Annotated in this window: 139 protein-coding genes, 2 tRNA genes, 2 rRNA genes and 15 pseudogenes (1 of these 158 running past the window's edge); 99 read left to right on the top strand and 59 right to left on the bottom strand. The window is 31.7% G+C overall.

Features of this window, described 5'->3' with window-relative positions; all coding sequences use genetic code 11:
* From AC0L4B_RS00790 to AC0L4B_RS00780, 3 genes are all read left to right on the top strand, one after another.
* A 23S ribosomal RNA gene (locus tag AC0L4B_RS00790) occupies positions 1-129 on the top strand (it extends 2691 nt beyond the left edge of the window).
* A gap of 99 nt (positions 130-228) precedes the next feature.
* A 5S ribosomal RNA gene (gene rrf, locus AC0L4B_RS00785) occupies positions 229-335 on the top strand.
* 236 nt (positions 336-571) lie between these two features.
* Positions 572-3007 carry a helix-turn-helix domain-containing protein gene (locus tag AC0L4B_RS00780; protein ID WP_473438138.1) on the top strand — a complete coding sequence of 812 codons (2436 nt, stop codon included), beginning with the start codon at positions 572-574 and terminating at the stop codon, positions 3005-3007.
* A 56-nt stretch (positions 3008-3063) separates the two neighbouring features.
* On the opposite strand, the gene AC0L4B_RS00775 is transcribed toward AC0L4B_RS00780, so the two are convergent.
* Entirely contained in the window at positions 3064-4206 is a 1143-nt protein-coding gene (locus tag AC0L4B_RS00775; RefSeq protein WP_473438137.1) for an acyl-CoA dehydrogenase, read from the bottom strand.
* A gap of 93 nt (positions 4207-4299) precedes the next feature.
* Between AC0L4B_RS00775 and AC0L4B_RS00770 the strand changes: the two genes are divergently transcribed.
* The 10 genes from AC0L4B_RS00770 to AC0L4B_RS00725 all read left to right on the top strand — a co-directional run bounded on the left by AC0L4B_RS00770 (position 4300) and on the right by AC0L4B_RS00725 (position 14388).
* Entirely contained in the window at positions 4300-5370 is a 1071-nt protein-coding gene (locus tag AC0L4B_RS00770) for an anhydro-N-acetylmuramic acid kinase (protein WP_473438136.1), read from the top strand.
* A 221-nt stretch (positions 5371-5591) separates the two neighbouring features.
* Positions 5592-6818 carry a Glu/Leu/Phe/Val dehydrogenase dimerization domain-containing protein gene (locus AC0L4B_RS00765; protein WP_473438135.1) on the top strand — a complete coding sequence of 409 codons (1227 nt, stop codon included), beginning with the start codon at positions 5592-5594 and terminating at the stop codon, positions 6816-6818.
* Between the two features lie 12 nt (positions 6819-6830).
* Positions 6831-8303, top strand: coding sequence for a sodium/proton antiporter NhaB (nhaB, locus tag AC0L4B_RS00760; RefSeq protein WP_473438134.1), 1473 nt, complete (start codon positions 6831-6833; stop codon positions 8301-8303).
* Positions 8304-8347: 44 nt separating this feature from the next.
* Entirely contained in the window at positions 8348-9049 is a 702-nt protein-coding gene (locus tag AC0L4B_RS00755; RefSeq protein WP_473438133.1) for a MotA/TolQ/ExbB proton channel family protein, read from the top strand.
* Position 9050: 1 nt separating this feature from the next.
* A complete protein-coding gene (locus AC0L4B_RS00750; protein ID WP_028289172.1) occupies positions 9051-9443 on the top strand; it encodes an ExbD/TolR family protein in 393 nt (130 codons plus the stop codon).
* A 1-nt stretch (position 9444) separates the two neighbouring features.
* Positions 9445-9915, top strand: coding sequence for a hypothetical protein (locus tag AC0L4B_RS00745; protein WP_473438132.1), 471 nt, complete (start codon positions 9445-9447; stop codon positions 9913-9915).
* A gap of 218 nt (positions 9916-10133) precedes the next feature.
* Positions 10134-10331 carry a hypothetical protein gene (locus AC0L4B_RS00740; protein ID WP_473438131.1) on the top strand — a complete coding sequence of 66 codons (198 nt, stop codon included), beginning with the start codon at positions 10134-10136 and terminating at the stop codon, positions 10329-10331.
* Between the two features lie 6 nt (positions 10332-10337).
* Entirely contained in the window at positions 10338-11555 is a 1218-nt protein-coding gene (locus AC0L4B_RS00735; RefSeq protein WP_473438130.1) for a bifunctional folylpolyglutamate synthase/dihydrofolate synthase, read from the top strand.
* Between the two features lie 46 nt (positions 11556-11601).
* On the top strand, positions 11602-11895 hold the full coding sequence (locus tag AC0L4B_RS00730) for a hypothetical protein (protein WP_473438129.1): 294 nt from the start codon (positions 11602-11604) through the stop codon (positions 11893-11895).
* A 6-nt stretch (positions 11896-11901) separates the two neighbouring features.
* Positions 11902-14388, top strand: a complete 2487-nt coding sequence (locus AC0L4B_RS00725; RefSeq protein WP_473438128.1) for an Hsp70 family protein — start codon at positions 11902-11904, stop codon at positions 14386-14388.
* Between the two features lie 4 nt (positions 14389-14392).
* On the opposite strand, the gene AC0L4B_RS00720 is transcribed toward AC0L4B_RS00725, so the two are convergent.
* Positions 14393-16084: a hypothetical protein gene (locus tag AC0L4B_RS00720; protein ID WP_473438127.1), complete on the bottom strand. Its 1692-nt coding sequence runs from the start codon at positions 16082-16084 to the stop codon at positions 14393-14395.
* 167 nt (positions 16085-16251) lie between these two features.
* Here AC0L4B_RS00720 and AC0L4B_RS00715 point away from each other — a divergent pair.
* Both AC0L4B_RS00715 and AC0L4B_RS00710 read left to right on the top strand, forming a co-directional pair.
* Positions 16252-16326 (top strand) — tRNA-Val (locus AC0L4B_RS00715).
* A gap of 85 nt (positions 16327-16411) precedes the next feature.
* A tRNA-Val gene (locus tag AC0L4B_RS00710) sits at positions 16412-16486 on the top strand.
* A gap of 36 nt (positions 16487-16522) precedes the next feature.
* Here the strand turns inward: AC0L4B_RS00710 and AC0L4B_RS00705 are convergent.
* Positions 16523-17799 (bottom strand): annotated as a pseudogene (locus AC0L4B_RS00705) (UDP-N-acetylmuramoyl-tripeptide--D-alanyl-D-alanine ligase).
* Between the two features lie 65 nt (positions 17800-17864).
* Positions 17865-19541 carry a gliding motility lipoprotein GldJ gene (gene gldJ / locus AC0L4B_RS00700; protein ID WP_473438126.1) on the bottom strand — a complete coding sequence of 559 codons (1677 nt, stop codon included), beginning with the start codon at positions 19539-19541 and terminating at the stop codon, positions 17865-17867.
* A gap of 274 nt (positions 19542-19815) precedes the next feature.
* Between gldJ and porU the strand changes: the two genes are divergently transcribed.
* From porU to ctlX, 8 genes are all read left to right on the top strand, one after another.
* Positions 19816-23706 carry a type IX secretion system sortase PorU gene (gene porU / locus AC0L4B_RS00695; protein ID WP_473438125.1) on the top strand — a complete coding sequence of 1297 codons (3891 nt, stop codon included), beginning with the start codon at positions 19816-19818 and terminating at the stop codon, positions 23704-23706.
* Positions 23707-23739: 33 nt separating this feature from the next.
* Positions 23740-24978 carry a type IX secretion system outer membrane channel protein PorV gene (gene porV / locus AC0L4B_RS00690; RefSeq protein WP_473438124.1) on the top strand — a complete coding sequence of 413 codons (1239 nt, stop codon included), beginning with the start codon at positions 23740-23742 and terminating at the stop codon, positions 24976-24978.
* Positions 24979-25057: 79 nt separating this feature from the next.
* Complete coding sequence (cdd, locus tag AC0L4B_RS00685; protein ID WP_473438123.1) at positions 25058-25540, top strand: cytidine deaminase; 483 nt, start codon at positions 25058-25060, stop codon at positions 25538-25540.
* 98 nt (positions 25541-25638) lie between these two features.
* Positions 25639-26640, top strand: a complete 1002-nt coding sequence (pdhA, locus tag AC0L4B_RS00680; protein WP_028289183.1) for a pyruvate dehydrogenase (acetyl-transferring) E1 component subunit alpha — start codon at positions 25639-25641, stop codon at positions 26638-26640.
* 3 nt (positions 26641-26643) lie between these two features.
* Positions 26644-28266, top strand: a complete 1623-nt coding sequence (locus AC0L4B_RS00675; RefSeq protein WP_473438122.1) for a pyruvate dehydrogenase complex dihydrolipoamide acetyltransferase — start codon at positions 26644-26646, stop codon at positions 28264-28266.
* A 94-nt stretch (positions 28267-28360) separates the two neighbouring features.
* Positions 28361-29320, top strand: coding sequence for a M28 family peptidase (locus AC0L4B_RS00670; RefSeq protein ID WP_473438121.1), 960 nt, complete (start codon positions 28361-28363; stop codon positions 29318-29320).
* Positions 29310-29996 (top strand): SDR family NAD(P)-dependent oxidoreductase, encoded by a 687-nt coding sequence (locus AC0L4B_RS00665; protein WP_473438120.1) that lies wholly within the window; start codon positions 29310-29312, stop codon positions 29994-29996. Before AC0L4B_RS00670 ends, AC0L4B_RS00665 begins: the two co-directional genes overlap by 11 nt.
* A 132-nt stretch (positions 29997-30128) precedes the next feature.
* A complete protein-coding gene (gene ctlX / locus AC0L4B_RS00660) occupies positions 30129-31061 on the top strand; it encodes a citrulline utilization hydrolase CtlX (protein ID WP_473438119.1) in 933 nt (310 codons plus the stop codon).
* Positions 31062-31068: 7 nt separating this feature from the next.
* Here ctlX and AC0L4B_RS00655 read toward each other — a convergent pair whose 3' ends face one another.
* Complete coding sequence (locus AC0L4B_RS00655; RefSeq protein WP_473438118.1) at positions 31069-33117, bottom strand: tetratricopeptide repeat-containing sensor histidine kinase; 2049 nt, start codon at positions 33115-33117, stop codon at positions 31069-31071.
* A 354-nt stretch (positions 33118-33471) separates the two neighbouring features.
* On the opposite strand from AC0L4B_RS00655, the gene argS reads away from it, so the two are divergent.
* Positions 33472-35256, top strand: coding sequence for an arginine--tRNA ligase (argS, locus tag AC0L4B_RS00650; protein WP_473438117.1), 1785 nt, complete (start codon positions 33472-33474; stop codon positions 35254-35256).
* A gap of 99 nt (positions 35257-35355) precedes the next feature.
* Here argS and AC0L4B_RS00645 read toward each other — a convergent pair whose 3' ends face one another.
* The 5 genes from AC0L4B_RS00645 to AC0L4B_RS00625 all read right to left on the bottom strand — a co-directional run bounded on the left by AC0L4B_RS00645 (position 35356) and on the right by AC0L4B_RS00625 (position 41030).
* Complete coding sequence (locus AC0L4B_RS00645) at positions 35356-35562, bottom strand: hypothetical protein (RefSeq protein WP_473438116.1); 207 nt, start codon at positions 35560-35562, stop codon at positions 35356-35358.
* 202 nt (positions 35563-35764) lie between these two features.
* Positions 35765-36835 carry a hypothetical protein gene (locus AC0L4B_RS00640; protein ID WP_473438115.1) on the bottom strand — a complete coding sequence of 357 codons (1071 nt, stop codon included), beginning with the start codon at positions 36833-36835 and terminating at the stop codon, positions 35765-35767.
* Between the two features lie 188 nt (positions 36836-37023).
* The gene (locus tag AC0L4B_RS00635; protein ID WP_473438114.1) at positions 37024-39561 is read right to left on the bottom strand and encodes a TonB-dependent receptor; all 2538 of its coding nucleotides are present in this window, start codon (positions 39559-39561) and stop codon (positions 37024-37026) included.
* The gene (locus AC0L4B_RS00630) at positions 39548-40462 is read right to left on the bottom strand and encodes a FecR family protein (protein WP_473438113.1); all 915 of its coding nucleotides are present in this window, start codon (positions 40460-40462) and stop codon (positions 39548-39550) included. The genes AC0L4B_RS00635 and AC0L4B_RS00630 overlap by 14 nt, the downstream gene beginning before the upstream one ends.
* Before the next feature lie 52 nt (positions 40463-40514).
* Positions 40515-41030, bottom strand: coding sequence for an RNA polymerase sigma factor (locus AC0L4B_RS00625; protein WP_473438112.1), 516 nt, complete (start codon positions 41028-41030; stop codon positions 40515-40517).
* A 348-nt stretch (positions 41031-41378) separates the two neighbouring features.
* Here AC0L4B_RS00625 and AC0L4B_RS00620 point away from each other — a divergent pair, with 348 nt between their 5' ends.
* From AC0L4B_RS00620 to AC0L4B_RS00605, 4 genes are all read left to right on the top strand, one after another.
* Positions 41379-42437 (top strand): hypothetical protein, encoded by a 1059-nt coding sequence (locus tag AC0L4B_RS00620; protein ID WP_473438111.1) that lies wholly within the window; start codon positions 41379-41381, stop codon positions 42435-42437.
* 94 nt (positions 42438-42531) lie between these two features.
* Entirely contained in the window at positions 42532-43299 is a 768-nt protein-coding gene (locus AC0L4B_RS00615; RefSeq protein WP_473438110.1) for a membrane metalloprotease, read from the top strand.
* A gap of 43 nt (positions 43300-43342) precedes the next feature.
* Positions 43343-43936, top strand: a complete 594-nt coding sequence (locus AC0L4B_RS00610; RefSeq protein ID WP_473438109.1) for a porin family protein — start codon at positions 43343-43345, stop codon at positions 43934-43936.
* Between the two features lie 481 nt (positions 43937-44417).
* On the top strand, positions 44418-46520 hold the full coding sequence (locus AC0L4B_RS00605) for a glucan 1,4-alpha-maltotetraohydrolase domain-containing protein (RefSeq protein WP_473438108.1): 2103 nt from the start codon (positions 44418-44420) through the stop codon (positions 46518-46520).
* 147 nt (positions 46521-46667) lie between these two features.
* On the opposite strand, the gene AC0L4B_RS00600 is transcribed toward AC0L4B_RS00605, so the two are convergent.
* Positions 46668-47213, bottom strand: a complete 546-nt coding sequence (locus AC0L4B_RS00600; protein ID WP_473438107.1) for a CIA30 family protein — start codon at positions 47211-47213, stop codon at positions 46668-46670.
* 124 nt (positions 47214-47337) lie between these two features.
* Here AC0L4B_RS00600 and AC0L4B_RS00595 point away from each other — a divergent pair, with 124 nt between their 5' ends.
* The 3 genes and pseudogenes from AC0L4B_RS00595 (at position 47338) to AC0L4B_RS00585 (ending at position 50536) form a co-directional block, all read left to right on the top strand.
* On the top strand, positions 47338-47937 hold the full coding sequence (locus AC0L4B_RS00595; RefSeq protein ID WP_473438106.1) for a SprT-like domain-containing protein: 600 nt from the start codon (positions 47338-47340) through the stop codon (positions 47935-47937).
* Positions 47938-47966: 29 nt separating this feature from the next.
* Entirely contained in the window at positions 47967-49049 is a 1083-nt protein-coding gene (locus tag AC0L4B_RS00590) for a mannose-1-phosphate guanylyltransferase (protein WP_473438105.1), read from the top strand.
* A 9-nt stretch (positions 49050-49058) separates the two neighbouring features.
* Positions 49059-50536, top strand: a pseudogene (locus AC0L4B_RS00585) (DUF389 domain-containing protein).
* Positions 50537-50641: 105 nt separating this feature from the next.
* Here the strand turns inward: AC0L4B_RS00585 and AC0L4B_RS00580 are convergent.
* Complete coding sequence (locus tag AC0L4B_RS00580) at positions 50642-51409, bottom strand: ABC transporter ATP-binding protein (protein WP_028289201.1); 768 nt, start codon at positions 51407-51409, stop codon at positions 50642-50644.
* Complete coding sequence (locus AC0L4B_RS00575; RefSeq protein WP_473438104.1) at positions 51406-52146, bottom strand: MlaE family ABC transporter permease; 741 nt, start codon at positions 52144-52146, stop codon at positions 51406-51408. Before AC0L4B_RS00575 ends, AC0L4B_RS00580 begins: the two co-directional genes overlap by 4 nt.
* Positions 52147-52256: 110 nt before the next feature.
* Between AC0L4B_RS00575 and pafA the strand changes: the two genes are divergently transcribed.
* Positions 52257-53918, top strand: a complete 1662-nt coding sequence (gene pafA, locus AC0L4B_RS00570) for an alkaline phosphatase PafA (protein ID WP_473438103.1) — start codon at positions 52257-52259, stop codon at positions 53916-53918.
* Positions 53919-54052: 134 nt separating this feature from the next.
* Here the strand turns inward: pafA and AC0L4B_RS00565 are convergent, their stop codons facing one another.
* The 6 genes and pseudogenes from AC0L4B_RS00565 to rsfS all read right to left on the bottom strand — a co-directional run bounded on the left by AC0L4B_RS00565 (position 54053) and on the right by rsfS (position 58853).
* The gene (locus AC0L4B_RS00565; protein WP_473438102.1) at positions 54053-54319 is read right to left on the bottom strand and encodes an acyl-CoA-binding protein; all 267 of its coding nucleotides are present in this window, start codon (positions 54317-54319) and stop codon (positions 54053-54055) included.
* A gap of 3 nt (positions 54320-54322) precedes the next feature.
* Positions 54323-54973 (bottom strand): phosphatidylserine decarboxylase family protein, encoded by a 651-nt coding sequence (locus tag AC0L4B_RS00560; RefSeq protein WP_473438101.1) that lies wholly within the window; start codon positions 54971-54973, stop codon positions 54323-54325.
* The gene (locus AC0L4B_RS00555) at positions 54963-55784 is read right to left on the bottom strand and encodes a phosphatidate cytidylyltransferase (RefSeq protein WP_028289206.1); all 822 of its coding nucleotides are present in this window, start codon (positions 55782-55784) and stop codon (positions 54963-54965) included. Before AC0L4B_RS00555 ends, AC0L4B_RS00560 begins: the two co-directional genes overlap by 11 nt.
* 4 nt (positions 55785-55788) lie before the next feature.
* Positions 55789-56395: pseudogene (locus tag AC0L4B_RS00550) on the bottom strand (LUD domain-containing protein).
* A gap of 114 nt (positions 56396-56509) precedes the next feature.
* A complete protein-coding gene (gene ftsH, locus AC0L4B_RS00545; RefSeq protein WP_473438100.1) occupies positions 56510-58474 on the bottom strand; it encodes an ATP-dependent zinc metalloprotease FtsH in 1965 nt (654 codons plus the stop codon).
* Between the two features lie 9 nt (positions 58475-58483).
* Positions 58484-58853, bottom strand: a pseudogene (gene rsfS, locus AC0L4B_RS00540) (ribosome silencing factor).
* A gap of 95 nt (positions 58854-58948) precedes the next feature.
* Here rsfS and AC0L4B_RS00535 point away from each other — a divergent pair.
* A complete protein-coding gene (locus AC0L4B_RS00535) occupies positions 58949-59674 on the top strand; it encodes a biotin--[acetyl-CoA-carboxylase] ligase (protein ID WP_473438099.1) in 726 nt (241 codons plus the stop codon).
* On the opposite strand, the gene AC0L4B_RS00530 is transcribed toward AC0L4B_RS00535, so the two are convergent.
* The gene (locus tag AC0L4B_RS00530; RefSeq protein WP_473438098.1) at positions 59658-60065 is read right to left on the bottom strand and encodes an SRPBCC family protein; all 408 of its coding nucleotides are present in this window, start codon (positions 60063-60065) and stop codon (positions 59658-59660) included. The two genes, AC0L4B_RS00535 and AC0L4B_RS00530, sit on opposite strands and share 17 nt — an antisense overlap.
* Positions 60066-60128: 63 nt before the next feature.
* Positions 60129-60773: an orotate phosphoribosyltransferase gene (gene pyrE, locus AC0L4B_RS00525; protein ID WP_473438097.1), complete on the bottom strand. Its 645-nt coding sequence runs from the start codon at positions 60771-60773 to the stop codon at positions 60129-60131.
* 120 nt (positions 60774-60893) lie between these two features.
* Here pyrE and AC0L4B_RS00520 point away from each other — a divergent pair.
* Positions 60894-61474: pseudogene (locus tag AC0L4B_RS00520) on the top strand (NUDIX hydrolase).
* Positions 61475-61642: 168 nt separating this feature from the next.
* On the top strand, positions 61643-64168 hold the full coding sequence (locus AC0L4B_RS00515) for a T9SS type A sorting domain-containing protein (RefSeq protein ID WP_473438096.1): 2526 nt from the start codon (positions 61643-61645) through the stop codon (positions 64166-64168).
* A 211-nt stretch (positions 64169-64379) separates the two neighbouring features.
* On the opposite strand, the gene AC0L4B_RS00510 is transcribed toward AC0L4B_RS00515, so the two are convergent.
* A complete protein-coding gene (locus AC0L4B_RS00510; protein WP_473438095.1) occupies positions 64380-66113 on the bottom strand; it encodes a M14 family metallopeptidase in 1734 nt (577 codons plus the stop codon).
* Positions 66114-66209: 96 nt separating this feature from the next.
* Between AC0L4B_RS00510 and AC0L4B_RS00505 the strand changes: the two genes are divergently transcribed.
* A complete protein-coding gene (locus AC0L4B_RS00505) occupies positions 66210-67871 on the top strand; it encodes a SulP family inorganic anion transporter (RefSeq protein ID WP_473438094.1) in 1662 nt (553 codons plus the stop codon).
* 77 nt (positions 67872-67948) lie between these two features.
* On the opposite strand, the pseudogene coaD reads toward AC0L4B_RS00505, so the two are convergent.
* Together coaD and AC0L4B_RS00495 are read right to left on the bottom strand one after the other, a co-directional pair.
* Positions 67949-68405: pseudogene (gene coaD, locus AC0L4B_RS00500) on the bottom strand (pantetheine-phosphate adenylyltransferase).
* A 19-nt stretch (positions 68406-68424) separates the two neighbouring features.
* Positions 68425-69399, bottom strand: a complete 975-nt coding sequence (locus tag AC0L4B_RS00495; RefSeq protein WP_473438093.1) for a D-alanine--D-alanine ligase — start codon at positions 69397-69399, stop codon at positions 68425-68427.
* Positions 69400-69525: 126 nt separating this feature from the next.
* Between AC0L4B_RS00495 and AC0L4B_RS00490 the strand changes: the two genes are divergently transcribed.
* The 3 genes and pseudogenes from AC0L4B_RS00490 (at position 69526) to yaaA (ending at position 72207) form a co-directional block, all read left to right on the top strand.
* Positions 69526-70080: a PASTA domain-containing protein gene (locus tag AC0L4B_RS00490; protein ID WP_473438092.1), complete on the top strand. Its 555-nt coding sequence runs from the start codon at positions 69526-69528 to the stop codon at positions 70078-70080.
* A gap of 10 nt (positions 70081-70090) precedes the next feature.
* Complete coding sequence (locus tag AC0L4B_RS00485) at positions 70091-71131, top strand: RluA family pseudouridine synthase (RefSeq protein ID WP_473438091.1); 1041 nt, start codon at positions 70091-70093, stop codon at positions 71129-71131.
* A gap of 318 nt (positions 71132-71449) precedes the next feature.
* Positions 71450-72207 (top strand): annotated as a pseudogene (gene yaaA / locus AC0L4B_RS00480) (peroxide stress protein YaaA).
* 284 nt (positions 72208-72491) lie between these two features.
* Here the strand turns inward: yaaA and AC0L4B_RS00475 are convergent.
* Positions 72492-72629: a 30S ribosomal protein THX gene (locus tag AC0L4B_RS00475; RefSeq protein WP_473438090.1), complete on the bottom strand. Its 138-nt coding sequence runs from the start codon at positions 72627-72629 to the stop codon at positions 72492-72494.
* A 128-nt stretch (positions 72630-72757) separates the two neighbouring features.
* On the opposite strand from AC0L4B_RS00475, the gene AC0L4B_RS00470 reads away from it, so the two are divergent.
* Positions 72758-73429 carry a uracil-DNA glycosylase family protein gene (locus AC0L4B_RS00470; RefSeq protein ID WP_473438089.1) on the top strand — a complete coding sequence of 224 codons (672 nt, stop codon included), beginning with the start codon at positions 72758-72760 and terminating at the stop codon, positions 73427-73429.
* 44 nt (positions 73430-73473) lie between these two features.
* On the opposite strand, the gene AC0L4B_RS00465 is transcribed toward AC0L4B_RS00470, so the two are convergent.
* Positions 73474-73992: a VOC family protein gene (locus AC0L4B_RS00465; protein WP_473438088.1), complete on the bottom strand. Its 519-nt coding sequence runs from the start codon at positions 73990-73992 to the stop codon at positions 73474-73476.
* A gap of 157 nt (positions 73993-74149) precedes the next feature.
* Between AC0L4B_RS00465 and AC0L4B_RS00460 the strand changes: the two genes are divergently transcribed.
* The gene (locus tag AC0L4B_RS00460; protein ID WP_473439468.1) at positions 74150-74425 is read left to right on the top strand and encodes a winged helix-turn-helix transcriptional regulator; all 276 of its coding nucleotides are present in this window, start codon (positions 74150-74152) and stop codon (positions 74423-74425) included.
* Between the two features lie 9 nt (positions 74426-74434).
* Here AC0L4B_RS00460 and AC0L4B_RS00455 read toward each other — a convergent pair whose 3' ends face one another.
* Together AC0L4B_RS00455 and AC0L4B_RS00450 are read right to left on the bottom strand one after the other, a co-directional pair.
* Positions 74435-74800, bottom strand: a complete 366-nt coding sequence (locus AC0L4B_RS00455; RefSeq protein WP_473438087.1) for a DUF1304 domain-containing protein — start codon at positions 74798-74800, stop codon at positions 74435-74437.
* Between the two features lie 20 nt (positions 74801-74820).
* Positions 74821-75414, bottom strand: coding sequence for an FMN-binding negative transcriptional regulator (locus AC0L4B_RS00450; RefSeq protein WP_473438086.1), 594 nt, complete (start codon positions 75412-75414; stop codon positions 74821-74823).
* 71 nt (positions 75415-75485) lie between these two features.
* Here AC0L4B_RS00450 and radC point away from each other — a divergent pair, with 71 nt between their 5' ends.
* Genes radC through AC0L4B_RS00430 form a run of 4 tightly spaced genes read left to right on the top strand, consistent with a single transcriptional unit; the run spans position 75486 to position 78911 of the window.
* Positions 75486-76184, top strand: a complete 699-nt coding sequence (gene radC / locus AC0L4B_RS00445; RefSeq protein WP_473438085.1) for a RadC family protein — start codon at positions 75486-75488, stop codon at positions 76182-76184.
* Positions 76185-77483, top strand: coding sequence for a polysaccharide deacetylase family protein (locus tag AC0L4B_RS00440; RefSeq protein WP_473438084.1), 1299 nt, complete (start codon positions 76185-76187; stop codon positions 77481-77483).
* On the top strand, positions 77467-78159 hold the full coding sequence (locus AC0L4B_RS00435; RefSeq protein ID WP_473438083.1) for a YjjG family noncanonical pyrimidine nucleotidase: 693 nt from the start codon (positions 77467-77469) through the stop codon (positions 78157-78159). The genes AC0L4B_RS00440 and AC0L4B_RS00435 overlap by 17 nt, the downstream gene beginning before the upstream one ends.
* Before the next feature lie 2 nt (positions 78160-78161).
* Positions 78162-78911 (top strand): hypothetical protein, encoded by a 750-nt coding sequence (locus AC0L4B_RS00430; protein WP_473438082.1) that lies wholly within the window; start codon positions 78162-78164, stop codon positions 78909-78911.
* Here AC0L4B_RS00430 and AC0L4B_RS00425 read toward each other — a convergent pair.
* A complete protein-coding gene (locus AC0L4B_RS00425; protein WP_473438081.1) occupies positions 78908-80185 on the bottom strand; it encodes a replication-associated recombination protein A in 1278 nt (425 codons plus the stop codon). The genes AC0L4B_RS00430 and AC0L4B_RS00425 overlap by 4 nt on opposite strands.
* 196 nt (positions 80186-80381) lie before the next feature.
* Here AC0L4B_RS00425 and AC0L4B_RS00420 point away from each other — a divergent pair, with 196 nt between their 5' ends.
* Entirely contained in the window at positions 80382-81149 is a 768-nt protein-coding gene (locus AC0L4B_RS00420) for a rhomboid family intramembrane serine protease (protein WP_473438080.1), read from the top strand.
* On the opposite strand, the gene rlmB is transcribed toward AC0L4B_RS00420, so the two are convergent.
* From rlmB to AC0L4B_RS00370, 10 genes are all read right to left on the bottom strand, one after another.
* On the bottom strand, positions 81144-81878 hold the full coding sequence (rlmB, locus tag AC0L4B_RS00415) for a 23S rRNA (guanosine(2251)-2'-O)-methyltransferase RlmB (protein ID WP_473438079.1): 735 nt from the start codon (positions 81876-81878) through the stop codon (positions 81144-81146). The two genes, AC0L4B_RS00420 and rlmB, sit on opposite strands and share 6 nt — an antisense overlap.
* A 347-nt stretch (positions 81879-82225) precedes the next feature.
* Positions 82226-82678, bottom strand: a complete 453-nt coding sequence (locus AC0L4B_RS00410) for a hypothetical protein (protein ID WP_473438078.1) — start codon at positions 82676-82678, stop codon at positions 82226-82228.
* An 18-nt stretch (positions 82679-82696) separates the two neighbouring features.
* Entirely contained in the window at positions 82697-84145 is a 1449-nt protein-coding gene (locus AC0L4B_RS00405) for a RagB/SusD family nutrient uptake outer membrane protein (RefSeq protein WP_473438077.1), read from the bottom strand.
* A 3-nt stretch (positions 84146-84148) separates the two neighbouring features.
* A complete protein-coding gene (locus AC0L4B_RS00400) occupies positions 84149-87025 on the bottom strand; it encodes a SusC/RagA family TonB-linked outer membrane protein (RefSeq protein WP_473438076.1) in 2877 nt (958 codons plus the stop codon).
* Complete coding sequence (locus AC0L4B_RS00395; RefSeq protein ID WP_473438075.1) at positions 86973-87350, bottom strand: carboxypeptidase-like regulatory domain-containing protein; 378 nt, start codon at positions 87348-87350, stop codon at positions 86973-86975. Before AC0L4B_RS00395 ends, AC0L4B_RS00400 begins: the two co-directional genes overlap by 53 nt.
* A gap of 165 nt (positions 87351-87515) precedes the next feature.
* Positions 87516-88553, bottom strand: coding sequence for a hypothetical protein (locus tag AC0L4B_RS00390; protein WP_473438074.1), 1038 nt, complete (start codon positions 88551-88553; stop codon positions 87516-87518).
* 12 nt (positions 88554-88565) lie between these two features.
* On the bottom strand, positions 88566-89465 hold the full coding sequence (locus AC0L4B_RS00385) for a hypothetical protein (RefSeq protein WP_473438073.1): 900 nt from the start codon (positions 89463-89465) through the stop codon (positions 88566-88568).
* Positions 89466-89484: 19 nt separating this feature from the next.
* Complete coding sequence (locus tag AC0L4B_RS00380) at positions 89485-90972, bottom strand: SusD/RagB family nutrient-binding outer membrane lipoprotein (protein WP_473438072.1); 1488 nt, start codon at positions 90970-90972, stop codon at positions 89485-89487.
* 12 nt (positions 90973-90984) lie between these two features.
* Positions 90985-94047 (bottom strand): SusC/RagA family TonB-linked outer membrane protein, encoded by a 3063-nt coding sequence (locus AC0L4B_RS00375; RefSeq protein WP_473438071.1) that lies wholly within the window; start codon positions 94045-94047, stop codon positions 90985-90987.
* 109 nt (positions 94048-94156) lie between these two features.
* Entirely contained in the window at positions 94157-95734 is a 1578-nt protein-coding gene (locus AC0L4B_RS00370; protein ID WP_473438070.1) for a BamA/TamA family outer membrane protein, read from the bottom strand.
* Positions 95735-96035: 301 nt separating this feature from the next.
* On the opposite strand from AC0L4B_RS00370, the gene rpsL reads away from it, so the two are divergent.
* The 38 genes and pseudogenes from rpsL (at position 96036) to AC0L4B_RS00180 (ending at position 119956) form a co-directional block, all read left to right on the top strand.
* Positions 96036-96410, top strand: coding sequence for a 30S ribosomal protein S12 (gene rpsL / locus AC0L4B_RS00365; RefSeq protein ID WP_028283866.1), 375 nt, complete (start codon positions 96036-96038; stop codon positions 96408-96410).
* Positions 96411-96432: 22 nt separating this feature from the next.
* Positions 96433-96909, top strand: coding sequence for a 30S ribosomal protein S7 (rpsG, locus tag AC0L4B_RS00360; RefSeq protein WP_028283867.1), 477 nt, complete (start codon positions 96433-96435; stop codon positions 96907-96909).
* A 6-nt stretch (positions 96910-96915) separates the two neighbouring features.
* The gene (gene fusA, locus AC0L4B_RS00355) at positions 96916-99042 is read left to right on the top strand and encodes an elongation factor G (protein ID WP_054851679.1); all 2127 of its coding nucleotides are present in this window, start codon (positions 96916-96918) and stop codon (positions 99040-99042) included.
* Between the two features lie 12 nt (positions 99043-99054).
* Positions 99055-99360: a 30S ribosomal protein S10 gene (gene rpsJ / locus AC0L4B_RS00350; RefSeq protein WP_010181931.1), complete on the top strand. Its 306-nt coding sequence runs from the start codon at positions 99055-99057 to the stop codon at positions 99358-99360.
* Positions 99361-99503: 143 nt separating this feature from the next.
* Positions 99504-100120 (top strand): annotated as a pseudogene (rplC, locus tag AC0L4B_RS00345) (50S ribosomal protein L3).
* Positions 100120-100749, top strand: coding sequence for a 50S ribosomal protein L4 (gene rplD / locus AC0L4B_RS00340; RefSeq protein WP_473438069.1), 630 nt, complete (start codon positions 100120-100122; stop codon positions 100747-100749). Before rplC ends, rplD begins: the two are co-directional and overlap by 1 nt.
* A gap of 6 nt (positions 100750-100755) precedes the next feature.
* A complete protein-coding gene (rplW, locus tag AC0L4B_RS00335; protein ID WP_028289245.1) occupies positions 100756-101046 on the top strand; it encodes a 50S ribosomal protein L23 in 291 nt (96 codons plus the stop codon).
* 10 nt (positions 101047-101056) lie between these two features.
* A pseudogene (gene rplB / locus AC0L4B_RS00330) lies at positions 101057-101880 on the top strand (50S ribosomal protein L2).
* Between the two features lie 6 nt (positions 101881-101886).
* Entirely contained in the window at positions 101887-102165 is a 279-nt protein-coding gene (rpsS, locus tag AC0L4B_RS00325; RefSeq protein WP_027880209.1) for a 30S ribosomal protein S19, read from the top strand.
* A 3-nt stretch (positions 102166-102168) separates the two neighbouring features.
* Positions 102169-102576, top strand: coding sequence for a 50S ribosomal protein L22 (gene rplV / locus AC0L4B_RS00320; protein WP_028289248.1), 408 nt, complete (start codon positions 102169-102171; stop codon positions 102574-102576).
* 7 nt (positions 102577-102583) lie between these two features.
* Positions 102584-103300, top strand: a complete 717-nt coding sequence (gene rpsC / locus AC0L4B_RS00315; protein WP_028289249.1) for a 30S ribosomal protein S3 — start codon at positions 102584-102586, stop codon at positions 103298-103300.
* A 20-nt stretch (positions 103301-103320) separates the two neighbouring features.
* A complete protein-coding gene (gene rplP, locus AC0L4B_RS00310; RefSeq protein ID WP_028289250.1) occupies positions 103321-103740 on the top strand; it encodes a 50S ribosomal protein L16 in 420 nt (139 codons plus the stop codon).
* Between the two features lie 13 nt (positions 103741-103753).
* Complete coding sequence (gene rpmC, locus AC0L4B_RS00305; RefSeq protein ID WP_028289251.1) at positions 103754-103945, top strand: 50S ribosomal protein L29; 192 nt, start codon at positions 103754-103756, stop codon at positions 103943-103945.
* A gap of 13 nt (positions 103946-103958) precedes the next feature.
* Positions 103959-104216, top strand: a complete 258-nt coding sequence (gene rpsQ / locus AC0L4B_RS00300; protein WP_028283878.1) for a 30S ribosomal protein S17 — start codon at positions 103959-103961, stop codon at positions 104214-104216.
* Positions 104217-104218: 2 nt separating this feature from the next.
* Positions 104219-104587, top strand: coding sequence for a 50S ribosomal protein L14 (gene rplN / locus AC0L4B_RS00295; RefSeq protein WP_028283879.1), 369 nt, complete (start codon positions 104219-104221; stop codon positions 104585-104587).
* Positions 104588-104598: 11 nt separating this feature from the next.
* Positions 104599-104910: a 50S ribosomal protein L24 gene (gene rplX / locus AC0L4B_RS00290; RefSeq protein ID WP_473438068.1), complete on the top strand. Its 312-nt coding sequence runs from the start codon at positions 104599-104601 to the stop codon at positions 104908-104910.
* Positions 104911-104912: 2 nt separating this feature from the next.
* Positions 104913-105464, top strand: coding sequence for a 50S ribosomal protein L5 (gene rplE / locus AC0L4B_RS00285; RefSeq protein WP_473438067.1), 552 nt, complete (start codon positions 104913-104915; stop codon positions 105462-105464).
* 3 nt (positions 105465-105467) lie between these two features.
* A pseudogene (rpsN, locus tag AC0L4B_RS00280) lies at positions 105468-105725 on the top strand (30S ribosomal protein S14); the annotation flags it as partial.
* A gap of 70 nt (positions 105726-105795) precedes the next feature.
* On the top strand, positions 105796-106194 hold the full coding sequence (rpsH, locus tag AC0L4B_RS00275; protein WP_028289255.1) for a 30S ribosomal protein S8: 399 nt from the start codon (positions 105796-105798) through the stop codon (positions 106192-106194).
* Positions 106195-106212: 18 nt separating this feature from the next.
* Entirely contained in the window at positions 106213-106755 is a 543-nt protein-coding gene (gene rplF, locus AC0L4B_RS00270) for a 50S ribosomal protein L6 (RefSeq protein ID WP_028289256.1), read from the top strand.
* 9 nt (positions 106756-106764) lie between these two features.
* The gene (gene rplR / locus AC0L4B_RS00265) at positions 106765-107118 is read left to right on the top strand and encodes a 50S ribosomal protein L18 (RefSeq protein ID WP_116823362.1); all 354 of its coding nucleotides are present in this window, start codon (positions 106765-106767) and stop codon (positions 107116-107118) included.
* Between the two features lie 6 nt (positions 107119-107124).
* Complete coding sequence (gene rpsE, locus AC0L4B_RS00260) at positions 107125-107649, top strand: 30S ribosomal protein S5 (RefSeq protein WP_028289258.1); 525 nt, start codon at positions 107125-107127, stop codon at positions 107647-107649.
* 11 nt (positions 107650-107660) lie between these two features.
* A complete protein-coding gene (rpmD, locus tag AC0L4B_RS00255; protein WP_028283887.1) occupies positions 107661-107843 on the top strand; it encodes a 50S ribosomal protein L30 in 183 nt (60 codons plus the stop codon).
* 12 nt (positions 107844-107855) lie between these two features.
* The gene (gene rplO, locus AC0L4B_RS00250; protein WP_473438066.1) at positions 107856-108308 is read left to right on the top strand and encodes a 50S ribosomal protein L15; all 453 of its coding nucleotides are present in this window, start codon (positions 107856-107858) and stop codon (positions 108306-108308) included.
* A gap of 14 nt (positions 108309-108322) precedes the next feature.
* Positions 108323-109672 (top strand): preprotein translocase subunit SecY, encoded by a 1350-nt coding sequence (gene secY / locus AC0L4B_RS00245; protein WP_054851674.1) that lies wholly within the window; start codon positions 108323-108325, stop codon positions 109670-109672.
* Positions 109673-109682: 10 nt separating this feature from the next.
* Positions 109683-109898: a translation initiation factor IF-1 gene (gene infA / locus AC0L4B_RS00240; protein WP_028289261.1), complete on the top strand. Its 216-nt coding sequence runs from the start codon at positions 109683-109685 to the stop codon at positions 109896-109898.
* Between the two features lie 4 nt (positions 109899-109902).
* Positions 109903-110019 carry a type B 50S ribosomal protein L36 gene (gene ykgO, locus AC0L4B_RS00235; RefSeq protein WP_013305171.1) on the top strand — a complete coding sequence of 39 codons (117 nt, stop codon included), beginning with the start codon at positions 109903-109905 and terminating at the stop codon, positions 110017-110019.
* 2 nt (positions 110020-110021) lie between these two features.
* Positions 110022-110395: pseudogene (gene rpsM, locus AC0L4B_RS00230) on the top strand (30S ribosomal protein S13).
* Between the two features lie 101 nt (positions 110396-110496).
* Positions 110497-110889: a 30S ribosomal protein S11 gene (gene rpsK / locus AC0L4B_RS00225; protein ID WP_090841244.1), complete on the top strand. Its 393-nt coding sequence runs from the start codon at positions 110497-110499 to the stop codon at positions 110887-110889.
* A gap of 186 nt (positions 110890-111075) precedes the next feature.
* A pseudogene (gene rpsD / locus AC0L4B_RS00220) lies at positions 111076-111680 on the top strand (30S ribosomal protein S4).
* Between the two features lie 95 nt (positions 111681-111775).
* On the top strand, positions 111776-112768 hold the full coding sequence (locus tag AC0L4B_RS00215; RefSeq protein WP_028289264.1) for a DNA-directed RNA polymerase subunit alpha: 993 nt from the start codon (positions 111776-111778) through the stop codon (positions 112766-112768).
* A gap of 60 nt (positions 112769-112828) precedes the next feature.
* Positions 112829-113292, top strand: a pseudogene (gene rplQ, locus AC0L4B_RS00210) (50S ribosomal protein L17).
* Positions 113293-113381: 89 nt separating this feature from the next.
* Entirely contained in the window at positions 113382-114128 is a 747-nt protein-coding gene (locus AC0L4B_RS00205; RefSeq protein ID WP_473438065.1) for a hypothetical protein, read from the top strand.
* Positions 114129-114167: 39 nt separating this feature from the next.
* Entirely contained in the window at positions 114168-114875 is a 708-nt protein-coding gene (locus tag AC0L4B_RS00200) for a hypothetical protein (protein ID WP_473438064.1), read from the top strand.
* An 80-nt stretch (positions 114876-114955) separates the two neighbouring features.
* Positions 114956-116059 carry a glutamine-hydrolyzing carbamoyl-phosphate synthase small subunit gene (gene carA, locus AC0L4B_RS00195; protein WP_473438063.1) on the top strand — a complete coding sequence of 368 codons (1104 nt, stop codon included), beginning with the start codon at positions 114956-114958 and terminating at the stop codon, positions 116057-116059.
* Positions 116060-116209: 150 nt separating this feature from the next.
* On the top strand, positions 116210-117505 hold the full coding sequence (gene eno, locus AC0L4B_RS00190; protein WP_473438062.1) for a phosphopyruvate hydratase: 1296 nt from the start codon (positions 116210-116212) through the stop codon (positions 117503-117505).
* Positions 117506-117688: 183 nt separating this feature from the next.
* Positions 117689-118975, top strand: coding sequence for a citrate synthase (locus AC0L4B_RS00185; protein ID WP_473438061.1), 1287 nt, complete (start codon positions 117689-117691; stop codon positions 118973-118975).
* Between the two features lie 66 nt (positions 118976-119041).
* A complete protein-coding gene (locus AC0L4B_RS00180; protein WP_473438060.1) occupies positions 119042-119956 on the top strand; it encodes a dimethylarginine dimethylaminohydrolase family protein in 915 nt (304 codons plus the stop codon).
* 71 nt (positions 119957-120027) lie between these two features.
* On the opposite strand, the gene AC0L4B_RS00175 is transcribed toward AC0L4B_RS00180, so the two are convergent.
* The 6 genes from AC0L4B_RS00175 to AC0L4B_RS00150 form a co-directional block, all read right to left on the bottom strand.
* A complete protein-coding gene (locus tag AC0L4B_RS00175; protein ID WP_473438059.1) occupies positions 120028-120762 on the bottom strand; it encodes an SDR family oxidoreductase in 735 nt (244 codons plus the stop codon).
* Positions 120763-120769: 7 nt separating this feature from the next.
* Positions 120770-121573 carry a haloacid dehalogenase type II gene (locus AC0L4B_RS00170; RefSeq protein WP_473438058.1) on the bottom strand — a complete coding sequence of 268 codons (804 nt, stop codon included), beginning with the start codon at positions 121571-121573 and terminating at the stop codon, positions 120770-120772.
* A gap of 52 nt (positions 121574-121625) precedes the next feature.
* Positions 121626-122228, bottom strand: coding sequence for a TetR/AcrR family transcriptional regulator (locus AC0L4B_RS00165; protein ID WP_473438057.1), 603 nt, complete (start codon positions 122226-122228; stop codon positions 121626-121628).
* 77 nt (positions 122229-122305) lie between these two features.
* On the bottom strand, positions 122306-124579 hold the full coding sequence (locus AC0L4B_RS00160; RefSeq protein ID WP_473438056.1) for a TonB-dependent receptor plug domain-containing protein: 2274 nt from the start codon (positions 124577-124579) through the stop codon (positions 122306-122308).
* Positions 124572-125471, bottom strand: a complete 900-nt coding sequence (locus tag AC0L4B_RS00155; protein WP_473438055.1) for a FecR family protein — start codon at positions 125469-125471, stop codon at positions 124572-124574. The genes AC0L4B_RS00160 and AC0L4B_RS00155 overlap by 8 nt, the downstream gene beginning before the upstream one ends.
* Before the next feature lie 66 nt (positions 125472-125537).
* Positions 125538-126053 (bottom strand): RNA polymerase sigma factor, encoded by a 516-nt coding sequence (locus tag AC0L4B_RS00150; RefSeq protein ID WP_473438054.1) that lies wholly within the window; start codon positions 126051-126053, stop codon positions 125538-125540.
* A 210-nt stretch (positions 126054-126263) separates the two neighbouring features.
* Between AC0L4B_RS00150 and AC0L4B_RS00145 the strand changes: the two genes are divergently transcribed.
* The 4 genes from AC0L4B_RS00145 to AC0L4B_RS00130 all read left to right on the top strand — a co-directional run bounded on the left by AC0L4B_RS00145 (position 126264) and on the right by AC0L4B_RS00130 (position 131193).
* The gene (locus AC0L4B_RS00145) at positions 126264-127886 is read left to right on the top strand and encodes a hypothetical protein (RefSeq protein ID WP_473438053.1); all 1623 of its coding nucleotides are present in this window, start codon (positions 126264-126266) and stop codon (positions 127884-127886) included.
* Between the two features lie 132 nt (positions 127887-128018).
* Complete coding sequence (ffh, locus tag AC0L4B_RS00140; RefSeq protein ID WP_473438052.1) at positions 128019-129347, top strand: signal recognition particle protein; 1329 nt, start codon at positions 128019-128021, stop codon at positions 129345-129347.
* A 47-nt stretch (positions 129348-129394) separates the two neighbouring features.
* The gene (locus AC0L4B_RS00135; protein WP_028289276.1) at positions 129395-130276 is read left to right on the top strand and encodes a bifunctional 5,10-methylenetetrahydrofolate dehydrogenase/5,10-methenyltetrahydrofolate cyclohydrolase; all 882 of its coding nucleotides are present in this window, start codon (positions 129395-129397) and stop codon (positions 130274-130276) included.
* A 242-nt stretch (positions 130277-130518) separates the two neighbouring features.
* On the top strand, positions 130519-131193 hold the full coding sequence (locus AC0L4B_RS00130; RefSeq protein ID WP_473438051.1) for a hypothetical protein: 675 nt from the start codon (positions 130519-130521) through the stop codon (positions 131191-131193).
* 21 nt (positions 131194-131214) lie between these two features.
* Here the strand turns inward: AC0L4B_RS00130 and AC0L4B_RS00125 are convergent, their stop codons facing one another.
* From AC0L4B_RS00125 to AC0L4B_RS00095, 7 genes and pseudogenes are all read right to left on the bottom strand, one after another.
* Entirely contained in the window at positions 131215-131637 is a 423-nt protein-coding gene (locus AC0L4B_RS00125; RefSeq protein ID WP_473438050.1) for a VOC family protein, read from the bottom strand.
* A 2-nt stretch (positions 131638-131639) separates the two neighbouring features.
* Positions 131640-132532 (bottom strand): annotated as a pseudogene (gene rluF, locus AC0L4B_RS00120) (23S rRNA pseudouridine(2604) synthase RluF).
* Positions 132533-132536: 4 nt separating this feature from the next.
* Positions 132537-133376, bottom strand: coding sequence for an alpha/beta fold hydrolase (locus AC0L4B_RS00115; RefSeq protein WP_473438049.1), 840 nt, complete (start codon positions 133374-133376; stop codon positions 132537-132539).
* A 7-nt stretch (positions 133377-133383) separates the two neighbouring features.
* Entirely contained in the window at positions 133384-133752 is a 369-nt protein-coding gene (locus AC0L4B_RS00110) for a cupin domain-containing protein (RefSeq protein ID WP_473438048.1), read from the bottom strand.
* 1 nt (position 133753) lies between these two features.
* Complete coding sequence (locus tag AC0L4B_RS00105; RefSeq protein WP_473438047.1) at positions 133754-134089, bottom strand: hypothetical protein; 336 nt, start codon at positions 134087-134089, stop codon at positions 133754-133756.
* Positions 134090-134102: 13 nt separating this feature from the next.
* Entirely contained in the window at positions 134103-134654 is a 552-nt protein-coding gene (locus AC0L4B_RS00100) for a hypothetical protein (RefSeq protein WP_473438046.1), read from the bottom strand.
* 41 nt (positions 134655-134695) lie between these two features.
* Positions 134696-136225, bottom strand: a complete 1530-nt coding sequence (locus AC0L4B_RS00095; protein ID WP_473438045.1) for a helicase HerA-like domain-containing protein — start codon at positions 136223-136225, stop codon at positions 134696-134698.
* Positions 136226-136324: 99 nt separating this feature from the next.
* On the opposite strand from AC0L4B_RS00095, the gene AC0L4B_RS00090 reads away from it, so the two are divergent.
* Complete coding sequence (locus tag AC0L4B_RS00090) at positions 136325-136954, top strand: 7-carboxy-7-deazaguanine synthase QueE (RefSeq protein ID WP_473438044.1); 630 nt, start codon at positions 136325-136327, stop codon at positions 136952-136954.
* A 130-nt stretch (positions 136955-137084) separates the two neighbouring features.
* Positions 137085-137567 (top strand): HNH endonuclease, encoded by a 483-nt coding sequence (locus tag AC0L4B_RS00085; RefSeq protein WP_473438043.1) that lies wholly within the window; start codon positions 137085-137087, stop codon positions 137565-137567.
* Here the strand turns inward: AC0L4B_RS00085 and AC0L4B_RS00080 are convergent, their stop codons facing one another.
* The gene (locus AC0L4B_RS00080) at positions 137568-138710 is read right to left on the bottom strand and encodes a YCF48-related protein (protein WP_473438042.1); all 1143 of its coding nucleotides are present in this window, start codon (positions 138708-138710) and stop codon (positions 137568-137570) included.
* Between the two features lie 325 nt (positions 138711-139035).
* Between AC0L4B_RS00080 and asnB the strand changes: the two genes are divergently transcribed.
* From asnB to secDF, 7 genes are all read left to right on the top strand, one after another.
* Positions 139036-140709 (top strand): asparagine synthase B, encoded by a 1674-nt coding sequence (gene asnB / locus AC0L4B_RS00075; RefSeq protein ID WP_473438041.1) that lies wholly within the window; start codon positions 139036-139038, stop codon positions 140707-140709.
* A gap of 344 nt (positions 140710-141053) precedes the next feature.
* Positions 141054-143027, top strand: coding sequence for a DNA topoisomerase (ATP-hydrolyzing) subunit B (gyrB, locus tag AC0L4B_RS00070; protein WP_473439467.1), 1974 nt, complete (start codon positions 141054-141056; stop codon positions 143025-143027).
* A 128-nt stretch (positions 143028-143155) separates the two neighbouring features.
* Positions 143156-144169 (top strand): DUF6588 family protein, encoded by a 1014-nt coding sequence (locus AC0L4B_RS00065; RefSeq protein ID WP_473438040.1) that lies wholly within the window; start codon positions 143156-143158, stop codon positions 144167-144169.
* A gap of 90 nt (positions 144170-144259) precedes the next feature.
* Complete coding sequence (locus AC0L4B_RS00060) at positions 144260-145186, top strand: malate dehydrogenase (protein ID WP_473438039.1); 927 nt, start codon at positions 144260-144262, stop codon at positions 145184-145186.
* Positions 145187-145369: 183 nt separating this feature from the next.
* Positions 145370-146020, top strand: a complete 651-nt coding sequence (locus AC0L4B_RS00055; RefSeq protein ID WP_473438038.1) for a DUF4412 domain-containing protein — start codon at positions 145370-145372, stop codon at positions 146018-146020.
* Between the two features lie 118 nt (positions 146021-146138).
* Entirely contained in the window at positions 146139-146717 is a 579-nt protein-coding gene (locus AC0L4B_RS00050; RefSeq protein ID WP_473438037.1) for a hypothetical protein, read from the top strand.
* A 148-nt stretch (positions 146718-146865) separates the two neighbouring features.
* Positions 146866-149874, top strand: coding sequence for a protein translocase subunit SecDF (gene secDF, locus AC0L4B_RS00045; RefSeq protein ID WP_473438036.1), 3009 nt, complete (start codon positions 146866-146868; stop codon positions 149872-149874).
* Positions 149875-150290: 416 nt separating this feature from the next.
* Here secDF and AC0L4B_RS00040 read toward each other — a convergent pair whose 3' ends face one another.
* The 5 genes from AC0L4B_RS00040 to folE all read right to left on the bottom strand — a co-directional run bounded on the left by AC0L4B_RS00040 (position 150291) and on the right by folE (position 154360).
* The gene (locus AC0L4B_RS00040) at positions 150291-150794 is read right to left on the bottom strand and encodes a DUF192 domain-containing protein (RefSeq protein WP_473438035.1); all 504 of its coding nucleotides are present in this window, start codon (positions 150792-150794) and stop codon (positions 150291-150293) included.
* Positions 150794-151723: a prolipoprotein diacylglyceryl transferase gene (lgt, locus tag AC0L4B_RS00035; protein ID WP_473438034.1), complete on the bottom strand. Its 930-nt coding sequence runs from the start codon at positions 151721-151723 to the stop codon at positions 150794-150796. The genes AC0L4B_RS00040 and lgt overlap by 1 nt, the downstream gene beginning before the upstream one ends.
* Before the next feature lie 199 nt (positions 151724-151922).
* A complete protein-coding gene (gene yidD / locus AC0L4B_RS00030) occupies positions 151923-152144 on the bottom strand; it encodes a membrane protein insertion efficiency factor YidD (protein WP_473439466.1) in 222 nt (73 codons plus the stop codon).
* A gap of 44 nt (positions 152145-152188) precedes the next feature.
* Positions 152189-153673 (bottom strand): cysteine--tRNA ligase, encoded by a 1485-nt coding sequence (gene cysS / locus AC0L4B_RS00025; protein ID WP_473438033.1) that lies wholly within the window; start codon positions 153671-153673, stop codon positions 152189-152191.
* Between the two features lie 6 nt (positions 153674-153679).
* The gene (folE, locus tag AC0L4B_RS00020; protein ID WP_473438032.1) at positions 153680-154360 is read right to left on the bottom strand and encodes a GTP cyclohydrolase I FolE; all 681 of its coding nucleotides are present in this window, start codon (positions 154358-154360) and stop codon (positions 153680-153682) included.
* A gap of 197 nt (positions 154361-154557) precedes the next feature.
* Between folE and AC0L4B_RS00015 the strand changes: the two genes are divergently transcribed.
* Both AC0L4B_RS00015 and AC0L4B_RS00010 read left to right on the top strand, forming a co-directional pair.
* Positions 154558-155031: a hypothetical protein gene (locus tag AC0L4B_RS00015; protein WP_473438031.1), complete on the top strand. Its 474-nt coding sequence runs from the start codon at positions 154558-154560 to the stop codon at positions 155029-155031.
* Positions 155032-155076: 45 nt separating this feature from the next.
* Complete coding sequence (locus AC0L4B_RS00010) at positions 155077-162249, top strand: T9SS type B sorting domain-containing protein (protein WP_473438030.1); 7173 nt, start codon at positions 155077-155079, stop codon at positions 162247-162249.
* 93 nt (positions 162250-162342) lie between these two features.
* Here the strand turns inward: AC0L4B_RS00010 and AC0L4B_RS00005 are convergent.
* Positions 162343-162498, bottom strand: a pseudogene (locus AC0L4B_RS00005) (dodecin family protein); the annotation flags it as partial.
* Positions 162499-162500: the final 2 nt, after the last annotated feature.

Here is a 162500-nt window from a genome sequence, read left to right as displayed (position 1 = left end):
AAGCGCGAAACCCACCACAAGATGAGATTTCTTTAAAGGGTCGTGGGAGATGACCACGTTGATAGGCTATAGGTGTAAAGGCAGTAATGTCATAGCCAAGTAGTACTAATAACCCATAGGCTTATTGTACGCCTGTTTTTTATAAAGTTCAATATTATTTTCATGAATATTTTTTCAATATGTTATTATATACGGTTAAGTAGAGTATTCTACACACACCGAAAGATTTAAGGTGATTATAGCGATGGGGCTCACCTCTTACCATTCCGAACAGAGAAGTTAAGCCCATTTGCGCCGATGGTACTACATTGTGGGAGAGTAGGTCGTCGCCTTTTTAGAGAATCCTCAACATTTATTTGTTGAGGATTTTTTTGGTATATACTTTACTACATTATTAAATACAATACTCGTCATAGCTTAAATTAACTACAGAATTAAAGAATGCTTTAACCTTTAGAGGTAGAAATTTAAGAAGGTTTTAGTCCTGTATGATAAATCATTAAGAATTTAAAGAGTATTTCTTTATTTATAAAATAGCATTATTTATATTACCATACATTATTAATCTTCAATGGAAATAAATAAAGACTTAATTTTAGCTAACAATTTTGTAAATAATACTGATAGAAATATTTTTCTAACAGGTAAAGCTGGAACAGGTAAAACAACTTTTCTTCATAAATTAAAACGTGATTCATTAAAAAGAATTGTAATTGTTGCTCCAACTGGTGTTGCTGCTATAAATGCTAAAGGTGTTACTATTCATTCTTTTTTTCAATTACCTTTCGGGCCTATATTACCTAATGATGATTTAAATACCCCTTCAGGTTTTAAAAGAAAGTTTAGTAAGACTAAAATCAATATTATTAAGTCTATGGATTTATTAATAATTGATGAAATTAGTATGGTTAGAGCTGATCTTCTTGATGGAATTGATAAAACCTTAAGACGGTTTAGAGATCGAAAAGTTGTATTTGGAGGTGTACAGATTTTAATGATAGGAGATCTGCAACAACTTTCTCCTGTTGTAAAAGATAATGATTGGCATTTATTAAAACAATTTTATAAAAATCCTTTTTTCTTTAGTAGTTATGCTTATCAAGGATGTCAACCAATTTCTGTTGAACTGAAACATATATATAGACAAGATAATCCTAAGTTTATTGATATCTTAAATGAAATAAGGACTAACACTCTATCAAAAGCTTCAACTGAAGAATTAAATAAACGTTATAACCCGAATTTCATCCCATCGGATAATGACGGTTATATTTCATTAACAACACATAATAGGAAAGCTGAACAAGTGAATAATTCAGCTTTAGCTAATTTAAAAGGTAAAGAAAAAATTTACAAAGCGAAAGTTGAAGGTAAATTTCCTGAATTTTCTTACCCTAATAAAGTTGAATTAGTTTTAAAGGTTGGTGCTCAAGTTATGTTTGTAAAAAATGATAGCTCAATTGAAAAACGTTACTTTAATGGTAAAATAGGGAAAGTAATACTATTAGATAAGGATGAAGTTGTTATTAAATGTCCTGATGATGAATTTAATATAATTACAAAACCTGAAGTTTGGGATAATATTAATTATAATGTAGATCCAGAAACTAAAGCAATTACCGAAAACAAAATTGGTTCTTATACCCAAATGCCATTACGTTTAGCTTGGTCGATAACCATACATAAAAGTCAAGGTTTAACTTTTGATAAAGCTATTATTGATGCTGAAGGGGCTTTTGCACATGGACAGACTTACGTTGCTTTGAGTAGATGTAAGTCATTAGAGGGCTTGGTACTTAAAAGTAAGATTACTTCTAACCAAATTATTAGTGATAATAATGTAATTCAATTTAATAAAGAAGCTGAGGCTAATCAACCTACTGAGTTAATTTTAAACGAATCTAAATCTAGTTATCAGTTAGGTCTAATTTCTGAAATTTTCAATTTTTATCAATTTTTATATCCTGTTAATCGAATTTTAGATATTTATTATAAAAACATAGGAAGTTTTCAAGGTAATATAGAAGCTCCTTTAATTACAATTAAAGATACTGTTGCTTCTTTATTAAAAGTCGCAAATGGTTTTAAAGCCCAATTGTCTGAGTTAACCTCTAAAGCTCTACTTCCAGAATCAAGTGATCAAATTCAGGAAAGATTTATTAAGGCTATAAATTATTTTAAAGCACAAACAGATTCTAAGATTATTGATAGTTATAAAACATTCAATTTTTCGACAGATAATAAAAATCTAGAAAAAGATTTTAATAAACAATTAGATACTGTTGAAGAGTTAATAGCCATAAAAACACTCTATTTTTCAAATTTAAATAAAGGCTTCAAAGTAAATACATTCTTGGAATTACGAGCCAAGTCTGTTTTCTTAACTAAAGAAAAACCTAAAAAATCAAGAACATCTGTTGTTGATGGAACTACCAATGTCGAGTTATTTGAACTTTTAAGAGAATTAAGAAACACAATAGCAGAGCGAGAAGATTTAATTCATTTTCAAATTTTTACTCAAAAGTCATTATATGAAATGTGCGAAACCTTACCAACCAATAAAAACGAGTTACTTAAAATTAATGGTTTTGGTAAAACAAGGGTTGAGAAGTATGGAAATGAAATACTAAAAGTTATTACCGATTACTGTGATGAAAATGATATTGAAACTTCAAAAGCTATTGAAGTTTTTGATAAGCCAAAACCTAAGCGTAAAAAAGGAGACACTATGTTAACTTCTTTACAGATTTTTAAAGCTGGTAAATCAGTCGAGCAAATTGCTTTTGAGCGCGATTTAAATGTTAATACTATAATTGGTCATTTGGCTAGTTTTATTGCTACAGGAGAAGTTAAAATTACCGATTTAATATCTGAAAAACATTATAAAGAACTTAAAGACATAATACCAAAACATAAATTTGAAAATCTATCCGATTTAAAACATCAAATAGATGATAAGTATACTTATGGAGAAATACGATTAGTTTTAGACGAAATTTCAAAATAAAAAAAAGGCTTTAAATTTAATTTAAAGCCTTTTTAGCATTATATTTTAATTAAAGATTACCCTTTAATAACACCTCTAGAAATTACTATTTTTTGTATTTCAGAAGTACCTTCATAAATCTGTGTGATTTTTGCATCACGCATTAAACGCTCTACATGGTATTCCTTAACAAAACCATTTCCACCATGTATTTGCACAGCTTCAACCGTTTGTTCCATTGCAACTTTGCTAGCATATAATTTAGCCATAGCACTAGACATGTCATAGTTGTTACCTTGGTCTTTATCCCAAGCAGCTTTCATGACTAACATACGTGCTGCTTCTATTTCAGTATGCATATCAGCTAATTTAAAAGCAATAGCTTGATGGTTACAAATTTCTGTACCAAAAGCCTTACGCTCTTTACTGTATTTTAAAGCTAATTCATAAGCACCAGAAGCAATACCTAAAGCTTGTGCAGCAATACCAATACGTCCTCCAGATAAAGTTTTCATTGCAAACTTAAATCCAAATCCATCTTCACCAATACGGTTTTCTTTAGGTACTTTAACGTCGTTAAATTGTAAAGTATGTGTATCACTTCCTCTAATTCCTAATTTATCTTCTTTAGGTCCAATATCAAAACCAGGAGTTCCTTTTTCAACAATAAAAGCATTAATACCTTTATGTCCTTTTTCTCTATCTGTTTGTGCGATTACTAAATATACATCGCTACGACCACCATTAGTAATCCAGTTTTTTGTCCCATTAATAATGTAGTGATCACCTTTGTCAATAGCAGTAGTTTTTTGCGACGTTGCATCACTACCAGCTTCAGGCTCACTTAAACAAAATGCTCCTATAGATTCGCCAGAAGCTAATTTTGTTAAATATTTTTGTTTCTGTTCTTCTGTACCAAAAGCTTCAAGACCATAGCAAACTAAAGAGTTGTTAACAGACACCATTACAGAAGCAGAGGCATCAATCTTTGATAATTCTTCCATAATTAATACGTAAGAAATAGCATCCATACCACTTCCTCCATACTTAGGGTCTACCATAATTCCCATAAAACCTAGAGCTCCCATTTTTTTTACCAATTCGTCTGGAAACGTTTGTGCGTTATCACGTTCGATAACTCCTGGTAATAATTCTGTTTGTGCAAAATCGCGAGCAGCATCGCGAATCATGATATGTTCTTCAGTTAGGCTTAAATCCATAATTTATATAAGATTGTTGATTTAATAAAAATTGTACGCAAAGATAAGTTTTTATTAGCATTTTTTCAATCGATATAGTTATTTTTACAGGATATGATTAAAGACAAGTTTTGCGTAATTGGTGTGATGTCTGGTACCTCTTTAGATGGTATAGATCTAGCTTTAATTTCATTTAAAAAAGAAACCGATTGGAGCTTCAAAATCAATAAAGCCACAACCATAGCCTATTCTCAGGATTGGACTAATAGGCTAAAAAGCTTAACAGATTTAAACCCTTTACAATTAGCAAGTTTAGATCAAGATTATACTAGCTATTTAGCCAAAGTAATTAATAAATTTATCCAAGAAAATGACATAAAAACTATAGATGCAGTATGCTCTCATGGTCATACAGCCTTGCATCAACCTGATTTAGGTTATACGTTACAAATAGGAAACTTACCTAAGTTAGCAACATTAATTAAGCAAAATGTTGTGTGCGATTTTAGAGTTCAGGATGTTATGTTAGGAGGTCAAGGTGCTCCTTTAGTACCTATTGGTGATCAATTATTATTTAATCAATACACTTGGTGTCTAAATTTGGGTGGATTTGCTAATATTTCCTGTCAAGCAGAAAACCAACGCATAGCATTTGATATTTGTCCAGTAAATATAGTCCTTAATAAATACGTCAACAGTTTAGGTTTAAGTTTTGACAACAAAGGAAGCATTGCCAGAAACGGAAACATTTGTCAACCATTATTACAACAGTTAAATGACTTACCATTTTATACACAAAAACATCCAAAATCTTTAGGATTGGAGTGGGTAAAGACAAACATTTTTCCGTTAATAGATAGTTATAATTTAAAAACAGAAGACATTTTGCACACTTACGTAAAACACTGTGCACAACAAATAGCTGCAATAATAAATCAAACAAATAAAGCTTCGGTATTAGCCACAGGAGGAGGTGTTTTTAATTCATTTTTAATAGAAGAAATTCAAGCATTAACTTCAAATAAAATTGTCATACCTTCAACAAAAATAATCGAGTTTAAGGAAGCCTTAATTTTTGGCTTTCTTGGTGTATTACGCTTAATAAATCAAAATAATTGTTTAAAATCCGTAACAGGAGCTTCAAAAGACCACTCCTCAGGTAATATTTATAAATATAACCCATAATTATCATTAGTTATGCTATATGTTTAGGATTCAGAAGCCTTAAGCATATTAACATTAAATTATCACAATAAAAATGCTTTAACTATTAAAATGCATTTTTTGTTTTTTTATATTTGTTGAACTAATAAAATCTAATACTTCTTAAGATGAATCAACTTTAGCTACCTTAATATTATTCTCCGATTTAAAAGAAAATATTAAAGTTGAAACCAAAATCAATAATGAAAGACTTATTAAAAATTTACGAAAATAAAGAACCAGAAATCATATTTAACTGGAAAGATTCCGAAACTGAAGCAGAAGGATGGACTGTCATAAACTCACTTAGAGGAGGAGCAGCAGGAGGAGGAACCAGAATGCGTAAAGGACTGGACATGAATGAAGTGTTGTCTTTAGCAAAAACAATGGAAGTTAAATTTACTGTTTCTGGACCAGCTATTGGTGGTGCAAAATCAGGGATAAACTTTGACCCAAAAGACCCAAGAAAAAAAGGCGTTTTAGAACGTTGGTATAAAGCAGTATCACCATTACTTAAAAGTTATTATGGTACAGGAGGAGACTTAAATGTAGACGAAATACATGAAGTAATTCCAATTACAGAAGAATCTGGAGTCTGGCATCCACAAGAAGGTGTTTTTAATGGACACTTTAAACCAACCGAAGCAGATAAAATAAACCGTATTGGACAATTACGTCAAGGTGTTATAAAAGTGTTAGAAAACACTAATTTTTCTCCAGATGTTGCAAAAAAATATACTGTAGCAGACATGATTACAGGTTATGGTGTTGCAGAAGCTGTAAAACATTATTATGATATTTATGGAGGAAGCGTAAAAGGCAAACGTGCAGTTGTACAAGGTTTTGGAAACGTTGGGTCTGCAGCAGCTTATTATTTAGCTCAAATGGGAGCCAAAGTAGTTGGTATTATTGATATTTCTGGAGGAGTTATTAACGAAGACGGATTTTCTTTTGAAGAGATTAAAAATTTCTTTTTAACTAAAAACGGAAACACATTATCAACAGATAATATGATTCCTTTTGCCGAAATGAATGAACGTGTTTGGTCTTTAAAAACCGAAATTTTTGCACCTTGTGCAGCTTCAAGATTAATAACACAAGATCAAATTGATCAAATGATAAACACAGGTTTAGAAGTTGTATCATGTGGTGCAAATGTACCTTTTGCTGATAAAGAAATTTTCTTTGGATCAATCATGGAACAAACTGATGAGCGTGTAAGCCTTATACCAGATTTTATTTCAAACTGTGGTATGGCTCGTGTATTTGCCTACTTTATGGAACGTAAAGTACAAATGACAGATGAAGCGATCTTTAATGATACTTCTAATATTATCAAAAAAGCTATACAAAACGTACATGCTAAAAATGCTTCTAAAAAGGAAATTAGCAAAACTGCTTTTGAAATAGCACTAAAACAACTTATTTAAAATATAATTAATATGTTCAAGAATTTTTTAGGGAATAGCCCAAAATGGTTTAAACTAACCATGATTAGTTTTTTAATTTTTAACATTTTTTCTTTTTTCGTATTAGGAAAAACTGTGACTTCATGGCTTTTTATTGCTGAGTTTATTTTTACTCTAGCCATGGCTTTAAAATGTTATCCGTTACAATCTGGTGGATTATTAGCAATTGAGGTTATTGCTTTAGGATTAACATCTCCTGAAAACGCGTATCATGAAGTTGATCAAAATTTAGAAGTAATTCTACTTTTAGTATTCATGGTAGCAGGTATTTATTTCATGAAACCATTACTGATGTTTATCTTTAGTAAAGTATTTACTAAAATAAAATCTAAAGTAGTTTTATCTCTATTATTTGTATTTCTATCAGCTATTTTATCAGCCTTTTTAGATGCTTTAACAGTAACAGCTGTATTAATTAGTGTTGCTGTAGGATTTTATGGTGTTTATCACAAAATTCATTCTAGTGAAGCAGATTATGACTCAAGTGGAGTAAAAGATAGAGAAGAATTAAGTGGTGAAACTCTAGAACAATTTAGAAGCTTTTTAAGAAGTTTAATCATGCATGGAGTTGTAGGTACGGCTTTAGGTGGTGTTTGTACTTTAGTTGGTGAACCTCAAAATTTATTGATTGGTGAAAGATTAGGATGGGACTTTATCGAGTTTTTCGTACAAATGGCACCAATTACCATTCCAGTATTAATAGCAGGATTATTAACAACAGTAATTTTAGAGCTAACAGGATCTTTTGGTTTTGGTGAAAAACTACCTCCTGTTGTTGCTGGAATTATCGAAAATTATACAATTGAAGAAGACAAAAACAGAACTGACAAACAAAAATATGCACTTATAGTTCAAGGTGTAGCAGCAGTATTGTTAATCATGGGATTAGCATTACATATTGCTCCAGTTGGATTTATTGGATTAGCTTTAATTATTTTCCAAACTGCATTTATGGGTATTATTGATGAGCATCAATTAGGACATGCTTTTGAAGAAGCATTACCATTTACAGGTTTGCTTGTTGTATTTTTTGTGATTGTTGCCATGATACATGACCAACACTTATTTAGTCCTATTATTAATTGGGCTTTAAAACAAGATCCAGCAGCACAGCCAGGTTTATTTTATTTAGCTAACGGTTTCCTGTCTGCGATTAGTGACAATGTATTTGTTGCAACAGTATATATAGGAGAAGTTCAAGAAGCATTTAAAAGTGGTGCAATTGATAGAGAGCATTTCGAAAAATTAGCAATTGCGATTAACACAGGTACAAACTTACCAAGTGTAGCAACACCAAACGGTCAAGCAGCATTCTTATTTTTATTAACTTCAGCATTAGCTCCATTAATCAATTTATCTTACGGTAAGATGGTTAAAATGGCATTACCTTATACAATTGTATTAGGTGTGTTAGGTTATGTTATGGTAAAAATTGTTTTAGTATAATTTAATTAAAAGATTAGCGTTAGATATTTAAATAAAAACTTAATATGATAAGTACATTAATTCAAGACACTGCTCAAGCGGTAGATCCATTAGCAGAAGGAGAACCAGTTGAAAAAACATTATCAATAATCGAGTTAATAACAACAGGAGGTACTGCAGGTATGATTATTATCGCATTACTATTTGTGTTATTAGTCATGGCAGTTTACATTTATTTTGAACGAATCTTTGCTATAAAAGACGCTTCAAAAATTGATTCAAACTTTATGAATCAAATTAAAGATTACGTTAGTAATGGTAAAATAGAGTCCGCTCAAAATTTATGCACAACAGTAGATTCACCTGTATCCAGATTAATTAGTAAAGGGGTTTCTAGGATTGGTAAACCTTTAGACGATATTAATACAGCTATTGAAAATGCAGGACGACTAGAAATTTATAGTTTAGAAAAAAATGTAAGTGTATTAGCAACTATATCTGGAGCAGCACCAATGATTGGTTTTCTTGGTACAGTAATAGGGATGATTTTATCTATTTTTGAAATTGCAAATTCTGGTGGATCGATAGATATTAAAACGTTAGCAGATGGTTTATATACTGCAATGACAACTACTGTAGGTGGTTTAATAGTAGGTATTGTAGCATACATTGCATACAACCATTTAGTTGTTAAAACTGATAAAGTTGTATATCAAATGGAAGCTAACTCGCTTGAATTTTTAGATTTATTAAACGAACCTAGTTAATATGCGATTAAGAGGAAGAAATAAAGTAACACCAGAATTTAACATGTCGTCTATGACAGACATCGTGTTCTTGCTGCTTATCTTTTTTATGATTGCATCAACTTTAGTCTCGGCAGAAGCTATTGATTTATTATTACCTAAATCATCAAGTAAAACCACACAGACTAAAAACGTATCTGTAAGCGTTGACAAAAACGTTAACTATTATGTAGATATGAAGCAAGTCTCTAAAGATAAATTAGAAGCAGAAGTATTAGCAAAAGTTGGTAATGTAGACTCTCCAACGATTACTATTAGATCTGATGAAAGTGTAGAAATGCAACATGTCGTATTTATTATGGACATTGCAAACCGAAATAAAATCAAATCGTCATTGGCAGTAAAAGCACAATAAGATGAAATATTTAAAAACCAAACACGAAAAGAATTCAGCAAAAATAACAGCATTAATTATGCTGATATTGCTATTGCTTCTATTTGTAGTTGGTCAAAATTATATGGATCCACCAGAAGAATATGGTGTAGCCATTAACTTTGGAGGTTCTTCTGGAGGTGGAGGAGGTGCACCAGCTCAAGCAGCAGCACCAACTAAAACACAGCCAGAAGAGACTAATCCTCAAGAAGAAGTACAGCAACAGGAAGCTGCTGCTGCACCTACGTCAAAAGAAGACGTCATCACACAAGAGGATGAAGACGCTGTTGCCATTAAAAAACAGCAAGAACAAGCTAAAAAAGAAAACGACGCTATAGCCAAAGCTAAAGCAGACCAATTAGCTAAAGAGCAAGCTGCAAAAGCAGCTAAAGCTGCTGCTGAAGCAGCAGAAAAAAGAGACAAGATGAGATTAGAAAAGCTAATGATGCTTTAATAAACGGAATTAGTAATTCAGAAAATGCATCGGACTCTAATAGTAATGGTCCTGGAAATGGACCAGGTAATGGTTCTGGATCAGGTAACTCTTATGGACCAAGTAAATTTGGCGATGGTACAGGAAAAGGAAGTGGTAATGGTGTAGGATATGGTTTAAACGGAAGAGGTAAGCCTAGGTTTAACACTATTGTTCAGGATTGTAACGAGTCTGGACTTGTGGTCGTACAAATTGAAGTAGACCGTTCCGGTAAAGTTGTAAAAGCGGTTCCAGGAGTTAAAGGCACCAAAAACACTGCAGCTTGTTTATTAGAACCTGCTCGTAAAATAGCATTAACCCATAAATGGGCTCCAGACAGTAATGCACCAGAACGTCAAATAGGATTTGTAAGTATCAATTTTAAATTAGGTCAATAAACTATCATGACTTATTTAGAGACTGTAAATTGGATGTTTTCTCAACTTCCAATGTATCAAAAGCAAGGTCAAACAGCATTTAAAAAAGACTTATCAAACACTATTAAATTAGCTAATTACCTTAATAATCCACAACATAAATTTAAATCTTTACACGTAGCAGGTACCAATGGTAAAGGCTCTAGTAGTCACATGTTAGCATCTGTACTTCAGGAAGCTGGTTATAAAGTTGGATTATATACCTCTCCACATTTAAAAGACTTTAGAGAGCGTATTAAAATTAATGGCACAGAAGTTACTAAGCAATTTGTTATTGATTTTATAGAAGAAAACAAATCCTTTTTTGAAGATAATTCATTGTCTTTTTTTGAAATGACAGTAGGAATGGCTTTTGATTATTTTGCAAAACAAAAAGTTGATTTTGCAGTTATTGAAGTCGGTTTAGGAGGTCGTTTAGATTCAACAAATATTATTACTCCTGAGGTGTCTTTAATCACTAATATAGGATTAGATCATGTACAGTTTTTGGGTGATACTTTAAGTTTAATAGCTTCAGAAAAAGCAGGTATTATCAAACCAAATATCCCTGTTGTTATTAGCGAAACACAACCAGATACTCAGGATGTTTTTAACGCTTTCGCGGAAAAAAATAGCAGTCCAATCTATTTTGCGGATCAATTAATTACCAAAACGTTTACAACAGATTTAAAAGGAAGCTATCAATTCAAGAACATAAAAGGAGTTGTGCAAACCGTAAACCTACTTAATAAAAAAGGATATAAAATATCTGACGATAATATTGTTAACGGATTACATCATTCGGTTAAAAATACAGGTTTAAAAGGACGTTGGCAAATATTAAATATAGCTCCTAAAGTTATTTGTGATACAGCTCATAATAAAGAAGGTTTAACCTTAGTAATGCAGCAATTATTGCAAGAAAAACACTCCAAACTTCATATTGTATTTGGAGTTGTTAATGACAAAGACCTGGTTTCTATTTTACCTTTATTACCAAAACAAGCAACATATTATTTTTGTAAACCAAATGTGCCAAGAGGTTTGGATGCCAATATGTTAATGCAATCTTTTTTGGATAATGGATTTACAGGTAAGTCTTACGCTTCGGTTGAAGAAGCTTACAATACAGCATTAAACACAGCTTCGGTTGATGACGTAATTTATATCGGAGGAAGTACTTTTGTGGTTGCTGAAGTGGTTTAATTTCATATAAATTGTATCTTACACTTTCATTTAATTCATCTTAAAAATGTTAGAGATAATCAATCAAATATTTTCTATTCAATTAAAAAGTAATAAAGAAAATTTGACAATTTTCAATAGAAATATTGATAGGATTAATCATGAATTCGAAACTTTGGGTTATCATATTGTTAATCCAATTGGTCAAACATACCGAAACGAAATGACAGACGTTGAAGCCAATATTACTGGTGATTTTAATGGACAAATGAAAATTGTTAAAGTACTAAAACCTATAGTTTATAAAAAAACGGATAACCAAAATGTTTTAGTACAAAAAGGAATTGTAATTGTAGAATAACACCCAATGAAGACCATTAACTTTGCTATTGATTTAGGTACCACAAACAGCTTAATTGCTAATTATAATAATGGTGCTGTTAAAATATATAATAACCCTTTGGGTTTAAAACAAACCTTACCTTCTTGTGTTGCTTTTAGAGGTAATCGCACGATTATTGGAGATAAAGCTTTAGATTATTTAGAGAAAGATGCAGAAAATGTTTGCATGCTTTTTAAACGTAAAATGGGTACACAAGAAACTTATTTTATACCGTCTATTGATAAAGAAATGTCTCCAATAGACTTATCTTCTTTAATTTTAAAAGAATTAAAAAACTTTGTTACAGATACAGATCAATTACAAACTGCTGTAATAACAATTCCAGCATCTTTTGATACTATACAATCTAACGCGACTAAAAAAGCAGGTTATTTAGCAGGTTTTAAAGAAGTTGTTTTGTTGCAAGAACCTATTGCAGCATGTTTAGCTTTTGCAAATCAGTCTAATTTGGATATAGAAACATCTAAAAATTGGATTGTTTATGATTTTGGAGGAGGGACTTTTGATGTAGCTTTAGTAGAAGTCAATGACAGAGAATTAAAAGTTATAGATAATGAAGGAGATAATTTTTTAGGAGGCGCAGATTTTGATAATCTTATTGTAGAGAAAATAATTGTTCCAAAAATTGAGGTTATAGCTAATATTACTAACCTTTGGAAAGATATTAAATCTAAATCTAGTCAATATAAAGGTTTGTATTTTGAGTTGCTTAAAAAAGCTGAAGAAGCTAAAAAAGAATTATCTGTTTATCCTGAAACAGAAATTGAAATAGATATTGATATTAATGATGATAATGTTTTTGATCAAATTGTAATAACAAGAGCAGAATTTGAAGCTGTTATTACTCCTAAAGTTGAGCAAACCATTACGTTTATTAAAAAAGTAATTTCTCAAAATCAATTATTAAACTCACAAATAGAACGTCTAATATTAATTGGAGGTAGTACTTATGTGCCATTAATTAAACAACGTATTAAAGAAGAAACCGGTATTTTGGTAGATTCTAGTATAGATCCAACATCTGCAGTTGTAGATGGAGCAGCTTACTTTGCTGGATCTAAACCTACAACTATTGAAACAGAAAAAACAATTATAGTAGAGGAGGAGAGTAGTATTGAAACTCAGATTTTTTACGAGCAAAACACTAGAGATTTAGAAGAGTTAATCACATGTAAAGTTTCTGGTAAAGACTTAAAATACAGAGTAACCAGAACGGATGGTGGTTATGATTCTGGAATAAAAATAATTGAAAATGGAGGCTTTGCCGAGTTTGTACCGCTTTTAAAGGGGCAATTAAACCGATTTAAAATTCAAGTTTTAGATCAACAGTTAAATCCTTTAAAAACTATTAATACAATAGCAATAAATCAAGGAAGTTACAATGTTTTGGGACAACCGTTACCTATAGATATTTGTATGGAAATTGATGATATTGATGCTTCGGTTACCAGATTAGAACAGATTTTTAGAAAAGGAAGTATTCTTCCATTAAAGAAAAAAATATACAAAACAGCATCTAAAACTATACTTAAGGATTCTGATGCTAATCTAATCATTAATATTGTCGAAGGGCAATCTAAAGGCTTACCAAGTTCAGGTTTAAGTATTGGGTATATCGAGTTTTCTGGAAAAGATCTTGAAGAAGATTTAATAAAAGGAACTGATATTGAAATAGAAGTAGAGATTACTGAGTCTAGAGATTTAAAAATAAATGTCTATCTACAAGCTTGTGATCAAGAATTTAAAAATGTTTTTAGTCAGTCAGAACGCACTATCAGTATTTCTAAAATAAACATGGAAATTAATGCGGTTTTATCTGATGTAGAATACCTTATTAAAGAACAAGTTGAAGAAGAAAATTTTGAGTATTCTAATAAGCTAGAACAATTAAGAGTTGGTTTAATTGAAGTTCAGATTGAAACGACGTTACTAAATGATGATGATGTCTCTGATAAAAAATACCAATTAGACGATCAAAAACGTAAGCTTATACAAACTTTTGACACGCTAACTAGAAACAAGGTTATAGCTTTAGAGATTGAAGAGTACAATCATTCTAAAGAAAGTTTAGAATGGGAAGTTAATAAAGAAGAAAACGAAAAATACAGGCCTAAATATCTTAAGGTTATTGCTAACGAAAAAGAAGTTATTAATTCTGGTGATAAATATTTAATTAGAGCTAAAATAAAAGAATTAGATGTCTTGTTTAATTCAATTATACAGTCTAGTGATGAGAATTTTATATCCTATTTTTTTGGTCTAAAATACACTTCAGGTTTTACAGATACTAAAAAGGCCGATAAGTTAATGAAGCAAGGTGATGAAGCTATCGAGCGTAAAGATTACAAATCTTTAAAACATATTGTTTATGCTTTATACGCCTTATTACCAGACAGAGAAAAAGAGAAGCAAAAGCAATTTAAAGATGATAGTAAAACAGGTTTAAGGTAATTATCTAGTTGTATTTATTTTTATACCATTTTGTATATATGTAATCAATATTTAAGGACTCAAGTTCTAGCTTATTGGTGTTAATATGATCACGTAAAAAAGTGTCAATAGTAGTTTTATTAGTCTTAAAATCTTTATTGAATTTTACTTCTTGACTATATGGTAAAATATTTATTTCAGTATTGGCTTTAGTGTCCAATGTCTTTATTTTATATAAGCTTGATAATTCTGATCGAGTTTTAAAATGAGAGAAACGTCCTGGAGAAAAATATTGACCTGTATAAAATAACAATGAGTCTCCTTGTTTAATATTAATATACCTTGTTTCTTCTTTAGGTATATAAATAGTTTGGTCTATACCTTGGGTTAGTCTAAAAACAACAAGGTCGTTATTACTATTGTTTTTAAGTAAACTATAATTGTTTACTCTGTTTTCTGAAGATTCAATAGTGTTAAATGTTTTTGGATAGGCATTTGTAAATGCAGTTATAGGTGTGGTTGGTTTTGGATTTTTTTCTTGATCCTCTCGTTTTGTTTTCAGCTTTAAGCTGTAAATAAATCTTATATGATTTTTTGATTTATACCTATTACCATATGTGTTTGGTAATGTTATAGTTTTAATAGTATTGTTGTTTTTGAATGTTACAGTTTCTTCTATATTGTTATTTTCAGAATTATTTGAATCTAAAGTTTGCTGCTCTAATTGTTTTTTTTCTTGAATTTTACGAATAGCTTCTAAAATATTTTTCTTGTTTTCGTTTGTGTTACCAATATTAATTCTATCGTATTGATCATAATAGTTAGACGGACTACTACTATCACTTCTAAAAACTTTAGTTGCTATTCTAACCATTAATATTAAAAATACTATGATACTCCATATTCCAACACCTGTTCCTGATTTTGTTTTTTGAGATTTTCCAGTTTTGAATGCGTAAGGTTTGGCTGTTGCTGCATTTGATATTAAAATATCCTTGAGCATGTAGTTAGAAATTTCTAACTCTCCAAAAGCTACCATAGCTTTAGCAGTAAAGATAAAAGTAGAATTGTTAGTGTTTTTTCTTTTAGAATTATAGATATCAATTACAACTGAATTTAATTCGTTTATATCATCTTCAAATGAATTTGGATATTGACTTAAACACTTAATGAAATTACGATTTGTGATATATGCAACAGGGTAATGCTTGTCTTCTATTTTTCCTTCTTCCATATAGACTTTAGCATAATTTAGTTTAGAACTAAAAAAACTAATAATCATTTGCTCTATTTCTTCAGTGAAAAGTCTTTGACTTAGAACAATATTAATTAATAGGATATACTTCCCTTTATTTAAAGTTTCAGACAAAAAAGGTTTAATGTGTGCTTTAAAATATGGTGCTAAAAACTGTTTTAAACTATCAATATTTGCAATGGACTCATGATGTATTTTAATTGAGCTCTGAGGAATATTACTATAGTCACCAGTTATTATTTGCTTTAACCATTGATGCTTTTCTACAAATATGTGATGCTTTCTAATCGTTTCGTCTTTTAGTTCATCTATCATAGAAGATAATTGACCTAAATTACTACTGTTATCTAATACAGCTTTAGCTTTTAATTGCTTTTGTAATCTTATTATTTTAGTATTATCTAAGTCTGATATTGCCTCAATATCTAAATTTAGTTGGTCTATAATGGATATGTAGTTCAAATTGAGTAGCTATTTGCATTCAAAAATATCAAAATATTTATAATTTTTAGTTTTGTTATTAACTATAAATTAAAGAGTTAATTTTTTATTCGAAAAAAAGTTATTTTTTTTGAATAAAAGGTTTTGAGGAATCAAAAAGTAATGTATATTTGCACACCTAATATTTAGGGCGCGTAGCTCAGTTGGTTCAGAGCACTTGGTTTACACCCAAGGGGTCAGGGGTTCGAATCCCTTCGCGCCCACAAAATTTCCGAAACACTGTTTCGGATTTTTATTTTCAAACTTCGTAAGACATAAAGTGACTTAGTTTAAAAATACTAAATATTAGGGCGCGTAGCTCAGTTGGTTCAGAGCACTTGGTTTACACCCAAGGGGTCAGGGGTTCGAATCCCTTCGCGCCCACAAAAAATCCGAAACATTTGTTTCGGATTTTTTTATTTATAATAGTTTTAAAACTCTTTCTAAAGCCATACCTCTTGATCCTTTAATTAAAACATGACTGTTTGTAATTGGTTTATAATGGGTTTTAAAATCCTCAAAAGAGCGATATTGTTTTACCTTATTACTTTCAATTTTAGCTTTTATAAAGTTTTCTCCGATAAGTATAACTTCATCTATATTTAAATGATTTGCTAGGTTTGCTATATTTTGATGTTCGGTATCTGCAGAGTTACCTAATTCAAACATATCTCCTAAAATAGCAATTTTATTTTTTTATTTTGATTATTTAGATTCTGTAGCGCAACTTCCATACTTGATGGATTTGCATTGTAGGCATCCATTATAATAGTATTAGTATCCTTTTTTATAATTTGTGACCTGTTGTTTGTTGGTACATAATCTTGAATTGCAGCTTTAATATCATTAATTGAAACATCAAAATACTTTCCTATTAGTGTTGCTGCACTTAGGTTAGTAAAATTATAATCACCTATTAAGTTTGATTGTATTGTAGTGTCTTCAGCTTTAAAAGTTACAAAGGGATCTGTTTTTAATAAATGTATTAAATAATAATCAGTATTATTTTGGCTATATCCTTTACTGTTTTTATACTGGCTTAGTTTCTTTTTTTGAATATTATCATCGGCATTAAAAAATATAGTTTTGTTGTTAGAAGTTAAGTAGTCATATAATTCACTCTTACCTTCAATTACTCCTTCAACACCACCAAATCCTTCTAAGTGTGCTTTACCAAAATTAGTTATGTATCCAAAATCGGGTTGAGCAATTTGACATAAAAATTCAATTTCTTTTTTATGATTAGCTCCCATTTCTACAATACCAATTTCTGTTGCATTAGTCATGGATAGTAATGTAAGAGGCACTCCAATATGATTGTTTAAATTGCCAACTGTGGCAGTAGTGTTATACTTTTTACTAAGTACGGTATTAATAAGTTCTTTAGTTGTTGTTTTTCCATTGCTTCCCGTTAAAGAAATAATTTTTAAACCCAATTGTTGTCTATGGTAGGTTGCTAATTTTTGAAGCGTTTCAAGCGTGTTAGAAACTAATATAGTGTTATCTGATGTATGGTAATCTTTATCATCTATAATAGCATATTTAGCACCTTTTTGTAATGCTTCGATAGCAAAAGTATTACCATTAAAGTTTTCTCCGCTTAAAGCGAAAAACATATCATTAGTTTCAACGTTTCTAGTATCAGTGTTTACTGCTTTACAATCCAGAAACAGTTGGTATAATTCATCTATTTTCATGAAATAAAAATATAAAAAAAGTCCTAACATTTGTTAGGACTTTTAATATTTAAACTAAATAGTTTTTAGTTTTTTGATTTTCTTTGACCTTTAGATTTAGATCCTACTCTAGACATAGCACATCTAAAACCAATGTAGTCTGTAGCCATGTTTTGTGGGTAATATCTTCTTTGTGCTGGATCTAACCAGTACTCTCTATCTTTCCATGATCCACCTTTATAAACTCTAACTTCATCATTAATTAAAGAAGTACGCTTGTTTGATTTGTCATACTCTCTAATGATATTTCCAGAAGAATCCATTTGAATGTTATGTTTAGGTGCGTTGTACATTTTTCTTGTAGACGCATCTTCAGAAGTTTCTTCTTCATCATAACCAAATCTATCTGCATAGTATCTTGAAGATTGTGTATCACCATCTCTAAAGTTACGGTTATCACTTCTGTCAAAGTTTGTTCTTAAATAAGTTTCATTTTCATCAATAGGTTGTGTCGCAATTTCACCTGGTAAATCTCTAGGAACTACTTTTCCGTTTGGCAAAGTATCAAATACAATCTCATCAGTAGTAACAATTTTTACTGTACCATCATCATTGATTGCATTTTTAGTATAAACGTTTCCTCTATAGTAGTTAAAGTCATTAAACTCGTCATCAACTATCGGTCTGTAAACATCGGCAACCCATTCTGCAACGTTACCAGCCATATCGTAAAGTCCGTAATCGTTTGGTGCATAAGATTTAACTTGAGCGGTAATATCTGCACCATCGTCAGACCATCCTGCAATTCCACCGTAATCACCTTTGCCTTGTTTAAAGTTTGCTAATTGATCTCCTTTTATTTTACGACTTCCAGAACGTGTGTACTGTCCATCCCAAGGATATTTTTTACGTCCTCTATAAACGTTGTAGCTTCTAATTTCAGATAATCCTAAAGCTGCATATTCCCATTCAGTTTCAGTAGGGAGTCTGTATTTAGGAGAAATTAATCCAGTTTCTCTTGATGCGTAAACGTTAATTTCGTCTCCTGCAGCATTAGTTTGAGGTTTTAAGTTTCCTCCTTTTAAAATTTCTTCATTACCTCCAAAAGTTTGAGTTGGAGAGTTGATATACGTATCAGTACTAAAATTAGCGTCTGCTGTAGCTTCTAAGTTACTACCTTCTTTAAGGTAACCGTCTCTTTGTAAAGAAAGTTCGTTAACACGATCTGTTCTCCAGTTAGCAAACTCAACTGCTTGAATCCAACTAACACCCACTACTGGATATTCTCCATAACCTGGATGACGTAGATAGTTGTCAGTCATAACTTCATTATAACCTAAACGATTTCTCCAGACTAAAGTGTCAGGTAAAACACCATTATAGATTGCTCTGTAGTTTTCTTCTTCTGGTGGATAAGTTCTTTTAATCCAATCTAAATATTCAAGGTACATTTTGTTTGTAACCTCTGTTTCATCCATGTAAAAAGACTGAACATGTTGTTGATTTGGAGTGTTATTCCAATCATGCATAACATCGTCTTGTACTCTTCCCATAGTAAAAGTTCCTCCTTCTACAAATACTAATCCAGGAGCAGTTTCTTGCTCTTTAAAATTAGTGTTGTATTGAAACCCACCATCTTTAGAATTAATTTGCCATCCTGTAGCTCTAGAGGTGTTAGAGCCACTTCCAGACCTTTTACAACCAACCAAGGTTAACGCAACTGCTACAGTTAATAATAACCTTGATACAATTATTTTCTTCATATTAATACGTTTAAGTAATCTAATAATGTTATTTTTGGAGACGCAATATAAGAATTAAACCCAAGAAAACAAGTAAAAATGTCTTTTTTGAATAATTTTTTATTACACTTCATCCTATTTTTTTTGCTTTACAACGATGCAGAAAATGCTTTTTAACGTTGTTTTGAAACACTATAACGTCCGTTTTTTAATTTTATTATTGTAATTTTGACTTGTTTTTATGAAATTATTAAGAAATAAATAATATCATGTAAAATTAGACGTTAGTAATGCAATGAAAAAGATATTATTTCTGTTGGTTGTGCTTAATAGCCTACCATTATTTTCTCAAGATAAAAAAGTAAGCATAGTTTGGGATACTCCTCAAACATTTGCTGCGGATAGTTATAGTTTAACATTACCTTCTTTTAGTCCTTCTAAAAACTTTTCTTTTGATTTAGATAAAGGGATTCAATTTGTTGAACAATGGAAAACCAACAGTTTAATTAATGAAAATTCATTAGTTATAAGTAATCCTGTATTTGTTTCTATTTCCAAATCCGATTTAAAAAGTTTAAACGTAAATACTATTCCTGATAATATTAATGCGACACTAAGTAATGCAATTGCAAGAGATGTTAATTACGCTGTTTTAACTTTAAGTCCAATCATAAAAGTTGGGAACGCTTATAAAAAGTTAGTGTCATTTAATTATAGTTACAACACAAATGCTATCTCGAATCTTATTAACAATATACAGACCATTACAAATTCTGTTTTAAGTTCTGGTAGTTGGTATAAATTTGAAGTAGAGCGTTCTGGAGTTTTTAAAATTTCTAAATCCTTTTTAAATCAAATGGGTATTAATATAGATGCTGTTGATCCAAGGACAATAAAGATTTTTGGTAATGGTGGAAAAATGATGCCTTTTGCAAATAATGCTAACTTTCCTTTCGATCCTACAGAAAATGCAATAAAAATTATAGGGGAAGATGATGGTGTTTTTAATAATGAAGATTACATATTATTCTATGCACAAGGACCAACTGCAGATGTAGATGTTTCTTATATCAATACAAATATTAATCCTTATACCAATAAAACAGTTTATTATATTAATATCAGTTCAGGTTTAGGTAAACGAATTCAAAATTTTATACAACCAACTGCTGCTGCAACAGCTGTTATAGATACATTCCAGGATTACAAATTTCATGAAGTTGATGAAACAAATATAATTTTTGTTGGTAGACGTTGGTTTGGAGAAAATTTTGGAGTAGAAAACACTCAAAGTTTTAATTTTAATTTTCCAAATTTAGTTACTACCGAGCCTATTAATGTTAAAGTCGTTACTGCAACGACCTCTTCTAATGCTACTAGTTTTGGTGTAAGTGTAAATACCAATTCAGTTGGTAATATTTCGTTGTCTCAAACTAATTCTGCCGACGGAATTTATGTTACAGGAGGAACTTTTCAAGATAATACTTTAGTCACTGGTGATGAGGTTAATGTGACTCTAGATTATAACAATCAAGGTAATCCTAGTGCTACAGCATATTTGGATTATATTGGTATTGAGGCTACTAGAAGTTTAGCTTTTAACGGTAATCAATTTCATTTTAAAAATCAATCAACTACGGTTAATACTACAGGTGTTGCTAATTATAATTTGTCTAATGCAGCTCAGGTGCAAGAGGTTTGGGACGTAACAAATATTAATGATGTTACAACAATACCTAATACTAATCAAGATAATGTGTTAAGTTTTAATGCTCCAATGGGAGATTTAAAAACTTTTGTCACTGTTAGTTCTCAAAATTATTATCAACCTGTTTTAGCTCAAAATAGTCGTGTTAATAATATTAATTTAAAAGGAACAATTTTTCAAAATGCTCAAGGTGTTTTTCAAGATATTGACTATTTAATGTTAACTACAAGGTCACATTTAAGTCAAGCTCAACGCTTAGCTCAGATTAATAGAGATAAGAAAAATTTAAATGTCAAGGTTGTCATTTTAGATGAAATTTATACTGAATTTTCCTCTGGTAATCCAGATATAGCTGGTATACGTAATTTTGTTAAGTATGTGTATGATAATGCTAGTGCTCCGGAAAATCGAGTGAAATACCTTTGTATTTTTGGAGATTCATCTTTTGATTACAAAGGTCGCATTGCTAGTAATACCTATAATTTTCCAACTTGGAATGCTTACAGTAGTTTTAACTTATCTAGTTCGTTCATTTCTGATGACTTTTACGCTTATCTTGACGATAACGAAGGGACTTTAGATGTGTTTAATAACGCAAATAAATTAGATATAGCTGTTGGAAGAGTTTTGGCTGATACACCTTTAAGAGCAAGTCAAATGGTTGATAAGGTCGAAACCTATTATTCTAAAGAAGCTTTAGGCAGCTGGCGAAACAATTTTGTTGTTGTATCGGATGATGTTGATGAGGCTTGGGAAGCAACTTTGCAAGAAACAACAGATGAAATTGGTGACGAGGTAACAGCATTTAAACCTTTTATTAATGTAACAAAAATTCATTCGGATTCATTTCAGCAAGAAGCTTCAGCAGGAGGAGATCGTTATCCTGAAGTAGAGGAAGCTATGAAAAGTGCGATTGAAAAAGGAGCCATAATGGTAAATTACTTTGGTCATGGAGGAGAAGACGGTTTGGCTCATGAACGTATTTTTCAGAATACAGATGCAGAAGCTTTGAATAATGATTGTAAATTGAATCTGTTTGTAACTGTAACATGTGAGTTTACAAGATTTGATAATCCATTAAGGATTACTGCTGGTGAGTTTATTTATTGGAATAAAGACGCTGGATCCATTGGTTTGATAACAACAACTAGACAGATTTTTGTTACGGTTGGTAAAGACTTCAATAAAATATTGAAAGAGTATTTATTTTCATACAGTTCTAATGACATTTATAGTGATTATGAATATCCTTCAATAGCCGAAGCTTTAAGGTTAGCTAAAAATGATCCTAATTTTTCAAATGCGCAAAAAAGTTTAGCATTTTACATTGGTGATCCTGCTTTGCAACTTACATTTCCTCAGCCAGATATTAGATTAACTAAAGTTAATGACGTGTCAATTACACAAGAAACGGATGTTTTACAGGCCTTAAGTTATGCAAAATTAGAAGGTGTTGTAACCGATGTAAACGGAAATACACTAACAAATTATAATGGTGTTTTAACGACAACTATTTATGATAAAGAAATTGAACGTGAAACATTAGCCAATGATAATACAACTGATGCTAATGGAATAATTAAGTTAAATTATAAAACATTAGGTGCGATTGTTTTTAGAGGTCAAGCTACAGTAACTAATGGTCAATGGGAAATTGATTTTATTGTTCCTAAAGATATTGGTATACCTGTTGGAACAGGAAAGGTTAGTTTTTACGCGACTCAAGAAAACTCTCTAGAAGATAAAACAGGTGCAAGTGTTGAAACTTTAAAGATTGGAGGTATAAATCCAAATGCAGCAGAAGACAATATTGGGCCAACAATTCAGTTATACATGAATGACGAAGCATTTGTTTCAGGAGGTATAACAAACGAATCGCCTTTACTTTTAGCTAAATTTGAAGACGATAACGGAATAAACACAGCAAGTGGTATAGGTCATGATATTGTTGCTATTTTAGATGGAGACGAAGTTAATCCATATGTGTTAAACGATTATTACCTTACAGATGTTGATGATTATACAAAAGGAAGTTTAGATTTTCCTTTCAGAGATTTAGAGCCTGGTTTACATACTTTAAATTTAAAAGCTTGGGATGTTTATAATAATTCGGCTACAGCCGAAATACAATTTGTTGTTTACAATGAAAATGAAAGTTTAGTTATAAATAACGTACTAAATTATCCAAATCCATTTGTTAATTATACCGAGTTTTGGTTTAGTCATAATAGTTCAGAAGTTTTAGATATTTCAGTGCAAATATTTACTGTATCAGGTAAATTGGTAAGAACATTAAATGGACAAACAGCATTAGCTGGAGGAAAAAACATAAAATCGACATCTCGAGATATTGTTTGGGATGGACGTGATGATTTTGGAGATAAAATAGGGAAAGGGACTTATATTTATAAATTAAAAGTGCACTCGCAAAGCACAAATAAAACCGTAGAAAAAATAGAGAAACTTGTAATCCTCTAATAATAAATTATATTTGTTAACTAAAATTGATACATGAAAAATAAAATATTAATAGCTACAGTCTTACTTTTATCTTTGAAAAGTATGGCTCAAACAACTGTAATTCCAAATAGTCCAGACTCTAGAGTTATAACTACAGGTATTCCTTTTGCACTTATAGCTCCAGATGCTAGAGCTGCTGGTTTAGGGGATATGGGTGTTGCAACCTCTCCAGACGGATACTCTCAATTTTGGAATGCATCTAAAAATGTGTTTAATACTAGTAAATCTGCAGTAACATTAAGTTATACGCCTTACTTAAGTAAATTAGTTAATGATATAGGATTAGCTTCAGTATCTTACTTTAATCGTATCGACGAAAATAGTGCTTTTGGTGTAGGGTTTAGATACTTTTCATTAGGTGAAATTGAATTTGTTCAAGACGAATTTTCTACACCTTTAATTCAAAAACCAAATGAATTTACACTAGATGTTTCTTATTCTTTAAGGCTAAGTGATCAATTTGGAATGGCTATTGGCTTAAGATATTTAAGATCAGATTTAAAATTACAAACAGATAATGTTGATGCAACAGCAGCTAGTAGTTTTGGTGCAGATATTACAGGTTATTATCAAAGTGAAGAAGAAGCTTATAGCGATTTTAATGGTCGTTGGAGAGGAGGATTTGCAATTCAAAATTTAGGTCCAAAGTTTAAGTATGATGAAGAAGGTCAAGAAAACTTCCAACCAACTAACCTAAGATTAGGAGGAGGATTTGATTTCATTTTAGACCAATATAATACAGTAGCAGTTACAGCTGAATTTTCAAAATTATTAGTGCCAACGCCACCAGAATTAGGAACAGAATATAATTATACAGACAATAATGGTAATGGTGTTTATGATGAAGATGTTGATGATTTAGGAGATACAGTTGCTTCAAATGTGATTATTTCAGGACAAGATCCTGACGTACCATTTTTATCTGGTGTATTTCAATCCTTTGGAGATGCTCCAGGAGGTTTTAAAGAAGAGTTACAAGAGTTTACTTATGCTTTAGGTGCTGAGTATACTTACCAAGATTCTTTTGCTTTCAGAGCTGGGTATTTTAATGAACACGAAACAAAAGGAGCTCGTAAGTTTTTTGCTTTAGGTGCAGGATTTAAATATAATGTTATTAATGTAGACTTATCTTATTTATTCTCAGCCTCTCAAGTGCAAAGTCCTTTAGAGAGTACTCTACGTTTTTCTTTAACGTTTAACTTAGGAGCAGGAACTTATACAGAATATTAAAACAAATTAAAATAAAGATTAAAAAACTATTGTGAAAGCAATAGTTTTTTTGTCTAAAATAGTTGCGTATATTTAAATTATGAATGAAGTAAAAATACAAACCACATTACAAGTTTTTGATAGTATTACCGAGTTACCTCAGGACATACAAGCTTTAATGGACAAAGCTTCGGAAGCACGTAATAAAGCTTATGCACCATACTCTAAATTTAATGTTGGAGCTGCTTTGTTGTTAGATAATAACGAAGTTGTTACAGGTAGCAATCAAGAAAATGCATCTTATCCATCAGGACTATGTGCAGAACGTACAGCAATATATTATGCAGGAGCACAATTTCCTGAAGCAAAATTTTTGAAAATGGCAATCATTGCTGGTTCTCAGATCAATCCTACAACAGAACCAATTCCTCCTTGTGGAGCATGTAGACAAGCTATTGCAGAGTACGAAGTAAAACAAGAGAAACCTATAGAGTTATATTTTATGGGAGAAACAGGTAAAGTGGTACGATCAAATTCGTTAGCAAATATTTTACCTCTTGTTTTTGATAATTCAGCTTTATAACTAAAACGATTTCGTAACAAAATAACTATTTTCAGTTTTTTCATTACTAACTAATGTGTTACTTTTGTTATTCGTAAAAAATAATACAAACGTCACCAATGCAAAAAGTAACAAAAGAAACGTATATAAAATGGTATGAAGACATGCTGTTTTGGAGAAAGTTTGAAGACAAGCTTGCAGCAGTCTACATTCAACAAAAGGTTAGAGGTTTCCTTCACTTGTATAATGGGCAAGAAGCTGTTTTAGCAGGCGCTTTACATGCAATGGATTTAACCAAAGATAAAATGATTACAGCTTACCGTAATCACGTACAGCCAATAGGTATGGGTGTTGATCCTAAACGCGTCATGGCAGAATTATATGGTAAAGCTACAGGTACCTCAAAAGGACTAGGTGGTTCAATGCATATCTTTTCTAAAGAACACCGTTTTTACGGAGGACATGGTATTGTAGGAGGACAAATTCCTTTAGGTGCTGGTATCGCTTTTGGTGATAAATATCATAATGTTGATGGTGTAACCATCTGTTGTTTTGGTGATGGTGCAGCACGTCAAGGATCATTACATGAGTCTTTTAACTTAGCAATGCTTTGGAAGCTGCCAGTAGTTTTTGTTTGTGAAAACAATGGATACGCAATGGGTACTTCGGTTGAGCGTACTGCAAACCATACAGATATTTGGAAGTTAGGTTTAGGTTACGAAATGCCTTGTGGACCAGTTGATGGAATGAATCCTATTAAAGTAGCCGAAGCTTTTGACGAAGCTATACAACGTGCTCGTCGTGGTGATGGTCCAACATTCTTGGAAGTAAAAACCTACCGTTACAGAGGGCACTCAATGTCTGATGCACAACACTACAGAACCAAAGACGAAGTAGAAGAATACAAAAAACTAGATCCAATTACACAAGTTAAAAATGTAATTCTAGAAAAAGAATATCTTACAGAAGACGAAATCAAAGTTATTGATAAACGTGTTAAAGCTAATGTTGCTGAATGTGAGAAATTTGCTGAAGAGTCTCCATATCCTGAAAAGAATGTGATGTACGATGCAGTATATGAGCAAGAAGATTATCCATTTATAGACCATAAAATCAAATAAAATATGGCTGAAATTATAAATATGCCACGTCTTAGTGACACCATGGAAGAAGGGACTGTCGCTGCTTGGTTAAAAAAAGTAGGTGATAAAATTGAAGAAGGTGATATCCTAGCCGAAATCGAAACAGATAAAGCAACTATGGAATTTGAGTCTTTTCACGAAGGGACTTTACTTCATATTGGTGTACAAGAAGGTGAAACTACTGAGGTAGATAAACTTTTAGCTATTATCGGTGAAGAAGGTGAAGATATTTCTGGTATTCTAAACGGAACTACTAAAGAAGCTTCTGCAGATGCAACTGAAACATCAAGTGATGAATCAGAGTCTAATGATGATACTTCTGAAGCATCAACTTCTCAAGAGATTCCTGAAGGAGTAACTGTTGTTACTATGCCAAGGTTAAGTGATACTATGGAAGAAGGTACAGTTGCCTCATGGTTAAAAAATGTTGGTGATGTAGTTGAAGAAGGTGATATCCTTGCAGAGATTGAAACTGATAAAGCAACCATGGAGTTTGAATCTTTTCAGTCAGGAACTTTATTATATGTAGGTTTAAACGAAGGTGATTCTGCAAAAGTAGATTCATTATTAGCAATTATTGGACCTGAAGGTACTGATGTTGCTGACATAGCTAAAAACTTTACTGTTGGTGGTGAAGCTCCAAAAAAGGAAGATGCTCCAAAACAAGAAACCAAAGTAAAAGCTCCAAAACAAGACACTAAAACAGAATCTGTTCCTAAAGCAGAAACTACGACAAATACATCAGGACGTATTTTTGCTTCTCCATTAGCTAAAAAAATGGCGGAAGAAAAAGGAATTAATTTGTCTCAAGTTAATGGTTCTGGAGAAAATGGACGTATTGTTAAGCGCGATATAGAAAACTTCTCTCCAGTTGGTTCAACACAATCCTCTGCTCCAGTTGCTAAGTTTGTAGCTACAGGTCAAGAAGATTTTGATGAAAAACCAAACTCGCAAATGCGTAAAGCAATTGCTAAAAACTTAGCTAAATCTAAATTTACAGCACCTCATTATTATTTAAATGTGGAGTTTGATATGGATAATGCTATGGCATTTAGAGCGCAGTATAACTCTATTCCAGATACTAAAATTTCGTTTAACGATATGATTGTTAAAGCCTGTGCTTTAGCATTACGTCAACATCCTCAAGTTAACTCTCAGTGGTTTGATGATAAAATGAAATTAAACAATCACGTACATATTGGTGTAGCAGTAGCTGTAGAAGACGGTTTATTAGTACCAGTTGTTAAGTTTGCCAATGAGCAGTCTTTACCTCAAATTGGTGCAGCAGTAAAAGATTTTGCTGGACGTGCTAGAAAAAAGAAATTATCTTTAGATGAAATGGAAGGTAGTACATTTACTATCTCTAATTTAGGTATGTTTGGTATAGAAAGTTTTACTTCTATAATAAATCAACCTAACTCTGCGATACTTTCTGTTGGTGCAATTGTTCAAAAACCTGTAGTAAAAAATGGTCAAGTTGTACCAGGTAATACTATGAAGTTAACCTTAGCTTGTGATCACAGAACAGTGGATGGAGCTACAGGAGCACAATTTTTACAAACATTAAAAGGGTTTATTGAAAATCCAGTGACGATGCTAGTATAATATTTTCGCTATAGCGGAAATATAAAACATATAAAATCCCATTTCAATATAATTGATTTGGGATTTTTTTATCTTTAAACATAAATATATTTATATGAAAAAAATCATACTATTAAGTGCTATTTTGGTAGTTGTTAGTGCATGCAAAACAAAAGTTAGCCATCCAGAAACTCAAGAAGATTATTCGTTAACGACTCAAGAAGTAACCAATATGGTTAGTATTTTGGCATCAGATGATTTACAAGGTCGTGATGTCGGTACACAAGGGATTGCAGAAGCAGCTAATTATGTTGAATCTAATTTTAAATCTGCAGGTCTACAACCTTACTTTGATAGCTTTAGAGATGTATTTCAAGTAGGTGATTTAGAGGCTTTTAATGTCGTTGGTTTTTTAGAAGGTCAAGACGAAACGTTGAAAAACGAATTTGTAGTTATTGGTGCGCATTATGACCATATTGGGAAAATTAATACTGTTGAAAACGATAGTATAGCAAATGGTGCTAATGATAATGCAGCAGGAACTGCTGGCGTGATAGCATTAGCCAAATACTTTGGAGCTAAAAAAGTAAATAAGCGTAGTGTATTATTTGTAACATTTTCTGCCGAAGAAAAAGGTTTACTTGGTTCTAAGCATATCGCTAAACGCTTAAAAGAAGCTGATATTGATTTATATACAATGATTAATTTAGAAATGATTGGTGTACCTTTTAAAGACAGAGATTATCAAGCCTTTATTACAGGTTTTGAAAAATCTAACTTAGCTTATGTTATTAATAAACATGCAGGAAGTAGATTAATTGGTGCTTCAGATGTTGCTAAAAAGTATGGTTTGTTTAAACGTTCTGATAATTATGCGTTTTTTACAGAGTTTAATGTTCCTTCTCATACTATTTCATCTTGCGATTTAACTAATTTTGATTATTACCACCATGTAGATGATGAGGTAGATAAATTAGATTATACTTTCATGACTAACCTAATAAATAATCTAGGACCTGTTTTAGAAAAAGTTGTTAATGCTTCAGAAAAAGAAATTATTTTAAATGAAAACTAAAAATATAATCATCACAGGAACCAGTAGAGGTATTGGTTTTGAATTAGTCAAACTATTAGTAGATCAAGGACACAATATTTTGGCATTATCTAGAAATGCTGAACCTATTGAAGCTTTAAAATTAAAAAACACGACAGCCCTACCGTTTGATTTATCAAAAGAGGAAGACTATTCTAAGGTAGAAACATTTATACAAAATAAATGGAAACATGTTGATGTTTTAATAAATAATGCTGGAGCAATAGTTAATAAACCTTTTGCTGAAACCAGTATGAAGGATTTTGAAAATGTTTACAAAACTAATGTTTTTGGTGTTGCTCAAATGACCAAAATAGTATTGCCTTTTATGAATAAGGATAGTCATGTATTAACTATTAGTTCAATGGGAGGCGTACAAGGTAGTATGAAATTTGCTGGTTTGTCTGCTTACAGTTCTAGTAAAGGAGCAGTAATAACTTTAACCGAGTTGCTTGCCGAAGAGTATAAAGATCTAGGACCTTCATTTAATGTTTTAGCTTTAGGAGCTGTTCAAACTGAAATGTTGGAAGAAGCTTTTCCTGGTTACCAAGCACCTAATACTCCAGAGCAAATGGCAAATTATATTGCTAATTTTGCTTTAACAGGTCATCAGTTTTATAATGGTAAATTGTTGCAAGTATCTAACTCTACACCATAAAATTGAAAATGGTTGATTTATTGATTTAAATTAATCATTAAAGTTTAAAGTAATATTACTAGACGTAATTAATTCACTTTTTTTAAATGAATTTAATATTTAATTGAATTATTTTTGCCGAAATATTTAACAATGAAACAAACTACAAACACCATATTAATGATTCGTCCTGTTAATTTCAGAATGAATGAAGAAACAGCTGTAAATAATTATTTTCAAGAAGATATAGATTTAAAAAACGCTGAAATTAACAATAAAGCAACTGCTGAATTTGATGCTTTTGTAGAGAAGCTTAAAGCTGTTGGAGTAAATGTTATTGTTGAAAATGATGACAAAGCGTTGAATACTCCTGACTCAATTTTCCCGAATAATTGGGTCAGTTTTCATGAAAATGGAAATGTTGCTATGTATCCAATGTTTGCAGAAAACAGAAGACGTGAAAGACGCGAAGCTATTTTTTTAAGATTAGAAAAAGAAGGTTTTGAAATTAAAGATATTATAGATTATACTTCTGCTGAAGAAGAAGGCTATTTTCTTGAAGGTACAGGAAGTATTTTATTAGATCGTGTCAATAGTATTGCTTATTGTGCTTTATCACCACGTGCTGATGAAGAATTGTTTATTGAGTTTTGCGAAGATTTTGAATACACACCAGTTGTCTTTACAGCAAATCAAACAGTAGAAGGTAAACGTTTGCCTATATATCACACTAATGTTATGATGTGTTTAGCGGAAACTTTTGCTGTGATATGTTTAGAAACAATTGATGATAAAAAGGAAAGAAAGCAAGTTGTTTCGAATTTAGAAAAAACAGGAAAGAAGGTTATAACAATTACTGAAAAGCAAATGCATCAATTTGCTGGTAATATGCTACAAGTAAGAGGTAAGGATGATGCTTTATATTTAGTGATGAGTCAAGCAGCTCATGATAGTTTATCTACAGCACAAAAAGATTTGATTGAAGCACATTGTCCAATACTATCTAGTGCATTAACCACTATAGAGACTTGTGGTGGTGGAAGTGCTCGTTGTATGATGGCAGAGGTGTTTCTTCCAAAGGCGTAGTTAAATTTTAACTGTATTTATTCTTAGGGAGTTCTATGTAAAAAGTACTCCCTATATTTAAAGTGCTTTCTACCCATATTCTCCCTTGATTTAATTCTACTAACTCTTTACAGATAGTTAAACCTAAACCAGTACCTTTTTCTTTATTAGTTCCTCTAGTTGAAAACGTATTATTTCCAAATAGTTTCTCTTGATTATCTTTACTAATACCAACACCTGTATCAGATATACTTAAAATAGCTTTATCGTTATTAATTTGATTTGAAATAGAGATACTATCTCCATGATTACAAAATTTAACAGCATTAGCTAAAAGGTTTTGTATAACAATCTCTACCATGCTTCTGTCTGCAAAAACAAAATCACGTAAAGTATTATCTAATAATGTGACACCTTTAGATTCAAATTTTTGATCCATTAGTTTAGCTTTTTCAATAAACACTTCTTGAATGTCAAATAAAGACGGTTTTGGTTCTAAAGATTGCATTTGAGACTTAGACCAATTTAATAAATTAAATAAAAGTAATGAGGCGTTGTTGGCGTTTTCGCTTAACTCAGGAAGTAAGGTTTGAAATTCGTCTTGAGATAATTGTCCTTCTTTTAATAAATCAATAAAACCCTTTGTAGAAGTTAAAGTATCTTTTAAGTCATGAGATACAATAGAAAATAATTTGTCCTTTACTTTATTAATATTTTCTAGGTGTTTACTTTGCTCTATAATAGCTTCGTTTTGTAGTTCTATTTTCTTGTTTTGTTCCTCAAGTTGTTTAGTATATTTTAAACGGTTTGTTCGCTTTACAAATAGTAATACAAAAAAGGTTAATACTACAGCAAATGCAGTAAGTAGTGCATAAAATATTAATTTAAATTTGTCAAATTTCTTTCTGCTAATAGAGTTGTTATTTAATTCTGGGGTTTGTGATAAGGCATTGACTTCTATCATGGCTTCCTCAATGGTGTCCACTTCTTTTATTGGATTGTGATCAATCTTTTCAGAGTCTATTTTTTCTTTTAGCCTGTAATATTCTCCTTGCCAAACATAAGCATTGTCAAACTTACCGTTAGTAGAGTCTAGAACCTTCATTAATAGGTAATTGCGTAAAAGCTCTTGGTCGTTATGTATAACTCGACTTAAATTAGAAGCCTCAAGTAGTTGTGCTTCAGCAGCACGTAAACGGTTTTGTTTTAAGTTTAATTCTCCTAGACTATTTAAAGCAATTAAAATTTCGTTTTTATTATCTAAACGTCTATTAATGTTAATTGATTCTGCAAGATATCTGGTTGCAATACGGTAATCATTATTTTTTAGATAAGCATTTCCTAAATGAGGTAGTATCTGTGCTCGTAAACTATGATCTTCAGAGCTGGCATAACCTAAAGCACTTTCAAAATAATTGATGGCTAGATTATACTTTTCCTTTTTAAAGTATAAATTACCTAGATTTTTATTGGTTTGTATTAAGCCTATTATGCTATTAGATTTTTTATCTACGTTTAGTTTTTTTAGATTAAAAGCAATTGCTTTTTCTATATCACCTACAGTGCTATACGCTTTAGCAAGACTTTGGTAATTTTTGGATAAATCGTCGTATAGTTCACGTTTTTCTAATTCATTTATAGCAGCTAATGCATGAGTTAATCCGTCTTTGTAATTTCCTCTTTTAATTTCAATAACTCCAAGATTGCTATCTATTTGTGCTACAGATATGACATCTTTGATGTTTAAGAATAGTTTTTTAGCGGTTTTATAATATTTAATAGCTTCTGGAGTTTTACCCTCGACATTATATATTTTAGCTTTGTAAAATATGATGTTGGCAAGCCCTTTTTTGTAGTCAATATCTTTAGCTAATCGTTCACTTTTGTCAACAAATTTTAAGGCTTTACTGTATTGTTTGTATTCAAATAAGCGTTTGATAATGTTAACAGAAGTCTTGACTTTAGTCGAATCAGAATTTTGATAAGCTAATTGGATAGTCAATCGCTCTAGTTCTTCATCTTGAGAAAAACTAAAGGTTGCATTGCATAATAAAATTAGGACAAGTAGTCTCTTCATTTAAAATATAACTATACATAAAACATGGCAAATTGCGAATGTCTCAAAATTAACTATGAAATTCTATGTATTTTTTAAGTTAATGAAATTAAAAGAAGAAAATAGAGGGATTTTCCTTCAAAGCATAAAAATGAATATTAATATATTTAAAACATAATTTTTAAGTGGTAATACCAAAAAATCAGACTAACTGTAAGATTTGTTTTACTCTAGTATTACAACAGGTTTAGACTGATTTATATCGGTTTAAAATATAAGTCCTATAATGGTCATTTAATCTCATATAAAGCCCATCAAATTATACTAATTTCTTGGAAGAAATACTATATTTGCTCTTTCAAAAAAGTACAATTCATGAGCCTTCAAAATACATTAGAGCAACACATTAAACAAGCGGTTAATACCATTTATAATGCTAATTTAGAAACGGTAGAGTTTCAAGCAACTAGAAAAGAGTTTGCTGGCGATATTACAGTAGTCGTGTTTCCTATGTTACGTGTTGTAAAAGGTAACCCAGTCCAAATTGGTCAAGCTATTGGTGAGTATTTAGTGCAAAATGTAGAGCAAGTTGAAGCTTTTAATGTTGTAAAAGGGTTTTTAAATCTTGAAATCTCAGCTTCATATTTTGTAGATTTTTTTAATACTATAAAACAAAATGTAAATTATGGTTTTGTTGACGCTTCCGCGGAAAATAAAGCTGTTATGGTTGAATACTCTTCGCCTAATACAAACAAACCCTTACACTTAGGACATATTAGAAATAACTTATTAGGCTATAGTGTTTCTGAAATTTTGAAAGCTTCAGGTAAAAAAGTTTATAAGACTCAAATTATAAATGATAGAGGTATACATATTTGTAAAAGTATGTTGGCTTGGAAGCGTTTTGGAAACAATGAAACACCAGAATCTACAGGATTAAAAGGTGATAAATTAGTTGGTAATTACTACGTTAAATTTGATCAAGAATATAAAAAAGAAATAGCAGCTTTAGTTGCCGAAGGGAAAACAGAAGAGGATGCTAAAAAGGAAGCTCCAATTTTAAATGAAGCTCAGCAGATGCTTCAAAAATGGGAAGCAGGAGATAAAGAAGTAGTTGCCCTTTGGGAAACGATGAATGGTTGGGTTTATGATGGTTTTAATACGACCTACAAAAACCTAGGTGTTGATTTTGATAACTTATATTATGAAAGTCAAACGTATCTTTTAGGTAAAGAGTTTATTGCTGAAGGTTTAAAATCTGGAGTATTCTACAAAAAAGAAGATGGATCGGTTTGGTGTGATTTGACAGCTGATGGTCTTGACGAGAAAATAGTACTTCGTTCTGACGGAACAGCAGTTTATATGACTCAAGATATTGGTACAGCTATACAACGTGTAAAAGATTATCCTGATGTTGGAGGCATGGTTTACACTGTAGGTAATGAGCAAGAATACCATTTTCAAGTACTGTTTTTAATTATTAAAAAACTTGGTTTTGATTGGGCTAAAAACTTATTTCATTTAAGTTATGGGATGGTAGATTTACCTTCAGGTAAAATGAAGAGTAGAGAAGGTACTGTTGTTGATGCTGATGATTTAATTGTTGAAATGGCTGATACAGCTCAAACCATATCTGAAGATTTAGGTAAGTTAGATGGTTATACAGATCAAGAAAAAGCAGAATTATATAAAACAATAGGTCTAGGAGCTTTAAAGTATTACATACTTAAAGTAGATCCTAAAAAACGTATTTTATTTGATCCAAAAGAGTCTATAGACTTTCAAGGTAATACAGGTCCTTTCATTCAATATACTTATGCTAGAATACAATCTATTTTACGTAAAGCTAATGTTGATACTAGTGTAACACTTAAACCTAGTGATGTTGCTTTAGAAGATAAAGAACGTGATTTAATTAAGCAATTACAGTTGTTTCCAGAAGTTATACAACTTGCAGCTAATAACCACAGTCCTGCTTTAATAGCTAACTATACATATGATTTAGTAAAAGCCTTTAACAGTTTTTACCAAAACGTATCAATATTAGGTGCAGAAACACAAAATGAAATTGTATTTAGAGTGCAATTATCTCAAACTGTAGCTAATATTATTAAAAATGCTTTTAGCTTATTAGGAATTAACGTACCAGAGCGTATGTAATAAGTCTTATTTAATTGATATATTAAAACGCTTTCAATCTCTTGAAAGCGTTTTTTTTATTTAATACATTTTTATGTTTTCTATCTATAGTGAGCTTGGTTATTTTGAGCTTAAAGCCATGTTGGCAAGCCAAAACTGAATAATAAAGCTTCCCCAAAAAACAATAAAAGCAAGTGTGATTTTATTAGCTCTATCGTTTTTAGTTAATGTTTTGTAGTGTTTAGTAATATCCCATTTAGCAATACCTTTTTTAGCCATTTTTGAAGCTAAATAATAAACAGGTGTAATAAATATAAATCCACCCATAACTAAAACAGCTAAGTTTTTAGTGTTAGTTAATATTAATGATAAAGCTAGTATTAGATATAAACCAGTAGCTATAAATGTAAAAGGAAAAGAAAAAATAATATAGTGGATGGAATAATTTTTTCTGGCATCTTTTTATTGACTAACCATTTTGAAGTACAATAAAATGCCAATAATAATTTTTGAAATATTTTTTTGAACATTAATTATTAAAATTTGGAGGGAGTTTTATGTTAGGAGAAACATAAGTGTTGTCAATTTTTACGTCGTTAAATATTGGAGTTGTTTTTTTAGGAAAATGCTTTATGGGTTTGTTATTCCAAAGGTCAGAATCACTTCCAAAAGTATTGTCAATCCCTTCGCTAATATTAAAAGCATAATCTAAAATTCCATATATAGCTAAACCAACAACTACTGCAGGAGCACCAACTGCTGTAGCAGCTATACCTACCACTAAAAGGGTTCCGTCAACGTAAGTGTGTGGTTTAATTTCTGTGTCGTTTATGTACGCATCACCAACTTCATATATAATTGTACCTGCAGATAAATAAGGGCCAACTTTTGCCACTTTTCCTGCTTTTTTCATAACCTTTTCAGCTCCATGAAATATTTTACCTGCTTTTGCTGGTTTACCTACGCTTTTTGCAACTTTTGAAATCTTGTAAGCATAATGTCTTTTAAATTCTTTTGGTGTTCTGCTGTACAATTCTGCTAGGTCACCTAAACCACTAATATTTTTTTTAGTTGTACCATAAACCTGAGAGGCTAATAACATCCAATCATATTCTTCTTTAGATACATAATCATTTTGAAGTTCTAAATGTATTGGGTCGGCTTCTAAAAGTTGTTGATTTTGTTGGTATGATTGTAAACTTTCGGTTGAGGTAAACGTAGCGTAATCGCTACCATTACTTACAGTTACAGTAAAAGCTCTGCTGCCACCTAATGAGCTCGTCCTAAAATCTACACAAGCCGTATTTGGTACGATTATCCATTTGTCACCAACAAAGACTTCTTTATGTGTCATCGAGCTAGTTGAATACCTAATGTAATTATCAAAATTAGGTGGCTCTTGATTTTGAGCTTGTTCTCGAGCAATATCATCTAAAATCTGAGAAATTTCTTTATTATGTGCGTTTAAAGACGACTCTAGATAACTACCAAAGCTTCTGCTGCTTTGATTGTATACAGATGTTCCCATTTTACATTGCCAAGCAAAGTCTACGTCTTGCTGTAGAACTGTTTGTAATGCCTTTAATTTTTCATTTAACATTGTATAATAAGTTATTTAGTAAAACAATTATATGATTACCAATTTAAGATTTTAAATCATTCGGTATACAAACATAACATTATTTATTTGTAAATGCTATAGGTGTTTTCAGGTTTGTTTTTTGTAACTTACTGAAATACAGATGTTGGTTGGTTTCTTTGTTAAATAAAGATATTGGATGTAAACTCTTAAAAGTTAATGCGTAGACTTACGTTTGGTGTTAAACCTAAAGACAGGTTATTTACCTCAATTGTATTGTTAGTATCCTCAGGATCTACTTGATAGTACCTATTAATTATATTGTCTTCATTACTTAAATTACGCACACCTGCTTTTAGACTTATATTAGTCGTATTATTAAAATCATAGGTATAACCAATAGAGGTGTCTAAACGTAAAAAATCGTCTACATTTTGGCTATTAGGCTGGTCGTAATTGACATAGTAATTGTTGTTAATTTCAACTGTTGGGTTAGCTTCAAGAGGTTTTGTGTATGGTTGTCCAGAATGCCAAATACCACCAACTGACAATTCTAAATTTTTTATTATGGAATAATTTATAGCTAAAGAAACAGAATGTCTAATGTCTACGTTATTAGGAAAAATACTAGGTGTAAAGCTCTCAAAAGTATAATCGTTTATACTGTAAGTATAGCTTAGCCACGTACTAAATTTATCAGTAGTTTTATTAGCTAAAAACTCGATGCCTTTTGCTGTGTAAGCTCCTGTGGCGCTTAGGTATTGAAAGTTGTTGTAAAAACCTTGATTGCTAGCAGTGATACCATCAACAGTTTTATAAAACCCATTAATATCAATATTTAAATTATGTTTACTATAATCTATACCAAATGACGCTTGTTTACTTGTTGATATTGGTATAGTATTATTATCTGCTAATATCCAGCGTCTGTTTTCAACACCTAAAAAATCATCTTGAAAATCTACAATTTGAGTTGCAGATTGATTTTTAAATTCGCCTTCTAATTTTAAAGCCCATTGGTTAGATAGTTTTTGTCTTGCAGTTATACGAGGTTCTATTAATAACTTATCAAATTTCTGAAAATAATTTCCGCGTAGCCCAATCCTTAAAAAGGTGTTGTTTTTATGGTATTCTATTTGTGTAAACAATGCATGGTTTAACAGAACATCTTTTTTAGTACGTGAATAAGAAGGAGCAGTTACAGTAGTTTCATTTAATATACCAATCTCGTTAAACTGATAACCATTTAAAAAATTTAAAAACGGAGTAAAACTATAGTTGGTTTTAACCTGTATGCTGGTTTCTAACACTTCATTAGCTTGTGTTAAGCGTTGATCTGTTTGGACTCTTAAATCTGAAGCATCTACTGTATATCTAGAATAGTTACCAGACACATCTGTGCTAAACTTTTTTGTCCATTCTGCTTGCCAATGTCCACCATAACCTAGATTATCTTGAGCTAAATTACTGGTTTTTGAAGTGGTTGTATTATCACTATCAGTAGTAGTTTCGGCGTAATCTAAATTATTATTAATACCAATAATATTAGCTCTAAAACGATGTTTTTTGTTTATGTCAAAAAGTAGTTTTGCAGTAAAATCATAAAAGACAAAATCCGAAGAAGTTGTACTGTTTTCAATATTAGAATTGATATTTATATCGCTATCCTGAAAACTTCTTTCAAAATAATTGTCATAAGTAGGTGTGCTAATCACATCAGTGATAGAACGTCTTCCTGAAACATGTAATGCTAGTTTTTTACTAATAGGAATTTCTAAAAAGGCATCTGCACTAATTAGATTTACACCAGCTCCTCCAGAAAAAGTATCTTCAATTTGATCTTTAGTATACATGCTTATGGTGCTTGATACACCATCACTGTATTGACTGCTAGTTCCGTTTTTAGTCACAATAACTTTGTTGGTTAAGTTAGGGTTATAAGCAGATATTAACCCAAAAAAGTGACCAGAATGATACATCTTTATACCATCCCAAAGGATTAAGTTTTGGTCATTTGTTCCTCCTCTTACGTTAATGTTTGCAATACTTTCGTTAACGCTTTCAACGCCTGGTAAAGCTTGTATGGACTGTAAAATATCAGGTTCGATTAAACCTGGTAAGTTTCCAAATTCTTCTGTATTTAAAACAATGCTACCATCTATAAATTTTTGTAAACCAGTAGTTAAGTATTTAGTAATTAAAACTTCCGTTAACATTTGGTTGTCCTCTGACAGTGTAATTGTTGGACAAGATTGTTGATTGTTGAATAATGTTTTAGCTGAAATTTTTAGCGTTTGGTAGCCTAAATAAGAAATAGATAATGTCGCTTTAAGCGGAATTTCAGTTAAGTTAAATTCACCATTATAATTCGTGCTTGTACCTTGATAAGTATCATCAATAATAACTGAAGCACCTATAAGCGCTTCATTTGTTTCTTCTGAAACTAGAGTACCGCAAATAGAAAATGTTTTTTCTAAGACAGAAACTGTAATGTACCGACTATCTATAGTTTTAAAATTTAGTAAGGTATTAGCGTTTAAATGTTGTAACGTTTGCTGTAAATTTAAATTACCTTCCGGTTGAGGTATGTTGATGTTAGCAACATCGTCTACAGCATAGCTAAATTTTACATCAAATTGTTCTTGGATACTTATTAAGTAATCTGCTAATGGCAAACTTTTAGTTTGACCAAAACCAATAGTGATCCATAATATTAAACAGTAAGTTAGCCAGTTATTGCCCTTCATATTTATATAAGGTAACAGTAGTATTATTAATTTTATAACTTAATTTTAGAGGTATTGTTATGGCTTGTAATGCAGTATTTAAGTTGGTATGTGTGAAAGTACCTGTAAATAATTGTGTAGTGTCTATAGCATCAGCATTAATAGTTACATCATATTGACGTTGTACTTCTGCAATGACTTGTTGTAAGCTAATGTTAGTAAAAGTACTTTCGGCTTTAAGCCAACTTGGAGAGGTTGACTTTGTGTTATCTATTAATTCAATATTATCATTAACAACCTTAAAACCTTTGCCTTTTGATAGTTTAATAGTTTGGTTATTATGTGTTACACTTACCAAACCTTCAAAACATACGACTTCAAAATAATTGTCACGCTCTTTAACATTAAACTGTGTACCTAAGACTTGTACTAACCCTGCAGTTGTGTTAACGGTAAATTTTTGCCCTTTTTCAACTTTAAAAAAGGCTTCACCATCTAACGTTAAATCGCGTTTATCGTCCCAAGTTTTTGAATTATAAGATAAGCTAGATTTTGCATTTAATATTACCTCAGAGTTATCAGGTAATTTAAATGTTTGGGTTTGAGCAACTGTTGTTTCAAAATTTTTGGTGTTATTAAAAAAGGCAAAGTATGAGATGCCAAGCATAACAATAAGCATTGCTGCAACTTTAAAAAAGGTTTTAAAGTTTAAGCTAATAACTTTAGGTTCGGTTTTAGTTAATGGACGTTGTTTAAAAGCAGCTAAAGCTTGTTGCGCATCTACTTTTGGAGCTTCCATTTGTGAGCTATAATGCTTAATTTTTTCTAAAGTTTTAAAATCTTCAGATTGTTTTAAAGCATCAAGTTCTGGTTTGGTTAATTGGTCATCAAACCATTTTAATATGTCGTTTTCTTTTTTCATTGTTGCAAGTCCTTCAATCTTAAGACAATTTAGTCTTGGTTTACCCTACTTATTAAATATTTTTAATGTGCTGCTTTAAAGTTTTTAAGGCACCAGACATTCGTTTTTCTACTGCTTTTTGTGAGATACCAAGTAGTTCTGCTATTTCACGATATTTTTTTCCGTCAATTCTATTTAATAGAAAGACTTCACGTTGACCGTCAGTTAATAAAGCTATGGCTTGTTGTAACTTGGTTTTAAATTCTTCTTCCTCTAATAAATATTCAGGACTTTGGTTATCTCTATCTATATATGGAGCAGCTTTTGCATAATCCATGACTACTTTATTATGCTTTATAGTATTTAAAAACATATTATTTATTGAAGTAAATAAATAAGTTTTGGCTTTACTAAATTCAATTTTAGCACAATGTTCCCAAATCTTAGAAAACGCATCTTGTATTAAGTCTAAAGCTTTAGCATTATCACCACATTTATAATAAGCAAAGTTGCTAGCTTTTTGCACGTGCTCTAAATAAAAATCACTAAAAAACTGATCTTCACAAAGGTTGTTTGGTCTGTCTGTCATATATCATTTATAGTATTAAAGACAATAATTAAAAATAATTGAAACCAAAAGTAGGGTAAAAATAATTAGGGTTGTCTTAAGTACATATTAGTCCAAAGATATAAAAATATGAATACCGAAAAAGTTAGTACAATAATAGAAGTCATACTTACAGCAGTAATAATATCAAGCTTTACAACTATAATTTACACAATAAATCAATTAATTAAAATTTTAGGGTAGGGTAAAATAAAAATCAATTGTCTTACCTATAGAAAGGCGAAAAAATAGCTTTGAAAAAGAAAAATCAAAAAGTATTAAACTACAATTAACAAAAAGAAAAATTAAATTTACAAATCATTAAAAATTATGAAAAACTTAAAAACAATTACAGCACTTTGTCTATTAGCCATCTTTTTATTTACATCTTGTCAAGATGAAATTGATAATGAAAATGGAGACAATCCAAATACAAACACAGCTAACTCTCAAACAGCAAGTAACCTTGAGCGTGCTTCTGCTTATGATGGATCATTTGATGACTTTTTAGATGGTGTGTCTTGTTCTTCTATTATATTACCAGTTACAGCAACCGTTAATGGGACTCAGGTAAGTATTATTAGTCAGTCAGATTACCAACAAGTTATTGATATTTTAGCTCAATTTAATAATGATGACGATACAGTAGTATTACAATTTCCGTTTGCAGTAACATTAAGCAATTATACTGAAGTTGTTATAGCTAGCCAGTCTGATTATGACGAAATTATGAATGTTTGCGAAACGTTAGAAGATGCAGGTGAAGACGCAATTTCTTGTATAGACTTTAACTTTCCAATTACAATATTGACTTACAGTTTAGATTTTGAACAAACAGGAAGTGTTGTTGTTGAAACCGAACAACAATTATATACGTACATAAACAGTATGGGAGACGATCAGTTATTTTCTGTTAACTATCCAATTACAGCAACGGTTGAAGGAGATACATCTCAAACCATATCTATTAATAGTGACGCACAATTACAAGCAGAAATCTCTGATTGTTTAGGTCTAGAATCAATTGAAGAGCAAGCTCAAAATGATGCGGATGAGGTTGAAATGATTTTAGTAGATGGTATTTTTGAAGTGCAATCTATTATTGAAGCAGGAGTTGATACAGCTGTAGATTTTGCTGAATTCACAATTGATTTTGCCAATGATTTATCACTTGTAGCTGAAAATGTTGTTAATACAACAGTACAAGATGTTCAAGGTACATTCGAAGTAACGTCACAAACAGAAGTATACGTAAACCTAACGTTTAGTAACAACGCAACGTTTAATATTTTAAATCAAAACTGGGTAGTTACTAGTTATAGCAACACATCAATATCATTACAAAGTACTACCAATGCAGCACTAAATTTAGTGTTAACACAAATATAGATAAGTAAATTAAGTGGTTATTAGTTTGTTAACTTTGCTGTCTCTAAACTTAGAGGCAGCAATTTTAAAATAAGTAAAAAGAAAAAATAGTAAGATGAAAAAAGTAATGTATTTAGTTGTGGTTTTGGGTCTGATTTGGTCTTGTAGTAGTGATGATGCTCAAACCGAAACATTTGACACACCAGAACAAGCCAATCAATTAGCAGTTGGTACCTCTGCAAACGATTTATTATCAGACAATACTTTTACCAGTTTAGTAGTTGAGTTAGTATATATTGACGGATTTGAACCATCACAAACAGCAGTTAATAATTTTGTATCTTTTTTAGAAGATAGAACATTTAAACCTGACGGAATTACGGTACAAAAAAGAGCTATTTCAACAACAAATCAATCACCTTACACAAATCAAGAAATTATAGCAATAGAGGATGCTAATCGCACCTTGTTTAACAATGATAACCAGATAACAGTTTGGGCATTTTTTGCAGATGGAGCGTCTGCAAGTAATACAGACGAAGGTGTTGTATTAGGTACAGCCTACCGTAATACATCATTTGTGATATATCAAGAAACTATTCAAGAGTTAACGTCTGGTACTTTAGGTAACACGCAATCAATTTTAGAAACAACAGTAATAACGCATGAGTTTGGTCATATACTTGGACTAACAAATTTAGGTTCGGATTTACAGTCCGATCACGAAGATTTAGAGCATCCTAAACATTGTGATGTTGAGTCCTGTTTAATGTATTGGCAAGCCGAATCTGGAAGTAATGTTATGGATATGATTTCAGGAGGCAGTGCACCACAATTAGACGCGCAATGTATTGCAGACTTGCAAGCCAATGGTGGAAAATAATTACCAATTATCATTTACAAATAATAACTTAAAATTTAATATTATGAAAAAGCAATATGTAGCAATAGCACTATTTTTTGGTGCATTATTTATAAGTCAAGCACAAGATAATGACTTGAAAAGTAAATCAAACGGAGGATTAAAAGCAGGTTATAATTTAGCTTCAGTACAATATGATGGAGAAGCAGAGACTGGTCAACGTAGTGGTTTTCATGTTGGTTTGTATGGAGAGTCTTATTTTACCGAGTTTGCTGCTATACAAATTGAAGTAATGTATTCACAACAAGGTTATGAAATTGAAACAGATGCAGGTATATTCACTCAAAAACTTAATTATATTAATTTACCTTTATTACTAAAATTATATCCTGTCAGCACGTTTTATTTAGAAGCTGGACCGCAAATAGGTTATGCTATTTCTCATAAAGAAACTTATGATGCAAACTTTAATTTATTTGATACGTCTCAAGAGTTTGAACCAAATAATTTTGACTACGGAGTTAATTTTGGGGCAGGTTTCAAAACAGAATCTGGCGTTACTCTTGGTGCACGTTACCATTTAGGATTAGGAGATGTGTATGATGAAGGAGAACCTAAAAACAGAGTTTGGCAATTCTCGGTTGGATTTGCTTTTTAACACAACTCTATTCGATTTATAAAAAAACGCTCTCAATATTTTGAGAGCGTTTTTTTTATATAAACTTGAGACAATCTATTTCAATATTAAATTCACCTTTTATTTTATTGCTAATAACTAAGCCAAAATTAAAAACGATTTTTAAAGCCTCATAAAACCGTTACATGTTTCTTGTATTTCTATACCTAAAAGTTGTTTTCGTACTTAAAAATTGACTAAATATGTATTGTTAGTTTAATTAAATAATCAGTCTTATGGATTATAAGAATAATGATATTTAACGCGATTATATTTCCGAATAAACAGAATCTCATCAATTAATTATGATTATCTCAATATTGTGGTAAAATCCGTCAATATTCTGTGTGTAACTGTTAAATTTTTAAAAGTTATTAACCCGAAAACGTTGTAGTTGTTTTTAAAGTAAATATAAGGTTAAAAAAATGCTATATTATTGATAATTAATCAATAAAATAAAAATATGACAACCAAAATTTATTTTAAAACATTCAAATTAGGACATTTTTCACTTAAAATGTATTGCTTAATTTTTGCTTTTCTCAACAGCTTTCTTTTAACAGCACAGCGAGAAAATGATGATCGTGTAATGCTTCAAGGTTTCTATTGGGAATCTGCAGCAAATAATCCCAACAACTGGTATAATATTGTTAATAATTTGTCCCAAGAAATATCAGATATGGGTATCGATATGATATGGCTTCCACCTCCAAGTGATGCAGGTTCATTAGAAGGTTATTTGCCAAGAGAACTTAATAATTTTGAAAATAATTATGGGAGTTTACAAGCGCATTTAGATTTATTAAATGCACTAAACTCAAAAGGAATAGAACCAATTGCAGACATTGTAATAAATCACCGAGTAGGTTCAACTAATTATGTAGACTTTACAAATCCAGAATGGGGAACAGATGCTATTACCTCTAATGACGAAGTATGGAGTGTTCCAGAGTATTTTAATACTAACCCAAGAGGTAATTATGATACAGGAACGTCGTATGAAGCAGCAAGAGATATTGATCATACACAAACATATGTTCAAAACAGTATTATCAATTTTTTAAATAATCTAAAAAATATAGGTTATAAAGGATGGAGATACGATTTTGTTCATGGTTTTGATAATTATTATTATACATTGTATAATGGTGCAACTAACCCAACTTTTTCGGTTGGAGAAAATTACAACTCTAATAAGCAAGTAATTCAAGATTGGACAGATGGTACTGGATCTACTGCTTTTGATTTTCCAACTTATTTTACTTTAAAATCTGTAATAAGAGACAACAATTATTCTTATTTATCAAATAATGGCGAAGCCTCTGGAGGAATAGGATGGGACCCTAGAAATAATACAACGTTTGTTGAAAATCATGATACACCAAGATATGACACACCAAACAATGTATTAAATAGTGGCAATGTTGTACAAACTTATGCTTACCTACTAACACATCCTGGTGTACCATGTATCTATTGGCCACATTTATTTGATTGGGGAGATGCGGTAAAAGGAGAGATTAGTGATTTAATTGCGATTCGAAAAAATGCGGGTATTCACAGTCAGAGTAATGTAACAATTAATACTGCTCAAAACGGTCTTTATGCAGCTATTGTAAATGGAAATAATTATGATGTTGCAATGAAGATAGGACCTAATGACTGGTCTCCTTCTGGATCTAATTGGTCTCTTGTTGCTTCTGGAAATAATTATGCAGTTTGGACTAATAATGACGATACAACAGGTAATGATAACGATACAAGTACTTTTAAGGTTTATACACAAGATTATTCTACTATTTATAGTTGGGATGATAACTTAAATGCAACTAATGGAGCTTGGCCTGGAACAACACTTAATAATGAAGGGAATGGTTGGTTTTCTGCAACAGTGACAGGAAACTGTTCAAACCTTATTTTTAGTAATAATGGAGGGAATCAAACGGATGATTTATTTACTTGTTCAAACATGCCTTACTATTATGACAATTCATGGCACGCATCTCCTCCAAATACAACATCAGGGAGTTTTAAAATTTACGTAAAAGATTATACTCATGTTTACACATGGAATAATAATCAAGAAGCCACTAGCGGAGAATGGCCTGGTACACAATTAAAAGAGTCTAATAATGGATATAAAACCATAACAATAGGTCAAGACTGCTCAAATATTATTTTTAGTTATAACGGAAATAATCAAACGGTAAATTTGAGCACGTGTTCAAACAAGCCTTATTACTATAATAACGCATGGCATAGTACTCCAACAGATATGCGATTAAGCTCTAATAAAAATTCTACAGTTAGTGATTTTGTTTTTTACCCGAATCCATTAAAAGATAAGGTGTTTTTAAATGTAAATATCAAAGATACTAAGGGGATAGTTTCTGTTAAAATTATAAATTTTAAAGGCGCATCTACTAATGTGTATTCTAACACGCTTAATAAAGGAAAGCATACTATTACATTTAATAGAGATGATTTAAAGTTAGGTAACGGACTTTATTTTTTAAGAGTCGCTGTAAACGGTAAAATCATTAATAAAAAGATTAGTTTAGAGTAATTTAATTCTTTTTTCTTTTTAGACATTAAGAGCTGCCTTTTAGGTAGCTCTTTTTATTATCACTTGAATAGTATAAAATTTATAAGCTGAGATTCATTTATTTTTTTAATAAATCTTAGTTGGTTTTACCTTTTAACAAAATGATATTTATATAAACTTGATATAGTCAATTTCAATATTAAATTCACCTTCTTTTTTATCGCTAATAATTATAGCAATATTAAAAACGTCTTTTAAAGCCTCAATTGGCATGTTATTGCCAATGACCTCACTAATTTTATAGTGTTTAAATTTGGATAATGGTACTTCAATGGTTTCCCAATCTTTATTTTTTGGACTAAATATATGTTTGTAATAAGGTATATAATACTGTTGGCTGCTTTTTAAAGACAATCCAAAATCGCGATTGTTACTACTACTCTTATAACGTACTATCATGGTTTTACAATTGTTTAAAGCACCTTTATCTATTAAGGTACGTACACTAGCAAAACCACCATTATTTTCCAAGCTAACATTTCCTGTAAACAATAGGCTATCATCTTTTAGATTTATTTCAGAGGTAGATAATCCACCCATCACGCCATCATTAACTATTCGCCAAGACGCTCCAGTTTTATCTTTTCCAAAATCTATTGTTAATCCAGTTGCTGAGGTCATAAATATAGTCGCTATTATTAATAAGTATTTCATATATAAATATACAACATTCAAAATGTGTTTTTTTTAAAGTATTGTTAATTGGTAACTAGTTTTAGATTAAAAATCAATAGGTCAATTTTGTTTCTTTTTGCATAAATCTATTATTTTTGTAGTAATGCAAAACACCATTTCTTATTACATTCCAGAAGCAGCAGTTCCAAAAGTTTTACAACTTTTATCACATGACCATTTGGTAGTAAAAGTTAAAAAAGAACGAAAAACCAGACATGGCGATTATAGAAGATTACCAAATGGAAAACATCAAATTACCGTTAATGGTAATTTAAACAAATACCGTTTCTTAATTACTTTAATTCATGAAATTGCACATTTAGAAGCTTTTTCTAAATTTGGACGACATATTAAACCTCATGGAGCAGAGTGGAAGCGTACCTTTCAGCATTTAATGTTGCCTTTTATAAATCCTGATGTTTTTCCAGATAATTTACTTCCACATTTAGCAAAACACTTTAAAAACCCAAAGGCATCCAGCGATACAGATGTGCAACTCGCCTTAGCTTTAAAACAATTGGACGCTCCAAATAATAAAAGTTTTATATTTGAAGTACCTTTGCATCAAAACTTCAAAATACACAATGGTCGTGTGTTTAAAAAAGGTGCAAAGCGACGTACTCGTCATGAGTGTGTTGAGGTTAAAACAGGTAAAGTCTATTTGTTTAATGCCAATGCAGAAGTCGATATAATTAATAATTAAAAAGCTAACCAAATACAAAACACCAAGACATGCAGAATAAAAATTATTACGCCATTTTAATGGCAGGAGGAGTAGGGTCTAGATTTTGGCCAGTAAGTACATCAGAGTTTCCTAAGCAATTTCATGATATGTTAGGTACTGGAGATACTTTAATTCAAAAAACGTTTAGTCGTTTAAGTGCATTAATTCCTAAAGAAAATATTTTTATTTTAACCAATGAGAAGTATAATGACTTAGTCTTAGAACAGCTTCCAGAGGTTACGCAACGTCAAGTGGTTTTAGAGCCAGCAATGCGTAATACAGCACCTTGTATCCTATACGCAAGTCTTAAAATACAAAAAGAAAATCCTGATGCAGTCATGATTGTTGCACCAAGTGATCATTGGATTGAGGACGAGACTGCATTTACTCAAAACGTAAAACAGGCTTTTGAATATTGTCAAGATAATGATGCCTTAATGACTTTAGGGATTAAACCAACGTTTCCAAATACAGGATATGGTTATATCGAGTGTGGTAACGCTTCCGCAGAAAATATTAGCGACGTGGTTCAGTTTCGCGAAAAGCCAGATTATAAAACCGCTAAGCAATTTTTAGATCAAGGAAACTTTTTATGGAATGCAGGAATATTTATGTGGAGTGCGACCAGCGTAGTTAAAGCGTTTAGAGATAAACAACCAGAATTATTTGAGCTATTTAACAACGGTTTGTCAACTTATAATACAGAGTTTGAAGACGATTTTATTAGAGATAATTACGCTAAAGCGGAAAACATCTCTGTAGATTATGCTATTATGGAATCTTCAACTAACGTATATGTTATACCAGCAACTTTTGACTGGAATGACTTAGGGACTTGGGGAAGTTTATATGATAAATTAGATAAAGACAATAATAATAATGCTGTTGTTAATGCTAAAACTTTAACAGAAGATGCCTCAGGAAACATGATACGTACTAAATCTGATAAAGTGGTTGTTGTTGACGGATTACAAGATTATATAATTGTTGATAAGGACGAAGTTTTACTTATCTTTCCAAAGTCTAAAGAACAAGATATTAAAAAAGTCCTTCAAAAGGTGAAAGACCAATATGGAGAACATTATGGATAGGTTTTAAAAATGGAAGAAAACAACAAACCAAAAGAAAATAAATTTGATTTCTCTGATGACGAGAAACAAAAAGAAGCTGTAGACCAAAAAAAGCAAGCAGTTAAAAAAGATGCAAAAGGGTTATTTAAAAGTATAAAAACCTTTTTGCAAGAACTGTTAGATTTTAGAGAGGATACAGATCGTGATGCAACTATTGAAGCTATAAAAGCAGATATACCGTTTAAAGGTGCAACTGCATGGATTCTGATATGTTCTATTTTTGTGGCTTCTATTGGTTTAAATGCAAATAGTACAGCAGTTGTTATTGGAGCCATGTTAATATCTCCATTAATGGGTCCAATACTTGGTGTTGGATTATCTATTGCAATAAATGATATTGATACTTTAAAACGATCCTTAATCAACTTAGCAATTATGATTGTGTTAAGTTTATTAACCGCTTTTTTGTTTTTAGGTTTTTCCCTTTAAGCGAAGATACTTCAGAGCTTTTAGGACGTGTACAACCAGATATTCGTGATGTGTTAATTGCCTTTTTTGGTGGATTAGCCTTAATTATTGCACGTACCAAACGTGGTACTATTGCTTCAGTAATTTTTGGTGTAGCAATTGCTACAGCATTAATGCCACCATTGTGTACAGCAGGTTATGGATTAGCAAAAGGTAATTGGGTGTATTTTGGTCAAGCTATGTATTTGTTTACCATTAATACCATTTTTATAGCTTTAGCAACTTTTTTAGTACTTAAAATATTGCGTTTTCCAATGCTTAAATATGCTAATTCAGCTAAACGTAAGCGTACAGCAAGAATTGCATCATTGGTAGCAATAGTAGTTATGATACCTGCTATGTTTACTTTTTTAAATGTATTAAGAGAAAGCCAGTTTAAAGTAGATGCTAAAGACTTTATTAATACAGAACTTAAGTCTTTACCAAACGCTAGTTATATCCAGAAATATGCGACTCCAAATTATTCGCCTAATGGCGAATCTAATATCGAGTTAACAACATTTGGAACAGATGTTATTTCTGATGATATGATACATTTTTTAGAAAATCGTTTGCAGGAATATTCATATTTAAAAAGTTCAAAATTATTAATAAATCAGTCAAAAAACAGACAGATTAATAACCTTGAATATATGGAAGAGTTACGTACACGAGACTCTTTAGACCTAATGAGTCAGCAACAAAAAATAACATTCCTAGAAGACAAGGTTAGAGAATTGTCAAAACTTGAACGTGGTTATGTCCCTTTTGAGGAGTTAACAAAAGAGGTTAATATTAACTACGAAAACATTAAGTCTTTATCTTATGCAAGCGTTGTCAATTCTAACTTCAAAAAGATAGATACATTAGCAGTGTTTAATGTCAAATGGAATGATAGTTTAGTTAACGCTAGTCAAATTTCAAAAGAAAGAGATAAGTTGTATCGTTGGTTAAAACTTAAACTTAAGTTGGACACTTTAGTCGTTAATCAAGTTAGATAAATTATAGCTAAAGTTTTATTGATAAAAAAAGGAAGAATTTATAATCATTTTCATGGTTGTAAATTCTTTCTTGTTTTATAAGATTACCAAAACTAAAAACAGGTGTTAACTGCGTTCTTCCAGGTACATCTGACGCACTTTTTTAAATAATTCTGAAGAATAGACAAAGTCCGTTACCGCTTCATTATCTGTCTTAAAAATGTCATATCTAGAGCCTTCCCATTCTTTTAAACCATTTTTAAGAAAAATAATTTTCTCTCCAATTTGCATAACCGAATTCATGTCATGCGAATTTATAACCGTTGTTATTTGGTATTCTTCTGTTATTTCTTTTATTAGGTTATCAATTACAATAGAGGTTTTTGGGTCTAAACCAGAATTAGGTTCATCACAAAATAAATATTTAGGTTTGTTTACTATTGCACGAGCAATAGCAACACGTTTTTGCATTCCTCCAGAAGCTTCACTTGGTTTTTTATGGTGTGCGTTTTCTAAGTTGACACGTTGTAAAACAAAGTTTACACGATCTTCCATTTCACTTTTACTTTGAGAGGTAAACATTTTTAACGGAAACATCACATTTTCTGCAATGGTCATTGAGTCAAACAAGGCACTTCCTTGAAAAACCATTCCTATATCTGCTCTAATCAATCGTTTTTCGTCTTCACTTAGTTTAGAAAAAATTTTCCCATCATAAGCAATACTACCTTCTTCATAGTCAAATAATCCTAGCAAACATTTTAAAAATACAGTTTTACCAGAACCACTTTGTCCGATGATAAGGTTGGTTTTTCCTTTTTCAAAAGTAGTAGTAACTCCTTTTAAAATATGAGCGTCTCCAAACGATTTGTTTAAGTTTTTAACTTCTATCATTGACTTAAAAGTAGTTGAGTTAATATGTAGTTTAAAAGAATAATAACAACACTAGTCCAAACAAAAGATGTAGTACTAGCCTTACCAACTTCTAAAGCTCCACCTTTCATGTAATAACCATGATACGATGGGATAGTTGCTAAAATGAAAGCAAAAATTAATGTTTTTATAAATGCATAAGCCATGTGAAATGGCTTAAAGTCTAATTGGATACCTTCAATATAGTCTGGCATAGTAGCATATCCACCATAAACACAAGCAGCTAATCCACCCATAATACCCAAAAACATTGAAATTGATATTACAAAAGGGTATAAGGTTAATGCTATAAATTTAGGGAACACTAAGTAGTTTAAGCTATTTATACCCATAACTTCTAAAGCATCAATTTGTTCTGTTACTCGCATTGTCCCAATGCTTGAAGTAATAAAACTTCCCACTTTTCCTGCCATTATTATGGACATAAACGTTGGTGCAAATTCTAAAATAATAGATTGCCTAGTTGCAAATCCAACTAAACTTTTTGGGATTAAAGGGTTGTCAATATTTAGCGCTGTTTGTATAGTTACAACTCCACCCACAAAAAAAGAGATAAAGGCAACAATACCTAAAGAGCCAATAATTAAATCGTCGACATCTTTTAGGATTAATTTTTTCATTACAGACCACTTTGTTGGTTTTCGAAACATTTCGACAACCATTAAAAAGTAAGTCCCAATATAGTGTAGGTAATTCATGCTTTATTTGTTACCGCTAAAATATAAAATTCTAATATGTATTTAACCTTATTTTCAAATTAGATGTTTTAAAAGCTGTATTTTTGGGGTTCAAAATTAAATTTAATACCATGAGAACGATAGTATCCCTATTTTTTATTTGTTTTCTGTTAAGTTGTAAGGCACAAAAAACTGTGGTGACTTCAGATAATAATGCATCAGTTATGCATTCAAAACCTAAACTTGTAATTGGAATTGTTGTGGACCAAATGCGTTATGACTATTTAACTAGATTTTACAACAAATATGGGGAAGGTGGTTTTAAACGCTTGATTAATCAAGGTTTTAATTGTAAAAACAACCATTTTAATTATGTGCCAACTTATACAGGACCTGGACATGCGTCAATATATACTGGTACTACGCCAAAAATGCATGGTATAATATCTAATAATTGGTATGATAAAGTGTCTGATAGCTATGTGTATTGTGCTGGAGACACAACAGTACAATCCGTAGGTACAACTCACAAAGCAGGACAAATGTCTCCTCATAGATTAAAAACAACATCTTTTGCAGATCAAAACAGATTGTTTACTCAAATGAAAGGTAAAACCATTGGTATCTCTGTAAAAGATAGAGGTGCGATCTTACCAGCTGGACATACTGCAAATGCAGCTTATTGGTTTCATGGAGCAGATCAAGGTCGTTTTATCTCAAGTACTTATTATTTAGAAACGTTACCTAATTGGGTAAACGATTTTAATAATAAAGCTGTGGCTGAAAGTTATTTAAAAGAATGGAATACATTATACGATATAAATACTTACACTGAAAGTGGAAGTGATTTAAACACCTTTGAAGGTGGTTTTAAAGGAAAAGAAACAGCAACGTTTCCTTATGATTTAAAAGCACTAAGTAAAGATAATAGAGGTTATGATATTATTAAAGCAACACCTTACGGAAATAGCATTATTACAGATTTTGCTATTGCAGCAATTACAGGAGAGCAATTAGGTCAAGATGATTTTACAGATGTTTTAACAGTTAGTTTTTCTAGTACAGATTATGTTGGTCATAATTTTGGAGTTAACAGTAAAGAAGTACAAGACACCTATTTAAGATTAGATAAAGATATTGAGCGATTATTAAAAGCCTTAGACGATAAAGTTGGTCAAGGTAACTACACTTTGTTTTTGTCTTCAGACCATGGAGCAGTTCAGGTCCCAAGTTATTTGCAGTCTGTAAAAATTCCCGCAGGATATTTTGATACTGATGATTTTAAAAACCGTTTAAATCAAACTATGATTTTTAGTCATAAAGCAGAAAAACTAATCAAAAACGTAAGTAATAATCAAGTGTTTTTGGATCGTAAAGTGATTAAAGATTATGGGTTAAATTTAGCTCAAGTACAACAAGAAATTGTAAATACTATTATTGATTACCCAAGTGTTAATAAAGCGTATACAGCCGCAAGTATGAGTAATACAGAATTTTCTAATGGAATTGAAAGTTTGCTACAAAAAGGTTACAATCAAAAACGTTCAGGTGATGTTTTATTTGTGCTAGATCCAGCAGTAATTAGTTATAGTAAAACAGGGTCAACACATGGTTCTGCATTAAACTATGATACGCATGTACCATTATTGTTTTATGGTAATGGTATACAAAAAGGAAGCACTTTGCAACATACTACAATCCCAGATATTGCTCCAACAATGTCAGCTTTATTAGGAATTAGTTTTCCAAATGGAGCGACTGGTAAACCATTGGAGTTTGTGATACAAAAATAATTACTGATAATTAAAACCGTTTAGATAAAAAAAGCAGTACTTAAACTTAGTTTAGGTACTGCTTTTTTATTAATAGTAATTGAAACTTGTTCTTTTTAATCTAGTTTAGGATACTATTAAATTTATTTTAATGTTTATTTTCTATACAAAAAATAGTTGTTTACCAATTCTATGTAAGCCTCTTTTGCTTCGTCTGGCGTAATCTTTTTAATTTGAAATAAGGCATTGGTTTTAAAAGCATTTATGATAGGCTTTTTACTGCTAGGTCTTTCATAGTTGTTTGTCGCCTTTTTGTAATAGGCATACAAACGCAGTAAAAAATCTGCAGGAAAAGGTTCGGTATGCGCATTAATTCGCTCTACAGCCTCATCAAAAATGATATCTAATTCTTCGGTAGTCATAGTCTAGATTTCGGCAATAATACTTTCGCCTCCTTTAACTTTTTGGTTTAAACCAACCTTAATATTTGTACCTAAAGGTAAATATAAATCTACTCTTGACCCAAATTTAATAAATCCAGAGTCGGATCCTTGTGCAGCAGTATCACCTTCTTTTGCATAGTTAACAATTCGTTTTGCCAAAGCTCCTGCTATCTGTCTATATAAAACCTTACCATAAGCTTGGTTTTCAACAACTACGGTTGTACGTTCATTATCAGTACTAGCTTTAGGATGCCATGCTACAAGGTATTTTCCAGGATGGTATTTGCTGTAAGCAACTTGACCACTAATTGGATAACGTGTAACATGTACATTTATTGGAGACATAAAAACGCTGACTTGTAAACGTTTGTCTTTAAAATATTCTGGTTCAAAAACTTCTTCAATTACAACTACTTTTCCGTCTACAGGAGACACAACAGTACTATCACTTAATACAGTTAATCGTTTTGGGTTTCTAAAAAATTGAAGTATTAATACTAAAAATACAAATAGTGTAAAAAACAATAAGTATTGTAACCATTGTATAGATACAAAACGATCTATTATTACAGTCAAAATTGCAATAATCATAAATGTAATTGCAATTATTTTAAAGCCTTCTTTATGAAACATATTTTAAAATTCTTAGAAATAAATAAATAAATGGAGCAGCAAATATCATGCTGTCAAAACGGTCTAATAATCCACCATGTCCTGGCATAATAACACCACTGTCTTTTACTTTTGCTTGACGTTTAAATTTAGATTCTATTAAGTCCCCTAAAGTACCAATAACGCTAATAATTATGCTTAAAATCAGCCAATTAGTAAAGCTTAAGGTCTCAGTAAAGATATAAATAAAATAACTAGCAATAGTTGCAAAAAATAAACCACCTAAAAAACCTTCAACCGTCTTTTTTGGTGATATGCTAGGAAATAGCTTTTGTTTACCAAAGTTTTTTCCAACTAAATAAGCAAATGTATCATTTACCCAAACTAATATAAATGATCCTAGAATATACTCTGGAGTAAATGAGCCATTATGATTTGCGATAAGTAATAAAAAAACAAAACCACTGGACAGGTAAAAAGTTGTAATAATAAACCTTTTAGAGCTGAATAAAGGAATTTTCTTTTCTGAAAATAAATCTTTAATTAAAATTAATTGTACAAATATTGTAATGACTTGTAATATTTGTGCAGCCTCATCAAACCCTTTATCCGATCTCATTACAAATTGCCAATAACCAAAGACACCATATAAGATTGTAAATATAATATAAGGAGCTATGCTTTTAAGTTGAATCAGTTTACAGAACTCGATTAAGGATACGGTTCCAAACACAAAAAACAACACGAAAAACGCATGTTGGTTTAAAAGTGATGCAACTAGTAGACTTACGTATAAGAATCCAGAGAGTGCTCTTGTAAGGGTTTCATTCATAAAACTAAAGGTCTTCTAAAAGCAACAAATATAAGTTTTTTGTACTGCTTCCATAAGATAAAAAGTCTTTTTCCTCTTGTAATTTAAAATGTTTTATGGTTGTGATATTTGTAGGTATTTTAGAAGTGTTTTTGTTTTTAATTTCTCTAAGGCCTTCACCTATGTTTGAGACAATTTGACTTGTAGTGGCGAATACGATAACATTATTCGGAAATTCGTTTAACTTTTTCTCAGCCAATTGATTAGAGCATACTAGTAATGATCCATCATTTGCAATCAAATTTTCACAGGTAGTAAGAAAATAGGTGCATTGTGATAGTATTTGACATGTTTTTAATTGCGAAGATTTAAATTTATGCTTTAAATTTTCATCATAAAAAAAGCAGAATGGTCTTCCCAATTATTTTCTAAAATAATATTATTTAAATTATCATAAACTTCATCCATGGAATCACAGTATAAAAATTTACCTCCATTTTTTTGAAATTTATCGTGAAACTTTCGTCTATAGGTAACTCTTGAGTAGGCATATACCTGCCTCTTTCATCAGACTTTGTTTCTTCCTTTTCCTTTTGAGATTTAGAACTAAAAAATTTTCTAAATAAGCTCATTATTCACTGCTATAATCTTTGGTTTATTGTAGGGATTATCAAATATAAAAAATCTTAGACTATCTAAAGCGATAATCTAAGATTTTTGATAATATTATGATAAACTGAAAATGTTTAGTTCTCTAAATTGTTTTCAGGTAAAAGTTTTTCAGAAGGTTTTCTATCGATATCTTCAAAAGGACGCTTTCCTAAAATTTCTTCTAAATCATCCTTAAAAATTACTTCTCTTTCAATTAAACGTTCTGCTAACTTGTTAAGGACATCCTTTTTAGACTCTAATAAATCTAAAGCACGTTGAAACTGAGTTTCAACAATATTCTTAATTTCGTTATCAATTAATTCAGCTGTTTTTTCGCTGTAAGGCTTAACAAAACCACTTTCTCCTGCAGGATCATAATAGGTTATGTTTCCTACCTTTTCATTTAATCCGTATATCATAACCATTGCTTTTGCTTTTTTGGTCACGTTTTCAAGATCGCTTAAAGCACCTGTAGATATTTGATCAAATATTATTTTTTCGGCAGCACGTCCACCCATTGTTACACAGATTTCGTCTAAAAATTTACTAGTTCTTGTAATGTAAGCTTCTTGTGGCAAATACCATGCAGCACCTAAACTACGACCTCTTGGTACGATAGTTACTTTTACTAATGGATCTGCATGCTCTAAAAACCAACTTACTGTTGCGTGTCCAGCTTCATGATAAGCAATAGTTTTCTTTTCTTCTACAGAAAATAAATTACTACGTTTTTCAAGTCCACCAACAATACGGTCAACAGCATCTAAAAAGTCTTGCTTTTCAACAGCTTTTTTATTGTTTCTTGCAGCAATTAAAGCAGCTTCGTTACATAAGTTTGCAATATCAGCTCCAGAAAACCCTGGTGTTTGTTTTGATAAAAATTCTATATCTAAACCAGCTACTTTTTTTAGTGGTTTAAGGTGTACTTCAAATATTGCTTTACGCTCAGTTAAGTTTGGAAGATCTACATGTATTTGTCTATCAAAACGTCCTGCACGCATTAATGCTTTATCTAATATATCAGCTCTGTTTGTGGCAGCTAAAACGATAACGTTAGTGTTAGTTCCAAAACCATCCATTTCAGTTAGTAATTGGTTAAGCGTGTTTTCACGCTCGTCATTACTACCAGACATTGCGTTTTTACCTCTTGCACGTCCTATAGCATCAATTTCATCAATAAAAATAATTGCAGGAGATTTTTCTTTAGCTTGTTTAAATAAGTCTCTCACACGAGAGGCTCCAACACCAACAAACATTTCTACAAAATCTGATCCTGATAAAGAGAAAAATGGCACTTTAGCTTCACCAGCTACAGCTTTTGCTAATAAGGTTTTTCCTGTTCCTGGAGGTCCTACTAATAAGGCTCCTTTAGGTATTTTACCTCCTAAATTGGTGTATTTTTCTGGGTTTTTTAAGAAATCAACAATTTCTTGAACTTCTTCTTTTGCGCCTTCTAATCCTGCAACATCTTTAAAGGTTGTTTTTACTTGCGAGTTTTCGTCAAATAATTTGGCTTTAGATTTACCAATATTAAATATCTGTCCACCAGCTCCACCACCTCCTCCAGAGGACATGCGACGCATAATGAAAATCCAAACACCAATAAGTAAAACAAAAGGTAATAGGCTAAAAAGTAGTTCTCCCCAAGGATTGCTATCAATACTAAATGTTACTTGAGCAGCATTGTCTTTACCTAATTCTTTATTAATATCATCAATAGATTCTTGAAACAATGCTAAATCACCAAACTGAAAAGAGTAGTTAGGTAACTTTGTTGTTGTTGGAAAAATTGAAGTCGGCTTAGATTTTTTATGTTCTTCTTTTGCTTCAGCTTCTTTAGTAAGGTAAACTTTAGCAGTAGTTTCGTTAACGATATCTACTTTTTCTACATCACCATTTCTTAAATAATCAAAAAATTGTGAAGGCGAAGTTTTTTCGGCACTACTAGAGCTACTACCAAATACTTGAAGTGCTATAAAAAAGATTATGATACCTCCATAAATCCAATAGGGATTAAATTTAGGTTTTTTTGGTGCTATTTTTTTGTTTTTATCAGCCATGTAATGTGTTTAATAATTTGTTTCGATAACGGTCAATTTAGCATCTCCCCAAAGACTTTCTATATCGTAATATTCTCTTATGTGTTTTTGAAAAACGTGAACAACTACGTTTACGTAATCCATAAGTACCCATTCACCATTAGATTCACCTTCAATATGCCAAGGTTTATCTTTTAATGATTTACTTACTTTTTTGTATTGAATTGACAATGGCGTTAACTTGAGTGTTAGAAGTACCTTCGCAAATTACAAAGTAGTCACAAACCGTGTTTTCAATTTCTCTTAAATCAAGAATGTTTATTCCTTTTCCTTTAACATCCTCTATGCCTTCTAGCATTGTTGCAATTAGCGCGTCTACGTTTGAATCTTTTTTCGCCATTAATAATATTTAAATTTGTGCAAAGTTATTATTTTTAAGTTCTTTATACTCTAAAAAAATCATAAGATTTTACAATACGAAGATAACTATTTAATATGCGTATAATCAAACTTAATGCCACTGAATCCACAAATAGGTTTATGCGTAATCTAAGTTTGGAAAGTTTTGTTCAAGATTTTACAACTGTTGTTACAAGTACTCAGTCTAAAGGACGAGGCCAAATGGGATCTGCATGGCAATCAGAATCTTTTAAAAACCTAACGTTTAGTGTGTACAAAGGCTTTAAGCAGTTTGAGTTTGAAGACCAATTTAAAATTAGCATGGCTGTGTCTTTAGCAATTATTAAAGCTTTAGAAACTTTACAAATCCCTAAATTAAGTATTAAATGGCCTAACGACATTTTGTCAGCTAATAAAAAAATATGTGGTATTTTAATTGAAAATGTCATAAAACAAAGTCATATTGTGTCTTCAATAGTAGGTGTAGGTTTAAATGTCAATCAACTTAAATTTGAAGATTTGCCTCAAGCAGGATCATTAAAATTAATTACAGGGTTGAATTATGATTTAGATGAAATCTTACAATTAATATTGAAACACCTTGAAATACAATTAAAGCTTTTAGAAAATGATACTTCAGCTTTAAAACACAATTATGAATCTTATTTATTTAGAAAAGAAAAACCTTCAACATTTAAATCTGAAGAAGGTTTGTTTTCTGGTATTATAAAAGGAGTTTCTAATGAAGGTTTATTGAAAGTCATGATAGAAGATCAAGAACTAAAAACCTTTGATTTAAAAACTATTAAGCTGTTGTATTAATTGCTTCAGGCATATTTGCAGCTAAAGTCTCAATAAATTTACTAATTGGCTTTTTAATCATCATTGCCATCATAGCATTAAACTCGCCTTCAAAAGTTAATTGAACTTCTGTTTTGTTAGCCTCAATTTCGTTTATGTTACCAATTAAAGCAAAGTCAATTTTGCCTCCTGCAGCACCTAAAACAATTTTACTGTTAGGTGTCATTTCTTTCTTTTTTAATACTATTTCAGGCATTCCTTTAAGTGCAAATAAAAATTTGTCTTCACCTAAAACTTCAAATTTGCTTATGTTTTCTGGCATTAAGCTTTTAAAGTTTTTAACATCGCTTAAAAAGTTAAACGTGTCTTCTGCGGATTTATCAAGGATTGCTTTAGGGCTTTCTAATGTCATTATTAATGGTCTTTAAATTAAGTTTAAAATTTGATTGTGTTTTACACAATTAATATTACTATATCAATTAGCGTTCCAAACACTTGGGTTGGCATTCCATTGACTTAATGTTTCTATTTCTTTTTCAGAAATATAGTTACTTGAAGCTGCTTCTTTTAAAAGGTTTTCGTAATTACTTAATGTGTGTAAAGTAATGTTTTCTGACTCGAAATTGTTTTTAGAAACTTCAAAACCATAAGAAAAAATAGCAATCATACCCTTAACGTTAACATTAGCTTCTTTTAAAGCTTTAACAGCATTAAGGCTACTTTTACCTGTGCTAATAAGATCTTCTACGACAACTACATTTTGTCCACTTTCTATATGACCTTCAATTTGATTTTTACGACCATGACCTTTAGCTTCTGGACGTACATATACAAATGGTAAGCCTAGGTATTCTGCTACTAGTATTCCTATACCAATTGCACCTGTTGCTACTCCAGCTATTACATCTGGTTTGCCATAATGTTCTTCTATAAATTTACTTATTTCTTCTCTAATGTAATTTCTTACTAGAGGGTAAGATAATACGACGCGATTATCACAGTATATTGGCGACTTCCAACCTGAAGCCCAAGTAAAAGGATCCTTTGGTTGTAGTTTAATCGCATTAATTTGCAATAATACTTTAGCGGTTTGTCTGGCAGTTTGTTTATTAAAAATCATAGAGCAAAAATACTGATTTATTTAATTTGACTTAAAATTAATTTTAAAATAAATTACAACTGCAAACCATGTCATTAATTTTGATATTTTTACCTAACTAAACTTGATTCACTATTTTTTATGCAATGTATTTTTGTTAACGATAAGCCAATATATCTTACAACCACAGTTGAAAAAGAAACAGACTTTAAAAACTTTTTACTTAAAGATGTAAATATTGATTTGGTTTTACAGACTATATCTAAAAAGTCTATTAATTCTGTTAGACTAATAGGTCATGATAATGACAAGTTAATGAAAGCTTTTAAGAAAAAACTACCAAATGTTGTTGCAGGAGGAGGAAAAGTGTTAAATAATAAAGGTGACATTTTATTTATATACAGAAATGACAAATGGGATTTACCAAAAGGTAAAGCCGAAAAAAAGAAACCATTGAAGAAACAGCTATAAGAGAAGTTGCTGAAGAGACAGGTGTTGATGGTTTGAAAATAATAAAATCGCTTCCTGTTACTTATCATGTTTTTAAAAGGAATGGTAAATCTAAGTTAAAAATCACACATTGGTTTGAAATGCATTCTAATTTTGAAGGGGAGTTGCAACCTCAAATAAACGAAGGTATTACTAAAGTAGAATGGCTGGATGAAAAATCTGCTAAACAAGCTTTAAATAACTCATATGCTAACATTAAGTTATTATTTTAAAAATCTTATTTTTTTGTTAAAATCTACATTGCTGCGTTTGGTCTTAACAATTTGACCGTTTATCTTTTAATGCCTAGTTTTTAACACTTAAGCCAATATTTTACTGTAGGAAAATATTGTTAATTAGATTTGCAATTGTAAATGTAATTAATCCAAAACCCTAAAAGTATGTATAAAAAACTACCCAAAAAAACGCTTGTTTTTAAAGCGTTATTAATGCTATTTGCTTTCGCTTTTTCATCTCAATCCTATGGCTTAGAAGACACTCGTTGTGGTTCTATTTCAGGGTTTCAGTTTTCTAACGGAACAACTTCAACAGCAATAAATTATAATCAATCATATTATATTAATGATTTGCCAAACAATTTTTATATCAATTTATTGGTAAATGGTTATTCACAAAGTGCTAAATATTATGTAAGAAATTTAGATACAGGTCAATCATATGCTATTTCTGAGAATCACTTACCATATACTTTTCCTGGAGGAAATGGCGCTTGGAATTATGGTTGCGGAAATTTTGAAATTAAAGCAAAACTTTATAAATATAATGGCTGTGGTAATTATTGTGATAGTGAAACTATTAGATTTAATATTTCATGTGCTCCAGCTCAAACCTGTGGAGATATTGCAGGTTACCAATTTACAAACGGAACCGAAAGTGTTGCAATAACAAATAATAGTGTTTATGAGCTAGATGCTTTACCTAATAACTTTTATGTTGATTTATTAGTAGATGGTCAATCAGAAAGTGCTAGCTTAAAATTAAAAAACTTAACAACAGGTCAAACTTTTAATGTAGGCGAAAACTATTTACCTTACACTATTCCAGGAGGTAATGCTGCATGGAGTTATGGTACAGGTGACTTTAAGTTAATAGGTAAGATTTTTGAAAACAACTACTGTCAAAGTACAATGTGTGATAAAGAAATTATTTACTTTACTATAAATGATACTGTTTGTGGTCAAATAGATGGATTTGAGTTTTCTAACTTCTCTGATACTGCAATTACAATTGTAGATGGAGCAAGTTATGATTTAGAAAATCTTCCTTCAGATTTTAATATTAACTTGTTAACTTCCGGACCTCTTGAAAGTGCATATTTTACATTAACAAATGTCGATACAGGAGAGGTTTTTAATAAAACTGAAAATGTAGTGCCTTATACTTATCCAGGAGCAACAAACACAGTTTGGCCTCATGGTTGTGGTACGTTTCAAATCTGTTCGAGTATATATCAAGCTAATAATGCAAATGGAACAGAATGTGATTCGGCATGTATGACATTTACAATTACATGTGAAGATCCTTGTGGAACAATAGATGGATTCGAGTTTTCTAACTTCTCTGACGCAACAGTTGCTATTGTAGATGGATCAAGTTATGATTTAGAAAATCTTCCTTCAGATTTTAATGTTAATTTGTTAACTTCTGGACCTCTTGAAAGTGCATATTTTACCTTAACAAATGTTGATACAGGTGAAGTTTTTAATAAAACTGAAAATGCAGTACCATACACATATCCAGGAGCAACAAACACGGTTTGGTCTCATGGTTGTGGTACATTTCAATTATGTACAAGTATATATACAGAGAATAACACCAATGGAACAGAATGCGCTAACACTTGTGTGACATTCACAATTAATTGCGAAGAACCTTGTGGGAATTTAGATGTTTTTGCTTTTTCAAATGGATCAGAAACAGTTACAATTACTGAAGGTGGTACATATAATATTTCAGATTTACCTTCAGATTTTTATATTGATGCATTAGTTGTTGGAGCTTCTGAAAGTACTACAACTACAATAACAAATTTAGATACAGATGTTACAACTGTTATTACAGATAATACTTTTCCTTATGCTTATCCAACAACAGAAACTAGTTGGGATTTAGGTATTGGTAACTTCAAAATTGAAACTCAATTATTTGCAGGAGATGACGCTTCATCAACTCTATGTGATGTACAAGAGGTGACTTTCTTTTTAGTAGATGTATTAGAATGCGAAGCAACTTCAGCAGGAACGTCTACCTTGTCAACTGGTTTAGCAATTGTGTCACCAGGAATCTCTGTAACAGTTACCGTAAATCTAAACAATGATGCAGTTTTACCTAATGGTTATCAATTAGGTACTTTATTGACTAAAGGAGATGACTTAGTAATTGAGGGTTACAGTAACACACAAGAACTAACAATTCCTGAAGTTGGTGGTTTTTATAAAGTACATACTCTAGCTTACAATCCTGAGACTTTTAATTTAAATGCTATTACCTTAGGAACAACAACAGCGTTTGATATTTTAGACTTAATTACTAATAATCAAATTTGTGCAGATTTAGATGAAGTAGGAAGCCCATTAATGGTAATAGTTGTTGGATCAACAGACAGAAACAGTAGTGTGTCTGTAAATCAAGTAAAAGATATACCGCTTATAGAAAAACAATTATCTACAGAGGTTAATATATTTCCTAATCCAGTAGTAAATCAATTAAATATTAAAGTTGATTTATTAAAAGATGAAACACTTAATTACTCTATGATAGATATAAACGGTAAAAAAGTACTTGCAGGACGTTTATCTAGTAATTCAAACGTAGTTAATACATCAGAATTAGCTGTAGGATTTTACATTCTTAAGTTAAACTCTGAAGTAAGGAATATTACTAAAAAGATAATGGTTAAAAAGTAGTCATTATCTCAGATAATAAAAAAAACCGTTACAATTTGTAACGGTTTTTTTTGCTTTAAATTTAGTTAAAGCTTAAGGTATGGTTAGTTTTAGAGTTTAACTTATTGTCTAAATTTTTTAGATAGTCAATATTTTAAACTGAATTACTATATAGTATAAAGTAGTATTAGATTTTAAAGTAATTATGAAACATTTAAATAGCTATATAAAGTTATTTTAATATTCTGTAAACTGGATATTGCAAATGAGCTTTTTCATAGTTTTTACTATGTTTATGTAGCCAATCCAATTGTGCATACCAATTTTTAGCAAAATCAGAATCGTTAGCTTTCTTTAGATTGAAATCATTTTTCAGCTTAGGATTTTTTGTTAAAATAGTTTCGGCTTTATCTTCCCAAACATATGGCGAGAATCCTTCTTTTTGTTGTAAAATGGTGTCAAAAAAGTTCCAATTAAAAAAAGAATCAGGTGCTTGAGGTTCTAAGGTTTCCATTAAATATCTAAAAGCATATTGATTGGTATCTATGATATAATCTCCCTTTTTAAAAATCAATTTTTCTGTAGTTGTTTTTACCGTTGTATTATAATGTTGGTAGTGTCCTTCATAAGCATTTGTTCTAGTTTTATAATCATCAATTTTATAAGATTGTACCATAATTGTAGAGTCTTGTTGTAAAGGTTTTAAAATAACGTTGTTAGATTTTAATCGTTTAACAACAGACCACCAACCCTGAGGTATTATATATGCTTCTGGTATTACGACTTCTAAACTTGGTGTAAAGTAATTTTGATAGTTAATTTGCTTAGTAAATGGTTCTTTTCGGTTATATTTTAAACGCTTGGCTTCAGTAATATTGCTTTGTATTTTATGACCTTCATAGCCTTTAAAATTTAAAGTTGTAGATTTTGTGGTGTCAATTTTCCATTGCAATGGATAAGTAGTTTTTGCAATTAATTGTTTTGTAGCGTTTTGACGTAAGTCTTTAATTTTTGTGTAATCGTTTTCAATAATATCAATCATCGTTTTCATTAATTGATAAGTCCCTTCAACACGTTGTTTATAGGGTTTTAGCATATGTGTTTCTACCATCATACCTAAAGTATTAAATAATGTGGTGTAACCAGTTGAGTATCTTGGACTGTCCATAAATTGACTAAAACCTGCTTCTGGAACAGTATTAAATACATTAACATAAGGTGTAATATCCCAATTATTTTTTGATAAATTATCCTCTAAATTAGGTTGCATTGTATTATGAAGATAATCTCCTAATAAACCACCTAATTTGTTATGTTGTGTAAATAAATGTGTTAAAGTATATTGGTAATCTGCTCCATTACTAACATGATTGTCTATAAAAACATCAGGTTGTATTAAATGAAATATGCTAGCAAATGTCTCTGCATTTTTGGTATCACTTTTTATAAAGTCACGATTTAAATCATAGTTTCTAGCATTTCCTCTAAAACCATAAGCTTTAGGGCCATTTTGATTGGTTCTGGTGGATGTATTTCGGTTTAAGCTACCACCAACATTATAAATTGGGATTGTAGCTAAAACAGTGTGTTTAGGCATTTTAATGTCTCCATTTGCAATATCTCTAAACAGCATCATAGTAGCATCAATTCCATCGGATTCTCCTGGATGTATCCCGTTATTAATTAATAAAATACGTTTGTCATTTCTTATAGAGTCAAAATCAAAATTTTTATCAGGATTTAAAGTAACTATATGCAGTGGTCGTCCAGAATCTGTTATGCCTATTGAGTCAATGGATATTGAAGGATAAGCAATTGCTAGATTGTTATAATATGTAATAGTTTGTTGGTAGGTTGCGGTTTCTAATCCTTTAGATTCTTCAAATACAGTTGTAAAATCAAAGTCTTTTTTAAGTTTAGGTTGACAAGACATAAAGACCAGGAATAGCATTAAAATTTTTTTCATTGAAAGTTTTTTTAATAAGGGTTATACAAATATAATATTATAGACTTGTGATTGTTGGAATTAAGCGTACTTTTGCAGCTTCTAAAATTGAAGACAATGACAGAGTTTATTAGAAAAATAGTCCCAAATGCAAAGGACGACGTTTTAGCAGGTATTACAGTATCATTAGCAATGATTCCAGAAGTAGTAGCATTTGCTTTTGTAGCACAAATAGATCCATTAATGGCTTTATCAGGTGCTTTTATTATTGGTTTAATAACAGCTATTTTTGGTGGGCGTCCAGGTTTAATATCTGGAGCAGCAGGAGCTGTAGCTGTAATTTTTGTAACCATGATTGCAGATGGACATACCAAAGGGATGTTAATGGATACACCTATTGAAAATATGGGTTTTTTCTATCTTATGGCCTGTGTGGTGTTGATGGGTTTAATACAGATTTTAGCAGGTGTTTTTAAATTAGGTCGCTTTGTACGTTTGATTCCACATCCTGTTATGATGGGATTTGTTAACGGTTTATCAATTGTAATATTTATTGCACAGGTAAAAATGTTTTCACATAAATCATTACAAGTATCGGAAGCAGGTGTTAAAGAGTATGTTAGTACTTTCATGCAAGGCACAGAATTATACATCATGATTGGTTTAGTATTGTTAACCATGGGAATTATTTGGGGATTACCAAAAATAACTAAAAAATTACCAGCAGCTTTAACAGCTATATTAGTAACAAGTCTTATTGTTATTGGATTTAATATGGATGTGTCTACTGTAGGATCATATATTATTGAAGGAGGAGGAACAGGTTTAAAAGGAGAGTTTCCAACACCAAATATGGAACTATGGGAAAAATTACCGTTTAACTTAGATACTTTAAAATTTATAGCATTACCAGCATTTTTAGCAGCATCAGTTGGATTAATTGAATCTTTAATGACTATGAATCTTGTGGACGAGTTAACAGAAACCAGAGGTAATGGAAACAGAGAATGTGTTGCGCAAGGAGCAGGAAATATTGTATCTGGTCTATTTGGAGGAACAGGTGGTTGTGGAATGATTGGACAAACCGTAATTAATATTAATGCAGGTGGACGTGGACGTTTGTCTGGTATTATGATGGCTGTAACACTACTGTCGTTTATTTTATTTGCAGATAAATTAATAGAAATGGTGCCAATTGCAGCTTTAGTTGGTGTTATGTTTATGATGGTTATTGAAACTTTTGCTTGGTCAAGTTTTAGAATATTAAAGAAAATCCCTAAATCTGATGCAGTAGTATTAATTACAGTATCGTTAGTAACTGTTTTTGTGGATTTAGCTGTAGCAGTATTTATTGGAGTCATTATTTCAGCATTAGTATTTGCTTGGGAAAATGCTAAAAAAATTAGAGCTAGAAAACGTATTAAGTCAGATGGAACTAAAGTATACGAAATTTGGGGACCTTTATTTTTTGGAAGTATTCAAGCTTTTAATGAAAAATTTGATATTAAAAACGATCCTGATAAAGTTGAAATTGATTTTGTAGAATCTAGAGTAAGTGATCACTCTGCATTAGAAGCTATTTTTAATCTGGTAGAAAAATATGAAAAAGAAGGAAAGCAAATACGATTAAAACATTTAAGTGAAGATTGTAAAGTGTTACTATACAAATCAAGTCCAAAGTTTAGAGAGGTAGTTGTAGAGGATATAGACGATCCTAGATACCATTTAGCAGCTAATCCAGAGGAGTTTCCTAATCCTTTGTCAGAATATAAGTTTTAATATTATTTTAAGCTTAAAACATAAAAAAAAGCATAACAATTTAAATTGTTATGCTTTTTTTATGTTTGGATTAATGCTTAATCTTTAAGTCTAACACTATCAGGAACTAAAACGGTATAGTCTCCATTGTTTCTTATAACATCTCTAACAATTGAAGATGATATATAACTAGTTCTTGCAGCAGTTAATAAAAACACAGTTTCGATTTTTGATAACTTACGATTGGTGTGTGCAATAGCTTTTTCAAATTCAAAATCTGCAGGATTACGTAATCCACGTAAAATAAACTGAGCATCAATTTCTTTACAAAAATCTATCGTCAAACCTTTATAAGTTACAACTTTTACTTTTGGTTGGTCTTTAAAGGCTTCTTCTAAAAAACGTTGTCTTTCTTCTAAAGAAAACATGTATTTTTTCAGAATTCACTCCAATTGCAACCACAACTTCGTCAAATAGTTTGACACCACGTTTAATAATATCATAATGTCCAAGGGTTATTGGATCAAAGGATCCAGGGAAAATTGCGCGTCTCATGTTTTGTTTAAATTAGATGTTATTTTAAAGCTTCTTCTATGGCATTACTAAATAATTGTTCCATAGTAATACCTGCAACTTTAGCCTGTTGTGGTAAGATACTGGCAGTCGTTAAACCAGGTACAGTATTTATTTCAAGTAAATGTGGCTGGTTGTTTTTAAATATAAATTCGCTTCTAGAAAAGCCTTTCATTTTTAAAACCTCATAAACTTTTTTAGCAACAGTATTAACTTGTTCTTCTTGTGTTTGTGTTAATCTAGCAGGAGTAATCTCGTTGGATTTACCTAAGTATTTAGCTTCGTAATCAAAAAAATCATTCTCACTTACAATTTCTGTGATTGGTAATACTTTAGTTTCGCCTTTATAGGTAATCACACCTACAGACACTTCTGTTCCGTCTAAAAAAGATTCAATTATAATTTCGTCATCCTCTTTAAAAGCATGATTGATTGCTTGTTGTAAATCTTCTTTTTTATGGACTTTACTAATTCCAAAACTACTACCTGCTTTATTAGCTTTAACAAAGCATGGTAAACCTACTTTGTCAATAATAGCGTCTTCGTTTATAGTATCTCCTAAATTGATGTAAAAACTCTCAGCAGTTAGTATTCCGTAAGGTTTTAAAACACTTAAACAATCACGTTTGTTAAACGTCAATCCAGCTTGATACATGCCACAACTAGTGTGAGGTATATTTAGAAGTTTAAAATAACCTTGCATAAAACCATCTTCACCAGGACTACCATGTATGGCATTAAAGACACAGTCAAAAGTCGTTTTTTCACCATTAATGGTTACTGAAAAATCATTTTTATCAATAGTAAATTCGGTATTAGTATCATCAACATAAACCCATTTATCTTTAAATATATGAATGCGATATGCATTGTATTTAGTGTTGTCTAAGTTTTGATATACAACGTTTCCGCTGTCAAGAGAGATTTTATATTCGCTAGAATAACCTCCCATTATTATGGCAATGTTTTTTTTCATTTAAATCTAAATTATATCAGATATCCAATAAACAGTTATAATATTCGTTTTGTAAAAATATCATTTATTTTATTCCGAAGATAAAACCTTTTAGTTTTTATATATTTGCCTACAAAAATTAGTTAAATGAGTTTCATAAGTTTTCTTAAAAGTAAAGCGTTTTTTACGCAATTAGCAATAGCAATAGTTGCCTTGTTTGTGCTAGGTTTTATAATATTAAAATGGTTAGATATTACCACAAATAATGGAGAGTTTGAAACTGTACCAGAGTTAAAAGGTAAATCAATTAAAGTAGCACAAATAGAGTTAGAAAAAAACAATCTTGTAATGCAAATTCAGGATTCGGCTAATTTTAACCCTAATTACCCAAAGTTTTCTGTAATAGACCAGGATCCAAAAGCTAATGAGCAAGTTAAAGAAAACCGTAAAATTTATATTACTTTAAATCCATCAGGATATCGTAAAATAGCAGTACCAGATTTATATCAAAAATCCTACAGACAAGCTAAGCCAATGATAGAAGCTTTAGGATTTAAAGTGGGTAAAAAAACATACATAGACAACATTGGTAAGGACATGGTTTTAGGTTTACGTTATCAAGGCAAAGTTTTAAAACCAGGAACAAAACTACCTAAAACAACAGCAATAGATGTTGTTTTAGGAAATGGTAACCGTCCATAAATACTATATAATGAACGATTACACACCAGAATTACCAGAACAAGAAGATAATGATACCTTATACGAGCATCATTCTTTTGTAGCAGATAAAGGTCAAAAACCATTACGAATTGATAAATGGTTAATGAACAAAATCGAAAATGCTACACGTAACAAAATACAAGATGCAGCCAAAAACGGAAGTATTTTTGTAAACGAAGTTGCGGTAAAACCCAATTACAAAGTCAAACCAGAAGACGTTATAAAAGTACGTTTCGAGTATCCTCCACACGAGAATCTGTTGGTAGGAGAGGATCTTCCTTTAGATGTCGTTTATGAAGACGATCAACTACTAGTGGTTAACAAACCAGCAGGAATGGTAGTACATCCAGGACATGGTAACTATTCAGGGACGTTAATAAATGCCTTGATTTTTCATTTTGATAATCTTCCAAACAACTCAAGTGATCGTCCAGGATTAGTCCACAGGATAGATAAAGACACTTCAGGATTGTTAGTTGTAGCAAAAACAGAAGTCGCTATGGCACATCTGTCTGCACAATTTAAAGCCAAAACTAGCGAGCGTGAATATGTCGCTATAGTCTGGGGAAATATGGATGAAGAAGATGGTACCATAGAAGGTAACATTGGACGTCATCCAAAAAACAGATTACAAAACACGGTGTATCTAGATGACGATGCAGATAAAGGTAAACCAGCAGTCACACATTATAAAGTTTTAGAGCGTTTAGGCTACGTTACATTAGTAAGCTGTAAGCTAGAAACAGGTCGCACGCATCAAATACGTGTCCACATGAAACACATAGGACATACCTTATTTAATGACGAGCGTTATGGAGGTAATTTAATCCTAAAAGGCACCACATTTACCAAGTACAAACAATTTGTAGATAATTGTTTTAAAGTGCTACCACGTCAAGCTCTACATGCAAAAACATTAGGGTTTGTGCATCCAACTACCAATAAATTTATGAGTTTTGAGTCTGCAATTCCAGACGATATACAACAGTGTATCGAAAAATGGAGAGGCTACTCTAAACACATGGAATAATACACTCATAACACTACAAATTTGGACGTTACCCCTAACCTGATTTTGAGATCAGCTTAAGGGTCGCGCTATCCATTATATCTTTTTTTGCCATATATGGCAGCAAAAAAAGGATGCCATTTCTATCGCTAACGCAACTCAAGTTTTCCATAGTAAAATTAAATTTTAGTATTGTAAATTACTATAGATCCAGCTTTTAAAACCAAAGGGTTATTTGTAATTTCGTATCAACAAAAATTAACAATTAGTATATAATTACGCATTATATACCAATGTAAAGTATTGCTGCAAAGCAAAACAACACTAAATTTACAGCACATGAAACTAGTTATATCTCCTGCAAAATCATTAGATTTTGAGTCAACATTACCAACAACAAAAACTACAGATTCGCAATTTTTAAAACAAGCTAAAACCCTAAATGCTGTTTTAAAAAAACAAAAACCTCAAGATTTATCAGACTTGATGCATATTAGCGATAAATTAGCACAACTTAATTACGATCGTAATCAAGACTGGACCTTACCATTTACTAAAGACAATGCAAGACCAGCGGTTTATGCTTTTAATGGAGATGTTTATAAAGGTTTAGATGCTTATAACTTGCCTGAAGATAAAATAGACTTAATGCAAAATACAGTAAGGATTTTATCAGGATTATATGGAGTGCTTAAACCATTAGATTTAATGCAGCCTTACCGACTAGAAATGGGAACTAAGTTACCAGTTGAAAGTAATAAAAATTTATACGAATTCTGGAAAGAAGACATTGTAAAGTCTTTAAATGAAGAGTTAGAAGATGACGAGTTATTTTTAAACCTAGCATCAAACGAGTATTTTAAAGCCATAAACACCAAAGCACTTAAAGTGCCAGTTATAGATGTAACTTTTAAAGAATTTAAAAATGGTAAACTTAAAATTATTTCGTTTTATGCTAAAGAAGCAAGAGGTTTAATGGCTAAATATGTTATTGAAACTAATGCAAAAACTATTGACGACTTAAAACAGTTTAACTACAATAATTACCAATTTGATGGCAACCTCTCAACCGAAAAAACTTGGTCTTTACAAGATAATAAGCGTACAGAAGCGCAACGCAATTTATTTAAAGCAACAGGTAAACCTAAAAAAAACAAAAACGTGGTGTATTTGTTTAGTGTTATTGCTGTGCTTTTAGTAGTTAGCTTTGTATTACCAATGTTGTATGATCAAGAAGTAATTGTATGTATTACAGACACATTGTGTTTAAACTCTAATAGTAATACAATCCTATATCCATTGTATGTATTTGGGACTATAGTAATACTAATATTAGCAGTTTATGGTGCATTTGTAGTTGGTAAAAAAATAGGGAATAGGTTTAAGGTTTAACCGTTCCTTTTTTGTCAATATCAATTTTAGTTTCAGGTCTTACTCGTTTTTTTATACGTGGTCGTCTGGTACCAAAAGTACCTCTGTTTATTTTTCCTCTTTTAGATTTTTTATCTCCTTTTCCCATAGATTAGTGTTGTTTTAATTTCCACGTAAGTGAAAATATTTAAATTAATTACTTCCTATAAGGTAACAAAACCACTATTTTTAACCAAGATTAAAAACTTAAAATTGTTATAAATCTTTGTAAACACTATGTTTAATCATAAACATCCATACGCTCCATTTATTAAAGACGATACCAAAAAGTTAATCGTTGGGACGTTACCACCTCCACGTTTTACAACAGGAGAATTGTTAGAAAAAGATGTGGACTTTTGCTATGGTAGTTACTTTAATAGCTTGTGGTTATATATAGATAAAATTCATGATTTGGGTTTGTTGTATGATAATAGTCAAGAAGCAATTGACCAGCGTAAACAGTTTTTAATAGCACATAAAATAGGTGTTTGCGATATTGTAGATAGTGCGCAACGCGAAAAAGTTGATGCTTCAGATTTAGGAATGCTTAATATAAAATTGCGAGATGTTATTGGATATTTGAAGCAATATCCAAGTATAGACACTTTGTTATTTACAGGAGGAAATAGCAAAAATGGTCCTGAATATTTTTTCAGGAAACATATAAAAGATTACAATATAAAACTGAACTTGGTAAGTAAAATCACGCCTAAAATTCATCAATTTGAATTACCCACTAAAACTAATAAGCCCAATAGGATTATTAAAACAGTCTCTTTAACTTCTGGGTCTGGAGCAGCAAATATTGCTATTGGTAGTAATCCATTGTACAAACAATTAAAAGCTAAAGACCCAAAGTTTAATACTTTTGATTTTAGGGTGATGCAGTATCGTGAGTATCTATAAAAACAAAAACGTAAACCTTAGACTTACGTTTTTTAATAATTAAATTAGTTTTTATTTTGATAAGCACCAGAGCTGTAAGTTAACTCGTAACTATGTGTGTATATCTCAAATACAATCCCAAATGGATCTTCAACATAACACATTTTAAAGGGTTTGTTTTCAGGATAATACTCCCTAATAGGCATGCGCTGTTTACCACCATAGGCAACAATTTTTTCAATTAAATCTTCAATATTAGGATCTTGAATACAAAAATGAAATAAACCTGTGTTAAAAGGATTAAAATCTGGTGCCTCTTTAACTCCATGCGGAAAAGAAAACAACTCAACTCCAACACCATCTGAAGTTGCTAAATGCGCAATTTCAAAAGTCTCCCAGTCTTCACCAAAAACATCAATACACATTTGGCCAATAGCAGTATCTTTTTCTTTTTTAATTTCCGATGGTTCCATAATTATATACCATCCCATAACTTCAGAGTAAAATTTTACAGCCTCTTTTATGTTAGGTACAGTCAGTCCAATATGTGAAAAGGACTTTGGATAATCTTTATTATTTTTCATATACTCTGTTTTTAGACTGTAAAATTAATTTATATTTGCCTAATAAGCAATAGCTTACCTAAAAGTAGTATAGTTACCTAAACGAGTAAATTGCTGTTTTTTAATAATATAATATTTTTGTTTTGAAAAAAATGTGACCTGTCCATTACATTATACCATGGATTTAATTGGTACAAAGTGGAAACCATTAGTTTTGTTTCATTTATTAGAAGGTGCTTTACGTTCAGGAATTTTACAAAAGCATATTCCTGGTATTTCTAATAAAATGTTTACACAAACGGTTAGAGAATTAGAAAAAGATGGTTTGATATCTAGAAAAATTTACCCAGTGGTGCCTCCAAAGGTGGAATATAAACTAACCTCTAGAGGTCAATCTTTAGAAGATATATTAAGAGGTTTAGATACTTGGGGTAAAACAGATAGTACAATTTAACGCTTCTAATTAGCTATTTAGAAGTATTAAAACAACACCTATAATTGCTGGTAATGCTTGAATAAAAAATATTTTTTTAGAAATACTTAATGCTCCATAAATACCTGCTACAGTAACACAGACCAAAAAGAAAACAGCAATATTTGAAGACCACTCTGGAGATTTAATTAAGAAAGACCAAATTAATCCTGCTGCTAAAAAACCATTATATAAACCTTGATTAGCAGCCATGCTTTTTGTTGGTTTAAATAAATCTTTAGGAAAATTTTTAAAGACTTTACGACCTGTAGTTTCCCAAGCAAACATTTCAAAGTATAAAAAATATAAGTGTAAAATTGCTACAAAAGCAATGATTGTTTTTATAAGTATTTCCATAATAATAGTTAATTTGTAGGTTAAAAAATTTTGTCTAAAAAGTGTTTAATACTTTGTTGATTAGCACGTAAAAGCTCTTGTCTGGCATTAGCCTTATCTTTTGGTTTTTTGTCTTGTGATAATTTAAATTTGCCTTCCCAAGTATCTATAGAGATTTCAAAAAGTTTGATGTATTCTAAATTTTTATCTAATCTTGGGTTATCTGTTTCTAGAGTATATTTATGGTCAGGAGTCTCTAAAAATTCGGTCATTGTTATTAAAGACTGTTTTAAATCAGCTTTATTTTCAATTTGTGCTACAGTACCTGTTAAGTGCACTTTAATATAATTCCAAGTCGGTAATTGCGTCGTGGTATATATACTTGGTGAGATATAACATTCAGGACCAGAAAAAAGTACAGTAACTTTGTTTTGTTCTTTTAATAGATTGGTTTGTGGATTGTAAATATCAATATGGCCAATTAATTTTCCATCTTCCTCACGATAAATTAAAGGTAAATGTGTAATTAAAGGAACGCTATCTTTTACTGATATTACTGTAGCTAAAGGATACGTTTTTATTACTTCGATTAAGTGGTTTTTGTCGTTATCCTGATGTTTTTGAGGTGGATACAAGTGATTGGGTTGTAAGGGTTATTGTGTTTTATTTCATTTAAAAATTACAAAATTATATGTAGTTTTATAAAATGTCTGATAAAAGTACTTCATTTTCAATTAAAAATTGGTCTCAAGATGATCAACCTAGAGAAAAATTATTATACAAAGGAAAAGCATCTTTAAGTGATGCCGAATTAGTTGCTATTCTAATAGGTTCTGGAAACAGAGATGAAAGTGCAGTATCATTATGCAAACGGATCTTGTCTAGTGTAGATAATAATTTAAGCGAATTAGGTAAACTTAGTATCAAACAATTAATGGAGTTTAAAGGCATAGGTGAAGCTAAAGCCATTAGCATTATTGCAGCCTTAGAGCTAGGAAGACGACGTAGAGGAGAGGAAGCCTTGCAAAAACAGAAAATTACTTCAAGCAAATCTGTTTTTGAACTTATGCAACCTATTATTGGAGAGTTGCCTCATGAGGAATTTTGGATTATATATTTAAACAACTCTAATAAAGTGATACATAAAAGTCAATTAAGTAAAGGCGGAATTACTGGTACTTTAGTAGATACACGTTTGGTATTAAAAACAGCTTTAGAGGTTGGAGCAGTGGGACTTATTTTATCGCACAACCATCCATCAGGTACATTAGTGCCAAGTCAAGCAGATAAAGCTGTGACTTTAAAACTTAAAACAGCAGCACAAAGTTTAGATATAAAAGTCCTAGACCATTTAATTGTTACCGAAAACGCTTATTTTAGCTTTGCAGACGAAAACCTACTGTAAATGCTACTAGTATACACACATAAAATTACACCTAGATTCAAATATGTTTTTAAACAAATTTGTACCAGAATTTTAGGGATTCCAGTAAACTTTACAACCGTTATAGAAGAATTTATTGCACATGACAGCTTAAAAATGTCGTACACAAGGCAACCTTTAAGTAACGAGATTTTTGTACGTGCAAACGAGTTGCTTTTTGAACAAGGTTTATCCGATTTGGATATAAATGTATTACCATGGGAAGAGACTAAATGCTTTTTTCCTACAGGAGAAAAAAGCGCCTTACCATTTGATATTTTTGCAGCTACGTTTTATCTAATTAGTCGTTATGAAGAGTATTTACCACATGTAAAGGATGATTATGGACGTTTTACAGCACAAGAAAGTTTAGCTTTTAAAAATAAATTTTTAGACCAACCTGTTGTAGATATTTGGGCTTATAAATTTAAAGCTATTTTGCAAGATAACTATCCTGATTTTGAGTTTCCAGAACAAAAATATACTGTCAGACCTGTAATAGATATTCCAGTAGCTTATGATTATAAATTAAAAGGATTAATGCGTACTTTAGGAGGTACGTTTAAAGATCTTTTTACTTTAAAATTCAAACGTTTATACCAAAGATATTCTGTTATTATGGGTTTTAAACGTGATCCGTATGATACTTACAAATACGTAATTAATAAGCAAAAAACTTCAAGATATAAGTTTGTTTTTTTCTTTTTATTGGGTGATTTTTCAACCTATGATAAAAATATAAATTTTCAGAAACAAAAATTTATTTCACTTATTAAACACGTTGGCGACTATTGTCAAGTCGGTATTAAAACATCGTTTTTTGCATTATCTAATATCGAGATTTTAAAAGAAGAAAAAGCACGAATGGAACGTATTATTAATACTGCAATTGTAGGTTCAAGACATTCGTTTTCAAAAGTTAATTTACCAGAGTCTTATCGTCACTTAGTAGAGTTAGAAATACCAGAAGATTATACTATGGGTTATGTTAATCATTTAGGTTTTAGAGCAGGCACATGCACACCTTTTTTGTTTTATGATTTGGATTTTGAAGTTCAAACACCATTAAAAATAGTACCATTTCAAGCTCTAGATTTTGCCTTTTTAAAGTACCATTCTTTATTAGATAAACAACAAGCTTTAAAACGATTAATACAGTCTGTAAAACAAGTAAATGGTACCTTTGTGCCAGTGTTTCATAATTATACTTTTGGTAATGATGCACGTTGGCAACATTTTAAAAACTTATTTAATATAATTATAGATGCAAAAAATAAATAATATTCAACATGTTTTTTTTGATTTAGATCATACCCTTTGGGATTTTGATAAAAATTCGGCATTAACTTTCGAATTTATTTTTAACAAACATAAAGTAAGTACAAATATTAAAGATTTTTTAAATGTTTATGAGCCTATTAATCTTCAATATTGGAAGTTGTATCGTGACGAAAAAGTGACCAAAGAGCATTTGAGATATCACAGGCTTAAAGATACTTTTGATGCTTTAAATTTTAAGGTTCAGGATAATTTGATATATCAATTGTCAGACGATTATATTACTAACTTATCAAGTTTTAATCATGTGTTTGAAGGTACGTTTCAGCTTTTAGATTATTTAAAATCAAAATATACTTTACATATTATTACAAATGGATTTAAAGAGGCGCAAACCAACAAATTAAAAGCTTCAAAATTGGATCATTATTTTGAGACTATAACAAACTCTGAAAGTGCGGGAGTTAAAAAACCGAATCCTAAAATATTTAATTTTGCTTTAAATTCGGCTAAAGCCGAAACATCAAACAGTATCATGATTGGTGATAATTATGAAGCAGATATACAAGGTGCTTTAAACATTGGCTTAGATGCCATTTGTTTTAATTATCATAAAACAGAACTAACAAAGGACATTAAAGTCGTACAAAATTTATTAGACATTAAACACTATTTATAACTATGAAAACAAAATATATAATTACTCTAACCTTATTATTAAATCTTTCATTGGGTTTATATGCTCAATCAGAATTAAATAATTACAAATATGTAGTTGTGCCAGAGCAATTTTCTTGTCAAAAAAAGCCTAATAATTTTAGACTAAATGGCTTGACCAAATTTTTATTAGAAAAACAGAATTTCACGGTTTTTTTAGATTCTGAACAATTACCAACAGATGCAGCAAACAATGGGTGTTTAGTATTATATGCAGATGTTACAGAAGATAATAGCATGTTTAAAACGAAGCTAAAAATTAATTTTAAAAACTGTAAAAATCAAGTGGTTTTCACGTCTCAAGAAGGCGTGTCACGAGACAAAGAGTATAAGGTAGCTTATAATTTAGCATTACGTAATACTATTAAAACTTTTGAGACATTTAAGCATAATTATTCTGCTTCAGCAGAAACTCAACCTGTTGTCGTAAATAAAACAGTTAAAGAAACGGTTCCAGAAATTAAAGAAGCTGAAGCAACAATTATTGATACAAAAGAAAAAGATACGATGCTTTATGCTCAAAAAACTTCAGAAGGGTTTCAATTAATCGATAGTCAACCCAAAGTAGTCTATAGAATTAAAAACACCAATCTTGAAAATGTTTTTATAGTAGAAGGTAAAGAAGCTATCATTTACAAAAAAGACAGTAGCTGGTATATAGAGTATTACGATAACGGAGTTTTACATAAACAAATGTTAGATATTAAATTCTAATACCCATATTTTTCTTTCCAACGTGATCTTAAAAAGTCACGTTGGGCATTTTCTCTAGCATTGTTACCAGGTTGGTATAGTTTAGTATTACTAACCTCTTTAGGTAAAAACTCTTGTGCAGCAAAATTGTTATCATAATCATGGCTGTATTTATAGTCTTCACCATAGCCAATGTCTTTCATTAATTTTGTAGGTGCATTCCTTATATTTAATGGGACACTTAAATCACCTGTTTGTTTAACTAATTGTTGTGCATGGTTAATAGCCATATATGCAGCATTACTTTTTGGTGAGCAAGCTAGGTAAGTTGCACATTGGCTTAAAATAATTCTAGATTCAGGGTAACCAATAGTTGTTACAGCTTGAAATGTTGTATTAGCCATTACCAATGCAGTAGGATTAGCATTACCAATGTCCTCACTAGCCAAAATTAACATGCGTCTAGCAATAAACTTTACATCCTCACCACCTTCAACCATTCTAGCTAAATAATACACAGCAGCATTTGGGTCACTACCTCTTATGGATTTTATAAATGCCGAAATAATATCATAATGCTGTTCTCCAGTTTTATCATAGCGCACAGTATTATTTTGTACTTTATCTAACACCATTGCGTCAGTAATAGTTACAGGATCTTTATCTTCACTATTTACAATTAGCTCAAAAATATTTAATAATTTTCTAGCATCACCACCAGACAAGCGTAATAAAGCACTGGTTTCTTTAAGTTTTATGTTTTTTTGTGATAAGTATTCATCTTTTTGAATAGCACGTTTTAAAAGGTCCTCTAAATCGGTTTTTTCAAAAGCTTTCAATATATAAACCTGACAGCGTGACAATAATGCCGATATTACTTCAAAACTAGGGTTTTCAGTCGTTGCACCAATTAATGTCACCCAACCCTTTTCTACAGCTTGCAATAAACTATCCTGTTGAGATTTACTAAATCTATGGATTTCATCAATAAATAAAATCGGATTTTTTGCAGTAAACAAACCACCACTATTTTTAGCCTTATCAATTACCTCACGTACATCCTTTACACCAGAGCTAATTGCGCTTAAAGTATAAAATGGTCTATTAGAAGTAGTCGCAATAATATTAGCCAAGGTCGTTTTACCTATTCCAGGTGGTCCCCAAAGTATCATACTAGGAATAATACCTTGTTTAATATGAGTTGTTAAAGTTCCGTTTGTACCCACTAAATGTGATTGACTTATATAGTCATCTAATGTTTTTGGACGTAATCTTTCAGCTAAAGGCGTATTCATAATGTAAAATTAAATTAAATTTTGTTTTGGCGTGTCTTTTTTGCTCATTCTTCACAAAAAAGTCGGGCTCTCACTACTCAATCTTTTTGCTTTGGCAAAAAGGATTTCAAACAAACCGTTCCATCCCTCACGCACATACCAACTGACATTATTACATTACATTAAAAATGGATAACTATTTGCTATCTAATTAACAATGAAACACCAAGAACCTTTTAAATTCACCAATGACGTTTTAATCTATCCATTAGCATTTGTAATAGTAATATGGTTGATTTTTGTTATCGAAATTCGGTATGGTTTTTCATTAAATTTCCTTGGTATTTACCCACAAAAGCTCACTGGTTTAATAGGTGTGATTTGTAGTCCTTTTATACATTCTGGTATTTCTCATTTATGGCATAACACTATTCCTTTGTTTGTGTTAACCACAGCATTATTTTATTTTTATAGACCCATTGCATTTAAGGTATTAGTTTATGGTATCTTATTGTCTGGTTTTTTTACTTGGTGTATTGGTAGATCTTCATATCATATTGGAGCTAGTGGTTTAATATACGTATTAGCAAGTTTTATTTTTTTTAAAGGTGTTTTTGCTAAACATTATAGATTAATAGCATTATCACTATTAGTAGCCTTTTTGTATGGTAGTATGATTTGGAATACCATTCCGCTAGAAGAGGGCATTTCTTGGGAAGGACATTTAAGCGGTTTAATAGTAGGATTATTATTTGCTTTGTTTTTTAGAAAGCAAATAGCAAAACCAAAACGTTATGTTTGGGAAGAACCTGGTTATAATGAAGAAGACGATGAGTTTTTACAACACTTTGATGAAAACGGATACTTTATAGAAAGGGTAGAAGAGGAGGAAGAGGATTTAGATTTACAAGAATCAAACTCAACTTTACCATTAAAAATACACTACACTTTTAAAACAAACCAAAAAAGTAACGACGATTTATAAACGTTGCCTTACAGCTTCATATAAAAAAGCACCACAAGCAACACTAACATTTAGTGATTCAATATCGCCTAACAAAGGTAATTTAGCTTTTTCGTTTGCAATTTTTAAAATAGAAGGATTTATACCACGACCTTCAGAACCCATTATTATTGCGCAAGGTGTTTTAAACGATACATCAAAAATGGTGTTATCTGTTTTTTCAGTAGCAGCTATAACTTTTATATCTGAGGCTTGAAGAAAAAATACAGCATCTTTAATATGATCCACTCTACAAATCGGAACTTTAAATACAGCTCCAGCACTTGTTTTAATCGTATCTCCATTTACAGGAGCAGCACCTTTACTTTGGATGATTATGCCATCAACACCTGTACATTCAGCAGTACGGATTATAGCACCAAAATTTCTAACATCACTTAATTGATCTAATAACAAAAATAAAGGCGTTTCATTTTTTGCAGATACTTTTTCATAAAGTTCTTCAATGTCATAAAACTTAATAGGAGCTATTTGTGCAACAGCACCTTGATGATTATTTTTAGTTAGTCGGTTTAGTTTTTCAACAGGTACGTATGAGGAATTAACTCTTTTATCTTTTAATACCGCTTGTAACTCTTGAAATAGTTCTCCTTTTATGCCTTTTTGTAAAAAGACTTTATCTACATTTTCTCCTGCATTTAATGCTTCAATAATAGCTCTAAGACCAAAAATTTGAGTTGTTTTTTCCATGAAACAAAGGTATAAAAAAAGAGCCTGCAAATTGCAGGCTCTTTTAAAGTATAAAAGAAATTATTCTTAGTTACCTATTGTAATTGTTTGCGAATTAGATTTTCCAATAAACGGTCCTATTGTTACTAGGTTTTGTCCATCAAAATCTAATGATATAAATTCAGGTTCAGCTATTCCGTCTCCATATGAGTCTAAAAGTGTAAATGTTTAAGTACCATCTTCTAAGTAAACAGTTGCATTTAAGACTTCAGTAGATGCCGCATATGGATCAGATGAACTTACAACCTCATTGTTTGAGTTAGTAATTTCCCAGCTACTTTCTTCTGAATATGTATCAAAAACTATACTTAATTCTGCTGAATGTATTTTAATAATACTACTTGATTTGAAAATATAGCATTGACATTTTCGTCAGTTGCTATTAAATCTAAAGCTAATGTTTTTTCCTCTGTAAAACCTACTTGTTCTGGAATAAAAGTAATATCAGTTGTTCCTATAAGGCTTCCTGCAGGCACAACAACAGACATAATCATATCATAATCACTAGAATTACCTGTTGTTAATTCCTCATTTATTGACAAAGAGAAAGTTCTATCAGTTTTAGCCGGTCTAGACGCTCCAACTTCTAAAGTGTAAGTTTGATTTTCTTCCGTAACAACAAATGTTTCATCAGTACTTACAAATCCAAAAGCTTCTATTATATCAGCTTGATCGTATTCTAACACGTTATCTTCTTCACAAGAAGTGAAGAACGAAATGGTTAAAATAAACGTGAAAATTTTTATAAATTTATTTAACATAATTTAATTTTTAAGTAATTATAATGGATTTTGATTAGCATCATTTATACTGGTATTGTTATTAATTTCATCTTCTGGTAATTGGAAGTTAAATTTAATTGAATTCGCTGGATAATCTAATCTTCCAAATGAAGGGTGATTTGTATCAGGATAATCTCTATCTAAAGCATTTCCCCATCTCTTCATATCAAAAAACGCAAAACCTTCTCCCCACAATTCAATACCTCTATGTGTTCTAATTTCTTGTATTAAAGCATCTCCTGAGTTTACAGATAATGTATACGATGTATCTCTTGTTGATACTAAATCATATAAAGCTTGTCTAGCCCCTTCATCATCACCAGATAACGCTTTAGCCTCAGCAGATATTAAATGCATTTCAGCACCTCTCATGTATACGTAATCTCCTTCAAAAAATGTATCATCAATAAACTTCGTATTTGCATATTGAGATAAACCATTGCTAGCTCCATCAAACCAAAGTTTTCTTTGGTCTGTTGATGATATTTCATCATATAATCTCTTGTCAATACTCTTATATACACCTAATAAACCAGCATATCCAGGATTTAAATTTCCAATATGTGAAAAGAATGAAGCATATGTTGATGTTGTTAAAGATGTAATATCAGCACCCCAAATCCATTCAGGGTTTGAGATTTCGTCAAATCCATCACTTAATTGAGCTGTACTCATTAATGGAACAGTAGATTTAGCTTGATCAGCCATTGTAATAGCAAGTGGGTAATTACCATATTCTAAATAGAATCTAGCTAGTAAACCAGCTACTACATTTTGGTCTATTTGAGTTTTATCTGTTCTAGTATAATCAGATAAGTTATTATAGGCTCTTGTTAAATCAGTAAATGCTTGATTAATGATTTCACTTTCTGCAGCACGAGTTGGGTTAGTTAATAATTCATTGTATAGTGGTACTCCATCAGCACCATTTCCATATACTCTTATTAAGTTAAAATAACTAAGTCCTCTTAATGCTTGAGCACGACCTAAAACATTTTGTAATTCTGGATTTGTTGTTCCTTCCGGTATTTGACTTATAATAGAGTTAGTGTTTCTTATAACAGTATAGTAAAAATTCCATACCATATCTGTAATTCTACTCGTTTGTTCTCTACCTGTATAATTATAATATCCAGAAAACCAATGGCTAATTTCTTGTACCATATCATTTGACATTAAATCTAAACCTAGATTAATAGAATTTAGACCAAAGTCATCATGTACTCCATCTCCATTTGTTGAGAATTCAGATAAAAATGTTGAAGTTCCATCTAATACACCAACATTTAATAGTAATAATGCTTCTGGAGAGCTTTCAGCTAATGAATTTAATTGCTCCTGTGATACTAGCTCTTTATTTTCGTTTTCTAAATAATCGTCAGAGCATGAAGTCATAATAAGCATTAATGCTATTAGACTTGATAAAATTTTTCTTTCTTTTTTCATTTTTTAAAAATTTAATGTTACACCAAATGTTTTAGTACTTAATACTCCATATTCATTTGCTGATAATCCTGTTAAACTTAATCTTGGATCATATCCTTGTCTTTTTGACCATAAGGCTAAATTGTTGACTAAACCATATATTCTAATAGAATCAAATCCTAGTTTATTAGTGATGTCACCTCCTAAAGTGTAACCTAAACTAATATTTTGTAAACTTAAATAAGAGGAATCTATTAGATATAATGATGATGCTGAATAATAATTAGTTCCTTCTGAAGCATCTATTCTAGGTAATGCTGCATTTGTATTACTTGGAGTCCATGTTTCAGTCAATGCATCTAAGTGGTAATTACCTCCTGTTTCTGGGTCAAAACCATTTAGATATACAGAGTCATATCCATATCCTCCTAATTGGTAAGAAAAATCAACACCTAAGTCAATAGATTTATATCTAAAATTTGCACTAAAACCACCATAAACATCTGGTAGTGCAGTTTTATCTAAGAAATATTCATCGGCTTCACTCCAATTTTCAGTCAGTTCTCTTTGGCCTGTAGGTTGGCCAGTAGTATCATCTAATATATTTTTGTAAAATAATGCAGCTCCATTATTTGGGTTTACTCCTGCAAATTCTCTTAAATAATAATCATAAGCAGATTTACCAACTTCATATTGAAACCTTCCAGCATCGATAGATTCTGTAGGTAGTTTCGTGATTTCATTTTTAACATGTGTACCATTAAAAGTCATATTAAAATTAAAATCTTTATTTCTAACAATATCAGCAGAAATTGTTAATTCCACACCAGTATTCTCCATATCACCAATATTTTCAGGGAATGATGGGTTACCTGAAGATGGAGGTAACGGTCTGTTGAATAGCATATCACTTACGGCTCTGTTGAAGTATTCAGCATCTATATTGATTCTGTTATCTAAAAATCTAGTTTCAAAACCTACATTAAAATTTTTGTTTGTTTCCCAAGTAACGTCTTTATTTCCTAAAAAGTCTTGATTTATTGCTAAATCACCACCTGCTTCAACTAATGAATATTGATTTTGGTATGCATAATAGTTTCTAGTTGTTGTTCCAGGATAAAATAAAGCATCGTTACCTTGTTCACCGTAACTCGCTTTTAATTTTAATTCATTTAACCAATTAACTTCTGATAAAAAGTTTTCCTTGCTTATTCTCCAACCAGCACCTATTCCAAAAAATGTACCCCATTGATTATCTGGATGAAATACTGATGAGGCATCTCTTCTTACACTAGCATTTAAGTAGTATTTATTATTGTAGTCATAAGTTACTCTTGAAAAATACCCCTCAAGGTTGTAATCTCTTTCATAACTTGTACCTGCATCTAATTGAGCAGCATGATCTAAGGATGTAGAAGTCGGTAATAATAAATTAGACTTATCAGCAGTAACTACATCAAAATTATAATCTGAGTTTTCATGTCCTACTAATAATCCTATATGGTGATTTCCATAACTTTGACTCCAATTTACTAATTGCTGCTGAGTAAAAGTTAATTGTTTAGTATTTGAAGCAGATACACGACCATTTGCACCTAATCCTGTTAAAGGATTTACAGCAGCGTCTCCATAAAATGGAGTGTCTAAAGTTTTGGTTCTTGTGTTTCTTAAATCAGCTGATATGTTGTAATCAAGAGTCAATGAAGGTGTTATGTTAAATTTAGCTCCTGCTCTTCCTGAAAAGTTATCACTAACAGCTTCAAATACATCTAGCAATGCTGTTGCCACAGGATTTTGTAATGAACCATAAGGTCTTGTGTTTGGAGCAACTGTTCCTGTTCCATCATCATATTCAGCTTGTCCATTGTTTGTTATTAGGTTACCTGAAGCATCATATGCGAACACTGGATATATTGGAGCTATATTTCTTGACCAACTTAAAGGGTTACTATAGCTTGTTGTATTATCTCCATCTACACTATTTTGAACAGAATTAGCATATCTTAAATTACCACTAACATTAAACCAATCTGCTACCTTTGTATTTAAAGAGATTTGAGATGTTATTTTTTCAAACCCTGAATTTATTACATAACCATCATTGTTTTCATATCCTAAAGAAAAGTAATAGTCTGATTTTTCTGACCCTCCAGATAGACTTAAAAATGATGTGTTAGTCATGTTGTTTTTAAATAAATAGTCATCCCAATTTTCATTATATAAAAGTTGTGCATTAGGATTAAATTCTCCAGTATTTGGGTTTATTAAAAGACTTCCATCTACATTGTAAGGATTGTAGTTTATAGGACTTGGGTTTGACACACCAGTTCCTAAATCATTATTTGATGTTATCAAATTTTGAGCTGCTAAATTAGCTGCAGTTTGAGCGTCCAAGCCTTCATTAAAAATGAAATTATTTACAGTAGCAAGATATCTTGTTTGTAAATAATCTTCGGCATTATCTGTATAGTTGTAATCCTTTGTTGATCTGGAATTGACACCAATTCTATTATCAAAAGAGACTTTTACTTGACCCTTTTTTCCTCTTTTAGTTGTAATGATTATTACACCATTTGCACCTCTATTACCATACAGAGCAGCTGCTGCTGCATCTTTTAGGAATGTTGTGCTTTCAATATCTTGCGCATTTATAGAATTGATATTACCATTAAAAGGTACTCCATCAACAACATATAAAGGTGATGACGATGCAGCTAATGAACCTACCCCTCTAAATCTTACTATTGGTTCATTTCCGGGTTGTCCAGAAGATTGTACAACTTGAATACCTGCAACTTTACCAGCTAAACCTTGGACAACATTTGCAGATTGTACTTTTGTTAGTTCTTTACTTTCTATTTGTTTGATAGAACCTGTTATATCTTCTTTTTTGTGTTCCATAAGCTGTAACAATTACTTCTTCAAGTTGATTGTCAGGAAGTAATTGCACATTTATTTGGTTTTCAGAACCTACTATTATTTCTTGATTAGAATAACCTACGTAACTAAATTGAAGTTTTTCTCCAATATTAGTATTAATCGTATATCCACCATCAAAATCGGTCGAAGTTCCATTTGAAGTCCCTTTAACTACTATTGTTGCAGAAGGTAAGGGGATTCCATTTTCATCAGAAATAGTTCCTGATATTGTTTTGTTTTGTGCAAATGATATTTGCACAATTAACACTAGAAATAGCGTTAAAATTCCACTAAACTTTGTTTTCATTTTATTTTTATTTGAATTAGTCTGCTTCAAAAATCTTAATTTTATCTTAAAAAAACAACTATTACTGTAATTATATTCTGTCATTATATTTTTAGATCTTTAATTAATAAAAAAAACCTTTCAATTGAAAGGTTTTTTTATTAAATAAAAGTAATATTTGATTTTTTATTCTGAAGCAATTAATTCTCCAAATCTATCATAAACTTTATATGAACCACTAACTACTTCTATTGTAGCTACAAGCATTTCTCCAGATGAGCCTACACCACCACTAACAGCAGTAGTATTTGTAGTATTACTTACTGTGTTTGACGAAAAGTATAAATCATTGATATCTAAATTAGCATTGAATGTTCCTATATGTGATATTTGAATTGATATAGGAAATGCGAAATCACCATCTAATACCTCATTAATTTCTTCATCTAGACCCAAATCATAATCCCATAAATCTACATATAAACTATAAGACCCATCGGCTAATATAGATGTACCTACCGTTCCACTATTGACAGTGTCTTGATCTACAACTTCAGGACAATCTGCAGTAAAAGAATAAGCAGAAAAATCACTTAAGAAAAAATCAAAATCTGCTATACCACACAAACTTTCAGTGTGATTTACCACTTCGTCATCTAAATCTGTTTCTAATATGTTTTGCTCTAAAGTATTATATGATACTGTTTTGTCCCAGTCTAAAGTTATAGATAACATATCATTTACGTAATTTGTTACTTCTAAATCAATATATATAACACCATTTTCTGGTAATCCATTACCATTATCTGTACTTGTTAACTTAAATCTTAAGTTTTCAGTATTTTCATTTAACACATCTTGTGTTGCAGTTATATTAAATGTATGTGTTTCTGCATATGCTGGGAATTCAATTTTATAACCAGCTGACCCAAAACCATCATCAATACTCGTAGCTCCAACCGGTTCGCCATCAGCATCACTTACAAAATAGTCAGAATTAGATCCTCCAGAAACAAGCTCTAGTTTAAAATCCATTTCTTCTTTATAAGTTTTGTTTGTCGCTAAACTAATCGTAATTGTTTCTCCTTCCACAATAGCTGTTTCTGTTTGACCAGTTTTTGAGACTATTGGTTTTACTGTAGTAGAATAGTTAACATCATCATTAACACATGAGGTCATTGCTACTAACGTAAATGATAATAATATATTTTTTATGTATTTCATTTTTTTATAATTTTATTGTAGTGTTAATGTCCATGTAGTTCCTGAATATATTGGTCCATCTGTAGCTCCTATTCCAAATTCAGGAAATACTAATTGACCTGTAGATTGATCTACATATCCAGGACTACCTTGTATTATTTCATTTGAAAATTGCCATTCTGTAAAGATTAATTGTCCAGCACATGCATAGAAATATGATGTATATCCTGATCCAGGCCATCCAAACATTGAGTCTAGCTGATAATTACCAGACCCTAAATGTGTTATAACATGGTTTGCTGGTGTTGCATAATCTACACTGTAAGTCCCAGCTAAATCCGTTCGACAAAGCTGTAATTTTACTAAAGTTGATTCTAGCTGCTCAGCAATGACAACATTATCAACAGAAACGACTGTTTTTAAATTAACAACAAATATTGTAGTTTTAGCATTGTCTAAAGCGTCATTATTTACTTTTATTGGAATTAAATCAAAAGTTGAATTAGCTGGTATTGTAGTCTCTAATGTTGTATCAACCCAGTCAAAATGATCGCCAGGTACAGCTATCGGATATTTTCTAACATCATCAGAGTCATCCATAGGTGTATTATTAATATCTAACATAGTATTTAGTTCTGCCAACTCGTCTTCTGAAATTTTCAAATCTGTTAATTCTCCTATTTCATAACTCATTGTAATTGTTGAACTAGAAGGTTGTCCTGAAGCTCCACCAATTAAATGAACAGGTATATCAAAATCGAATTGTTGTCCAGGTTCCTCTACAAAATTACCTAGTGATTCATCTGATTCAAACCCTACTATTAATGGGCCATTAAATAATTCATCATTTTGATCTATTTCATCATCTACAATACAAGATTGTAGTAAGCTGCAGCTGATTAATGCTATAAAATATGTTTTTAAATTTCTCATTTTTTTCTTTTTTTAATTTTTATTGTGCCCAAAAAGGTCCTGTAGTAAAAGCTTGTGTGCTACTTACTGAAGGAACATTGTTAGCATTTGAAGTAAGTTCTGAAGATGGGTATAGTAATCTTTTTGGCCTTGTTGGTGATTGTGATGTTGTAGCTAAAGGGATATCTGAAGGATAGCCTGTTCTTGTAAATTCAATGTAAGATTCTATACCATTAATACCATTTAAAGCTACCCATTTTTGTCTCATTATAGCTTCAGTTTTTTCCTCATCAGTTCCAGACCAACCAATAGTTGGAGCAGTAGGTGTGTAAGTTGCTGAATTTTGTCCAAATAGGGCAAATGACGCGTCAATACCTGATTGAAAACTTGCTTGTGCATTACCGCTTATCTTCATTTTTAATTGCGCTTCAGCTTGTAAAAAATAAGATTCAGCAGCCGTCATTAAATATCCATCTTGAGCTGAGTTTATTACTAAGCCTGGGCCTATAGGACTTAAAGTCTCAGGCGATTGAGTTCCATCAAAACCTTGAGTATGACCTGTGTAATTACCATCATCATCTTCTCCATACAAAGCAGTAAGTCTTGAATCAGGTACAGCTCCAGGAGAATTACCTTTTAAAAATTCTATTGCATAATCTGATCCTCTGTAAAAGTTGTAAAATACAGAAGTTGTTTCGTCATTAGAAAACATTAAAGAGTAAAATGGGTTTTGTTGAGCTACTTGACCATTTGAATATCCAGGGTTTATTTTTACATCCGATGAGATAAAAGTACTACCATCTAAATCCGCAAATTGTGTGTCTAAATATGCTGTTAATTCTGGATCATTATTCAGGTCGTATGCTTTTGTAGATTGTCTTAATAATATTCTTAATTTAATAGTGTTTGCTAAAGCAACCCAATTAGTCATGCTTCCATTGTATATAACATCTTCACCCCCAACAGCTAATGATGATCCAGAATTTGATATTAGTTCAATAGCTTCATCTATTTCTGTAGCTAATTGTCTATAGATAGTTTCATCATCATCGTATCTTGGAGTTAAGTTAGCAATTCCTTTATGAGCTTCTGTGTAAGGGATATCACCATATAAATCAACTAAATATTGAAAGTAGTATGCTTTCATTATTTTGGCTATTGCTTTATGATTATTATAGACAGTTCCTGGGTAATCTATTATAGCTTGATAATTTGAAGTAGTTAAATATAGATTGTCATAAATATCATCATAGAAAGAATTGTCTATTGCTAACGAAAACTCTTCAGAGAACCCTCCTGTGAATGCATTAACATTTGCACCCCATCTATTCATCATAACATTTCCAAGTATATTCATACTTCTAGCCTGTGTTCTGTATGTAGATGTTAAGGCTCCAGCAAGAATTAAATCAGGAGTCACCACGTCTGCAGAAGGACTATTAGGGCTTTCGTTTATGTCTAAATAATTACTGCAAGACATCGTAATTGTTAAAATTACTAGTAATAATATATTATATTTTGTTTTCATCTTTATTTTTTATTAAAAAGTTAAATTAACACTCAATCCAAAACTTCTTGTTGCTGGATATTGACCTGAAACACTTAAACCTTGAGCATTTCCTGTTGTATTTGAAAATTCAGGGTCTGCGTAACCTCTATTCTCTTTTGGAAGAACAACAAAAGGGTTTCTTGCATTAACACCAATTCTTAAAGCAGTAAAACCTATGTTTTCTAACGCTTTTTGATCGAAACTATAACTTAATGATAGTTCTCTAACTTTAAAAGCAGATGCGTCTAATACAAAATTTTCCGATACATCTCTATATTCATTAGAGAAATAATCTAGATAGTTAGCATAAGTAGTTCCTCCTGTTACAACATTAGTGTTAGCAGAATATACTCCTGGAGAAGTTTCTATTGCAGAATTTGGGAATATAAATCCACTACGACCATTTTCTGCTGATTCTATTAAGTGTCCACTCCATGATAACCAATCTTTTGTACCAGCCCAAAATTGACCTCCTGATCTGTAATCCATAACTCCAGCTAATCTAAACCCTTTGTATGTTATAGAAGTACTTAATCCAACGATATAATCTGGATTCGCTACCCCTAAGTTTATAAATTCTGATGTTTTTAAAGGATTTCCAGTTGAAGGATCTATCAATACACGCCCTTCTGGATCTCTTTGATATCCTGTTCCTTTAATTAAAGGGAATGCTTCTCCTACTGTTGCAAAAATACCAACATCAGAATTTCCATTACCTAAAGATACTTCATTGGTATTATCAGATACCTTTTTAACAATAGTTTCATCCGACGCTATGTTAAAGTTTAAGTCCCATCTTAAGTTGTCTGTTCTAATTGGTGTAAAACCTAAGTCTATTTCATATCCTTTAGTTTCAGTTTCACCTATATTTATAGTAGATTGTACTAATCCAGAAGCAGTTGACGATGTTACATCTGTTACTAAATCTGTATTGTTGGTTATATAGTATGATCCAGAAAGTGTTACTCTATCTCCTTTTAAAAATGCTAAATTGATACCAACTTCTTTATTTGTTATAAATTCGTTAATTAAATTTGGATCAGCGACTGATGTGTCTAATGCGAAAGAGTTTAAGCCTCCATAAGGGAAACCGCTAACTTGATTTAAAGTATTGTTTGTTTCGTATGTTCCTACACGATCATTCCCTACTCTTGCATAGTTGGCTGATACTTTCGCGTAATTAAGTATGCTTCCTTTTAAGCTTGGAAATGCTTTTGTTGGTATGAAAGATAAACCTGCACTAGGATAAAAGAAAGAATTGTTATCTTTTGCTAACCTTGAAGTCCAATCATTTCTTCCTGTTAGTGTAGCAAATAAATAGTCTTTATAGCCTAAATCTACACTCGCAAATAAAGCATAACTTCTGCTTCTAAAAGAGCTGTTAGATACAGTAGGTGTTCCAGTTACATTATCAATATTATAATACCCTGGTATTGTTAAATTAGATCCTCCTACACTAGTAAGAGTAGACAGGTTATCTTGAATATTGTTACCAAGAGTAGCTTTTAAAGATAAATCATCATTTAGCATGTAATTAAAGTTAACAAATATATCATTATAAATGTTTTTTGATTCTTGATTATTAGTACTAAAGCTAGATACGGTTGAGTGATCTCCACCTCCTACATTTAAATTATCAGTATATCCGTTAACATAACCTAAAAAGTTACTGCTAAATGTTCTTAAACTTGAAAGAGAACTAATGTTTATGTTATCGTTGATTTGATATTTTAAATTAATGATACCATTAAAACGATCTGATTCTGTATTGTTTCTTATGTTTTCTCTCATCCAATATGGGCTTCTATAATATGAAGTCCAATGGTATTGGTTTGAGGGATTTGAAAATTGTCCCACAGGTATATTTGTAGCTGTTTGTAGTAATTCTGTAAACAAAGAAGATGTTGTGGTACTAGTTTTTGAGTTAACATAATTTATGTTTCCTCCTAATTCCCATTTACCGATTGTTTTTCCTGCTTTAAAAAGAATATTAGTTCTACCTAATTCATCACCTTTAACTACAAATTCAGTGTTTTGTCTGTTAACTGATAATAAAGCATATGAAGATGCGTCTCCTCCAGAAATTGACACACCATTTTGTTGGATAGTTCCTGAATTAAAAAAATCTTTAAGATTGTCCTCTATTGGTGAGTACTCAGCCATTACATAAGATCCGTCAGCTTGAGCTAAACCTACTGGTTGTATTGATCCATCAAATTCTGGACCCCAACCACCATTCTCATAAGATACATGACCACCATTCCATCCTTGACCGTATTTAGTTTGTCTTTTAGGTAAGAAAGATATTGACTCAAATTGAATAGAACTGTTTACGTCAATTTGAATTTTGCTATTCGAAGCACCTCTTTTAGTTGTTACTATTATTACTCCATTTGCTCCTTGAGAACCATATAGAGCACTACCTCCAGCACCTTTAATTACATTTGTAGATTCAATTATTTCAGGTGCTAAATTAGCTAATGTTGTAGCAGATGATATTGCTCCATCTATAACTATTAAAGCTTCATTACTACCAGTTAGTGATCTATTTCCTCTAAGAACAATTCTAGTAGATTGATTTACACCATTGTTAGTTGTGTTAATTTTTAGTCCAGATACTTTACCAGCTAAACTCTGAACCACGTTAGGGTTGGTTGCTTGAGTTAGAACCTCATTATCTACTGTTTCAGTTGCAGCAGTAAGTTGATCAGCTTTTCTTTCTACACCTAATACTGTTACTACTACCTCGTCAAGAGAATTTTCTGGTTCAAGAGCAATATTTATTTTACTATTGCTTCCTACGGTAACGTCTTTTGTACCATAGCCAACAAAGCTAAATGTTAATACTGAACCTGTTGATGCGTTGATGGAATAATTACCATCAAAATCTGTTGATGTTCCTGTAGATGTTCCTTTAATGATGACGGTTGCCGAAGGAAGAGGCAATCCGTTTTCATCAGAAACGATCCCTGAAACATTCTTGTCTTGTGCTAACGATAGTTGCACAATAAACGTTAAAAATAACGTCAAAATTCCACTAAATTTTGTTTTCATTTTTTAATTTATTTGAATTAGTCTCACCAAAACTCCTAATAAAAAGTTAATTAAGCAACAATAAAAGGTTAAAATTTGATTTTTTCTATCTTTTATGCGAATCTGTTGATTAAAATTTAGTTTTTAAGCTTAAGTGTATTTTTGAGTTGGAAAAATTGAAGACTTCATTATTTTGCTTTCCATTTGCGTAGATAAATCTTAGTAAACCTCCTTTGGTTAGTATTCCAAATCCAAATCCAAATCCAAATATATCTTCTTTTTGTTTCGATAAATTGTTTTCGAAAGTTGCAGCATCAATTATGGAATTTACAAAAATGCTATTGCTTAGTCTGTATCTGTATTCTGTATTAAGTGCATACAGTTTATTGGTAGTTAAACTATTTTCTGTAAAACCTCTTATGCTGTTTATGCCTCCAAATCTATAAAGTTCATTCTCTAAATAATCTTCAGAATTTAGTAGCTTAATACTAGTTTTAAAGTATATACTATTTTTATTATTTAAATTAAAAATGTGATTAGCGTCTATGTTAATTAATGTTTGGTTTAAATTGTTTGTGTTGGATTTTCTTGTGCCATACCCTGTTTCTATTTTTGCAAAAGTTTGTATTGGAAATAATAGGTCATCCTTTTGATGTTTGATGTATTGGTATTTTATATTAAAAAAGTTATTTGTATAGTCTGTTATATTCAAATTAGTATTTTCATTTGTCAAATCACTTGATTCGGTTGTTGAAATACCTGTGTAAATAGAGTGCTTATCATTTAGTTGGTAGAACCAATCAACTTTTTGATTGGTATTTATAAAGGTAGAGTCTCTTTTAAGTATGCTTAATGAAGCTTCAATACCTATTGGAATGTTGAAAATGTAGGGAAGATTGGTAGTGAGGTTGAAGTTTTTTTGTTCCGTTTCATCTGATTTGTATTCTAGATGAAGGCTTTCTCCATAGTTTAAATTGTTAATTAAATTTAAATTTAAATAACCATTAAATTCAATCTTATTAGAATTTTCATTTGTAGCAAATCCTAAATAGCCATCAAAATTATTGCTAGGTGTTTTTTCTAGATAGATATATAGTTGTGTAGAATCTTTTAAAAATAGGACTTCGGGACTTTTAATTTGTTTTGTGAAATTAAGATTGTTCAATCTGATTGTCTTTTTATTTATGTCCTCTAAATTAAAGGCTTTGTCCTTTTTTATTTTAAGAAAGTGTTTTAGGTAGGATTTAGGAAATTTTTCATATCCTTTAATTACAATTCTGTTTAGTACTCGTTTTTTTTCATTGGTATCAATTTTAAGTTTTCCAGAAAGTGTTGAGTCATTTTTCTTTTGTATTTCAATTAAGCTTAACTCGCTAAAAGGATAACCTTTGTTGTTGATTATTCTATTTTGAAGTTCTAAGTTTTGTTCAAGTTTGGTGTATTCGGATATATAATATTTTTTGTTTTTACTTTTTGTGAGTTTTAGATCTTTATATACTGAATCGGTATTGATTTGTTCATATATATATATATGAACAAATTTTATTCTGTTTTTTAGTGCTATGATGCACTTATAGTTAATAGAGTCTTTAGTTGAGATTTCAGTAACTTCATTATTTAAGTACCCTTCCTTGGTTAATAGATTTTGAAAGATTTTGATTTCGCTACTTATAGATGCGAAATCGGGGTGGCTTTTGTTATACGGCAAATCTTTTATATTTTTTGATTGCGTATTTGGATAGATTTCAATTTTTAAATTAATATTTTGACTTTGTGAATTTACAGAGTGTAAAATATAAAGTAATAAAATAAGTTTTCTTAAAAACAATTTGCGTGTTTGTATATGTGAAAGATAAAATTAACGTAAAAAACTTATTATTTAATATTAGTCTTTGAATATATTTTAAATTCTATTGAAAATTAATGAATTAAGGTTTGATTTGTGAATAATAATTCATACATTTGCACCCCTCTTAGAGAGAGGTAACATAAAATTATATTAAAATTATATGCCAACAATTTCACAATTAGTACGAAAAGGAAGAGCCAAAATAACCAAGAAGAGTAAATCGGCTGCTTTAGATTCGTGTCCTCAGAGACGTGGTGTGTGTACTCGTGTTTATACAACGACACCTAAAAAACCTAACTCAGCAATGCGTAAGGTAGCAAGGGTTCGTTTAACAAACGGAAACGAAGTAAATGCATACATCGGTGGAGAAGGTCACAATTTACAAGAGCACTCGATAGTATTGGTTAGAGGTGGAAGGGTAAAAGATTTGCCAGGAGTTAGATATCACATCGTTCGTGGTGCTTTAGACACAGCAGGTGTTGCAGGTAGAACACAACGTAGATCTAAGTATGGTGCAAAACGCCCTAAAAGTTAATTAAAAAACTTAAGAAGAAGACATGAGAAAAAGAGCAGCGAAAAAAAGACCGCTTTTACCGGATCCTCGTTTTAATGATCAGTTAGTAACTAGATTTGTTAATATGATGATGTGGGACGGAAAGAAGTCTGTAGCTTTTAAGGTATTTTATGATGCAATTGATATTGTAGATACTAAAAAGACAGATGAAGAAAAAACAGCTTTAGAAATTTGGAAAGATGCGTTATCTAACGTTATGCCTCACGTAGAAGTGCGTAGTCGTAGAGTAGGAGGGGCAACATTTCAAATTCCTAATCCAATACGTGCAGACCGTAAGGTTTCAACTGCAATGAAATGGTTAATTAGTTATTCTCGTAAGAGAAACGAAAAGTCTATGGCATTGCGTTTGGCTTCAGAAATTTTAGCAGCAGCTAAAGAAGAAGGAGCAGCAGTAAAGAAACGTGTTGATACACACAAAATGGCAGAAGCCAACAAAGCATTCTCTCACTTTAGATTTTAATAAGAAATGGCAAGAGATTTAAAATTCACAAGAAATATCGGAATTGCAGCTCATATTGATGCAGGTAAAACTACAACAACAGAGCGTATTCTTTACTACACAGGAGTTTCTCACAAAATTGGAGAAGTACATGATGGTGCAGCTACAATGGACTGGATGGAGCAAGAGCAAGAAAGAGGTATTACAATTACTTCTGCTGCAACGACTTGTACATGGCAATTTCCACTTGAAAATGCTCAACCAACACCAGAAACTAAAGGGTATCACTTTAATATTATTGATACTCCTGGTCACGTTGACTTTACAGTAGAGGTAAACCGTTCATTACGTGTATTAGACGGATTAGTATTTTTATTTAGTGCTGTTGATGGTGTTGAGCCTCAATCAGAAACTAACTGGAGATTAGCTGATAACTATAAAGTACCAAGAATAGGATTTGTTAACAAAATGGACCGTCAAGGTTCAAACTTCTTAGGAGTTTGTCAACAAGTAAAAGATATGTTAAAATCTAACGCTGTGCCAATCGTTTTAAACATTGGTGATGAAGCAGATTTTAAAGGTATTATTGATTTAGTAAAAAACAGAGCTATCGTATGGCATGACGAAACACAAGGGGCAACTTTTGATGTTATTGAAATACCAGAAGATATGAAAGAAGAAGCTCGTAAGTATCGTGCACTTTTAATTGAAGAAGTAGCAAGTTATGACGAGAATCTTTTAGAAAAATTCATGGAAGATGAAGATTCTATTACAGAAGAAGAGGTGCATGCTGCACTTAGAGCTGCTGTAATGGATATGGCAATCATTCCAATGATTTGTGGTTCTGCATTTAAAAATAAAGGAGTACAGTTTTTATTAGACGCAGTATGTCGTTACTTACCGTCTCCAACAGATAAAGAAGGTATCAAAGGAATGAATCCTGATACTGAACAAGAAGAAATTCGTAAGCCAGATGTTAAAGAGCCTTTCGCTGCATTAGCATTCAAAATTGCTACAGATCCTTTCGTAGGACGTTTAGCTTTCTTTAGAGCTTATTCAGGTCGTTTAGATGCTGGGTCTTATATCCTTAACAATCGTTCAGGAAAGAAAGAACGTATTTCTCGTATTTATCAAATGCACTCTAATAAACAAAATGCTATCGATTTTATTGAAGCAGGAGATATTGGAGCAGCAGTAGGATTTAAAGACATTAAGACTGGAGATACTATGTCTGATGAAAAACATCCTATAGTTTTAGAATCTATGGACTTCCCAGATCCAGTAATTGGTATCGCTGTTGAACCTAAGACTAAAGCTGACGTTGATAAATTAGGAATGGCTTTAGCTAAATTAGCAGAAGAAGATCCTACATTTACAGCTAGAACAGACGAAGCTTCAGGGCAAACTATTATATCTGGTATGGGTGAGCTTCACTTAGATATTATTGTAGACCGTTTAAAGCGTGAGTTTAAAGTAGAAGTGAATCAAGGTCAACCACAAGTTGAGTATAAAGAAGCTATTACTAGACCAGCAGATCACAGAGAGGTTTATAAAAAGCAATCTGGAGGGCGTGGTAAATTCGCTGATATCGTATTTACTATAGAGCCAGCTGATGAAGGTGTAACAGGATTACAATTTGAATCTACAATTAAAGGTGGTAACGTTCCTAAAGAATTTATCCCTTCTATTGAAAAAGGATTTAAAATGGCAATGGCTAATGGACCGCTAGCTGGTTTTGAGGTTGATGCAATGAAAGTTACTTTAAAAGATGGATCTTATCACGATGTGGATTCTGATCAGTTATCTTTCGAATTAGCAGCTAAACTTGGATTTAAAAACTCAGCAAAAGCAGCAAAAGCTGTAATAATGGAACCAATTATGAAACTTGAGGTAATTACACCTGAAGAAAACATGGGTGACATTGTTGGAGATTTAAATAGAAGAAGAGGTCAAGTAAGTGACATGGGTGATAGAGCTGGAGCAAAAACTGTTAAAGCTACTGTACCATTATCAGAAATGTTTGGATATGTAACAACATTAAGAACGTTATCTTCTGGTAGAGCTACATCTACTATGGAATTTTCACACTATGCTGAAACTCCTTCTAACGTATCTGAAGAAGTAATCAAAGCAGCTAAAGGCGTTGAAGCTTAAAACTAAAAGAAAATGAGTCAAAAAATTAGAATAAAATTAAAGTCTTACGATCATAATTTAGTTGATAAGTCTGCTGAAAAGATTGTAAAAACAGTAAAAAGTACTGGTGCTGTAGTAACTGGACCAATTCCATTACCAACACACAAGAAAATTTTCACTGTATTACGTTCACCACACGTAAATAAGAAATCAAGAGAACAATTTCAATTAAGCTCTTACAAGAGATTATTAGATATTTACTCTTCATCTTCTAAAACTATTGACGCTTTAATGAAACTTGAATTACCAAGTGGAGTTGAAGTTGAGATTAAAGTGTAAGTAACACCATTCGTTTAAAGATTTTTAAACGAAACATGTCCTAAGCTTCGAGCGAAGGAAAAACGGTAAAAATACAATTCAAGGCTGAAACGTATTTCAGCCTTGAGTTTTTAATAAATAGTAACAATAAATAAATAATTATTATGTCTGGGTTAATTGGAAAAAAATCGGTATGACCAGCATCTTCGATGAAAATGGTAAAAATATGCCATGTACAGTGATCGAAGCTGGACCATGTATCGTTACCCAAGTCAGAACTGAAGAAGTTGACGGTTATAGTGCTGTTCAACTTGGTTTCGATGACGCGACAGAAAAGAGTGCTACTAAAGCTGACTTAGGTCATGCTAAAAAAGCAGGAACTTCTGTAAAACGCAAAGTTGTTGAATTCAAAGGTTTTGATGCGGAGTACAAATTAGGTGATGCTATAACAGTAGATCACTTTACAGAAGGTGAATTTGTTGATGTATCTGGTACATCTAAAGGAAAAGGATTTCAAGGGGTTGTTAAACGTCATGGATTTGGTGGTGTAGGTCAAGCGACTCACGGTCAACATAACCGTTTAAGAGCGCCAGGATCGATTGGAGCAGCTTCTTATCCTGCAAGAGTATTCAAAGGAATGCGTATGGCAGGTAGAATGGGAACAGATTCAGTAAAAGTTGAAAATTTAAGAGTTTTAAAAGTAGTTCCAGAAAAGAACTTACTTGTTGTTAAAGGTTGTGTACCTGGACATAAAAACGCTTATGTAATTATTAGAAAATAATGAAAGTAGCAGTTTTAGATATAAACGGAAAAGAAACAGGTAGAAAGGCAGACCTTTCTGATGGTGTTTTTGCTATTGAACCTAATAATCATGCTGTATATTTGGATGTTAAGCAATACTTAGCGAACCAAAGACAAGGTACTCACAAATCTAAAGAAAGAGCTGAGATTACTGGAAGTACACGTAAGATTAAAAAACAAAAAGGAACAGGTACAGCTAGAGCAGGTAGTATCAAGTCAGGTGTTTTTAGGGGAGGAGGACGTATGTTCGGACCAAGACCTAGAAACTATTCTTTTAAACTTAATAAAAACTTAAAACGTTTAGCGCGTAAGTCTGCATTAAGTATTAAAGCAAATGAAAAGTCAATTATAGTTTTAGAAGACTTCAATTTTGATGCTCCAAAAACAAAAAACTTTACAGCAATTTTAAATGCGTTAGACCTACAAGACAAAAAATCATTGTTTGTCTTGGGTGCGTCAAATAATAATGTATATTTGTCATCACGTAATTTAAAAAGCTCGCAAGTTATAACCAGCTCAGAGTTAAGTACTTATAAAATATTAAATGCAAATCAAATTATTCTTTTAGAGGGATCTCTAGAAGGAATTGAGTCGAATTTAAGTAAATAGAACAAAATGAATATCTTAATTAAACCTATAATCACAGAAAAAGCAACTGCTAATAGCGAGTTGAATAACTGCTACAGTTTCTTTGTGAACACTAAGGCGAACAAGGTAGAAATTAAAAAAGCAGTTGAAGCTGCTTATGGAGTTTCTGTTGAAAAAGTTCGTACAATTAATGTCCGTCCAGATAGAAGTACTAAGTTTACAAAAACTGGTATTCAGCATGGTAAAACAAATGCTACTAAAAAAGCAATTGTACAACTGGCGGAAGGTGAAATGATTGATTTATACACTAACATGTAATTAAAGACAAATGTCAGTAAAAAAATTAAAACCAATCACACCAGGTCAGCGATTTAGAGTAGTTAATGGATTTGACGCCATTACTACTGACAAGCCGGAAAAAAGCTTATTAGCTCCGAAAAAAGATCAGGTGGTAGAAACAGTCAAGGACGTATGACTATGCGCTATAAAGGTGGTGGTCATAAACGTAGATATCGTATAATCGATTTTAAAAGAGCTAAGGTAGGTGTTCCTGCTGAAGTTGCTTCGATTCAGTACGATCCTAACAGAACAGCGTTCATTGCATTATTAAATTATCAAGATGGTGAGAAAACTTATATCATTGCTCAAAATGGTTTACAAGTTGGACAAACAGTAGTATCTGGTGAAGGAGCAACTCCTGAGATCGGTAATGCTATGCCATTAGCTAATATTCCATTAGGTTCTATTATTTCTTGTGTAGAGTTAAGACCAGGTCAAGGAGCTGTAATGGCTAGAAGTGCTGGTGCTTTTGCTCAGTTAATGGCAAGAGATGGTAAATTTGCAACAATTAAATTACCTTCAGGTGAAACTAGATTAATTTTAGTGACTTGTATGGCAACTATTGGAGCTGTATCAAACTCTGATCATCAATTATTAGTTTCTGGTAAAGCAGGGCGTAGTAGATGGTTAGGAAGAAGACCAAGAACAAGACCAGTTGTTATGAATCCAGTTGATCACCCAATGGGAGGTGGTGAAGGAAAATCATCAGGTGGACATCCACGTTCTAGAAACGGTATACCTGCTAAAGGATATAGAACACGTTCTAAAACTAAAGCGAGTAATAAATATATTGTAGAACGTAGAAAGAAATAATAAATCATGGCAAGATCATTAAAAAAAGGACCTTACGTTCACTATAAATTAGAGAAAAAAGTAGCTGCTAATGTAGAAGCTAACAAAAAAACTGTTATCAAAACTTGGTCAAGAGCAAGTATGATAACTCCAGATTTTGTTGGTCAAACTATTGCAGTGCATAACGGTCGTCAGTTTGTTCCAGTTTATGTTACAGAAAACATGGTTGGACATAAATTAGGAGAATTTTCACCAACTAGATCTTTTAGAGGTCACGCTGGTGCTAAAAATAAAGGTAAAAAGTAAGCTATGGGAAGTCGTAAAAAACAAATGGCAGACGCTATCAAGGAAGGTAAAAAGCAAATCGCTTTTGCTAAACTTAATAACTGTCCTACGTCACCAAGAAAAATGCGTTTAGTAGCCGATTTAGTAAGAGGTGAACGCGTAGAAAAGGCACTTAATATTTTGAAGTTTAGCCAAAAAGAAGCATCTAATCGTTTAGAAAAATTATTACTTTCTGCGATTGCTAATTGGCAAGCTAAAAACGAAGACGCTAGCATTGAAGATGCAGAGTTATTTGTTAAAGAAATAAGAGTAGATGGTGGATCTATGTTAAAAAGATTACGTCCAGCTCCACAAGGACGTGCTCACAGAATAAGAAAACGCTCAAACCACGTAACAATCGTAGTAGGAGCTAACAATAATACACAAAGCTAAGATAGATATGGGACAAAAGACAAATCCAATCGGAAATCGCTTAGGAATTATCAGAGGATGGGAATCTAACTGGTACGGAGGAAACGATTATGGTGATAAACTTGCCGAAGACGATAAGATCAGAAAATACGTTCACGCGCGTTTATCTAAAGCTAGTGTATCTCGTGTAATAATTGAAAGAACTTTAAAACTTGTAACCGTTACTATCACTACTGCTAGACCTGGTATTATTATCGGAAAAGGTGGACAAGAGGTAGACAAGTTAAAAGAAGAGCTTAAGAAAATTACAGGAAAAGAAGTTCAGATCAATATTTTTGAAATAAAAAGACCTGAATTAGACGCATTTTTAGTAGCATCTAGTATTGCTCGTCAGATTGAAAACAGAATTTCATATAGACGTGCTATAAAAATGGCTATTGCTGCAACTATGCGTATGAATGCTGAAGGAATTAAAATCCAAATTAGTGGTCGTTTAAATGGTGCTGAAATGGCACGTTCAGAACACTACAAAGAAGGACGTATTCCTCTATCAACTTTTAGAGCCGATATTGACTATGCTTTAGTTGAATCTCATACTACTTATGGTAGATTAGGGGTTAAAGTATGGATCATGAAAGGTGAAGTATATGGTAAAAGAGAGCTTTCTCCTCTTGTTGGCTTAGCTAAGAAGCAAGGAAAAGGTGGACGTCAAGGTGGAAAGCCACAACAACGTCGTAGAAAGTAATTTTTTAAAGAACAGAAAAAATGTTACAGCCTAAAAGAACAAAATTTAGAAAAATGCAAAAGGGACGTATGAAAGGGAACTCTGGTAGAGGTCACCAACTTTCAAACGGAACTTTTGGAATAAAATCATTAGATTCTAACTTTTTAACATCACGTCAAATTGAAGCAGCACGTATTGCAGCTACTCGTTACATGAAAAGAGAAGGTCAGCTTTGGATTAAAATATTTCCAGATAAGCCTATTACAAAAAAGCCTCTTGAAGTACGTATGGGTAAAGGTAAAGGTGCAGTCGAGTATTGGGCAGCAGTTGTTAAACCAGGAAGAATCCTTTTTGAAGTTGGAGGAGTGCCTTTAGATGTTGCTAAAGAAGCATTAAGACTTGCAGCTCAAAAATTACCAGTAAAAACTAAGTTTGTAATCGCTAGAGATTACCAAGCATAATTTATTTGATATTATGAAACAATCAGAAATTAAAGAATTATCTGTAGCTGAGTTACAAGAGAAACTTAGTGAAACAAAGAGAAGCTATTTAGATTTAAAAATGGCTCATGCAGTTTCTCCTTTAGATAATCCAATACAAATACGTCAAGTAAGACGTACGGTTGCAAAAATTGCAACAGAATTAACTAAAAGAGATTTAAAATAATTCTGCTTACAAGATGGAAAAAAGAAACTTAAGAAAAGAGCGTATAGGGATAGTTACTAGTAACAAAATGCAAAAATCAATTGTAGTTGCTGAAGTAAAAAAAGTAAAACACCCTATGTACGGAAAGTTCGTGTTAAAGACTAAAAAATATGTTGCACACGACGAAACAAACGATTGTAATATTGGAGATACTGTAAAGATCATGGAAACAAGACCTTTAAGTAAATCTAAATGTTGGAGATTAGTTGAAATAATTGAAAGAGCGAAGTAATTATGGTACAACAAGAATCAAGACTAAGAGTAGCAGATAACACTGGAGCAAAAGAAGTATTAACAATACGTGTTCTAGGTGGTACTAAAAGAAGATACGCATCTGTAGGTGACAAAATTGTTGTTACTGTAAAAGACGCAACTCCTAATGGAAACATTAAAAAAGGAGCTGTATCTACTGCAGTTGTTGTGCGTACCAAAAAAGAAGTTAGACGTCCAGACGGATCTTACATAAGATTTGATGATAACGCTTGTGTACTTTTAAACCCAACGGGTGAAATGAGAGGTACACGTGTTTTTGGACCTGTAGCTAGAGAACTTCGTGATAAACAATTCATGAAAATTGTATCATTAGCACCAGAGGTGCTTTAATTGATAAACAGATGACAAAGCTAAAAATTAAAACAGGAGATACCGTAAAGGTTATTGCTGGAGACCATAAAGGTTCTGAAGGAAAAGTACAAAAAGTATTTATCGAAAAGAACAAAGCTATAGTTGAAGGTGTAAACATGGTTAAGAAACATACTAAACCAAGTGCACAAAACCCTCAAGGAGGTATCGTAGAAAAAGAGGCTCCTATTAACCTTTCTAACTTATCATTGTTAACTTCTAAAGGAGAAACAACAAGAGTAGGTTACAGAGTAGAAGGTGATAAAAAAGTCAGATTTTCTAAAAAATCTAATGAAGTAATATAGTTATGGAATATTCACCGAGACTAAAAGAAGAGTATAAAAGCAAAATAATTGCTGCTCTTACAGAAGAATTTGGATACAGTAATGTAATGCAAGTTCCTAAACTAGAAAAGATAGTTCTATCTAGAGGAGTTGGAGCTGCAGTTGCTGATAAAAAATTAGTTGATTATGCAGTTGATGAGTTAACAACTATAACAGGACAAAAAGCAGTTTCTACATTATCTAAGAAAGATGTTGCAACATTTAAACTACGTAAAGGGATGCCAATTGGTGCTAAAGTAACTTTACGTGGAGAAAGAATGTACGAATTTTTAGATCGTCTAATCACTACAGCACTTCCACGTGTTAGAGATTTTAACGGTATAAAAGCTACAGGATTTGACGGAAGAGGTAACTACAATTTAGGAGTTACTGAGCAAATAATATTCCCTGAAATAAATATTGACAAAGTTAATAAAATTGACGGAATGGATATTACATTTGTAACATCTGCTCAAACAGATAAAGAAGCTAAATCATTATTAACAGAATTAGGGTTACCTTTTCAAAAAAACTAAGTTATGGCTAAAGAATCAATGAAAGCCCGCGAGGTTAAAAGAGCAAAAACAGTTGCTAAATATGCTGAAAAACGTAAGGTTTTGAAAAAAGCTGGAGATTATGAAGCATTACAAAAGCTTCCAAAAAATGCTTCACCAGTACGTCAACATAATAGATGTAAATTAACTGGTAGACCAAAAGGTTATATGCGTACTTTTGGAATTTCTCGTGTAATGTTTAGAGAAATGGCTAACCAAGGGTTAATACCTGGTGTTAAAAAGCAAGTTGGTAAAATTTTAATTGGTCTTAGGTTCGAAATATTTCGAAAACCAAGCCCGCAAATCAATACATATGTATACAGATCCAATAGCAGATTATTTAACTAGAATTAGAAACGCAGTGCGTGCTAATCATAGAGTAGTTGAAATACCTGCTTCAAATTTAAAAAAGAACATTACTAAAATATTATTCGACCAAGGATATATTTTAAGTTATAAGTTCGACGATTCTACTGTTCAAGGTACAATCAAAATTGCCTTAAAATACAATAAGGAAACAAAAGAACCAGTAATTAGAAAATTACAAAGAATCAGTAAGCCTGGTCTACGTAAATATTCTAGTTCTACAGAATTACCACGTATTCTTAATGGATTAGGTATTGCTATAGTTTCTACTTCTCATGGAGTAATGACAGGAAAGCAAGCACAACGTGAAAACGTTGGTGGTGAAGTTTTATGTTACGTTTACTAATTTTAAATCCAGAAGAAAATGTCAAGAATAGGAAATAATCCAGTTGCCATTCCAGAAGGAGTAACTGTAACAGTAGATAATAGCGTAATAACAGTAAAAGGAAAATTAGGAGAACTTAATCAACCTTTTGATACTGTTGACGTAAAAGTTGAAGATGGAAATGTATTAGTTACACGTTCTGCAGATACTAAAGATCAAAAAGCTAAACACGGTTTATATCGTTCATTAGTTTTTAACATGATTGAAGGTGTCTCTAAGGGGTGGACTAAAGAATTAGAACTAGTAGGTGTTGGATATAGAGCATCAAATCAAGGTAATGTCCTTGATTTAGCTTTAGGTTTTTCTCATAATATAGTGTTAAGTTTAGCTCCTGAAGTTAAAGTTGAAACAGTTTCTGATAAAGGAAAAAATCCAATAATCAAATTAACTTCTCATGATAAACAATTAGTAGGACAAGTTGCTGCTAAAATTAGAGGATTTAGAAGACCTGAACCATACAAAGGAAAAGGTATTAAATTTGTAGGAGAAGTATTAAGAAGAAAAGCAGGTAAATCAGCATAATAATTAGTTATGGCGTTAACAAAAAACGAAAGACGAATAAGAATTAAAAACAGAATCCGTAAGGTTGTTTCTGGTACAGAAGCTAGACCTAGATTAGCTGTTTTTAGAAGTAATAAAGAAATTTATGCTCAAATAGTAGATGATGTTAATGGTAAAACATTAGTTGCTTCATCTTCTAGAGATAAAGATATTGCTGCAAAAGGAAATAAAGTAGAAGTAGCTGCATTAGTAGGTAAGTCTATAGCAGAAAAAGCCTTAAAGGCTGGTGTTGAAACTATCGCTTTTGATAGAGGTGGTTACTTATATCATGGTAGAATAAAATCATTAGCTGAAGGAGCTAGAGAAGGAGGACTTAAATTCTAAGAAATTATGTATCAAAAATACAAAAGCGCAGAGTTAGTAAAACCAAGTGGATTAGATCTTAAAGATCGTTTAGTTGGTGTACAAAGAGTTACTAAAGTAACAAAAGGTGGTAGAGCATTTGGTTTTTCAGCAATCGTAGTGGTTGGTGATGAAGCTGGTGTTGTAGGTCATGGTTTAGGAAAATCTAAAGATGTTGCTAGTGCAATCGCAAAAGCAATTGAAGATGCTAAGAAAAATTTAGTACGCATTCCAATCATGAAAGGTACATTACCACATGAACAAAAAGGTAAATTTGGTGGAGCAAGAGTAAACATTATACCTGCGGCTCCTGGTACAGGAGTTATTGCTGGTGGAGCTGTAAGAACAGTTTTAGAAGCAGTTGGTGTACATGACGTATTATCTAAATCTCAAGGATCATCAAACCCTCATAATGTCGTAAAAGCAACTTTTGATGCTTTATTACAATTAAGAGATCCAAAGACGATTGCTCGTGAAAGAGGTATCTCTTTAGAAAAAGTTTTTAACGGTTAATCACAACAGCAATGTCTAAGATAAAAGTAACAAAAGTTAAAAGCGCAATCAACAGAACACAAAGACAAAAGAGAACTTTATTAGCTCTTGGTCTTAAAAAGATTGGGCAAACTATAGAACATGAGGCTACTCCTAATATTTTAGGTATGGTAGCAAAAGTAAATCACTTAGTTTCTGTTGAAGAAACTAAATAACAATACTGAAAAATGGATTTAAGTAATTTAAAACCTGCACAAGGTTCAGTTAAAAGTCAAGGAAAAAGAATAGGTAGAGGACAAGGTTCTGGTAAAGGTGGTACTGCTACACGTGGTCACAAAGGGGCAAAGTCTAGATCTGGTTATTCTAAGAAAGTAGGTTTCGAAGGAGGGCAAATGCCACTTCAACGTAGAGTACCTAAATTTGGCTTTACTAATATAAATCGTAAAGAATATCAAGGTATTAACCTTGATGTTATTCAACAATTAGTTGACGATAAAATTATTAATGACACTTTAGATTTTGATACTCTAGTAGAATTAGGATTAGCTGGTAAAAACGAGCTTGTCAAAATTTTAGGAAGAGGAGAATTAAAAACTAAACTAAGTGTAACAGCTCATAAATTTACCGCTACTGCAAAGGCTGCAATTGAAGCAGCAGGAGGTGAAGCTGTAACTTTATAAGAACAATTGATCGCATGAAATTTATAGAGACATTAAAAAATGTTTGGAAAATTGAAGAACTAAGAAACAGAATCCTAGTCACTCTAGCTTTGTTATTAGTTTATCGTTTTGGAGCACAAGTAGTATTACCTGGTATCGATGCAACACAATTAGAAAGTTTACAATCTGGAACCTCAGAAGGTATCTTTGGAATTTTAAATGCATTTACAGGAGGAGCATTTGCAAATGCTTCAGTATTTGCACTTGGTATTATGCCATATATTTCTGCTTCTATTGTAGTACAATTAATGGGAATAGCTATTCCTTATTTACAAAAGCTGCAAAAAGAAGGTGCTAGTGGTCAGAAAAAAATCACTCAAATAACTAGATGGTTAACTATTGCTATTTGTTTAGTACAAGCCCCAGGTTATTTAGCCAGTTTACAACCGATGTTTGGTATTCCAAGCTCTGCGTTTTTATTAGGACAAGGAGGAATGTTTTATTTTTCATCAATTGTTATTTTAGTTACAGGTTGTATCTTTGCAATGTGGTTAGGAGAAAAAATTACCGATAAGGGTATCGGTAACGGAATCTCACTATTAATTATGGTAGGTATTATTGCTACTTTACCTAAATCTTTTTTACAAAATGCTGCTTCTAGATTAGAAACAGGTAATAATGTTATGATGATTTTATTTGAAATCGTTATTTGGTTTGTTATTATCTTATTATCAATTTTATTGGTAATGGCTGTTCGTAAAATTGCGGTACAATATGCAAGAAGATCTGCAACTGGTGGATATGAAAAAAATGTTTTTGGCTCAAGACAGTACATTCCTTTAAAGCTTAATGCTTCAGGAGTTATGCCAATCATATTTGCTCAAGCAATCATGTTTGTACCCGGTCTAATCGGTGGTTCATCTTTATTAAAAGATACCGCTTCTGGATTATGGTTACAATCAAATTTTTCAGATATCTTCGGATTTTGGTATAATTTAGTATTTGCTTTATTAATTATAATATTTACATATTTCTATACAGCAATCACAGTGCCAACCAATAAGATGGCTGACGATTTAAAAAGAAGTGGTGGTTTCATTCCAGGTATTAGACCAGGATCTGAAACATCAGAATATTTAGATAAAATCATGTCACAAATAACTTTACCTGGTTCGATATTTCTAGCATTAATAGCTATCTTTCCTGCCTTTATTGTTAAGTTATTAAATGTACAACAAGGTTGGGCCTTATTTTTTGGAGGGACTTCTTTATTAATTATGGTTGGAGTTGCAATAGATACTATGCAACAAGTAAATTCTTACTTGTTAAATAGACATTATGATGGCTTGATGAAAACAGGTAAAAACAGAAAAGCAGTAGCTTAATATTTTCACTATGGCAAAACAAGCAGCAATAGAACAAGACGGAACAATAATAGAAGCATTATCAAATGCTATGTTTCGTGTAGAATTAGAAAATGGTCATATTGTGACCGCACATATTTCGGGTAAGATGCGTATGCATTACATTAAGTTATTACCTGGAGATAAAGTAAAATTAGAAATGAGTCCTTACGATTTAAGTAAGGCTCGAATAACCTATAGATACTAATACGATGAAAGTAAGAGCATCAGTTAAAAAAAGAAGTGCAGATTGTAAAATTGTACGCAGAAAAGGTAGACTTTACGTCATTAACAAAAAGAATCCTAGATTCAAACAAAGACAAGGGTAATTATGGCAAGAATAGCAGGTGTAGACATACCAAAACAAAAAGAGGAGTTATTTCTTTAACTTATATCTACGGAGTAGGTAGAAGTAGAGCTCAAGAAATTTTAGCAACAGCTAAAGTTGACGAAAGCATCAAAGTACAAGATTGGACAGATGATCAAATTGGAGCAATCCGTGACGCTGTTGGAACTTTTACAATTGAAGGTGAATTACGTTCTGAAACACAATTAAACATTAAGCGATTAATGGATATTGGATGTTACAGAGGTATACGTCACAGAGCTGGTTTACCTTTAAGAGGTCAACGTACTAAAAACAACTCTAGAACAAGAAAAGGTAGAAGAAAAACTGTTGCTAACAAGAAAAAAGCAACTAAATAATAATTTGGTCTTTAGTATTTAGACGTTGGAAGGAATCTGTTTGAAATTATAATGGTTTAGGATTCTAGCGACTATCAACTAAAACAAAGAACAATAATAATATGGCAAAGACAAACGCTAAAAGTACAAAAAAACGTAAAGTTATTATTGATGCGGTTGGTGAAGCACACATTACAGCTTCATTTAACAACATCATTATCTCTCTTACCAACAAAAAAGGTGACGTAATTTCATGGTCATCTGCTGGTAAAATGGGATTTAGAGGATCTAAGAAAAACACTCCTTACGCTGCTCAATTAGCTGCAGAAGATGCTTCTGGAGTTGCTAAAGAAGCTGGATTGAAAAAGGTTAAAGTTTACGTTAAAGGACCTGGAAATGGTAGAGAATCTGCTATCCGTTCTATTCATAATGCTGGAATTGAAGTAACAGAAATTATTGATGTTACTCCATTACCACATAATGGATGTCGTCCTCCTAAAAGAAGAAGAGTTTAATCACGTTCTAACGTAATTAAGTCTAAACTTAGCATTTAAAATTAATATCATCTGTATTCAGATGATATTAATTTTTTGTGTATATTTGCAAACTGAATTTAAAAACAAGTATCAACAAGAGATTAACGATTATCGAAGGATAAGATTAAGACCTTAATTCATAATCACTCTTAAAACAAATTAAAAATGGCAAGATATACTGGTCCTAAAACTAAAATAGCTCGTAAATTTGGAGAAGCTATATTCGGAGATGATAAGTCTTTCGAAAAAGAAATTACCCCCCAGGTCAACATGGAAACAACAGAAGACGTGGTAAAAAATCTGAATATGCAATCCAGTTAATGGAGAAGCAAAAAGCTAAATATACTTATGGTGTATTAGAGCGTCAATTCAGAAACATGTTTAAAAGAGCTACTGCTGCACCAGGAATTACAGGTGAAGTTTTATTACAATTATGTGAGTCTAGATTAGACAATGTAGTGTATAGAATGGGAATCTCACCTTCAAGAAGTGGAGCAAGACAATTAGTATCTCACAGACATATTACTGTTAATGGTGAGTTAGTAAATGTACCATCTTACCAACTTAAAGCTGGTGATGTAGTTGCTGTTAGAGAAAAATCTAAGTCTTTAGAGGCTATTGATAGATCTTTATCTAATTCTAATAATGTTTTTGAATGGATTACATGGAATAGTGAGAAAAAAGAAGGAACTTATGTTTCTGTTCCTGCTAGAATCCAGATTCCAGAAAACATCAATGAGCAATTCATCGTTGAATTATACTCTAAATAATAAATATTAATCACATTGGGATTTAGCCAAAGGGTTTATTTGTGATCTTCAAGCTTATAAACCGCGCAACTAAATAACAATTAAAACGAAGACATATGGCAGTATTTAATTTTCAGAAGCCTGACAAAGTAATCATGATTGATTCTACTGATTTCGAAGGTAAATTCGAATTCAGACCATTAGAACCAGGTTACGGTCTAACAGTAGGAAATGCTTTAAGAAGAGTTTTATTATCTTCTTTAGAAGGATTTGCTATCACATCTGTTAGAGTAGAAGGTGTTGATCACGAATTTTCAGCAATCTCAGGTGTTGTTGAGGATATGACGGAAATAATTTTAAACTTAAAACAAGTCCGTTTTAAGCGTCAAATAGAAGACGTTGATAATGAGTCAATTTCTATCTCTATTTCAGGTCAAGATAAAATAGTAGCAGGAGACTTTCAGAAGTTTATCTCTGGATTTCAAGTGTTAAATACAGATCAAGTTATCTGTAATCTTGATTCTAAGGTTAACATTAACATGGAAATCACTATTGAAAGAGGAAGAGGTTATGTTCCTGCAGAAGAAAATAAAAAAGCTTCAGCACCAATCGGAACAATCTTTACTGATTCAATTTACACACCAATTAAAAATGTTAAGTACAGCATTGAAAATTACCGTGTAGAGCAAAAAACTGATTATGAAAAATTAGTTTTTGAAATCCAAACTGATGGTTCTATTAGTCCTCAAGATGCTTTAACAGAAGCTGCTAAGACATTAATTCACCACTTTATGTTATTCTCTGATGAGCGTATAACATTAGAAGCTGACGAAATTGCACAAACTGAAACTTATGATGAGGAATCACTTCACATGAGACAGTTGCTTAAAACTAAATTAGTTGATATGGACTTATCTGTTCGTGCTCTAAATTGTTTAAAGGCTGCAGAAGTAGATACTTTAGGAGACTTAGTATCTTTTAATAAAAATGATTTAATGAAGTTCCGTAACTTCGGTAAAAAATCTTTAACTGAGCTAGAAGAATTAGTAAATGTTAAAGGTCTTAATTTCGGAATGGACTTATCAAAATATAAACTAGATAAAGACTAATACATCATATTTTGCTCCTCAAAAGAGTAGAAGCAAGATGATGATTAAATTTTAAATGTCATGAGACACGGAAAAAAATTAACCACTTAGGTAGAAAAACAGCTCACAGAAAATCAATGTTAGCTAACATGGCTTGTTCTTTAATAGAACACAAACGTATTAATACTACGGTTGCAAAAGCTAAAGCTTTACAAGGATTTATTGAGCCGATGATTACTAAGTCAAAAGATGATACTACTCATAACAGACGTATCGTTTTTTCAAAGTTACGTCAAAAAGAAGCTGTAACTGAATTATTCAGAGACGTAGCAGCTAAAATTGGTGATCGTCCAGGTGGATATACAAGAATTATTAAGTTAGGTAACCGTTTAGGTGATAACGCTGATATGGCTATGATCGAATTAGTAGATTATAACGAAATCTATAACGCTGATAAAAAAGCAAAAAAATCGACTCGTAGAAGTAGAAGAGGTGGTAGTACTAAAACTGTTACTTCTCCAGTTGCTTCAAATGAAGAAGAATAGTTTCTTAATTTGCTGTTAAATTATTATTAAAAAAGAGATAAGCTTTATAAGTTTATCTCTTTTTTCTACATTTAAGCAAACACATTTATATGAAGCCTATCTTATTTCTTATTGCTTTTATTGTTAAGTCTTTGGTGTGTGCACAAGTTATTAAAAACGAAATTTCCATAGGTCAACCCAAACATCGTCATCTTCTTTTAGTAGACCTTTATTCTAGTTTACAAGACAAATTTAATGCTGTAAACTATCCAGGTTATTATTTTGCTAATGCAAGTCTACCTGATGTTTCTGGTTCGCCATTTCCCTTTGAAGATGCTGTTATTATTATTATTATTAACACAACAGATGGTAAAGCATACAAAGTACCTAATGGCAATTATAATGCTAGTACAGACGAAGTAGTTTCTAATTTTGCAAAAAATTCTTCTTTTGTTTTTCAATCTAACACTATTAAATCTGTTAAGTTTCAAAAATATACAGCTAAACCTTATAGTCATACTACTAATAAAATTAGTTTCTATTTTGAATTAACTTCTCATGCTTCTATTAAGTTATTGAAAAAGTATTCAGCTAAAATTATTGAAGGTCAATTTAATGTTTTAACAAAACAAAAAACGTCTTCTGATATTTTTAGTTTATCAGACAGCTATGGCATAACTATTGATGATAAAACTGTAACAGAATTTAAACTGAACAAAAAGTCTGTTTTAAAACTATTGTCTAGTCATAAAAAGTTAATTCAAGACTTTGTTAAAAATGAAAATTTATCATATAAAGAAGAATATGACGTAATAAGAATGCTAAATTATTATAGTGTTATTTCAAAATCAAATTAAATATAACTCACACACTCACACACATTCAAAAAACCACACATGAAAAACTACTTATTTATTTTTGCCCTATTATTATCATCCTTATCCTTTGCACAAGGAAGCAACAGTTATAGCTCAAACTTATCATCTGCAACTATAGATAATAGTCAGCAAAATATGTTTAATGCGGTTAATTACCAAGGTGCTTATTTAGCAAATGGTAAATCAAGCGCTGTTATAGGATCTCCTTTTGCTTTTGAGGATGCTACAATTGAAATCACTTCAAAAGAAGGTAAAGTTTATAAAGTACCTAACGGAAATTACAACGCTAAAACTAATAAAGTTGTATCAAATTTTGCCAAAGATTCTTCTTTTGTTTTTGATAACAAAATGATTAAGTCTGTACAATTTGGTAATTTAATTGCTCAATTATACAGAAATAGTGATGAATACAGCTCTTATTATTTTTATTTAGCATCAACTCCAAAAGTCAAATTACTAAAAAAATATGATGCTAAAATTAAAGAGGGTCAAATAAACGTAATGACTAAACAAAAAACATCTGCAGATAAATATTCTTTAGAAGAATCTTATTTTATTTCTTCAGATGATAGAAATGTTATCGAGATTAAACTAAAGAAAAAATCAATTCTTAAGTTATTAAAAGATAAAAAAGATCAAGTAGAACTTTATGTTAAGAATAATAAGCTCTCTTATAAAAAAGAAGAGGACTTAATTAAAATATTTAATTATTACAATACTATTTAAAATGTAATATTTGAAAAAAAGGATAATCTATTTTAGATTATCCTTTTTTTATGCAATTTTGCTAAACTTTTTTAAAGACTATGAAGTATCAAAAATTAAAAAAAGCATTAATCTTATTAGAAGATGGTACCATTTTTCATGGTAAAGCTGTCGGTAAAGAGGGATCTGCATTTGGAGAAGTCTGTTTCAATACAGGTATGACTGGTTATCAAGAAATTTTTACTGATCCATCTTATTTTGGTCAATTAATGGTAACTACCAATGCACACATAGGTAACTATGGTGTTAATGATGAAGAGGTAGAATCTGATTCAATTAAAATAGCTGGTTTGATTTGTAAAAATTTCAGTTATGATTATTCCAGAGAAGATTCTAATGGTTCATTAGAAGATTTTTTAAATCAAAATAATCTATTAGCTATTTCAGATGTTGATACGCGTGCATTAGTAAGCTATATTAGAGATAATGGAGCCATGAATGCTGTTATAACAACAGAAGTTGATACCCTTGATTCACTTAAAAAACAATTATCAGAGATACCATCTATGAATGGTTTAGAGCTAGCCTCTAAAGTCTCTACTAAAACGCCTTATTTTGTTGGAGACGAAAACGCTTCAATTAAAATAGCTGCTTTAGATATTGGAATCAAAAAAAATATACTACGTAATCTTGTTAAGCGTGATGCTTATGTAAAGGTGTTTCCTTATAATTCTACTTTTGAAGATTTAAAAGCATGGAATCCGGATGGTTATTTTTTATCAAATGGTCCTGGAGACCCTGAACCTTTGGTAGAAGCACAAACATTAGCAAAACAAGTCATTGAACATGATTTTCCTTTATTTGGTATTTGTTTAGGTCATCAAGTTATTGCTTTAGCTAATGGTATCTCAACCTACAAGATGCATAATGGTCATAGAGGTATTAATCATCCTGTTAAAAATCTTGTAACAGGTAAAGGTGAAATAACTTCTCAAAACCACGGTTTTGCAGTCAATAGAGAAGAGGCAGAAGCTCATCCTGATTTAGAGGTTACACATGTTCATTTAAACGACAATACTGTTGCTGGTTTAAAAATGAAATCTAAAAATGTGTTTTCTGTTCAGTATCATCCAGAAGCAAGTCCTGGTCCACACGACTCTTCTTATCTATTTGATCAATTTATAGAAAATATAAAAAATAAGTAATACTAAAAAGACAACGATTTTAAATATTCGTTGTCTTTTTTCTTTTACTAAATCGTTATAGATAAAATTTTATGTATTTCTTATATATTTCCTATTTATAGCTGAAAATTTAATATTAAATTTGAAATTAATAAACTAAAAATCACATATATGAGTATTATAATTAATGTTCACGCGAGACAAATTTTTGATTCAAGAGGAAACCCAACTGTTGAAGTAGATGTAGAAACAGAAAATGGTTATGTTGGTAGAGCAGCAGTACCATCAGGAGCATCAACAGGAGAGCATGAAGCTGTAGAACTTCGTGATGGTGGAGAAAAATTTATGGGAAAAGGCGTAACTAAAGCAGTTGATAACGTAAATTCAGTACTTGCTGAAGAGTTGTTAGGTGTTAATGTTTTTGAACAAAATTATATAGATACCCTAATGTGTAAAATAGATGGTACACCTAACAAATCTAAATTAGGAGCCAATGCTATTTTAGGAGTGTCTTTAGCTGTAGCTAAAGCTGCATCAGCAGAGTTAGGTATGCCATTATACAGATACGTTGGAGGCGTAAGTGCTAACACATTACCTGTACCAATGATGAATATTATAAATGGAGGATCACATAGTGATGCACCAATTGCATTTCAAGAATTTATGGTGATGCCTGTAAAAGCAAAAAACTTTTCGCATGCATTACAAATGGGAACTGAAATTTTTCACAACCTTAAAAAGGTGTTACATGATAGAGGTTTAAGTACAGCTGTTGGTGATGAAGGTGGTTTTGCACCTAACCTTGAAGGAGGTACGGAAGATGCTTTAGAAACAATTGCTTTAGCTGTTAAAAACGCTGGTTATACTTTAGGTGATGATGTGATGATTGCTTTAGATTGTGCTGCAGCAGAATTTTTTGTTGATGGTAAATATGACTACACAAAATTTGAAGGTGAAGCTGGTAAAGTAAGAACTAGTAAAGAACAAGCTGATTATTTAGCTGAATTATCTAAAAATTATCCAATTATTTCTATTGAAGATGGTATGGATGAAAATGATTGGGAAGGTTGGAAATATTTAACAGAGCAAATAGGTGATAAAGTACAATTAGTTGGTGATGATTTATACGTAACTAATGTAGAGCGTTTATCAAAAGGTATTTCTCAAGACATAGCAAATTCAATATTAATTAAGGTAAACCAAATTGGTACATTAACCGAAACAATTGCAGCTGTAAATATGGCTCATAATGCAGGTTATACATCAGTTATGTCACACAGATCAGGTGAGACTGAAGATAATACAATTGCTGACTTATCAGTAGCTTTAAATTGTGGTCAAATTAAGACAGGTTCAGCATCTAGAAGTGATCGTATGGCTAAATACAATCAGTTACTACGTATTGAAGAAGAGTTAGGAGATGTAGCTTATTACCCAAAAGAAAATGCATTCAAAATTAAACGATAATTTAATTTTAAATTAAAACTTTATTAAAGTCTTTCAATTAATTTTGAAAGGCTTTCTTGTTTTAAAGTCAATAATAAAAATTTCTTATACTAAAATTGTTAAAAGCATTATAAATACGTTTTCTAAATCGTTATAGTTTTTGTAAATTTACAGACCAATTGAACATCAAATAAATCAATATATATGTCAAATAAAGCAACGCTTGAAATTAATGGAGAAAAACATGACTTTCCATTAATTGTAGGTACTGAAAATGAAATAGGAATAGATATCAAAACACTTAGATCTGCTACTGGTGGAGTTACTACAATTGATCCAGGTTTTAAAAACACAGGGTCTTGTGAAAGTGCTATTACCTTTTTAGATGGAGAAAAAGGAATCTTAAGATATAGAGGATACTCTATTGAAGAATTAGCTGAAAAAGCAGATTTCCTAGAAGTAGCTTATTTGTTAATATTTGGTGAATTACCAACACAAGAACAATTAGATCAATTTCATAGTGATATTAAAGATGAATCTCATGTTGATGAGGACTTAAAGAAAATCTTAGAAGCTTTTCCAAAGTCAGCTCACCCAATGGGAGTTTTATCTTCATTAACCAGTGCTTTAACAGCATTTAATCCTTCTTCTGTAAATGTAGATTCTGAAGAAGATATGTACAAAGCCATAGTTAAGATATTAGGTAAATTCCCTGTATTAGTAGCATGGACAATGCGTAAAAGAAAAGGGCAACCTTTAAATTACGGTAGCAAAAACTTAGGTTATGTTGAAAACATCTTAAAAATGATGTTTGAAAAGCCAAATGAAGATTACGTACAAAATGATATCTTGTTAAATGCTTTAGATAAGTTATTAATTCTTCATGCAGATCATGAGCAAAACTGTTCTACATCAACCGTAAGAGTTGTTGGATCATCTCATGCAGGATTATTTGCATCTTTATCTTCTGGTATTTCTGCACTTTGGGGACCATTACATGGTGGAGCAAACCAAGCTGTATTAGAAATGTTAGAAGCTATTAAAGAAGATGGTGGAGACACTAAAAAGTTTATGGCTAAAGCAAAGGATAAAGAAGATCCTTTCCGTTTAATGGGCTTTGGACACAGAGTTTACAAAAACTTTGACCCAAGAGCAAAAATTATTAAAGTTGCTGCAGACGAAGTTTTAGGTGATTTAGGAATTGAAGATCCAGTTTTAGATATTGCTAAAGGTTTAGCGTCAGAGGCTTTAAGTGATGACTATTTTGTTAAAAGAAAATTATATCCAAATGTAGATTTTTATTCAGGTATTATTTACAGATCTATGGGTATTCCTGTAGAAATGTTTACTGTAATGTTTGCTTTAGGTCGTTTACCAGGTTGGATCGCTCAATGGAAAGAAATGAGACTTCGTAAAGAACCAATTGGACGTCCAAGACAAATTTATATTGGTGAAAACTTAAGATCTTTCAAGTCAATTTCTGACAGATAAAATCTAATAAATTATACAACAAAAAGCTTCATAAATATTTATGAAGCTTTTTTATATCTTTACTTTATGTTAAAAATTAATGTAAAAAACGAAACCTCTAGACTAAGAGCTGTCGTTTTAGGAACAGCAGTTAGTAATGGTCCAACACCAAAATTAGAAGAGGCTTACGACCCAAAATCTTTATTGCATATCAAAGCAGGTACTTATCCAATTGAAGCAGATATGGTTAATGAAATGGAAGCTGTAGCAGCTATTTTTGAAAAATATGATGTTAAAGTTTATAGACCAGAATTAATTAGAGATTGTAATCAGATTTTTGCTAGAGATATTGCGTTTGTTATTGATGATGTTTTTATTAAAGCAAATATTCTTCCAGATCGTGAAAACGAATTAGAAGCAATACAATATGTTATAGACCAAATAGATCCAGAAAAAGTAATAAGACCTCCAGAAGAAGTACACATTGAAGGTGGTGATGTAATGTTATGGAATGACTATATTTTTATAGGTACTTACAAAGGTGAAGATTATTCAGATTATATTGTTGCAAGAACAAATAAAGCAGGAGTTGATTTTATTACCCAACAATTTCCTGATAAAAAAGTAATGAGCTTTGATTTAAACAAATCTCAAACCAATGCTTATGATAACGCTTTACATTTAGATTGTTGTTTTCAACCTATAGGGACAAATAAAGCGATTTTACACAAAGAAGGTTTTAGAGACGAGTCTGAATTTGAATGGCTATTAAACTTTTTTGGAAAAGACAATTGTTTTATTATTTCTAAGGAAGAAATGTTTAATATGAATAGTAATATATTTAGTATTTCTGAAGACGTTATTATTTCTGAACAAAATTTTACTAGACTTAATACTTGGTTGAGAGATAAAGGATTTACAGTTGAAGAAGTTCCTTATGCTGAAATAGCAAAACAAGAAGGTTTGTTAAGATGCAGTACAATGCCTTTGTTAAGAGATTAGACAAATTGTTTTAAATTTATATAAACGTCCAAAATTAGATTTTGGACGTTTTTTTATTTAAAAATTCTGCATTAAACCAATGCACCATTGGCACCAATAACTTGTCCAGATATCCATTTAGAGTCATCACTTGCTAAAAATAATACAACATTTGCTATATCAATAGGTTTAGCAAGCCTATTAAAGGCTGTTTTAGAAGCTAGATTTTTAATGGTTTCTTCAGATTTTCCTTTTAAAAACAGTTCGGTCTCTGTTGCTCCAGGAGCAATTGCATTTACAGAAATACCACGACCAATTTCTTGAGAATATACTCTTGTAATTTGTTCAACAGCTGCTTTTGTTGCAGAATATATAGAATAGGTTGGTAACATTAGTTTTGTAGTACTTGATGAAAAATTAATTATAATTCCATTATCAGCAAGCTTACTATCCGCTTCTTGTAATGTATTAAATATTCCGCCAACATTAACTTCAAATTGTCTTTTAAAATCTTGTTCTGTAGTATCTTTTAAGTGTTTTGAAATCATAATTCCAGCGTTGTTTACTAAAACATCTACTTTTCCATAAGTTTCAATAGTTTTATCAAATAACTTAGTGACTTCATCTTTATTACTTACGTCGGCTTGTATGGCAATTGCTAATCCTCCATTATTTGTGATGGTGTTTACGGTGTTATTAGCTTCTTGTTCGCTATTTGAATAATTAACAATTACTGTAGCACCATTTTTTGCTAGTACGATTGCGACTTCTTTTCCAATACCTCTAGAAGATCCTGTTACAATTATGACTTTATTTTTGAGTTTCATATACTTTTTATTTTAGTTTTATTAATTGCTCTGCAATTAATTTCAAATTAGATTCATTTATTTCAGGTGCATCAGCTAAAGGGTAAAGTTGAGCGCCTGGTCTGCTAATAAATGCAGTTCTCCAGTTTGCCCAAATGGCTCCAGCGATATCCCAACCATGAGCTGCAACTAACATACACTCGTTTGGATTTAAACCACTTTTTCTTGCAGCCCAATCATAAGCATCAGTATGTGGTTTAAACTTACCTATATCTTCAATACTATATCTATCATCAAAATACTGAGTTAAGCCAGCATTTTCAAATTGTGTTTTAACACCTTTGTTAGATGAGTTTGTAAAAGATATTAATTTATAACCAGCATCTTTTAGTGCTTGTAAGGATGCTTTAACTTCTGGGTGAGCAGGTAATGATCTAATAGGTCCTAAAATAGAGTTTTTTGCATCGTCTTCTGTAATTGTAATTCTGTTATTTTGAGCGACCATTTGTAAAGCTGCAGCACCAATAATACCAAAATCATTATACTGTCTTCCAACAGTTGATACCAATGAGTATTGTAACATTGTAGTAAACCATAATTTTAATAAATCTTCTCTACCACCAAGTGCATCTGCCACACTTTTTTTCATGGCTGTTAGGTCTAGTAAAGTTTCGTTAACATCAAAAAATAAGACTTTTGGTCTTAGATCTGTTATTATTTTAGAGTTTGAAGTATTGTCTTTTGAATTAGCCATTCCAAATTGTGGTATTGCTGCTCCACCTAAACTTAATAAGGCTGTTTTTTTAATAAAATCTCTTCTTTTGTTACTCATTTTATTTGATGTTTTTAAAACATACTTATCGGTATGTTTTGGGTTAAAAAAATTAATATTTAATCTGTTGTAGATATATAGACAGTCCTAGAAGGTAGTCGTCCAGTATTAAATCGTCGTTATACAATTTTCTAATACCTCTAATACCTTCAAATGCGCTAATTAAGTAAACAGCAATTGCCTTACTTGAAAGCGTGTTTTTAATAGTTTTTTCAGCTTGACCTCTTTCTATTAATGTCATTAAAGATAGTTTCCAGTTTTCTACTATGTTTTTAAGGGCTAATTGATAAGCAACTTCATGATCACCAATTTCGTTAATTAAATTATTCATCGGACAACCATGTTGTTTTTCAAAAAAAGGAAAAGATTTTAAGCGATTTAAAAATACATTTTCCAATATATTAAAAGCATTACCTGTTTCTTTTAAAGGTAAAATCATTCCATTAACAACTCTTTTTTCAACTTTTAAAGTTATGACTTCTAATCCAAGTTGTTTTTTGTTTTTGTAATGATGGTAAAAGGCACCTTTACTTAAAGTTGTAGCTTTCATTATTTTATCAATACTTGTAGACTTAAAACCAGACTTATAAAAAAGACTAAAGGCATTATCTAGTATCAATTGTTTAGTTAATTCTGATTTTAATTCTTGCTGCATGATGTAAAAATATAAAAAAATACCAGTTAGTATGTTTTTGCAAGTTATAATAGTTTGTTAATTAATTTTAAGAGAATTTAAAACCAAATTCTAAAACTTACATTTGGAGTCAGTCCTAAAGACACATTTTCGATTTTAGAAATCTCATCATTATTAATGGTGTAGTAAGTATTTAAGATGTTTTCTTTATTTAGGATATTCCAAAGTGAAGCTCCAAATTCGGCTTTATTTTGCCCGAGTTTAAATTGATAAGTAGAGGAAATATCAGCTCTTAAATAATCATCCAAACGACTACTGTTTGGTGCTTGATAGTTGATGGTGTTATTTTGTATTGGATTTTGCGCATCAGGTTGAGTATAAGGTTTACCAGTATGCCAGTTAATACCAAATGCAACTTTTAATTGTTGCCAATTATAAGTGCTACCAAAGTTAATTTGATGTGCTACATCAAAATTACTTGCAAATTCTTGACCTTGATTTAGGGCTTTAAATACATAGTTATTAGTGCTGTAACTGTAACTAATCCAAGTACTAAAATCTTTTATTTTTTTATTTATTAAAAGATCAATTCCTTTGACATCATAGCGACCTAAAGCATTAGTGTATTGGTATTGATTTTGAAACCCTTGATTACGTGTTGTAATACCATCGACTAATTTGTAATAACCTTCTGTACTAACTAACCATTTGTTTTTATTAAAGGAAAGTCCTAGGCTAATTTGTTTACTTTTTTGAATTGGTATTGTATTGTTGTTTGCTAAAACCCATCGTCTTTTTTCGACACCTAAAAAGTCATTTTGAAAATCTATAATTTGTGAAGTACTTTGACTTTTATGTTCACCTGTAATTTCAGCTTTAAAATGTTTCAAAAATTGATGACTTAGATATAGCCTAGGTTCTGTAATAGAAATATTGAATTTTCTGAAATAATTATGTCGTAAGCCTAATTTTAAAACTGTTTTCTTATTTTTTGTATGAAGCTCAGTTTCCGCGAAAGCGCTAAAAGTACGAAGTACACGTTTAAGATTACGTTTAAATAAAGGTGTGTTTATTTCTTCTATATTACTTACTGCTATTTGACTAAACTGAAGTCCAGTATTTACATTAATTAATGGGTTAAATTTATAACTAGCATCAAGATTAAATCCATTATCAATGACCTTATTTTCTTGCACTAAACGTTGGTTGTTTGTCATGTCATAATCTGTTGATTTTAAATCATAGTTGGTGTAATAACCACTAAAATTAGTTGTAAAATGATGATTCCAATTTCGTGTATAATGTATAGAAGACGCTCGGTTTTGTTGTTTTAATTGGTTGCTTGTGTTTTGAGAAGTATCGCTGTTAAAGGTTTCTTCAAAATCTAATTGGTTGAATATGTTTAAAAGTGTAAATCTAATCTTGTCTTTGGGACTTATATCGTGTAATAATTTTAATGCAATATCACTAAACCTAAAAACCTCTTTACTTGTGGTATAAGTTTCGTTATTTGTTACATCAGAGTCCTGAAAGACACGTTTAAAATATTGATTATAGGTAGGTGTGTTTAACACATCTGTTAAAGATCTTCTGGTTGCTAGTTGTAGTTGAGTGTTCTTAGCCAACGGAATGACTGCAAACCCATCTGCAGTAATCATATTTACACCAATTCCTGCATTTAAATCTTGATTGGTATTGTCTGATAATTGCATGTCAACTACGCCCGAAACTCCGTCGCCAAATCGTGCAGTAGTACCATTTTTAATAACCTCAACGTGTTTTGTCAAATAGGGATTAAATGCAGATATTAACCCAAAGAAATGACCAGATTGGTACATTTTTATTCCATCGTAAAGTATTAAATTTTGGTCATGTGTACCACCTCTTAAATTTATATTTGAAACGGTTTCGTCTACACTTAAAACACCAGGAATAGCTTGAATGGTTTGTAAAATATCAGGTTCTATCAGACCTGGTAATAGTCCAAAAGATTTTGGGCTGATGGTTATGTTACCAGATTTATTTTTGTGGATACCTTTTGTAAGTATATTAGAGACAACAACCTCGTCTAGTTTTTGAAAACTAAAATTATTTTTTGTTGTGGAAACTGTAATAAAATGATCATCTAAGAGATTGAATTTTAAATTTGTTTGATTTTCTATATTACTTAAAATACTAGATAATTGGTCTTTACTATCATAGGTAACCATAATACCTTTTATGGTTTGATCTGCATAAGAAAAACTAACCTTAAATTGATACTCTAAGGTTGATAAAACATCTAAAAGAGGCTGTTTTTTTTGGGCATAAACAGAACAGCTAAAAACCAGTAATATAAATATTTGTACAGTAGCTTTTAACGATTTACTCACGCGTTAAAATAATAGTGTTGTTAACTTTTTTGTATTGTAATTGCAATGGTTGAGTTATGGATTGTAATGCAATTGTAATGTCCTTATGTGTGAATTTACCAGAAAATAACACACTTTTATCAAAGTTTTTAGCTTCAATTTTAACGTTGTATTGTCTTTCAAATTCTGCTAATACTTGGTTTAACGGAACACTAATAAAACTACTAACATTGTTAATCCATTCAGGATTATGTTTTGTAACAGGATAACGATTTATAGTTTTATTATTGATCATTAAAAACGATTGACCTGCATTTAATATTGTTTTTTTATTATTTGATTGTACGCTTACAATACCTTCAAAACAAGTAACTTCAAAATAATTTAAACGTTGTTTTACATTAAATTGTGTGCCAACAACAGTAACTGTACCTGAAGGCGTTATGACATTAAAAGAGCTACCTTTTTTTACTTTAAAAAAGGCTTCTCCTTTTAGTAAAACGTCACGTGTTTTAGGAGTCCACTGTTTTGTATTATAAGTAATAGTTGATTGTGCATTTAAATTTACAGAAGAATTATCAGGTAATTCAATGATACTTTTTTCGGCTAATTGAGTTGTTATAACAGTATCTAAAGTAGTTGTGTAATAATAAGCACCAAAACAAATAGCTAAAATTGCAGCAATTTTTAAAACAGAGGTCCACCAATTTTTGTTAGCTTTAGGTGTATTATTTATTTTAGATAAAACAGCATTATAATTTGCTTCTGTATCAAAATCAGGAGCTTTAAAACCTTGACTGTAATCGGATAATTTTATAATAGCATCATAATCCTCAAGAGCTTTAAATGCTTCAAGCTCTTGTGGTGTCAGGTTATTATCTAACCATTTTAATATTAATTGTTCTTTATCCATAACTTCAATTCAACAATAAAACAAGATAGTAGCGAAAAATCCTACCCTAAATAAATATTTTTTTGATTATAATTCGTCAATTTCCTGACGTAATTTTTTTAAGGCACCATAAATGCGCTTTTCTACTGCTTTTGTACTAATATCAAGTAAGGTAGCAATTTCTTTAAATCTTTTACCTTCAACGCGATTTAATAAAAATGCGACACGTTGTGCTTCAGTCAAATTTGCAATAGCTTGTTCTAGTTTTTGTCTGTATTGTTTTTCTTCCAATAAAAATTCAGGAGACAAATTTGTATGATGTGTGGTTATTGTTTTTTGATGTTTTAGTATTACTTTTTGATGTGCTACTTCATTTAACATTAAATTATTTGCAATTGTAAACACATAACTTTTAGCTTTATTAGGTGGTACTTTTTTACAGTTTTCCCATAATTTAACAAAAGCTTCTTGTGCCTTATCTTCAGGATTTAAATGCGCTCCAAATTTATAAAACAAAAAGTCATGTAAGTTTTTTGCATGCGTTTTAAAAAACGATTCAAATAAAAATTTATCGCAAATATTTTGATGTAACTGTTTAGGCATTAAAGAGCTTTAGATAATTAAGTTACAATAATAGAACTATTTTTTTTAATTAAGGTAGGATTATTTGTACATAAGTTGTTTTATATTCAGCAAGTCATTAGCATTGCTATGAAAAGAAAAAATAACTCAAAAAAATTAAAAATGAAGATCTTTAGTTTTAAACCGTACAAATTTTATTTTTACTTACCAATATTGTTTTTAACCTTAGTATTGTCCTGTCAAGACGAAGTTTCAGATATTATAACCTCTGAGCAGGAGGATGTTATTGAAGCTAATTCAGACACAGCCAACCTCATGTCAATGGTCGCTTTAAATGATGGGTCTGTAGACAATATCATAGATTATGCTAACTGTATAGAGGTGGTCTTACCTGTAACAATTACAACAAATGGTGTTACAATAACAATTCAGAGTATAGAAGAATACGCAGAACTTGAAACATTGTTTCAAACCTTTACAATGGGTCAAGAGGCTATTCAGTTTAGCTATCCTATAACGGTAACACTTAATGATTATTCAACAATAACTATTAATACTGAATCAGAATTATTAGCACTTATTAATACGTGCAATGATGAAAATGAAATTGATAATGATATTGAGTGTATTGACATCCAGTACCCAATAGCATTTTCTATTTACGATACAGATTTTCAAGTTAGCGAAACAGTAACCGTAGATAATGATGAGGCTTTATACCTGTTTTTAGAAAGCTTAAACGCATCAGTAATAACCAGTTTAAATTTTCCTGTAACTTTAATTTTAGCAGATGGTAATACTCTAGAAGTTAATAGTAATCAAGAGTTGGAAGTCGCTATAGCTGAAGCTGAAGATGATTGCGATGAAGACGATGACTTTGATTTTTATGATACTGATTGTACAGAAGACACAATAGAATTAGACTTAAAAGAATGTATATGGAATTTACCTGTTTATAACACAACAGATCCATTAAATAGTTATTACATTCAATTTAATGTAGACTATAGTTTTGTAACATATAACCTTTATGGTAACCCAGTACATGATGGTGTTTGGACGGTTAGTCAAAATGATGACAATCAATTTATATTAGATTTAGATACTAATTGGGAAGATTTATCAGGATCTTGGATCATAGACAATTGTAGTCAAACAAATCTATTTGAATTACATAATACGAATACCCAAGCCTTAGTTGTTTTAGAGCAAAATTGTGATGTTAATTTTGGGTATAGTTGTTTTGAAGATATAACATTTACAGTTTGTGATGATGACGGAAGTTTGGACCTTCAAACTGCAATTGTATTAGAAGATCTTTATCCAAACTGTACATCAAGTGATCTAAATATTTATTATTTTAATACAGAAGCAGATGCTAATGCTAGTGCAAATCCTTTAGCTTCTCCATACACTAACATGTCAAGTACTGAAGTGATTTATGTGAGAGTAGAGTTTGTAAATAATCCAAACGAATTTCAAATATTTATTGTAAATTTAATGGTGCAAAATTGTACTTCATCTTGTACTGAAGGTGATGTTGACGGTATTTTACAAGATTGTAAATGGATAATTTCAAGTTATGAAGGTGATTCTAGTTTTAATATTTTCAATATAAATTTCGAAAATGATCAAAACATGATTATAAATTCAGATAACGAAAACTACTCAGGTAACTGGTCTACATCTCAAAATGGAGGACAAGTTGTGGTGACTTTGTCTGATATCTCAGGTGGAAATGTACAAATTTTAGATGGAGACTATTATGTAGTAGAGTGTACTGCAGATCAAATAATATTACATGAAGTTACAAATAGTAATATTGAAGTCGTTTTAGATAAAGATTGCGATTAAAAATTTAGTTTTAGTTAAGTTGATTAAGGGTTGCTAATTTTAGCAGCCTTTTTTTATGTAATTATTTATAACCTAAACTTCGTAAATACGCTTCAAATTCCTATTTTTGTGCTTCTTAAAATCAGAAAATTTATGTTTAATAATTTAAGCGAAAAGTTAGATAAAGCGTTACATGTACTTAAAGGTCATGGTAGTATTACAGAAGTAAACGTTGCCGAAACCCTAAAAGAAGTACGTAGAGCACTTTTAGATGCCGATGTTAACTTTAAAATAGCCAAAAATTTTACTAATACTGTAAAAGAAAAAGCGCTTGGTCAAAACGTATTAACGACGTTACAACCAGGACAGTTAATGGTTAAGATTGTAAAAGATGAGCTAACACAATTAATGGGTGGAGATGTTGAAGGCATCAATATGTCTGGTACACCAACCGTTATATTAATGTCAGGTTTACAAGGATCTGGTAAAACTACATTTTCTGGTAAGTTAGCTAATTTCTTAAAAAATAAAAAAACTAAAAAACCTTTATTAGTTGCTTGTGATGTCTATCGTCCAGCAGCTGTTGATCAATTACATGTAGTAGGAGATCAAATAAAAGTAGATGTTTACAGTGATAAAGGTAATACAGACCCAGTTGCTATAGCGCAAGCAGGTATTGCTCATGCAAAGCAAAATGGACACAATGTGGTGATTATAGATACAGCAGGTCGTTTAGCTGTTGATGAAGCCATGATGACAGAAATCTCTAATATCCATAAAGCTATCCAACCACAAGAAACATTATTTGTGGTAGACTCAATGACAGGTCAAGATGCTGTAAATACAGCAAAAGCCTTTAACGATGTCTTAAACTTTGATGGTGTTATCTTAACTAAATTAGATGGAGATACACGTGGTGGAGCAGCAATATCAATTAAATCTGTAGTAAATAAACCAATTAAATTTATTGGTACAGGTGAAAAGATGGAGGCTATTGATGTCTTTTATCCTTCGCGTATGGCAGATCGTATTCTTGGAATGGGAGATGTTGTATCACTTGTTGAAAGAGCTCAAGAACAATTTGATGAAGCTGAAGCTAGAAAACTTCAGAAGAAGATTGCTAAAAACCAATTTGGTTTTGACGATTTCTTAAAGCAAATCCAGCAAATCAAAAAAATGGGTAACATGAAAGACCTGATTGGGATGATTCCTGGAGCAGGTAAAATGATGAAAGATATAGATATTGATGACGATGCTTTTAAAGGTATTGAAGCCATTATCCACTCCATGACTGTAAAAGAAAGAACTAACCCTTCAATTATAGATGCCAGTCGAAAAAAGCGAATTGGAAAGGGATCTGGAACTTCGGTTCAAGAAGTAAACCAATTACTTAAGCAATTTAATCAGATGAGCAAGATGATGAAAATGATGCAAGGAGGAAAGGGAAAAGCAATGATGAATGCAATGAAAAACATGAGGTAACTCATGTTTTTTTATTTTATATAATTAACTAACACACAACTAAAAAAATGACAATTTTAGACGGTAAAAAAGTCAGCAACGATATTAAAAACGAAATCAAAGCCGAAGTTGATAAGATGAAAGCTAACAATGAGAAAGTTCCTCATTTGGCAGCAGTTATTGTCGGTAATGATGGAGCCAGTTTAACTTACGTAGGAAGTAAAGTTAGAGCTTGTGAACGTGTAGGTTTTGAGTCTACAATGGTAAGATTATCTAACACAACTAGTGAGGTTGAATTATTAGATAAAATTGAAGAACTTAATAATAATAGTGATATTGACGGTTTTATTATCCAATTACCATTACCAGAACAAATAGATACCCAGAAGGTATTAATGGCTGTACATCCTGATAAAGACGTGGATGGTTTTCATCCAATGAATTTTGGTAAAATGGCATTAGATATGTCAACTTTTATACCTGCAACTCCTTTTGGTATTTTAGAGTTGTTAGATAGATACCAAGTAGATACTAAAGGTAAGCATACTGTAGTGATTGGACGTTCTCACATTGTTGGAAGACCAATGAGTATCTTGATGGGACGTAAAGGTTTTCCTGGTAACAGTACAGTAACTTTAACACACAGTCACACAAAAAATATAACGCAAATAACAAGTCAAGCAGATATTATCATTTCGGCATTAGGTGTGCCTAATTTCTTAAAAGCAGAAATGGTAAAAGATGATGCTGTAATTATTGATGTTGGTATAACACGTGTACCAGACGAAACCAAAGAAAGAGGTTACCGTATTACTGGAGATGTTGATTTTGAAAACGTTAGTAAAAAAGTAAGCCATATAACACCTGTACCTGGTGGAGTAGGACCAATGACAATAGCAATGTTACTTAAAAATACGCTATTGGCTAGAGAAAGACACAACAATAGATAATTGTTATTTATAAATAACAGATCAAATATTCTTTACAATGAAATATTTTAGCGTACTCACACTTGTTTATCTTTTAATAACAAGTGTGAGTTGTAAAGATGAAGTTTTAGAAACAAGCTCATTAAAAAGCTCTCCTAAAAAAAGCTGAAAAATATTATGTTTCAGCAGAATCTGGTCTAAATTATAGACAATCTCCAAAAGATAAAATATTAGGTAAATTTGATTTAAATCAAACGGTTTCAGTGATACATCGGACTGGTGTTTTTCAAGATATTGAAGATAATGATAAAATAGTTAAGGGAGAATGGGTTGGCGTTCAAAAAGCTAATGATACGGTATATGTGTTTGATGGATTTTTAACTAAACAAAAATTTTTTCTAGACGCTAATGTTAGTAAATCTATTCTTGATTATTATAATGTAAACTATGGTAAAGAAACTATTTTAGTGGATACTAAAAAGGATAGTTTACGCTCTTTAATATATTATGCAAAACCAGAAGATGACGATCAGGAATATGGTTTTTTTCAAATGGCTGTAACATTACCTAGAGTTAGAGATAAAAAGTTTTTGTACTACGGAGATTTAAATAATGATGGATTAGAGGATATGATTATTCCTGTTAATACAGAAGGTGGAGGAGGAGGAGGTAATGTATGGTGGATAGACTTATTTGTGTTTTTACAACAAAAAGATTCAAGTTTTTCATTTTTGACCACAAAATCTAATTGGGAAATTTCTGAATGCCAAGGTTTTATTCAATTAGATAAAATAGAAAATAATTTAATCTACGGTAAGTCTTCTTGCTATGCAGAAGATGATGGACGATGTTGTCCATCATTAAATTATTTAACCACACTTAAATTACAAAACAAAGATTTTATTGTAGTTAACTCAACTCAAGTCTTTGACAATTAGTAACTAGTTTTAATACTAAACTTATTTAGCAAATAACTGCGATTGATCCCTAAAGGTTTTAAACTCTAAAGCATTACCAGAAGGGTCTTTAAAAAACATCGTTTTTTGTTCCCCAACTAAACCTTCAAATCTAACATAAGGCTCAATAATAAAGTTGATGTTTTTGGTTTTTAAATCAGCTTCAAAAGTTGTAAAAACATCCCAATCTAAAACCACTCCAAAATGTGGTACAGGCACTTGTTTTCCATCTACTTCATTACCTGAAGTGTCTTCATTTACTTTCTCTTTAAAATGAATAACTAACTGATGCCCAAAAAAGTTGAAGTCTACCCAATGGTCACTACTACGTCCTTCTTCACAGTTTAAAACATCTCTATAAAAAGTACGACACTCTTGAAGGTTATGTACAGGAATTGCTAAATGGAAAGGAGAAATACTACTCATAATTAATCGTTTTTGCGTCTATTTCTTATAGGTCTGTCTTGATTAGATCTTGATTGTTTTCTGTCTTCTTTTTTAGATTGCTGCTCAGTTTCAGGTGTGTTTTTAGCTTGTCTATCTTTACTAGACTTACTTATTCTGCCTGTATTGCTTTTTTCAGTTTTAGCTTCGTGTATTTTAGTCGAGTCCTCTAAAAGTAAGTGTAATGTTTTTAACTCTTTCTCAGTAAACTCACGATATTCTCCAACAGGAACATCAAGTTTTATATTCATAATTCTAACACGTTTAAGTGAGGTCACTTCGTAGGTTAGATATTCACACATACGTCTAATTTGTCTGTTTAGACCTTGGGTTAAAATAATGCTAAAGGTATGCGAGTCTATTTTTTTACCACACATTTTTTTGTGGTTCTATCTAAATCTTCAAGATAAATACCTCCAGACATTCTTTTAATAAACGTTTGCGATATTGGTTTATCAACCGTTACAATATATTCTTTATCATGATTGTTGCTGGCACGTAATATTTTGTTGACAATGTCACCATCATCTGTCATAAATATTAATCCGTCACTTAATTTATCCAATCTTCCAATTGGAAAAATTCGTTTAGGATAATTTATAAAATCTATAATGTTGTCTTTTTCTACATTAGTGTCTGTAGTACAAACTATACCAACAGGTTTGTTAAATGCAAGATAAATAGGATTGTCGTTACTTTTTTTAATTATTTCTCCATCAACAGCTACAACATCATTAGCACTTACTTTTGTTCCTATTTCTGGTACAGCACCATTAATAGTGACACGTCCAGCGTCTATTAATTTATCGCCTTCACGACGAGAGCAGTAACCAGCTTCGCTGAGGTATTTATTTAGTCTTGTTAGTTTTTCTTCCAAAATATTAGGCATTTATAAAGTTAACCACAGCTTGATTTACACTTTTATCGCGTAATCCATGACCAAAACCTTCTGTTGTTATTAATGTTGAATTTTTAAAGTTAGATGAAATTAATTTAGCTTCATCATACATAATAATCTTATCTTGTGTATCGTGAATGATCAATCCTTGTAAATTAATTTCTTTTGAAAACTTGGCAGCCGAAAAATGTGAAGGTTCATAATTGAAACGTTCTAATACAATTTGGTTTAAACCATTTTCTATACGTTTATTATATCCTAGCATATTGACATAGTTTTTAAATACTTTGGTAAACTCTGAAGGAGCACCAAGTAGCACCATTTTTTCTAGGCTTTTATTCTGATATTTATGTTGAAAAAATATAGAAGACATACCTCCAACCGAATGTCCAACAATGACATTAGGTTGGTAATGGTTAGCTACAACATTTATAAATTCTGAATATAATATAGCATTAAATTGGTGTCCAGAGGACTGTCCATGTGCAGGACCATCTAAAGTTACAATGTTATAATCTTGAGCTTGTAAATCTGTTATAATTTGCTTCCATCTAAAGCTATTACTTTCCCATCCATGAGCTAATAAGACGGTTTCTTTTGATCCCTTCCAATTGTAGGTTTGGATTTTTAAATCTTTATAGTCTAATGTAGATTGGTTTGCAGAACTTAAAAAATCTTTTTGTTTTGGATTTAAACGTCCTTTTTTTGGTGTTGCAAATATGTCTAAAGCTTTTGCGCTTGCATATTTAGGTGCCACGTAGCTTATAGCGTTTAAACTATTACCAATTATTTTAGGAAGTACTTTAGCAATTGTTTTTTTCATTTTGTTTTTAATCTTCTCTGTTTACTAAATCCATCGAAAATGCTGGTGTGCAAATAGCAATATATTCGCAAGCAATAGTAAATGGATTAGAGTATTGTACACGTGTGTTTTTTTCTATTTTAATAGATTGTCCAGCTTCAAGTACAATTTGTTCATCATCAATTATAAATTGTTTTTTTCCGCTTATAATATAGGTATACTCATCAAATTCTGGTGTTTGAAAAGGTTCACTCCATCCTGCAGGAGCAATCATATGCGCAATACTGATGTCTTTATTACCATCTGTTGCTAAACCGACGTGTTCTTCTATTAGTTTTCCATCTGTTGTAGGAACAACAAAAGGACTGTTTTGTATTGTGTATTTTTTGTTTTTCATGTTAAAATAAGTAAAAATAATAACTAACTACATTGGTAAAAGTAATCCAGCAGGAAATAATTAAGCCTAGTGTTAAAAATAATAGTCTATAGTTGTATAATTTTAGTTTTCCTTTAAAGTAGTATAAATCAAAAATTTCAACTAATATTCCTATGCTATAAAAAATATTTGCACCAATTCCCCAAATAACTATTCCAATACAATCAAAAAATCCAAAATGGGTTGGATGCATTGTTAGTATTGTTACGAACCCAACTAATCCAACAATGATATTGTAAAGTAATCTTTTGCTTTCCCACCATTTTACAGTGTCATTAATAATTGATTTGGTATTCATCTTTAATAAAAGTTTACCAACCTAATATAAAAGATTTTATTGCTGCAGTTTCAGGTATATTAGCTTCTTCAATGGTTTTAGTCATGTTAAATCTAAATTCTGCTGGCAATTCATTTTTATCAATTAAGAAAAAAGCATCTGTTTCTTTCACAAAAATAGAAGCACTTTTAAAAGAGTTTTGAATTTTAGTAATCGTATAGTTGGCTTTAATATCTCCAAATGTACTTTTACTGTTTAGGCCTTTATCTGTTTTAAATCTTGGGTCTTTAATTTTGATGCTAGATATTGTAGCTGTTGAGTCTAGCGCTTGTTTAGGAGTTAAGCTTAATAATAGTTTTCCTCCCTTTTCATAAATATCGATGGTATTTAATGTACCAGAAAACTCGTCACCAGCTATTGGGTTTATTAAAGAGTCTTCCGCAAAAATATTTTTTAAATCTTTAACTTGAGTAGAGTCTGTTAATAATCCAATGTTTTGATTGGTAACTAAAAATTTATCAGCTTCGTTGTTACAAGATGATAATATTAAGGTTAATAAACTTAGGGATAATATTGTTTTTTTCATTGTTATTGTTGGTTATGTGATTTCCGCGAAAGCGAAAAATATTATTTCATTACTCGTTTTAAAATACCAAAAACACTTCTTATAAATGTTGCACTAGTTAAAACCTTTACTATTGGGTTTTGTGCTGTGCTACGTCGACGTGTAGAGGTTGTTTTAGTTTGTTTTTTAGCCTTTTCTTTTGCTGCTTTAGCATCTTCTTGTGCTTGTAAAGCTTCGGCTTTATCAATTTTTTTGTTTAATAGCTCGTAAGCGCTCTCACGATCTATGGTTTCGTTATATTTTAAAACTAATTTAGAATCGTCTAGTAAATTTTGTAATTCGTTGTTTGTTAGCACGTCCATTCTACTCATTGGTGCGCGCATCATTGTTGCAGCTAATGGTGTTGGTCTACCTTTTTCATCTAGAGCAGATACCAATGCTTCACCAGTACCAAGAGCGGTTAGGATTTCGGCAGTGTCATAATAATCTGTATCTGGATAATTTTGTGCTGCTAATTTAATGGCTTTTCTGTCTTTGGCTGTAAAGGCACGTAAAGCATGCTGAATTTTTAAACCTAATTGACTTAAAACACCTTCTGGTACATCTGTTGGATTTTGTGTTACAAAATATAGTCCAACTCCTTTACTACGTATTAGTTTGACAATACTTTCTATTTGATTTAATAAAGCTTTTGAGGCCTCGTTAAAAATTAAATGGGCTTCGTCTATAAACAGGACTAATTCTGGTTGTCCAGAGTCTCCTTGTTCTGGCAAAGTTTCGTAAATTTCAGCTAGTAAGCTTAACATAAATGTCGAAAACAACTTAGGTCTGTCTTGTATATCTGTTAGCCTAATAATGTTTATGTAACCACGACCATCTCTTGTGGTACGTAGTAAATCTTCGACTTCAAAACTTTTTTCTCCAAAAAACAAGTCGCCTCCTTGTTGTTCAATTTCAATTACTTTTCTAAGAATAGCTCCTGTTGAAGCTGAAGAGATACGACCATATTCGTCTTTAAATTCTTCTTTACCTTCATTGGTACAGTATTGTAATATTTTTTTAAAATCTTTAAGGTCTAAAAGTGGTAGTTTGTTGTCATCGCAATATTTAAAAATAACAGCAACTATACCAGATTGTGTATCTGTAAGGTCTAAGATTCTAGATAATAAAACAGGACCAAATTCGCTAATAGTAGCACGAAGCCTAACGCCATCTTGTTCTGATAGCGACATGATTTCTACAGGAAACCCTTTAGCTTCAAAGTCAAGTCCTATTTTAGCATGACGTTCGTCAATTTTAGCATGACCAGGACTAGGTTGTGCTAATCCACTTAAATCACCTTTAATATCCATTAGTAAAACAGGGACCCCTTTGTCACTTAAATTCTCTGCTAAAACCTGTAACGTTTTTGTTTTACCAGTTCCTGTTGCACCTGCAATTAGACCATGTCTATTCATGGTTTTTAATGGGACATTTACAAAAGCATCTTTAACTGTTTGACCATCTAACATGGCAGATCCAAGTGTAATAAAGTCTCCTTTACAAGTATTTCCTTCCGTGATGTGTTTAAAAAACTGGTCTTGTTTACTCATATCAAAAAAATATTTGTCGTAAAAATACTAATTGTAGCTTAAAAACTTTCAACTTTAAATATTTAAAACTTTCAACATATAAGATTATCTTTGCAAGCTATGAAGCAAGAGACGCAAGATTTAGTAAACAAAGGATTGATGTTGCCTTTAATGGAAGAGTTTTATACTATTCAAGGTGAAGGATATCATAAAGGAACTGCTGCTTATTTTATAAGAATTGGTGGTTGCGATGTTGGTTGTCATTGGTGTGATGTTAAAGAAAGTTGGAATGCAGATTTACATCCTCCAACAAGTACAGATGTAATAGTAGCAAATGCAAAAAAATATAGCGATACAGTTGTAGTTACAGGTGGAGAGCCTTTAACTTGGGATATGAAAGCGTTAACGGATAAGCTTAAAGCAGAAGGCTGTAAAATACATATTGAAACCTCTGGTGCTTATGAGTTAACTGGTCAATGGGATTGGATTTGCTTATCTCCTAAAAAAATGAAACTTCCAACTCAAGGGGTATATGATAAAGCTCATGAGTTAAAATGTATTATATACAATAAAGACGATTTTAAATTTGCTGAAGCACAAGCTGAAAAAGTAAATGATAATTGTATTTTATATTTACAACCAGAATGGAGTAAACGTGACACTATGATACCTATGATTGTTGATTATGTTATGGCTAATCCAAAATGGAAAGTGTCTTTACAAACACATAAATACCTAAATATTCCGTAAATAGTTGTATTATTGCACTATAGCTATTAATCATGGCGTAAATAATCTTTATAAGTTTTACAATATGATTAGAAATTTTTACAATGAAAATTGGAAACTCGTAACCTTTGACGAGACGATTTCCGAACAGATGAAATTTAAAATATCTAACTATGGTCGATTAATTAAAATTGATCAAGGTGTAGATGTTTTAATAGAGAAACAGTATCTTATAAATGGATATAGTACCATTCCTGTGTTTAAAAAAGATGGGAAGCGTACAGCACGATATATTCATAAATTAGTAGCAGAGCATCATTTAGAAAAACCAGAAGATGCTAAATATGTCTTACATTTAGATTACAACAAAACCAATAATACTGTTGAAAATTTAAAATGGGCTACTAAAAAAGAAAAAGAAACCCATCAGTTTAGTAACCCTCATTACTTAACCAGAAAGAAGGTTATACCAACATCTAAATTAACCGAAACACAAGTGATTAGATTGAAAAAACGACTTTTTGACCCAAAAAGACGTACAAGGTTAAAAATTTTAGCACGACAGTTTGGTGTTTCAGAGATGCAATTACATCGTATCAAAACCGGAGAAAACTGGGGACACATAAAAGTGTAATTACTGTTTAATAAATTTTACGGTTTGTCTTCCGCTGTTATTATGGACATCCAAATAATAAATTCCACTAGCTAAATCTTTAACGTTAAAGCTGTAGTTTTTATTAGTGTTGGAAGTTGTAATATGCTCTCTAGTTAAACGTTTTAAATATTTACCATTGGTATCATAAAGCTCAATTAGTAAATTGTCATTTGCTTTAAACTGTACGGTAAATTTTAAAAGGTCATTCACAGGGTTTTTTGTAAGTTTAATTCGTAAAGGCGATTTCGCTTTTACAAATAAATCTGTTGTACCTAAAGTTTGGTCTGTATATTTATAAATGGTAGTTCCTGCTGCATAGGCTAACGTTGACGATACTATAAATATACGGTTAAGATTGTTACCTATATTTAAATTGGTCCATGTTAATCCACCATCTGTCGTTTCATGAAAGCCAGTGGTATGTCCTCCAATCCAACCGTGAGTTTCGCTTACAAACCCAACAGCTTGTAATTGTGTTTCTGGAGCATCTGCTGCAAACCAAGTATTACCAGCATCAGTTGACTTTATAAATTTACCTAATGCAGTTGTAGTAGACTCAACTGCTCCAAAAATAAAATCAGTATTACTCTCTAGTACTTGAATTTTCCATACATAATCTCCAGGTGTATTTGAATTATAAATTTCGGTCCATGTATTGCCTCCATCTTCAGTTTTTAATAATGTGCCTCCATTACTATTTTGTCCAGCAACATAGCCAATGGTATCATTTAAAAAGTAAATTTCTACCAAAGCATCAGCATAGGTAGACATGTCAATATATTGCCATGTTGTACCACTATCTGTAGATTTAATAATAAAAGCTGGATTAAAATATGTGCCACAACCATAAATCGTGCTTGTTCCAACAGTGTCTAAACCACAAATAGCAAGTGGGTTTGGTGTTATATTAGTAACGCTAGTCCAGGTTATTCCACCATCTAAGGTTTTGTAAAATAATCCATTCAAGGTGCCTAAAAAGCCAATGTTTTCATCTAGAAACTCTATGTTTCTAAAATAATGACTACTACCTAAATCCGTTTGATTTAATTGTTCTGACCAAGTTAATCCACCATCAGTAGTTTTATATACTGCTGCGTAAAACCCATTAGCAGCCCAACCCAAGTCATCGTTTAAAAAAAGACATCATCAAACCTTTGGTTATTTGTATTGTTGACGCTATTTGGTGTTGGTTGCCAAGAAGATTGTGCATTTAATTGTATACAGAATAGTATTATAAATAGCTTGATTAGTTTCATTTTATGAGGCTTTTGTTGTGATATGTAAAGTTAATAATACTTTTGGTTAGTATTTTTGTTTCATTTTTTTATTAAATGTTATTTTTTAATTACAATATGTAATCATTAATTGATTTAGTGTTTTAATATTGAAACATAAAACCAATATTTGCTATATCAATTAGAATTAAAGAACTTAAAAATATAAAATTATGTGTGGAATTGTATGTGCTTTCGACCTAAAACAAAAAAGTGAAGATTTAAGACCTCAGGTATTAGAAATGTCTAAAACAATACGTCATCGTGGACCAGATTGGTCAGGTATTTATAGCGATGATAAAGCTATTTTGGCGCACGAGCGTTTAGCTATTGTAGATCCTGCTTCAGGGAAACAACCATTATTTAGTCCAGATAATAAATTGGTCTTGGCTGCAAATGGAGAAATATACAACCACAGAGATTTACGTAAACAATTTGAAGGTAAGTACGATTTTCAAACAGAAAGTGATTGCGAAGTGATTTTGGCTTTATACCAAGAAAAAGGAGTTGATTTTGTTGATGACATGAATGGTATTTTTGGTTTTGCAATTTATGATACCGAAAAAGATGAATACTTCATTGCTCGCGATCACATGGGAATTATTCCTTTGTACATTGGTTGGGATCAAAACGGAACATTTTATGTAGCTTCAGAGCTTAAAGCTCTAGAAGGAATATGTACCAAAATTGAATTATTTCCTCCAGGACATTACATGTCTAGTAAAGATGGAGAATTTGTAAAATGGTATAACAGAGATTGGAGTGAGTATGAAGCTGTAAAAGAAAACGAAACAAGTATTGCTGAGGTAAAAGAAGCTTTAGAGGCTGCTGTGCACAGACAGTTAATGAGTGATGTGCCTTATGGTGTTTTACTTTCAGGAGGATTAGATAGTTCTGTTACTTCTGCAATAGCAAAAAAATACGCGCAAAAACGTGTAGAGTCAGATGACCAGTCCGATGCTTGGTACCCACAATTACATAGTTTTTCGGTTGGGTTAGAAGGATCTCCAGATTTAGCTGCTGCGCAAAAAGTAGCAGATCATATTGGGACAGTGCATCACGAAATAAAATTTACAATCCAAGAAGGTTTGGATGCTATTAAAGATGTAATTTATAACATCGAAACCTATGATATAACAACAATACGTTCTAGTACACCAATGTATTTAATGGCTAGAGTTATTAAATCTATGGGAATTAAAATGGTATTGTCTGGCGAAGGTGCAGATGAGATTTTTGGAGGCTATTTATACTTTCATAAAGCACCAAATGCACAAGAGTTTCATGAAGAAACAGTACGTAAATTAGATAAATTACATATGTACGATTGTTTAAGAGCAAACAAAAGTTTAGCTGCTTGGGGAATTGAAGGACGTGTGCCATTTTTGGATAAGGAATTTATGGACGTTGCTATGCGTATCAACCCACAGGATAAAATGATTAATGGAGAACGTATGGAAAAATGGGTAATCCGTAAAGCATTTGAAGACATGTTGCCAGAAAGTGTAGCTTGGAGACAAAAAGAACAATTTAGCGATGGTGTTGGTTATAGTTGGATAGATACTTTAAAAGAAGTAGTAGAGAAAGAAGTGAGTGATGAGCAAATGGAAAACGCAAAATTCCGTTTTCCAATACAAACACCACAAAACAAAGAAGAATTCTATTACCGTTCAATTTTTGAAGGGCATTTTCCAAGTGATGCTGCAGCATTAAGTGTACCTCAAGAAGCAAGTGTAGCTTGTAGTACAGCAACTGCTTTAGAGTGGGATGAAGCCTTTAAAAACATGAATGAACCATCAGGAAGAGCGATTGCAAACGTGCACGATAAATCTTATGCAACGTCATAATTTGACCTGTACAGATTAAAAAAGATTAGATTTCTAACTTCAAAACCTCGCATATGCGAGGTTTTGTATTTTTAGCTAAATAAAAGTTTGCTAAAAAAGTTTCATTTTAAATTTAAGATGCTTTTTAGACGTTTTAAGCTTGTTTTTAAATAATTAACAAATGTTAATAATTTTTATCAAATGCGCTTAAAACCACTTGAAAAACAGTTTTTATTTTGTATATTTGGTTGTATTCAAAAGGATGCTGTAAAGCATCTTTTTTTATGCACAAAAAAGCATGATTTTTTAATTAAAAATAGGCTTTTTTGAGATTTCGTTTTTATAACGCAATCATAATAATATTGATTAGAACTAAAACGTATTTAAATAATGAGCGAAAAAAAGAAGAGTTTAATAAACACAATTACTCGGCTGATAGTATCCAAGCGCTAGAAGGTATGGAGCACGTGCGTATGCGTCCATCCATGTATATTGGAGATGTCGGAGTACGTGGTTTACACCATTTAGTATATGAGGTTGTGGATAACTCGATTGACGAAGCTTTAGCTGGTCATTGTGATAATATTACTGTAACAATTAATGAGGATAACTCGATTACCACAGAAGATGATGGTCGTGGTATTCCTGTAGGAATGCACCAAAAAGAAGGGGTTTCGGCTCTAGAGGTTGTAATGACTAAAATTGGAGCAGGTGGTAAGTTTGATAAGGATTCTTATAAAGTATCTGGTGGACTTCACGGAGTTGGTGTAAGTTGTGTTAACGCATTATCAGAACATTTACAAGCTACAGTATATAGAGATGGAAAAATTTGGGAGCAAGAGTACGAAAGAGGTAAAGCCTTGTACCCTGTAAAAGCAATTGGTGATACAGATAAAAGAGGAACAACGGTTACTTTTAAACCAGACCCAACAATTTTTAAGCAAACGTTAGAGTATAATTACGATACTTTAGCAAGCAGAATGCGTGAATTAGCGTATTTAAATAAAGGTATTACTGTACATTTAGTTGATAAAAGAAGTAAAAAAGAAGACGGTTCTTTTGAAGGTGAAACGTTTCATTCTGAAGAAGGATTAAAAGAGTTTATCACATTTTTAGATGCTACTAGAGAGCCTTTAATGAAAGATGTAATTTCTTTTGAAGGCGAGAAAAATGGAGTGCCTGTTGAGGTTGCAATGGTATATAATACTAGTTATGCTGAAAACCTTCATTCTTATGTAAATAATATTAATACACACGAAGGTGGTACGCACCTTTCAGGTTTTAGACGTGGTTTAACGCATACGCTTAAAAAGTATGCTGACGAGTCTGGAATGTTAGATAAACTAAAGTTTGATATTGCAGGAGATGATTTTCGTGAAGGACTAACAGCAATTGTATCTGTAAAAGTACAAGAGCCTCAGTTTGAAGGTCAAACTAAAACTAAATTGGGTAACAGAGAAGTTTCAGCAGCAGTAAGCCAATCTGTTTCAGAAATGTTATCAGATTATTTAGAAGAAAACCCTGAGGATGCCAAAACTATTGTGCAAAAAGTAATACTTGCAGCACAAGCACGTCACGCAGCACAAAAAGCGCGTGAAATGGTACAACGTAAGACAGTAATGAGTATTGGTGGTTTACCAGGAAAATTATCTGACTGTTCAGAGCAAGACCCATCAAAATGCGAAGTGTATTTAGTCGAGGGAGATTCGGCAGGTGGAACTGCAAAACAAGGACGTGATAGAGCTTTTCAAGCTATTTTACCATTACGAGGTAAAATCTTAAATGTTGAGAAAGCAATGACTCATAAGGTTTTTGAAAACGAAGAGATTAAAAATATCTTCACAGCTTTAGGTGTCACTATCGGAACAGAAGAAGACAGTAAAGCGCTTAATCTTTCAAAATTAAGATACCATAAAATTGTAATCATGTGTGATGCCGATATTGATGGGTCTCACATTGAAACTTTAATTTTGACTTTCTTCTTTAGATATATGAAAGAACTAATAGAAAATGGTCATATCTATATTGCAACGCCACCTTTATATTTAGTTAAAAAAGGAGCTAAAAAACAATATGCTTGGAATGATGAAGAACGACAAGCTATTATGAATGAGTTTGGTGAGTCTGCAAAAATACAACGTTATAAAGGTCTTGGAGAGATGAATGCTGAGCAACTTTGGGATACAACAATGAATCCTGAGTTTAGAACATTACGTCAAATCCAAATTGAAAACGGAGTGGAAGCAGATCGTGTGTTTTCTATGTTAATGGGTGACGAAGTTCCTCCGCGTAGAGAATTTATCGAGAAAAATGCTATTTATGCAAATATCGATGCTTAAACAATAAATATATTTTTATATTAGAAGGAAACATTTGTATAAATGTTTCCTTTTTTTATGCTTTTACAAATCCCTCTATTGTAAAAACTAAAACTTAATTTTTTACGTTAATATTTAAAATAATAGCAATGAAAAAAACAATAGTTATACTTGGGGTGTTACTGACAACTCAATTAAGTTGGTCTCAAGAAAATTTAAACGAATTACTAGCAGCAGGTGTAGGAGATGCAAAAAGGTTTGCTTCAGATTACTTATTGCCAGCTACAGATGGTTTAGCTTATGGGATAAGTTCAGGTTGGTTTAATAATGCAAAAGTCCGTAAAAAATACGGGTTTGAATTATCTATAGTCGGAAATGCTTCATTTATTAAAGATGAAAATAAAGCATTTGAAATGAATGTTAGCGATTATGAAAACATTAGATTTCCTGATAACAGTCCTTCTAAAAACGTAGCAACAGCTTTAGGACATAATGATCCAGATGTAACCGTGTTGGTTACTTATGACGATCTAATTTTTGGTAGTCAAGAGGTTGAATTAACTTTGCCAACAGGTATAGGAGCTTCAAACGTAAATTTAATTCCGACTGCTTTTTTACAAGGAAGCTTTAATGTGTTTGAAGGAACTCAGATAAAAGCAAGGTTTTTTCCAAAGGTAGAGACTGAAGATGTTAAAGTAGGTTTATATGGTGTTGGTATTCAGCAAGAATTTACCGCATTGTTACCAGCAGATAATTTGTTTCCGGTAGCAATTTCTGGGTTAGTATCTTATACCCATTTAGATGCAAATTATGATTTTACCAATACAGAAGTTGTTGATGGCGAAAACCAACAAGTACAAACTAATGTTAATAGTTTATTATTTCAATTAATTGCAGGTACAAAATTTGAAGTTATCAATGTTTATGGTGCTGTGGGTTATTTAAGTGCAGATTCTAAAACAGATTTATTAGGTACATATCGCGTGTCAGATGGTGTTTTATTTTCAGAAGAAATTGTGGACCCTTTTACAGTAGATTCTAAAACATCAGGTGTCACAACAACTTTAGGTGCTAATCTTAAATTAGGTGTTTTTGGTATAAATGCATCTTATACTTTAGCCGAATTTGATACAGCATCTTTAGGAATAAATCTGATGTTCTAGATTTATAGTTTTCTTAATAAAAAGTAATTTTAAAATGTTAATTTTGTAAAACAAGAAAAAACACACTTAATTTAATTAATTTATAATAATATGAAAGTAACAGTAGTAGGAGCAGGAGCAGTAGGAGCAAGTTGTGCAGAGTATATTGCAATCAAAGACTTTGCTTCAGAAGTGGTTCTATTGGACATTAAAGAAGGTTTTGCAGAAGGTAAGGCAATGGATTTAATGCAAACAGCATCATTAAATGGTTTTGATACAAAAATAACAGGTGTAACAAATGATTACAGTAAAACAGCAGGATCTGATGTTTGTGTAATTACTTCAGGTATACCTCGTAAGCCAGGAATGACTCGTGAAGAGTTAATTGGTATTAATGCAGGAATTGTAAAAACAGTATCATCTAGTTTAATTCAGCACTCTCCAGAGACTATCATTATAGTTGTAAGTAACCCAATGGATACTATGACTTATTTAGTACACAAAACTACTGACTTACCTAAAAGCAGAATAATCGGAATGGGTGGAGCTTTAGATTCTGCACGTTTTAAATACAGATTAGCAGAAGCTTTAGAAGCGCCTATTAGCGACGTTGACGGAATGGTAATTGGTGGACACTCTGATAAAGGGATGGTTCCATTAATTAACAAAGCAGCAAGAAATAGTGTTAAAGTATCTGAGTTTTTATCAGAAGAAAGAATGGAGCAAGTGGTGCAAGATACTAAAGTAGGTGGAGCAACGCTTACAGGTTTATTAGGTACATCTGCTTGGTATGCACCTGGAGCTGCAGTATCAGGAATGGTACAGGCAATTGCTTGTGATACTAAAAAGATTTTTCCTTGTTCAGCATTATTAGATGGTGAGTTTGGATTAAGCGATTTATCAATTGGTGTGCCATGTGTTTTAGGTGCAAACGGAATCGAGAAAATTGTAGAAATCAGTTTATCTGATGCAGAAAAAGCTAAGTTAGCAGAGTCTGCAGAAGGTGTTAAGAAAACAAATGGGTTATTAGAATTATAATAATTACCCAATATAATTTTTAAAAAGGCTATCCTAATCGATAGTCTTTTTTTGTTTATCTAAAATAAATAGAAAGCTATTATTGTAGCTTTCTATTTAATGTTGTAAAATTGTTGTGGCAAGGTATTTGTCATTAATAAGGCAAACAACATAACCGCATTTAATCATAACAACATTTACAAAATGAAAAAATTAGTATTTTTATTATTAGCAACGTTTAGTATTTCTATGGTTGCTCAAGAGAAGATAACCGAAGGGATTATTGCTTCAAAAATGACAATGTCAAGTCCTAATGAGCAGATGAATGCTCAGTTTGAAATGATGGGAGACATCAATATTGTAACTTACTTTAAAGATGACAAATCAAGATCAGAAACAAATAACCCAATGTCAGGTGAGTCTGTTTCTATTATTGATACTGAAGCTAAGCAAATGTTAACATTGCTTAATAATCCAATGATGGGTAAAAAATTTACTTTAAGTGATATTAACGAAACTCCAGATACATCAGGTATAGAAATCACTAAAGGTGAAGAAACTAAGACTATTTTAGGGTATAATTGTGAGCAATATAACATCACAATGAATCAACAAGGTGTGGCTATGACTATGGAAGTTTTTACTACTGAAGCTATTGAGGCATCAAACCAACAAACTGTAGAGTTTGGAGAGAAGTTTAAAGGTTTTCCTTTATTAATGACTATTAATGTTAGTCAAGCTGGTCAAGATATGGCAATGACTTATGAAGTAACAGATATCAAAAAAGAATCTGTATCAGATGAAAAGTTTAGCTTAACACCTCCAGAAGGATACGAAAAAATGGAAGGAATGTAATATACATTATCCTTAATATTAAAAAGAGTAACTATTTTAGTTGCTCTTTTTTTGTTTTATAATGGTTTTAATCATCTAAAGATTATATAAATATCACCTTATTTTTTATATTTGACGCATGAAGTCAAAATGGTGCTTTGGTACATTACTTGCTGTATTTGCATTTTTTGTTGCTAGTCAACAACAAATTGTTATACCCAATCAGCAAATAGACTTTCATTTTTCAGACCAACATACTACTGTTTCTCAAACAGAATTGGTTATAAGTACCATTAAAAATCAGCTTAAGACAATAGGTGCTAAAAACACACAAGTTACAGAACAAAATGGCACACTTAAAATAACATATTATAGTGATGTTGATGTGGAAAATGTCAAAGCTATATTGTTACATAATCAAGAAACAGTATACTTTGAGGACAACAAGTCTTCTAATCAAAGTTATAATTTAGATGTTTCTGAAATAAAAACATCAACTCCATCTGGAGCAGGTTTTGATGGAGATTATATGGTGGAAGCTAAGCAAGAATACCTTAGAGCTTCACAAGTTGTTTTAACTTTTTCAGCTATAGCTGAAAATATTTTACAGCTAGAATTACCATCATTTACAACACATAAAGTAAATACTAATATCTCAATTAGTATAGATAAAGGGACCTTTAATATTCCTGAAGGTAGAGCTGGACCAATAGCTTAATTACATTTCAACACTTATTTAAAACACCACTTCAGTTAACAAATTGAAGTGCGTAAACAATTCATTTTATATAAATAAAAAAATTGTCAAGCCTTACGTTAATTATATGCTAACGTAATTTAAAATTTGACATTAAATAAACAAAACCATGCAAAATAAAGGATTAGTAAAACTATTTGCAGTATTGTTTGGATTGGTAAGTATTTACCAATTGTCTTTCACATTTAAAAATAATGCGATAGAAAACAATGCCGCACAATTGGCTGAAAGCAAAATTGAAGCTTCAGCATCAGATCGTAAAACAAAAGTTAACGATTATGCGACAAACTATTTAGACTCGTTAGCAACATCAAAAGAAAGTGTTTTTCTGGGTAATACCTATGAAGACGTTAAGCAAAACTCAATGAAGTTAGGTCTTGACCTTAAAGGTGGTTTAGAAGCAATACTTCAAATATCTGTAAAGGATCTTTTAATTGGATTAGCTAACGATAGTAAAAATCCAACTTTCAGAAAAGCTTTAGATGATGCAGACGAAATTCAAAAAAATAGTCAAAACACATATTTAGAAGATTTTTATGTAGCATTTGATGCTATCAAAGGAGATAAAAAATTAGCCTCTCCAGATATCTTTGCTAACAGATCTTTAGTGGGTGAGATAGACTTAAATATGTCTGATAGTGATACTAAACGTGTATTAGAAACAAAGGTAGACGAGTCAATCGTTTCTGCTTTTGAGGTATTACGTAAACGTATTGATGAGTTTGGTGTAACGTCTCCAAACATCCAACGTTTAGGTAACTCTGGACGTGTATTATTAGAATTACCAGGCGTTAGAGATGTAGCACGTGCTACAGAGTTAATTACAACAACTGCACAATTAGAGTTTTGGGAAGGTTTAAAAGCAGATCAATTTAATCAGTTTTTAATCCAAGCAAATGACTTACTGAAAACTAAATTAGACGCTAAAACAACTTCAGAAGATACTACTGAAGCTAAAGAATTAACTGAAGAAGAAAAAGCAATTGCAGCGCTTACAGGTGAAGAAAACGAAACTGTAAACGAGGTTAACCCATTATTGGACCTAATGGCTGGTCCTGGTTTTGGAGCAACTTTAGCACAATTTAATATTGCAGACAGAGAGCAAGTATTAAGTTACTTATCTATGCCAGAAGTAAAGGCGTTATTACCATCAGAATTAAAATATACTAAATTTGTTTTTGGTAAACCAACAGAAAATAGTGAGTTAGTAGATCTTTTTGTTTTAAAAGGAAATAGAGATAATGAGCCACCATTAAATGGAGCAGTTGTAACGGATGCACGTCAATCTTATAACCAAGCAAACAAGGTTGTAGTAAGTATGCAAATGAATAGTAAAGGAGCTAAAATCTGGGAAAAAATGACAGGTGAGGCTTTTAAAACGCAAGGTCAAATAGCTGTAGTTTTAGATAACATAGTATACTCTGCACCTTCATCTTCTACTGGACCAATTGCGGGAGGAAGTACTGAAATTTCTGGAAGCTTTAGCTTAAGTGAAGCAACAGATTTAGCTAACGTATTACGTGCAGGTAAATTACCAGCTCGTGCAGAGATTATTCAAAGTAGTATAGTTGGACCATCATTAGGTCAAGAAGCAATTGATAGTGGTACAATGTCATTTGGTATTGCATTAGCATTAGTATTAATCTGGATGGTATTTTACTATGGTAAAGGTGGATTATTTGCTGACATCGCAATGTTATTCAACATCTTATTAATCTTTGGTGTATTATCAGGTATTGGAGCAGTATTAACACTTCCAGGTATTGCAGGTATCGTATTAACTATTGGTATGTCTGTGGATGCAAACGTACTTATATTTGAGCGTATTAGAGAAGAACTATCCAAAGGTAAAGATCAAAAATCTGCGATTCAAGACGGATTTAGTAATGCATTATCATCAATTTTAGATGCCAACATTACAACAGGATTAACAGCATTAATATTATTTGTATTTGGTACAGGACCAATTAAAGGTTTTGCAACAACATTATTAATAGGTATTGGTACGTCATTATTTACAGCAATCTTTATTACAAGATTATTAGTAGATTGGTACTCAAACAGAGGTGGTCAATTAGATTTCTCAACAGGTTTAACTAAAAACTTATTTAGAAACATTAATATCGAGTTCCTTAAAAAACGTAAAGTTGCTTACATTGTATCAGCAGTAGCATTAGTATTAAGTTTAGGATCATTATTTACAAATGGTTTAGATCAAGGTATTGATTTTGTTGGAGGACGTACAACGCAAGTTAGATTTGCAGAGCCAGTAAGTGCAGTTGAGATTGAAGGTATTTTAGCTTCTCAAGACGTATTTGGTAGTGCAACAGTAAAAACAGTTGGAGACGATAATAATTTAAAAATCTCAACTAAATATAAAATTAACGAAACTGCTAACGAGGTTGATGAAGAAGTAACAAGTAAGCTATACACAGCATTACAACCTTACCTTAAAGGTGTGTCTTTTGAAGATTTTAAAGACTTATCAAAAGCAGACAAGCAAATAGGTATTATGGATCAATATAAAGTAAGTCCATCTATTGCAGACGATATTAAACAAGCCTCTTTCTGGGCAGTTTTAGGATCATTAGTTGTTGTATTCCTTTATATTCTTTTCCGTTTTAAAAGATGGCAATTCTCTCTTGGTGCAGTAGCAGCAGTATTCCATGATGTAATTATCGTATTAGGTGTATTCTCTATTACATACAAGTTCATGCCATTTTCAATGGAAATTGACCAAGCATTTATAGCAGCAATCCTAACAGTAATTGGATACTCATTAAATGATACGGTTGTAGTATTTGATAGAATTCGCGAGTTTTTTAACGAGTACACAGGTTGGGAATTTGATAAAGTAATAGACAGCTCATTAAGTAGTACATTAAGCCGTACGTTAAATACATCTTTAACAACCTTAGTGGTATTATTAGCAATCTTCATTTTTGGAGGAGAGTCTATTAGAGGATTTATGTTCGCATTAATAGTTGGTGTAGTAGTAGGTACCTACTCATCATTATTTATTGCAACGCCAATCATGTATGACTTTGTTAAAAAAGGAAATGCAGCAGACGCATTAAAAAAGAAAGAAGTAGTAGTTGACGAAACAGTAGTTAAGTAGTCAAACACTAATCTCAATATTAAAAAGCCTTTCTATTAATTTAGAAAGGTTTTTTTATGCTTATAGCAATTTATTTTTGGGCGTTACCCACTTTTGCTTTTAGTTGCAAAAGTGCGTCAGGCTTTCCGTTACAATCTTTTTGCTCGTGCCTCACAAAAAGGATTTCCACATCAATCCTTAACGCAAACCTATCAGTAAAGTTACGTCTCTAAAAAGTGTTGTTTTCTGTTTGTTGTGTAAAAGCTATTAATCCTCTTTAAAATAGTATGTAAACGGAGTAAGTTCAATTTTAGTAAAGAGTATAAATCCAATCAGGTTTATTATTGCTTTTTAGAAGGAAGGTGGTTTTCAGGTTTTTCAATAAAAAAAGGCTAACTGTACATTTACAATTAGCCTTTTTTTATAAAATAAGCGTTTTATTTTTCTAATAAATACTCAAAGTAATCCATTTTATCTCCAACATCAAGTAATAGTTTCTGAGCCATTCCAGCGTTAAGTTCTAGTACAAACTGAGCAGGAGTGTTAGACGGTAAGCTAGTCTCATCCATTGGTTTTGCATTTTCCTGAAAACTAACAATACGTTTATTGTGATCAAAAAATATTAAATCTAAAGGAATACGAGTATTTTTCATGTAAAAAGAGCGTTCTCTAACCTCAGGAAACACAAATAACATACCTTGGTCATCCTTCATGCTATCACGATACATTAAGCCTGTCTGTATTTCGTAATCACTTTTAGCAATCTCAATATTAAATACCTTTACAATCGTGTCTGTAGTGCCTTTAAAAATGGTTAATTCTCCTTCTTTTTTAAAATCAACTTTTATAGGCTCAACCGTTTTATCATCTTTACAAGCATTAAAAACAAAAGCTAGACTACAAAATAAGGCTAGAGTTAGTGATTTGGTATATAATTTCATTATTTAGTAGTTGTTTTTGGTTTAAAAGCAAACATAAAATATAGTCCAATTAATATAAATGGGACACTTAACCATTGTCCTGTATTAAGGCCAAACCAGTTAATAAACTCGTCACCTTGTGGTTCTTTAACAAACTCGACAAAAAATCTAACACTCCAAAGTAGTATTAAAAACAAACCAAATAAAAATCCGGTTTGATCCTTTTTAGTTGTTTTTGTGTAAACAAACCAAAGGATTAAAAACACAAAAATGTAACTAAACGACTCATATAATTGTGCAGGATGTCTAAACGGAACAGCTTCTAGTAGTGAAGCCATATTAGGATTGTCTGTTATAGAAGCATACGCTTTTTTAACATCCTTGATTCCTGTTTTTTGAACAATTTCATATTTGTTGTAATATTCTTGTACAAACCTAACACCAAAGTCAGAGTCAGTTATTTTACCAATAATTTCAGAGTTTATAAAGTTTCCTATTCTTATAAAAACAGCTCCAGAGGCTACAGGTATTACAATGCGATCTAAAATCCACATCATAGATTTGTATTGGTATTTTTTACGGTATAAATACATACCTACAATTATACCTATTGCTGCTCCATGACTAGCTAGTCCTTGAAACCCTTGAAACTCAAAACCACCTACAAATTTAAATGGTAAAATAACACTTAAAGGATCTTGGCCAATTAGTTCTGGCTGATAAAATATTACATGTCCTAAACGTGCACCAAGCATGGTAGCTAAAACGGTGTAAATAAATAAAGGATCTAAAAATTCTTGATTCACTTTTTCGCGTTTAAAAATACGTTTCATTATAGCGTGTCCAATCACAAATGCTGCGATCCACATTAGGCTATAAAAATGAATTTTAAAATTTCCTATTATATCGATTCCTGTTAAAGGATTCCAATCGAATTTAAGTATATACATAGTTTGATTTTTGGAGTTGTAAATATAGTATTTATGCTTTATTAATTAGAATTACTTGACAAAGGTTTAGCAATAAATTAATGTTTTTGCTAATTCTTGGCGCAAGTGCGTTAAGGATGGAAGTGGCATCCTTTTTTATTTTTCTTAAAAAAGATATAACGGACAGCCTGTTAAAACGCCCAAATTAAAAAAAATGTATTTATGGTACTGGGTCGTAACCGCTTCCTCCCCAAGGATGACAGCTTAAAATACGTTTGAGACTAAGTCTTAGTCCCTTTAATAATCCATGTTTTTGAAGGGCTTCTTTGGTGTAGTGTGAGCAAGTTGGTTGGTATCTGCAAGTTGCAGGTGTAAATGGAGAGATGAGGTTTTGGTAAACCTTAATGAGAAATAAAAATGGTGTTACTATTATTTTTTTCATGGTATAAAAAATCCTCTCCATGGGAAGGAGAGGATTTGATGTGTTTAGTTTGTCGTAAAAGTTGTGCCATCTTTACCGTCTTTAAGTTGTATACCAGCATCTGCTAGTTCATCTCTTATTTGATCCGATAATGCAAAATCTTTGTTGACTCTGGCTTCTTGACGTAGTTTTATTAATAATTGTACAGCTCCAGATAATTTGTCTGTACCAGCTCCAGCTTCGGTTTTGTCATTTTTTAAGCCTAAAATGTCATAAACGAAGGCGTGGATTGTTGTTTTTAAATCCTCTAGGTCTGTTGTATTTAATGTTGCGTTTCCTTCTTTTATTTGATTGATGTATTTAACCGCTTCAAATAAATTAGCAATAACAATAGGTGTATTGAAATCGTCATTCATGGCGTCATAACATTTTTGCTTCCATGTAGCAATGTCTAATGTTGATGTTTTTGAAGCTGTTAAATGGTCTAATTGGTTAACACCATCCATTAATCTGTTATATCCTTTTTCACTGGCTAAAAGTCCATCGTCAGTAAGGTCTAAAATACTTCTGTAAGACGATTGTGCTACAAAAAACCTGATAACACTTGGTGTGTAAGCTTTGCTGAAAAATTTGTTGTTTCCGGATAAAAGCTCGTCTGGATTTACAGTGTTTCCTGTAGATTTTGACATGCGTTGTCCATTAAGCTCTAACATGTTGGCGTGCATCCAATAGTTTACTGGAGATTTACCTAATGCTGCTTGATTTTGTGCGATTTCACATTCGTGATGTGGGAATTTTAAGTCCATTCCTCCACCATGAATATCAAATTGATCTCCAAGATACTTTGTGCTCATAGCTGTACACTCTAAATGCCAACCAGGAAAACCATCACTCCAAGGAGATGGCCATCGCATAATGTGTGTTGGTTCGGCTTTTTTCCATAAAGCAAAATCTTGAGGGTTTTTCTTGTCTGATTGTCCGTCTAAAGCTCTAGTGTTATGGATTAAATCTTCAAGTTTACGCTTGCTTAGTACTCCGTAATTATTAGTTTCATCGTATTTATGAACATCAAAATATACTGATCCATTAACTTCATAAGCAAAACCATTATCTATTATAGTTTTGATAAGTTCTATCTGCTCTATGATATGTCCAGTTGCAGTAGGCTCTATACTTGGAGGTAAAAAATTAAAAGTGTTTAATATATTATGGAAATCTACAGTATAACGTTGCACGACTTCCATAGGCTCAATTTCTTCTAGTCTTGCCTTTTTTGTGATTTTGTCTTCACCAACATCTGCATCGTTTTCTAGGTGTCCAGCATCTGTTATATTTCTTACATAACGTACTTTAAATCCTAAGTGTTTTAGATATCTAAAGATAACGTCAAAAGACATAAACGTCCTAACATTTCCTAAATGCACATTACTGTATACTGTTGGTCCGCAAACATACATGCCAATATAACCTTCGTTAATAGGTTTAAAGTTGTCTTTTTCGCCAGTTAGCGAATTGTATATTTTTATGTTTTGATGTTTGTAAAGTTCCATTAGTAATTAGTGAAATTTAGTATCTAGTTTAATGTAATCTAAAAATTCGCGTTTAGTTTCTTTGTTTTTAAATTGGCCACCAAATTCTGAGGTCACTGTGCTGCTTTCAATATCTCTAATACCTCTAGAGTTAACACATAAATGTTTAGCGTCAACAATACAAGCAACATCTTCTGTACCTAAAGCTTCTTGTAGTTCTTTAACAATTTGAATGGTTAGACGTTCTTGTACTTGTGGTCGTTTTGCATAATAATCTACAATTCGATTCATTTTGGATAAACCTACAACAGTACCATTAGATATGTATGCCACATGAGCTTTACCTACAATAGGTAAAAGGTGATGCTCACAAGTAGAATAAACGGTAATGTTTTTTTCGACTAACATTTCTCCGTATTGGTATTTATTGTCAAAAGTCGAAGCTTTGGGTTTATTGTCAGGATGTAAACCTGAAAAAATTTCGTTTACAAACATTTTAGCCACACGATTAGGCGTGCCTTTTAAACTATCGTCTGTTAGGTCTAACCCTAAAGTTTGCATGATGTTAGTTACATCTTTTTTTATGCTGTTGATTTTATCAGTATTTGATAGTTCAAAAGCATCTGGTCTTAAGGGCGTATCATGATTTGTACTTATATGGTTATCACCAATGTCATCATGATCATCTATATTGTTTTCAATCTTCATTTTAATAAAGTCTGTAAGTGATGTTTTTAATAGTTTACAAAGATAAACAATAAATAAATTTGAATAAGGGTAGGGAATTGTTAAATGTACTTGTTATATGTGTAGTAATTAAAAAAATCTTAATATAGATAGCTATATTAACATATTGTTAATTAAAATTTCCTTAATTTTCGACCATAATCTTATTCTTAAAAACAATGAAACTTAGAGTATTCTTAACACTATTATTTGGAATTTTGATGTTTTCTCAGCAAGGAGTAGCTCAAACAAAAACAAAACAAAAAACACAGCTAGTTAAATACGGTAAAAATGTTGACGCACCTTTGACCGCTAAAGAAATGTCAATGCTGAAGGAAGTGTATCAAGATAAGTTGAATGATTATATTTTGAATAACAAGCAACGAGTTAAAGATTTTAAGCATTTATTAAGAAATAGGATTGAAATCAAACAAATGCCAAATATTAAAGATGAAAATAAATTCACAAGATTATCTTCCGTGGAGTTGTTTGATCATTATAACTCAAATTTAACCCGAGATAAGGTTTTTAACAAATCAACTTTTAATCCTTTAAAGTATAACCTTAATTTTTTTATAATAGGTTCAAGTATTTATAAAATTGATAATACTAATTATTACATAGTTATCAAATCTCAGACTAACAGAAAATAAATTACTCGTTTTTTTCAAGAAAACATATATCTTAAATATATACCAATGAAGAAGTTTTTAGTAACCCTTATATTATTAAACTCATTTATATCCTTTTCACAAGACGTATTAATGCAAACCACGACAGTAAATCAATGTGGTGGTGTGTTTTATGATTCTGGTGGATCTGCAGCAAATTATGCAGATGGAGAAAGTTTTATTTTAACCATTTGTCCTGATGTTCCGGGACAGCAAGTTCAAATTGATTTTACAGCTTTTAGTACGGAGTTAAACACTGATGTAATGATTATTTATGATGGAGATGATAATACGGCAAATGCTTTTGGTCAGTTTTCTGGAGGAGGAGCAGCTAATAATCCTGGTTTTGTTTCTGCTACACCAAATAATCCAACAGGTTGTTTAACTATCGAGTTTACATCTAATGGAACAGTAAATGCATCAGGTTGGGCAGCAAATGTGTCCTGTTTTGAACCTTGTCAAACCATAGTTTCTCAATTAGATAGTTCTTCTCCAGCACCAAATGGAGATGGATACATTTGGGTTTGTCCAAACGAACCTATAACGTTAGATGGTAGTGCAAGTTTTTCTGTAGATGGTACAGGTGCTACTTATGAGTGGGATTTAGGAGACGGTAACTTTATATCTGGTCAAACAGCTACATTTTCTTACACCACACCTGGAGTATATATTGTAAACTTAAATGTTACAGATACAAATACAGACCCAGATCCAAATGGTTGTTCTAATACAAATTTAATTAATCAAGTTATTCAAGTTGGTACAGAACCAGATTTTACAGGTACAGAAGCTGTTGATAGTGTGATTTGTTTTGGAGATTCCACAACAATAACAGGAGTTGTTACTCCAACTGAATATATTAATGATTGTACTCCTCCAGTTAGTGGGGTGACCGTTTTACCAGATCAATCTGGTGCTACTTATGAAACTTCAATTACGGTAGATTGTTATGAGTCTTCTCAAACTTTGACAGATATTAGTCAAATTGTTAGTATTTGTATTAATATGGAGCATTCATATTCTGGAGATTTAGATATATATATTATCAGTCCAACAGGACAACAAACTCAGTTATATGATGGAGGTGGTGGAGGTACCTATTTTGGTGGAGCTAATAATTTAGATGATCAAACTCCTGGAGTAGGAGCCGATTATTGTTGGGCATCCACAGGGACAACCACAGTTAATAACGGATCAACAGTTACAGCAGGAACTAACCCTCCAGGTAACTCCTGGGCACCAGGAACTTATTTGCCAATAGGCACTTTTAATGATTTATTAGGGAGTCCATTAAATGGAGATTGGACAATTCAAGTAATTGATAACTTATCAGTTGATGATGGAACGATCTTTTCTTGGGGAATAGATTTTGATCCTAATTTACAACCACCAGAACTATCATTTACACCAACAATAGTAACTGAAGGATGGGATACAGATCCCTCAATTGTAAGTACGTCTGGTAATGATATAGTGGTGCAGCCAACAACTGCAGGTACACATTGTTATACTTATAGAACTACCGATGATTTTGGTTGTGAATATACAGAAGTTATTTGTATAGACGTATTACCAGAAATCGATAATGGAGAACCAAATGATTTGTTTTTATGTAATCCAGGTGCACCTCCTTACATTTTTGATTTAACAGAAAATGATGCTGTAATGACCGCTCCATCAGCTGTACCCACAGAATTGACAATAAGTTATTTCGAAACTCAATTAGACGCTGAGAATAATACTGCTGCAATTGCTACACCAGATGCCTATAGTTCTTCTGCTGTTTTAGGAGTGCCACAAACTATTTATACTAGAGTTGAGTATTTAAATTCAGGTTGTTATGAGATAGAAACTTTTACATTAAATATCACAACTCAGCCAACTATAAATCCGGCTCCAGATATGGAGGTTTGCGATGACGCGTCTAATGACGGTTTTGAACCTTTTGATTTAGAGAGTCAAAATGCAGCTATTTTAGGAACACAATCTGCAACAGGTTTTCAAGTTACTTATTATTTGACTTTTGCTGACGCTGATGCAGGTGTTGCTAGTACAGCTTTAGTAAGCGATTATACTAATACTGTTAATCCTCAGCCCATATTTGTTAGGGTTCAGGTAGTTGGAGATGATGCGTGTTATATAGCATCACCTCTACCTGTTTTCGAATTAATTGTTAATTCTAATGATGATGCATCATTTACTATTACTCCAGATTGTACAGGAGGAACTGTTTCTGGAATAGCAACACCAGGAGGGACTTTTGCATTTAATCCTGATTTAGGTGATGGTGCGATTATTGATACTACCACTGGAGAGGTAACCAATGTAGTTTCAGGTACAACATATAACATAGATTATACTACAGCAGGTACATGTCCTTCTACCAATTCAGAAGAACTTATAATTCCTAATACGGATGACCCATCTTTTACTATGTTACCAACTTGTGATGGAGGTGTTGTTGATACTGAAGCAACTTCAGGAGGAGCATACGCTTTTAACCCATTGCCTACAGATTCAGCTACTATAGATTCTGCAACTGGAACAATAACAAATGGTACCTCTGGTGCCACTTATACTGTAGAATATACCACAGCTGGAACTTGTCCAGGTAGTAGTACTCAAGATGTGACTGTCTATCCAGTAGAAGATGCATCGTTTTCAGTTCTAGAAAACTGTGAAGGAGCAACAATGAATATTATTGGAGATACAGGAGGAGTGTTTGCTTTTAATCCTGCAGTAACAGATGGCGCAATTATTGATTCTGTTACAGGTGAAATTACTGATGGTATTTCAGGTGTTACATATACTGTTGAATATACAACAGGAGGACCATGTCCAGAAAATAGTTTTCAAAATGCTACTGTTTTAAATGCGGATGATCCAGCCTTTACTGTGCAACCAAATTGTGATGGAGGTATTGTAGATTCAGTAGTGACTCCAGGTGGTACTTTTGCTTTCAATCCTCTTCCAGTTGACGCAGCTGTAATTGATACAAGTAATGGAGAAGTTACGGGAGCAACTCCAGGAGCTTCTTATACTATAGAATATACTACAGCAGGAGCATGTGTTGCTTCAAGTACACAAGTTTTAAATGTGTTGTCAGCTGACGATTCTTCTTTTACTTATCAGCCTACATGTGATGGTGCTATTGCAACTATTGATGGTTTAGCTGGTGGAACGTTTAGTTTTAGTGTTACACCTCCAGCAGGGGACACAGCGACATTAGATACTGCATCAGGATTAATAACAGGTGGAGTTTCTAACGCCAGTTATAGTGTTGACTATACTACTAATGGACCTTGTCCTACGACAACTAATCAAACAGTAACAGTTTACCCACTACCAACCGCAGTGACACCAACCGCATTATCAGTATGTGATGATGGTACACCAGATGGATTAACTAGTATAGATTTAAGTATAAAAAATAATGAGATTAGTGGAGGTAACCCATCATATGCAGTGACATATTATTTGACACAAGCAGACGCAGACGCAGAGGTTAATCCTTTACCAATACCTTACGATAACATCAGTAATCCACAAATTATATTTGTACGAGTAGAAGATGTAAATACGACGTGTTATACAACTACGACATTACAATTAGAAGTAGAGCAAGCACCAGTAACCTTTCCACCATCAGATTTAACATTTTGTGATCCAGATAGTGATGGTTTTGGAGTGTTTACATTAACAGATGCAGATGCCGAAATCACAGCAGGCGCACCAGGATTAACGGTAACCTATCATGAAACGTCAAGTGACGCTCAGTTAAATGTTAACCCTTTAACTAGTTCATATAATAATATAGTCGAAAACACTCAAATTATCTATGTTCGAGTAGAAAGCACAACAATATCAACAGCATGTGCTAGTTATGAAACGTTAAACTTAATCGTTTACCCAACACCACAAATTACAGATCCAAGTCCATTGGAAGTTTGTGATAACGATACAGATGGAATTGCAATTTTTGATTTAGAATTAAATAATGCCGAGATTTTAAATCAGTTAGATTCAGATACAAGTAACGATTTAGCAGCAGCAGATTACTCGATTACATTTTACGAGACTTTAGCCAATGCAGAAGTACCACAAAATGCAATAGCAACCCCAAATGCTTATACAAACACTACTCCAGATTTACAAACTATATGGGTTAGAGTAGACGATAACGCCAATGGATGTTCAACAGTAACAACCATGGATTTAGTAGTTAATCCATTACCAGTATTAGTACAGCCAGATGCATTAGAGTTGTGTAATGCTACAGATTTACCAGGAGAAACTAGCGCTTTAGCGCAAGAAGAATTTACTTTAGAAGATGCCAATGCACAAATTTTAAACGGACAAAGTGGTATTACGTTAACGTACTATTTCACACAATCTGGAGCCGATAATGCAACAACAGCAGACCAAATCTTTAGTCCATATACCAATGTTGCCAATGCCCAAACGGTGTATATCAGAGCCGAAGACAATGTAACTAATTGCGTTAGTACCATTACTTTAGATTTACGAGTAAACCCAACACCATCACCACAAGCTACACCAGCAGCATTAGTAGTATGTGATGATGATAACGACGGATTCTCAAGCTTTGACTTAGACAGTCAAACTACAACAATCTTAAACGGAGAGCCAGATGTCACTATTAGCTACCACGAAACCGAGTCGGATGCCATCAACGACATCAATGCATTAGTAAGTCCATATACCAACATTGTAGCCAATACCCAAATGGTCTATGTGCGTGCAGAAAATGACAACACAGGATGTTTTACTATCGTTATGCTACCATTAGACGTGCAACCTTCACCAGTAGTACCAGTAGCAATCGACGATTACGTAGTTTGTGATGATAATGACGATGGTTTCAATCAATTTGATTTTGATACGGTTATGACACCACAAATCTTAGGGACTCAAAACCCATCAGATTTCACACTAACCTACCACACGACACAAGCCAATGCAGACAGTGGTACTAGTCCAATCGCTAACACAAGTAACTATACCAACGTAACCAACTCACAAACTATTTATATACGTTTAGTAAGTAATACCAATGGATGTGTTAGTACAGGCGAATTTATAATCAGCGTAGAATTTCCACCAGTAATCGTACAACCAACACCATTAACCATTTGTGATGAGTTAGATGCTAATTATTACGAAAACAATGATGAGATAGCCACTTTTGATTTAACCGTTAAAAATGATGAAATCACAGCAGGTACTGCTAGTTGGATTGTGACGTATTACGAAACACAAGCCGATGCTAACGCAGACAGTAATGCTATAGTAGACCCAACCCAATACACCAATATGATGGTCGGTACCAATCCAGCCAATCCACAAACAGTGTATGTACGTGTTACCGATGGTGACACAGGATGTTTTTCATTCACGACGTTAACCATACGTGTATTACCAAACCCAACACCAACACCAAACCCAGATAATATCGTGTTATGTGATGATGTTGATGTAGCTGGACCAAACGATTTAATCGAAATCTTTGACCTAACCACCAACGAGGTTGCAACCATAAATGGAGAAGCCAACGTTAGTGCAAGTTACTACACAGACCTAGATGATGCCTTAATGGGAAGCAATCAGATTGTAGATCCAACCATGCATAGTAATGAAGATCCAAACAATCCAGGCGTAGCGATTACACCACAAACTATATATGTACGTGTAACTAATGGGTCAGATGCTTTAGGAACAGGTGGAACAGGATGTTTTACTATTGTAAGTTTTGATATCATGGTCAACCCATTACCAGCAGTAGTGCCAATATCAGATTATATTTATTGCGAATTATTTAATGACGGACAATATGGATTTGATTTAGAGAGTAAAACGGACGAAATCCTAAACGGACAAGACCCAACCCTTTTTACAGTCACTTATCATGAGACACAAGCAGAAGCAGACCAATCTGTTAATGCCTTGGTTAGTCCATATACCAACACTAGTAATCCACAAACCATTTATGTAAACATCACTAATACCATCACTGGTTGTGATACCACAACAACGTTTGTGATAGAGGTTCAAGAAGCAGCACAAGCCAATCCAGATATGGATCCAATAAATTATGAGTTATGTGATGACAACATGGAAACCGATGGAGACACCACCAATGATAGTGTACAATTTGATTTAGAAAGTTTAAATGACGAAGTATTAGACGGACAAGATCCATTAAACTACATTGTAAGTTATTATGAGTCACAATCAGATGCAGATGCAGGCATCAATCCATTACCATTATTATATGAAAACATCGTTAACCCACAAGTTATTTACGTAAGAGTAGATAACGACACAATGGTAGACGATGGAACCGGAACCATGGTAGACAGTTCAATCTGTTATGATACAGCCGAAATCATCTTACAAGTCCATCCATTACCAGAGTTTGATTTAGAAGACAGTTATTTACTATGTATCAACACCAATGGGTCAGAAGTAGTCAGCGCACCAATCATAGACACAGGATTAGATGAGACCCAATACACCTTTGAGTGGTCATTAGACGGAGTAACCCTTTCGGGAGAAACAGGAAGTAGCTTAGAGCCAACCCAAGCAGGTACTTATGAAGTTATAGTAACCAATGTAACCACTGGATGTGAAAACACAGATACGACTATAGTCGAAGAAAGTGAGCCACCAACAGTAACCTATGAATTATTAACAGAAGCCTTTGCAGATGTTCATAATATAGAAGTTACAGCAACAGGAAGTGGAGTAGGAGTTTATGAGTTTAGTTTAGACGATGGACCATGGGAAAGTAATATCCCAAACAACGGAAGCTTTACCTTTAAAGATGTAGGAGCAGGAGACCATATAATAACAGTAAGAGATATAAACGGATGTGGAGAGCGAAGTGTACCAGTATCAATCATGGACTATCCACACTTCTTTACACCAAACGACGATGGGTTTAATGACACATGGAACATCTACGGGATCTCAGATCAACCAGATGCAGTTATTTACATATTTGATCGTTACGGAAAGCTAATAAAACAGTTAAGTCCAATAGGATCAGGATGGGATGGAACCTACAATGGTAACCCAATGCCAACCAGTGATTATTGGTTTACTGTAGATTACAGAGAACCGAATGATACTAATAACACCAGAAAACAATTTAAAGCACACTTTACCTTAAAACGCTAAAGTAGCTTTAAAAGCAAATAAGTAATACACACAAAAAAAGCCTGAACGTTATGTTCAGGCTTTTTTTATATAAAGTAAAACTGCTAGAAGTTATTACTTAACTTCAAAAGTGATTTTAAGGTTAACTCTAAAGTCAACAACCTCATCATCTTTTACACTAGCATTTTGATCTTGTACATACACAGATCTAATATTTTTAATGCTTTTAGCTGCGTGTTTTACTGCTTTTTTAGTTGCGTCTTCCCAACTTT

Source organism: Olleya sp. NP1-10, from assembly GCF_055804415.1.
The sequence above is the reverse complement of the archived record's forward strand: the minus strand, read 5'-3'. Positions and strand labels throughout refer to the sequence as shown.

Coding starts and splice junctions, on each gene's coding strand:
- AC0L4B_RS00780 (WP_473438138.1), top strand. CDS start 572: ATGGAAATAAATAAAGACTTAATTTTAGCTAACAATTTTGTAAATAAT.
- AC0L4B_RS00775 (WP_473438137.1), bottom strand. CDS start 4,206: ATGGATTTAAGCCTAACTGAAGAACATATCATGATTCGCGATGCTGCT.
- AC0L4B_RS00770 (WP_473438136.1), top strand. CDS start 4,300: ATGATTAAAGACAAGTTTTGCGTAATTGGTGTGATGTCTGGTACCTCT.
- AC0L4B_RS00765 (WP_473438135.1), top strand. CDS start 5,592: ATGAAAGACTTATTAAAAATTTACGAAAATAAAGAACCAGAAATCATA.
- nhaB (WP_473438134.1), top strand. CDS start 6,831: ATGTTCAAGAATTTTTTAGGGAATAGCCCAAAATGGTTTAAACTAACC.
- AC0L4B_RS00755 (WP_473438133.1), top strand. CDS start 8,348: ATGATAAGTACATTAATTCAAGACACTGCTCAAGCGGTAGATCCATTA.
- AC0L4B_RS00750 (WP_028289172.1), top strand. CDS start 9,051: ATGCGATTAAGAGGAAGAAATAAAGTAACACCAGAATTTAACATGTCG.
- AC0L4B_RS00745 (WP_473438132.1), top strand. CDS start 9,445: ATGAAATATTTAAAAACCAAACACGAAAAGAATTCAGCAAAAATAACA.
- AC0L4B_RS00735 (WP_473438130.1), top strand. CDS start 10,338: ATGACTTATTTAGAGACTGTAAATTGGATGTTTTCTCAACTTCCAATG.
- AC0L4B_RS00730 (WP_473438129.1), top strand. CDS start 11,602: ATGTTAGAGATAATCAATCAAATATTTTCTATTCAATTAAAAAGTAAT.
- AC0L4B_RS00725 (WP_473438128.1), top strand. CDS start 11,902: ATGAAGACCATTAACTTTGCTATTGATTTAGGTACCACAAACAGCTTA.
- gldJ (WP_473438126.1), bottom strand. CDS start 19,541: ATGAAGAAAATAATTGTATCAAGGTTATTATTAACTGTAGCAGTTGCG.
- porU (WP_473438125.1), top strand. CDS start 19,816: ATGAAAAAGATATTATTTCTGTTGGTTGTGCTTAATAGCCTACCATTA.
- porV (WP_473438124.1), top strand. CDS start 23,740: ATGAAAAATAAAATATTAATAGCTACAGTCTTACTTTTATCTTTGAAA.
- cdd (WP_473438123.1), top strand. CDS start 25,058: ATGAATGAAGTAAAAATACAAACCACATTACAAGTTTTTGATAGTATT.
- pdhA (WP_028289183.1), top strand. CDS start 25,639: ATGCAAAAAGTAACAAAAGAAACGTATATAAAATGGTATGAAGACATG.
- AC0L4B_RS00675 (WP_473438122.1), top strand. CDS start 26,644: ATGGCTGAAATTATAAATATGCCACGTCTTAGTGACACCATGGAAGAA.
- AC0L4B_RS00670 (WP_473438121.1), top strand. CDS start 28,361: ATGAAAAAAATCATACTATTAAGTGCTATTTTGGTAGTTGTTAGTGCA.
- AC0L4B_RS00665 (WP_473438120.1), top strand. CDS start 29,310: ATGAAAACTAAAAATATAATCATCACAGGAACCAGTAGAGGTATTGGT.
- ctlX (WP_473438119.1), top strand. CDS start 30,129: ATGAAACAAACTACAAACACCATATTAATGATTCGTCCTGTTAATTTC.
- AC0L4B_RS00655 (WP_473438118.1), bottom strand. CDS start 33,117: ATGAAGAGACTACTTGTCCTAATTTTATTATGCAATGCAACCTTTAGT.
- argS (WP_473438117.1), top strand. CDS start 33,472: ATGAGCCTTCAAAATACATTAGAGCAACACATTAAACAAGCGGTTAAT.
- AC0L4B_RS00645 (WP_473438116.1), bottom strand. CDS start 35,562: ATGGGTGGATTTATATTTATTACACCTGTTTATTATTTAGCTTCAAAA.
- AC0L4B_RS00640 (WP_473438115.1), bottom strand. CDS start 36,835: ATGTTAAATGAAAAATTAAAGGCATTACAAACAGTTCTACAGCAAGAC.
- AC0L4B_RS00635 (WP_473438114.1), bottom strand. CDS start 39,561: ATGAAGGGCAATAACTGGCTAACTTACTGTTTAATATTATGGATCACT.
- AC0L4B_RS00630 (WP_473438113.1), bottom strand. CDS start 40,462: ATGAAAAAAGAAAACGACATATTAAAATGGTTTGATGACCAATTAACC.
- AC0L4B_RS00625 (WP_473438112.1), bottom strand. CDS start 41,030: ATGACAGACAGACCAAACAACCTTTGTGAAGATCAGTTTTTTAGTGAT.
- AC0L4B_RS00620 (WP_473438111.1), top strand. CDS start 41,379: ATGAAAAACTTAAAAACAATTACAGCACTTTGTCTATTAGCCATCTTT.
- AC0L4B_RS00615 (WP_473438110.1), top strand. CDS start 42,532: ATGAAAAAAGTAATGTATTTAGTTGTGGTTTTGGGTCTGATTTGGTCT.
- AC0L4B_RS00610 (WP_473438109.1), top strand. CDS start 43,343: ATGAAAAAGCAATATGTAGCAATAGCACTATTTTTTGGTGCATTATTT.
- AC0L4B_RS00605 (WP_473438108.1), top strand. CDS start 44,418: ATGACAACCAAAATTTATTTTAAAACATTCAAATTAGGACATTTTTCA.
- AC0L4B_RS00600 (WP_473438107.1), bottom strand. CDS start 47,213: ATGAAATACTTATTAATAATAGCGACTATATTTATGACCTCAGCAACT.
- AC0L4B_RS00595 (WP_473438106.1), top strand. CDS start 47,338: ATGCAAAACACCATTTCTTATTACATTCCAGAAGCAGCAGTTCCAAAA.
- AC0L4B_RS00590 (WP_473438105.1), top strand. CDS start 47,967: ATGCAGAATAAAAATTATTACGCCATTTTAATGGCAGGAGGAGTAGGG.
- AC0L4B_RS00580 (WP_028289201.1), bottom strand. CDS start 51,409: ATGATAGAAGTTAAAAACTTAAACAAATCGTTTGGAGACGCTCATATT.
- AC0L4B_RS00575 (WP_473438104.1), bottom strand. CDS start 52,146: ATGAATTACCTACACTATATTGGGACTTACTTTTTAATGGTTGTCGAA.
- pafA (WP_473438103.1), top strand. CDS start 52,257: ATGAGAACGATAGTATCCCTATTTTTTATTTGTTTTCTGTTAAGTTGT.
- AC0L4B_RS00565 (WP_473438102.1), bottom strand. CDS start 54,319: ATGACTACCGAAGAATTAGATATCATTTTTGATGAGGCTGTAGAGCGA.
- AC0L4B_RS00560 (WP_473438101.1), bottom strand. CDS start 54,973: ATGTTTCATAAAGAAGGCTTTAAAATAATTGCAATTACATTTATGATT.
- AC0L4B_RS00555 (WP_028289206.1), bottom strand. CDS start 55,784: ATGAATGAAACCCTTACAAGAGCACTCTCTGGATTCTTATACGTAAGT.
- ftsH (WP_473438100.1), bottom strand. CDS start 58,474: ATGGCTGATAAAAACAAAAAAATAGCACCAAAAAAACCTAAATTTAAT.
- AC0L4B_RS00535 (WP_473438099.1), top strand. CDS start 58,949: ATGCGTATAATCAAACTTAATGCCACTGAATCCACAAATAGGTTTATG.
- AC0L4B_RS00530 (WP_473438098.1), bottom strand. CDS start 60,065: ATGACATTAGAAAGCCCTAAAGCAATCCTTGATAAATCCGCAGAAGAC.
- pyrE (WP_473438097.1), bottom strand. CDS start 60,773: ATGATTTTTAATAAACAAACTGCCAGACAAACCGCTAAAGTATTATTG.
- AC0L4B_RS00515 (WP_473438096.1), top strand. CDS start 61,643: ATGTATAAAAAACTACCCAAAAAAACGCTTGTTTTTAAAGCGTTATTA.
- AC0L4B_RS00510 (WP_473438095.1), bottom strand. CDS start 66,113: ATGAAAAAAATTTTAATGCTATTCCTGGTCTTTATGTCTTGTCAACCT.
- AC0L4B_RS00505 (WP_473438094.1), top strand. CDS start 66,210: ATGACAGAGTTTATTAGAAAAATAGTCCCAAATGCAAAGGACGACGTT.
- AC0L4B_RS00495 (WP_473438093.1), bottom strand. CDS start 69,399: ATGAAAAAAAACATTGCCATAATAATGGGAGGTTATTCTAGCGAATAT.
- AC0L4B_RS00490 (WP_473438092.1), top strand. CDS start 69,526: ATGAGTTTCATAAGTTTTCTTAAAAGTAAAGCGTTTTTTACGCAATTA.
- AC0L4B_RS00485 (WP_473438091.1), top strand. CDS start 70,091: ATGAACGATTACACACCAGAATTACCAGAACAAGAAGATAATGATACC.
- AC0L4B_RS00475 (WP_473438090.1), bottom strand. CDS start 72,629: ATGGGAAAAGGAGATAAAAAATCTAAAAGAGGAAAAATAAACAGAGGT.
- AC0L4B_RS00470 (WP_473438089.1), top strand. CDS start 72,758: ATGTTTAATCATAAACATCCATACGCTCCATTTATTAAAGACGATACC.
- AC0L4B_RS00465 (WP_473438088.1), bottom strand. CDS start 73,992: ATGAAAAATAATAAAGATTATCCAAAGTCCTTTTCACATATTGGACTG.
- AC0L4B_RS00460 (WP_473439468.1), top strand. CDS start 74,150: ATGGATTTAATTGGTACAAAGTGGAAACCATTAGTTTTGTTTCATTTA.
- AC0L4B_RS00455 (WP_473438087.1), bottom strand. CDS start 74,800: ATGGAAATACTTATAAAAACAATCATTGCTTTTGTAGCAATTTTACAC.
- radC (WP_473438085.1), top strand. CDS start 75,486: ATGTCTGATAAAAGTACTTCATTTTCAATTAAAAATTGGTCTCAAGAT.
- AC0L4B_RS00440 (WP_473438084.1), top strand. CDS start 76,185: ATGCTACTAGTATACACACATAAAATTACACCTAGATTCAAATATGTT.
- AC0L4B_RS00435 (WP_473438083.1), top strand. CDS start 77,467: ATGCAAAAAATAAATAATATTCAACATGTTTTTTTTGATTTAGATCAT.
- AC0L4B_RS00430 (WP_473438082.1), top strand. CDS start 78,162: ATGAAAACAAAATATATAATTACTCTAACCTTATTATTAAATCTTTCA.
- AC0L4B_RS00425 (WP_473438081.1), bottom strand. CDS start 80,185: ATGAATACGCCTTTAGCTGAAAGATTACGTCCAAAAACATTAGATGAC.
- AC0L4B_RS00420 (WP_473438080.1), top strand. CDS start 80,382: ATGAAACACCAAGAACCTTTTAAATTCACCAATGACGTTTTAATCTAT.
- rlmB (WP_473438079.1), bottom strand. CDS start 81,878: ATGGAAAAAACAACTCAAATTTTTGGTCTTAGAGCTATTATTGAAGCA.
- AC0L4B_RS00410 (WP_473438078.1), bottom strand. CDS start 82,678: ATGTTAAATAAATTTATAAAAATTTTCACGTTTATTTTAACCATTTCG.
- AC0L4B_RS00405 (WP_473438077.1), bottom strand. CDS start 84,145: ATGAAAAAAGAAAGAAAAATTTTATCAAGTCTAATAGCATTAATGCTT.
- AC0L4B_RS00400 (WP_473438076.1), bottom strand. CDS start 87,025: ATGGAACACAAAAAAGAAGATATAACAGGTTCTATCAAACAAATAGAA.
- AC0L4B_RS00395 (WP_473438075.1), bottom strand. CDS start 87,350: ATGAAAACAAAGTTTAGTGGAATTTTAACGCTATTTCTAGTGTTAATT.
- AC0L4B_RS00390 (WP_473438074.1), bottom strand. CDS start 88,553: ATGAAATACATAAAAAATATATTATTATCATTTACGTTAGTAGCAATG.
- AC0L4B_RS00385 (WP_473438073.1), bottom strand. CDS start 89,465: ATGAGAAATTTAAAAACATATTTTATAGCATTAATCAGCTGCAGCTTA.
- AC0L4B_RS00380 (WP_473438072.1), bottom strand. CDS start 90,972: ATGAAAACAAAATATAATATATTATTACTAGTAATTTTAACAATTACG.
- AC0L4B_RS00375 (WP_473438071.1), bottom strand. CDS start 94,047: ATGAAAACAAAATTTAGTGGAATTTTGACGTTATTTTTAACGTTTATT.
- rpsL (WP_028283866.1), top strand. CDS start 96,036: ATGCCAACAATTTCACAATTAGTACGAAAAGGAAGAGCCAAAATAACC.
- rpsG (WP_028283867.1), top strand. CDS start 96,433: ATGAGAAAAAGAGCAGCGAAAAAAAGACCGCTTTTACCGGATCCTCGT.
- fusA (WP_054851679.1), top strand. CDS start 96,916: ATGGCAAGAGATTTAAAATTCACAAGAAATATCGGAATTGCAGCTCAT.
- rpsJ (WP_010181931.1), top strand. CDS start 99,055: ATGAGTCAAAAAATTAGAATAAAATTAAAGTCTTACGATCATAATTTA.
- rplD (WP_473438069.1), top strand. CDS start 100,120: ATGAAAGTAGCAGTTTTAGATATAAACGGAAAAGAAACAGGTAGAAAG.
- rplW (WP_028289245.1), top strand. CDS start 100,756: ATGAATATCTTAATTAAACCTATAATCACAGAAAAAGCAACTGCTAAT.
- rpsS (WP_027880209.1), top strand. CDS start 101,887: ATGGCAAGATCATTAAAAAAAGGACCTTACGTTCACTATAAATTAGAG.
- rplV (WP_028289248.1), top strand. CDS start 102,169: ATGGGAAGTCGTAAAAAACAAATGGCAGACGCTATCAAGGAAGGTAAA.
- rpsC (WP_028289249.1), top strand. CDS start 102,584: ATGGGACAAAAGACAAATCCAATCGGAAATCGCTTAGGAATTATCAGA.
- rplP (WP_028289250.1), top strand. CDS start 103,321: ATGTTACAGCCTAAAAGAACAAAATTTAGAAAAATGCAAAAGGGACGT.
- rpmC (WP_028289251.1), top strand. CDS start 103,754: ATGAAACAATCAGAAATTAAAGAATTATCTGTAGCTGAGTTACAAGAG.
- rpsQ (WP_028283878.1), top strand. CDS start 103,959: ATGGAAAAAAGAAACTTAAGAAAAGAGCGTATAGGGATAGTTACTAGT.
- rplN (WP_028283879.1), top strand. CDS start 104,219: ATGGTACAACAAGAATCAAGACTAAGAGTAGCAGATAACACTGGAGCA.
- rplX (WP_473438068.1), top strand. CDS start 104,599: ATGACAAAGCTAAAAATTAAAACAGGAGATACCGTAAAGGTTATTGCT.
- rplE (WP_473438067.1), top strand. CDS start 104,913: ATGGAATATTCACCGAGACTAAAAGAAGAGTATAAAAGCAAAATAATT.
- rpsH (WP_028289255.1), top strand. CDS start 105,796: ATGTATACAGATCCAATAGCAGATTATTTAACTAGAATTAGAAACGCA.
- rplF (WP_028289256.1), top strand. CDS start 106,213: ATGTCAAGAATAGGAAATAATCCAGTTGCCATTCCAGAAGGAGTAACT.
- rplR (WP_116823362.1), top strand. CDS start 106,765: ATGGCGTTAACAAAAAACGAAAGACGAATAAGAATTAAAAACAGAATC.
- rpsE (WP_028289258.1), top strand. CDS start 107,125: ATGTATCAAAAATACAAAAGCGCAGAGTTAGTAAAACCAAGTGGATTA.
- rpmD (WP_028283887.1), top strand. CDS start 107,661: ATGTCTAAGATAAAAGTAACAAAAGTTAAAAGCGCAATCAACAGAACA.
- rplO (WP_473438066.1), top strand. CDS start 107,856: ATGGATTTAAGTAATTTAAAACCTGCACAAGGTTCAGTTAAAAGTCAA.
- secY (WP_054851674.1), top strand. CDS start 108,323: ATGAAATTTATAGAGACATTAAAAAATGTTTGGAAAATTGAAGAACTA.
- infA (WP_028289261.1), top strand. CDS start 109,683: ATGGCAAAACAAGCAGCAATAGAACAAGACGGAACAATAATAGAAGCA.
- ykgO (WP_013305171.1), top strand. CDS start 109,903: ATGAAAGTAAGAGCATCAGTTAAAAAAAGAAGTGCAGATTGTAAAATT.
- rpsK (WP_090841244.1), top strand. CDS start 110,497: ATGGCAAAGACAAACGCTAAAAGTACAAAAAAACGTAAAGTTATTATT.
- AC0L4B_RS00215 (WP_028289264.1), top strand. CDS start 111,776: ATGGCAGTATTTAATTTTCAGAAGCCTGACAAAGTAATCATGATTGAT.
- AC0L4B_RS00205 (WP_473438065.1), top strand. CDS start 113,382: ATGAAGCCTATCTTATTTCTTATTGCTTTTATTGTTAAGTCTTTGGTG.
- AC0L4B_RS00200 (WP_473438064.1), top strand. CDS start 114,168: ATGAAAAACTACTTATTTATTTTTGCCCTATTATTATCATCCTTATCC.
- carA (WP_473438063.1), top strand. CDS start 114,956: ATGAAGTATCAAAAATTAAAAAAAGCATTAATCTTATTAGAAGATGGT.
- eno (WP_473438062.1), top strand. CDS start 116,210: ATGAGTATTATAATTAATGTTCACGCGAGACAAATTTTTGATTCAAGA.
- AC0L4B_RS00185 (WP_473438061.1), top strand. CDS start 117,689: ATGTCAAATAAAGCAACGCTTGAAATTAATGGAGAAAAACATGACTTT.
- AC0L4B_RS00180 (WP_473438060.1), top strand. CDS start 119,042: ATGTTAAAAATTAATGTAAAAAACGAAACCTCTAGACTAAGAGCTGTC.
- AC0L4B_RS00175 (WP_473438059.1), bottom strand. CDS start 120,762: ATGAAACTCAAAAATAAAGTCATAATTGTAACAGGATCTTCTAGAGGT.
- AC0L4B_RS00170 (WP_473438058.1), bottom strand. CDS start 121,573: ATGAGTAACAAAAGAAGAGATTTTATTAAAAAAACAGCCTTATTAAGT.
- AC0L4B_RS00165 (WP_473438057.1), bottom strand. CDS start 122,228: ATGCAGCAAGAATTAAAATCAGAATTAACTAAACAATTGATACTAGAT.
- AC0L4B_RS00155 (WP_473438055.1), bottom strand. CDS start 125,471: ATGGATAAAGAACAATTAATATTAAAATGGTTAGATAATAACCTGACA.
- AC0L4B_RS00150 (WP_473438054.1), bottom strand. CDS start 126,053: ATGCCTAAACAGTTACATCAAAATATTTGCGATAAATTTTTATTTGAA.
- ffh (WP_473438052.1), top strand. CDS start 128,019: ATGTTTAATAATTTAAGCGAAAAGTTAGATAAAGCGTTACATGTACTT.
- AC0L4B_RS00135 (WP_028289276.1), top strand. CDS start 129,395: ATGACAATTTTAGACGGTAAAAAAGTCAGCAACGATATTAAAAACGAA.
- AC0L4B_RS00125 (WP_473438050.1), bottom strand. CDS start 131,637: ATGAGTAGTATTTCTCCTTTCCATTTAGCAATTCCTGTACATAACCTT.
- AC0L4B_RS00115 (WP_473438049.1), bottom strand. CDS start 133,376: ATGAAAAAAACAATTGCTAAAGTACTTCCTAAAATAATTGGTAATAGT.
- AC0L4B_RS00110 (WP_473438048.1), bottom strand. CDS start 133,752: ATGAAAAACAAAAAATACACAATACAAAACAGTCCTTTTGTTGTTCCT.
- AC0L4B_RS00105 (WP_473438047.1), bottom strand. CDS start 134,089: ATGAATACCAAATCAATTATTAATGACACTGTAAAATGGTGGGAAAGC.
- AC0L4B_RS00100 (WP_473438046.1), bottom strand. CDS start 134,654: ATGAAAAAAACAATATTATCCCTAAGTTTATTAACCTTAATATTATCA.
- AC0L4B_RS00095 (WP_473438045.1), bottom strand. CDS start 136,225: ATGAGTAAACAAGACCAGTTTTTTAAACACATCACGGAAGGAAATACT.
- AC0L4B_RS00090 (WP_473438044.1), top strand. CDS start 136,325: ATGAAGCAAGAGACGCAAGATTTAGTAAACAAAGGATTGATGTTGCCT.
- AC0L4B_RS00085 (WP_473438043.1), top strand. CDS start 137,085: ATGAAATTTAAAATATCTAACTATGGTCGATTAATTAAAATTGATCAA.
- asnB (WP_473438041.1), top strand. CDS start 139,036: ATGTGTGGAATTGTATGTGCTTTCGACCTAAAACAAAAAAGTGAAGAT.
- AC0L4B_RS00065 (WP_473438040.1), top strand. CDS start 143,156: ATGAAAAAAACAATAGTTATACTTGGGGTGTTACTGACAACTCAATTA.
- AC0L4B_RS00060 (WP_473438039.1), top strand. CDS start 144,260: ATGAAAGTAACAGTAGTAGGAGCAGGAGCAGTAGGAGCAAGTTGTGCA.
- AC0L4B_RS00055 (WP_473438038.1), top strand. CDS start 145,370: ATGAAAAAATTAGTATTTTTATTATTAGCAACGTTTAGTATTTCTATG.
- AC0L4B_RS00050 (WP_473438037.1), top strand. CDS start 146,139: ATGAAGTCAAAATGGTGCTTTGGTACATTACTTGCTGTATTTGCATTT.
- secDF (WP_473438036.1), top strand. CDS start 146,866: ATGCAAAATAAAGGATTAGTAAAACTATTTGCAGTATTGTTTGGATTG.
- AC0L4B_RS00040 (WP_473438035.1), bottom strand. CDS start 150,794: ATGAAATTATATACCAAATCACTAACTCTAGCCTTATTTTGTAGTCTA.
- lgt (WP_473438034.1), bottom strand. CDS start 151,723: ATGTATATACTTAAATTCGATTGGAATCCTTTAACAGGAATCGATATA.
- yidD (WP_473439466.1), bottom strand. CDS start 152,144: ATGAAAAAAATAATAGTAACACCATTTTTATTTCTCATTAAGGTTTAC.
- cysS (WP_473438033.1), bottom strand. CDS start 153,673: ATGGAACTTTACAAACATCAAAACATAAAAATATACAATTCGCTAACT.
- folE (WP_473438032.1), bottom strand. CDS start 154,360: ATGAAGATTGAAAACAATATAGATGATCATGATGACATTGGTGATAAC.
- AC0L4B_RS00015 (WP_473438031.1), top strand. CDS start 154,558: ATGAAACTTAGAGTATTCTTAACACTATTATTTGGAATTTTGATGTTT.
- AC0L4B_RS00010 (WP_473438030.1), top strand. CDS start 155,077: ATGAAGAAGTTTTTAGTAACCCTTATATTATTAAACTCATTTATATCC.